Source organism: Sphingobium yanoikuyae, from assembly GCF_013001025.1.
In the GTDB taxonomy this organism is placed as follows: Bacteria; Pseudomonadota; Alphaproteobacteria; order Sphingomonadales; family Sphingomonadaceae; genus Sphingobium; species Sphingobium yanoikuyae_A.
Genome location: NZ_CP053021.1, coordinates 4456211 through 4683703, shown reverse-complemented (window position 1 = coordinate 4683703; position 227493 = coordinate 4456211). Strand labels below are relative to the sequence as shown.

Here is a 227493-nt window from a genome sequence, read left to right as displayed (position 1 = left end):
TGGCCGACGTGCCCGGCGCCCCGGCGCTGCAGGTGGCCGGCGGCGCCGTCCGTTTCGACGCTGTCCGCTTCGGCTATGATCCCGAGCGCGAAATCCTCCATGGCGTCAGTTTCGCGGTGCCGGCGGGCAAGACGCTGGCCATCGTCGGTCCATCGGGCGCAGGCAAGTCGACCATCGCCCGCATCCTGTTCCGCTTCTACGATATCCAGGGCGGCACCGTGTCGATCGACGGGCAGGATATCGCCGCTGTGACGCAGGCATCGCTGCGCGCCGCGATCGGCATCGTGCCGCAGGACATGGTCCTGTTCAACGACACGGTCGGCTATAATATCGGCTATGGCCGCGAAGGCGCGCGCCAGGAGGAAATCGAGGCGGCAGCCAAGGCGGCGTCGATCCATGATTTCATCATGAGCCTGCCCCAGGGCTATGACACCCGCGTCGGCGAGCGCGGCCTCAAGCTCTCGGGCGGCGAGAAGCAGCGCGTCGCCATCGCTCGCACCCTGCTGAAAGACCCGCCGCTACTGGTACTGGACGAGGCGACCAGTGCGCTCGACAGCCGCACCGAGACCGAGATTCAGACCGTGCTGCGCGACATCAGCCGCAAGCGCACGACATTGGTGGTGGCCCATCGCCTGTCGACCGTGGTCGATGCCGACGAGATCATCGTGCTGGACGCCGGCCGCATCGTCGAGCGCGGCCGCCATGCCGATCTGGTCCGCGCCGACGGTCTCTACGCCACCATGTGGGCGCGTCAGGCGACCGAACGCGACGACATGCCGCAGGAGCCAGGCGTAGAGGATATGTTCGAGGTCGCCCCGCAATAAATGGTCATCGCTCGCTGATATGCGCTAGCGGATTTAGCCGCGCCTGCCAGCCGAGCCGCGCCAGTTCGGGCGTGTCGGCGACCGCTTCGGGATGGCCCAGGCACAGCAGGGCGGCGAAGGTCCAGTCGTCGGGCACCGCCAGCGTCCGCGCGACAAAGGCCGGGTCGAGGATCGACACCCAGCCGAGCGCCAGCCCACGCGCCCGCGCCGCCAGCCACAGCGTGTGGATCGCCAGCACCACCGAATGGAGGCGGGTCTGCGGCATGGTCGCCGCGCCCAGCCCCGCGCCGGCCGATGTCGCATCGTCGCAGAAGACGGCGATGATCTCCGGCGCCTCGCCCAGCCCGTGCAGCTTCAGCGCGCGATAGGCATCATGCCGGGTCGCGTCGGTGATCTGGCTGGTGGCCCGCTCCCGCTCGGCATCGACATGATCGGCCAGTGTCGCGCGCAGCGCCGGCGTGCGCACCCGGACGAAGCGCCAGGGCTGGCTGTTGCCGACCGACGGCGCCAGTTGCGCCAGCTTCAGTAGCTCCAGCACCATCGCCTCGTCCAGCGGATCGGTGCGAAAATGGCGCACGTCGCGGCGCCAGGTCAGCAGGTCGGTCAGCGTCGCACAGAAATCGGGATCGAAGGCCTGCATCAATATTCGATGCCGGCCTGCGCCTTCACCCCGCTGCGGAAGGGATGCTTGATCATGGTCATTTCGGTCACCAGGTCGGCCGCCTCGATCAGCGCCTCGGGTGCGTTGCGGCCGGTGACGACGACATGTTTCATCTCTTCCTTGCCGGTCAGCACCGACAGCACCTCGTCCAGCGGCAGATAGTCGTAGCGCAGCACGATATTCAGTTCGTCAGCCAGCACCATCGCATAGTCGGGGTCGGCGACCATACGCTTCACCTCGTCCCACGCTTCGCGGGCCAGCGCGATGTCGCGGCTGCGGTCCTGGGTGTTCCAGGTGAAGCCCTCGCCCATCGGCTTGAACTCGACCTGATCGGGGAAAGCATCGAACACCGCCTTCTCGCCGGTGGTCATCGCGCCCTTCACGAACTGGACCACGCCGACCTTCTTGCCATGGCCGATCATGCGGACGACCATGCCCAGCGCCGCCGTGGTCTTGCCCTTGCCCTTGCCGGTATGGACGATCAGCAGGCCCTTTTCCTGGGTCTTGGTCGCCATGATCTTGTCATGGGCGGCCTGCTTCTTCTTCATCTTTTCCGCATGCTGTTCGTCGGTGCGTTCGACCATCGTCACTCTCCTGCAAGCTGGGCGAGCAGCATGCCCGCGCTGTTCGATCTGGTTTGCCACAGGCCGCGTTCCAGCGCCTCGCTCAGCCGGGCAGCGGTCTCGCGCAGGGCGGCGGGATTGGCGTCGGCCATGAAGGCGCGCACGGCCTCATCCTCGATGAAGGCGGCGTGGACGGCGTCGAAATGATGGTCGCGCACCGCATGGGTGGTGGCGGCGAAGGCGAAGAGATAGTCGACCGAGGCGGCGATCTCGAACGCGCCCTTATAGCCATGGCGCATGACGCCAGCGATCCATTTGGGGTTGGTGACGCGGGCGCGGACGATGCGGCCGATCTCATCCTCCAGCGTGCGGATCACCGGCCGCTCCGGGCGGCTATGGTCATTATGATAGCTGAGCGGCCTCGTGCCCTTCAGATGTTCGATGGCGGCGGCGATGCCGCCCTCGAACTGATAATAATCGTCGCTGTCGAGCAGGTCATGCTCGCGATTATCCTGATTCTGGACGACCGCGTCGGCCTGGGCCAGGCGGGTGGCGAACAGGCTGCGTTCGCTGTCACCCTCCACCCCCGCGCCATAGGCATAGCCGCCCCAGTCGAGATAGACGTTCGCCAGATCGGCGCGGCTGTGCCAGATCTTCTCGTCGATCATCGCCTGCAGTCCCGCGCCATAGGCGCCGGGTTTCGATCCGAACACGCGGGCACCAGCGCGGCGCGCGGCCTCCGCCGCATCGGCACCATCCGCCACCAGCGCCGCCTGCTCGGCGCGATGCCGGGCGGCGGCGGGATTATCCTCGTCCGGCTCATCGAGTGCCATCACCGCGCGGGCGGCGCTGTCGATCAGGTCGATCTGTTCGGGGAAGGCGTCGCGGAAGAAGCCGGAGACGCGCAATGTCACGTCCACGCGCGGCCGGCCCAGCTCGGCCAGGGTCATCATCTCGAAGCCGACGACCCGCCCCGAACTCCATTCCCAGCGCGGCCGCACCCCCATCAGCGCCAGCGCCTGCGCAATATCGTCGCCGCCGGTGCGCATGTTCGCCGTGCCCCAGGCGGACAGGGCGATGGCGCGGGGATAGTCGCCCTCGCGCTGGAGATAATCGTCGACCAGCAATTGCGCTGATCGCTGGCCCAGATCCCAGGCGACAGCGGTCGGCACGGCGCGGGTATCGACCGAGAAGAAATTGCGCCCGGTCGGCAGCACGTCGGGCCGCCCGCGCGTCGGCGCGCCCGATGGTCCCGGCAGCACGAACCGTCCGTCGAGCCCGGCCAGCAAGGCCGCCGCCTCCCGCGGGCCACAGGCATCGACACGCGGCGCCAGATCATCGGCGATCGCCGCCAGCACGGCGGCGCTGGCCGGGCCGACCGGCGCCGCGCCATCGACCAGCGCCGCCGCCAGCAGTTCCAGCCGCTCGACCATGTCGCCATGGGTGCGCCAAGGGTCTGTGGATAAGTCCACCAGCACCGCTGGGCGCGGCCCCTGCCACGGCGCGCCCAGCACGCAATCGAGGGGATCGAAGCCCAGGCCCAGATCATCGGCCAACGCGCGCAGCAACGACGCCTGCCCCGGATGATCCAGGCCGCGCGGCGTGCGCGCCAGCGCGATCAGCAGGTCGCGCCGCAGCCGCCCCTGCGGCGAAGCGGTGAAGACATGCAGCCCGTCGCGGATCTGCAATTCCTTCAGCTCACACAGATAATTGTCGATCGCGGCGAGCGCGTCGTCATCGTCGCCGGCGGCGCCCGCATCCTTGTCCAGCCCCTGGCTGCGGGCGAGGTCGATGATATCGCGGCGCAGCCGGTCGAGCCGGCGCGGGTCCATGCCGGCGGCGAGATAATATTCGTCCACCAGCGCTTCGAGCTGCTTGAGCGGCCCATAGCTTTCCGCGCGGGTCAACGGCGGGGTCAGATGGTCGAGGATGACGGCGCCGATGCGGCGCTTGGCCTGCGTCCCCTCGCCCGGATCGTTGACGATGAAGGGATAGAGTTGCGGCACCGGCCCGGTGCAAATTTCGGGGAAGCAATCGGCCGAAAGCGACACCGCCTTGCCCGGCAGCCATTCCAGATTGCCATGCTTGCCGACATGGACCAGCGCCTGCGCACCGAAATCCTGCGCCAGCCAGACATGGAAAGCGAGATAGGCGTGGGGCGGCGGCAGCGCCGGGTCATGATAGCTGCTCTTGGGATCGATATTATAGCCGCGCGCCGGCTGCACCGCGATCGCGACATGGCCGAAACGATGGACCGCAAGGCGAAAGGCGCCGTCCCGCACGAAGGGATCGGCCTCCGGCGCCCCCCAGCGATCGACCATGGCGTCACGCGCGCTGTCGGGCAGAGCGGCCAAGGCAGCGCGATAGATATCGAGCGACAGGCTGACCTCGCCCAGCCGATCGATCGACGCCCGGTCATTGGTGACGCCGCCGGTCATCAGCCGCATCAGCGCAGCGCCCTCGCGCGGCGCGTCGCCGATCGCATAGCCGGCGTCGCCCAGCCGGCACAGGATGGCGGCGGCGCTGGCCGGCGTGTCGAGGCCGACGCCATTGCCGATCCGCCCGTCGCGATTGGGATAATTGGCCAGCACCAATGCGATCCGGCGCTCGGCAGGCGGCGTGCGGCGCAGCGCTGCCCAGTTGCGCGCCAGATCGGCGACGAAGGCGACCCGGTCGGGTGCCACGCGCGGCACGACGATGCCGCACTGGGTGCGTTCATCGAACCGCTCGGCGGCCTTGAAGGCGACGGCGCGGGTGAAGAGGCGGCCGTCCACTTCGGGCAGGGCGACATTCATCGCCAGGTCGCGCGGGCCAAGGCCACGGGCCGACCCGCGCCAGCTGCCTTCCTCGACCCCGGCAAAGGCGGTCTGCAGGATCGGGCAGTCGGCCTGTTCCAAGATGCCCGGCACGCGCGGCTCGGACGAAGAGGAGGCGGCAAAGCTGGTCGCATTGACGATAATGTCGGGCGCGATGCCGGCCAGCAGCCCGCCGAGCCAGTCGCGCACGAACGGTTCGCGCAGCGCGCGGACATGGACGGCGGCGACATTGAAGCCGCGCGCGCCAAGCGCTGCGACCATCGCATCGACCGCGCTCAGCGTGCCGGCGACCACCAGCGCGCGATAGAAGATCAGCAGCGCCACCGGCCGCCCCTCGGTCCATGTCGCGCGCAGTTCGGCCACGCCGGGCCGGTCATGGCCGGGCAGATAGAGGCCCGCGTCGGCGATCGGCAGCGGATGGTCTGGCTCGCCCGCATCCGCGCCGATCAGCCGCGCGGCGCAGCGCAGGAAGGAGAGCGCATTGGCGGTGCCGCCCTGACGCAGATAGTCACGCAACTGTTCGCGCATCGCCGCGGGCACGGTGGAGGCCAGATCCAGCGCCGGGTCGCCCTCCCGCCCGTCGGCGATCGCGGCGAAGGCGATGCCCCGCTCGCGCGCGACCTGCGCAATCTCGTCCACGCCATAGGGCCAGTAGCTCTTGCCGCCGAGCAGGATGACGCAGACGAAGCGCGCCTTGGCGATCACCTTCTCGACATAGAGATCGACCGAATAGGGATGCTTGAGCTGCAGCAGATTGGCCAGCCGCACGCTCGGCGCATCATCGGGCAGGCGCGCGGCAGCAGCGGCGAAACAGGCCAGGTCGCTGTCCGCCACGGTCAGGATGACGATCTCGCCGGGCGGCTGATCGAGGTCGATCGCCTCCTCGCCGTCGCTGATCGTTCCCGGCGTGGCGGACAGAAGATGCATCAGCCGAGCACGGCCTGGATGTCGGCCTCGATCGCGGCGCGGTCCAGCCCCTTCTGGCCGATCACCACCAGCTGGGTACGACGCGCTTCTTGCGGTTGCCAGGGGCGGTCGAAGAAATGCTGGATGCGCGGGCCGACCGCCTGCACGACGAGGCGCATCGGCTTGCCCGCGACCGCGACCATGCCCTTGACGCGCAGCACGTCGTGGGTGGCGATCAGCGCGGACAGCGCCTGCACCAGCGTGTCGGGATCGGCAACCGCATCGCCGCTGACGACGAAGCTGTCGAAATCATCATGGTCATGATCCTCGCCCTCCGCCTCATGGTGCGAGGGGCGGGCGTCGAGATCATCCTCGGCCGCGGCGACGATGCCCAGCAGCGCACCGATGTCGACCGCGCCATGGGCAGCGCGGACGATCTTCACGCCGGGCCGCGTTTCGGCATCAACCTGCGCCTCGACCGCCGCCAGCGTGTCGGCATCGACCAGGTCGCTCTTGTTCAGCACCACCATGTCGGCGCAGGCGAGCTGATCCTCGAACAATTCCTCCAGTGGGCTGTCATGGTCCAGATTGGGGTCGGCGGCGCGCGCCGCGGCCAGCGCCGCCTCGTCGGTGGCGAAGCGGCCGGCAGCGACCGCATCGGCGTCGATCAGCGCGACGACGCCGTCCACCGTGGCGCGGGTGCGGATGTCGGGCCATTGGAAGGCCTTGACCAGCGGCTTGGGCAGGGCCAGCCCCGAGGTTTCGATGATGATATGGTCGGGCGGACTCGGCCGGTCGAGCAGGGCGGTCATGGTCGGCAGGAAATCGTCGGCCACGGTGCAGCAGATGCAGCCATTGGCCAGTTCGACGATATCCTCTTCGGGGCAGGCAGCATCGTTGCAGCCCTTCACCAGTTCGCCGTCGACGCCGACATCGCCAAATTCGTTGATGATGAGGGCGAGGCGGCGCCCCTTCGCATTTTCCAGCAGATGGCGGATCAGCGTGGTCTTGCCCGCGCCCAGGAAGCCGGTGATGACGGTGGTCGGAATCTTGGCAGATGCAGTGTTGGCCATGACAAATACTCGCGCGCCGGAGCAACCGGGGCGGGAGCGAACCGGGCGCGCACGCACGGCCGGCCGGCATCGCGGACGGGCGCTTGTTCGCCCGCAGATGCGTGACCGCGCGGCTCCAGCCGCCAACCTGTCGCTCAGACGGAACACCGTGCCCCGGCCATCCCCTGGACCAAAGCAAGAGCGACCAAAACGCCGGCAGGTCTCCTGGCTTGCGGGTCATAGCGGGAGGAACGGCCTTCCCAGGCCTCGCAGGATTTAGCGTCCGGCCCAGTGGCTGCCCTCCCGGCTGGGGAGGGCGCTGTTCATCACGCTCGCCGCTCACAGTTGCAGGGACAGCTGCGGACTTGGATGCCATGGCATCCGCACCGCCTTCCCATTTTAAGCCCCCGTGGGGGCACCGGCGCGATCATGTCGGGACGATGCGAAGCGCCGTCCCTGGGCCGGTTCCTAGTCGCTTTGGGCAGCGGTGACAATCCAGCCATCGGCGATGGCGAGCGGCCAGGGCCTAAGACGCTGGCCGACGCAGGGCCCACCGACGCAGACGCCATCGTCGCGGCGGAAAATGGCGCCGTGCCAGCTGCATCGGATATGACTGCCATCCGGGGTCAGATAATCGTCCAGCTGCTGCGCCAGCGGCAGGCCGGCATGGGGGCATTGGTCCACAAAGCCGGCGACCTGATCGCCGGTGCGCACGGCAAAGCCATGGAAGCGGCCGGCCCGCATCTGCAGCACGAAATTGCGCGCCTTGCCGTCGGCGAACTGCTCGATCGGGCAAAGGCGCACGCCCGCCGGCGTCGCGAACAGGCGCGTGTCAGTGTCACTCATATGTCGGCGTCGGGCTGGCGATCGGGGTGCGCGGCGGCAAAGGCGGGGAGCGCGCATGCCGCCGCGTCCACGGCGCACAGCCGCGGAAAGGGCGTCAGGTCGACGCCGAAGCGCCGGGCATTGTAGAGCTGGGGCACGATATGGCAGTCGGCGAAACTCGGGCTGTCGCCAAAGGCATGGGTGCCGCCGTGAAGGGCGACCAGTGTTTCGAGCGCGGCCAGCCCCTCGCCGGTCCAGCGCGCGATCCAGGCGCGGACCTGATCCTCGCTGGCACCAAAATCCTGCCGCAGCGCCTGCAACACGCGCAGATTGCCGAGTGGATGAATGTCGCAGGCAATGATGCCGGCCATGGCACGGACGATCGCGGCATCGCCGGGATCGGCGGGCAGCAAGGGCGGCTGCGGCCAGCGGGCCTCGATCCATTCCAGTATCGCGCCGCTCTGCGTCAGCACGCTGTCGCCATCGACCAGCGCGGGCACCAGCCCCTGCGGCGCCAGCGCCCGATAGTTGGGCGCGCGCTGCGCACCGCTGCGCAGGTCATGAGTGACCTGTGCATAGTCGACGCCCTTCGAGGCCAGCGCGATCCGCACGCGATAGCTCGCGCTCGATCGCCAATAGCCATGGAGGGTGAGGTCGCTCATCGCGCCGGCACGATCATCGCGCGGCATTCGCCAAAGCCGATCGACACATAGCCGGGGGCCGACGCGGTGGCGCGCAATGTCACCTCGTCGCCATCCTCCAGGAAGCAGCGCGTCTCGCCCGATGGCAGACTGATCGGCTCGCGCCCGCCGCTGCTGATCTCCATCAGGCTGCCATAGCCCTCGCGCGTAGGGGCGGAGATGGTGCCGCTGCCCAGCAAGTCGCCGGGCATCAGGTTGCAGCCATTGGACGCATGATGGGTGACGATCTGGCTGACGGTCCAGTACATGTTGCTCGCCGGCCCCTGGCTCAGCCGCATCGGTGGCTGGCCCGCGTCGCGCATCGCCTGGGTGGAGAGATAGACTTCCAAGGTCAGCGCCAGCGCGCCATGGGCCTGGTCGTCGGCATCACTGAGGTAAGGCAGCGGCGCGGGATCGCCCTGCGGCCGGGGCGGCTGGGCGATGCGGAACGGTGCCAGCGCCTCGGGCGTCACTACCCAGGGCGAAATGGTCGAATGGAAATTCTTGGCGAGGAAGGGCCCGAGCGGCTGATATTCCCACGCCTGAAAATCGCGCGCCGACCAGTCGTTGAGCAGGCAGAAGCCGGCGACATGATCGGCCGCCTCGCTGATGGGGATCGGGCTACCCAGATCATTGCCGGCGCCGATCCACACACCCAGTTCCAGCTCATAGTCGAGCCGGGCGGTCGGGCCGACCACCGGCACATCGGCTTCGGGCGGCTTGCGCTGGCCGCGCGGACGGACCAGCGGATCGCCCGACGGGCGGATCGAGGACGCCCGGCCATGATAGCCGATCGGCACATATTTATAATTGGGCAGCAGCGGATTGTCGGGCCGGAACTGGCGGCCGATATTGTTGGCGTGATGGATGCCGACATAGAAGTCGCTGTAGTCGCCGATCCGCGCCGGCAGGTGCAGCATGCAGTCCGCGGCCCGATGCAGCAGCGGCTCGACCGCCGGGCGATGGGCCGGGTTCGACAGTAAAATGCTGATCCGGCGGCGCAGGGCGACCCGCACCGCCACCGGCAGCGCCATCAGCCCATTGAGCTGGCCTTCCAGCAGCGGCGCGCAATCGATCAGCCCGGCGCCGACACAGGCAGCTAGGTCCAATATCGCGTCGCCGATAGCGGCACCGGCGCGCGGCGAAGCTCCTGCGGACGAGAACAGGCCATAGGGCAGATTCTGGATCGGGAAGTCGCCATGATCCTGCGCGCTCGCAACCCAGCTGGTGCGGGCGGGATCATGGGTTTCGTCGGTTTGCCAATAGCTCATGGGGTCTCGTTCATCGGGGGAATCTGGGCCTTGCGAAAGCCGGACCAGCATTCATCATAATCGGGTTGCAGCAGCGGGCTTTCCATCGCCCAGCGCGTCGGGCGCAGCACCATCCGGCTTTCGAACATGAAGGCCATGGTGTCGGCGATGCGCTGGGGCGTCAGGTCGGCGGCGATCGCCTTGTCATAGCTGGCGCGGTCGGGGCCGTGGCCGGCCATGCCATTGTGCAGCGACGCGCCGCCGGGCGCGAAGCCACCCGCCTTGGCATCATATTCGCCATGGATCAGGCCCATCAGCTCGCTCATCACATTGCGGTGGAACCAGGGCGGCCGGAATGTGTCTTCCGCCACCATCCAGCGCGGCGGGAAGATGACAAAGTCGATATTGGCGGTGCCCGGCGTCTCGCTCGGCGAAGTCAGCACCGTGAAGATCGACGGGTCGGGATGGTCGAAACTGACCGTGTTGATCGTGTTGAAACGGGTCAGGTCATAGCGCAGCGGCGCCAGGTTGCCGTGCCAGGCGACGACATCGAACGGGCTGTGATCCAGCATGGTTATCCACAGGCGGCCCATGAACTTCTGCACCAGCGCATAAGGGCGCTCGACATCCTCGAATGCCGCGACCGGCGCCTCGAAATCGCGCGGGTTGGCCAGGCCGTTGGCGCCGATCGGGCCGAGATCGGGCAGGCGAAAGGGCGCGCCGTAATTTTCGCAGACATAGCCGCGCGCCGCGCCCTTGGTCAGCTCGACCCGGAAGCGGACGCCGCGCGGGATCAGCGCGATCTGCAACGGCGCGACGTCGATCACGCCCAGCTCCGTGACGATGCGCAACGCGCCCTGCTGCGGCACGATCAGCATCTCGCCATCGGCGCAGACGAAGGCACGGTCGACCATAGAGGCCGTCGCGGCATAGAGATGCACGGCGCAACCCTGGCCCGCCGCGACATCGCCATTGCCGGCATAGCTGGTGAGGCCGTCGATGAAATCGACATCATCCGCAGGCAGCGGCAACGGATTCCAGCGCAGCCGGTTGGGCGATGGCGGCACCTCGTCGAACGGCGCGCTGCGCAGCAAGGCTGCAGCATCATAGGGCGCGGAGGGCGGATGCGATGCCGCCGGTCGCATGCGATAGAGCCAGCTACGCCTGTTCTCCGACCGTGGCGCTGTGAAGGCGGTCCCGGACAACTGCTCGGCATAAAGGCCATAGGGCAGGCGCTGGGGCGAATTGCGCCCCACCGGCAGCGCGCCGGCCACCGCCTCGGTCGAAAAATGATTGCCGAAGCCGCTCATCATCCGGGGCGGCGCATCACTCATCGACGGTGATCACGCCGCGACGGATCTGGTCCAGCTCGATCGATTCATAGAGCGCCTGGAAATTGCCATTGCCAAAGCCTTCATTGCCCTTGCGCTGGATGATCTCGAAGAAGATCGGGCCGAACATCGTCTCGGTAAAGATCTGCAGCAAGATGCCCTCCTCGCCGACATTGCCGTCGATCAGAATGCGGTTGCGCTTCAGTCGTTCCAGATCCTCGCCATGGCCCGGCACGCGCTGGTCGACCAGCTCATAATAGGTCTCGATCGTGTCCTGCAGCCGCACCCCGCGCGCGCGCAGCCGCTCGACCGTGTCATAGATATTGGCGGTGGTGAGCGCGATATGCTGGATGCCCTCGCCATTATAGTCGCGGATGAACTCCTCGATCTGGCTCTTGTCGTCCTGGCTCTCGTTCAGGGGAATGCGGATCGCCTTGTCCGGGGCGATCATCGCCTGGCTGAACAGGCCGGTCGCCTTGCCCTTGATATCGAAATATTTCTGTTCCTCGAAGCCGAAGAGGGTGCGATAGAATTCGCTCCACACCCGCATCTGGCCGCGCTTCACATTGTGGGTCAGATGGTCGAGCAGGTCGAGCCCGACATTGTTGCGCGCTTCGGCTTCCCGCCAGCCGGGATATTCCGCCCAGTCGGCATAGGGATCGCCGCCATCGGGCATGAAATAGAGATAGGAGCCGCCAATCCCCTGGATCACCGTGTCATTCTCGTCGGTCGGCTTGCCGCCATGGTCGAGCGCCCAGCGCAGCGCCGCATCGGGATCGGCGACGCGAAAGGCCATGGCGCTGGCCGAGGGGCCATGTTCGCCACGGAACGCAGCGACGCGCCCGGCATCGTCGCGATTGAGCATCAGGTTGATCCGCCCCTGCTTGTAGCGGGTGATATTCTTGGTCGGGTGCCGGTGGGTCGCGGTGAAGCCCAACTGCTCGAACTGGGCGGCCATCTTCTCGGGCTCGGGCGAGGTGAATTCGACGAATTCGAAGCCGTTGAGGCCCAGCGGGTTGGCGGGATCGTTGGTCATAACGGGTTCCTCAGGCAGAAGGCAGATGCGGCGAAAGGCCGGCGACGAAGGCGGGGATGGTGTCGAGCCGCAGCCCGGCGATGTTGATGCGGCCATTGCCGGCCATGTAGATGCCATGGTCGGCGCGCATCGCGGCAACGGCGGCAGGGGTTACCGGTAGCATCGCGAACATGCCGCGCTGGCCGGCAATGGCGGCAAGCTGCGGATGGGCCGCCGCCAGCGCAGCGCGCAGCGCATTGATGCGGGTGCGCATCTGGTCCAGCTCGCTCATCCATTCGGCGCGCATCGCCGGCCGTTCCAGGATGGTGCGCACGATCGCCGCGCCATGATCGGGCGGCATCGACCAGATGCCGCGCGCCAGCGCGACGATGTTGGAAAAGGCGAGCGCAGTCAGCGTGGCATTCGCCCCCTTCACCCACAGCGCGCCCACCCGCTCGCGATAGAGGCCGAAATTCTTGTCGCAGCTATAGGCGACCAGCGCATCGGGCACAGCGGCCAGCATCTGGTGCGTGGCAGCGGCGTCCGCCTCCAGCCCGTCGCCCAGCCCCTGATAGGCCAGGTCGATGAACGGGATCAGGCCGCGCGCCGCGCACAGATCGGCGATCGCCGCCCACTGGTCGGCGCTGAAATCGACGCCGGTCGGATTATGGCAGCAGCCATGGAGCAGCAGCACGTCGCCGGCCTGCGCGGCGACCAGATCGGTCAGCATTGCATCGAAATCGACCGCGCCGGCGCCATCCAGAAAACGGTGCGACGCCAGCGTCAGCCCGGCCTCGCGAAAGATCGGCGCATGATTGGGCCAGGTCGGATCGCCGATCCACACGGTGGCGCCGGGGCGGGCGCGGGCGATCAGGTCGGCGCCCAGCCGCAGCGCGCCGGTGCCGCCGGGCGTCTGCACCCCGGCGATCCGGTCGGACCCGGCGAGCGGCCCAAAGACGATGGCGGCGAGCAGTTCGACAAAGCCCGTGTCACCCTCCGGCCCGAGATAGGATTTGCTGCCCTGTTCGGCCAGCAGCACCGCTTCGGCCGCCTTCACCGTGCGCATCACCGGGGTCGCGCCCACTTCGTCGCGATAGACGCCGACGCCCAGGTCAATCTTGTCGGCGCGCGGATCGGCGCGATATTGCGCGATCAGCCCCAGCAGCGCGTCGGGCGCCTGGCGATCGAGCGCACCGAACAGGGACCGGCCGGGCGCCGGGGCAAGAAGGGTCGTGTCTGTCATAGAACCTCAGAAGCGCGGGCACGGGCATAGGCCTGGGTGCCACGGGTGTAGATGATGTCGGTGTCGGCGATCGCATCGGTCGCGAAATCGGGCTGCCCCGCCAGTTGCGCGTAAAGCGGGGCGAAGTCGGTCTCGACCGTCTGGCGCAGCAGATCCTCGAAACTGTCGATGACGAAATAGCTCTGCTGATAATCGTCGATGCGATAGCGGGTGCGCATCAACCGCCTGAGGTCGAAGCCGAGCCGATTGGGCGAGGGATCGTCGAGCGCGAAGACGGATTCGCCATAGGAGGAGACGATGCCTGCGCCATAGAGGCGCAGCCCCTCGGGCCGGCGGATCAGGCCGAATTCGACCGTATACCAGTAGAGCCGGGCCAGCCGCTCGATCGCACCCAGATCGGCGGCGCGCAACCCGCCCTGGCCATAGGCCTGCATATAGTCGGCGAAGACCGGGTTCGCGAGCAGCGGCACATGGCCGAAGACATCGTGGAAGATGTCCGGCTCCTGCAGATAATCGATCTGCTCGGGGGTGCGGATGAAGCGGCCGGCCACGAAGCGACGATTGGCCAGATGCTCGAAGAAGACCCGATCCGGCACCAGCCCCGGCACGGCCACCACCTGCCAGCCGGTCGCTTGCATCAGCCGATCGGACAATTCCTCGAAATTGGGGATGCCGGGGCGGTTGATGCGCAATATGTCGAGCCCGGCCATGAACTCGGGCACCACCCGGTCGGGCAGCATGGCGGACTGGCGCTCGAAAAGCGTGTCCCACATCGCGTGCTCGGCCGCGCTGTAGCGGTCCCACGCCTGCGGGATCGTCCAGTCGGCCGCAGCGCCTGTGGGCGGATCAAGCTCCTCTACCATCACGCCAATCTCTCACAGAGTGGGCGTAATTGCCTTTCAATCGGGCAGGATTTACAAGGGATTTTGGGAAATCAATTCACCGATCGGCGATATCATGGACAAATCCGTCAATCTCGATGCGCTCGACCGCCGCATCGTCGCAGAGCTTCAGCGCGACGCCTCGCTCAGCAATGCGGACCTGGCCGAACGGGTCGGCAGCACCGCCCCCTCCTGCTGGCGGCGGATCAGGGCGCTGGAGGAGATGGGCGTGCTCAAGGGCGCGGTGCGGCTCGCCGATGCGGAGAAGCTGGGCCATGCCGTCAACATCCTCTGCAGCGTGCGGATGAAGAGCCACACCAGCGAAAGCGTCGATGCCTTCCACGCCTTTGTCGAGGCGCATCCGCAGATCATGGAATGCTACCTCATGTCGGGCGAATGGGACTATCTGATGCGGGTCGTGGCCTCCGACGTCGCCGATTATGAGCATTTCCTGATGCGCAACCTGCTCAAACACCCCTCGGTCGGCGGCGCTTCCTCCCACTTCGCCTTGTCGGTGACGAAATTCACCACGGTGCTGCCGGTGGGGGAAGCGGGACGGTAGGAAGAAAGCGGCCGGAGCAATTGCTGCCCCGGCCGTCTTCCGATCTTCAGGCCATCAGCGCCTTGACCGCTTCGGCCACGCGCTCGGGCGAGACGATATAGGCGTCCTCCAGCACCTTGGCGAAGGGCACCGGCGACTTGGGCGCGCCCAGCCGGCGGACCGGGGCCTTGAGCTGACCGAACAGTTCCTCGGCAATGGTCGAGGCGATCTCGCCGCCCGGACCGAAGTCGCGCACCGCTTCATGCACCACCAGCGCCCGGCCGGTCTTGGCGACCGAGGCCAGCACCGCTTCCCGGTCCCAGGGCGATACGGTGCGCAGATCGACCAGCTCGACCGAAATGCCCGCCTCCGCCAGTGCCGGCAATGCGGCCTGGCAGCGCAGCAGCTGCGACGACCAGGAGACGATGGTGATGTCACTGCCTTCCTGCACGATCCGCGCCTTGCCCAGCGGAATCGGCGTCGCGACCTCATCCACCTCGCCCGGAATGAACAGGCTGCCGGCGGATTCGATGAAGATGCAGGGATCGGGATCCTGGATACAGGACAAGAGCAGCCCCTTGTAATCGGCCGGAGTCGAGGGCGCGACCACCTTGATGCCGGCGGTGTGGGCGAACCAGCCTTCCAGATGGTCGGCATGCTGGCCGGCGGTCTGCCAGCCCGCGCCGGTCAGGGTGCGGATGGTGATCGGCACCGTGCTCTGCCCGCCCGACATGAAGCGCAGCTTGGCGGCATGGTTGAAGATCATGTCCATGGCGACGGTGGTGAAGTTCATCAGCATGATCTCCGCCACCGGCTTGTAGCCGGCCAGCGCCGCGCCGATCGCCGCGCCGATGATCGCCTGTTCGGAAATCGGCGTCGATTTGACGCGATCGTCGCCGAAGCGGGTCGACAGGCCAGCGGTCGCGCCGGTGACGCCGCCGCCCTCGCGGTCGGCCACATCCTCGCCCAGCACCAGCACCTTGTCATCCTCCGCCATCGCCTGGGCGAGGGCCGAATTGACGGCCTGGAGCGAGTTCATCTTCTTGGCCGTCATGCGGGCATCTCCTGGGCAAACACATCGCGGCGCAGTTCGTCGACCGACGGCAGCGGGCTGGCCAGCCCGAATTCCTGGGCATCCTCGACCTCGGCCTCGATCTTCGCCTGCATCTCGGCCAGCTGATCCTCGGTCGCGTGGCCCTGTGCCACCAGCCATGCCTTGAAGGCGGGCAGCGGATCCTTGGCGATCGCCGCGGCCTTCTCCTCCTTGGTCATATATTTGTCGTCGTCGCCCAGGACGTGGCCCAGGAAGCGGAAGGTCTTGCACTCCAGCAGGGTCGGCCCCTCGCCTTCGCGGGCGCGGGTGATCGCCTCGTGCGCGGCGGCATACATGGCAAGCGGATCATTGCCGTCGACGGTATGGCCGGGCATGCCGTAGCCGATCGCACGCTTGGCGATGAAGTCGACCGAGGTGCCATTCTCGTAGCGCGTATGTTCGGCAAAGCCGTTATTCTGGCACACGAAGATCACCGGCAGCTTCCACACCGATGCCAGGTTCAGCGCCTCGTGGAAGGCGCCGATGTTGGATGCGCCGTCGCCGAAATAGGCGATCGTCACCCGCTTCGACCCATCCAGCTTCGCCGCCCAGGCGAGGCCATTGGCGATCGGCATGGAGGAGCCGACAATGCCGGTCGTCACCATCACCCCGGTTTCGGGATGGGTCAGGTGCATCGGCCCGCCCTTGCCCTTGCAGGTGCCGTCGACCCGGCCGGCAATCTCCGCCCAGAGCGGGCGCAGCGGCATATCCTTGGCCACCATGTCGTGGATGCCGCGATAGATGGTGCAGATCTTGTCGTCGTCGGTCAGCAGCGACGAGATGGTCGCGGGGATCACTTCCTGCCCGCGCGCCGAATAATAGGGCATGACCAGCCGCCCCAGGCGGATGGTCTTGCGGATCGCGTCGTCGTTGCGCTCGATCCGGATCATGCGGCGGTAGATGTCCACCAGCGCTTCCTGGCTCGGCGCCGGGGCGTTGCTCAACTCTGCCATGGGTTCCTCGATGGCTATGGAATGTGCCCCCTGCATTGGCCGTCGGGCATCGGGGGTCAACTCGCCCCGGCGATATGTGGCCCCGCGGCCCAAAAGGCGCGAAAATGCGTCGCTTTTCCGCGCGATTTCGCTCCACCGATATGCGGCCGGCGATGCTTGCAATGCGGTCCGATCGGCCCAAGCTGGCAGCAGGGAGAGCGCGCGATGACGAACATGCTGACCGCCGTCGCCAGGGGCGGCGAAGGGATTGAGGGGATCGCGATCCATAGCGTGCCGATCCCGGTTGCGGGGCCGGGCGAGGCGCTGGTGCGGCTCAAGGCGGCGACGCTCAATTTCCGCGACCTGATCATCGCCCGCGGCATGATGGCGGGGCTCGCCAAGGAACCCGATTATGTCCCCCTGTCCTGCGCCACCGGCGAGGTGGTCGCGGTCGGCGAGGGCGTATCGCGCGTGAAGCCGGGCGACCGGGTCAATCCGATCTTCGCGCTGGGCTGGCTGGAGGGACGACAGCCGAGCATGGCGATGCTGGGCGGCAGTGCCGATGGTGTCGCGCGCCAATATGCGGTTTTCCCGGCCGAGAGCCTGTGCATCGTGCCGGATACGCTCGGCGATCTGGAGGCCGCGACTTTGACCTGCGCCGGCCTCACCGCCTGGAACGCGCTGTTCCTGCCCCGCCCGATCCAGCGGGGCGAATGGATATTGTGCCAGGGTACCGGCGGCGTATCGATCGCGGCGCTGCAATTGGCCAAGGCGGCCGGCGCGCATGTCGCCATCACCTCCTCCTCCGACGCGAAGCTGGCGCGCGCCCACGCGCTGGGTGCCGACATCAGCGTCAATTATCGCACCGATCCCGACTGGCCGGCGGCGATCCGCCAGGCGCTGGGCGGACGCGGTGTCGACATCCTGGTCGATGTGGTCGGCGCCAGCCAGGTGGAAACCGCCGCATCGCTGCTCAACCCCGGCGGGGTGATCGCCGCGATCGGCATGCTGGGGTCCGAGTTCAGCTGGCACCTGGCCGATGTCGGCGGCCATCCGGTCGCCCGCATCTCGGTCGGCAACCGCGCCGAGCATGAGGCGATGCTGGCCTTTTGCGCGCAACATCGCATCCGGCCGGTGGTCGATGCGGTCTATGATCTCACCCGCCTGGCCGATGCCTGCCGTCATCTGGAAAGCGGCCAATTCTTCGGCAAGATCGGGATAAACCTACTCTAAATTCTGGAACGGACGCATGGACAAGAATGAAAAGGCGCGCGAGGCGGCCGAGCGCGTGCTGCAACTGGAGGCCGAACTGGAGGCGGAGGGCGACGCCCGGACCGGTGGCGACGAACTCGCCCATTCGCGCGCAGTGCTGCACCAATGGGTCGATACGGTGGTCGCGGTCGTGGCCTCGCCGGGGGTCGGCCGCGTGACGCTGATCCACGCCGATGGCGGCCAGACCAAGATCGCCTCGCCCAGCCTGCCCTTCCTGCTCTCGCGTCCGGCCCGGTTCGACGCGCAGGATGAAAATTCTCCGCCCGACGCGGGTTGAAAGCCGCCCACGGCTTCCTATCTGTGAATGGTCCCGGCCAGCCCCCTCAGGCCGAGACATCTTACCAGGCCCCCGGCGCACTCCCCCCGCGTCGGGGGCAATGGTTTTCCGGGGCTATTCCACTATGTGCCGGCAGTTTCTTGATAGTGGATTGCAGCAGATATAGACTGAAGGCATGTGGAACGCCGTTTGGAGCATCGCTTTTAGCCTCGGGCTCTTCCTTTGGATAAAGTTCGCCTCGGCCATTCTCCCGATCTGGGCATCCATCCCGGTATCGACCCTCCCAATCGTGCTTCTGGGGCTGTGGGTGCGGCGATCGGCAAAGCGTGCTCGTTCCCAACCTGAACCGTCGACTGACGAAATATCGAATCCGCGCTAGGGCTGATTTTCCAGCCCGGCCGCATGGCGTGCCGCGATATAGCCGAACACCATCGACGGCCCGATGCTGGCGCCCGCCGCGACATAGACATTGCCCATCACCGACGCGGTGGTGACGCCGGTGGCATAGAGGCCGGGGATCGGCGCGCCCGCGCCATCGACCACCCGCCCGCGTTCATCGGTGACGACGCCGCCATAGGTGCTGACATCGCCCGGCACGACCGGCACGGCGTAGAACGGCCCCTTCTCGATCGAGCCCATGGAGCGTTCCGCAGAAAATGGATCGCCGACGAAGCCGCAATTGTCGTAGGCGCGCGCGCCGCGATCGAAATCCCCATCCTTGCCGGCGGCGACGAAGCCGTTCCAGCGCGCCACCGTCGCGGCCAGGGTGGCGGGATCGGCGCCGATGCTGGTCGCCAGCCCCTCGATCGTGTCGGCGCTATGCAAATAGCCGCTTTCCGCCCAGCCTTCGGGAATCGCCTTGTCGATGAAGCGGCCGGCGACGGCATAAAGTTCGACATATTGACGGTCCAGGATCGCCCAGCTCGGCACCGCCGGCACGACTGCGTTCCGCCGGACCATCGTCTCGCAATAGAGCTCGTAGCTGCCCCCTTCATTCATGAAGCGGGTGCCGCCCTGATCGACCAATATGGCGTGCGGCTTGCCGGTCATCGACTGGGCGCCGGGCGCGACATAGCCCTTGTCCCAGCCGGGCGCGGGGGTCAGCTGATAGCCGACCATCTGGTCCATCTGCGCCAGCCGGCCGCCGATCCGCTCCAGTTCCTGCTGCATCTCGCCGGTATCGCCCTCGGGCGTCTGCGACCATTCGGCGCGGGTGCCGGGCATGTAGCGGTCGCGCATCGTTTGGTTGCGGGCAAAGCCCCCGGCATTGACCAGCACGCCCAGTCGCGCGCCGATCCGCCAGGGCTTGCCGTCCTTCACCGTGACCACGCCGGTCGCGATCCCCTCCTGCACGACGATCTCGCTTACCGGCGTATCGGTGCGGACATCAGCGCCGGCGGCCAGCACGGCTTTCAGCATCCGTCCCTGCAACGCGGCGCCCGCCGTCGTATATTTGCGGCCCAGCAGCTTGTCGCGAATGGTGCGCAGCGCGATCTTGGCCATCAGCTTGCCCGATGCCCTGTTGGTGCGACGATGGCCTTGCGCCTCCATCCCCTCGACCAGCGTGACGTTGAATTCGGCAAAGCCCTGGCGCAACCGGTCGGCCCACTCGCCCAGTTCCTTGCGGTTGAAGGGCCTGGCCACCACGGTGCGTGATGTCTTGCAGCCGCCGGGCTGCTCATCATAATAATCCGGCCAGAAGGTCGAACCGCGTTGCAGCGCCACCCCCTGATCCACCAGGAAATCGACCGCGCGCGGCGCCTGCGTCACATAGGCGAGGCGCTTCTCGCGCGAGGTGCCCGGCGCCGGGTGGCCATCGAGCGCCTGCAGCGCGTCGAGATAGGTCATCGCCGCCTCGGCACTGTCCGCCTCGCCATCGGCCAGCATGAAGCGATTGGCGGGAATCCACATGACGCCGCCCGACTTGGCGGTGGTACCGCCGATCTTGTCGGTCTTTTCCAGGATGGCGACCGACTTGCCGGCCTGGCGCATGACCAGCGCCGAACTCATCGAACCGGCGCCGCTGCCCACGACCACCCAGTCGAATATCTCGTCGAACCCGTCCATGCGCCGCTCTCCCTTTTCTGTTCATCCGGGCTATCGTGCCGGGGCGATGATGGGGAGGGCGAAGCCACGCTCATCGCCACGGCGACGTTCGCGCCACGCGGCGCCATGCTAGAGCGAGGGCCAAGGAGAGACGCATGAGCCATGACCTGCCCGATTATCGCACCATCCTGCTGGAGCGGCGGGGGCGGCTGTTGGTGATGACGCTCAACCGGCCGGAAGCACTGAACGCGGTCAATCTCGACCTGCATGACGAATTGCCCGAGGCGCTGGCCTTTGCCGGGCGCGACAATGGGTCGGACGTCGTGCTGCTGACCGGGGCGGGCCGTGCCTTTTCGGCCGGTGGCGACATTGCCCATATGGAGCATAATGCCGCCAACCCGCATCTGTTCGATCATGAAGCGCGGCAGGCGAAGCGGATCGTGTCCGCCCTGCTCGACATCGAAAAGCCGGTGGTGTGCCGGATGAACGGCCATGCGGTCGGGCTGGGCGCGTCGATCGCCTTGCTGTGCGACATCATCTTTACCGCCGAGGGGGCGAAGATCGGCGACCCGCATGTCGGCATCGGCCTGGTCGCCGGCGATGGCGGCGCGGTCATCTGGGCACAGCGGATCGGCCTTGCCAAGGCGAAGGAATATCTGCTGACCGGCGAATTGCTGAGTGCGGCTAGGGCGGCGGAGATCGGCCTGATCAACCATTGCCTGCCGGCCGATCAACTGGACGAAGCGGTCGATGCCTTCTGCGCCAAGCTGCTGGCCGGGGCACCCAATGCGATCCGCTGGACCAAGATATTGACCAACATGGAATTGAAGCGGATCGCCGGCGCGGTGATGGAAGCCGGCATCGCCTATGAATCGCTCAGCGTCCGTACCGCCGATCACCGCGAGGGGATCGCCGCGCTCAAGGAGAAGCGGACGCCGAAGTTTACAGGGCGATAGGGCGATGGGAGGGGGGCCATATCTCGATAGCGAGACCCCCCTCCACCGGCTTCGCCGGTCCCCTTCGGCAGTGTCACGCGCCTCTGCCGAACCTTGCAGGGGAGGATGTGTTGTCTGTCTCTCATCGCCTGCTAACGAAGGTCAGATAATATCCGCCACGCGCACCCAGCGGCGTTCGGCACTCGAGATGCGGATCGCTTCCTGGATGCGTTCGACCTCCAGCGCGCGGGCGAAGTCCGGGGCGGCCGCGCCGCGACCATGGATCGCATCCACCATGGCCTGCATCGACAGCGCCATCGGGTAGCTGGGCTGGGGCTCGCTCTGCCAGTCGAGGGCGATGCCGGGCGTCGTCTTGAACGCATCAGGCAGCGCCACATCCTCCAGCGTGCCGCCCAGTTGCCCGGCGCGCAGCGTGCAGTCGCGTGCTGTCGGGAAAGTGGGCGAAGTGGAGACCATCCGGCCCTTGTCGCCGAACAGGTCGAGCAGGAAACCGTCATGCAGGGCCATGCTCCAGCTGATCTGCATCTGCAGCACCAGCCCGCTTTCGAAGCGCAGGATGACATTGGCGAGATCGGTGGTTTCGGGCGTGATGGTGTCGCCGTCCGGGAAGGTCCAGCGCTTGAGTATCTGACTGTCGTCGGCGACCAGTTCGGCGATCGGACCGAGCAGGTGGAGCAGCAGATAGAGCGCGTGGCTGCCATTGTTGCGCACCGCCGACACACCCTGCCCGGCCTGCGCGAACCAGTTATAGGGGAACAGCTTGTTGGGCTGGTTGAACAGCGAGATGTTGAAATGGCAGGTGCCGCCGAGCGGCGCGCCGATATGGCCGTCGTCCAGCATCGCCTTCATCTGGCGCAGGGCGGGCAGATATTGCGAGAAGGCGTCGACCACGCCGATGCTGGTGCTGCCTTGCCAGGCCGTATCGATCGCCTTGGCTCCGGCCCAGTCGGGGGCGTGGGGGCTGGCATTATAGATGTGCTTGCCATGGGCGAGCGCGGCCAGCACCATCGGCAAGCGAACGCTGGGCCGGGTGCCGAGATCGACAATGTCGATGTCGGGATCCGCGCACATCTCCTCCGCATTCCAGAAGGCGCGCAGCAGGCCGAGCCGCTGCTGCGCGGCGCGAGCCGTCTCCTCGCGCGAGGTGCATATCGCCGTTACCTCAACGCCGGGAATGGCGCGCCAGGCAGGCAGATGCGCGAAGGCGCCCCAGGCGGCGCTGACGATGCCGACGCGCAGCACCATCTTATTCGATCGTGCCCAGAACGGTGCCGACCTCATAGGTTTCGCCCGGCTGGGCGATGATGCGCAGCGTGCCGCTGGCCGGGGCCTCGACCTCGTTCGCCGATTTGTCGGCTTCCAGCAGATAGAGCGGCTGGCCCTCGGTAACGGTCGCGCCGTCTTCGGCCAGCCATTCGGCAATCTGCGCCTCGGTCATGGAAAAGCCGATCTTAGGCAGCAGGATGTCGGTGGCCATGGTGTGTCCCCTTTGAAACAGCGAATATCTGTTCCCCTGCTATCGCGCCTTTGGCGGTGGACAATGCGCAAAAGCGGCCCGCCGCCGCCATATCACCGGCGCGATAAGGGGGCGGCGATCAATAGCCGCGCGTGTCGGTCCAATTGTCACTTTCGCCCGGCTTGAAGGTCTTGCCCGGCGTCCTGCCCGATCCGGTCTTGAGGTCGAAGCCGATCGGGTCGGCCCCGCCCTCGATGCCGACGCCGAAGGAGGAAAGCGCCCAGCTGGTCATGACATAATGGCCGATCGAAAAGACCAGATCCATTTTCTGCCGCGTGTCATAATGGGCGCCCAGCCCGTCCCAGGTAGCGTCGCTGATCTTGCCATCCTCGATCAGTTCGTCGACCGAGCGCAGCACCAGCGCATCTTCCTCTGCCCAGTCGCCGCCTTCGGGGAAATCGCGGATCGCGCCGATTTCCTCCAGCGTGATGCCGGCGTTGAGCGCATAGCCGACATGGTTGTGCCACTCATAGGCCGAGTTCACCCGCCAGGCGACGCGCAGGATCAGCAGTTCGAGCGCGCGCGTCGACAGGCTGTTCGCCATCAGCAGATGCTTGCCCCAGATATTATAGACCTTCCCCAGCGGCGGATGGTTGGCCATCACCATCATGACATTGGTCTTGGACCCCTCCTCCCAGGCATTGGGTTCGCCCCAGAAGGCGAAAACCTCGCGCGCGTCGTCGGTCCACTGGTCGCGCGGCAGATGGGAAATACGGGGGGTGATGTCGGTCATGATGCGTCCTTGGTTGGGTTCACAGTCCCTCGACCAGCAGCACGCGATAGGGCGCTGCCTTCATCCGATAGGGCAAGGCCGCCTGATATTCAGGGCTGTCATACCAGGCGCGGGCCTTGGCGGCGTCGGGAAATTCCAGGATGATCGCGCCGTCCGCACCCTCGCCTTCCAGCAATTGCTGCGCGCCATAAACGGCGAGCGGACGGATGCCGTAATGGGCGACGAAGGTCGCGGCATTGGCGCGGTTCATCGCGCTATAGGTATCCATCGCTTCCTGATCGGCGATCGGGCCTTCGCGGGTGACGATCATATAAGCGGGCATCGGCAGCGTTCCTCGCGTCAGTGGATGGCGGCGGGCATAACGCTGCGGTCCCAGCCGCCGGCCGCGGCGAAATCCTTGCGGCAGCTGCGGCTGGCGAACCAGGCGAGGACGGTGCTGGGGATGCCGACCAGCAGCGCCCAGCGCATCGCCATGCCGAGCGAATCCTCGCCATAGACCGGGCGCAGGGCATCGCTGAGCGCACCGACCAGCACCGGTCCGCCGCCCAGGCCCACGACCTGGATAGACACCATCAACACGGCGATCGCGGTGGCGCGCGAGCGCGACGGCACCAGCCCCGCCACCACCGCCATCAGCGGCGCGGCGGAGAGGCCGCCCAGCAGCATGTTGAGGCCATAGAGCGGGAAGACGCGATCGCCCGGCCCGGTCAGGATCATCCAGCCGATGGCGGTGGCGCAGGCACCCGACAGCATCAATATCCAGACATACCAGCGCATGTCGCGGCGGCCGAGATAGTCGGCCAGGGGTCCGCCCAGCGTATGACCGATCGCCGAGCCGAAGAAGAGCGCGCCGCCCATCTGCAACCCGGCCTGGCTGGCCGGCATGCCATGGGTCCGTTCCATGAAGGCCGGCGCCCAGCTGATGAAGCCCATGGTCAGCAGCGCATTGAGCGAGGCGGCGGCAATCAGCGGCGGCAGGGTGCGGATCGCCAGCAATTCGCGCGCGGTCTGCAGGAAGGGCACGGGCCGCGCCTGTTCGGCCGAGGCACCGTCGGCCAGACCGGATCGGCTGTCGCGCAGGGTGAACCAGACGATCGGCGCCAGGATGAAGCCGGGGATGGAGGCGAAGATCAGCGTCTCCCGCCAGCCATAGGCCTGCACCGCCCAGCCACCGACGGCCGGGCCGAGGAAGGTGCCGAGCGAGGCGCCCAGCAAGAAGATGGACAGCGCGGTCGCGCGCTGGCGGATCGGGAAAAGATCGGCGATCCAGGCCTGGGACGGCGGGGTGAAGCCGCCTTCGCCAAGGCCGATGCCGGCCCGACCGATCAGCAATATCCAGAAGCTCTTCGCCAGGCCGCAGACGATGACGGCGGCGCTCCACACCGTGGCGGCGATGGCGACGATCTTGCGCTTCGACCAGCCATCGGCCAGCCGCGCCAGCGGGATGATGGCGAGGATATAGACGATCGCGATGATCATGTCCTTGGCCATGCCGATCGCGGCGTCGGACAGGCCCAGTTCGTGGCGGATCGGCTCCACCATCACCACCATCAGATAGCGTTCGCCCTGGACCGAAGCCGACACCAGCACCATCAGCAGCAGGAAATAGGCGCGATAGGCCATGGAGGGCAGCGCTTCGGGCGGCGTGACGGCGGAAGCCGTGTCAAAATGCGGGTCGCTGTCTGCCATGCGCTTGTCCTCACCTGTTGCGGCGCGGTCGTGGCGCGCGACGATCATGCGGCTGGAGCCGTCTTGTCCGGGCAGGATTTGAAACCGGTTCGCCCGGCGAGGCAATGCAGGCGGGAAAGGATCGCTTGCGCGATGGCCCTTCCCCGCCCGGCCAGAGAGGATCAGGCGTCCTCGTCACTCATCCAGTGGACGAAGCGCTGGAGCGGCAACATGCCGTCATGGGCGCCGCCCATCACATGCTTGGCCGCGCCGCCCAGCCGCACCACGCGCTGCGCCCCGGCGCTGGCCAAGCGGTCGCGCAGGGCGTGTTTGCGTTCGGGCGGATAGATGCCGATCGTCTGGGTCGCGACATTCACATAGCGGACCGCCGCATCGAGCGAGGCGACATGGACGACATTGGCGGTCTTGTTGCTCGGATGGAAATCGACCGGCTCGTCAGTCAGGATGACCAAGCCCCGGCCGTCCGGCTTGCCCCAGACTTTGGTATCGTCGCCCATCAGCGTCAGCATCTCGATCTCGTCGCGCACCTCGACCGGCAGCGGATGCGCGACCGCCGAGGCGGTTTCGCGATCTAGGCCGAGCTTCTGCTGCAACCTGGCGCAGAAGGATTCGACGCCAGCGCGATCGCCCTCGACGAAGATGAAGCGGCTGGCGAGACAGGCTTCCTGATTCATCGTCGCGACGTCGGTCGCGGCAGCATCGGCGACATCGTCGATGATGGCGGGATCGAACCCTTCCGGCCCGATCATCGAAATCGACGTCTTGGGATCGAACGACACCATCTGGATGCCCGGCCCCAGATATTTGATGACATTCTTGATTGCGTCGCCGCCGCCCCAGGCGACGATCTTGTCGAAATATTGCGGGCGATAGAGCGTCCCTTCGATCCGCTCGTCGCCGCCGCGCCAATAGACCGCCGACATCGACCGGACCACCGGATGATCGGGATCGACATCGGCCATGGTGCGCAGCATCGCGACACAGGTGAAGGGGTCGCTCGACGGCATCTTGAAGACGTTGACCGCCTTTACCAGCGCGCCCTGCGCGATCGAGGAGATGCAGCCGGTGGGCGAATTGCCCGCCAGCATATGCACCATGCGCGGCGGGAAGGCGCGCAGCGCGCCGCGATTGCCGTGCATGTCGGTGCGCTCCACCCAGCGGTCGAGCGCGGCGGGATCAAGGAAGCTCGATTCGATGCTGCAACGCAGCCCCTCGGGCGTCAGGAAATGCTTGGCCCGGCGGAACAGATTTTCCACCACCCGGCGCGGCAGCGGATTGACCTTGACCGTATGTTCCAGCGCCGCCTGCAGATAGGGATTGGTCTCGAAATCCATCCGCTGTCCGGCCTCGACCAGGAAATCGATGATCTCGCTGACCGGCACGTCGAGCAGCGGCGGCAGTTCGGATCGCGGCGCGACCAGCGCATTGAGGTCGATCTGCGGCGTCGCGAAATCGACGCCCAGGTCGCGCGAGCGATGGCGCACCGCCCCGCCCTCGACCAGTCTGCCACGCACGAAATGATCGACGCGGATCGGTTCGGCCGCCGTTTCGACCGGCGCTGTCTGTTCAAGCACGCTCATGCCACACCTCGCACATAGGCATCGACGGTGCCCGCGCAGCCGATCTTGTCGTCGCCGTCCAGATCGGCATAGCGGGCAATATTGTCGCGAATGGATGGCCCGCTATTGCCACAGGCACAGGGGCTGTAGTCGACCGATATCCGGTCGCCGGTGATGACTCCGCCCCAGCGGCCGTCGAGCGACAGGTCGAAGAAGGCGGCCCGCCCCTCGACCTCGCCATCATGATCATGGGCGATCAACGCATCGCCATCCTTGTCCAGCACCATCGGCACGATCCAGGGCGGCACATGGTAACGCCCGCCCTCGCGGCATTTGGGCATGCCGCTGTTGAGTTCCTGCATCGAATAATTCTGGAAGTGCCGGCCTTCGGGAATGTTGAAGGTTTCATGCACGAACTGCTGATAATCGTCCGGCAGTTGCGCGCGCTTGAGGCCGCCGCCGATATAGATGCAGTTGTCCGGGTTGAAATCCTTGGCGCTATAGCCGCGCTCCCGCACCGCCTTGGCGACATGGTAGAGCGCGTTCCACATGCCCGCGATATAGAGCTTTTCGGCGCGATGTTCGATCATCGCATCGGCGGCGATATGGACGGCGGCGTCCATCGCCTCCTGCCGGAAGCGCGACGTTTCCTCGAACTCGGCAATGTCTCCGGGCAGCGCGCTGCCGTCCGCCATCGCCTTGCGCAGCACGACCATGCGGGTCAGCGACCCGACGGTGATCGGCGGCACCGGATATTGGAACATCGCCTTGTCGGGATCGCCAAAGGCCTCGCGCTGGGCTTCGCCGATAATCTCGTTCTTGGGCACCTTGGCGACCGGGGCCAGCCCCATGATGCGGCGGTCCTGCGCCGGCTGCACGCCCGATCCCCAGGCAAAGACATTGACGGTGTCGAGCTTCGACCAGTCCATGTCCGCCTGCGACGCGATCAGCATCGCCGACTTGCCGGTGGTGCCGCTGGAGCAGGAGACATAATGGCCGGCCGCCTGCAGCCGGGCGATCCAGTCGTCGACATCGGTGATGCCGTCCAGATCGATGTCGGTCACGGGATGGGCGGAAATGGTGTTGAGCCACTGGGTCAGCTTGTCCCAGCGCTGCTGCATCAGCCAGTTTTCGGGATAGCTCTTATACGCCGTATGCGGGAACAGCAGCTTCACCGCGTCGCCGAGCGAGGTCACCTCGCTGATCCCTGCCTCCCGTGCGCGGTGGCCCAGCAGGCGGATGCCATCCTTCTTTTCCTGAAACCGTTCGTTCAGCGCCGCGATCTGCGCGTCGCGCAATTCGGCATGGGGAATGTTGAATCGATAATCCGAACTGACGAGTCCGGTGAGGCGATCGGCCTGCGCGCCCATATCCTGCTCCTTGCCCTTGTGGCTCCGGTACATTAATGACACCTGGTTCGTATCATTATGCATGATTCGCAAAAGGCGGCAAGGGCCATAATGATGCTGGTCATGGACACTCCGATTTCAGATCCCCGCCCCGCCGCCGGGCGCCCGACCCGCGCGCAGGCGCAGGCACGCCAGGCCGAAATGCTCGACGCCGCGCTCGACATGTTCCTCGACAAGGGGTTCGAGCTGACGACGATGGAGGCGGTGGCCGCCGCCGTCGGCATGACCAAGCGCACCATCTATGCCCGCTATCCCGACAAGGCGGCGCTGTTCATGGCGGCGGTCGGCCGGGCGATCGCCCGCACCGCCACGCCACGCGCCGCGCTGGAGGCAATCGCTGGCGACGATCTGGAAACCACACTGGTCGATATCGCCCGGCTGCGCATCGCCGACCTGTCTACGCCCGAAGGTGTCCGGCTGCGGCGGGTCATCACCACCGAATCCTATCGCTTCCCCGACCTCTTGATGCTGTCCTACAGCCAGGGCGCCCAGCCGGTGCATGACCATCTGGCCGAGTTGCTGCGCCGCCACGATAGCGCCGGGGCGATTTGCGTGGACCGGCCGGACATGGCAGCCAGCCTGTTCATGACGATGGTGCTGGGCGGGCCAATCCGGCTGGTGGGATCGCTCCAGCCGATGAGCGCCGCCGAGGTGGACGACTGGGTGCGGGCTGCCGTGCGCCTGTTCCTGAACGGCATAAGGACCAGATCGGACTAGCAGCCCGGACCACCCGCAAGAGGGGGCCGGCACCAGATGAGGAGAGGGATATGGGATCGGCCTATTGGGGCGAGTTGCGGACGCATTGGCGCCCCCTGCTCGCCGCGACGATGGGACTGGGCTTCGGCATCGGCCTGTCCGCCTATACGATGAGCCTGTTCGCGCCGAAGATGATCGGCGAGTTCGGCTGGGAGAAATCCCAATTCGCGCTGCTCGGCAGTTTCGGCCTGCTGATGCTGATCATGCAGCCGATCACCGGGCGGCTGACCGACCGCTTCGGTGTGCGCGCGGTATCCGCCGTCGGCGTGCTGGCGGGGCCGATCGCCTATCTGGGCTTCGCCTTCCAGCCGGGCAGCATCCGCGCCTTCTTCGCCGTCGCCGTGCTGCAGATCATCCTTGGCACGCTCACCACATCGCCGGTCTATACCCGCATCGTCGCCGAACGGTTCGAGCGGGCACGCGGCCTTGCCTTCTCGATCGTGATGACCGGTCCGCCGCTGGTCGGCGCGGTGATCGCCCCGCTGCTCGGTGGCTTCATCGAGAGCCAGGGCTGGCGCAACGGCTATCTGCTGATGGGCGGCGTTACCCTGGTTTTCGGCCTGATCGCGGTGCTGCTGACCCCGGCGCACATCGGCGTACATCCCCATGAGGAGGTCGAGGAGGCAGGGACGCCCGCACCGGTCGGCAGCCGCGTCATCTTTCGCAATCCCGCCTTCTGGGTGCTGATCGTCGGCATGGTGCTGGTCAATTTCCCGCAGGGACTCGCCTCGGCCCAGATGAAGCTGGTGCTGATGGATAGCGGCGCCGCGTCGCAGACCGCGACCTGGCTGATTTCCATCTATGCGATCGGCGTGCTGCTCGGCCGATTCGCCTGCGGCCTGTCGCTCGACCGGATGCCGCCGCACCATGTCGCCGCGCTGGCGCTGGCGATGCCGGCGATCGGCATGGCGCTGATGGCCTCGCCACTGGACGCAACCATCGTCCTTGCCCTCTCGGTCGCGATGATGGGGCTGGCACAGGGCGCGGAGGGCGACATCGCCGCCTATCTGGTCTCGCGCCGCTTTGGCCTGGGCGTGTTCAGCCTGGTCATGGGTTTCGTCGGCGCAGCGATCGCGGGCGGCGCGGCGCTGGGTTCGCTGACGCTCAGCCTGACCCTGAGCATCTGGGGCAGCTATGCGCCGTTCCTGGCGCTGAGCGCCTGCGTCACCCTGGCTGGTGCCGCCCTGTTCCTGACCCTGGGGCGCCGTCCCCCCACTATGGAGCCCGTTTACGCATGAGCGACACCCAACGCACCGCGATCGTCACCGGCGCTAGCGCCGGCGTCGGCAAGGAAGCCGCCCGCGCCCTGCTGCAACAGGGCTGGCGCGTGATCGGCGTGGGGCGTGATGCCGCACGCTGTGCCGCGGCGGAGGCCGATCTGAGGGCCGATGCCGGCGGCGATTTCACGATGCTGCGCGCCGACCTATCGTCCATGGCCGATACCGCGCGGGTCGCGCGGGAGATCGCGACGCTTGCGCCGGAAATCGACGCGCTGCTCAATAATGCCGGCGGCGTGGTGGCGGAACGGACGATCACGCCCGAAGGGTTCGAGGCGACCTTTGCCTCCAACCATCTCGCCCCCTTCCTGCTGACGCAGAAGTTGCTGCCCAATCTGCGGGCTGCTGCCCGTAAGCGGGGGCCGGGCGCGGTGCGCGTCATCGCCGTGTCCTCGACCGGGCATGAACAGAGCCCGGGCATCCAGTGGGACGACCTCAGCTTCGCCGACAATTTCGCCGGTGGCGCGGCCTATTGCCATGCCAAGCTCGCCAATATCCTGTTCACCCGCGAACTGGCCCGCCGCGTCGCCGATGACGGCATCGTCGCCCACGCCATGCATCCCGGCGTCGTCGCCAGCAATTTCGCCAGCCACTGCGACGCGCCGATGCAGGCCTATATGGAATCGATCCTCGACCGATCGGTCACGCCGGCGCAGGCCGCCGACACATTGGTCTGGCTCGCCAGCGCGGAGGAACCGGGACGCAGCAGCGGCGGCTATTTCCATCAGCGCGCGGAACTCACCCCATCGGTGGCCGCGCAGGATGATGCGCAGGCGCTGAAACTGTGGCAGCTGAGCGAAGCGATGGTGGCGGGCTTCTAGAGCATCCTCCGAGTAGGTTGGATCGGAGGATGCTCTAATTTCCTTTGGTTTGCCGCATTCTGCGAGTCGTCGGCTGTTCCAGCCGACTTCAGAATGCTCTAGCCCCGCCCCTCGGCCACGATGCGGAACTCGTCGAAGATATCGGCCGGGATGGCATAGCCGGCGCCATCGTCGCGGATCCTGTCGATATGGGCGGCGACATCCTCTGCGGTCGGCGGCGCGTCCAGCCCATGGTCCCAACCCGTGGTCGCGCCAACGAAAACCCGCGCGATCCGGCCGCCGAGCGCGGAATAGATGCTGTGAGTCGAAGTGCAGCGCTCATGCGCCAGATACGCGACGAGGCCGGCCGTGAAACGCGGATCGAAGCTGGGACCGAGTGCCCGGCCCCAGGGATTATGGCCGAGTGTCCCCTCGCTCATGCCCGCCGACATGCGGCTGGCGGCATTGGGCATGACCGCATTGCAGAGGATGCCATAGGGGCGCCCTTCCTCCGCCAGATTATGCATCAGCCCCATGACGCCGCCCTTCGCCGCGCCATAGGCGGACAGCTGGCCCATCCCCAGCATGCCGCCGCCCGATGTGGTGAGCACCAGCCGACCCCCGCCCTGCGCCCGCATATGCGGCCAGGCAGCGCGCGCGACATTGAAGGAACCGCGCACATGGACGGCGAGCAGCACATCGAGATCGGCCGCCGTCAGATCCTCGACCGGCGCAAAGCGCATATTGCCGGCATTGGCGATCACCGCGTCGATCCGGCCGAAGCGGGCGATGGCGAGGTCGATCATCGCCTGTGCGCCGTCGGGCGACGACACATCATCGCCATTGGCGATCGCGATGCCGCCCGCCGCAACAATTTCTGCCGCGACGGCGTCGGCCATGGTCGCGGACGCCCCCTCCCCCGTCACCGATCCGCCCAGATCATTGACGATGACCGCGCCGCCCCGCGCGGCGATGTCCAGCGCATAGGCACGGCCCAGGCCCCCGCCCGCCCCGGTAATGAGGATGGTGCGGCCGGTGAAATCGATCCTGTCCATGCTCATCCCAGTTGCGCGATGATCTGCGGCAGGTCGGCGGTGGTGCGGATGCCCGGCGGCGCATCGCATACGGCCGCTATGGCATTCACCGCGCGGTGGGCGGTCAGGCCCGGCGTGAAGGCGGCATAATCTTCCGGCGCCACCGGGAAGCTGATGTTGACGTCGAGTGGGGTGTCGCCCTGCACCTGGATACGCCAGCCGGACTCGCGCAATTCCCAGTCGGGCCGGTCTATGTCGCGGGTGCAATACCAGTTGGCGCGGAAGCGCAGCACGGCCTTGTCGCCCCGCATCCCCGATATGGTGATGCGCTGGGCGCCGACGGTGCCGGCGGCGATCGTGCCGGCCGCGATCGTCACATCGCGGGTCGCCGCCGCCATTTCGCCGAATGCCTCCCACCGGTCGACCACGATGCCGGCGGCGTCGGCCAACTGGGCGAGTGACCCCGCAAAATCATGCTTCACATAATCGACCTTGCGCTGGTCGAACGCGGTCGGCGCGACCCCATAGCCCATGATGTTGAACAAGAGGTCGGGTGAATCCCGGCTTTCCATGTCGGCGAACTCGTCGATCGTCAGGCAGTCATGCCGGCGCGAGAGCGAGAGCAAGGGAATGGTCAGCGCCTCGGTCACGAAACCGGGGCTGGAACCGGTGCTGTAGATCGCGCTGTTGCCGGCCTGGCAGGCCGCCTCGATCCGGGCGCGGACATCCGGGTCCATCGAGGCGGGATGGTGGAAATCGCCGCGCGTGGTGACGACATTCTTGCCCGATGCCAGCAGCCGGCACAGTTCGTCGATGTCGGTCCCCTGCCGCATATAGAGGACGCAATCGGCCGGGGTTGCGACCAGTGCGTCAACATCGCTGGTCGCAACGATGCCCTGCGGCGCGGTGCCGGCGAGCACACCGGCATCCTGCCCCGCCTTGGCCGCCGAACTGACCCACAGACCGGCCAGGTCCAGCCCCGGATGCTCGATCACCGCGCGCAGGGCGCGGCCGCCGATATTGCCGGTGGCCCACTGGATCACCCGATAGTGTTTGCCCATCGCCATCCTCTCCCTTGCCGCGCCGATCAGAATTTGACGCCGGCCTGGACGCCCCAGGTCGCGGGCGCACTCCAGACATTGCCGATGCCGAAATTATTGCTGAGCACCTGGGTGCGGTAGCGGCTGTCGGTGACATTGTCGCCGAAGACGGCCAGCGAGAAACGGTCGCTGGCGTCGGTCCATTCCGCGCGCAGCGCCAGCACCTCATAGCCCTTCTGCGCGAACTGGGTGCCGGACGGGCCGAAATAGAATTTCGAGGTGTAATAGAGATTGCCCGACAGGGCGAGCGACCCGCCCGCCAGATCGAGCGTGTAGCGCGCCCCGACATTGCCGGTGAAGTCGGGCGTGCGCTGCATATGCACGTCGTTGAGCTGGGTCGGCACGACGACGAAGCTGATCCCCTGCGCCGCGCAACTGGCGAGCGTGCAGCGCGTATAGATCGGCGCATCCTCGAAATTGGTGTAGCGCGCATGGGTATAGGCGGCGCCGACATTGAACTGGAACCGGTCGGTCAGCCGGTAGGAGAGCTGGCCTTCCAGACCATAGATTTCCGACGAGGCGGCGTTGATGATCTGGGCCGAGGGCGGGTTGCCGCGATAGAGCGACACCTGCAGATTCTTGTAATCATAATAATAGGCCGACAGATCGACCGACAGGCGCCGGTCATCATATTTGAAGCCGGCCTCAAAGGCGTCGATATCCTCCGGCGCGACCTTGTTGCCGGTATTGCCGCCGACGTCGAGAATGCCCGACTTATAGCCCTTGCTATAGGAGGCATAGACGCTCGATTCCTCGCTGGGCTTGTAGCGCAGCACCGCGCGCGGCGTGAACTTGTTGCCCTTGAGGTCGGGCACATAGGTGCGCACGCCGGAGAAGGGGATGATATAATAGGCGTCGCCGATCCTGTCATGGCTGTAGCGCCCGCCCACCGTCAGGAACAGGTCGGGCGTGAAGGCATAGGTAAGGTCGGCAAAGGCCGCATAGGATTTGCTGTTGGTGCCCGAACCGCCCAGCGCAATGCTGGCGAGCGGATCGCCGGCGGTCGGCGTGCCGACGCGCGTGCCCCATCGGTCCTTGTTGTTGAAGTAGAAGAGGCCGGCGGTCCATTGCAGCGGCCCGCCCGGCTTCGAGGTCAGCAGCAATTCCTGCGATACGGTCTGGCTGCGTACCGGAATGTGCAGCAGGAAGATGTTCGCCGCCGTGCTGTCCAGATCCTCGACGATCAGCGAATTTTCGTCGCGATACTGGGTGTAGGAGGTGAGGTCGGCAAAGCCCAGGTCCGCCTTCAGCGTCCCCTGGATCACATCATTGTTCGACAGGAATTCGGTCGGGCCGCCGGTCGCCACTTCATCATGTTTGGTGGCGTAGAGGCTGGGCGGCAGGTTGGTGCCCGCGCCGCCAATATCGTCGCCGACATAGATATTGGTGTTGAGCAGGGTCGGATCGTCGGTGTCGCTATGGGTATAACGCAGCAGCAGCGACACGGAATCGCTCAGGTCCGCCTTGATCCCGGTGCGCACCGACCAGTTGCTGTAGCGCCCGTCCCGGTCGCTGCCGGTGATGATATTGTGGACGAAGCCGTTGCCGCGCCGGAACAGCCCTTCGACATCCATCGCCACATCCTGGACCACGCCGAAGGTGGCATAGCCCTGCACCGCCAGGCTGTTGAAGCGGCCATAGCTGACCTTGAACTCGCCCGCGCCGTCGCTGCTGGGATCGGCCGTGGTCAACAGGATCGCGCCGCCGGTGGTGTTGCGACCGAACAAAGTGCCCTGCGGTCCTTTCAGCACCTGCACGCTTTTCAGGCTCATCAGCTGGAAATCGGCCGCCAGCGGGTTGGGCGAATAGAAGCCGTCGACATAGATGCCGACATTGGCGCCGCCGCCCGAGCTGGCGACCGCTGTGCCGACACCGCGAATGGTCGGCTGGACGAAGGCGGCCGCGCTGTCGAAGCGCAGCGCCGGGGTGACGGTGGCGATGTCGGTGAGCTGGCTGGCGCCGGCGCTGGTCAGTTGATCCTGGGTGACGGTGGTGATGCTGATCGGCACGTCGCGCGACAATTCGGCACGGCGCTGGGCGGTGACGATGATCAGATCCTGATCATTCTGGGCTGGCGGCGGCGCCGCCTCCTGTGCGACAGCCAGGTGCGACACGGTGGCCAGCAGCATGGCCGCGCCAATGCCCGACGAACGAATAAGCGCCTTCCGATGGATCATCCTTGCCTCCCATGATCGGTGCCGGTGGTCCGGCCTTCCCTATGGGCGGCATGATAAGGCCGAGAACCGCGGTCTCGCGCGCAGATAAGCGGCCGGCGGCTGACTCATCGCCTCGGCGTTGCCGCGCACCGTTCAGGGGCCAAGATATCCGATCGTATCCTGTCGCGGATCGGGCGAGTCCGCGCGCCAGCGGACCGATCCGAATGGCCGCTCCAGCCGCCGCCGCACCCGCACTTCGCCGGCCTTGCGGTCGAAGGCGCGCGCCACCTGCTGCGCCAGCTTGTCGGCCTGGGTGAAACGATCGCGCATGTGCAGATAGTCGCCCCAGGTCGGGCATTGATAGCGCTCGGTCCACAGCGCGGGATTGGCGATGTCGCGCGCGATCGACCAGTTGAAGCCGCCATTGCGCATCCGGGTGCGCTGCACCTCCACCATCGCCGCACAGAAATCGCGCGCCTGGTCGGGATCGACATCATAATCGATCTCGATGATGACCGGGCCGGAACGACGGGTGAGCGCCATGCCGACTTCCGGTTCGCCCGCAATGATGAAGGGTTCGACATCCGCCTCGCTGGTCTCCGGCAGTGGCAGCAGCCAGCCCAGCAACGGCAATATGGCCAATGCCAGCCCCGATCCATAGAGGGCGATGTCGACCGACCAGCTTTGCGCCACCAGCCCCCAGAGCAGCGCGCCGATCGCGATGCCGCCGGTCAGTGCCGAGGAGAAGAGCGACAAGGCCCGCGCCGTCACCCAGCGGGGCGCCGACAGCTGCACCGAGACGTTGAACAAGGCGATGGTCAGGATATTGGCGCCGCCCGCGACCAGCAACGCCAGGCAGGTGAGCGGCACATGCCGGCTGGCCCCGACCAGCGCCAGCGCGAGGCCGCTGACCAGCGCCAGCACGGCGGTCGTCCGCTGCGTTCCGAAGCGATCGCGGCATGGCCCGACCAGCAGCGCCCCCAGCACGGCCCCCACCCCGCTGGCGCCCAGCAACAGGCCATAGATGCTGGCATCGCCGCCCAGCAGATCCTTCGCCACCAATGGCGCGAGCGCGGACGCCGACGCCCCGGCCAGCCCGAACAGGAAGGCACGCAGCAGCACCGTGCGGATCGCCCCGGCATGCAGCGCATAGCGCATGCCCGACACCATCGCCCGGTGGAATTGTTCGGGCGGCAGGCGCGCAGGGACATGACGCCGCTGCCAGGCGAAGAAGGCGAGAAACAGCGGCAGATAGCAGATGGCGTTGATCGCGAAGGCGGCATGGGCGCCGGCGGCCAGCACGATGATGCCGCCCAGCGCCGGGCCGAAGCTGCGCGCGACATTATAGCTGATCGTGCCCAGCGCGACGGCGGCGGGCAGCAGGCGCGGCCCGACCTGTTCGCTGATCGACGCCTGCCAGGCCGGCGAATAGAGCGCCACGCCCGCACCGATCAGCGAACAGAAGGCGAGCAGCATCCAGGGCGAACTATGCCCCGTCCAGGCCAGGAAAGTCAGCAGCGCGGCGCAGGCCATGGAGAAAGCGAGGCCGCTCATCGCGATCCGCCGCCGGTCGAACATGTCGGCAAAGGCCCCGGCGGGCAATGTCACCAGCATCAGCGGCAGCATCATCGCGGTCTGGACCAGCGCGACCATGCTGGGCGACGCGCTCATCCGCGTCATTTCCCAAGCCGCGCCGACGCCCAGGATCAGCTGGCCGAAATTGGAGAGAAGGCTGGCGGTCCAGATGCGGCGGAACACCGGTTCGCGCAGCGGCGCGAAGCTGCCGCCCGTCGCCTGCGCGACTTCGCCTTGCGCCATCCGTCTCCCTCCTCATCATCTGCCCGCCCAGCCTGCACCAGCCGGGCGACGCAGGCCAATCGGCGCGCGATCAATCGCCTGTGCGATTGGGGGCAGTCCCGCTTCCATGCGATAGGATGCGAGAGCCGCGCCTGCGGCAAAAGAGACCGGGAGAAGATGCTTGACCGACGCCTATATCATTGATGCCGTCCGCACCCCGCGCAGCATCGGCAAGATGGGCAAGGGCGCGCTGTCGCACATGCACCCGCAGCATATTGCAGTGGCGGTGCTGAAGGCGCTCAAGGATCGCAACAACCTCGACACCGCCGATGTCGACGACATCATCTGGGGCACCAGCGCGCAGATGGGGCTGCAGGGCGGCGACCTTGGCCGGATGGCGGCGCTCGATGCGGGCTATGACGTCAAGGCTTCGGGGGTGACGCTGGATCGCTTCTGCGGCAGCGGCCTCACCGCCACCAACCTGGCCGCCGCGCAGATCATGTCCGGCATGGAGGATCTGGTGATCGCCGGCGGGACCGAGATGATGTCCTATGTCACCTGGTACGGCCAGTCGCTGCGCGAGGCGGGGGTGAAGGCCGCTGGCGGCCTTGGCACCGGCAATATGCGGTTGCAGGAAAAACACCCCCAGTCGAACCAGGGCGTCGCCGCCGACGCGATCGCCGCCATGGAGGGGATCACGCGCGAAGATCTGGATGCGTTCGGCGCGGAGAGCCAGCGCAGGGCCGGCATCGCGCTCAAGGAAGGCCGCTTCGCCCGGTCGACTGTGCCGGTGCATGACGAGGATGGCAGTGTCGTGCTGGACCATGAGGAATATCCCCGCCCCGACACCACCGCCGAGCAGCTTGCCGGGCTGAAACCCGCCTTCGCCGCGTTCATGGACATGCCCTCGCGCCAGGATGGACCGACCTTCCGCCAGCTCATCAACCAGAAATATCCCGATCTGGCGATCGAGCCGCTGCATCATGCCGGCACCTCGTCCGGCGTGGTCGATGGCGCGGCCGCGATCCTGCTGGCCTCTAAAGCCTATGCCGACGCCCATGAGCTGAAGCCCCGCGCACGGATCGTCGCGACCGCCAATGTCGGCGACGATCCGACGCTGATGTTGAACGCCCCGGTCCCGGCCGCGCGCAAGGTGCTGGCCAAGGCCGGGCTGACCGTGGCCGACATCGATGTGTTCGAGGTCAATGAAGCCTTCGCCGTGGTGACGGAGAAGTTCATCCGCGATCTGGGCGTCGACCGCGCCAAGCTCAATCCCAATGGCGGCGCGATCGCGCTCGGCCACCCGATCGGCGCGACCGGGGCGGTGCTGATCGGCACCGCGCTCGACGAGCTGGAGCGCAGCGGTGGCCGTTATGCCCTGATCACCATGTGCGCGGCCGGGGGCATGGCGCCCGCGATCATCATCGAACGTGTCTGATCGGATCGTCCGGCCGCCGCGCTGCGCCGAACAGGAGGAGGCTGCTTTCGTTTCGCCGCGATGGCGCTATGCTGCGCGCACAATGGAAAGCCTGCAGGACAAGACACTCGCCGACAACCCGCCGGCGCTGATGCGCAACGCGACGATGAAGCTGACGATCATCGCGCGTCAGCTGCGCGCGCATTTCGACCAGAGCGTGGTCCGACTGGGCGTCACCCGCTCGCAATGGACGGTGATCGCGGCGGTCGCGCGCTATCCCGGCACGACCCAGCGCCATATCGCCAATCTGCTGGAAATGGCCGAGGCATCGGCCGGGCGGCTGATCGACCGGCTCTGTGCCGACGGCCTGCTGGAACGGCGGCAGAAGGATGATGATCGGCGCGCCCATGCCGTGTTCCTGACCGAGCGCGGCCAGGCGATCACCATGCAGCTGTCCGGCATCGCGCAGGAGAATGAGGAGGTCGCCTTCGCCGGCTTCTCGGCCGAGGATTTGAAGCGCCTCAACAGCCTGCTCGACACGATTTCGGAAAATATCGTCAAGCCCTGAAGGCCGCCGGCGCCCAGGCGCCCTTCCTTCCCGGACATAAAAAAGGGCCGCCCTGTGATGGGGCGGCCCATTCGCTATCGGCCGGCGCAGGGGAGGCCGCGCCCGGCGATCTCTTAGTGCGCGGTCAGCAGATCCTTCTTCGACAGGCTGGTGGTCAGCTTGCCGTCGGCGGCGGTCAGGCTCGACGCCGGCACGTTCACCATCTTGCCGTTGAGGATGATCTGCGCATTGCCATCGGCAGCGACGCGATAGATGGCGGCCAGACGATCGCCGCTGGCGGTGTAGAGCATCTTGCCCTTGTAGTCGGCGGCGGCAGTGGCCGCGCTGATCTGGACGGCTTCGCCAGCGGCAGCGACCTGCGGCAGGGCGGCAGCGGCGAGGGAGAGCGACAGGGCGATCTTGGCGAAACGAGTCATGGCACAACCTCTTCAACTAAAAACTGGTCGAGGAACTATATCCCCTTAACACTAAGCTAGGTTAGCTATTGCCGACGATAATGTCAACCTAGCTTAGTATTTATTTTTGCATGTGCGAACAGCGGCTTGAGCGGGCAGACAAAAGGCCGCGTCCATTCGGCACGCGACCTCTTCGTCCCATGGACGCAGCCCCGGTGATTCAGCGCGGCGGAAAGCGAATCGCGCCGTCGATCCGGAACAGCTGGGCATTGATGTAGCTGTTGCGTGTGATCTCCAGCGCCAGCCCGGCAAATTCCTCGGGCTTTCCAAGACGCTTGGGGAAGGGGACGCTGTTGTTCAGGCTTTCGTACATGGCCGGGTTCATATCCTTGAAGCGCAGCATCGGTGGCGTCGCAAAGATGCCCGGCATGATCGCATTGACGCGAATCCCCAACTCCATCAGGTCACGCGCCATGGGTAGCACCATGCCGTTGACCCCGGCCTTGAGCGAACCATAGGCGACCTGGCCGACCTGCCCATCCTGCGCCGCAGCACTGGAGGTGAGCAGGATGCTGCCCCGCTCGCCATCCTCCAGCGGGTCCAACCCGGCCATGCCGAGCGCCGCGATCGAGGCCATGCGATAGCTGGCGACCAGCACGCCTTCGGCCGAAATCGCATAATCCTGCGTCGACATGCGCTTGAAGCCGCCGGTCTCCTTGTCCTTAGACACGGTCTTGCCGCCCTTCGACACGACCGCGCAATGGACCAGGATGCGTTCCTGCCCCTGCGCCGCCCGCGCCGCGTCGAAACCCGCGAGCACGCTGTCTTCCGACATGATGTCGACCTTGCAGAAGGTGGCCCCGACCTCCGCCGCGATCGCCTGGCCGCTATCCTCGTTGATATCGAAGATCGCGACCTTCACGCCGGCTTCGCGCAGCGCCCGCACCGTCGCCAGCCCCAGGCCCGACGCACCGCCGGTCACCACGGCGGACAGGGAAGAGTCGAGTTTCATGGCATGTCTCCCACATCTGTTTTCGGACCGGCTATGGCACAGCAACAAGGCGGCTCAACCCATGACCCCGCCGACGCCGGCAATATCGCTGCGGCGCTAGGGGGCCGGGGCGCATCGCGATAGCGATAGCAGGCCCGCCGGACTTGCGGCGACCGGCGCAGCTTCTACCCTTTCTCCAACAGGTCGCATCATGCGGCGAATGAGGGGATGGCTGATTTTATGACCCAGGTGATGAAGGGGGTGCGCGTTCTGGAAGTGGCGCAGTTCACCTATGTGCCGGCTGCCGGCGCGATCCTGGCCGACTGGGGCGCGGACGTCATCAAGATCGAGCATCCGGTGCGCGGTGACACGCAGCGCGGGTTCCTGAACATGGGCGGGGTCCAGCTCGATCCGCTGCGCCACACCTTGTTCGAGCATCCCAATCGCGGCAAGCGCAGCGTCGGCATCGACCTGTCGACGGAGGAAGGCCAGGCCGTACTCTATGAGCTGGCCAAGAGCGCCGACGTATTCCTGACCAACTATCTTCCCCAGGTGCGGCAGAAGAACAAGTTCGACGTCGAGCATATCCGCGCAGTCAATCCGAATATCATCTATGCCCGTGGCAGTGCGCTGGGCAACAAGGGGCCGGAGCGCGAGGTCGGCGGCTTCGACGGCACCTGCTTCTGGTCGCGCAGCGGCGTCGCCCATGCGATGACGCCCGAGGAACTGCCCGGCCCGCTGACCCAGGGCATTCCCGCCTTTGGCGATTCCATCGGCGGCATGTTCATCGCCGGCGGCATTTCCGGCGCGCTGTTCCATCGTGAAAAGACCGGCGAGGCGGTCGAGCTGGACGTCTCGCTGCTGTCCAGCGCCTGGTGGGCATCGGGCGCGCTGATCGCGCAGGTGATGGAGACCGACATCCTGACCCGCAACGGCATGCCGTCGTCCGGCGGGTCGCTGCGCAACCCCTTCATGGGCAATTTCCGCACCTCGGACGGCGGCACGATCAACCTGTGCATGGTCAGCCCCACCGGCCTGATCGCCGACACCTTCGCCCATGTCGGCGTGCCCGAGGCGGCGGACGATCCGCGCTTCAAGGATGTGCTGGCGCTGATCGAGAATGCCGGCGCGGCGAGCGACATATTGGTCAAGGCCTTCGGTCAGAAGCCCTTCGCCTATTGGCGCGAGCATTTGAAGACGATGAAGGGCCAATGGGCGCCGATCCAGAGCTTCAAGGATCTGCTGACCGACGAGCAGGCGATCGCCAACGACATGATCATCGAGGTCGAGGGCGCCGATGGCGGCGCGCCGCTGCGGCTGGTGCGCGGCCCGGTGCAGTTTGACGGCCAGCCGGTGCAGACCACGCGGTCGCCCCAGGCATCGGAACATACCGAACTGGTGCTGATGGAACTAGGCGTCGAGTGGGACCAGATTGAACAATGGAAGGCCAGCGGCGCTATCGCCTGAAGGGGCGACGTCGGGGGGCTGGAAGGCAGGAATGATATGAAACCGGGTACGAAACTGAAAAGCGCGGTGTGCGACACCGAAGTGATGGTGATCCGCAGCGGCACTGGCACGATCGAATGCGGCGGCAGCGCCATGGGCGAAGCCAAGCCGGAAGCGGTTGGCACGCCCGCCGCCGATTTCAGCGCCGGCACGCTGATGGGCAAACGCTATGTCGATCCGGCCGGCAATTTCGAATTGCTGTGCGTCAAGCCGGGCAAGGGCTCGCTGTCGGTCGACGGCGTGGCCCTGAGCCCCAAGGACGCCAAGCCCCTGCCCGCTTCGGACTGACGCCCATCCCATGAACATCGCCCTGTTCCTCGAAATGGCGGCTGATGCCGCGCCCGACCGCATCGGCCTGGTCTGTGACGGCCAGCGCTGGAGCTATGCCCGGCTGCTGGCTGGCGCGCGCGGCGCCGCCGCGCTGATCCGGGACAGTGGCTGCAGCCATGTCGCGCTGCTCGACGAAAGCAGCGAGGCGGCGGCGATGGCGCTGTTCGGCGCGGCGATTGCCGGCGTGCCCTATGTGCCGCTCAACTATCGGCTGGCCGACGCGGACCTCGCCGCGCTGCTGACGCGGATCACCCCGGCGCTGATCGTCGGCGATGTCGCACGGGTCGAACGGCTCTGCCCCACGGCCGACAACAAGGTGCTGGCGCGGGCCGATTTCGTTACCGCCGCGCTGGACGCTGCGGCCGATGCACCGATCGAGGCGGACGAAGGCGATGGCGTCGCCATCCAGCTCTTCACCAGCGGCACGACCGCCGCGCCCAAGGCGGCGATCCTGCGCCACGCCAATCTGGTCTCCTATATATTGGGCACGGTCGAGTTCGGCGCCGCGCCCGAAGAGGATGCCGCGCTGGTCAGCGTGCCGCCCTATCATATCGCCGGCATCGCCGCCCTGCTCAGCTCTATCTATGCGCTGCGCCGCATCCTGCTGCTCCCCGCCTTCGATCCGGCCGCCTGGCTGGACCTGGCGGCAAGCGAGCGGGCGAGCAATGCCTTCGTCGTGCCGACCATGTTGTCGCGCATCATCGAGACCGTCGACAAGGGCAATCACCCCGACCTCAGCAATTTGCGCGCGGTCGCCTATGGCGGCGGCAAGATGCCGCTGGAGTTGATCCAGCGCGCGCTCGACCTGTTTCCCAATACCGGCTTCACCAATGCCTATGGCCTGACCGAGACCAGTTCGACGGTCGCCCTGCTGGGGCCGGACGAGCATCGCGCCGCCCATGTCGCGACCGATCCCGCCGCCCGTGCTCGGCTGGCGTCGGTCGGCCGGCCGCTGCCGACGGTCGAGATCGAGATTCGCGACGAGGATGGCCGCTGCCTGCCAGCCGGCGAGCCGGGCGAAATCTATGTCCGCGGCGACCAGGTGTCGGGCGAATATCGCGAGCGCAGCGCGCTCGATGCCGATGGCTGGTTCCCGACCCGCGACGCCGGCTATATCGATGCCGAGGGCTATTTGTTCCTGTCGGGCCGCGCCGACGACGTGATCGTGCGCGGCGGCGAGAATATCTCGCCCGGCGAGATCGAGGATGTGATGCTGGCCCTGCCCGCCATCGCCGAAGCGGCGGCGGTCGCCATCCCGTCCGCCGAATGGGGCGAGGCGGTCGGCCTGATCGTGGTCGTGCGCGACGGCCATGCGGCGCCGGCCGACGAGGAACTGAAGCAGGTCATCCGCGCCCGGCTGCGTTCTTCGCGAGTGCCCGAGCGCGTGCTCTTTGCTAAGAGCCTGCCCTATAATGAAATGGGCAAGCTCCTCCGCCGGGAAATCAAGAAGCTGTTCGCAGCCTGACATGGCTCTCGCCCTGCCGCTTGCCGGCTGGGCCGAGGCGCAATTGCAGGCGATCCGGGCGCTGGCGGGAACGCCGGTGCTGGGTGGTTTGAGCGGCGCGCAACTGCTGGGCGAACGGGCGACGCTGAACGGCTTTGCCATACCGGGGCGGCGCTCGGCCGGGGGGGGATGCCGGCTCTACGACACGATCGACGGACAGGTCGCGCTGACCCTGGCACGGGCCGACGACCGGGAGTTGATGCCGGCTCTGTTCGGCGATGTCGGCATCGAAAGTGACAGCGATATTGTCGCAGGCTTCGCTACTGCGCGGATGGTGGAGATCGTGACACAGGGGCGGCAACTGGGCCTCGCGATCGCCGCCATCGACGAGGTGCCGGCCAGCCCGGCCTGCCGCCTGATGATGACAGGGGGTGCCCGGCCGATGCGCGACCGTCTGCCGCTGGTGATCGACCTGTCGGCGCTGTGGGCCGGGCCGCTGGCCGGGCATCTGCTGGGGCTGGCCGGCGCGCAGGTGATCAAGGTGGAGAGCCGCAACCGGCCCGACCGGATGCGCACGGGCGATCCGCTGCTGTTCGGGCGGCTGAACCAGCATAAGGCCAATGTCGCGATCGACCTGCGCGACGCGGAGGATCGGGCGGCGCTGATCGCGCTGATCCGCCGCGCCGACATGGTGATCGCTGCCGCGCGGCCGCGCGCGCTGACGCAACTGGGGATCGATGCCGATGCGCTGGTGCGCGAGGTGCCGGGGCTGGTGTGGGTGACGATCACCGGCCATGGCGCGGAGGGCGACGCCGCCCATTGGATCGGCTTTGGCGATGATTGCAGCGTCGCCGGCGGGCTGAGCGCCGCATTGCGGCGGGCGAGCGGGCGGATCGGCTTTGGCGGCGATGCCTGCGCCGACCCGCTGACCGGGATCCATGCTGCCCACCTGGCGCTGGCACAGTGGCATGGCGGCACGGGCGCGCATCTGCTGTTGTCGATGAGCGCCGTGGTGGCCGAGGCGATCGGCTGGGAACGGGCGCGCGACGACGCGGGCTTCACCGCGACGCTGCAACGCTGGGCCGAGGCCGAGGGCCTTGCCTTCCCCGCTCTTCCATCGCGAACCACGGGGCCGGTCGCGGCGCTGGGACAGGATAATGGGGCCTGGCTATGCTGATCCGCGACGCCGAACTATGGAGCATGGGCCGGGCCGACCTGCGCATCGCCGACGGGCGGATCGCGGCGATCGGCACGCTGGCCCCTCTGCCCGGCGAAGCGGTGATGGATGCGGGCGGCGGCGCCCTGCTGCCCGGCCTGCACGACCATCATATCCATCTTGCGGCCTATGCCGTCGCCCGCGCCTCGCTGCCCTGCGGGCCGCCGACCGTGACCAGCGAAGCCGATCTGGCCGCCGCGCTGGCACAGCCGGGCGAGGGCTGGCTGCGCGGCATCGGCTATCATGAAAGCGTCGCCGGACTGCCCGACGCGCGGACGATCGACCGATGGCAGGCGGAACGGCCGGTGCGCATCCAGCATCGGTCGGGGCGCATGTGGCTGCTCAACAGCCGGGCATTGGATCTGCTGCTGGCGCTGGGCGCGCCGCCGCCGGGGCTGGAGCGGATCGACGGGCGCTGGACCGGACGGCTGTTCGACGAGGATGGCTGGCTGCGCCGGGTGCTGGGCGGCACGCCGCCGGCGCTGGACGCGGTGGGGGCCGAACTGGCGCGCCATGGCGTCACCGGCGTTACCGACATGTCGCCCGGCAATGACGGTGCGAGCCTTGCCTGGTTCGCCGCCGAGCGAAGGGCCGGTCGCCTGCCCCAGCATCTGGTTGCCGCCGGCACGCTGACGCTGGGTGACACACCGCCGCCGCCCGGCATCGCGATCGGCCCGGCCAAGCTACATCTGCATGAAAATGCCCTGCCCGACTTCGACCAGTGCGTCGCTTTCCTGCGCGCCGCGCATGAGCAGGGCCGGGCGATCGCCAGCCATTGCACGACCGAGACCGAACTGGTCTTCACCCTCGCCGCGCTGGCACAGGCCGGCGCGCGGCAGGGCGACCGGATCGAGCATGCCGGCGTCACCCCCGATGTGCTGCTGGAGCAGATGGTCGAATTGGGCGTGCAGGTGGTGAGCCAGCCGCATTTCATCGCCGAGCGTGGCGATCAGTATCTGCGCGATGTCGAACCGCGCGAGCGGCCCTTGCTCTATCGGCTGGGTGCCTTCGCCCGCGCCGGGCTGGTGCTGGCGGCGGGCAGCGACGCCCCCTATGGCGTCGCCGATCCCTGGGCGGCGATGCGCGCGGCGGTGGCGCGCAGGACGGAGAGCGGCGCGGTGATCGGGCAGGATGAGGCGCTGACGCCCGAAGCGACGCTCGCCCTCTATCTCGCCGATCCGCTGGACCTGCGCCGGCAACGCAGCATGGTCGTCGGCGCGCCGGCCGATCTGTGTCTGCTGGATCGTCCCTGGGCGCAGGCACGGGACCGCCTGCGGGCGGAGGATGTCGCGATGACGTGGATCGGCGGATCAGTCGTCCATGATCGTGTCGACCAGACCCCAGCCTAGGGCCGTGCGGGCGTTGATCCGCTTGCCCGACAGGATCATCAGCGCCGCGCGTTGACGCCCGATCCGGCGGCTGAGCGAGACGCAGCCGCCTGCGCCAGGAATGATCCCCATCGCCAGTTCGGGCAGATGGAACCAGGCGTCGGCGCTGGCTGTGATGTGCCCGGCAAAGGCCGCCATTTCCAGGCCAGAGCCGACACAGCCACCCTGCACATGGACCGACAGCCGATCGGCGCATCCCAGCAGCGCATGGGCCGGCAATGTCTGCATCCTTATGTCATGCGCGGTCGCCGGATCGCGCGTGGTGCCAAATTCGCTGAGGTCCGCGCCGGTGCAGAAGCTGCGGCCCGCGCCGCGCAGGCTGACATGGGTGATGTCAGGATCGAACGCGGCAATGCCGAACGCCGCGCGCAGCCCGTCGCGCAGATCGCGGTCGATGGCATTATGGGCATCTGGCCGATCGATCAGGATCGACAGCCGGTCACCGTCCCGATCAACCCGGATGATGCCGGGCGACTGCATCGGCGCGGGCATTTGCGCGGCCAGCCAGCGGGCATGGCCGGCGCTGCCCTGAAGCAGACCATAAGCGAGCGATTCCGCGACCAGCGCCTGGGCCGGGTCCAGCCCGTCGATCAGCCGCAGCAATTGCACCAGCACCCGCGCCGCTTCCGGCTGAGCCGCGATCTGCTGCGTGATCGCATTGAGCGAGACCGGCAGTTCGACCAGCGCGTCCAGCCGCAGCGCGAGCGGGTGGGTCGGATCGCCGATCCCCAGCAGCGGAAAGGGTGGCAGGTGCAACGGCACATCGGTGCGCGGCGCCCGGTCGAGATCGATCAGGCCATAGGCTTGCACCTCCCCGGCCCAGGGAAGGGTCAGGCCATCGGGGTCGATCAGGGCGGCATGGCCGGGCATGGGTGGCAGGGTAGGACCGGGCCGAAGCGCGGCAAAGGCGGACGCAGCACTGATCGCCAGGGCGTTGCGGACAATGGCTGACCAGCGCCGCGCCCTGCCGCAATATCATGCCATGGAGACGGATCACCCCAGTCTGCGCGCGCTCGCCGCCGACGCCCTGCAACGGCCCGCCGATCAGGCAGCGATCCTTTATGAGGGCGAATGGATCGCTTGGGGAGCGCTGCGCGCAGTAGCCGAAGAGATCGATGCGGCACTGGATGCGAGCGGCATTGCGGCGGACGCCCCGGTCGCCTTCGTCGCGCGCAATCGGCCGGCGGCGCTCGCCGCGCTGCTGGGCCTGATCGCGCAGGGGCGGACGATCCGCATGATCTATGCCTTTCAGTCGGACGCCGCCATTGCCCGCGATCTGGCGCGCATGGCGCCCGCCGCGCTGGTCGCCTTTGTCGAGGATATCGGGCCGGACATCCGCGCGGTGCTGGCGACGGAAGGGATAGTAGCGGTCGCGATCGACGGCATGGCCGCTGCCGCCATGCCGGATCATGGATATGCCTCGCCAGAAGTTCAGCAACGCCACGGCCCCGCCGCGCCACAGATCGAGATATTGACCAGCGGCACCACCGGACCGCCGAAAAGCTTTGCCGTGCCTTATGCGCTGCTGGAACGACATTTCCTCTCGACCCCGCTGACCCGGCAACAGGCGGACGATCCCCAAGCCGCACCGCCCTTCCTCCTCTATTTCCCGCTCGGCAACATCACCGGCCTCTATTCGACGCTGCCGATGCTGCTGCGCGGGCAGCGGGTCGAGCTGCTGGAGCGCTTCTCGCTCGCCGCCTGGCATGCCCATGTGCGGCGCTGGCGGCCCAGCCATGGCGGCCTGCCCCCGGCCAGCGTGCAGGCGGTGCTGGACGCCGACATAGCGGTCGAAGACCTCGCTTCCCTGCGCGCGATCGGCTGCGGCGCGGCGCCGCTCGATCCCGGCGTGCAGCAGGCGTTCGAGGCGCGCTACGGCATTCCCATCCTGCTCTCCTATGGCGCCACCGAGTTCGCCGGCCCGGTGGCGTCGATGACCGCCGCGCTCCATGCCGAATGGGGCGCCCGCAAGATCGGGTCGGTCGGCCGCGCCATGCCGGGCGCGCAGTTGCGCATCGTCGATCCAGACAGCGGCGTTCCGCTACCACCCGGCGCCGAAGGCCTGTTGGAAGTCATTGCGCCGCGAATCGGCCCGGACTGGATTCGGACATCCGACATCGCGCTGATCGATACCGATGATTTCCTGTTCCTGCGCGGCCGGGCGGACGGCGCGATCATCCGCGGCGGCTTCAAATTGCTGCCCGAGTCGATCGAACGCGCGCTGATGCTGCACCCCGCCGTCGCCGAAGCGGCAGTGACAGGCATGGCGGATCACCGGCTGGGGCAAGTGCCGGCGGCCGCGATCCGGCTTCACGCCGATTTTGCTGCACCTGCGATCGCAGCATTGGAAACGCATGTGCGCCAGCATCTTCCTGCCACCCATGTTCCGGTAAAATGGCTGTTTGTCATGGACTTGCCGCGCACGCCCTCGCTCAAGACCGATCGCCGCGCGCTGCAGGCGCTGTTTGCGAATATGTCGCCGGAAACGCAGAATGAGACAGAGAATATCACATAAACGAGAGCATCTCATTTTCTGTTGACAGCCTCCCGGCGTTAGTGAACAACCATGTTCAATAACGAAGGAGAGGAACCATGGCTCTGATCGAGTCCCATAAGCCGAGGGTAGCCAAGACCGAGTCCAACAAGGCGAAGATCGCCAAGCGCGTGGTCGAGGTACTGGAATTTTTCGACGAGGATCATCCGCAGGCAACGGTGATGGACATTGTCCGTCGCTTCGACCGCCCGCAGTCGAGCACGTCCGAATTGCTGTCGAGCCTGGTCGATCTGGGCCTGCTCCACAAGGATCCGGGTTCGCGCGCCTATTCGCCGACCCCGCGCGCCGCGATGCTGGGTGCCGCGATCCAGCCGCGCATGGTGCGCGATGGCGTCCTCAACGGCCTGATCGATCGGCTATCGGCCCAGACGGGCCTTGGCATTGCCGTGTTCGGCATGGTCGGCCTCAACATCCAGATCGTTCACTGGCGCGCCGGCAAGAAGGCGCTGCGCACCTCGGCCAATAACGGCCTGGCCGGTGGCCGCCAGGAACGGCTGACCGACTCCGCCGCCGGTCTGCTGATGCTGTCGACCGTGCAGCAGCCGCGCCGCGACGGCCTGATCCGTCGCCTCAATGCCGAAGCGCCGCAGGAGCGCAAGTTTGTCTTCGCCGACGTCGCCGGCCAGGTGCAGCGCTGCCGTGACGAAGGGCATATCAGCGGTTTTGCCGGCTTTGGCTCGATCGCCGACGTCACCGCCATGCTGCTGCCCCACATGCCCGACGGCCAGCCGCTGGCGATCGGCTTCGTCTATGAACCCTCCGACCAGATCGACGCCGCCGGCCTGCAGCGCACGCTCAGCGAAGCGGTCCGCCGCTCGGTCGAGGAACAGTCGCCGGCCGCCTCCGTCCAGCCGATCTTCGAATCCGCCAGCTGGCAGGGCGCGCTGGAGGTGAAGCATGGCTGATGTGAAGGACAAGGACGTCGCCGACGCCCAGGCCGCGCGCAAATATTGGTCGGCCGAAGGCTATACCGAAGGCGGCGTCATCCGCGAGGTTGACTACAGCACCCAGTCGGGCGGGCTCGACCCGTCGCTGGCCGGCATCAAGATTGTCGACACCGACACCCATATCACCGAGGCGCCGGACCTCTTCACCTCGCGCGCGCCGGCCAAGTACAAGGCCAAGGTGCCCTATGTGAAGCAGGACGCCGACGGCGTCGAACGCTGGTATGTGGGCGACCGCAATTTCGGATCGATGGGCGGCAACGTCATCCGCGCCGACAATAACAAGCTGCTCGGCCGTCTTGCCTTCCCCAAGCTGGCGCAAGCGCATCCCGGTGGCCATCTGATCAAGGAACGGCTGCAGGCGATGGACGATATGGGCATCTATGCCCAGATCGGCTTCCAGAATTCGGGCGTGACCCAGGCCGGATCGCTGATGTCGCTGGGCGACCCAGACCTCGCGGTCGCGATCATCCAGATGTATAATGACGCCTCGGCCGAATATCAGCAGGTGTCGGGCGAACGCATCTTCAACATGGCCCATCTGCCCTTCTGGGACCAGAAGGCGATGGAGACCGAAGCGCGGCGCTGCGTCGACATGGGCCTGCGCGGCTTCGTGCTGCCCGATACACCCGAGCGCGTCGGCGTGCCCAGCTTCCTGCATGATTATTGGACCCCCTTCCTGGAAATGTGCGAAGCCGAAGGCCTGCCGCTCAATTTCCATCTCAATGCGGCGATCGACCCCAATACACTCACCTGGGACGGCTTCGGCTTTGAACAGACGCTGTCGGTGGTCGCCACCATGTTCTCGATCGGCAATGCCGCGACGCTGGGCAACTGGATGGTGTCGGGTCGCCTGGACCGTCATCCCAAGCTGAAGATCGGCCTGATCGAGAGCGGCGCGGGCTGGGTGCCCTTCGCGATCGAGGCGCTGGAGCATCAGTTCGACGAAATGCTGCCGAGCAAGGTCGGCCTGCTCAACAAGCGGCCGTGGGAATATTTCCGCGACCATTTCTGGGTCACCTTCTGGTTCGAGAAGGTCGCGCCCAAGCTGCTGCTGGAAACGATCGGCGTCGACAAGGTCATGTTCGAAACCGATTTCCCGCATCCGACCTCGCTCTATCCGGGCGTGCAGGCGCATCTGACCGATGTGCTGGGCGGCTATGACTTTGCAGTGAAGAAGAAGGTGCTGCAGGACAATGCGGTGAACCTCTACAAGCTGCCTTTCTGAGGGGCGCAATCCGGATGAAAACGGAAAGGGGCGCTCCTGCCGGGAGCGCCCCTTTCCATTGGAGGGCGGTCGTCGAAGACAGTCATTGGTGAAAATGGAGACGCGAAAGCGCTCCGCCGCCACACAGATGATCGGCGGCGAAGGGCCATGATCGCGGCAATGTCGGTCAGTCCAGCGGCTTTGGTGCGCCAGTCCCCATGTAGCGGGACAGGTTGTAATGGAGGCTGGCCACCGCCCGCTCCATATAGGGGTTGGGCTGGGTGCCGCGGAAGCCGACATTCTTCATGCCCTGCTGCACCGCCTGCATGTTGGTGAAATCCTGCTGCAGCACCGGCGGCCATTCCTCCGCCTTGGTATATTCCCATTCTGTGGCGGGCGTTTCCGCGTCCGGGAAAAGCTCATAGACCGCCGCCTCGAAAATGCACTTGTCCGGGTCCGCGCCATAGGGGCGGGCGGAATAGCAGAGCATATTGTTGACGGCGTGGCCGATCTGGAAATTGGGGAAGATCTGCCAGGCGGTGCCGCTCTTGGCGGTATGGGCGGGTTCGACCACCGGCCAGAAGACGCCGCGCCGTTCATCGTCGGCGCGGGCGGTGGCGAGCCAGTGCTGCAGCACCTGCGGCGCGGGGGTGCCCTCGGGCAGTTCGTCCTTCAGCCGCTGGGCGGCGGCGACCAATGTCATGGTGGTGTTGGTATTGGCATTTTCCCAGGTGAAAAGCTGCATCTCCGCGGTCGACAGGCGGGGGTCTTCGCCTGAACCGATGCGCAGCTTGGCCTGGTTCTCGTCCATATTCTTGGGCGCTTCATAGCCGATATTGGTGTGCAGCCCATGTTTGCGCGCCCAGCCGCGAAATTCGCCGAAGGCGTTGAATTCGGGATGGGTTGTCTGGACATGATAGGTCTCGCTGAACGCCTCCATCGCGACCTTCCAGTTGCAGTCGAAGATGATCCATTTGCGCCAGCGATAGCGCATATTCTGAAGACCGAAGGGATCGAGCATGTCGGGCACCACGCCCAGATATTCAGCGAGCGGGCCGCAATCGGGATCGAGATTGATCCAGGCCCAGCCGCCCCAACTATCGACGCTGACCTTGCCGAGCGCGGTACGCTGTGCCGTCAGCTTGCCCTGCCAGTCATCGGCATGGTTGGCGAAGGTGCATTGGCCCTGGCGGTCGAAGGTCCAGCCATGAAAGCCACAGATGATCGACTTGCGGTTGCCCCGCGCGTTGCGCTGGCCTGCGGGCGTATCGATCAGGCGGCGGCCGCGATGCGGGCAGACATTATGATAGGCGCTCAGCTCATCCGGCCCGGTGCGCATGATGATGACCGAGTCTTCGAGAATGTCATAGGTGACGAAATCGCCAACCTCGGGAATATCCTCCAGCCGGGCCGCCTGCAGCCAGACCTTGCGCCACAGCCGGTCCTGCTCGGCGCGGGCATAATCCTTGGACACATAGGCTTCGACCGGGACGATGACCGGCTCGATCAGATCCTCGCCGGGCGTGCCGATGCTGCTGATCTCGTTCATGGCCTATTCCTTCTCCATTTCACCCTTTTGCCACGCCCGCGTCACCCGGACTTGACGATTTCAGACAGTCGGGCTCAGCGCCCGGTCCATTGCGGCGTGCGTTTTTCGGCAAAGGCGCGCGGTCCTTCCTGCGCGTCCTGGCTGTTATAGGTATGTTCGGAGGCGGCGCGGGCGGCCTGCAGCGCGGCGGCGCGGCCCATTTCGGTCGCCAGCATCACCGTGTCGCGCCCGGCCTTCACAGACAAAGGCGCGCCCTCCAATATCTCCGCTGCCAGATCGAGCGCCGTCTGCATCAGCGCCTCTGGCTCGGCCAGGCGATTGACCAGGCCTATCTCGTAGGCTCGGCTCGCGGTGATCGGTTTGCCGGTGAGGATGATCTCCATCATGATCCGCTGCGGGATCATGTGAATGAGGGGCGCGGCCCAGGGCGAGCTGCGGCCCACCTTCACCTCGGTAATGGCAAAGCGCGCGGCTGTGCTGGCAACGCACAGGTCGCAGGCCTGGGCGATCATCCAGCCACCGGCAAAGGCGACGCCATTGACCGCCGCGATCGTCGGCTTGCTGAGTTCGATGCTGTCATAGGGCAGCGGGAACATGGCGCGCGGCGGGACGGTCATGCCGGTGTCGACCATTTCCTTGAGATCGCCGCCCGCGCAAAAGGCCTTGTCGCCCGCGCCGGTCAGGATGGCGACGCGCAGCGCGGGATCATCCTCGAACCGTTGCCAGGCGGTGCGCAGCCCTTCGCGCACGTCGCGGCTGAGGCAATTGCGCTGGTCGGGGCGGTTGATGGTGAGGATGGCGATGCCGTCGGGCCGCGCCTCGAACAGGACAGGATCGTTCATCAGAATCCCCTCTGCTGGATGATATGGGCGGCCCGCTCCAGTTCCTCGCGGAAGGTGGGATCGGCAATGGCGATCAGGCGGCGGGTGCGCTCGGCCAGCGTCTGCCCTTTCAGTTCCGCCGCGCCATATTCGGTGACGATGATGTCGACATCGCTGCGCGCGGTGGTGACCGGGCCGGACAAGGCTGGCACGATCTTGCTCAAACTGCCGCCCTTGGCCGAGGCGGAAAGCGCGATGATCGAGCAGCCGCCGGGCGAGCAGGCGCCGGCGCGGACGAAATCAACCTGGCCACCGGTGCCGCCGAGATAGGCCGCGCCCGACTGTTCGGCATTGACCTGGCCGGTGAGGTCCACCTCCAGCGCGCTGTTGATGGTGACGAGGCGCGAGAGCCGCCCGAGGATGGCGGCGTCATGGGTGTAGCTGGTCGCGCACATGCGGATGGCCGGGTTATTGTCCGCCCAGTCATAGAGGCGGCGGGTGCCGATCAGCGCGCCGTTGATCGAGACGCCGGTGTCGATTTCCTTGCGGGCGTTGGTCAGCACGCCGGCCTGCGCCAGTTCGACCAGCCCGTCGCCCAGCATGCCCGAATGGACGCCCAGATCCTTGCGATCACCCAGCAGCCGCAATATCGCGTCGGGCACCGCGCCGACCCCGGTCTGGATCACCGATCCGTCGCCGATATAGGCGGCGCAGTTGCGGGCGATCGCCTCGTCGGTGGTGCTGATCTTCGCGGGCGCCACCTCGACCGGCGGGCGCGACACGGGGATGGCGACGTCGATGGCCGACGCCGGGATCAGCTCGCCCGGCACATAGGGCACGGCTTCGTTGATCTCCGCAATCACCACCCGCGCCTTGTCCACGGCGGCGCGGACATAGTCGCCGATCAGGCCGCAGCTATGATTGCCGTCGGCATCGGCGGGGCTGAGCTGGATCATCGCGACGTCGCAGCCGATGATGCCGGCCGTTATCATCGGCGCGACCTGGCTGACATGGATGGGGATGACCTGCAGCTTGCCGGCTTTCGTCATCGACCGCAGCGCGCCGATCGCACCCATGGAGGAGAGGCGGAAGCTGTCGGCGCTCTCCGGCGTGAACAGCCCCGAGAAGCTGGTGGCGATGAAGGCGGAGAGGTCGCCGATCCGCGCGCCCTGCTCGATCAGCGCGCTGACCAGGCTGACCGGCTCGCCGCAGGCTTGGCCAAAGACGATGCGGTCGCCGCGCCGCAGATAGGGGGTGAGGTCGATCACGAGGCCCCGGCCTGGCGCAGCAATTGCTCGGCGCGACTGAGATAAGGCCGGTCGAGCATCCCGCCCTTGTAGCCGATCGCGCCGACGCCGGGATTGGCGGCGAAGATGTCGACGATCGCCTGCGCCTCGGCGATCTCCTCTTCGGTCGGGGTGAAGGCCGCGTTGATGACGTCGACCTGCGCCGGGTGGATCGCCAGCATGCCGCGATAGCCGTCGCGCCGCACCTTTTCGGCCCGCGCCTTCAATCCTTCGAGATCGCGGAAATCGCCCTGGATCGTCTCGATCGCGGTGACGCCGGCGGTGGCGGCGCCCAGCAGGCACATGGAGCGCGCCAGTTCATAGGTGAAGCCATAGCTGCCATCGGCGTTGCGGTTGGAACTGGCGCCGATCGAGTCGGCCAGATCCTCCGCGCCCCAGGTCAGCGCCACCACGCGCGGCGCGCCCTTGTAATCGCCGGTATGGAACATGGCTTCTGCCGTTTCGGTGACCAGCACGATCAGCGGGGTCGATCCCCGTTCGATGCCATGCGCCGCCTCGAACGCGGTCAGAAAATGGTCGAGCCGTTCGACATCCTGCCGGCCATAGACTTTGGGCAGCATGATGCCGCCCGGCCGCGCCGGCATGATCGCGGCGAGATCATCGAGCGTATAGGGGCCGTCGAGCGGATTGACCCGGACCCAGAGCCGCTCGCGCCCTTCCGGCCTGGCGGCGAGGAAATCATGCACCATCTGGCGGGCGAGCGGCTTGTTTTCGGTCGCGACCGCATCCTCCAGGTCGAACAGCGCGATATCGGCGGCGCTGTCCGCCGCCTTGGCCATCTTCTTCTCGGCGTCGCCCGGCGCGAACAGCCAGGAGCGCATCTTGATCGGCAGCGTCATCGTCTCTCGCCTCAATAGGATTTGGGCAATTCCAGCACCTTTTCGGCGATGAAATTGAGGATCATGTGGGGGCTGACCGGAGCGGTGCGCGGGATCAGCACTTCGCGCAGCAGCCGTTCGACATGATATTCCTGGGCATAGCCCATGCCGCCCAGGGTCAGCATCGCGGTATGGCAGGCCTCGAACGCGGATTCGGCGGCGAGATATTTGCCGCTGTTCGCTTCCACGCCGCATTCCTCGCCCTTGTCGAACAGGGTAGCGGCCTTCATCACCATCAGGTTGGCCGCTTCCAGCTGCATCCAGCATTTGGCGAGCGGATGCTGAATGCCCTGATTCATGCCGATCGGCCGGTCGAAGACGATGCGTTCGCGGGCATAGCGGGCGGCGCGCTGGATCGCGTTGCGGCCGATGCCGATTGCTTCGGCGCCGAGCAATATGCGTTCCGGGTTCAGCCCCTTGAGGATGATCCTGAAGCCCTGACCTTCCTCGCCGATCCGATCCTCCTCGGGGATGAAGAGGTCGTTGATGAAGAGCATGTTGGAGCCGACCGCATGGCGGCCCATCTTGGGGATCAGCTGATGCTCGATCCTGTCGCGATCCAGTTTGGTGAAGAAGAGCGACAGCCCCTGCGTCTTGTTCTTCACCTGATCGAGCGGGGTGGTGCGGGCGAGCAGCATCATCCGGTCGGCGACATGGGCGTTGGTGATCCAGATCTTCTCGCCATTGACGCGATAGCTGCCCTCGACCCGCTCGGCGCGGGTCTTGAGCTTGGTGGTGTCGAGCCCGGTATTGGGCTCGGTCACGGCAAAGCACATCTTCTCCGCGCCCGAGATGATCGGCGGGATCATGCGCTGCTGCTGCTCCGCCGTGCCGAACAGGGCGATCGGCTCCAGGCTGAAGACCGGGCCGTGGATGCTGGACGCCGCGGTCATGCCGCCGCCGGCCTCCGCCACAGCCTGCACCATGATCGCCGCTTCGGTAATGCCCAGGCCTGCGCCACCGGTGGCTTCAGGCATGGCGATGCCCAGCCAGCCGGCGTCCGCCATCGCCCGGTGGAAATCGAACGGGAAGACGGCATCCTTGTCCCGTTCCAGCCAATAGTCGTCGGGGAACTGGGCGCAGAGCTGGAACACCGCGTCGCGGATGTTCCTCTGGTCTTCGGTCAGGGCAAAATCCACGTCTCTGGGGGCCTTCTGCTGGCGTCTGGATGATCGCCTGCGGGTATCACCCGGCCTCCCGCGCGCACAATCGGGCGGCCCCACATATCGGTGGGGCGAAGGGGTTGCGCGTGGATTTCGCCGCGCCCTTGGCCTAGCCCCAAGGCAGTTATGGGGAGAGGATGATGGACGCGACGCACATGCCGAAAGGGCCGCTGGCCGGGATCCGCGTGGTGGACCTGACGGCGATGGTATTCGGCCCCTATGCGACCCAGATCATGGCCGACATGGGCGCCGACGTGATCAAGATCGAGCCGCCGGCGGGCGATGCGACGCGCTATATCAATGCCGGGCCGACGCCCGAGCTGGGCGGCGTCTTCACCAACGTCAATCGCGGCAAGCGCAGCCTGGTGCTGGACCTGCGGCAGGAGGCGGACAAGGCGACGCTGCGCGCGCTGATCGCTACCGCCGATGTCTTCATCCACTCGATGCGCGGCAAGGCGATCGCCAAGCTGGGCTTCGACTATCAGGCCGTAAAGGCGATCAGGCCCGACATCGTCTACACCAATTGCTATGGCTATAGCCGACGCGGGCCGGACGGCGACAAGCCGGCCTATGACGACACGATCCAGGCCGAATGCGGCATCCCGCATCTGCAACAGCTGATGACCGGCAAGCCCGATTTCATGGCGACGATCATCGCCGACAAGGTGGCGGGCCTCACTGGCCTTTATGCGACGATGATGGCGCTGTTCCACCGCGAGCGCACCGGCGAGGGGCAGGAGGTGGAAGTCTCCATGTTCGAGACCATGGCGTCCTTCATGCTGACCGAACATGCCAGCGGCATGCTGTTCGAGCCTCCGCTGGGGCCGGCCCATTATCACCGCGTCGTCGCCCGCAACCGCAAGCCCTATGCGACCAAGGACGGCCATGTCGCCGCGCTGGTCTATAATGACAAGCATTGGAACGCCTTCGTCGCGGCGGTGAACCCGCCCTGGGCGACCGAGGAATTCGATACGCTGGCCAAGCGGGCGAAGCAGATCGACCGGGTCTATGGCCTGCTGGGCGAGACCTTTGCCGAGCGGACGACGCAGGAATGGCTGGAGCTGCTGGAGGCGCTGCATATCCCGGCCGCGCCGCTGCGCACCACGGACGAACTGTTCGACAATGCGCATCTCAACGCGATCGGCTTTTTCGAGACGGTGGAGACGCCGCAGGGGCCGGTGCGCTTCCCCGGCGTGCCGACCTGGTTCTCGCAGACGCCGGGCCGGGTCGCGGGCGGTGCGCCGGAACTGGGGGCGCATAGTCGCGAAGTGCTGGACGAACTGGGCGTGGGCGCTTCCGACGCCTGATCGTCCCATCGGTAGGGCGATGGGTTGGGGCGCTGCCTTGGCGCTCCCCAGCCCAGCCTTTACCACTTCATCCAAGCAAGAAATCTGGGTGAGGCATGGCATGGTTGAGGCTGCTGAAATGACGCGTGCGGGCTTCCCGCTGGAAATCAGCGATCCCGAGCGCATTCCCACGGCACGCTATTATGACGCGGATTTCTATCGCCGCGAATGCGAGGAATTGTGGCCCCATGTCTGGCAGATGGCCTGCCGCGTGGAGCAGGTGCCGGAGGTCGGCGACTGGATCGAATATAGCAATCTGGGCAAATCCGTCATCATCGTGCGGACCAAGGACGGGATCAGCGCCTATCATAATGCCTGCCGCCATCGCGGCGTGCCGCTGACCGAGGGCAGTCATGGCAATTGCAAGGGCAAAGGCTTCATCTGCCCCTTTCATGGCTGGCGCTGGAATATCGAGGGCAAGAATACCTTCGTCTATGGCCGGCACATGTTCTCCGAGCATCAGCTGGACGAGCAGGATCTGGCCCTGCGCCCGTGCCGCACCGAGATCGAGATGGGCTGCGTCTTCATCAATTTCGACGATGACGCGCCGTCACTGCGTGAACAGCTCGGCCCGCTCGCGGTGGGGCTCGACGCCTATAATGCCGACAAGATGCGCGCCGAATGGTGCTTCGGCACGGTGCTGCCGGCCAATTGGAAGGCCGCGATGGAAGCCTTCATGGAAGGCTATCATGTGATGCGCACCCATCCGCAGCTGCAGCAGAAGGTGCCGATCCTCTATAACATGATGTACGGCATGGACACGGGCGGGATCGGCGTGCCGATCAATCCCAACCGGTCGATGAAGGAGAATATCGTCGACCAGGTCGACCATATGCAGCTGTTGAGCGAGGGCATGGCCGGCATGTGCCATGCCAAGGATGTCGCGGTCGCCCGGACCCTGATCGACGTCGAACTGCCCGAAGACCCGCAACAGGCGATCATGCACTGGTTCGGCATGGTCAATCATTGCGTGACCCAGGCCGGGCAGGCGCGCGGCGAACCCACGCCCGATCTCAACAAGCTGGCGGTGGAAACCCCCGTCAAGTCGGTGGAATTCATCTTCCCCAATTATTTCCTGCTGCCCTTCCTCTCCAGCATGGCGGCCTATCGCATCCGCCCGCTCGGCCCGGAAAGCTGCATGTTCGAGCTATGGTCGCTCACCCATTTCCCCGAAGGGCAGGAGCCGCCGGTGGTGATGGAACCGGTGATGCTGCCCTATGACAGCGACCAGTTCCCGATGATCCCGCGCCAGGATTATTCCAACATCCCGTTGCAGCAGAAGGGGCTGCATGCCGAGGGTTTCGACTTCATGCGCCTGTCCAAGGTGATCGAGGGGCTGATCAGCAATTATCAGCGGATCATCGACGGCTATATCCGGCATGAACCCATGGACAAGCTGAGCGCGGCGACGCAGAAGCTGGCCGGCAATTTCGACGGGCCGGTGCTCGATCTGGGCTTCTGAGTCGGCGGGAGGCGGGGTCATGAAATTCGCCTTCGGCATGCCGCGGCTGATCGAGCTGAAGGCGACGATGCAGCCCTGGGAATTGTCCGTCAGCGGAGCGGACCAGACGCGGCTGGCCAGGCTGGCCGATGACCTGGGTTACGACATGATCAGCGTGCCGGAACATTTCCTGATCCCGCGCGCCCATGTCGACCTGTCGGGGCCGCATCATTTCCATGCCTATGCGGCGATGGGCTATTATGCCGGCGCCACGAGCCGCATCCGTATCAACAGCTCGATCGCGATCCTGCCGCTGCAGCATCCTGCGATCACCGCCAAGGCGCTGTCGACGATCGACTGGCTGTCGGGCGGCCGGGCGATGGTGACCTTTGGCGCGGGCTGGCTGGAGCAGGAGTTCGACCTGCTCGGCGTCCCCTTCCACCAGCGCGGGCGGATGTGCGACGAATATCTCGCCGCGATCGTCGAGCTGTGGACCAGCGATGATCCGCAATTCGAGGGCGAGTTCGTCTCTTTTCGCGATGTCGCCTTTGCGCCCCGCCCGGTGCAGCAACCGCATCTGCCGATCTGGATGGGCGGTGAGGCCGACGCCGTGCTGAAGCGCGCCGCCCGCCATGCCAGCGGCTGGTGGCCTTATCTGACGAAACCCGAGGATATCCCGGCGAAGATCGACTTCATCAAGTCGCAGCCCGGCTATGACGGCCGGCCGTTCGACGTGATGTACGGCTTTGCCACTAGCCGGGTCGGTGAGGGTCATGCCGTGGTCGACGATCCGCGCGCCCGGCCGGGCATGACCGCGCTGGAGATCATCGATCGCCTGGGCTGGTTCCAGACACTGGGCGTCACCATGAGTTCGGTGCCGATCCCGGCGGTGCGCAGCATCAGCGAATATGAGGATTATGCCCGCTGGGTGATCGAGGAGATCAAGCCCAAGTTGGGCTAGAGCCTGATCGTCTGAGGTGGCGTGAATCAGGCTCTCTCAAGGATTCTACCCCCAGAGGGCATCGGCCGCCGCCAGCGCTTGGCCGCCGCGCCCGCCCAGGTCGCCGATCAGCGCCTTGAGCCGATAGGTCCACAGGTGCAGCGGATGCTCCAGCGTCATGCCCATGGCGCCGAGGAACTGGTGGAAGTCATAGACGCCGGTCCGCGCCGATTCCTGTGCGTGCAGCGCCGCCAGCGCTGCGTCCCCGGCATCAAGCGTGGCGGCGGCCTTCATCGCCAGCCAGTAGAGGCCGTTGGCGCGCACCTGCGCCTCGGCCAGGCGATGGCGCAGCGCCTGGAAGGTGGCGAGCGGGCGGCCGAACTGCTGGCGATCAGTGACATAGGTGGCCGTGCTGTCGAGTGCGGCGGCGAGCAGGCCCGCCGCCTCCGCCGCCAGCGCCACGCGCCAGCGGGTGCGAATGTCGTCGGCCGACACGTCGTGATCGGTCAGGTCGTCGGGCTGGGCGATCAGGCTGCCCATCGGATAGGCATAAAGGGCTTCGGGTTCGGCCCGGACATGCTCGGGGCCGGCGACGAAGCTGCGCACCTGGTCCGGCCCGACCAGCAGCACCGTCGCACCGGGGGCTAGGAAGCGTACCGGGCGATGGGTCTTGCCTTCCTCCACCAGGCAGAGCGGGCGCGGTGTAGCATCGCCCAGCAATGGGCGGATAAGGGCGCTGGCTGCCGCCTCCACCGTCTGGGGCAGGCGCGCCAGCCGCTCGACCACCAGGGCGGCGCTGATCGCGCCGAGATCGGGATCGAAGCCGATGTCGAGGAAGCCGCCTTCGGCGAGGTCGCGGTCGAGCGCGTCGCTGGCCAGGGCAAAGCCCGCCTCATGCAGCGTCGCGCCGGCATAGGGCCGAGTCAGCGTGTCGATCGCGTCGAGGATGGCGATCTGGTCGTCGGTCAGGGACAGGTCCATCAGCGCGGCTCCCGCGGCAGTTTGAGCACATCGCTGGCGATGATGTTGAGCTGGATTTCCGCCGCGCCGGCGGCGATGCCCGCGACGATCCCGCGCTGATGATGCATTTTGAGATAGGGGTGGGCGTCGGCCAGTGCCTGCGGCAGATATTCGACGATGAATTCGCATACCCGCCGTTCGGCCATCACCGTGGCGAAACGGGCGGAGCTGGATTCGGCGCCGATCGCCTCGCCCCGGCAGCGGCGGTCGACGATCGCATAGCTGGCCATCCGTGCCGCTTCGCACAGGGCGGCGGCATGGGCGGCCTCGATCCGCACTGCCTCGCCGGCAAATTCACCCTGGGCCTGCAATAGCATTACCGCACGGTCGAGCGCCGCGCGGGCGAGGGCGTAGCGGGGAATGCCGAGCCGCTCATTGGTGAGCGAATAGCCGATGATTTCCCAGGCCTGGCCTTCCTCGCCCAGCCGCGCCTCCACCGGCACGACGACTTCGTCGAAGAAGACTTCGTGAATATCGCCTTCGCCGATCAGCGAGGGGATTTGCCGCACGGTGATGCCGGGCGTGTCCATCGGCACCAGCAGGATGGAAATGCCCTTCTTGCGATCGTCGCTGGTGCGGCAGACCAGGAAACAGGTGTCGGCAAGGCCCGCATAGCTGGTCCAGATTTTCTGCCCCGATACGCGATAGACATCGCCGTCGCGGGTCGCGCGGGTGCGCAGCGAGGCGAGGTCGGAACCGGAACCGGGTTCGGAAAAGCCCTGGCACCAGAGTGCGCGGCCGCCGGTGATGGCGGGCAGGTAGCGCGCCTTCTGCGCGTCCGAGCCGTAGCGGATCAGCGTCGGCCCGACCCAGTTGACGTTCATATATTGGCCGCCGCGCGGTTCGCCCGCGATCCACATTTCCTCGGCCAATATGGTCTGGTGCCAGGGATCGAGCCCCTGGCCGCCAATCTCCTTGCTCCAGTGCGGGGTCAGCAGGCCTTCATCGGCCAAGCGCCCGCAGAAAGTGCGGGCATAGTCGGTCAGCGCCGGGGAAGCCGGGCCATGTTGCGAGAAACGCTCCCAATCCTGCGGCAGCGTCGCGGCGAGAAAGTCGCGCAACCGCTGGCGAAAAGCCTCTTCATCCTGCGTCCATTCAAAATCCATCGGTCCACGCATCCCCTGCCGAACAGGGATGCGATACTTAAGAGCGGCGCGGCGCGACAGGGCGGCGGGCAAGAGAACGCCCCGGTGATGGGCGTGGGCCGGGCCTTGCCGCGCTCCACCGGCTTGGGCAGCTTTCGGGCATGAGCGAGCGCGATTTCAAAATGGCAGCCTCCCTGGATGAGGTGCCGCTGGGCAAGACCAAAAGCGTGACCATCGACGGACGGGCCATCCTGTTGTGCAACAGCGACGGGCAAATCCACGCCATCGCCGCGCTCTGTTCCCATGCCGACGAACCGCTCGCCTGCGGTCGCATTCGCCTGGGCTGGATCGCCTGCCCGGCCCATGGTGCCCGCTTCGACCTGGAGACCGGCGCGCCGCTGACCGGCCCGGCGAGCGAACCGATCGCCACCTATCCCGTCCGCATCGTCGACGGCATGATCGAGGTGGCGATCTAGTGCCATCGCCTTGGGGATATCGCCTGCCGCCATCTTGCGGGGGGCGGCGCAATTGGGCCTAGCGTCGGGGATGAGAGGAACCGGAACGGGATGGAGGGGCAGGCTTTGACCGATGCGCTCGACGGGCTGCGGCAGGAAGTGCGCCAGTGGCTGGCCGACAATGCGCCGCACGGCTGGCGCGAGCGCAGCAGCAGCGAGGCGGCCTTCCTGCAAATCCAGCGCGACTGGTTCGCCAAGCTGGTCGAGGGCGGCTATGCGGTGCCGCACTGGCCGGCCCAATGGCCCGGCGGCGGCCGCTCGCTTGCCGAACAGAAGATCCTCTACGAGGAACTGGCCCGCGCCGACACGCCGCGGCTGCTGCTGTCCTTCATGTCGACCTATCATGCCGCCTGCACCCTGTTCGAATGGGCGAGCGAGGAGCAGCAGGCGCTGCTGATCCCGCGCATCCTGGCCGGCGAAATCTGGTGCCAGGGCTTTTCCGAGCCCAATGCCGGGTCCGACCTTGCCAATGTCCGCACCCGCGCCGAGCGGGTCGGCGACCATTATGTCGTCAACGGGCAGAAGCTCTGGTCGACCATGGGCCAGTTTGCCGACAAATGCCTGTTGCTGGTGCGCACCAGCAATGACGGGCCGAAACAGGCGGGGCTCACCTATCTGCTGCTCGACCTCAAGGCGCCGGGCGTCATCGCGCGGCCGATCCACCAGATTCATGGTGACGAGGAATTTGCCGAGCTGTTCCTCGACAATGTCGAGATTCCCGTCAGCGACCGGTTGGGCGAAGAGGGGCAGGGCTGGGCCGTGGCGCAATCCACCCTTTCCTCCGAACGCGGCCTGACCCTGCTGGAACTCAGCGCCCGGTTGCGTGGCGCCTTGTGGCGGCTAGGCGAGCTGATCCGGGCGCAGGGCCGGCAGGACGATCAGGGCATAGTGCGGGACTTCGGCCGGCTGAGCGCCAAGGTGGATGCGACCTGCGCCGTCGCCGACCAGTTCCTCGCCAACCGCATCGCCGGGATCGAGCGGGTCGGCGACGCGTCGATCGTCAAGCTGTCCTACTCCCGCACGCTGCGGGATTTCACATCGCTCGGGATTCGGCTGGGTGGCATCGACGCGCAATATCACAGCCCGATCACCTTTGGCGGCGGCATGGAGACCGGCAACTGGATGGCGGATTTCATGAACAGCTATGCCTGGACCATCGCCGGCGGCAGCGACGAGGTGCAACGCAACATCATCGCGGAAAGACTGGTCGGCATGCCGCGCGAACCGAAAAGCTGGACCTTGAAGGAGGGCGCGGCATGACCATGACCCGCGCGGAAGTGCAGGATGCGGCCGACAAGGCGTTCGGCCAGAGCGAACTGGCCCCGGATGCGGCGCAGAGCTGGGCGCTGATCGCCGAGATGGGCTGGCTGATGATGGGCGTGCCGGAGGAACTGGGCGGCCTGGGCCTCGGCCGCGAGGCGACGGGCGTCATCCATCAGGGCGTGGGCAAGGCGCTGGTGCCCGGCCCCGTGCTGGCGCAGATGCTGACGATCGAGGCGCTGGCGGCGGCCGATGACCTGCCCGAACGCGACGCGCTGATCGCCGATGCCATGGCCGGTGAGGTGATGACCGCGTCGCTGGCGGGCGGGCTGGACGGCGCCGACCGGCTGACCTGCGTGCCCGATGCCGATACCGCCAGCCATGTTTTGCACGTCACCGACGATCGGGTGGCACTGGTGCCGGCCGAGCAGGTTTCCGTCACCTATCGGGAAGGCTGGGACAAGAGCCATCGCCTGTTCGATGTCGTCCTTGAAGGCCCCGGCCTCACGCTGGCGCGGGGCGATGCCGCCCGCGCGCTGGCGGATCGGATCGAGGCGCTGCGCCTCTTCTGCCTGGCGGGCGACAGCCTGGGCGGCGCGGAGGCGGCGCTGGCGATGACCGTCGCCTATCTCGAAACGAGGCAGCAGTTCGACCGGCCGCTGGCGCTGTTCCAGGCGCTCAAGCATCGCGTCGCCGACATGCGCACCCAATTGACCGCCGCCGACGCCCTGTTCTGGAGCCGGGCGCAGCAGGCCGACGCCGATATCATCGCCCTGGGCGCGCTCAAGGCGCTGGCCTGCGCCGTCTATCGGCTGGTCGCGGAAGAGGCGATCCAGCTCCATGGCGGCATTGGCCTCACCATGGAGCATCCCTGTCACCTGTTCCTGAAGCGCGCGATGCTGAATGGCGCGCTCGGCGGCGATGCGGATCATTGGGACGAACGGACCGGCAGGGCGGCGCTAGAGGCAGCAGCCTGAACCGGCAAAAAGGGAGAGGAAGCGATGCGTCGATCGATTGCAATGGGCATGACAGCCCTGTCAGCGGTGTTGATGGCCGGCATGGGCAGCATGGCCGGGGCGCAGCAGGGCAGCGCACCTGCCGGGCAGACAAGCGCCGCCGAAGACCCGCTTTTCACCCAGCCCTATATCGACATCGACGAATGGCGCGATGCGCCGGTGCGGCACCGCTATGTCCATGGCGGGTTCAAGGGGACGGAGACCCGTTTCTCCTTCTATTTCCCCGACAAGGCGCACTATCAGGACCGCTTCTTCCAGCATATCACGCCGGTCCCGGATGACGAAAATCTGGCGCAGAAGCTGACGCAAGGCGAGGAAAATTATATCGGCTTCTCGATCGCGTCGGGCGGCTATTATGTCGAGACCAATGGCGGCGGCCGCGACCAGGTGGGCATGCCGGGCAAGCCCAACGACTTCACCATCGCCGCCTATCGCGCCAATGCGGCATCGGCCCGCTATTCGCGCGTCGTCGCGCAACAGATGTACGGCGGCAAGCGCCCCTATGGCTATGCCTTTGGCGGCAGCGGCGGGGGCTTCCGCACGGTCGGCTCGATCGAGAATACGACCGGCGTGTGGGACGGTGTCGTCCCCTATGTGCTGGGATCGCCGATGGCGCCGCCCAACATGTTCTCCGTGCGGATGCGGGCGATGCGGGTGCTAAACGACAAGTTCCCGCAGATATTGGACGCGGTCGAGCCGGGCGGATCGGGCGATCCCTATGCCGGGCTGACGCCGCAGCAGGCGTCGGTGCTGCGCGAAGTGACGGCGATGGGTTTCCCGACGCCGAGCTGGTTTGGCTGGAAGACGATGGGCATCCACGGCTTTGCCGCCCTTTATGGCGGGATGGTGATGGCGGATGCCGGCTATTTCACCGATTTCTGGACCAAGCCGGGCTATCTTGGCCATGATGATCCCAGGAGTTTCGACGGCTATCGGTTGCAGCATGACGCGACCGTCGCCGCGCCAATCAGCGCGGCGCAGGCGGCGGACCTGAAGCTCGACACCCGCATCACCGATGGCGCGGCCAATGTCGACAATGCCTTTGCCGCGCTGCAGGGTCGGGCGGCGCAGCGCATCGTCGCCTTCCGCCTGTCGAGCCCGCCGCCCAAGACCTATTTCGTCGGCGGCGACCTGATCGTCGGGTCGGGCTCGGCGCAGGGCAAGCGGTTGACGATCAACCGGATCGCCGGCGATGTCGTGATCCTGGGCGTGGTGGACGATGCCGTGGTCGACCTGCTGAAGGCTGGCGACAAGGTGCGGGTCGACAACAGCAATTTCCTGGCCGCCGAAACCTATCATTGGCATCAGGTGCCGCCGGCCGATGCCGGCTATCCGGTCTGGGACCAGTTTCGCGGGGCCGACGGCAAGCCGCTCTATCCGCAGCGCCCTTTCCTGCTCGGCCCGCTCTTCACCGCCGCGACCACCGGCAAGCCGATGGGCCAGCCGCCGATGACCGGGCAGTTCCAGGGCAAGATGATCCTGGTCGAAAATCTGTGGGATCGCGAAGCCATGCCGTGGCAGGGCGACTGGTATCGCCAGCGGGTGATCGCTGCGCAGGGCGCGGGTGCCGACCAGAATTTCCGCATCTGGTTCACCGACCATGCGCTGCATGGTGACAGCAGCAAGCAGGAAGACCCGACCCGCACGGTCAGCTATCTGGGCGTGCTGGAGCAGGCGCTGCGCGACCTGTCCGCCTGGGTCGAAAAGGGCGTGGCGCCGCCCGCCAACACCGCCTATCGCATCGATAATGGGCAAGTAATCGTGCCGGCCGATGCGGCGGCGCGCGGCGGCATCCAGCCGATCGCCAGCGTCACCGCCAATGGCGCGGCCAAGGCGGTGGTGAAGCCCGGCGCGGCCGTGACCTTCCGCGCGACCGTCAGCGTACCGCCGGGCACCGGCCGGATCGTGTCGGCGGAATGGGATTTCGACGGCAGCGGCGCCTTTGCCGAGAAGGCGAAGCTGCCCGGCGGTTCGGGCAGCAGCCTGACCCTGACCACACGCCACAGCTTCGCCGCGCCCGGCACATATTTCCCCGCGCTGCGCATCGCGTCGGAACGCAGGGGCGACGCCGCCACCCCCTATGCCCGCATCCAGAATCTGGGGCGGGTGCGGGTCGTCGTCCAATAGCGGCAGAGGCGGCGCCGCATCATGTGGCGCCCCTGTCCCGTCAGTTCGACACGTCAGGGCATTGGCCAGGACGCTTTTCTTCCTGGCCGGCCTTGAACCAGCGGGTCGACTGGGCATCGACGGCCTCGTCATAATAGCAGACCTCGGCCGTGCCGCTGGCCGGATCGACCAGGGTCAGCCATTGGTGCGGGCCGCAATTATGGGTTTCGCACGACCAGGCCGCGATCTTGCCATCCACGGTCGCGATCGGCGAAGCGGGGCCGCCATCCTCCAGCACCCATTTGCGCACCGCCTTGTCCGCGACCGCCGCCTTCACCGCCGCGACCACGGCGGGATCGTCGTTCCAGCTATGCGCGCCGACCTTGTCGAAGGGATATTTGCCGACATACTGGCTGAAGGCGTCTGCGCTGGGCGCGGCGGCATTGGTCACGTTGGCGGCGTTGGCCATGGCATTTTCAACCGCGTTGACCGCATTGTCGGCGGCATTTTCCGCCGGGCTGCTCTTTTCGCCGCTGCAGGCGGCCAGCGCGGCGGACAGGATAACGGGCAGGGTCAGGACGGTCCAGAGGCGGTGGCGGGTCATCGGCGGTCCTTTGCGCGGTAGGGATGACCCCATGGTGGGGCGGGACGCGGCAGCGAGCAAGCGCGATTGCGCCACGGGCGCGGAAATTGGCGGCTGATCCGTCTGTAGGGGCAGATGATCTTCGATTGCGAAAGGCCCCTTGCCCGATGCGTTTCCCCCCTGCCCTGATCCTGCTCGCCAGCCTGGCCGCCGCGCCCGCCACCGCCCAGACCGCGGCACCCGCCGACGGCCCGTTGAAGGTGGAAAATTACTACCGCGTCAAATGGGGCGGGATGGGCCAGTTCCTGACCACCTATCACAAGCAGCATGAAGCGTTGCTGCGCGAGATGATGCGGCAGGGCTATATCAGCGAAGTCACGGTCGAGATGCCCTTCACCCATATGGGCGGCAGCACGCGGTGGGACGTGCGCACCACCATCGTCTACAAGCATGGCGCCGACGGCGTGGGCGCGGGCGAAGCATATAAGGCGGCGATGGCGGCGGCCAAGGCACGGATGTTCCCCGACAAGGCGGCGTTCGATGCCGAGGAAGCCAAACGCACGGCGGTGACCGAGGATCATTGGGACGTGGTGCTGGAACCCGCGCCATAATTTTAGAAAATGCGGGAACGCATTTTCTGTGCCGCACCAGCCTTCAAACGAGGCACGTGACTCGTTTGAACCCCCACCCGACCACCCATAAAATACTGACGTTGGGCGGTCGACTGGAGGATCGGGCTGGCAGTTTCGATTTTCTGCAAAAACACTGACACGCCTTATGCAGATGGGGCATCGCTGCGGCGGACCGTGAAGCTGTCGCGGTTCATGGGTCAATTGCCCCCTTTTCCTTTGCCCGAAGCCACGCCATGTTGGAGCCGAGTAAAGTGCATCGCGGGAGGCAGGCAAACGCATGTTCGGCGCATTGTGGAAACGAATCTTCGGCAAGACCAACGCCCCCGAGCAAGAACCAGCCCTTCCCCCCTATGATCCGCTCGCGGCGCTGCGCGACCAGGTGTGGCGCGACGTCGCCGGGGGATTTCATGACGATGACGCGATCCTGACCGCCGCCCACGACACGTTCGTCGAGGAACTGCCCGGCCCGACCCTGCGCCGCGAGGCATCGGCCGCGCTGCGTCAGGCGCTGGCCGAGCATAATGCCGCCGAAATGGCCTGGCCCGACATGACCGATTGCGACCGGCTGGACGCGGCCTTTGCCGCGCTGGAGGCCGAGGGCGTGATCGCGCGGCAGAATTTCACCTGCTGCGGCAGTTGCGGCGCGATCGAGATCTGGGACGAGATCGAGGAAGCGATCGGCGAAGGGCGCCCGGCCGAGGGCTATGCCTTTTTCCACATGCAGGACACCGAGGCGGCGGTGGAGGGCGAGGCGCTCTACCTCAATTACGGTGCCTGCGCGGCCGGCGAGGCGGCGGCGCTCGACATCGGCCGGCGGATCGCCGCCCAGCTCGACGCCCATGACCTGGCGGTCGACTGGGACGGCAGCTGGAGCATGCGCATCCAGGTTGTGCTCGACTGGAAGAAGCGCCGCACCCTGCGCATGCTGGAGGCCTGAACCCCGGCGACCCGGGACGGAGGGCCGTCACCATATCTCGATGCTCGGGTGGAAGCCGCCCTCCTGCCCGCTATGGGTGGCATGCATGTTGATGCGCGTCGGCACGAAGCTGGTGCCGCGATATTCGGGTTCGATGGTCAGCCGGTCTACCAGCCCTTCGCGAGTGAAACGCTGCAACGTACCGGTGATCTGGTCGAGCGCCGCGCCAGCCTCCGGCGGGACATAGCTGATATTCGCCTTTCGCCTGGGCCCGCCCAGACGGAGCGGGAAGAGATAGATGCGCACCAGGGCACCGGTCGCCACCAATGCCTCCGCCTGTTCGCGCGAGGTGACATGGGAAAAATCCGGCTTGGCGGATGCCGGGCCCGGCACGCCGACGATGATCGCGGCGAGCAGCAGCGGCAATAACGAAGCGCGACGATGAACCATGGACTTCCTCCTCTGAGGACGAATCATGTTCGTTATTTGTTCTCATATTTTCGGCGATCCTGCAAGCCCGCACGGACGAAGGGCGCAGGGTCACACCCGAAGTTCACACCGTTATCGACCTTTCCGGGGCATTTGCGCCCGTTTTGCACCGGCCGCGCGTCACCCACGCGCCTGCTCTGCATCAGAACGCGCCACCGGGGCGACGCATAATGCGTCCATGATGCCCCGGTGACGCGACAGCTTTGCACCTGTTTTGCACCGATATGCCTCAGCGCCGCGTCGCGGTCTGCGGGCGAAGCTGGGTGGCGATCGGGTCGGCCATCGCCTGGGCATGGAGCGTCAGCGCGTTGCTCCAGTCCCGGTCGAAGGCAGTGCCGGCGAGGCGGCGGCGCAGGCGATGCGCGCTGGATGGCGACATGCCGACCATGCGCGCGGCCTGCGCCACGCTGCCGCTCTGATAGAGGGCGGTCAGGAAGGTTCGCTGCCGGGCCGGAGTCCAGCGGGCGGGGGTGAAGAGCGCCGGCGCGGGCTGCGCGGGCGGGCGAGCGGGGAGGTTCTGTGTCATTCCCCAGGGTAGATCAGAGGATCGCCGTGTAGGACAGGGGATATTGGCGCCAGGGTGTCAGGGCATGACCATTCAACCGAAGGTTTTCGTGAACCATCGCCGCCTCCGACACTTACGCGATCGTAACTATCTGCCGGCTAGTTTCTCACCATGCCACCGGAACTGACCGCGTTGATCGACAAGCCGCTGTTGCTGGCCTTGGTGTTGGGTGTAGGGGCGGGGATCGGGATCGCCGTTGAACGTACGGTCGAAGGATGGAAACGGACAGAGCGCCGTGCCCGCTGGCGTGCGCGTAACGGCCGACAAGATTGGAGAGCGGGGCGCGGCAAGATCATCCCGCTGGCACCAACCCCAAAGTCCATCGATCCGATAGCGACTGCCGCCGAACAGTTGCGTATCGTCATGACCGCCGATTTTGCGGCGCGTCCGCTGCTCAATCAGGGCGAGCGACGGCTGCTCTCGGTATTGGACAAGGCGTTGGAGGACGACAGTCCAGGGTGGCGTGCCATGGGTCAGGTTTCTCTGGGCGAGATATTGGGCAGTTCCAACGAGGCGGCCTTTCTGGCGGTCAATTCCAAACGCGTCGACCTGTTGATCGTCGATGCCGACTGCCGTCCTTTGCATGCGATAGAGATGCAGGGGAAAGACCATCATTTGAGCGATAACACCGCCGCCCGCGACGCAGTGAAACGGGAAGCGCTGCGTCGCGCCGGAATCGGCTATCTCGAAGTGGTCAGTGGCGACACGCCGGCCGAAGTCCGGGCGATGATCCGCAAATTGGTGGAACGGGCCCGCGCTGGCCAAGCCTAGCCGGGCGAAGCCTTGTGCTTCGCCCGGCGACCGGATCAATCATGCTCCCTGCCACCGGCGCCCATATAAAGTTCGCTGCCGGTTTCCTTGAAGAGCTTGCTCATCTCTTCCATGCCTTTCAACGCGGCAGCCTTGCTGGCTTCGGCGACTTCGGCGCCCGTCAGGCCCGCCGCCAGGAAGCCGTCGGCGGGCTGGTTCTTTTTGGCGGCAAAATCCCTGACTTCCTGCGTGATCTTCATCGAGCAGAATTTGGGGCCGCACATGGAGCAGAAATGCGCCGACTTGGCGCCTTCGGCCGGCAGGGTCTGGTCATGATATTGTTCGGCCGTGTCGGGATCGAGGCTCAGGTTGAACTGGTCGCGCCAGCGGAACTCGAAACGCGCGCGGCTGAGCGCGTCGTCGCGGACCTTGGCGGCCGGGTGGCCCTTGGCAAGATCGGCAGCGTGGGCGGCGAGCTTGTAGGTGACGACGCCGACCTTCACATCGTCGCGGTCGGGCAGGCCCAGATGCTCCTTGGGCGTGACGTAGCAGAGCATCGCCGTGCCATACCAGCCGATCTGCGCCGCGCCGATCCCTGAAGTGATATGGTCGTAACCCGGCGCGATGTCGGTGGTGAGCGGCCCGAGCGTATAGAAGGGCGCTTCGCCACAGACCTGGAGCTGCTTTTCCATATTCTCCTTGATCTTGTGCATGGGCACATGACCCGGCCCTTCGATCATCACCTGCACATCCTGTTTCCAGGCGCGGTGGGTCAGTTCGCCCAGCGTGTAGAGTTCGGAGAATTGCGCTTCGTCATTTGCGTCGGCGATCGAACCGGGGCGCAGGCCGTCACCCAGCGAATAGGCGATGTCATAGGCCTTCATGATCTCCGTGATCTCGTCGAAATGCTCGTAGAGGAAGCTCTCCTTGTGGTGCGCGAGGCACCATTTCGCCATGATCGAGCCGCCGCGCGAGACGATGCCGGTGACGCGCCTGGCCGCCATCGGGATATAGGCGAGGCGGACGCCCGCATGGATGGTGAAATAGTCGACGCCCTGTTCGGCCTGTTCGATGAGGGTATCGCGGAAAATGTCCCAGGTCAGGTCCTCGGCGATGCCGCCGACCTTTTCGAGCGCCTGATAGATGGGGACGGTGCCGATCGGCACGGGCGAGTTGCGGATGATCCATTCGCGCGTGTCATGGATGTTGCGGCCGGTGGAGAGGTCCATCACCGTGTCGGCGCCCCAGCGGATCGACCAGACCAGCTTGTCGACTTCGGAGGCGACGTCGGAGGCGACGGCCGAATTGCCGATATTGGCGTTGATCTTCACCAGGAAATTGCGGCCGATCGCCATCGGCTCGGATTCCGGGTGATTGATGTTGGACGGGATGATCGCGCGGCCGCGGGCGACTTCATCGCGGACGAATTCCGGCGTCACATAGTCGGGGATCGAGGCGCCCCAGCTTTCGCCGTCGCGGACATATTCGGCGAGGCGGGCACGGCCCAGATTTTCGCGTTCCGCCACATATTCCATTTCCGGGGTGATGATGCCGCGACGGGCATAGTGCATCTGGGAGACGTTCATGCCGGGCTTGGCGCGCAGCGGGCGCTTGACGACATTGGGGAAAGGCTGGACGCCGCCCGAGCGATCGGGGCCTTTGAGGCCATTATCCTCCGGTCGGATCTCGCGCGCGTCATATTCCTCGACATCGCCGCGCTCGCGGATCCAGTCGCGGCGCAGCTGCTGGAGGCCGGCCATGATGTCGATATGCGCGTCGGGATCGGTATAGGGGCCGGACGTGTCATAGACGCGGACTGGCGGCTCGCCGCTGCCCGGTTCCAGATGAATCTCGCGCATGGCGACCTTGCGCGGGCCGACATGAATCTTCTTCGAGCCGCGAATGGGCCCGGTGGTGACGCGCATTTCGGTGCGGGCGGGGACGTCTGCCATAACTTCTCTCTCCTTGAGGCGGAAAGAGAGTGCGGGCGGTGTCACGGGACGAGTGGCACGACGCGCTTCCCTCCCTACGCCAGTGTCAACTGGATCAGGTTCAGCGGGTCGCGGCCACAAAGCCGCCTCTCAACCGTCTGCGGACGGTCCCCCGGGGATATGGGCAATGGATAGCGCAAGCGCGGCGGCAGGGGAAGCCCTTCGCGAGCCGATCGCCTTGCGCCGGGGCGATGGAGACCATAATTGGAAGGATATCCAGCAAGAGGCCGATCGTGCGGAACAGCGCCCCACCCCATCCCGATTCCGAGAAGGCTCGACGCAAGGCGTTGCGGCACGAGATGCGGATGGTGGCGGTGCGGCCGCGGCGCTGGGGGCTGTGGCTGCTGACGCTGGGCGCGCTGCTGCTGATCCTGCCGTCGGCCTTTGGCATCCACAGCCTGATGGGCTGGTCGCCGATGCTGCTGGGGCTGATCGCCTGCGCTGCGGCGCTACCCTTGCTGGTGGCGGGGGCGGTGTTGCGACGGCGCTATCTGAAGGGCCAGCTCGCGCGGGATTGAGGACAACAAAGGGGGGCGCAATGAAGAGGTTTTTGACGATGGTTTCTGCTGCCTTGCTGACCGGCGCTGGCGCGCCCGCCCCTGCTCCGGCCAACGATCCGTTCGTCTGGCTGGAGGACTGGACCGGGCCGCGCGCGATGCAGTGGGTGGAGGCGGAGAACAAGGCGACCGTCGCCACGCTGCAAGGCGATCCGCGCTATGCCGGCTATTTTAAGGATGCGCTGGCGATCGCATCGGCCAAGGACCGGATCGCGATGCCGATGCTGATCCATGGCCGCATCTATAATTTCTGGCGCGATGCCGACCATCCGCAGGGCGTGTGGCGATACACGTCCGAGGCTGATTATGCGTCGGCGTCGCCGAGCTGGACGACCGTGCTGGACCTGGATGCGCTGTCCAGGGCCGAGGGCAAGAAATGGGTGTGGAAGGGCGCGACCATCCTCGACCCCGAGGAGCGGATTGCGCTGCTGGCGCTGTCGGATGGTGGCGAGGATGCGGTGCGGCTGCGCGAGTTCGACCTGGTCGACGGCAGGTTCGTGCCGGGCGGGTTCGACATTCCCAATGCCAAGCAGAATGCAGTGTGGCTGGACAAGGACAGCCTGCTGCTGTCGCGCGACTGGGGCGCGGAAAACCTGACCAAGTCGGGCTATCCCTTCGTCATCAAGACGCTGAAGCGCGGGCAGACACTGGATCAGGCGCAGGAAGTGTTCCGTGGCGCGGCGAGAGACCAGCTGATGTCGATGCCGATCCTGCTGAGCGACGGACAGGGCAACAGGGCGGCCTTCCTGTTTCGCGGCGTCACCTTCTTCGGCAACGAGACCTGGTTGCTGACGGCGCAGGGGACGAAGCGGCTGGCGCTGCCGGCCAAAAGCCAGTTGCAGGGCATGGTCGACGGGCAGGTGCTGATCCAGACCAGCGAGGAATGGGCCAGCGGCGGCGTGACCGTGCCGGCGGGCGCGCTGGCGAGCGTGGCGCTGAAAGCGTTGCAGGATGGCGGCGTGCTGACGCCCGAAATCCTGTTCGCGCCGACGCCGCGCCAGTCGATCGACGGGGTGGTGGCGACGCAGAATCGGGTCGTGCTGAGCCTCAACGACAATGTGCGCGGGCGGGTGCGTGTCTATGCACGCGGGGCAAAGGGATGGAGCGCGCAGCCGGTCGACCTGCCCGACAATGCGACGATCAGCACGGTCGCCGCATCCGACAAGAGCGACCAGGTCTATCTGAGCGTCGCGGGATTCCTGGCGCCGACGACATTATGGGCGATGGATGCGGCCGACCCGAAACCGGTGCAGGTGAAGGCGATGCCGGCGCGCTTCGACGCGGCGGGGCTGGTGGTCGAGCAGTTTGAAGCCCGATCGAGCGACGGGACCAAAATTCCCTATTTCATCGTCCACAAGAAGGGGATGACGCCCGACGGCAGCACGCCGACGATCATGACCGCCTATGGCGGCTTCGAGGTACCGATGACGCCCAGCTATGCCGCGATCACCGGCAAGCTGTGGCTGGAGCGGGGCAATAGTTTCGTGCTGGCCAATATCCGCGGCGGCGGCGAGTTCGGCCCGGCCTGGCATGAGGCGGGCCTCAAGACCAAACGCCAGATCATCTATGATGATTTCGCGGCGGTGGCGCAGGACATCTTTGCCCGCAAACTGTCCAGCCCCAGGAAATTCGGCATCTATGGCGGGTCCAATGGCGGGCTGCTGATGGGGGTCGAGTTCAACCAGCATCCTGACCTCTGGAACGGAGTGGTGATCCAGGTGCCGCTGCTCGACATGATCCGATACGAGCAGATCGCCGCCGGCGCGTCCTGGGTCGACGAATATGGCAGCGTGTCGGTGCCGGAGGAGAAGGCGTTCCTCGAAAAAATCTCGCCCTATGCCAATATCCGCAAGGGGGTGGCCTATCCCACGCCCTATATCTGGACCACGACCAAGGATGATCGGGTCGGGCCGCAGCATGCGCGCAAGTTCGCCGCGCGGCTGAAGGACTATGGCCTGTCCTATCTTTTCTACGAGGACACCGCCGGCGGTCATTCGGGCGACGCCGATATCGAACAGGGCGCGCGGTTGCAGGCGATGCAGATGGTCTATTTCAGCCAAAGGCTGGAGGGGAAATAGAGGCTAGGCCGCGTCGACAAATTCAGTGCGGGCCGAATGGCCGGGATTGGTGGGAACAAGACATAGCCCCTCCCTTCCAGGGAGGGGTTGGGGTGGGTGGCGAGCATAGCGAGCTTCTGCCCTATCGACCGTAGACCGCCGCTACGCGGCGCACCCACCCCCGGCCCCTCCCTGGAAGGGAGGGGAGTAGGAAACGTCCGCTCTTGGTCGCTTCCTGCCAATCACGACCTGCGTCATCCTGACGGAAGTCAGGATCCATTCGACGTTACACCCGCGCGAAAGCGCCGAATGGATCCCGGATCAAGCATGCCCTGAGCCTGTCGAAGGGGCCGGGGCGACGTCGATATATGAGGGGATGGCCGGGGCTGACGCGAACGGAAATTGCGAGAATCTTTGGCCAAGCGACAGTTTCGCATTGCATTGCAGCAAAGCGTGGTTTCTGATCGCATCATGCTCAAGGCCGCGCTGCACCACCTGACCGCCTATCGCTATAGCCGCCCGATCCGTCTGGGTCCGCAAGTGATAAGATTGCGGCCCGCGCCGCATAGTCGCACCAAGATCCCCAATTATGCGCTGAAGATCGAGCCGGCGAACCATTTCCTCAACTGGCAGCAGGACCCGCACGGCAACTGGCTGGCGCGGATCGTCTTTCCCGATCCGGTCGATCATTTCAGTATCGAGGTCGACCTGCTGGCCGATCTGGATATCATCAACCCGTTCGACTTCTTCGTCGAACCCTATGCGGAAAATTACCCCTTCAGCTATGACGAGCAGCTGGAGACCGATCTGGCCGCTTATTATGACGTCGAGATGCAGGGGCCGTTGTTCGAGGAACTGGTCGCGCAGCATGCCGCGTTCGAGGGACGGACGATCGACTTCCTGGTCGATGTGAACAGCAAGCTGCAGCAGCGCATCGGCTATGTCATCCGCATGGAAACGGGGGTGCAGACGCCCGAGGAGACGCTGGACATCGGCACCGGATCGTGCCGCGATTCCGCCTGGCTGCTGGTGCAGTTGCTGCGACGCCTCGGCTTTGCCGCGCGCTTCGTGTCGGGCTATTCGATCCAGCTGGTTGCCGACGTCGAGCCGATCGAGGGGCCCAAGGGCGTTACCCAGGATGTGGTCGACCTGCATGCCTGGGCCGAGGCCTATGTGCCCGGCGCCGGCTGGATCGCGCTCGATGCGACCAGCGGCATGTTTGCGGGCGAAGGGCATATCCCGCTCTGCGCCACGCCCCATTATCGGTCCGCCGCCCCGATCAGCGGCATGGCCGAGCCGGCCGAGGTCGATTTCAATTTTGCGATGAATGTCAGCCGCATTGCCGAGGCGGTGCGGATCACCAAGCCCTTTACCGAGGGACGCTGGGCGTCGCTGATGGCGCTGGGCGAGCAGGTGGACGCCGACCTGATCGCACAGGACGTGCGGCTGACCACCGGCGGCGAGCCGACCTTCGTCGCGGTCGACGATCCACAGGCGGGCGAATGGAATGGCGATGCGGTCGGGCCGACCAAGGCGGGCTATGCCGACCGGCTGATCCGGCGGCTGCGCGACCGCTTCGCGCCGGGCGCGCTGCTGCATCATGGCCAGGGCAAATGGTATCCGGGCGAAAGCCTGCCGCGCTGGGGCTATTCGATCTACTGGCGGGCGGACGGCGTGCCGATCTGGCGCGATGCCGGGCTGATCGCGGGCGAGCCCGAGGCGGGCGATACGACCATTACCGCCGAGGATGCCGGCCACTTCCTGACCGCCATGGCGGAAGGGCTGGGGGTCGAGACCGATTTCGTCCAGCCGGTGTTCGAGGATGCGCTGGCCTGGTCGGTAAAGGAGGCGGAACTGCCCGCCAATACCGAGCCGGGCGACCCCAAGTTCGACAATCCCGAGGAGCGCAGCCGGATGGTGCGCGCATTCGAGGGCGGCCTTAGCAAGACGGTCGGCTATGTGCTGCCGATCCAGCGCTGGCAGACGCAGGCGAGTGCGCCGCGCTGGCAGAGCGAGGTGTGGAAGGTGCGGCGCAAGGCGCTGTTCGCGGTGCCGGGGGATTCGGCGCTGGGATACCGCCTGCCGCTGGGCACCCTGCCCTATGTGCCGCCGTCCGATTTCCCCTATATCCACCCGCAGGATACGAGCGAGCCACGCGAGCCGCTGGCCGATTATCGCGCTGAGGCGGAAGCTCCGGCCGAGCGGTTCGAGCGGTCCGAGGTGGCGCAGGCCGAGCATCAGGACCGGCAGGAACAGGTGTTCATCGAAGGGGCGGTGCGCACCGCCGTCACGGTCGAGCCGCGCGGCAATTTCCTGTCGGTCTTCGTGCCCCCGGTAAAGACGCTGGACGATTATCTGGAGTTGATTGCGCAGGTCGAGAAGGTGGCCGAAGCGACGCGCATCCCGGTGCGGATCGAGGGCTATGCGCCGCCGTCCGACCCGCGCGTCAATGTGCTGAAGGTGACGCCCGACCCCGGCGTGGTCGAGGTGAATATCCAGCCGGCGACAAGCTGGGCGGAAACGGTGGCGATCACCCAGGGCGTCTATGAGGATGCCCGCGAGGTGAAGATGACCGCCGACAAGTTCATGGTCGATGGCCGGTCGGTCGGCACCGGCGGCGGCAATCATCTGGTGCTGGGCGGGGCGAGCGTCAACGACAGCCCGTTCATCCGCCGGCCGGACTTGCTCAAGAGCTTCGTCCTCTACTGGCAGCGGCACCCGTCGCTCTCCTATCTGTTTTCCGGCCTGTTCATCGGCCCGACCAGCCAGGCGCCGCGCATCGACGAGGCGCGGCACGACAGCCTGTATGAGCTGGAGATCGCGCTGGCGCAGGTGCCCAATCCGGTGCGCGACGGCGCGGACAAGCTGCCGCCGCCCTGGCTGGTCGACCGGCTGTTCCGTAACCTGCTGGTCGATGTGACCGGCAACACCCATCGCACCGAAATCTGCATCGACAAGCTGTTCTCGCCCGATGGCCCGACCGGGCGCCTTGGCCTTGTCGAGTTTCGCGGGTTCGAGATGCCGCCAGACCCGCAGATGAGCCTGGCCCAGCAATTGCTGCTGCGCGCGCTGACCGCCTGGTTCTGGCGCGAGCCGCAGCAGGGCAATCTGGTGCGCTGGGGCACGGCGCTGCACGATCGTTTCTTCCTGGGCCATTTCGTCTGGGCCGATTTCCTGGAAGTGCTGAACGACCTGCGCCAGGCGGGCTATGATTTCGATCCCAACTGGTTCGAGGCGCAGCGCCAGTTCCGCTTCCCGGTGCATGGCAGCGTGGAGGCCGGCGGGGTCGGGCTGGAAATCAGCCATGCGCTGGAGCCATGGAACGTGCTGGGCGAGACCGGCGCGATCGGCGGCACGGTGCGCTATGTCGACAGTTCGACCGAACGGTTGCAGGTGCGCGTGTCGGGCCTGGTCGCCGGGCGCCATATCGTCAGCTGCAACGGCCGGCGCGTGCCGATGACGCCGACCGGCGTGCCGGGCGAGGCGGTGGGCGGCGTGCGCTACAAGGCGTGGGCGCCGGCCAATTGCCTGCACCCCAACCTGCCCGCCAATGCGCCGCTGACCTTCGATATCTTCGACAGCTGGAGCGGGCGGTCGCTGGGCGGCTGCGTCTATCATGTCGCCCATCCGGGCGGGCGCAATTATGACGATGTGCCGATCAACAGCTATGAGGCGGAGGCGCGGCGCAAGGCGCGGTTCCAGGATCATGGCCATACGCCCGGCCCCGTCGACATGCCGCCTGCCGAACCCCCGAGCGAATTTCCGATGACGCTGGACCTTCGGTTCAGGCATCCCGAATATTAGACGATGACCGACTCGCCTGTCCTGCCGGGTCTCGAAGCGTCCGGCTGGGCCGGCGACTATCTGGCGCGCGCGTCGGGCGGCGACCTGTTCGCCGGGGCGCCGGCGGAGATGGCGCCCCGCTGGCGGGCGATGCTGGATCGATTGTCGGAACAGGGTCAGGGCGATCCCGCGACGCTGGCCGGCAATGTCGAGCGGCAGGCGCAGGATCTGGGCCTGGCGTTCCGCCTGACCGGTGACGAGCAGGAGCGGCCCTGGCCGCTGAGCCCGATCCCGATGCTGATCGGCGCTGGCGAATGGACCCGGATCGAACAGGGGCTGATGCAGCGGGCCGAGCTGCTGGAGCGGGTGATCAGCGACATCTATAGCGGCCAGAGCCTGGTGCGCGAGGGCAAGCTGCCCGCCGCTGTGGTGACCGGCAGTCCGCATTATTGGCGGGTGATGACCGGGGCGCCGCCGCCGCGTGGCCATTATCTCCATTTCTATGCCGCCGATCTGGGGCGTGGGCCGGATGGCGAATGGCGCGTGCTGGCCGACCGGGTGCGCACGCCCGTGGGTGTCGGCTATGCGCTGGAGAACAGGCTGGCGCTGTCGCGCGCGACCGGCGATCTGCTGGGCGCGATGAACACAAGGCGGCTGGCGCCCTTCTTCGCCGACCTGCGCCGGGGCCTGGCGGTCGATTGCCAGCGCGCCGATCCGCGCATCGGCCTGCTGACGCCGGGCCGGTTCAACCAGAGCTATGCCGAGCAGGCACATCTGGCCCGCTATCTGGGCCTGATGCTGGTCGAGGGCGATGACCTGATCGTCAGCGATGGGCGCCTGTTCGTGCGCACGATCGAGGGGCTGAAGCGGATCGACGGGCTGTGGCGCTGGATGGACAGCCGCTTCCTCGATCCGCTGGCGTTCGACGGGGAATCGCGGATCGGCGTGCCGGACCTCTATGATGCCTGCGCGCGCGGCGGGCTGATGGTCAGCAACTGGCCGGGCGCGGGCGTGATCGAGGCGCGCGCCTTTGCCGCCTTCCTGCCGCAACTGGCCAAGGCCCTGCTGGGCACCGAATTGCTGCTGCCCAATATCGCCACCTGGTGGTGCGGGCAGGAGCGCGAGCGCGGCCATGTGACCGGCCATCTGGACGAATTGCTGGTGGGATCGGCGTTCGACCGGGATGCGGCGGGGCTTGGCCCAACGCGATCGGTGCAGGGATCGACACTGGACGCGGACCAGCGCAGGGCATTGCTGGAAGCGATGGCGCGGCGGCCGATGGACTATGTCGGGCAGGAAGTGGTGAAGCTCTCCACCACCCCGGCGATCGTCGACGGGCGACTGATGCCCCTGCCCTTCACCCTGCGCGTGTTCGTGGCGCGGGATGGCCTCGGCCAATGGCGGATCATGCCGGGCGCCTTTGCCCGGCTGGCCGCGCATGGCGATATCCGTGCCGCCTTGATGGGCGAGGGCGACATGTCGGCCGACATGTGCGTGATCGACAGCCAGCCTGTGCCGCCCGATACGCTGCTGGGCGACGGCGGCGCGCCAGCGATCCGGCGGATCGGCGGGCTGCTGCCGACCAAGGCGGCGGACAATCTCTATTGGTTGGGCCGCTATATTGAGCGGACCGAGATGACGCTGCGGGTGATCCGCGCGGTCATCGGCGAATCGATCGAGGTCGATATGGGGCCGTCGTCGGATTCGCCGACCATGGCGCGGCTGGCGGGACAGCTGGCGCTGTGGGGGGCGACCGGAAACGCGGCGCAGTCGGTCGGTGCGCTGTGCGCGCAGGCGCTGGGCGATGCGCGCCAGTCCGGCAGCGTGCGCGCGTTGATGGGCGTGGTCGCCAATATCGGCGAGGGTTTGCGCGACCGGCTGGCGACCGATTTCTGGCGACTGGTGCGCCTGCCCCTGCCCGCCTTCGACGGGGCGGTGACCGAGACGCTGCTGGACGCGGCATCGCGCATGATCGAGCGGATTTCGGCGCTGTCGGGGCTGGCGGCGGAGAATATGGCGCGCACCGAGGGGTGGCGCTTCCACGACATGGGGCGGCGGATCGAGCGGGCGATCACCGGATGCCGGCTGACCTTGCTGCTGGGCAGCGACTGGGCGTCGGCCGACGACCTGACCGTCCTGCTCGACCTGCATGACAGCCAGATCAGCTATCGCAACCGCTATTTGACCGGCCCATCGCTGCCGCCGGTGCGCGATCTGGTGGCGCTGGAGCCGCAGAATCCCCGCTCGATCGCCTATCAGGCGCAGCGCATTGCCGAGCATGTCGCCGCATTGCCGACGCTGCGCGGCGACGGCATGCCGGAGGAACCGCAGCGGCTGGCCGGCGCGCTGGCGGCGACGCTGGCGCCGCTGACCGGCGACATGCTGACCATGGCGGCGCTGACCGATATCGAAAGTCGGCTGCTCGCCTTGTCCGACGCGATCGGCCAGCGCTATTTCCTGCAGGTCCGCAAGACCGAAAAGGTCGAGGGCGCAGAGCTGCTGTCATGATCTACCATGTCCGGCACAGAAGCATATTGCGCTATGGCGCGCCGGTGCGGGTCGCCCGTTTCAATGTGCGGTTGCGGCCGATGGCCTGGGCCGGGCAATGGACCGCCGACTATAGCCTGAGCGTCGATCCCGCGCCGCTGTCGATCGAGGCGCGGCCGGGCGCCTGGCCGGTGCATGTCGAACGGCTGGTGATCGACCAGCCATTACGGCAATTGACGATCGAGAGCCGGTTCCGCGCCGGGGTGGCGGGCGGCGCGCCGATCCTGCCGCAGGATGACGACCCCAGCATCGCCATGGTGGCGCGCGCGGCGCTGGCCGACCGCGACATCAGCGCCTCTGCCCCCGCCCAATTCCTCTATGCCTCGCCCCGCGCGCCGATGCTGGACGCGATCGGCAGCTGGTCGGGCGACATGCTGGCGCCCGACCGGCCGATCGTCGCGGCGGCATGGGAACTGGCGCAGCGGATCAAGGCGGACTTCGCCTATGATCCCAGCGCCACCGATGCCGGCACGCCGGTGGCCGACGCCTTTGCCGCGCGTCATGGCGTGTGCCAGGATTTCGCCCATGTGATGGTGGTGGCGCTGCGCCTCGCTGGCCTGCCCGCCGCCTATGTCAGCGGATACCTCCGCACCTATCCGCCGCCGGGCATGCCCCGGCTGGTCGGCGCCGATGCCATGCATGCCTGGGTGATGCTGTGGTGCGGGCCGACGCGCGGCTGGATCGGCTTCGACCCCACCAATGGCGTCATCACCGGCGAGGATCATCTGTTCATCGCCATGGGCCGCGACTATGCCGATGTCGCGCCGATGGACGGGCTGTTCGTCGGCGGATCAGGCCAGAGCATCAGCGTCGCCGTCGATGTCGTGCCCGAGGACGAGACAGAAAAAGAGGAAGTCGCATGATCGCCGCCATCATCCTGGTCCTGGCCGGCCTTTACTGCCTGGCGCGCGGCGTCATGGACCTGCGCGCGAAACGCTGGGTGTGGGGCGCGCTAGGAATCGTCGCGGGGATCGCGATCATGGCGGCGCCGATCCCGACGCAGGTACAGGTGGAATTGCCGGCGGCGCAGGGCGAAATGACACCCTAAACCGATGGTGCTCCACATTTGCGGCGTTTTCGGTCCGCCGCTGATACTTCAGCGGAGACCATGCACCGCCAGATCGTTGGCAATTAACCCGTTCCATTGGGTCGGCTGAAAGCTGTCGACCGGACTGCCGACGACACGCTCGTCGCGCCAAGCCCAGTGCGTCGGGGACGCCGTGTCGAAACGGAATCCTGGAGATAGCCATAATGGCTCCGCCAAGAGCGCATATCGGACCTCAGTGCGGCGCATAAGCCGCACCAAGCCGGAAGGCGTATGTCGGAAAACTTCACGCCTTTTGAATGGGGCGATGGGATGCAGCGAGGCGCGCCAGCCCTCACCCTCAAAATGGAAGCCCCGGAAAGCCGGATCATAGTTCCGCCGTTCCACAATGAGCACGTCGGAGCGCACATCTCGCACTGCATCATCGTGCAAACACAATCCTTCCTGTGCGAAGTCCTCCAGTTTGTCCGAGAGTGGTGGCGGAGGGGGTGGAACCTCGCGACCAGTTTCTGTGCTCGTGGCATACGTCGTTTGTAACCGTGTATTGTTACATCCCGGTCCAATCGGTCCGAGCGAAAAGCGACGTGCAGGAACCGGGAGCGAGGCTTGCTTCGGCAGCATGTCGAGTGGTACTTCAGCAATGCTCTTTGCGGTGCGCGAAAATAGGAGCCGTTGGCAGGTGTCCCAGCATTTGCCGGACGAACCTAAGCCTCTGTCGATTGCATGGGTGATGGAAAGGCCTACTGGCAATATTGGAGGCGCGCCATGATCTTGTGCGATCAGGGCTTGGACGCGTCGTTCAGTGATCCCATTAGCGCACCATGGAATAGCAAAGCCGACGGCAAGCGGCAGTAAGGCGGCCGCAACCAGCATCATCAAGCGCGGAGGGGCGTCCGACACTCTGCGTAGGATCATATAGATGGCCAGTGTCGGCGTGAAATAAATCCATGCTCCTGGCATGAGGGTCATCAACCATGCCAAAGGAAAGCCGATAAGCGTCAGCATCAGAAGAACGACTATTTCTGGCAGAAAAAGCGCGCAACCAGCTCCCAGCGTCATCAACAACCATATATAAAGAAGGCGTCGATCGAATACGTGCATGTTATCTTAGACTTCCGCAGCGGGACGTGGACAGATGACTTTTAGAGAGCGCTCATACCGTTATTTCAACATCATTTTTGCAGCCAATCTGTCCCGGTTCACGATCGCAGAGACCGTGTTCTTGCTCAGGCCAAGATCGCGCGCGATCCAGCGATAACTACGTCCTTCTGCCACCAGCGCCAGCACCTTGGGACCGAGCCGATCGGATTTGGGGCATTCCCCCAGTTGTCGTCCGAGCTTGCGTCCCCGCGCTCAAGCCAGAGCGGACACGCCCGCTGAGCATATCGTGCTCAAACTGCGCGATGCCGGCCAGCATCGTCGCGATCATGGCCGCGCCGGTCCCGACGCAGGTGCAGGTGGAACTGCCGACAGGGAAGTAGAACAGGCGTTGACGTCAATATTTCAATCGGCGAGTTTCAACGAAATGAGACGCTTCAAGCATTTAATCCCGATAGTTGTCGTTGTGACCATCTTTACGATTGGATTGATTGACCAGATAGTTGGAGCGATCAACTGTTCCAATCGCGGAGGGGGCGTGATCGGCGCTTTTTCCCGCACGCAAGGTTGCGCCAAGCTGTCGCGTTGAGCAGTTCGATTTCGAGTTACCCCACCCGCTCGAACAGCAATTTCATGCCGGTCCTGGGGCGGATGGTGAGGCGGCTGATGGGTTCGGGCTTGAAGCCGGCGGGCATGGTGAGGCGGTAGCGGCGGATGACCGAGGCGATTACCGTCATCACCTCCTGCTGGGCGAAGCCGGCGCCGACGCAGACGCGCGGGCCGCGACCGAAGGGGAACCAGGCCTGTTTCACCATGTCGACATTGGCCGGATCATCGAACCGGTCGGGATCGAAGGCGTGCGGGCAGGCCCAGTTGTCCTTGTTGCGCTGGGTCAGCCAGGGCGCGACGACCAGCATCGATCCTTCTTCCAACTGCTTGTCGCGCATCTCCATCGGGCAGGTGACTTCGCGCGGGAAGAAGGCGACCGGCGGATAGAGGCGCAGCGTTTCGCGGAAGATGTTGCGGACATGACCCATATCCTTGAGCATCGACGCCGTCAGCATTGCGTCGCCAGCGATGCCGGCCACTTCGGCGCGGACCCGATCCTGGATATGGGCGCATTCGGCGAGCATGTAGAGCGCCCAGGTCATGGTGCTGGCCGAGGTTTCATGGCCAGCGAGGAAGATGGTCGAGACCTGTTCCATCACCTGTTCGCAGGTAAAATGGACGCCGGTCTGAGCGTCCTGCACCTCGATTAGCGACTGCAGAATGTCGCGATGGGGCGCCTCGCCCCGGCCATGATAGCCTTCGTAACGGGCCTCGACGATCGGACGGAACACGTCATGGATGGCGCGGGCCGGCCCTTTCGAGCGCTTCTCGAACCAGCCGGCGGGAATGCCGTAGAGGCGCAGCATCGAGGCCGAATGGGCGAGCCGCTGGAACCGGCCAAAAGCGGTGTGGATGATGTTGGAGCGTTCCTCGTCCAGCGTCTGCGAGAAGAGGGTGCGGAAGATGATGTCGGCCGCGACATGGGTCATCATCGGGTCGATATCGACCGGCTTCGACCGATCGGCGGCGTCGAGCCGGGCGAGCAGATCGTCGGCGGCGGCGACCATCAGCGGCATGGACCGATTGAGCGCAGTATGGGCGAAGGCGGGATTGACCATCGCCCGCTGGCTTTCCCAATCCTCGCCATTGGCGGAGAAGACCGAATTGCCGATCAGCGGATCGAGATTGCGGACCAGTTCGCTATGCTTGGGGAAGGCAGTGCCACCCTTGAGGATCTTGTCCACCAGCGGCAGTTCGTTGGCGATATACATGGTCTGACCCGGCATGCGGATCTCGCCCATCTTCATCGTGTAGCTTTTGTCGAACAGCACATGGATCCAGCTATGCCAGCCGCGCAGGAAGCGTTTGACGAGGCCGCGCTTCGACTTGGGCGGTTCGGGATAGGGGGGCGTGAAAGGCGCGCTCACGGGATCGTCCGGAAGGCGGCGACGGCTTCGTCCACGCTGCGGCGGCCAGCGGTCAGGCTCACGAAATCCAGCGGCGACAGGCGGTCGCCGACCCTGAGATAATCGAAATGCGCCTCATATTTGTTGGACCAGCCCCCGTGATAATTTTCGGCCAAGTAGAAGAGATGGAAACGCGGCGATAGCATGTCCACCCGCGCGGCAAATTGATCGGCGACAAGGCGCAGCGGATTGACGTTGTAATAGGCCGCGCCGTCGGGCGGCGAGCTGATGTCGACATAGCGGAAAGGCTGGTCGGCGAGCGCCTTGAGGTCGGCATGATACCAGCGCGCGTCGCGGCGCAGGCCGATCACCGGCACCACCTGCCCCATGCCGACCATGACGAAATGGTCGGGCAGCGCGCCGCCGCGCAACGCGAGGATGCGGCGCAGCAGGCTCATGCCCAATATGGTGCCGGCGCTGTGGGTGACGAGCTGGATCTCGTCCCAGTCGCCGTCCAGCTCCGCCGCGATGCGGGCGGCGAACTGGTCGAGCCGGGCATTGAGCTCGTCGCCCGGCCCGTCTGCGGCGAGCGCGCCATGATAGGTCATGAAGCGCAGCAGCCAGGGCACGACCAGCTTGTTAAGGATGCGGCCGGAGAAGAAAGCGCTGATGCCGATGCCGACCAGCGCGCTGGCCCAGAAGGGCAGCAGCAGCGACAGCAGCAGCGCCGGGACAAGCGCCAGCAGCAGCGGGATCAGCACGGCCAGGATCGGCGGATAGAGGATGGTGATCACCGGGCCGCGGCGCAATTTGCGCATCCGGCCGAACTGCATCAGCCGGGCATGGCCGGCATAGGCGCGGGCGGCGCGCCAGGCGAGGGTGAAGGGATGGCGAATCCAGACCTTGCCGATCAGATCTTCCCAGCGGAGATATTCATAGTCGGTCTCGACCCCGGCGCTGGCGTTGGTGACGGTCCAGATCGCGCTGTTGGCGGGGCCGGCGCGGCGCGCGCTGACCGCCACCGCTTCGCCGGTCAGCGCGGTGTAGCGGGCCGCCTGATCGCGATAGAGCTGGTGATAGAAACGGACGCCGCGCGGATCAAAACCACCCAGGTAAAAGACTTTACGCTTGAATTTCTGCACTGCCCCGGTCCTAATCGGGACATGACCACGCCCGAACGCGACTACTGCTATTTCATAGACCATCGCAAATACAACCGGAATGTCGGCTGTAGGAAGCATGACAATATGTACGGCATCAATGGCGGCGGCAGCGAGCGCGACCGCTGGCGCGCCGACATGACATTCTATCGCCATATGAAGGCCAATGGCGACCCGATGGCGCTGCCTTCGCTGCTCGCCTGCCTGACCTTTGGCTGGTTCTGCTGGAATTATCATCCCGGCAAGGGGCTGTGGCGCGGACAATTGTTGCGCCGCTTCGCAAAGGCGCCCAAGTGAGCGGCATGAGCGATCCCAAGCATGTGAAGGTCGGCCCGATCAGTTTCGGCAACGACCTGCCCTTCGTCCTGATTTCCGGCCCCTGCCAGATCGAAAGCCGCGACCATGCGCTGTTCATGGCCGATGCGCTGGCGAAGGCGGCGGCGGATGCGGGCGTGCCCTTCATCTTCAAGAGCAGCTTCGACAAGGCGAACCGCACGTCGGTATCGGGCAAGCGCGGCGTCGGCATCGATGCGGGGCTGGCGATCCTGGCCGAGGTGAAGGCGACACTGGGCTGCCCGGTGCTGACCGACATTCATGGCCCCGAACAGGTGGAGGCGGCGGCGCAGGCGGTGGATATCCTGCAGATCCCGGCCTTTCTCTGTCGCCAGACCGACCTGCTGATCGCGGCGGGGAAGACCGGCGCGGTGATCAACGTCAAGAAGGGGCAGTTCCTGGCCCCATGGGACATGGCGGCGGTGGCGCAGAAGGTCGCGTCGACCGGCAACGAGCGCATCCTGCTGACCGAGCGCGGCGCGAGCTTCGGCTATAATACGCTGGTGAGCGACATGCGCGCGCTGCCGGTGATGGCGGAAACCGGCTATCCGGTCGTGTTCGACGCCACCCATTCGGTGCAGCAGCCCGGCGGGCTGGGTTCGGCGTCGGGCGGACAGCGCGACTATGCGCCGCTGCTGGCGCGCAGCGCGGTGGCCGCGGGCGTGGCGGCGATCTTCGCCGAGGCGCATGAAGACCCCGACAATGCGCCGTCGGACGGGCCGGTGATGCTCAAGCTCGACTGGGTCGGGCCGATGCTGAAGCAGTTGAAGGCGATCGATACGGTGGTGAAGGGGTAAGTCTCCCCCTTCACCCCGCAAAATGCCCTAGGGTCGGGCCTGGCCGCGACCGCGCACGATCCATTTATAGGTGGTGAGCCCTTCGAGCGCGACCGGGCCGCGGGCGTGGAGGCGGCCGGTCGAGATGCCGATTTCCGCGCCCAGGCCGAACTCGCCGCCATCGGCGAACTGGGTCGAGGCGTTCCACATCACGATCGCGCTGTCGACGGCGTTGAGGAAGCGTTCGGCGACCGCCGCATCCTCGGTGATGATGGCGTCGGTATGATGGCTGGCATGGGCGGCGATATGGGCGATCGCCTCTTCCACGCCGTCGACCAGCCGGATCGAGACGATGGCGTCGAGATATTCGGTGTCCCAATCCTCATCCGACGCGGCAATCACGCGATCGTCCATCGCCTGCACCGCATCATCGCCGCGCACTTCACACTTGGCGTCGAGCAGCGCCTTCACCAACACGGAGGCGTGACCATAGGCGCGGTCGATCAGCACCGTTTCGGTCGAACCGCAGACGCCGGTCCGGCGCAGCTTGGCATTCAAGACCAGGCTTTCCGCCATGGCCGGATCGGCCGCGCCATCGACATAGCTGTGATTGATGCCGTCGAGATGGGCGAGCACGGGCACCCGCGCCTCTTCCTGCACCCGCGACACCAGGCTCTTGCCGCCGCGCGGCACGATGAGGTCGACGAAATCCGATGCGCGCAGCAACGCGCCGACCACCGCGCGATCGGTGGTGGGAATGAGCTGCACCGCATCGGCGGGCAGGCCGGCGGCAGCGATCCCCTCTGCCATGGCAGCGTGGATGGCGCGGTTGCTTTCCTTCGCCTCGCTGCCGCCGCGCAGGATCACGGCATTGCCGGCGCGCAGGCAGAGGGCAGCGGCGTCGGCGGTGACGTTGGGGCGGCTTTCATAGATGATGCCGATGACGCCCAGCGGCACGCGCACGCGGCTGAGTTCCAGACCATTGGGGCGCACGGAGGAGTCGATCACGCTGCCGAGCGGATTATCGAGGGTCGCCACCTGATCCACGCCGACGGCCATGGCGGCAATCCGATCCTCGTCCAGCCGCAGCCGGTCGAGCATCGCGGCGGACAGGCCATTGTCGATGCCATTGTCCATGTCGCGCGCATTGGCGGCGAGGATGGCGGGCGCCTGGTCGCGCAGGGCCTGGGCGGCGCGGCGCAGCGCATCGACCTTCTGCGCGTCCCCGGCTGGCGCGAGCAGGGCGGCGGCGCGGCGCGCACGCGCGCCCATCTGCGCGATCAGCATTTCGGGGGTCTGCGTCAGGTCGTTCATCGGTAATCTCACGCTAACGCGCGCTGCGTCAAATCCAACGCAGGTCGCGCGATCCATCTTTTGTTTGGCGCATCGTTTGAAGCGAAAAACCCGAGCCGGAGGCACTCGACTCCAGCTCGCCCACTTTTCGCACGATGCTTCAAATCCGGCAGTGGCTTAGCACGAAAATGTCGCGGGACGGAACCCTGACGAAGTGTGGGGAGACAGGAAGAGATGCCGGCGGCCGACCCATGGGTCGCATATGGATCGGCCGTCGGCAGGCAAGATGCTCCTGCCCCGTCGAATCACCTAGCTCTTCAACGGCGCGGATGCATACCCCGATAGGGGTAAATTGCGAAATTTATGCAATAAAAGGATAGGCTCAGCTGCTCATCATCCCGACGATGCGCACCAGCTGCGATTCCCGGTTGCAACCCGTCTTGTCATAGATGGAGCGCAACTGGGCCTTGAGCGTCTCGGCCGAAACGCCGCGGCGCTGGGCAATATCCGCACGACTCATCCCCGCGGCCAGATGGATGGCGATGTCCGCTTCGGCCGGGGTCAGGCGGAAAGTGCGCATGAGCAGGCGGACATGGCGTTCGGTCGGCGCGCCGACGCGCGCGACGATCATCGCATGCGGCGCAAAGGGCAGTGCCCAGGGGCGGGAGGGTAAGGGGAAAAATTCGAGCATGATGCCAACGCCGCCATCGGCATCGGCAAGCGCCACCGGATCGGCTTCGCGCGCCGGCACATCCACCACCGCGCGTATGGATCGCAAAATTGCGCGCGTCTCGTCGCCCCGGTCGCTCTGCAGCCAGCCGTCCCCGACCCGCAGCCGGCTGGTCGACAGCAAGGCATCGGCACGCGGCGTCATGCCCCCTACCCGCCCGGTCGCGTCGAGCAGCCAGCAGGCGCGGTCCATGGTCTCGAACGTGCCGGCCAGCAGGCCGAAGCCCTGTTGCTCGATCGCCCGCTGCAGCCGGACGGCATGGCGGGCATGACCGGCCAGCTTGGCGAACAGGTCGCGCTGTTCCACACTGGTGCGGCCATCAGCCTCGCTGCGCAGCAGGGCGAAGCCGATCATCACATTGTCGTCGGCGACCAGACGCGTCTGGCATCCGTGGAAAATGTCATAGTCGCTGCACAGGTCGAGATAGTCATCCGCGCGCAGTGCCTGGCGCGCGACATCATAATGGGCTTCATGCACGATCGCCGGGCGCGCCGGCAGTCGGTCGGCCGCGACCCGGAAATTGAGGTCCGGGGCAGCGCCGTCTATCATCGATGACTTTTCGATAATATCCGGCGCCACGTCGCTGATCCAGTTGAAGGCTGCTGCCCCCGGACCGAAACCGATCAATTGGCCATGGCACGACCCGGTTGCCTGGGCCATGGCGCGCAGCGCCGCATCCCACAGGTGCGGCTCCAGCGCAGCCGACAAGAAGAGGTCGGCCCACGGGTCGCTGCCTTCGGCGTAATAAGACGCCATATAACCCCCTTGTCCCCAGGCAATTGGTTGCCCAAGTCGATCGCGGAGTCAAACGCGCAGCAGGCCGGATTACGTAATTTCTGCCAGATATTAATACAGATCAGGAAAGATCAGGCCGCCTGGGCCAGCGCTTCGTCCTTGGCCGCGCGGAACAGGCGACAGGGGGGAATGTTGCGCCATTCCAGTTCGTCGCTGACCTGGCCGAACAGCGGGTCGATCAGGCGGCGGACATAGCGCGAATATTGGTAGATGATGAAGCTGCCACCCGGCCGCAGCACGGCGCGCGTCTCTTCACAGATGGTTTCGCCCACGCCCGCCGGCAGGGTGGAAAAGGGCAGGCCCGAAAGGACGTAATCCGCCTTCTGATAGCCCGCTTCCTTGACGAAGCGGCGCACGTCGGCGGCCGAGCCATGGACGACGCGCAGGCGCGGATCGTCGATCGCATCCTCCAGATAGGCGACGAAATCGAGATTGAGGTCGATCGCCAGCAGGATCGCGTCGGGATGCATGCGATCGAGAATGGCCTGGGTGAAGGTGCCGACACCCGGACCATATTCGACGAACAGGCGGGTCCGCGCCCAGTCGACGCCGTCCAGCGAGCGCGCGACCAGTTGCGACGAGGAGGGGATGACCGAACCGATCATGCCGGGATGCTTCATGAACTGGCGGAAGAACATGGCCCACTGGCTACGGAAGGAGCGGCTGCCACCGCGCGTCGAAATCCTGGTCTTCTTGTCTTTGAACGGTAGGGAGGCCATCAAAATCCGCCTGACTGACTAACAGAATCGGCCTCGCAAAATTGATGTCCGCTGGCAAGCGGCTTTGCGCGCCACGGGATAGAACGCGCGGCCAGGCGATGGGTTCACCCACCGCCTGGCCGCGCGCTTATCCCAAGTCCATCAGCGTTCGCGGGCGCGCAGCATGCCGGGCGCAATGAAGCCGATCGGATCGACCTGCATCGCGCTCTGCTTCAAGGTCGCCTGGATCTGCTCATATTCCCGCTCCATTTCCGGCGTCACAGAGGCGCGGGTTTCCTCCAGTGCTGCCTCGAAATGGGCCATGGTGACGGCTTCGACCTGCAGCGACTGGCGCAGCGCGATCAGGCCGGCCCGACGGGACAGATCCTCCAGGTCCGCGCCGGTGAACCGCTCCGTCCGGGCCGCCAGCTGATCCAGATCGACGTCGGACGCCAGCGGCATCTTCTTGGTATGGATCGCCAGGATGCGCTTGCGCCCGGCCTGGTCGGGCACCGGCACATAGATGAGTTCGTCGAAGCGGCCGGGGCGCAGCAGCGCCGGATCGACCAGGGTGGGCCGATTGGTGGCGCCGATGACGACCACCGACTGCAATTCCTCCAGCCCGTCCATTTCGGCGAGGATGGTGTTGACCACCCGCTCCGTCACCACCGGCTCGCCCAGGCCACCGCCACGGGCGGGGACCAGGCTGTCGAGTTCGTCGATGAAGATGACGGTCGGCGCCACCTGTCGCGCGCGGGCGAACAGGCGGGCGATCTGCTGCTCGCTCTCGCCATACCATTTGGACAGGAGGTCGCTCGATTTGGTGGCGATGAAATTGGCCTGCGCCTCACGCGCGACCGCCTTGGCCAGCAAGGTCTTGCCGGTGCCCGGCGGACCATAGAGGAGGAAGCCCTTGGCCGGGCGAATGCCCAGGCGCCGGAAGGCGTCGGGATCCTTGAGCGGCAGTTCGACCCCTTCCTTGAGCCGCATCTGCGCATCGTCGAGGCCGCCAATGTCGGCCCAGCCGATATTGGGCGCCTGCACCATCACCTCGCGCATGGCCGAGGGCTGGACCCGCTTGATCGCCGAGAGGAAATCCTCCCGCGTGACGGACAGATCCTCCAGCACGTCGGGCGGGATCGTGCCTTCCTCCAGATTGAGGCGCGGCATCAGCCGGCGTACCGTCTCGATCGCGGCCTCGCGGGTCAGCGCGGCGAGATCGGCACCGACAAAGCCATAGGTCATGCGCGCCAGTTCGGCGAGGTCGACCCGGTCGCCCAGCGGCATGCCGCGGGTGTGGATGCCCAATATCTCGCGCCGGCCGCGTTCGTCGGGGACGCCGACGACGATTTCGCGGTCGAACCGGCCGGGACGGCGCAGCGCCTCATCGATCGCCTCGGGCCGGTTGGTGGCGGCGATGACGACCAGATTGGTGCGCGGCTCCAGCCCGTCCATCAGGGTGAGAAGCTGGGCGACGAGGCGCTTTTCCGTCTCGCCGGTGACCTGGCCACGCTTGGGCGCAATCGAGTCGATCTCGTCGATGAAGAGGATCGAGGGTGCCGCCTTGGCCGCTTCCTCGAAAATGTCGCGCAGCTTCTTTTCCGACTCGCCATAGGCCGAACCCATGATCTCGGGCCCGTTGATGAGGAAGAATTCGGCTTCCGATTCATTGGCGACGGCGCGGGCCAGCCGGGTCTTGCCGGTGCCCGGCGGGCCATGGAGCATCACCCCCTTGGGCGGATCGACGCCCAACCGCTCGAACAATTCGGGATAGCGCAGCGGCAGTTCGACCATCTCGCGCAGTTGGTCGATCGTTTCCGCCATGCCGCCGACATCGTCATAGGTGACGTCGGCGCGGCGGGATTCGCGCGGCTCCTCATATTCGGCGCGCAGCTCCACCTCGGTCTCGGCATCGATATGGACGATGCCCTTGGGCACGGTCGACACCACGATCAGGCGGATTTCCTGGAGCGCATAGGCCGGCGCCGCCAGCATCTGGCGCAGATGGGGTGGCATGTCGCCGGGCGGCACCTGTTGCTGGCCGGCGGTGGCGACGACATCGCCCGCGACGAGGGGGCGTTGAAAGAAAACGCGCTTCAGCGCATCGGGATTGCCCTGGAGACGAAGATTATTTTGTGCAGGCGCGAACACCACGCGCTGGGCCGGACGCGGATCGATCTTGCGCAATTGAACGAAGTCGCCCGAGCCAACGCCGGCATTGGCGCGCTGCAAACCATCCAGGCGCAGGACGTCCAGACCTTCATCTTCCTTATAGGGGCGCACCACCCGCGCCGGAGTCGATCGCTTGCCGACAATCTCGACAACATCGCCTTCGGCCAGTTGCAATTCGGCCATTACCGTCAGCGGAAGCCGCGCCAAACCGCGCCCGGCATCCTCCGGCCGCGCATTGGCGACCTGAATCCTGCGTCCGCTGCTGTCCTGATCGGCCATGGTCATCCCCGTCCTTTTGGTTGCGAAACGAAGATAGGTAACGCCGGGGGTGAGGGAAAGGGGCCGTGCTTCGTTATGCCCGGAACAAAAAAAGGGCCAGCGCAAGCGCCAGCCCGGAAAGTTTATAGGAGAGGATGCCTGAAAGGCCTTTCCTATGTGCGCTGCAGCAGGTAATTTTGCAAGTGCGAAAAGAATCGGGTGGTTGCAATTTTTGCATCTTGCCATTTGCCGCGTTTTCCTGCTCATTGCAGGTCAGGATGCTTGAACCGGGGAAGCGCGCCGTTCGATAATGACAGATGATGCGACGCAGCGGACCGGCTTATAGAATTTGACGATTATGCGCAGATTGCCGCCTCTTACGGCCCTGGAGGCCTTTGTTCAGGTTGCCCGTCTTGGCTCGGTCAAGGCGGCTGCCGAAGAACTCGCCCTGTCGACGCCGGCACTCAGCCGTCGCGTCCAGGCGCTGGAGCGGTTCATCGGACGCCCGCTGTTCGACCGCAAGCATCAGGCGCTGGAGATCAATTCCGAAGGCCAGCGGCTGCTTGACGACATCGCCCCGGCGCTGGATTCGCTCAGCCAGGCCCTGGAGAATATCCAGAGCGGCGGCAATCAGTTGCGCCTGCGCCTGGCGGTGATGCCGCTGTTCGCGACGCAGCGCCTTTTCCCGCATCTGGGCCGGCTGCGCCAGCAGCATCCGCAGCTGCACATCGACATCGAAACGACGCCCCATGCCGTGGCGCGGCTGGGCGAAGGGCTGGACGCGGCGATCGTGCTGGCCAGCAAGGATATCGACCCGGCGCTCTATGCCTATGAGCTGGACCATGAGCAGGTCTATCTGATCGGCCGGCGCGAAATGGTGGAAGGCCCCAATGCGCTGGCGTCGCCCAGCGAACTGGCGCAACAGACGATCCTGCTGCATCGCGACATGGCCCTTTCCTTCGATGCGTGGAAGGACGTGGCCGGCATTCCCGACCTGCAGCCGCTGGCGATCGACAATTATGATTCCGGCCAGCTGATGCTGGAAGCCGCCGCCCAGGGACTGGGCGTGGCGGTCATGCATGCCAGCCATTTCGAGCAGTCGGGTGACCCCCGCCTGATCCGGCTGTTCCCCAATATCCGTTGCGACAGCCCCTATCGCTATTATTTCGTCTGTCGCCCGCGCGCGTTGCAGACCCGGTCGGTGCGCATCTTCCGCGATTGGCTGGTGGCGGCAAATATCTGAATCCTAGTAGAAAATTTGTCACGGATTGAAGTTCCTGCGACTTTTGCCGAGCGCTCCCTTAACCTTGATCGGGCGCCTCCGTTATAAGCGGCATGACTGGATCAACCACATCCACCGCCGGCTCGCACCATGGGCTGACCGACCGCCTTTCCCGCTGGGCCCGTGGCCTGTCCGGCAAGCCGGACGAACCGCAGGTGGAGAGCGAGCCACGCGCCCGCGCCGGCAGTGCCGCCAGTCGCGAGATCAATCGCCGTCGGCGCCTCTACGAGGAAATCGGCGAATTTCTGTTCGCCCATGATCTGGACCTGACGCCACTCAATTTCGGCGTCGCGCTCGACTATCTGACCGGCGCCAGCATCGGCGTGGAAAAGGCGGTGCAGGCGGTGCTGATGGAGCGCGGCAAGATCAGCAACGCCTGGATGGAATCGCTCGCCGCCAGCCAGCGCGCGGATGAGGTGACGCCCGACGCGCTCGCCTCCATGCTCGACAAGGTCGAGGAAAATCTGGACGAATTCACCGGGCTGATGACCGAATCCCGCAATTCGGCCAAGGATTATGGCGCGGCATTGCAGGAACAGGCCAAGGGCCTGGCCGCCGGTGCCGACAATGAGCCGATCCTGGCCCGGCTGGTCAGCCTGACCCGGTCGATGGTGGAAAAGACCCGCCAGGTCGAAACCCAGCTGCGCGAGAACCAGAAGCAGACCCAGGCGCTGAAATCGAGCCTGGAGACCGCGCGTCGCGCCGCCGAGCATGACCATCTGACCGGCCTGCCCAATCGCCGCGCCTTCGAAGGCGTGCTGCGCGAGGAGTTGAAGCTGGCGAAGGAAGGCGACGAGCAATTGTCGGTCGCCTTCTGCGACATCGATCATTTCAAGCTGGTCAACGACACCCATGGCCATGAGACCGGCGACCGGGTGCTGAAATTCGTCGCCGGGCTGCTGGCCAAGGCGTCCGATGACCGCTGCCATGTCGCCCGCCATGGCGGCGAGGAGTTCGTCATGCTGTTTCGCGGCAAGACGGCGGCCGAGACCTGTGAGGCGGTGGATGCGGTGCGCGAGGATCTGGCCAATCGCAGCCTGGTCAACCGCACCAATGGCGAGCGAATGGAGCGGGTGAGCTTTTCCGCCGGCGTCGCCAATGTCCTGGCCTATGAAGACCCGCGCGCCGCGCTGAAGGCCGCCGACCGGGCGCTCTACCTGGCCAAGGAACATGGCCGCAACCGCGTCTATCTGGCGGCCGAAGCGGACTAGGCCGCTTCGTGCCCGTGCCCTTTAGAAATCGGGCTTTTCATAATGGGTCGGCGGGGTGATGACTTCCATCCGTTCGGACAGGAGCGGACGGAAGGAGGGGCGTGACTTGAAGCCGGCATACCAGCGCTTGACCGGCTCATGCCCGGCCCAGTCGATGCCGCCCAGATAATCCGCCACCGAAAGATGCGCTGCCGCCGCGATATCGGCAAGGCTGAGCGTACCGCCGGCCATCCAGCTGCGATGGTCGAGCAGATAATCCATATAGTCCATATGGACGTTCGCGCGGCGCATCGCTTCGCGCAGGACGCGGGCATCGGGCGAGACGCGCTCGATCAGCCGCTTCTTCATCCGTTCATGCAGCAGCGGGCCAACGACATCGCCGTAGAAATTCTGGTCGAAGAAGGCGGTCAGGCGCCGCACTTCCGCCCGGCCCGCCGCCGTGCCGGAAATGAGCGGGAATTTTTCGACCGTTTCCTCGAAATATTCGCAGATCGCCTGGCTGTCGATCAGCGTGACGCCCTTTTCCTGATCGACGACCACCGGGGTGGTGCCGGCCGGATTGAGATCCAGAAACTCGTCGCGCATTTCCCAGGGAGATTCGCGCACCAGATCATAGCCGATGCCTTTCTCGCCAAGCAGCAGACGAACCTTGCGGGAGAAGGGACAGAGCGGGAATTGGAAAAGTTGCCACATATGATCTTCTGTTAGGCCGGGGCCGCGCGCCGGGAAAGGCGCAAAAACACAGAAACGCGGCGAAACGCGCATCGCCCCTTTAAGTCGTGCTGCGCGCCTCCTACAACCTGCTGCAAGCGCATGGAATTTAGCGCACAGGAAAGGATAGCTGGATGTCTGACGATTTCTTCCCGGTTCCCTCCCAATGGGCCGCCCAGGCCCTGTTGGACCGGGAAGGCCGCGCGGCCGATTATGCACGCTCGATCGAGGACGCCGACGCCTATTGGCTGGAGCGGGCGCAGCGGCTGGACTGGATCACGCCGCCGACCAAGGCCGATGAAAGCAGCTTCCATGAGGCGGATTTCGGCGTCAAATGGTTCGCCGACGGTGAACTGAACGTCAGCGCCAACTGCATCGACCGGCATCTGGCCGAGCGCGGCGACCAGGTCGCCATCATCTGGGAACCCGACAGCCCGGACGCCGACGTGCGCCGCTACACCTACAAGCAGGTGCATGAGGAAGTCTGCCGCCTCGCCAATGTGCTGAAGGACGCCGGCGCGCAGAAGGGCGACCGGATCACCGTCTATATGCCGATGATCCCCGAGGCGGCCTTCGCCCTGCTCGCCTGCGCGCGGATCGGCGCGATCCACAGCGTGGTGTTCGGCGGCTTTTCGCCCGAGGCGCTGGCCGGGCGCCTGGTCGATTGCGATTCGACCATCGTCATCACCGCCGACGAAGGGCGCCGGGCCGGCAAGACCGTGCCGCTGAAGGCCAATGTCGACGCCGCGCTGGCCGAGGCGCCCTGCGTCAACAAGGTGGTCGTCGTGCAGGCGACCGGCGGCGCGGTGCAGATGCGGGAGGGGCGCGACATCTGGCTGCATGAAGCCGCGGCGCAGGTATCTGCCGAATGCCCGCCCGAACCGATGAATGCGGAAGACCCGCTGTTCATCCTCTACACCTCCGGCTCGACCGGCAAGCCCAAGGGCGTGCTGCATACGAGTGGCGGCTATCTGCTGTGGGCCAGCCTGACCCATGAACTGTGCTTCGACTATCGGCCCGACGACATCTGGTGGTGCGCCGCCGACATCGGCTGGGTCACGGGCCACAGCTATATCGTCTACGGTCCGCTGGCGAACGGCGCGACGACCCTGATGTATGAGGGCGTGCCCAACTGGCCGACCCCGGCGCGCATCTGGGAAGTGGTCGACAAGCATCAGGTCCACACCATCTTCACCGCCCCCACGGCGCTGCGCGCGCTGATGAAGGAGGGCGACGATTATGTCCGGTCGACCAGCCGCGCGTCGCTGCGCGTGCTGGGCACGGTCGGCGAACCGATCAATCCCGAAGCCTGGCGCTGGTATCATGGCGTGATCGGCGAAGGCCGCTGTCCGATCATCGACACCTGGTGGCAGACCGAGACCGGCGGCGCGATGATCGCACCGATGCCCGGCGCCACCGACCTGAAACCCGGCAGCGCGACCCTGCCGATGCCCGGCGTCATTCCCCAGATATTGGACGGCGACGGCGCGGTGCAGGAGGGCGCGACCGAAGGCAATCTGGTGATCGCGGGCAGCTGGCCGGGCCAGATGCGCACGGTGTGGGGCGACCATGAGCGCTTCTTCCAGACCTATTTCACCACCTTCCCCGGCAAATATACCACCGGCGACGGCGCGCGGCGCGACGCCGACGGCTATTACTGGATCACCGGCCGGGTCGACGACGTCATCAACGTGTCGGGCCATCGCATGGGCACGGCCGAGGTCGAGAGCGCGCTGGTGCTGCATGAAAGCGTCGCCGAGGCGGCCGTGGTCGGCTTCCCGCACGACATCAAGGGCCAGGGCATTTATGCCTATGTCACGCTGAACGCGAACGAGGAGCCGAGCGACGATTTGCGCAAGGATCTGGTGAAATGGGTGCGGACCGAGATCGGCCCGATCGCCACGCCCGATGCGATCCAGTTCGCGCCCGGCCTGCCCAAGACCCGTTCGGGCAAGATCATGCGCCGCATCCTGCGCAAGATCGCCGAGGGCGAAGTGTCCGCGCAGGCGCTGGGGGACGTTAGTACACTTGCCGATCCGTCGGTTGTGGATAATCTGGTCGCCAATCGTCAGGGATAAAAGACACGCCGGATAAGGAACTTATCGTGCCCGTGCGTATCCTTTCGACATAGCTGGGCCGTGCGGGCGAGGTAGCGCGCGCAGGGTCCAGGCGAGACTTCCGTAAAAGGAGCAGCCCATGGCCCGTTACACGTCCGTCGCCCGCCTGTTGCACTGGATCATCGCGATCCTGATCCTGGTCAATCTGTGGCTGGGCTTTGCCCATGACAGCCTACCCAAGGACTGGAAGGTGATGCCGGTCCACAAGTCGATCGGCCTCACTGTGCTGGCGCTGACAATCCTGCGCATCGTCTGGCGGCTGGGGCACAAGCCGCCGGCGCTGCCGGCCGCGATGCCGGGCTGGGAGAAGCTGGCCGCCAACCTCACCCATTTGGCCTTCTATGCCTTCATGCTGATCGTGCCACTGTCGGGCTGGATCATGTCATCGGCGGGCGAGCGGCCGCTCAACTGGTTCTTCCTGTTCGACGTGCCGAAATTCGGCGTGGCCAAGGGCGATGCGATCGTCGGCCTATCGCACGAGGCGCATGAGCTGATCCCCTGGCTGTGGAGCGCGCTCATCATCGTTCACATCTTGGCAGCGCTGCGCCATCATTTCATGCTGAAGGACGGGGTGCTGCGGCGGATGCTGTGATCTCCCTCTAACGTCATGCTGAACTTGATTCAGCATCCATCAGGACCGACAAACGGTTGGCCTGCTGGGCAAAATGGACCCTGAAACAAGTTCAGGGTGACGATGATGGTTAAGCGACTATAGCTCGCCTGCCCTTACACCATCTCGCCCGCGAGCAGGCGCGGGAGGGCGCCGGACTGGCCGCGGGCTTCGGCCATGAAGCGGTTCTTGAGCAGGCTGGTGCGCTGCACGGCGGCAAGGCCGGCGCGGCGGACCAGCGAGGGCAGCTTGCCGGGAATGTCGAACAGGCGAACCAGACCGTCCATCGCGACGCTGGTCATCATCGTGTCGAGCCCGCGCCAGCGCTGATAGCGGGCGAGCAGCTGCGCATCGCCCGGATCGAGGCCGAGGCGCATCCCTTCCACCAGCACCTCGACCAAAGCCGCCACGTCGCGGAAACCGAGATTGAGGCCCTGTCCGGCGATCGGGTGGATGGCATGGGCGCTGTCGCCGACCAGCGCGAGGCGGGTGTCGGTGATGCGCGCGGCATGATGGAAGCCGAGCGGATAGGAGGAGCGCGGGCCGGCCAGGCTGATCTCGCCCAGGAAGCCGCCGATGCGCTTCTGCATTTCGGCGAGCCAGGCGCGTTCCGACAGCTTGAGCATCGCCGGCGCCTGATCGGTGGGTACGGTCCAGACCACGGCCGAGCGGGTGCCCGGCAGCATCGGCAGCAGCGCAAGCGGTCCGCCGACATAGAAGATTTCATAGGCGGTGTTGGCGTGCGGCACTTCATGGTCGATCGCCGTGACCATGGCGGTGTGCTTATATTGCCAACGGGTGGTGTTGATGCCCGCCGCCTCGCGCGTGGGGCTGTTGCGCCCTTCCGCCGCGACCAGCAATGCGCCGTGGATCGTCGCGCCGTTCTGAAGCGTCAGGGTGACGCCATCGACATTGCGATCGACATGGACGGCGCGATCGGGCTGGAAAATGGTGAGGTTTTCGACTTCGGCCGCGGTCTGCGCCAGCGCGACGCGCAGGTCGCGATTGGGGAACATCGTCCCCATCACGCCATCATCCGCGTCCGGCACGAAATCGAGCGCGCCCGGCTCCAGCCCGTCGCTGACCCAGATGCGGTCGATCGGGCAGCCCTTGCCCTCCAGATGCGCGCCAACGCCGATCGCCTGAAGCATGGCATGGCTGGTCGAGCTGATCGCCGAGACACGGCCGTCGAAGCCGGCGGCCGTGGCCTGCACGGGGTCGGCCGGATCGATCACGGCGCATTGCACGCCATGGCGCGAAAGAGCGATGCCCAGGGTGAGGCCAACCAGGCCCCCGCCAAGAATGACGACGTCGAAGCGTTGCATGGGCATCTGTCTAGGCGCTTGCGAAGGCTTTGAAAAGCATCGCCCCCGCTTTCGGGGTGAAAGCGGGGGCGACAAATTGTCTCAGAGTCTTTTTGGAAATGCGCCTACGGCGCATCGGCACCGGCCCACACCCCCACCCGGCCACCCAAACATGGTATCCTGATGGGAGGCCGGGTGGGGGTGGGGGTGCGGGCCGGTGCGGCTCTAAATCAGAGCGTGCGGACCCAGCCGGCCGGATCGGCCACGCTGCCGCGCTGGATGCCGGTCAGTTCGGCGCGCAGGCTTTCGGTGACCAGACCGCCATCGCCATTGCCGACGGTGAAATCGCCGTCGGTGCTCTTGACCGTGCCGATCGCCGTGACGACCGCCGCGGTGCCGCAGGCGAACGCCTCGCGCAGCTTGCCGCTGGCGGCGTCGGCGCGCCACTGGGCGAAGCTGTAGGGCTCCTCGCGCACCTCATGCCCCTTGGCGCGGGCGAGGCTGATGATCGAGTTGCGGGTGATGCCGGGCAGGATGGTGCCGGTCAGCGGCGGGGTGACGATCGAGCCGTCATCCATGACGAAGAAGACGTTCATGCCGCCCAGTTCCTCGACCCACTTATTCTCGGCGGCGTCGAGGAAGACGACCTGGTCGCAACCATGCTTGATCGCTTCCTTCTGCGCGACCAGCGACGCGGCATAATTGCCGCCGCACTTGGCCGCACCGGTGCCGCCGCGCGCGGCGCGGGTATAATGTTCCGACACCCACAGGGTCACGGCCTTCTTGCCGCCCTTGAAATAGGCGCCGGCGGGCGAGGCGATGACGCAGAAAATATATTCGTTCGACGGGCGCACACCCAGGAAGGCTTCGCTGGCGAACAGGAAGGGGCGCAGATAGAGGCTGCCCTCACCCGACGGGATCCAGTCCGCGTCAATCTTCACCAGCTGCTCGACCGCTTCGAGGAACAGGTCTTCCGGGATCGCCGGCATCGCCATGCGTTCGGCGGACTCGGCGAAGCGGCGGGCATTTTCCTCCGGCCGGAACATGGCGACGCTGCCGTCGGCCAGGCGATAGGCCTTCATGCCCTCGAAAATTTCCTGGGCATAATGGAGCACGGCGCAGGCGGGATCGAGCTGGAACGGCTCGCGCGGACCGACGCTGTGGCTGTGCCAGCCCTGCCCCTCGGTATAGCGGATGGTGACCATATGGTCGGTGAAGAGCCGGCCGAAGCCCGGATCCTCCAGAAGTACCGCGCGCGCGTCCGCCGCCACAGCCTTGCTGCTGGGGGTAACGGTAAAGCGCGACTTCTGTTCGACGTCCATGGTGAGTCTCCTTATGCGTTGGACGGGGGCGCCTATGTCACATCCGGCCCCGCGAAACAATTGGTCATATATACTGACCAATTTTGGAATAAAGAGCCAAGGCGCCGTCGCTGGCCTCTTCCCGTCCCAGCGTGCGCCCTGTATCGCATGCGCCATGCACTTCTTTTCGGACAATGCCACCCCGATCTGCCCCCAGGTGATGGCCGCCATCGCCGGCGCGGACCATGCCGACCATGGCTATGACGGCGATGCGTGGAGCGCGCGGCTGGACGGCGCCTTTTCCGACCTGTTCGAAACGCCGGTGAAGGCACAATGGATCGCCACCGGCACGGCGGCCAATAGCATCGCGCTTGCCTGCCTGTGCCCGCCCTATGGCGGGGTGATCTGCCATGAGGAAGCGCATATCGTCGTCGACGAATGCGGCGCGCCGGGTTTCTACACCCATGGCGCCAGCCTGATGGCGCTGCCCGGTGTCGGCGCCAAGCTGCTGCCCGATGTCGTGACGGCGCGGCTGAAGGCGATCCGTCCCGACGTGCATCAGGTGCCGGCACGGGCGATCAGCATCACCAACGCGACCGAATATGGCATGGTCTATACGCCGGACGAGGTCGCGGCGCTGGGCGAGATCGCCAAGGCCCATGGGCTGGGCTTCCACATGGACGGCGCGCGCTTTGCCAATGCGGTGGCGCATCTGGGCTGCGCGCCGGCCGACGTCACCTGGCGGGCGGGGATCGACATACTCTCCTTCGGCTGCGTCAAGAATGGCGGCATGGTAGGCGAGGCGCTGATCTTCTTCGGTCCCGAGCGTGAGGCGCGGGCGGCGGAAGCGGCGCGCTGGCGCAAGCGGGCGGGCCATCTCTTTTCCAAGGGGCGCTACCTTGCCGCGCAGATATTGGCGATGATCGAGGATGGGCTGTGGCTGGACAATGCCCGCGCCGCCAATGGCGCGGCGCAGGCGCTGGCGCAGGCAGCGGCCGGGCGGCTGATGCACCCGGTGGAGGCCAATGAGCTGTTCGTCTGGCTGACCCCGGCGGAAGCGGCGACGCTGCGCGCGCAGGGCTTCGATTTCTATGACTGGGGCGAAGGTGCAGCGCGGCTGGTGACCAACTGGTCCCAGGATGCGCAGAGCGTCGCGCCGCTGGCCCACGCGATCCGGGCCTTGGGGCATCATGACGCCTGACGACAGGGCGCAGCGCGGGATGGAGCGGGGCGGGATGGAGCGGGGCGGCATCGCCCTGCCCTTCATCCTCGTCACGCTGATCTGGAGTTCGACCTGGATCGTCATCCGCGACCAGCTGGGCAGCGTGCCCGCAAGCTGGTCGGTCTGCTATCGCTTCCTGCTGGCGGGCGTGGCGATGGCCGCGTTCGCGCGGATGCGCGGCGTGTCGCTCAATATCGGGCGGGGCGGGCTGGTCTTTGCCGCGCTGCTGGGCACGGCGCAGTTCGTGCTCAATTTCAACTTCGTCTATCGCGCCGAAGTCTATCTGACGTCGGGCGTGGTGGCGGTGGTCTATGCGATGCTGCTGATCCCCAACAGCATCCTGGCCTGGATCTTCCATCGCCAGCCGGTCAGCCGCGCCTTCATCGGCGGATCGGTGATCGCGACGGCGGGCATCGCCATGATGCTGGTGCATGAATATCGCTTTGCCGGGATCGACCCGGACAAGGTGGTGCTGGGCGCGGCCTTTGCCTGTGCCGGTCTGATGAGCGCATCGACCGCCAACGTGATGCAGGGCATGGACATCGCCCGCCGCCTGCCGATGATCGCGGTGCTGGCCTGGGCGATGCTGATCGGCGCCGGGATCGACGCTGCCTTTGCCTGGATCACCACCGGGCCGCCCGTGATCGAGCCGCGGATCGGCTATCTGCTGGGCATAGGCTGGCTGGCGCTGGCGGGATCGGTCGTCACCTTCCCGCTCTATTTCGGGCTGATCCAGCGCATGGGCGCGGGTCGGGCCGCCTATACCAGCGTGCTGATCCCGGTGATCGCGATGCTGATCTCCACGGTGGTGGAGGGTTATCGCTGGAGCGGGCTGGCCGTGCCGGGCGCGCTGCTGGCGATCGCCGGGATGGTGATCGCGCTGCGGGCGAAAACTAGAGCCTGATCGCCTGAGGTGGAAGCGCTTCGCGCTTTCACCGATGGCGTGAATCAGGCTCTATTCTATGATTCTAGAGCCTGACGCCGCCGGGCTGGTAGCGCAGCTTGGCCATGTTGAGGCGGGCGATCAGGCTGCTGAGCGATTCCGGCGCGGGGGCCGCGCGATCGGGCACGGACATGGCGTTGATGCGGTCACCGAGCGTGGAAACAGTCTTGTCGATGCTGGTCATGACACACCCTTGTTGATGCGGTAATCCCGCTTTCGGCGCACGCTGGTTAACGGGGCGTAAACCATGCGACGAACCGATCAGCAAGGCTGATTTTCTTCCACAAGACAGGCCCTTAGACCTTCGACATGGGTGGGGTAAAGAGGTTTCCAGTCAAGTAGCCGACGCGCCCGGCCATTGGCGACGCGGCGGTTTTCGGCATAGAAGGCCAGCGCCTGGGGCGAGAGGTCGGCCTGTTCCAGCGACAGCAGCGGCGGCAGCGGCTGGCCCAGCAGTTCGCAGGCCGTCGCAATCACATCATTCTGGGCGCAGGGCCGGTCGTCGGCCAGATTATAGGCGCCGGACGGGCCGTCGAAGGCGGCGATGATGCCGCCAACGATATCGTCGACATGGACCCGGCTGAACACCTGTCCGGGCAGGGCGACGCGGTGCGCCTTGCCGGCCCGGACGCGATCGAGCGCGGAGCGGCCGGGACCATAGATGCCGGGCAGGCGGAAGCGACGGACATCGGGCCGCAAGGCGCCCCAGTCGAGATCGGCGCGGGCACGGGCGGTGCGGCGCCCCTGCCCGACGGGGCTTGCCTCGTCGACCCAGGCGCCGGCCGCATCGCCATAGACACCGGTCGAGGAGAGATAGCCGACCCACAGCGCCGGCGCGGCGGCGATCGCGGCGCCATAGCGGGTGAGGACGGGGTCATCCTCGCCCTGGGGCGGGACGGAGGAGAGGATATGGGTGGCGCCGGCGATGGCGGCGCGGGCGGCGGGTTCATCGTCGAAGGCGATCGCCTCGGCATCGGCGCTGCGGCGGACGCCGGTGACCTGCCAGCCCTCGGCGCGCAGCCGGGTGGCGAGGCGGGAGGCGCTATAGCCCATGCCGAGGATCAGCATGTGCAGCATCGGCGCCCTCCTCTTGAGGCCAGTATCAGACCGTGAAGCTCTCGCCGCAGCCGCAGCTGCCCTTGGCATTGGGATTGGCGAAGACGAAGCCGGCGGTGAAATCATCCTCGACCCAGTTCATGGTCGAACCGATGAGATAGAGGACCGAGGCGCCGTCGATATAGAGGACGCCACCGGGAGTCTCGATCTTCTCGTCGAACTTGGCTTCTTCGGTGACATAGTCGACCGAATAGGCAAGGCCCGAGCAGCCGCGCTTGGGGGTCGACAGCTTGACCCCGATCGCGCCTTCGGGTGCCTGCGCCATCAACTCGGCGATGCGGCCTTCCGCGCTGGGCGTCAGCATGACGGCGGCGGGGCGGGCGCGAGTCTTGGTGGTCGTCTCGGTCATCAGAGCATTCCCAGTTCGAGCTTGGCTTCGTCCGACATCTTGCCCGGATCCCATGGCGGATCCCAGACCAGGTTCACCTCGACATCGCCGACGCCGGGCACCGCGCCGACGCGCAGCTCGACTTCGCCGGGCATGGATTCGGCGACCGGGCAATGCGGCGTGGTCAGCGTCATGGTGACGACGGCATGGCCGTCGCTGGTGACGTCGACGCCGTAGATGAGGCCGAGGTCATAGATGTTGACCGGGATTTCGGGGTCGAAGATTTCCTTCAGCGCATCGATGATGCCGTCATAAAGATCGCCACCCGGCTCGCCCGCCGCGACTTCGCTGGGCTTCTGCGCCAGGAAACCGTCAAGATAGTCGCGCTGGCGCGGAGCGGCCTCCGCCTCTTCCACGCGCGCCTTGGGCGGGGTTTCCACCGCGTCGACTTCTTCCACCATGAACTTCTTTTCCTCGGTCATCCGAAGATCTTCCTTACCCGTTCAATGCCCTTGACCAGCGCATCCACGTCGCTGTCGTCGCTATAGATGCCGAAACTGGCCCGTGCGGTCGCCTCGACGCCCAGATGCCGCATTAGCGGCTGAGCGCAATGATGGCCGGCGCGGATCGCGACACCCGTTTCGTCCAATATGGTGCCGACATCGTGCGGATGCACCCCCTCCACCTCGAAAGAAAGGATGCCGGCCGAATCTTCCGGGCCAAAGACGCGCACACTGTTGATCTGGCCGATCGCGGTGCGGGCCTTGGCCACCATGGCGCATTCATGGGCGTGGATGGCGTCCAGCCCGATGCGCTGGACATAGTCGATCGCCGCCGACAGGCCGACGACGCCGACGATATGCGGCGTCCCCGCCTCGAACCGGGTCGGCGCGGGGGCATAGGTGGTCTTTTCGAACGTCACCTTGTCGATCATCGACCCACCGCCCTGATAGGGGGGCATGGAGTCGAGCAATTCCTTGCGCCCCCACAGCACGCCGATGCCGGTCGGGCCATAGAGCTTGTGCGCGGAGAAGACGTAGAAATCGCAGTCGAGCGCCTGCACATCGACGGCGAGGCGAGGGACCGCCTGGCAGCCGTCGATCAATATCTTGGCGCCGACCATATGGGCTATGTCGGCGGCGCGGCGGCAATCGAGCACGCTGCCGAGCACGTTCGACACATGGGCGAGCGCGACCATGCGGTGCTGCGGCGTGATCATCGCGCGCATCGCGTCGAGATCGATCCGGCCATCCTGCGTCAGCGGCACCACGTCGATCTGGGCGCCGACCTTTTCGGCGACGATCTGCCAGGGGACGATATTGCTGTGATGTTCCAGCGTGGACAGCAGGATGCGGTCGCCCGCCTTGAGCTGCGTACCGGCCCAGCACTGGGCAACCAGGTTGATGCCCTCGGTCGCACCGCGGACATAGACGATCTCGCTGTCCGACGCGGCGCCGATGAAGCCGGCGACCTTGCGCCGGGCGGCCTCGTAGGCGAGCGTCATATTGGCCGAGCGTTCATAGACGCCGCGATGCACGGTGGCATAGTCCGGGCCATAGGCACGGGCAATCGCGTCGATCACGGCGGTCGGCTTCTGCGCGGTGGCGGCGCTGTCGAGATAATGCCAATTGCCCACACCGGGGAAGTCGTCCCGCAGGCGCAGGCCTTGGGCGAGATCGGTCATACCAGCGTCCCCAGCTTGGCGAGCGCGGCGGTCTCGAACCGTTCGCGCAGATCATCCTGCGCGACATCGTCGAACACGCCGGCGACGAAGGCCTTGAGCAGCAATGTCTTGGCGGTGGCCGGGTCCATGCCGCGCGAGGCCATGTAGAAGAGGGCCTGCTTGTCCAGTTCGCCGACGGTCGCGCCATGGGCACATTTCACGTCGTCGGCATAGATTTCCAGTTCCGGCTTGGCGTTGGCCGTGGCGGTGCGGTCGAGCAGCATCGCCTTGATCGACTGGAAAGCGTCGGTGCGCTGGGCATCGCGGGCAACATTGATGCTGCCGAGATAATTGCCGGTGGCATGGCTGCCCAGGATCGAGCGGACGGTCTGGCCGCTGGTCGCGTCGGGCTGGGCATGGGTGACGCTGGTGATGATCTCCAGCGTCTGCTCGCCACCGCCGATGATCGCGCCGTTCAGCTCGAAATGACTGCCCTTGCCGAGCGTGACAGCGAAAGTGACACGTCCCAGCTTGCCGCCAATATTGAGCAGATGGAAATCGAACCGGGCACCGTCGGCGATATCAATGACATAGTCATGCACCGCGGTCGCGCCATCGGCCGCATCTTGCAGCAGATGATCATGCGCGCTTTCGCCCTCCGCCACCGTGATCCGGGTCGCGGCCGGCACCGGCCAGGCGGCGGCGAGTGCGTCAAGATCGCTGTAACGCCAGGCTTCATCCTTGCGCGTGGGGAGAGCGAGGAGGGTCACGCCGCGATCACCTCTGCATAGCCTTCGCTTTCCAGCTGCAGCGCCAGTTCGGGACCGCCCGACTTGACGATCCGGCCGGCCGCCAGGACATGGACGAAGTCCGGCTTCACATAGTCGAGCAGGCGCTGATAATGGGTGATCAGCAGCACCGCCTTGTCAGGCTTGCGCATGATCGCATTGATGCCCGCGCCGACGGTCTTGAGCGCGTCGATGTCGAGGCCCGAGTCGGTTTCGTCGAGGATGGCAAGCTTGGGATCGAGGATGCCCATCTGCACCATTTCGGCGCGCTTCTTCTCGCCGCCGGAAAAGCCGACATTTACCGGACGCTTGAGCATCTCCATGTCGAGGCCGAGCAGGCCGGCCTTTTCCTTGGCCAGCTTGATGAACTCGCCGCCGTTCAGTTCCTTCTCGCCGCGCGCGCGGCGCTGCGAATTGAGGCTTTCGCGCAGGAACTGCAGGTTGGAGACGCCGGGGATCTCGACCGGATATTGGAAGCCCAGGAACAGGCCGGCAGCGGCGCGCTCATGCGGGTCCATAGCGAGCAGGTCTTCGCCCTCGAAGGTCGCGGTGCCGCCGGTGACTTCATAGTTCGGACGGCCGCCCAGCGTGTAGGCGAGGGTCGACTTGCCGGCGCCGTTCGGCCCCATGATCGCGTGGATTTCGCCCGCGTTGATCTGGAGCGACAGGCCCTTGAGGATCGCCTTGCCGTCGATTTCGTTGGTGAGATTGTCGATATTAAGCATGATTTTGTCCCGGCAAAGCGGCTTGGATTTCAATCCTCCCCTGGAAGGGGAGGTGGCAGGCCAAAGGCCTGACGGAGGGGTGTCCCGCTATCGAGAGGGGCAACACCCCTCCACCGGCTTCGCCGGTCCCCCTCCCCTTGCAGGGGAGGATGAGAAGAACACCCATCGCCCTTAGTCCTTGTGCGCGCGCTGGAGCGTCCGCGCGGTCCAGAAGGCCATGTCGCGCACGTCGCCCGGCGCGGGGAAGAGCGTGTCGATATGGCGCTTGATCGGCATATAGGGCCACCAGTCGGCGTCCGGTTCCGGCGCGCCCTTTTCCAGCAGCGCGACGACGAATTCGCTGACCGGTCCCATGCGGGCGAGGTTGGGCGCCTTCGCCTTGTGGAAGGCCTTGTCGGTGCGCAGCTTCTCGGTCATCGCGACGTCGCCCTTTTCCAGCGCATCGCGGCATTCGGCCTGATAGGCGTCGAGATCGCCGAAATCCTTGACGGCGCGGGTCTGCAACTCGCCGTCTTCCAGCTCATAATCCTCGGTCAGGATGCGGATCGCGGCGGTCCATGCCTGGCCATTGCCGACATCTTCCGCGAAATCGGCGAGGGCATCCTGGATATCGTCTTCGTCGCTCATTGATCGCTCGTCTTTTCGTTGATCTGAAAAAGCCCCTCCCCTTCAGGGGAGGGGTTGGGGTGGGGGCTAGCCCAACGATCCGGCGCCTGATCCAGCGCGCCAAGGATCGCAGCACAAACCCCTTCGATATTCTGCATCACCGCATCATTGGCGATCCGGATGATATGGTAACCCTGCTGTTGCAGCGCCTGATCGCGCGCCACATCGGAACCCGCAACATGGGTGTCTCCATCGACTTCCACGATCAGCGCCTTTTGCGGGCAGAGGAAGTCGACGATGAAAGGGCCGATCACGGATTGGCGGCGGAATTTATGGCCACCGATCTGGGAGCGGGACAATCTCGCCCATAGGCGCTTTTCCGGCGCGGTCGGCTCATGACGCATTTCGCGCGCGAAGCCCTTCAACTGGTCGAGACGACCAGCCGAGAGCCCCCACCCCCGGCCCCTCCCCTGAAGGGGAGGGGAGTTTAGGCGCCGGGCTTGGTCCAGGGGTGTCTGATCGATCAACCCACGCTGCCTTCCAGGCTGATTCCGAGCAACTTCTGCGCTTCCACCGCGAATTCCATCGGCAGCTGTTGCAGCACTTCCTTAGCGAAGCCGTTGACGATCAGGCTGACTGCGCTTTCCTGATCCAGCCCGCGCTGCATCGCGTAGAAAAGCTGGTCGTCGCTGATCTTGCTGGTGGTCGCCTCATGCTCGATCTGGGCGCTGGGATTGCGCACCTCAATATAGGGCACGGTGTGGGCGCCGCACTGGTCGCCCAGCAGCAGGCTGTCGCACTGGGTGAAGTTGCGCACGCCCTCCGCGCTTGGGCTCACGCGGACGAGGCCGCGATAGGTGTTGTTGGAACGGCCCGCGCTGATCCCCTTGGACACGATGGTCGAGCGGCTGCCCTTGCCATTGTGGATCATCTTGGTGCCGGTATCGGCCTGCTGCAGATTGTTGGTCAGCGCCACCGAGTAGAATTCGCCGACGCTATTCTCGCCATTCAGCACGCAGGACGGATATTTCCAGGTGATGGCGGAACCGGTTTCCACCTGGGTCCAAGACACCTTGGAGTTGCGGCCCTGGCAGAGCGCGCGCTTGGTCACGAAATTATAGATGCCGCCCTTGCCATTCTCGTCGCCCGGATACCAGTTCTGGACGGTCGAATATTTGATCTCGGCATCGTCGAGCGCGACCAGTTCCACCACGGCGGCGTGGAGCTGATTCTCATCGCGCATCGGCGCGGTGCAGCCTTCGAGATAGGAGACATAGGCGCCATCGTCCGCGACGATCAGCGTGCGTTCGAACTGCCCCGTATTTTCCGCATTGATGCGGAAATAGGTCGACAGCTCCATCGGGCAGCGAACGCCCTTGGGAATGTAGACGAAGGTGCCGTCGGAGAAGACCGCGCAGTTCAAGGTGGCGAAATAATTGTCGTGCATCGGCACGACCTTGCCCAGCCACTTCTTCACCAGGTCGGGAAATTCGCGCACGGCTTCCGAAATCGAGCGGAAGATGACGCCCGCTTCCTCCAGCTCCTTGCGGAAAGTGGTGGCGACCGAGACGCTGTCGAACACGGCGTCGACCGCAACCTTGCGGCTACCCTTCACGCCGGCCAGCATTTCCTGCTCGGCAATGGGAATGCCCAGCTTCTGGTAGGTCGCCAGGATTTCCGGATCGACCTGATCCAGCGAATCCAGTTCGACCTTCTTCTTGGGCTCGGCGTAATAATAGGCGTCCTGATAGTCGATCGGCGGGACATTGAGCTTGGCCCAGTCCGGCGCCTCCATCGTCTGCCACATGGCAAACGCTTTCAGCCGCCAGTCGAGCAGCCATTGCGGCTCCTTCTTCTTGGCGGAAATGAAGCGGACCGTATCCTCATTGAGGCCCTTGGGCGCGAAATCCTGCTCGATCGCCGACGACCAGCCATGCTCATAGGTGGAGGCGCGCTCGGCGGCCTCCAGCGCTTCCTGATTACGGACGGTGCTCACTTCTTCAGTCATGCCATTTCTCGTGTCAGGCTGGCGATGGTCACGTTCGCGAGCGCTTCGCGGATCGCGTTGTTCGCCAGATTCATGTGCGGACGGATGCGGCAATCCTGTTCCAGATTGCAGTCATGCGCCCCCTGTTCGCTGCATGCGGTCATGGCGATGGGGCCTTCGACCGCCTCCACCACGTCCGCCAGGGTGATCGTCGCGGGCGGGCGCGACAGACGCACGCCGCCACCGGTGCCCCGGCTCGATTCGAGCAGACCCGCCGCCGACAGCCGGCTCACCAGCTTCTGCGCGGTGGGCAGCGGGATGCCGGTTTCGGCGCTGAGCGTGGTCGCGTTCATCTTGGCCGCGCCGCAGTGGCGGGCGGCGGCAGACATCAGCACGACGGCATAATCGGCAAAGCTCGATAATTTCATGCGTGTTGCGAACCATTCTCAAATCGGATCGAATCAATCCGATTGGGCATGTGGTCCCACTCGCCCCCGGAATCAAGGCATTTTTCCTACCTTGGGAGTCTGTTTGGAAAATGCGCGAAAGAGCGCATTTTCAGAGCCGCACCAGCCCACGCCCCCACCCGGCCACCCAGACATGGTACCCTGATGGGCGGCCGGGTGGGGGCGTGGGCTGGTGCGGATGCGCCAAAGGCGCATTCCAAACGGCGATCAACTCAGCCGGTTGAGCACCGCGACGTCGCCGCCCAGGGTACGACGGAGCAGGGTCAGCTGAACCACGGCGGTCGGTTCGGTCTGGAGCTGGTGCGGGGTCATGCCGATGAAATGCTTGATCTCGCGGATGAAATGCGACTGGTCGTAGAAACTGCCGTCATCGCACAGCGCCTGCCAGCTTTCATGGTCGAGCGCGATCCGCGCGCTGCAGCGCAGGGCACGATATTTGCGGGCGAGCAGCTTGGGCGGGGCGCCATAGAGTTTGTTGGTGATGCGAGCGAGTTGGCGCGGCGACAATTCGGTCATCTCGCTGAGCACCTCGATCCGCGGCGATCCTTCGCCGATCAGCCAGCTGTCGATCGCCCGCAGGATCGCCCAGGTCGCTTCGGGCAGTGGCCTGATCCGTTCGGCGAGGAAGGACCAGGTGAGCGCGGCCATAGCGTCGCCATCCTCCATGCGCTGCAACTGGGCGAGCAGATCGAGAAAGCCGTCATCCCGTTCCGCCGCCAGATCGCACAGGCCATCGGCCAGCTTGTCGGCGTCGCCACCATGCAGCGCCAGCCAGCCAGCCGGCAGCAGCGACACGCCCAGCAGCCGGGTCGGCGCATCCAGTTCGAAGCGGGTCGCGCCCTGCGTGGGACCGATCAGGCCGACCGCGGGGGGCCGCTGCACCGATCCATCCTGGAAATGATAGCGCCCATCGCCCCGCAGCATCAGCCGCAACTGCGCGACATCGGCGCGGGTGACGTCGGCATAATGGTCGGCCGCCACGGAAAATATGTAGAGCGAGCCGAAATAGGGCCGGACCTTTTCCGGCGGCGTGAAATAGCGCAAGCGGACCGGGCCCTGTTCGGCATCCACCGAATAGGACAATGGCCCGCGATTATCCGGCACCACCCCCCGCGCCGCGCTCAGCGGCAGATCCCAATGTTGCGGCCCCATAGTTTCACCCCAGTGGCGGCATTATGAGCGCGGCCAACGACCGTGCAAGAGCCATGACGTCACCATGACGATTTTTCGCCACAGCGTTGCAACAAAAAAATGACCCGGCAGCTTTCACTGCCGGGTCAGGAAAAGGTCTCATCAGCCAAAATGGCCTAGAGCCTTCGGGTCGCAAGACGGCTTTAAGCCCGAATCGGTGGAAGATTATTGGACAGATCGGACATCTGACGACCGAAAAGGATCGCATTCATGACGTTTTCTGTCATGAAATGACGCAAGGCAATATGTTGTTGCAATAACGCAACACGACTCGACCTGCGCAGGCACCGCTGGCATAGCGCGGCCATGTCCTATCGCCTGATCCGTCCGCTCTTCTTCGCGCTCGATGCCGAGCGCGCCCATAATCTGTCGATCGCGCTGCTGCGGATGATGCCGACACGGGCACCGCTGAAGGCCGACCCGATGCTGGCACAGACGGTGGCGGGCATCGCCTTTCCCAATCCGGTCGGTCTGGCGGCGGGCTATGACAAGGATGGCCGGGTCGCGCACAAGATGCATGGGCTGGGCTTCGGCTTTGCCGAACTGGGCACGCTGACCCCGCTGGCACAGCCGGGCAATCCCCAGCCGCGCCTGTTCCGGCTGGTCGAGGACAGGGCCGTTATCAATCGCTTCGGCTTCAACAATGGCGGCCAGGGCGCCGCCGCCGACCGCATCGCCCGCTATCGCCGACCGGTAGGCGAAGGACCGGTGATCGGCATCAATATCGGCGCCAACAAAGAGGCCACGGCAGCCGGACGCGCCAATGCCGACTATGCCACCGGCGTTACCTGCATGGCGCCGCTGGCCGATTATCTGACGGTCAATATCTCTTCGCCCAACACGCCGGGCCTGCGCGCGCTGCAGGGCCGGGCGGCGCTGGACGATCTGCTGGGCACGGTGATGGCGGCACGGCCCGAAGGCGGCCCGCCGATCTTCCTGAAGGTGGCGCCGGACCTGGAACCGGCCGATATCGAGGATATCGCCGCCGCCTGCATCGACCACCGGATCGACGCGCTGATCGTGTCCAACACCACCATCACCCGCCCGGCGCTACAGTCGGCCCATGCAGGCGAGACCGGCGGCCTGTCGGGCGCGCCGCTCACCAACCTGTCGCTGGGCAAGCTGCGCGACTTCCGCCGGCTGCTGGGCGACCGGCTGCCGCTGATCGGCGTGGGTGGCATCGCCAATGCGGAGCAGGCCTATGCCCGCATCCGCGCCGGCGCCTCGCTGGTGCAGGTCTATAGCGCGCTGGTCTATGAAGGCCCCTATCTCGCCAGGCGGATCAACGATGGCCTGAAGGCGCTGATGGCGCGCGACGGCGTGCGGCATATCGGCGAGGTGGTGGGGATCGACGCCTGATCCGTCCTTCCCGGACATGATCGAAACAAGACGGGTTGCGAAACGAAATGCGAGCTTTAGGGTGCCGGCCATGACCTCCCGCCTGACCGGCCTGCTGGCCCCCTTCGCCCTGATTGCCCCCCTTGCCCTGGCGCCCGTAACCGCCCTGGCGCGCGAGCCGGTGGCATTGAATGCCACCGTGTCCGCCGCCGATCCGCGCGCGGCGGCAGCGGGGCAGGAAATATTGCGCAAGGGCGGCAGCGCCACCGACGCGGCGATCGCGATGATGCTGGCGCTGAACGTGGTCGAGCCGCATAATAGCGGCATCGGCGGCGGCGGCTTCCTGATGCATCATGATGGCGCGAGCGGCGTGCTGGAATCGATCGACGGGCGCGAGACCGCGCCGGCCGCCGCCCGGCCCGATCGCTTCATGGGCGCGGACGGCAAGCCCCTGCCCTTCGTCCAGGCCTGGCCGGGCGGCTATTCGGTCGGCGTGCCGGGCAATCTGCGCATGGCGTGGGAAGCCCACAAGAAATGGGGCAAGCTGCCCTGGGCCGACCTGTTCCAGCCGGCTATCCGGCTGGCCGACGATGGCTTCCAGCTGGGCGAGCGCACCGCCACGGCGCTGAAGGCCTTGCAGAATATCTGGGCCGATTTCCCGGAAATCCGCAGCTATTACTGGATCGACGGGCAGTTGCCGTCAGTCGGCACGACGCTGAAGAACCCGCCGCTCGCCGCCCTGTTCAAGCGGATCGCGGCGGAAGGGCCGGACGCCTTCTATCTGGGCGAGAATGCGCAGGCGATCGCCAAGGCCGTCACCAATGCACCCCGCAATCCGGTGCCGATGACGACCGACGACCTGGCCAATTACCAGGTCAAGGACCGCAAGCCGGTATGCGGCCATTATCGCGCCTATACGGTGTGCGGCATGGGGCCGGCGTCGGCCGGCGGCATCACCGTGCTGCAGGTGCTGGGCATGGTCGAGCGCTTCCCGCTGGCGCAGTGGGGCAAGGATGATCCGCGCTCCTGGCACGTCATCGGCGAAGCGATGCAGCTCGCCTATGCGGATCGCGACACCTGGCTGGGCGACCCCGAGTTCGTCCATGTGCCGATCGCCGGGCTGATCGATCCCGCTTATTTGAAGCAGCGGTCGGGCGAGATCCGGCTGAACAAGGCGCTCACTGCCTATAAGCCTGGCCTGCCCGCCGGGGCGCAGCCGCGCACCAGCGCCCTGCCCCAACCGGAAAGCGGCACCAGCCATTTCGTCGCAGTGGACCGCAATGGCGACATCGCCGCCTGGACATCGACGATCGAGAGCTTCTTCGGCAGCCAGCTGGTCGCCAATGGCGTGGTGCTGAACAATGAGCTGACCGATTTCAGCTTCACGCCCGAGAAAAATGGCGCGCCGGTCGCCAACCGGGTGGAGCCGGGCAAACGGCCGCTATCGTCCATGTCGCCGACCATCGTCTATGACGATAAGGGCATGCCGATCTTCACCGTCGGCGCGGCCGGCGGCAAGACCATCATCATGCAGGTCGCCAAGGCGCTGATCGCTCATTTCGACTGGGGCCTGTCGGCGCAGGATTCGATCGCGCTGGGTCTGGAATTCTTCAATGGCGACGGGCTGGTGCTGGAACAGGGCACGTCGCTGGAAGCGATGAAGGGACCGCTGGAGAAACTGGGCCACCGCGTCACCATCTCGCGCCTGGGCCTCAAGGCCAATGCCGCCGAGCGGACCGCCGACGGCCACTGGATCGGCGCCGCCGACCCGCGCAGCCCCGGCGTGTCGCTGCAGGAATAAGCGAGGTAGTCAGGGCGAGCGCATTACAGCGCTCGCCCTGTCGTGTGTCAGGCACCCTTCTTGAGGTCGAGCCCGGCGACGTTGAATTCGAACGGGAAGCGCTGATCCTTCGGGCCGACGGCGAGGTTTACCTTCACGCTTTTCGCCTTGGCGATCGCCTCATAGGCATTTTGCGAGGGCATGATCTCGATCCCGTCCTTCGCTTCGGTCATGCGGCCCTTCCAGCGATGGGCCTTGCCATCATCGGTGGTGGCATCGACCGCGCAGTCGGACAGGTCGCACTGGAAGGGCGCGCCAACCAGCTTCACCGTCACCGTCTTTTCGCCATTGGACATGGGCTGGACCATCAGCACCGAGAAGGTGTCGGCGGCGGTCATGGTCTGCACGCTGTTGGCGCTCCCGATATAGGCGACCTTCTGGCTGGCGCCGGCGGTTTCATATTTCCAGACCTGGCCGATCTGGTCGCGCTGGGTCGGTTCCTCCTTGTCCCCGCCCGAACAGGCGGCCAACAGGCCGAGCATAGCGAGGGGCATGATATGGCGCATTGTCGCATTCTCCTTGTCAGGCAAGAACGCGGGGATGCGCGGGAGTTTCCGTCAGGCGTAGCGGGCAGCGGTCTCGCGGATCAGGGCGATCATGTTGGGAATGCCCTGGGTGCGGTTGGAGCTGAGCTGGTTCTTGAGGTCGAAGGGAGCCAGCGCGCCCTCGATATCGGTTGCGCCGATCTCTGCCGGGGCGCGGTCCTGCACGGTCAGCAGCACCAGCGCGATGATCCCCTTGGTGATGGCGGCATTGCTGTCGGCGAGGAAATGGAGTCGGCCGTCATCCAGCACCGTGGGATAGACCCAGACCGCCGCCGAGCAGCCCCGCACCAGCGTCGTGTCGGTCTTGAGCGCGTCGGGCATATCCTCCAGCCCCCGGCCGAGATCGATCAACAGGCGATAGCGATCATCGGCGTCGAGAAATTCATATTCTTCCTGGAGGTCGGCCAGAACGGGCATCGGGGCGGGCTGATCGGTCATACCGCCCATATAGGGGGAAAAGCGGTGCGGGAAAGCCGCTTTTCCCCGCCGACGGATCAGAGATCGACGCCGGCGGCGATGGCTTCGAGCTTGCGGATGCGTTCCTTGAGGTCGGCGACCTCGATACGGGCGGCGGCCGAGGGTGGGGCGGCTTCCTCGCTGCGGCGGCTCAGTTCCGCGCGCTTGAGGTCGAGCCAACCATTCCAGCCGCGCAGCGACGCGAAGGCGACGATGGTGAGGCCGGCAAGGCCGGCGGTGGCCATGGTGAGGTAGAAGAGGGGATCCTGCATGATGTCCTCCCTGTGTCCTTTGCCGCGATCAGTCGCGGTCCTTGAGCTTCTCGAATTCGCGCTCCAGCGCGGTCGAACTGTCGGTGGCGAGCCGTTCCAGCACGGCAACCCGGTCCTTGAGCGCCTTCACTTCGGCGCGGAGGCGTTCGGCCTCCGGATCGGGACCGCGCTGGATGAACTCCTCGCCCTTGTGGCGGCGCACGACGCCATATTTGGCGCGGACGACGCTTGCGACGGCGGTAATCCCGACGATGGCGACGACCATTTGAAACGGATCCATATTTGTCCTCCCTTGGGCGTGCGGGGCGATCAGTTCGCCGGGCCGCGCAGCCGCTCGATTTCGCGATTGAGCTGATGGCTTTCGTCGGTGACGATCCGCTCGACCACGGCGAGCCGGTCCTTCATCGAGCCGATTTCGGCGCGCAGCTGGGCATTTTCCTGGCTGATCAGCTTGATGCGCTCGACCATTTCCTCATTCTTCTGCGGATAGACCGCCTTGCCCCAGCTATTTTCCAGCGGGTAGCCGTGCCGGATGCGAAGCCAGGTGGTAAAAACCCAACCCGCAACACCCAGCGATCCGACGATGACCGCAGCAGGCGCAAGAACTTCAACTGGAACCATGATCTTTACTCCCCTTGCCTGGTCAGCGTCAGCGCAGCGCGTCGATATCGCGCGCGGTCCGGGCGGCGGGATCGGTGGCGATCCGTTCGAGGACTGCGATGCGTTCTTCGAGGCGGCTGATGCGGCCAGTCAGCTTTTCGTTTTCACTTGAAAGAAGGTCGATTTTTCGACCGGCGTCGGGATCTGTTCGATGAACGGTGCCCGTCCATTCATTTTCAACCGGATAACCATGGCGGGCACGGACCCAGGTGGTGAACATCCAGCCCAGCGTCGACATGGCGATGATGGCCAGAACGAAGGTCGGTCCTGCGAAATTCATGGCCTTAACTCCCCGTTATTGCTGCCCTGTCCTGGCTATGCTTCAGCGCAGGCTGTCGATCTCGTCGGCAAGGCGCGTGTTGCGGCTGGTATAATAGACCTCGATGTCGGCGAGGCGGCGGTCGATGTCGCGGAACTTGGAGCGGACGTCGCGGGTGGAGCGCGCCGGGTTGGTGCGCACGCCCTGCCAGAATTTCTCGTCGTCCCGATCCGAATAAAGGCCCTGGGGCTTGGCATCGGCGAAATAGGCGGCGGCGAAATAGGCGATCAGCGTCCAGGGGAAGGCCCCCATCAGGGTCACCAGCACCGCGCCGACCCGAACCCAGACCACGTCGATCCCGGTATAGTCGGCGATGCCGGAGCACACGCCCATCCACTTGCCATTCTGCTTGTCGAGATAGAATTTGGTGCGGCGGGCGCTCATGTCAGTTCCTCCGGTCGAAGTCGTAATTATCGTCCTGTGCCGGACGTTGCGGGCGGAAGTCGGGATTGTCGGCTGCGACGATCCGTTCGACCGTCTGCAGCCTGTCTTCGAGACGGCGGGCGAGCAGGTGGAGTTCATCCAGCAGCCGCTCGTCCTCGTCGGTGATCTTGGGCGCCTGCTTCCACTTGGTGACATAGTGGAAGATCAGCCAGGGCATGCCGATGAACAGCATGCCGACCACGGCGATGGGGACCAGTACGTCTTCCATCGGATCAGGCTCCCTTGTTCATGCTGGCCTTGAGCGCGGCGAGATCGGCATCGACCTTGTCGGCCGACTTCAGCTCCGCGATTTCCTCTTCCAGCGTCTTGGGCGGCGCGCCCAGACCCATGGCATCGGCGCGGCCTTCGGCCATATCGACGCGGCGTTCGAGCATGTCGAAGCGGGCAAAGGCTTCGTTGACCTTCTCGCCGGCATAGGCTTCGCGCACCCGCAGGCGGTTCTGCGCGCTTTCCATGCGGCTGACCAGGCTGTTCTGGCGGGCACGCGCCTCGCGCAGCTTGCCCTGCAGCTTGGCGATATCCTCTTCCGACGCCTTCAGCGCCTCGTCCAGCACCTCGATCTCGTGGGAGAGATGCTCGGCCATGTCGGCGGCCTTCTGGCGTTCGACCAGAGCTGCCTTGGCGAGATCCTCGCGATCCTTGCTGAGGGCGAGCTGGGCCTTTTCGGTCCAGCCATCCTGCAGCGCCTGCAGCTTGCCGATGTGACGACGCATTTCCTTCTGGTCGGCGATCGTGCGGGCGGCGGACGCGCGCACCTCGACCAGCGTCTCCTCCATTTCGAGGATGATCATGCGGATCATCTTCGCCGGGTCTTCGGCCTTGTCGAGCAGGTCGGTGACATTGGCGGCGATGATGTCTCGGGTGCGGGAGAAAATACCCATTTTAACGGTGCTCCTGGTCTTCTCTTCAAGGGGGCTGGGGCGGACGAGAGGGGGCATTTCCGCCCCGGCCTGGGTCGTGCGGCCTTACGCCAGATAGCGCAGGGTCGCGGGGGTATCCTGGGTCGCGAGGACCGGGGCTTCGCTGGCGCGGGCCGGGCCGACCGCCGAAAGGATCATGGTCGATCCGAACAGGACGGCGGCAATGGCGACCGACATCAGCTGACCGATTTCGCGAACGCTGTTGCTGTTCTTTTCCATCTTCAACACTCCTTGAACCTGGCCTTCTAAAGGTGCCGCCTGTCTGTGCAGCGGCTTCGTTCCCAACACTGCAGAGGCCGTGCCAATTTTCGAAAAGCGCAGAAAACCGCCATTTTTTGATGATCTGGCACGGCTGCAGAAAAATTTCTCTTGCTGAAAGTTGGGAAATTTCCCCATATTTTGGCGCATGGAGAAAAATACCCAGTTTGTCGGCCAGTCGCTGGCCTTTCTCGACGCCGTCGAACTGGCCGGGCGGGCCGCCGAACTCAATCGCCCGGTGCTGGTGATCGGCGAACGCGGCACCGGCAAGGAGCTGATCGCCGAGCGCCTGCATCATCTGTCGCCGCGCTGGGGCGAACCACTGATCGTGATGAACTGCGCCGCCCTGCCCGAGACGCTGATCGAGGCGGAGCTGTTCGGCCATGAACAGGGCGCCTTCACCGGCGCGACCAAGGCGCGGCCGGGCCGGTTCGAGGAGGCCGATGGCGGCACCTTGTTCCTGGACGAGTTGGGCACATTGTCGATGGCAGCGCAGGAACGGCTGCTGCGGGTGATCGAATATGGCGAAGTGACACGGATCGGGTCGTCGCGGCCGGTGATGGTCGATGTCCGCATCGTTGCGGCGACCAACGAGGATCTGCCCGCCGCCGCCGATGCCGGACGCTTCCGCCCCGATTTGCTCGACCGCCTGAGCTTCGAGGTCATCACCCTGCCGCCGCTGCGCGCGCGGGAAGGCGACATAACGGTGCTGGCCGACCATTTCGGCCGGCGCATGGCGGCAGAACTCAACTGGCCGCAATGGCCGGGCTTCTCCGCCGCCTGCGCGGCCGAACTGGAAGGCTATGGCTGGCCGGGCAATGTGCGCGAGCTGCGCAATGTGGTGGAGCGGGCGGTCTATCGCTGGCCCGAGCCGGGGCGGCCGATCTCGTCCATTGTGTTCGACCCCTTCGCCTCGCCCTGGAAACCACGCCCGTTGATGCCGGGGACTGCGGCAGTTTCACCGGAAAGCGCGGCGCCGGCACCTGCGGCTGCATCGGTGATGAACGGCCATGGCGATGTCACCGATCTCAAATCGGCGGTCGATGCGCATGAGGCGGCGATCGTGCGGGCGGCGCTGGAGCGGTTCCGCTATAATCAGCGCGCCACCGCCAAGGGGCTGGGCCTGACCTATGACCAGTTGCGCCATTGCATGAAGAAACATGGGCTGAGCGCGGGATAGGGCGGCACGAGGCCGCCCCACCGGATAGTTTTTTTAACGGGTCGGGACGGGTTCCGGGCCCGAATAATCATAGAAGCCCTTGCCGGTCTTGCGGCCATACCAGCCGGCCTCGACATATTTGACCAGCAGCGGCGCCGGGCGATATTTGGGATCGCCGGTGGTGGTGAGGAAGACGTTGAGGATTTCAAGCGCGGTGTCGAGGCCGACGAAATCGAGCAGGGTCAGCGGCCCCATCGGATGGTTGAGGCCCAGCTTGCAACCCTGATCGATGTCGGTGACGCTGCCGACGCCCTCGCCCAGCACGAACACCGCCTCGTTCAGCATCGGCAGCAGGATGCGGTTCACGACGAAGCCGGGCGCATCGAAGGCATGGACCGTGGTCTTGCCGATCTTCGCGGCGAAACCCTCGACCGCGGCGACCGTCTCGGGCGACGTGGCAAGGCCGCGAATGACCTCGACCAGCACCATCACCGGCACCGGATTGAAGAAATGGACGCCGACGAAGCGGCTGGCGTCGGGCGCGGCCTGGGCCAGGCGGGTGATCGGGATGGACGAGGTGTTGGTGGCAAGGATGGCGCCGGGCGCCAGGATCTTGCCGACATTGGTGAAGATGGTGCGCTTGACCTCTTCGCGCTCGGTCGCGGCCTCGATCACCAGCTGGGCGCCGGCGAGCGGCGCGATCTCGCCGACCGGGGTGATGCGGGCGAGCGCGGCATCGGCGTCGGCCTGGCTGATCTTTTCCTTTTCGACCGCGCGGGCCAGCAGCTTGGCGATGCCGGCCTTGCCCTTTTCGGCGCGGGGCAGGTCGATGTCGGACAGGATCACGTCATAGCCGGCCTGGGCGGCGACCTGGGCAATGCCCGCCCCCATCTGGCCGGCGCCGATCACGCCCACGGTCTTTATGTCGGTCATGTCCCATTCTCCTCACCAAATGTTCGTTCCAGTCACCCCTACCGACAAGTAAGGCCGCGCGCCAAGCCCCTTCGCGGGCGGCGAACGGGCCATCGCGACGGATGGATGGTTCGCCCGCGCGATTTTCCGCCTTTGCGCGAACCGCACGCCATGCTTAATAGCCGCCCATGCCCCTTGCCGATCCCCTGCCAGCGCCCGCATCCGGACGGTTCATCGCCGCCGTGCATCATTTCCCGCTGCGCATCTATTTCGAGGATACGGACCTGTCGGGGCTGGTCTATCACGCCAATTATCTGCGCTATATGGAGCGCGCCCGGTCCGACATGCTGCGCATCGCGGGCATCGACCAGCGCGCCAATCATGAAGGCGGCGAAGGCGTCTATGCCGTCACCGACCTGAAACTCGCCTATCGCCGTCCCGCCCGGCTGGACGATGACCTGATGGTCGTCAGCCAGGTGATGGAGGTGCGGGCCGCCAGCTGCGTCATTCAGCAAAGAGTCATGCGCGGCGAGGACATATTGACCGACGGCGTCATCACCGTCGCCTATCTGACACCCCAGGGACGACCGCAGCGCCAGCCGCGCCCCTGGATCGAGATTTTTAGCCGTTTGATGCGAGGGGAAGACATCCACCCATGAACCTGTCCATGCCTGACGTCGGCACCGCCATGGGCGCCGCAGCCGACGCCGCCACCATTTCGCCGCTCGCCCTGTTCCTGCAGGCCGACATCGTCGTGAAGGGGGTGATGCTGGGCCTGTTGCTGGCCAGCATCTGGACCTGGGCGATCATCATCGGCTTCAGCTTCACCCTGCGCAAGGCGAGCAAGCAGAGCCGCGCGTTCGAGGCGGATTTCTGGAAAGCGGACGATATCGACCGTTTCTATGAAGCCCGCGGCAAGGCCGAATTCCCGGCCGCCAAGGTGATGGCCGCCGGCGTCACCGAATGGCGCCGCTCTACCGCGCAGAAGGTGATCGACCGCGACGGCACGCGCGACCGGCTGGCGACCAGCATGTCGAGCACGATCGCGGCCGAGGTCGACCGGCTGTCGGACCGGCTGAACATCCTGGCGACGGTCGGTTCGGTGGCGCCGTTCGTCGGCCTGTTCGGCACCGTGTGGGGCATCATGCGCGCCTTCACCTCGATCGCCGCCGCGCAGAACAGCTCGCTCGCCGTCGTGGCGCCGGGCATTGCCGAGGCCTTGTTCGCGACCGCAATCGGCCTGTTCGCCGCCATCCCGGCGGTGATCGCCTACAACCGGTTCAGCCATGGCATCAACCGGATGGAATCGCGCCTAAACCGCTTTGCCGATGGCTTCTACGCGACGCTGAGCCGCGAGCTTGAGGCCCAGCGGTGACCTTGGGCACCGCTGCAGAAAAGGGAGCGCGCTGATGGCGATGTCTGGCCCTCCATCCGGTCGGCGCGGGCGCAATCGCGCGCCGATGGCAGACATCAACGTGACGCCGCTGGTCGACGTCATGCTGGTGCTGCTGATCATCTTCATGGTGACCGCGCCGTTGCTGGTGACCGGCGTGCCGGTGAACCTGCCCGAGACGCGCGCCAAGGGGCTGGACCAGGATGCCAAGCCGACCGTGGTGTCGATCGATCGCGACGGCGCCATCTATGTCGACGAGGATGTGGTCAGCGACGCCGACCTGCCCGACCGGCTGGCCGAGATCGTGTCGGCCAATGCCGGCAAGCCCGACGCGCCGCAGATCTTCCTGCGGGCGGACACGGCGCTGGATTATGGCCGGGTGATGCGGGTGATGGGCGAGCTCAACCGGGCCGGCCTCAACAAGGTGGCGCTGGTCAGCACCGGCGGGCAGGACGGCGCCGACGATGTCAGCGCAGGTTCAGAATAGGGGCCATAGGTCAAACCGATGGAACGCGCGGAAAAAATCGGCCTTGGCGTTGCGACGGCAGGACATGTCCTGCTGTTCGGCCTGCTGTCGGCCGGGTTCCTGGCGACGCCCAATCCGCTGAAGCTGAACAGCCCGCCAATGGATGTCAGCCTGGTGGACGAAGTGGCGCTGCAATCGACCGCGCCGCGCATCTCGACCGAGCCGCCACCGCCCAGCGTCGCGCCTGAGAAGGGCCCGACCGAGGACGCTGCGCCCGCTGCCCAGCCCGAGCCGGCCCCCGTGCCCGAGCCGACCCCGGCGCCGCCCAAACCAAAGCCGGTCCCGCCCAAGGAGGTCGCGAAGCCCGCGCCGCCCAAGCCGAAACCAACACCGCCGAAGAAGGAAACGCCCAAGGCGGCGCCCAAGCCCAAGCCGGCGCCCGAAAAGCCGGCGGAAAAGCCCAGGGCGAAGCCGGCGCCGGAGAAGCCCAAGGCAGCAGCGGCGGCGCCCGCCAAGGCGAGCGCCAAGCCCGCGCCCAAGGCCGCCAAGCCGGCCGCGGCATCGGGATCGGGCAAGGCCGCGGCCAAGCCCAAGGGATCGCTGCTGGGCAATGATTTCCTCAAAGGCATCGACACCAGTGCCGACGCACCGCGCAAGCCGGCTGCCGCGCCGCAGGCCGCCGCCATGGGGCCGCAGCAGAAGGCGGCGCTGGACGCCGAGATCCGCCGGCAGCTCAAGCCCAACTGGCGTCCCCCGTCGGGCGCGGATGCCGACCAGCTGGTGACCCTGCTGGAAGTGCGGCTGGACAAGAATGGCGCGGTGATCGGCACGCCCGAAGTGATCGACCAGTTGGGCGTCACCGCCAGCAACCGGCCCCAGGCCAAGCTGCACGCGGAGCGCGCGATCCAGGCGGTGAAGCTCGCTTCGCCCTTCCGCAATTTGCCGCCCGAATATTATGAACAATGGAAATGGCTGCGGCCACTCCGCTTTGACGCGAGGCTGACCCGATGACGACGACCCTGCTCCGCCGCTTGGCCGCGGCGACCGCCGCCCTGCTCGCCTTCACCGCCATGCCCGCGCTGGCGCAGCTGTCGGTCGACGTGACCGGCGATATCGACAGCAACCTCAAGATCGCGGTGCCCGCACTGCCGGCGCAGCAGGATGTGGCGACCCCGGCCGGCACCGCCAATGAACTTGGCCGCAAGATCGCCGAAGTGATTGCCACCGACCTTAAAGGATCGGGCCTGTTCGATCCGTCCGGCCCGGCCGGCATGCCCGCGCTCGCTTTCCCGGAAGTGACCAATCCGGTCTATGACAAATGGGGTGCCTATCAGGCGCTGGTGCAGGGCTTTGTCCGCACCACCGGCGGCGAGGCGGACATTACCGTCGGCTGCTATCTCTATGACGTGGCGCTGAAGCAGGAACTGACGCGCCAGGGCTATGTCGTCGCCCCGCGCGACTGGCGCCGTGCCGCGCATAAATGCGCCGACGCCATCTATGCCCGGCTGTCGGGCGAGAGCCCCTTCTTCGACAGCCGCATCGCCTATATCGCCGAGAGCGGCCCCAAGGATAACCGCGTCAAGCGCCTCGCCATCATGGATTCCGATGGCGCCAACCACCGCTTCATCACCAATGGCCAGTCGATCGCCCTCACCCCGCGTTTCTCGCCCGATTACAAGTCGATCGTCTATGTGAGCTATCTGGGCAGCCGGGTGCGCATCTATGTCTATGACATCGGCACCGGGCAGCAGCGGCTGGTGACCGAAAGCAACAACACGACCTTCGCGCCGCGCTGGTCGCCCGATGGCCGCAACATCCTGTTCTCGATGGCGGTGTCGGGCAATACCGACATCTATCGCGTGTCCGCCCAGGGCGGCGCGCCGGTGCGGCTCACCAATTCGCCGGGCATCGATGTCGGCGGTTCCTATTCGCCGGACGGTCGCCAGATCGTGTTCGAAAGCGACCGGTCGGGCGGACAGCAAATCTATGTGATGAATGCCGACGGGTCGAACCAGCGCCGCATCAGCCATGGCGGCGGCCGCTATGCGACGCCCGAATGGAGCCCGCGCGGCGACCTGATCGCTTTCACCAAGCTGTCGGGCGATTTCAAGATCGCGGTGATGACGCCGAGCGGCGACAATGAGCGCATCCTGACCAATGGCTGGCAGGACGAGCAGCCGACCTGGTCGCCCAATGGCCGCGTGCTGCAATTCTTCCGCACCACGCCGGGCCGCCAGGGCAGCAGCCAGGTGTGGCAGGTCGACCTGACCGGCGTGAACGAACGGCGCATTCCGACGCCGCTCAGCGGCTCCGACCCGGCCTGGGGTCCGTTGCTGCCATAAGTTTTCCACAGCTTTTCGACGCGATAGGGAACCCTATCGTCTTGACAGCGTAACGATTTTTACCAACCATGCTGTTGCCCGTCCGGGTGGCAGAATGGCGATATCCTTAGGAGACCCCGATGAAGATCACCCGGCCCCTGCTCATGGCAACCGCCGTCCTGGCCCTCGCCGCCTGTTCGAAGAAGCCGCCGGCCGAACTGCCGCCGGCACCGGGTGGCAGCGACACGACCCAGACGGGTGGCTCCACCGGCCAGACCGGTCCGGTCAAGGGCAGCCAGGAAGATTTCATCGCGTCGGTGTCGTCCGACCGCATCTTCTTTGGCCTCGACCAATATGATGTCGATGCCGAGGATCAGGCGACGCTGCAAAGCCAGGCCGCCTGGCTGCAGCAGAACCCCAATGTCCGCATCACCATCGAAGGCCATGCCGACGAACGCGGCACCCGCGATTACAATATCGCGCTGGGCGACCGTCGCGCCAATGCGGCCAAAAATTATCTCGCATCGCTGGGCATTTCGCCCAGCCGCATCAACACCGTGAGCTATGGCAAGGAACGGCCGGCGGCTCTGGGTTCGGACGAGGCAAGCTGGGCGCAGAACCGCCGCGCAGTGACCGTTACCGTCCAATATTGATCCCCGTCGGGTCGCGACTGACGGCTATGGGCCCGCCGATTTCGATCGGCGGGCCCTTATGTTTTTGGGCTGATCGCGATGTTCGCTCCGCCTTTGCGAAATTCGTTTCCGATATGTGGGACGACCCTATATATGGGACGAAAACAGGAAGCGAAAAACATATGCAAGATGGCGAAGAGAAGCAGGAACAGGGCGTTAAGGGCACGCAGACGCTGATGCGCGCGCTCGATATCATGGACGAGGTGATCGACGGGCCGATCCGTGCCGCCGATCTGGCCCGCAAGCTGGGCATGAGCAAGACCACCGCGCACCGACTGGTGCAGGCGCTGAAATCGCGCGACTATCTGGCGGTGACGCGCAACGGCTTCGCGCTCGGTCCCAAGCTGTTGCAGCTGGGCGTGCTGGCCACCGAGCAGATCGACTATGTCCGCGTCGCCCGCCCGTTCATGGAATTACTGTCGGAAAAGACCGGCTTCTGCGTGTTCGTGGGCAAGCGCGAGGGCGACTGGTCGCGCCATCTGGACCGGGTGACCGGCAACCAGCGGCTGCGCGTCGCGACCGCGCCGGGCGATCGTCGTCCGGTCGCCGAAACGGGCTTGGGCAAGGCACTGCTGCTGGACGAGGATGAGGCGACCTGGGAACGGCTCTATGTCGAGGCCAAGGGTGGCGAGGCCAGCCGGGCGCAGATCGACGCCTATATTGCAGAAATGCGCATCCATAAGGCGCGCGGCGAAGTGCTGCATGACAGTGAACTGGGCGATGGCGTGCGGTCGATCGCGGTGCCGGTGCGCGATGCCAAGGGGCAGATCTGCGTCGCCATCTCGATCGCGAGCGCGGCCCATTATCTGACCGACGATGTCCGCCCGGCGCTGGCCGAGCAGGTGATGAAGTCGGCCGAACAGATCAGCGCCGCGGTGGGCTTCAGCGGCCAGCGCTGAATTTCCTTTCGTCCCGATAAGAAAATGGGCGCGGTCACCAATAGTGGCCGCGCCCTTTAAGTTTGGGGAGGACTGGGAAATTACATCCGGTAGGTCACGCCGAAGGTGAAGGTGCGACCGATGCGGGTTTCGAACAGCGTGTCCTGACGCTGGCTGTCGATATAGAGGCGGTTCTGCTCGTCGGTCAGGTTCTGCGCCTCGACGATGATCTTCAGGCGATCCGTGACATTATAGCTGGCCGACGCATCCATGTAGAAGGTCTTGGCATTGCCCTGAAGGTCGCTGCCGGGCGAGGCCGGAATGCCGCGGATGAACTTGTCGCGGAAGTTGCCGGTGGTGCGGATCGAGAATTTGTCATCCTCATAATAGAGCGTGCCCGACGCGGTGTTGGGCGACAGGCCGACCAGGTCCGCCGTGGTCGTCACGGTCGGCACGCCGTTCACGCTGGCGAGGATATAATCGATCTTCGACGTGACATGGGTGTAGTTGGCCAGCACGCCGAAATTGCTGAAGAAGCCGTCGAGGAAGGTGAAGGGGATCTGGGCATTGAGCTCGATACCCTTGAGCTTGCCGCCCGGCGTGTTGAACGGCTGCGACACGGTGAACAGCTCATCCGGCAAGGTGTTGCTGTTTTCCAGCAGGGCGTTGGGCAAGCCGAGCTGGTTGAACGGGATCTGGCTGTTCACATTCTGGATGAAGCTCTTGATGTCCTTGTAGAAGAAGGCAGCCGAGAGCAGCGAACCGGGGCGGAAATACCATTCGACCGCGACGTCGAAGGTGTTGGCGCGAATCGGGTCGAGGAACGGGTTGTTGACATTACCGACGCGGGTGACCGGATTGACGCCGCTGGTCGGGGTCAGCAGGCCGAGTTCTGGACGGGCCATGACCTTGGCACCAGAGAAGCGGACCAGAACATTCTCGACCGGTTCGACGACGATGTTCGCCGAGGGCAGCCAGTCGTCATAGCTGTTGCTGGCGGCCGCGAACTGGCCGGTCAGACCCGTCGGCGAGCTGGCCTGCGCCACGGCGATGTAACCCGACGACAGCATGTCAGTCTTGACGTAGCGCACGCCGACGTCACCGCGAATGCCGAAGCCGATCGCATCGCTGAGATCGAAATTGGCCATGAGATAGCTGCTCATGACCTCTTCGCGCACGCGGCTGCGGCCGCCGCCACATTCGACGCCGCAATAGCGGACATCGTCGAAGCCGAAGGTGTCGGCCCATTTCTCGGGATCGATCGCCGCCCAGCTGGACGGGGCGCCATGGCCCCACAGCTTGTCGACGCCGGTGATGTTGGTGGTGATATCGGCCAGCGTTGTGCCGGCCGGCAGCGCCCGCACCACGGTATCGGCATTATAGGGACGCAGGAAGGTCGACAGGAAATTGCTGCGCCGATATTGCGCGCCGCCCTTGATCGAGAAGGCGTCGCTGACCGTCCATTTGAGGTTGATGTCGGCGGTCATATTGTCGGTGGTGTTCTTCGACGGCTTGCCCTGATAGCTGAAGCCGCCCAGCACGGTGCCATCGGCGCGGCCCGGCGCATAGTTGAAGCTGGCGGGGTCATTGACGTCGATGCCGAAGCCCAAGGTTGGGGTGGTGCCGCCCTTGCTATAGTCGATCGAGAAACCATCGGTGTCGATCGCGTCCATGAAGGTCTGGAGACGCTTCTTGCCGTCCCAGATGGAGCGGTTGAAGCCGACGATGCCGCTCAGTTCCAGACTGTCGTTGAGGCGACGGCGGAAGTTGAGGTTGGCCTGCTTGAAGGTCGAGACGAAATGATCGACCAGCCCTTCGGAACGGACGTCGACGCCGTCGAACACGCCCTGGACCAGCGAGCCATTCTCGTCGAACTCGATATCGCGCACGGAGGTCATCGGCTGGCCGTTATTGGCGGCCGAGCGGGCGAAGGAGATGGCAGCGATATAATTGTCGCGCCGGGTCACCTCGAACCGCGAATAGAGCATGTCGAGCGAGATGTCGGTGTCATCGTCGGGGTTGAACTGGAGGGTCAGCGACCCGCCGATCCGTTCCTGATTCTGTTCCGAATTGAGGTAGCGCGGAATGCGCGGCAGGAAGGCGCCGCTGCCCGGCGTGTTGGGCAGGTCGTCGCGACGCAGATCATAGATGGCCTGATAGGCGGCGCTGGTGCTCGTGCGCGGATTGCCGGTCGAGCAATTGAGCGCATCGGCGCCCTTGGCAGCATTGTCGGCCGGGTTCTGCGGCGCGAAGCCGACCGGCGAGCAGAAACCGCCATTGGTATTGGCCGACAGGATGTCCACCGCCGAATAGCCGACTTCGCGGATGTGCCGCTTCTGATAGGCGACCGAGCCGAGGATGCCGAAGCCGCTGTCGCCGAACTTCTTCGACACCAGCAGCGAGGCACGCGGATCGACCTCCTTCGACAGCTCGTTATAGACGCCGCGCGCGGTCATCGAGAGGACGAAATCCTCCTTCTGGTCCATCGGCTTGGGCGCGCTCAGATCGACCGTCGCGCCGAGCGAGCCTTCCTCGACATCGGCCGAGGGGGTCTTGCGCACCGACAGGGCCGAGAAGATTTCGGTCGGGAAGACGTTGAAGTCGAAGCTGCGGCCATTATTGCCGGCACCGTAAATGTCCGACGAGCCGGTCTGCGACGTGCCTTCCATGCCGTTGATGCGGGTGCGGGTGAAGGCCGGGCCAAGGCCGCGGACCGAGATGTTGCGGCCTTCGCCGCCGTCGCCGCGCTGGAGCGCGATGCCCGGCACGCGCTGCATCGATTCGGCGAGGTTGGAGTCGGGGAACTTGCCGATATCTTCGGCGACGATCGAATCGATCGCGGCGGCTTCCTGCCGCTTCATGCTGAGCGCGCTGTTGAGCGAGGCGCGGAAGCCGGTGACGACGATGTCGGCATTTTCCTGGTCAGGCTGTGCCTGCGGCGCCTGGTCCTGCGCCAAGGCCGGCGCGCCCGCCATCATGGCGACGGCCAGCGCGATCACCGACGAACGGCGCGCGGACGCAATACGGCTGTAATGCTCGATCATGACTTCCTCCCCAATGTGCCGGCTATCGCCAGCATTCCCACTATGTGAAATTTTGTGTCACACTATATTATATTTCACGACATTTCCATAAAAATCATAATATGATCGCAAGTTCCACGATGTGGACCGATGCAGCGCGCATAGCCTTTGCTGCGCTTAGCCATTGACCTGAATTTTATCCCTATATATGGATCGCAAAGTCATTTTGTGAGACGATCCGCCGTGATCAACGCTCGATCAATGTTTGCCGCCTCTGCACGGGCGGCCTTCTCGGGGAGCGCATTGCCATGCGCTCCCCTTTTTGCCTGCCAGCCCTTTTCGGGATAAACTGCGCCATGTCGCTTAGCACCGCTCTTGCCCTGCTGCTGATGGCAGCATCGCCCACCGCCGCGGCCGAGCCCGCTTTTCCCATGAATTTCGACCTGTCGAACGGCAGCACCGAAAGGCAGACGCCCTATCGCACCGGCAGCCATGGGATGGAGTCCCATGGCACAGACAGTGATTTTCTGTTTTCCGTCGCGGTCCCGGACGGCACCTATCGGGTGACGGTACGGCTGGGGGCCAGCGATGCCGCTGGCGACACGACGGTAAAGGCGGAAGCCCGACGGCTGATGCTGCGCAATGTCGAAACCCGCAAAGGCCAGTTCATCGAGCGCCAGTTCCTGGTCGACAAGCGATCCCCGGTGCTGACAGCGCCGCCAGCCAATGCACCGGGCGGCACCCGCGTCCGAATCGATGCCAACGACGCCAAGGAATTTACCTGGGACGACAAGCTGACGCTCGAATTCCTCGGGCAGCCCCAAGTGTCGTCCGTCCGGATCGAGCCCGTAACCGCCCCCACCATCTTCCTGGCGGGCGATTCGACCGTAACCGATCAATATGCCGAGCCGGCGGCAAGTTGGGGCCAGATGCTGCCGGCGATGCTGGACAACAGTATCGCTGTCGCCAACCACGCCAAGTCGGGCGCAACGCTCAAATCCTTCATCACCGAATTGCGGTTCGACAAATTGCTGGCATCGATCAAGCCGGGCGATTGGGTGTTCATCCAGTTTGGCCATAATGACCAGAAGCAGCAATGGCCGCAAACCTATGTCGATGCGGCCACGACCTACCCCGCCTATCTGCATCTCTACATCGCCGAGGTGCAGCGGCGCGGCGCCCATGCCGCGCTGGTAACGTCGCCCGAGCGCCGCAATTTCGACGAACGGGGCAAGATCAAGGATACACTGGGCAGCTATGCCGCAGCCATGCGCAAACTGGCGGCGGAGGAGCATGTGCCGCTAATCGACCTCAACGCCGACAGTCGCGCCATTTACGAAGCGCTCGGCCCCGATGTCGCGCCGAGCGCCTTCAACGATAATGGCAATGACAAGACCCACCACGACAATTACGGCGCCTGGCTTCTGGCCAATGCGATAGCAGAGCAGATACGTGCTCGCATTCCGGCGCTGGCCCCCCATGTGATCGCGCCAGCCTTCGTCCCGAGCCGCCCTTCCAGTGCCGCCGCAGTCGCGATCGTGCCCAGCGCGCGTCACAGCAGCCAGCGACCGGCCGGCAGTTGAGCGGTTCGGTCATGAGCCGTCGCGATACCCTGCTGGGGCTGACCGCTGGTGGGCTGCTGATGCCCACTGCCGCCCTGTCCTTTGCCGGTCATGCGACGCGGCGCTTCGATGTGCGCGATCATGGCGCGCGCGGCGATGGTGTCGCGATCGACAGCGATGCGATCAATGCGGCGATCCTGGCCGCATCGCAGGCAGGTGGCGGCATGGTGCTAATCCCGCGCGGCCGCTACCTCTGCTTCTCGATCCGGCTGAAAAGCCATGTCACCCTGGTCATCGGCGAAGGCGCGGTGATCGAGGCGGCCGATCCGGCGCGCCATGCCGGCCGCTATGACCTGCCCGAGACGGGGATCGATCAGCTTTATCAGGATTTCGGCCATAGCCATTGGCACAACAGCCTGATCTGGGGCGAGGATCTGACCGAGGTTGCGATTCTTGGCCCCGGCATGATCCACGGCCTGGGCCTGACCCGCGACGGGCCGGGCGCCCGCTGGAAGAAGCAGGCCGGCGAACGGCCGCTGTCGATGCGCGGGATGAGCGACGCGCAGATTGCCGAGTTGGAGCCCGATGCCGCGAAGATGAACGGTCTGGGCAACAAGGCGATTGCGCTGAAGAACGGCCGCGACATTCATTTGAGCGGCTTTTCGATCCTGAAAGGCGGGCATTTCGCGATCATCGCGACCGGCACCCAGCAATTGCGCATCGACAATCTGGCGATCGACACCGAACGCGACGGCATCGACCTGGACTGCGTGCGCGACGTGGTGGTAGAACGCTGCCGGGTCAATTCGCCCAATGACGACGGCATCGTCGTCAAGAGCAGCTATGCGCTGGGTCGGGCGATCGCGTCGGAAAATATCCTGATCCGCGACTGCGACGTGTCCGGCTATGACATGGGATCGATGCTGGACGGTACGAAGCGCACCAGCCAGCAGATCGCGCCCGACCAGGACCGGGTCACCGGCCGGATCAAGCTCGGCACCGAGAGCAATGGCGGATATCGCAATATCCGGATCGAGGATTGCCGCTTCACCCGCTGCCGTGGGCTGGCGCTGGAGACGGTCGATGGCGGGGTGATGGAAAATATCGTCGCGCGGCGACTGACCATGCGCGAGGTGACGACCGCGCCGATCTTCCTGCGCATCGGCGACCGGCGGCGCGGGCCGGATGGCACCGGCATCGGCGCGATCAACGGCGTGGAGATCAGCGAGGTGGATGCGCGCGGGATCGATCATAGATTTGCCGCAAGCATTGCCGGCCTGCCCGGCCATCCGGTGCGCGACGTGACGCTGCGCGACGTGCATCTGGTCTATCAGGGTGGCGGCACCGCGCAGGACGCCGCGCGCAGGCCCGACGAACTGGCCGACGCCTATCCCGAACCCAGCATGTTCGGCGTGCTGCCCAGCTGGGCGCTATGGGCACGCCATGCCGAGCGGCTGACGATCGAGCGTTTTACCGCCGAAACGGCGACGCCCGACGCACGGCCACCGGCGCTGTTCGACGATGTGGCGGGCCTGACGATCCGCAACAGCCCGATCCTGGCGCGCTGAAACGGACATCGTCCCACCCATTCTTAGCATTTGACGAACATGTGGGACGATGTTACCCAAATATCGGTTTCGAGTTCCATAATATGGTTCACAGGGGAGAGCCGATGTCCGTCCACGCCTTCAAGATGCAGCTCAAGCCCGGCGTGGTCGCGGAATATCGCAAGCGCCATGACGAGATCTGGCCCGAATTGTCGGCGCTGCTGACCGAGTCGGGGATCCATGATTATTCGATCTTCCTGGACGAAGAGACGCTGAGCCTGTTCGCGGTGCTGAAGCTGCGCGAGGACAATAGCCGCGACAGCCTGCCCGACCATCCGATCATGAAGCGCTGGTGGGATTATATGGCGCCGCTGATGGAGGTGCAGCCGAGCAACCAGCCCAAGGAATGGCCGCTGTCGCTGCTGTTCCACATGGATTGAGTGCAGGGACAGGCTGACATCCATGCGTAGCTTCATCGCCGCCCTCGCCCTTGGCACCATGCTGGCCACGCCTGCGCTCGCGCAGCAGGCCAAGCCGACCGCCAATCTCTCCGCGCCGGTCAAGACGTTCGGCCGCGTCTCCTATGATGCGCGATCGCTGATGATCGACGGCAAGCGGATGGTGATCTGGTCATCGGAATTCCATCATTTCCGCCTGCCCTCGCCCGATCTGTGGCGCGACATCCTCCAGAAGATGAAGGCCAGCGGCTTCAACAGCGTCGCCGTCTATTTCGACTGGGGTTTCCACAGCCCGAAAAAGGGCGTGTACGACTTTAGTGGTATCCGTGACATCGACCGGCTGCTGACCATGGCGGAGGAGGAAGGCCTCTATGTCATCACCCGCGCCGGTCCCTATGTGAATGCGGAATTGTCGCGCGGCGGCTTTCCCGGCTGGCTGGTCAACCAGCGCGCCCGCGCCCGCACCGATGATCCCGATTATATGGCGGCGGCCGACGAATGGCTGACGAAGGTCAATGCGATCATCGCCAAGCACCAGATCAACAATGACCCGAGCCGCAAATATGGCGTGATCCTGCACCAGATCGAGAATGAGCTGGCGATGACCACGCCGGCCCAGCGGCGCTACATGGATCATCTCTATGCCAAGGCACGGGCCGACGGCATCACCGTGCCGCTGTTCCACAACGACCAGGGTCGCAACGGCTATTGGGCGCCCGAAAGCAGCAAGGTCGAGAAGGTCGTCCATGGCCCGAACGACATGTATGCGTTCGATGGCTATCCCGGCGGCACCTGTACCGTGGACGGCAAGCCGACGCGCGGGTCGGCCGCGCCCGACTGGGGCTATTATGGTCCCGGCGGGGCCAAGGGCGGTGCGTCCGCCTCGCCCGACACGCCTGGATTCCTGGCCGAATTCGGTGGCGGCTGGTTCGACTATTGGGGATCGAACGGCGGCTATGAGTGCAACGCGATCCAGCGTGGCAAGCGGTTCCAGCGCGTCTTCTATGGCACGAACCTCGCCAATGGCATCGGCATCCAGAGCTTCTACATGGGCTATGGCGGCACCAGCTGGGGCTGGCTGCCCGCGCCGGTGGTGTTCAGCAGCTATGATTATGGCTCCGCCATTTCCGAGCCGCGCGAAATTCGCGAGAAGGCGCTGGAGATGAAGCAGCTGGGCGGCCTGATTGCCTCCGTCCCCGACATGGCCGGCATGATCCCGGCCGGGACGCCGGAGATCAGCTCGCCCAATATTCAGGTCTATCACAATAAGAGCCCGGAGACGGACGCGCGCTTCCTGATGGTGACGCACAAGCCGTCCAACGGGCAGACGAGCGACGCGTTCAGCTTCACCGCCGACCTGCCCGATGGCCGCTATACCGTGCCGATGCAGCTCAATGGCTTCGATGCCAAATGGCTGGTCGCGGGCGTGACGCTGGGCGGGCAGCGGCTGGTCTATTCCAGTTCCGAACTGCAATCGGCGCAGCAGATCGACGGCAACGACCTGATCCTGCTCTATGGCCGCGCCGGCGAGCCGGGCGAGACGGTGCTGCGCTATGCATCCGCACCCAAGGTGACGGTGGTTGAGGGGCAGGCGAACAGCGCGTTCGATGCCGCCAAGGGCGACCTGAAGCTGGATTACAATCATCAGGGCCGCGCCGTGGTGCGGATCGAGGGGGGCGGGCGTCCGCCGCTGACCCTGATCCTGGCCGACGAGGCAGAGGGTGCGCGTTACTGGCGCGAGCAGAACATGCTGGTGCGCGGGCCGGCGCTGGTGCGCAACGCTGTTGCCAAAGGCGGTTCGCTGGCGCTGACCGGCGATACGGCTGCGGCCAGCCCGCTCGAAATCTGGGCGCCAAAGGCGGTCCGCTCGGTCAGCTGGAACGGCGCGAAGGTGACGACGAAGGCGACAGCCATCGGCAGCATCGCCGCGGTCCAGCCGCTCGCCGGCCCGGCCGATGTCGCGCTGCCGGCGCTCAACGACTGGCGTATGGCGCAGGGTTCGCCCGAGGCACAGCCCGGTTTCGACGACAGCCGCTGGCAGGCGATCGACAACCGATCCTATGCCAGCACCACCGCCAAGCCCGATGGCCAGCCCAATATGCTGATGGACGCCTATGGCTTCCATGACGGCGATGTCTGGTATCGCGGCCGCTTCACCGGTTCACCCGATGCCAAGGCGCTGTCGCTTTATTATGGCGCGGGCGGTTCGGGGCTGGTGCAGGCCTGGGTCGACGGCAAGTTCCTGGGCGAAGGCGAGACGCCCGGCGGCCTGCCGCGGCCGATCACCACCGGCACGGCGCGCTTCGCCCTGCCGGCGGAGGCGCAGGCGGCGGGCGAGCATGTCATCTCCGTCATGGTCCGCAACAATGGCCATAATTGGGATCTGGACAGCGACGATTTCCACAAGGAAGCGCGCGGCCTCATCTCCGCATCGCTGGAAGGCGGCCCGAGCGGGCGCAGCTTCGCCGTGCCGATCAACTGGAAGATCCAGGGCAAGCAGGGCGGCGAGGATCTGCCCGATGTCGCCCGTGGTCCGGCGAACAATGGCGGCCTTTATGGCGAGCGGATGGGCTGGCACCTGCCCGGCTTCAACGACGCGGGCTGGGCCAAGGCCAGCGTGCCCGCGACCCAGGCGACGGCCGGGACCAGCTGGTATCGCACCAGCTTTGCCCTGAACGTCCCCAAGGGGCAGGACGCGACCATTGGCCTCAGCTTCGGCGACGCCAGCAAGCCGCGTTCGCCGGTCCGTTACCGTGTGCTGGTCTTCGTCAATGGCTGGAACATGGGGCAGTTCATCGCCCATGTCGGCCCGCAGCGGACCTTCCCCATTCCCGAAGGCATCCTGAACCACAGGGGCCAGAACCATGTCGCGCTGGCCGTCACATCCGACGGTCAGCCGGGCGATGCGCTCGAAACCGTGCGCCTCGTCACCCTGCGCAATGTGAAAGGCGGTCTGCCGGTGCAGATGGTGACCGCGCCAAACGCACCTTCAGACCTCAAGGAGACCAAGTAAGTGGCCGCTCTCACCCATGATGTACCGCGCCAGCAGGTCGTCGAATCCATCGACCGGCTGATGGACAATCTCGTCAATATCAAGGACGAGACAGGCGAATTCCTGCTCCATCTGGAAGATGGCCGCATCATCGACACCAAGGGCTGGGCCGGGTGGGAATGGACCCACGGCGTCGGCCTGTTCGGCATGTGGCGCTATTTCGAGCAGACCGGCGACCAGAAGGCGCTGGGCATCATCAAGCAGTGGTTCGAGGATCGCTTCGCCGAAGGCACGCCGACCAAGAATATCAACACGATGGCCCCGTTCATTACGCTGGCCTATCTGTATGAATATGAGCCCGATCCGCGCTACATCCCCTATCTGGACGTGTGGGCCGAATGGCTGATGGCGGCCGATGGCTTGCCCAAGACCGAGGAAGGCGGGTTCCAGCACATCGTCTATAATGACGTGAATCCCGGCGAGATGTGGGACGACACGCTGATGATGTCGGTGCTGCCGCTGGCCAAGATCGGCCTGCTGCTGAACCGCCCGGCCTATGTCGAGGAAGCCAAGCGCCAGTTCCTGGTCCATATCAAATATCTCTATGATACGAAGACCGGCCTGTGGTTCCACGGCTGGGACTTCAACGGCCGCCACAATTTCGCCGAAGCGCTGTGGGCGCGCGGCAATTGCTGGGTGACGATCGCCATTCCCGAGATCATCGAAATCCTCGACCTGAAGGAAGGCGATTTCTTCCGCACCTTCCTGATCGACACGCTGGCCGCCCAGGTGAAGACGCTGGCCGAGACGCAGGACGCAGAGACCGGCCTGTGGCACACGCTGATCGTCGATCCGACCAGCTATCTGGAAGCATCGGCCACCGCCGGCTTTGCCTATGGTATCCTGAAGGCCGTGCGTAAGGGCTATCTGCCGCGCCATTATGAGGAAGTCGGCATCAAGGCTGTGCGCGGCGTGCTGGCGAACATCGACGAGACCGGCGAGTTGCAGCAGGTGAGCTTCGGCACGGCGATGGGCGACACGATGCAATTCTACAAGGACATCGCGCTCACCTCCATGCCCTATGGCCAGAGCCTGGCCATGTGCGCACTCGGCGAGTTCCTGCGCACCTATATCTGAGTCACGGGAAACGGGGATCGAGGGGTAAATGGAAGGACCGTTCGATCGCCGTTTCCTGCTGAAAGGTGCCGCCGGCATATCCATGCTGGCGGCACTGCCCGCTTTCGGCCGCGCCCTGCCGCAGGGCATGGTGAATGTCCGCGATTTCGGCGCGAAGGGCGATGGTAGCCATATCGACAGCCCCGCGATCGACCGGGCAATCGCCTTTGCCGCCGAGCGCGGCGGCGGCACCGTCTATGTCCCGCCCGGCTGCTATGCCAGCTATACCATTCACCTGAAGAGCAACATCACCCTGTGGCTGGACCGGGGCGCCACCCTGCTGGCCGCATCGGTGCCGCTGACGGGCCTCGCCAGCGGCGGCTATGACGCGGCCGAGCCGCAGGATCCGGCGATCGCCCCCTATCAGGATTATGGCCATAATCACTGGCGCAACAGCCTGATCCATGGCGAGGGGCTGCATGATATCGCGATCTGCGGCGACGGGCTGATCTGGGGCAAGGGGCTGAGCCGGGGGCATCCCGATACGGATCGGCCGGCCGCCGAACTGCCCGGCGTCGGTAACAAGGCGATCGCGCTCAAAAACTGCCGGAATGTCGCGCTGCGGGACTTTTCCATTCTGGAGGGCGGGCATTTCGCGCTGCTCGCCACCGGGGTCGACAATCTGCTGATCGACAACCTCACCGTCGACACCAACCGCGACGGCTTCGACATCGACTGCTGCCGCAATGTGCGGGTCAGCAACTGCGCGCTCAACACCCCCTATGACGACGCGATCGTGCCCAAGTCCAGCTATGCGCTGGGCTATCCGCGCGCGACCGAGAATGTGACCATCACCAACTGCCATGTCAGCGGATCCTATGTCGTCGGCACGCTGCTGGACGGGACATTCCGGCCGCTGGCGCGCAATCGCGACACCTGGCTGCTGGGCCGGATCAAGTGCGGCACCGAAAGCAATGGCGGGTTCAAGAATATCACGATCAGCAATTGCGTGTTCGACCAATGCTGGGGGCTGGCGCTGGAAACGGTGGACGGCGCGGTGATGGAGGATGTGACGATCAGCAACATCGCCATGCGCGGCTGTCACAGCCCGGCCCTGTTCCTGCGACTGGGCCGGCGGATGCGCGGGCCGGCCGGCGCGGCGGTGGGATCGATGCGGCGGGTGCTGATCGACAATATCACCTGCCAGAGCGGATCGATGCTGCCGTCGATCATCGCGGGGGTGGCCGGTCATCCGGTCGAGGACGTCCAGATCAACAATATCTTCATCGACCAGCCGGGCGGCGGCGACGCGGCGATGGCGGCGATCGATCCACCGGCCAAGGACGAGGATTATCCCGATCCCGATCGGTTCGGGCCGTTGCCGGCAAGCGGTTTCTTCATCCGTCATGCCCGCAATCTGGACCTGAGCCATGTCGAGGTGCGGACGCGGGCAGCGGACGCGCGTCCGGCCTTCTGGCTGAAACATGTCGAGGGGTTTGACGGATCCTATCTGAAGATGCCGGGCGGCGCGGGTGCCTTCCAGCTGGAGCATGTGACCGGCTTTCGCAGCAGCGCGATCCGCGACCTGCCGGACCGGCGGATCGACACGGTCGGCATGGTGCGTTTCTGATGCGCTGGTGGCTGGCGCTGCTGCTGCTCGGCGCGACGCCGGCGCAGGCGGCGGACTGGGTGCGGTCGGTGGCGCAGCGGGGAGATTTCCCGCTGGTGGCGCAGGGACAGGCGGCGCGGATCGTCACCGACCCGGCCGACGACGCCGTGGTAGGAATCGCCGCCGAGGATCTGAAGCAGGATATTGGCCGGGTCACCGGGGCCACGGAGGGCGGCGCGGCACAGGTCTGGATCGGCACGCTGGGGCATAGCGAAGCGATCGACCGGCTGGTGGCGGACAAGCGGATCGATGTCGCGAAGCTGAAGGGCGCGTGGGAGAGTTTCCTGATCCTGCCGGTCGAGCGGCCGGCACCCGGCGTGGCCCGCGCGCTGCTGATCATCGGCAGCGACCGGCGCGGCACCGCCTATGGCGCCTATGAACTGTCGCGCGCGATCGGCGTTTCACCCTGGCACTGGTGGGCGGACGTGACGCCGCTGCATCGCGACGCGCTCTATGTGGCGAAGGATGCCCGGCGGTTCGGGCCGCCTTCGATCAAATATCGCGGTATCTTCCTGAATGACGAGGATTGGGGGCTGGTGCCCTGGGCGGCGGGAAAGCATGCGCCGGACGAGAAGCCGCTGGGGCCGAAAACTTATGCACAGGTTTTCGCGCTGCTGCTGCGGCTGAAAGCCAATCTGCTGTGGCCGGCGATGCACAAGGTGACGACGCCGTTCAATGCCGACCCGGCCAATGCGGCGCTGGCCGATCGCTATGCCATCTTCATGGGGTCGAGCCATGCCGAGCCGATGCTGCGCAACAATGTCGGCGAATGGACCGCGCCGGCCGAGGATTTCGATTATCTCAAGAACCCCGACGGGGTGCGGCGCTATTGGGACGAGCGGGTGCGCAGCAATGCCGGTTATGAGAGCATCTGGACGCTGGGGATGCGCGGCATCCATGACAGCGGCATGGTGGGGCCCAAGACCGTCGAGGAACGGCGGGCCACGCTGGAGCGCATCTTTGCCGACCAGCGGGCGATGCTGGCCAGGGCGGGCGCGGCGGACGCGCCGCAGGTCTTCACCCCCTATAAGGAAGTGCTGGACGTCTATCGCGCGGGCCTCAAGGTGCCGGACGATGTGACGCTGATGTGGCCGGACGATAATTTCGGCTATATCCGCCACTTCCCCGATGCCGCCGAGCGGGCGCGCAAGGGCGGGTCGGGCGTCTATTATCATCTCTCCTATCTGGGCGCGCCACTCTCCTACCTATGGTTATCCACAACCCCGCCGGCGCTGATCCGCGAGGAAATGGGCCGCGCCTGGGATGCCGGCGCGCGCCAGGTCTGGGTCGCCAATGTCGGCGATTTGAAGCCGGCGGAGCTGGCCACCGACTATTTTCTGAGCCTTGCCTGGGCTGTGGATAAGGTGCGGGCAAAGCCTGTGGATAAGTTTGTGGAAGACTGGGCGACGGAGAATGTCGATGCCGCGCAGGCACCCGCCATTGCGGGGATTTTGCGCGATTATCATCGGCTGAATTTCGCCCGGCGGCCCGAGCATCTCCAGTGGAATCTGCCTGTGGATAAGTATCGGCAAAGCCCGCTGACGATCGGCGAAGCGGATGAACGGCTGGCGGCGTTCGCGGCGATGGAGACGGGGCTGGCAAAGGTCGAGCCGGCGATCCCGCCCGAGCGGCGCGACGCCTTCTATGAATTGCTGGCCTATCCGGTGCGGGCATCGGCGGCGGCAAACCGGCGCTTCTTTTCCGCCGAGGCGCATGACCGGCTGCGTGACAGCGACTTGGTCGAGGCAACGCGGCGCGGCAGGATCGCGCATGAAGCGGACAGCGAAATTGACAGGCTGACGACCTATTATAACCGCGAACTGGCGGGCGGAAAATGGCGCGGAATCATGGCGGTGGAGCCGGCAGACGGGCAATGGCGCAGCTATCGCCAGACGCCGGTGATCCTGCCGCCGGTCGATGCGCCGGCACCGCCGGCCGGGCCGGCCAAGGCCCAGCGGGCAGCCCCTCCCCTGCCGCTGCTGACGCCGGACCGATTCGCCGGATGGACGCGCGTGGACGGGCTGGGTCGTCATGGCGCGATGCTGGCGCCAAGTGGGAAGAGCGGATCGGGTCGCGCGACGATCGACCTGCCGCCGGGTGAGTGGACCGTGCTTGTGGATATCTTGCCGACCTATGCCGACCGGGATGGCGACGCGCTGCATCTGACCGTCGGCATCGATGGCGTGACGCAACAGTTGGAGAGTCGGCGCGAGACCGGCAGTCGCGACTGGGCGATGGGGGTGCTGGACAATCGGGCGACCATGACGTTAACGCAACGATTGAGCGGCGGGCGCCATGTCGTGACGCTGGAACGTGCCGATCCCGGCGTGCTGATCGAGGCAATCCGCTTCGTGCCCGCGACCGCAGAAAAGGCCGAGAACGGCTTGCATTAGTCTCATATCGTGTGATAGCCGTTCACTATGTGGCATATATCTCATATGCCCGCGCGCGTCAGAACAAGAGCCCAAGCGCCGATCATTGCCCTAGGCGGAGGACCTGAATTGCCCGAGACTGCCCCATCCACCGCGCGTCCCGTCCACCTGCAAAATTACCTCGCCTATGGCTCCAACGACGTGCTGGGCGCGGGATCGATGGCGGTCATTTCCGGCTGGGTGCTGATCTTCTACACGCAATTCTGCGGCCTTAGCGCCGGGCAGGCGGCGACGATCTTTGCCGTGGCGCGCATCCTGGACGCCTTCGCCTCGCCGATGATCGGCTATATTTCCGACCATTTCGGCGGCACCTGGCTGGGCCGCAAGTTCGGCCGCCGCCGCTTCTTCATCCTGGCGGCGATCCCGCTGCTGCCCAGCTTCGCGCTGATGTGGCTGCCGGGTCAGGGCTTCTGGTATTATCTGGTCAGCTATGTGCTGTTCGAGCTGGTCTATGCGATGGAGATCATTCCGTTCGAGACGCTCGCCGCGGAAATGTCGACCGACTATCGCACCAAGGCGAAGTTCGCCGGGTCGCGCATCCTATTCGGCCAGGCATCGGCAATCCTGGCCGGCTTCCTGCCGCTGTGGCTGATCAACGCGCTGGGCCGCGACAGCGCCGACACCTTCTTCTACATGGGCATCATCTTTGCCGCCCTGTTCATGGTCACGGCGGGGCTGCTCTACCTGTTCAGCTGGGAACGGCATCTGCCCGGATCGGCCGAGGCGATCGGCCAGCATCCGGTCGGCGCGGGCGGGCCGGGACAGGCGTTGAAGGCGCTCTACCGCAACCTGTTTTCCACCATGCGCATCCGCGCCTTCCGCCTGCATCTGGGCATGTATCTGGGCGGCTATATCAGCCAGGACATCTTCAACGCGGCCTTCACCTTCTTCGTGATCTTCGCGCTGGCCGGATCGACGGCGATCGCATCGGGCCTGCTGGGCACCATGTATATCGTCCAGTTCGTGGCGGTGATCATCGCCATCAACCTGGCGCTGCGGGCGTCGCCGGCCAAGGCCTATCAGGTTGCCGCCGCCGACTTCGCGGTCGGCTGCCTGACGCTGATCGGCCTGTGGTTTGCCGGTGTGCCGGCGACCAGCCCGTGGATCTGGCTGCCGATCATCCTGTGCGGCCTGGGCCGCGGCGCGCTCAACTATATTCCCTGGGCGACCTATAATTATATGGCCGATGTCGACGAGATCGTGACCGGACAGCGGCGCGAGGGCAGCTTTGCCGGGGTCATGACCTTCGTGCGCAAGGCGACGCAGGCGGCGGCTGTCGCCGGCGTGGGCTTCATCATGCAGGCCGGCGGCTTCGTGTCGGGCGCGGCGGAACAGAGCCATGGCGCGATCCTGACCATGGCGCTGCTGCTGGGCGTCGGCACGGTCGGCTGCCTGGGGCTGGGCATCTGGGTGTCGACCAAATTCCGCCTGAGCCCGGCGACGCACGACATATTGATGCGCGAGATCGAGCATCTGCGCAGCGGCGCGCGCACGCCGACGTCGCCGGTCGCGGCCGAGGTGGTCGAGGATCTGTCGGGCTGGCGCTATGACCAGCTGTGGGGCCGCAACCCGGTCGCGCAATAAGGGCCGGTCGGACAATAAGGGAGAGGGACATGGGCAAGAGGATGCTGTTGGGTGCGGCGCTGCTGGCGATGGTCGCCGCATCGCCGGCGCAGGCCCAATATTGGTCGCGCAGCTGGATGGCGGCGCCCTTGGTCAACCGCGCCCCGCCCGAAAAGCATGCCGATCTCAACGACCGCACCGTCCGCCAGGTGGTTCGCCTGTCGAGCGGCGGGCAGCGCATCCGCATCCGCCTGTCGAACGAGATGTCGGTCAATCCGCTGCTGGTGGGCAGCGTGCATGTCGCGCTGGCCGGTGAAAATGGCGCGATCGTGCCGGGCAGCGACCATGTCGTGACCTTCAACCAGGCGCAGGGCGCGACCATCCCCGCGCGTGCGCCATTGCTGAGCGATCCGATCGACCTGGCGGTCAAGCCGCTGACCCGGATCAGCATTTCCATCCATCTGCCGCAGGGCGCGGCGGATGCGACGGTGCATAGCTATTCGGCGGCGACGACCTGGACCGCGCCGGGCGACCAGACCGGTGCGCAGGTGCTGACCAGCCCGACCGTCATCGGGCCGCGCGTGGTGATTTCCGCGGTCGAGGTGGACAATGCCAAGCGCGGCACGGCGATCGTGACGCTGGGCGATTCCATCACCGATGGCGTGCGCGCCACCCCCGACAGCAACCGGCGCTGGCCCGACCTGCTGGCCGAGCGGCTGCAGAAAGCCGGGCGTAAAAGCGTCGGCGTCGCCAATGCCGGGATCAGCGCCAACCGGCTGCTGAGCGAGGCGGATGGCTATAATGCGCTGGCGCGGTTCGACAGCGATGTGCTGGCTGTGCCGGGCGTCACCCATGTCGTCATCCTGGAAGGGGTGAATGATCTGGGCGGGGCGGCGCGCGACAAGCGCCCGATGCTGACGCCGCAAACCGTGATCGGCGCCTATCGCCAGATGATCGCGCGGGCGCATGACCGCAATATCAAGGTCATTTTGGCGACCATCCTGCCCTATAAGGGCGCGGGCTATTGGAGCGCCGAGGGCGATGCGGTGCGTGTCGCCGTCAATGACTGGATCCGCACGACCAAGGAGGCCGACGGCTTCGTCGATCTGGCCAGGGCGGTGGCCGATCCGGCCGATCCGTCGCGCATGGCCAAGCCCTATGATGTCGGCGACGCGCTGCACCCCAATGACGAAGGCTTCCGCGTCATGGCCGATGCGTTCGACCTGAGGCTGTTCAAATGATCGCGTCGCTGCTGTTGATGGCCGCCGCCGCGAGCGGGCCGGTGGCGCCCAAGCCGCTGCTGCGCGATCCGGTGCATGATGGCGCGGCCGATGCGTCGACCGTCTATGATCGCAAGAGCGGCGAATGGGTGATGTTCTACACCAATCGCCGCGCCGATCTGCCCATGGAAGACGCCAAGGATGTCCGCTGGGTCCATGGCACGGCGATCGGCACGGCGCGGTCGAAGGATGGCGCGAAATGGCGTTATGGCGGCACCGCGACGATCCCGACCAGTTGCACCGGCGAGACGCTGTGGGCGCCCGAAGTGCAATGGCTGGAAGGCCAGTGGCATATATGGCTGACGGTGGTACCGGGCGTCTATCGCGACTGGAATGCGCCGCGCTTCATCGTCCATCTGACCAGCCCGGACCTCAAGAGCTGGACCTGTGGCGAGCGGCTCGACCTGGGCTCCGACCGGGTGATCGACGCCAGTATTTTGGCGTTGCCGGGCGTGAGCTATCGGCTGTTCTTCAACGACGAGCGGATGAACAAGGCGATCCGCACCGCCGACAGCAGCGACCTCATCCACTGGAGCGTCAAGGACCGGCTGACCGATACGCCGGGCGAAGGGCCCAAGGCGTTTCGCTGGAAGGGCAAATATTGGCTGATCTCCGACGCGTGGAAGGGGCTGCTGGTGATGCGCTCCGACGACGGGACGCACTGGACGCGCCAGCCGGACTATATATTGGCGACGCCCGGCAAGGCGCCGACCGACCGGGCCAAGGGCCAGCACCCCGACATCATCGTGTCGGGCGACCGCGCCTATATCATCTATTTCGTCCATCAGGAGGGCGAGGATGAAGCCAAGGCCAATCCCGACTGGAAACGGCGGTCGGTGCTGCAAATCGCCGAACTGACCGAGAAGGACGGGATCGTCAGCGTCGATCGCGATGCGCCGGCGCATATACGACTAAAGCCCTGATCGCCGCGATTTTCCTTGCCCGTAAAAGTGGCTAGGAAGATGGACGATGCAGAAAGCCGCGAAGAAGAAGCCGCCCACGATCCGCGAGGTCGCCGCCCGTGCCGGCGTATCGATGATGACCGCGTCACGCGCGATCAACGGCAAGGCGCTGGTCAGCGCCAAGTCGCAACAGGCGGTCGAGCAGGCGGTCAGGGATCTGGGCTATGTGCCCAATGCGTCGGCGCGCGCGCTGGTGGGCAGTGCCGACCGGCGGGTGGCCTTGCTGCACAGCAATTCGACGACGTCGGCCTATCTGGGCGAACTGCTGCTCGGTGCGCTGGGCGAGGCGCCGCAGCGCCATCTGCATCTGGTGGTCGAGCAATGCGCGCCCGGCGCCTTTGCCAAGGAGATCGTCGATCAGGTGTCCAAGGCGCATGTCGCCGGCGTCATCCTGCCGCCGCCGCTGTGCGACTGGGCCGAACTGGTCGAGGCGTTGCAGGCGCGTGACATCGCCGTGGTCGGCATCGCGCCCGATGGCGATGTGCCCGGCATGCTGGCGGTGGGGACCGACGACCGCCATGCCGCCTATGACCTGACCCGGCACCTCATCGACCTGGGCCATCGGCAGATCGGCTTCATCTCCGGCAATATCCGCCACCGCGCCAGCGCCCGGCGCCTGCAGGGCTTTCGCGACTGCCTGGCCGACCGGGGCATCAGGCTGGACGAGCGCTGGATCGTGCCGGGCGACTTTTCCTATCGATCGGGGCTGGACGCGGCCGAGCAGTTGCTGAGCCTCGATACGCCACCCAGCGCCATCTTTGCCTGCAATGACGATATGGCGGCGGCGGCGATCACGGTGGCGCATCAGCGGCGGATCAACGTGCCGGGCGACATCACCATCTGCGGTTTCGACGACACGCCGCTGGCGAGCGCGATCTGGCCGGCGCTGACGACGATCCGCCAGCCGATCCGCGACATGGCGCGCGAGGCGATCGGCCTGCTGGGCGCCCATTTCAGCAGCCAGGACGATGGCGCCGGCGAAGAAGCGCTGGGCCGGGTGAAGCTGGATTATCAGCTGATCCGGCGCCAGTCGGATGCCGTGCCCTCACGGCATTGATTACAAGCTGCCAGGATGCTGACGCATCGGCAGCTTGAAACGCTCAGGCGCCGCGCGGGCTGATCAAAGCCCGCTTAAGGTGACAGCGAAGTTTACAGGAAGCCGACCTGTCTGAGCCAGGCTTCGCACAGGCGCGGCCAGAGCGAGACGGGCTGATCCGGCGTGTCGAGTGCGAATCCATGGGGGGCGTCGGCGAAGATGTGCAGTTCCGCGCTGCCGCCCGCATCCTGCCAGGCGCGAGTTAGGCGATGGGCGTTCTCGACCGGCACCACCGGATCATTGCCGGCATAGACGATGAAGGCCGGGGGCGGGCCGGCCAATAGTTGCGCGTCCGGCTGAAGCACGTCGTAGAGCGCCTGCTTTTCCACCGGCGGCAGTGGCGGCTTGTCGGCGACGATGGTGCGCCCTTTGGCATTGGTCGAGATGGGCGCATAGCCGATGACCATGACGTCGGGCCGCTGTGGCGCGACATCGCCCCAGTCCGCCGGATAATGCGCGGCGAGACAGGCGGCGAGATGGCCGCCCGAGGAGAGGCCGACGACGCCGACGCCATCGGGCGCCAGATCGGACGCGCGGATCATCCGCATCGCGGCGAGCGCATCGTCGAGCGGCGCGGACGGGCCGGTACCGGCATGGGGAAAGCGGTGGATGAGGACGAAGGCATGATAGCCGAGCGACGTCAGCCATTGCGCGACCTGAACCCCTTCGCGTCCGGCCATCAGCGCGACATAGCCGCCGCCGCCCAGGATGAGCATGGCGCGGCCATTGGGTCTGTCGGGCGCATAGCCGAGCAGCACCGGGCGATCGACGGCGGTGACGATCGCCTGTTCGGGCGCGGCATTGGCGTCTTCCAGGGCGAAGGCGCCGCTTGGCGCATCGCGCAGCGGCCAGACCAGATCAGCAGCGAGCATCGGACACTCCCATCGGGCAGCCATGGGTGGGATAGGCTTCGCCATCCAGTTCCACGGCCTCGCGCACGACCTCCAGCCGATCACCGGCGTCGCGCATTTCGTAGAATTTGGCGATCGCCCGCTTGAACGGGCGGTGGAGGACCAGCATCAGCCGGCCATCAAAGGCATGGAACAGCATGCCATGGCCGCTGTCCTGCATGATGAGCGGGCCAAGCTGTTCCCAGGGGCCAGCGAGCGTGCCGGATTTGGAGCGGGCCTGCGCCTGGACATAGCCGCCCTTCCCCCAACTGGACCAGAGCATCAGCAGGGTGCCGGTCTTGGTGCGATAGAGTTCGGGGCCGTCGGTGACATAGCCCATGTCCCCTTCGGGCTGTTTCTGGCCGATCACCCAGTAGGCTTCATTGGCGCGAAACAGCAATTGCGGCTTGCCGGCGGGCGAGAGATCATCCTTCAGCGGCAGCGCCTCCATCGTGCCGACGCCCATCTGCAGCCATTCATGGGCATAGACCATCCAGGGCTTGCCGGCCGGGTCGACATAGAGGCTGCCATCGAGCGTCATGTCATTGGGCGTAGTGACCGGCTCGCCCTTGTGGATGAGCTGGTAAGGACCATCGATCCGGTCTGACACCGCCAGCAAGGTGGCGCGGCGATAATTGGGGCGCTTGCCGCTGGCCGGGATTGCCGCCTTGTCATTGTGGAAGGTGGCGAAGAGATAATAGCGCCCCTTCCAGCGATGCACCTCCGGCGCCCAGCCGCCGTCATCGGCCCAGCTGTCCTTCGGCAGGGCGAAGACCAGTTTGGGTGTCTGCCAATGGGCGAGATCGCTGCTGGCATAGGCCATGATGCCGATGCGCGGATCGCCGGTGACGGCCGGGTCATTCTTCGAGAAGAGCCAGTAGGTCTTGCTCGCCGGTTCCGCCACGACGAAGGGATCATGGATGCGCAGATGCGAGGTCAGCAGCGGCGCGTCGGCCGCCGCCACCGGGGCGGCGAGCGTCAGCAGCAAGGCGGCGAGCCAGCGACGCATCAGCTGGCCAGCCTGTTGCCATAGCCGATGATGAGGGTGGCGAGGATCAGCAGGCCGACGCCGCTCCACACCATGCGGCGGACCGCCGGCGCAGCATCCTTCCACTCGCGGAAGGCGAAGCCCCAGCAGGTGCCGAAGATGATGATCGAGGCCATGTGCAGCGTCCAGCTGGAGAAGCCGAAGCGGCCCATCTGGCTTTCCCCCATGGTGTAGAAGAAGAACTGGAAATACCAGGCCGTGCCCGCCACCGCGCAGAGCAGGAAATTGGGCAGGAGCTTGGGGCGCTGGCCGCTGGCGTCGGGCGCGCCGGCCCACTGGCCCGCCGACTTGTTCCTGGCGATCAGCCAGCCGCACCAGAGCGCGTTGGTGATGAGGCCGCCGAACATGACGAGGCAAAGGGTGGGCAGGCCGGTCCACAAGGGGCCGGTGCCGGCGGCGGCCGACAGCGCCTTGACCGGTTCGCCGGCGGCGAGGCCGAAGGCGAAACAACTCGACATGATGCCCGAGAAGATGGCGACGGCGATGCCCTTCTTGAAATCGAACTCGGCGACGACAGCCGCTTTCTGTTCGGTCGATAGCGCCGCATCCTTGCGGGCGCCGGCGCGGGCGACGACGACGATGCCAAGCACGGTGACGGCGAGGCCCAAGAGGACGATCTGGCCGTGCAGGGTGCCGGCAATTTCCGTCATGAAGGTGCCGTCGAAGATCGGCGGGATCAGCGTGCCGAAGACGGTGCAGAGGCCCAGCACCACCGCCATGCCGAGCGAGAGGCCGAGATAGCGCATGGTGAGGCCGTAGGTGAGACCGCCAAAGCCCCAGAGAAAACCGAAGAAGATGCACCAGCCAACGACGGACGAGGGCACCTGGGCCATCACGCCCATCAGGTCATTGGTCTGGACCGAGGCGAAGAACCAGGGCGCGATCACCCAGGAGAAGATGCCGCCGGTCAGCCAGAAAATCTCCCAGTTCCAGCGCTTCACGCCGCGGAAGGGGACATAGAAGCTGGCCGAGGCGAAGCCGCCGAGCCAGTGAAAGAGGACGCCGAGCAGGGGATTGGGGGTCATAGCGCAAGTCCCAGACGATAGAGGCGATTGGCGTTGCCGGCGAACATGGCGCGGCGATCGGCTTCGGGGAAATCCGACACGATGGCGTGATAGGATTCCATGTAACGGTCGATCGGGCCGAACAGCTTGTCGGTCGGCGTGTCGCTGGCGAAGGCGCAACGATCGACCCCGAACATGTCGATCGCCTCATGCACCAGCGGCGCGATGCCCGCCATGGTCCAGTCGCGGCGGATGAAGCCCATGCCCGACAGCTTGACCGCGACATGGGGCAGCGCGGCGAGCGCCTTCATACCCCGGCGCCAGTCGTTGAGGCCATCCGGATCGGTCAGCACCGGCATGCCCATATGGTTGATGATGACCGGAATGTCCGGGTGGCGCTCGATCAACGGGACGAGGCCCGGCATCTGCCCCGGATAGCATTGCAGGTCGAAGGAGAGGCCATGTTTGGCGAGCAGGCCATAGCCCGCCTGCCATCGCGGATCGACGGTGAGGTCGACCGGGCCATAGGTGCGCTGGGGATCGGCATGCCAGTTGACGATATGGCGGATGCCCCTGACGCGGGGATGGGCGGCCTGGGCGGCCAGCAGCGCATCGACATCCGGGTCGTTGAGGGCGGCGAAGGCAACGAAGCCGGTGGGGAGGCCGTCGACGGCGGCGAGCGTGTCGAGCCACTGGGTCTCGCGCAGCGCGCTTTCCGCCGCGGCGCCGGCATCGACATGGACCGCGCCGATGACGTTCCAGCGGGCAAGGTCTTCGCGATAGTCGGCCACGCCATAATTGCGGGCGATCGGCTCGACGCTGCCATTGGGGCCATCGTCCGAAAAGGGCGGGCTCAGCCAGTCATAGCGGATATGGTGGAGATCCCACAGATGGATATGGGCGTCGACAAAGGGGATCATGCGTCCTCTCCCATGAACAGTTCAACAGCCTCTTTTCCCGTTCGGGCTGAGCGTGGCGAAGGCTTCGGCTTCGCTCAGCCTGCCCTTCGACAGGCTCAGGGCGAACGGGGGAGACTGGCGTAAATCGCGGCGCGCCGGGCTCTTGGATGGCCGGTCGCGCCGCGTAGAGGCTTGGGTCAGAAGGTGGTGCGGCCGCCCGAGGTGTCGAAGGTCGACGCCGTGGTGAAGCTGCATTCCTCGCTGGCCATGAAGCAGACCATGGCGGCCGATTCCTCGACCAGGCCAAGCCGGCCCATCGGGATCTTCGAGCGCATATAGTCGACCTGGCTCTGCGGCAGCTGTTCCAGGATCGGGCTTTCGAAGGTCGCCGGGGTCAGCGCATTGGCGATCACGCCCTTGCCCGCCAGTTCCTTGCCGATGCTCTTGGTGAGACCAATCACGCCCGCCTTGCTGGCCGAATAGGCGCTGGCGTTGGGATTGCCTTCCTTGCCTGCGACCGAGGCGAGGTTGACGATCCGGCCATAGCCGTTTTCGAGCATGAAGGGCACGACTTCGCGGTTGCAGTAGAAGAGGCCATTGAGGTTGATGTCGATCACCCGCTGCCAGCTGTCGACCGGATAGTCCCACACCGTGGCGGTCGCGCCGGTGATGCCGGCCGAGCAGACGAGGACGTCGATCTTGCCCAGCGCATCCGCGCTGGCCTTGGCGGCGGCGGCGACGGCGGCCTGATCGGAGACGTCGAGCGCAACCACATGGGTCGCGCCGACTTCATCCTTGGCAGCGGCGAGGGCGTCGGCGTTCAGATCCCACAGGACCACCTTGCCGCCTTCTTCGACGATACGCTTGGCAACCAGCTTGCCCAGGCCCGATGCGCCACCGGTGACGATGGCGCAGCGACCTTCATAGCGTCCGGAAAAGACGCTCATCCGAGCACCTCGTCGCCCAGGTGGCGCCATTCCACGACATTCTGCTTCTGGCTGCCGAGCTTGGCGATGCCCAGTTCCATGACGTCGCCGGCCTTGAGGTAGACGGCTTCGGGCTTCTTGCCCTCGCCCACGCCCGGAGGGGTGCCGGTGATCATCAGGTCACCGGGGTAGAGGGTGATATATTCGCTGACATAGGAGATGAGCTGGGCGACGTTGAAGATCATCGTCCTGGTGTTGCCGGTCTGCATCCGATCGCCATTGACGTCGAGATACATGTCGAGATCCTGCGGGTTGCCGATTTCATCGGCGGTCACCAGCCAGGGGCCGACCGGGCAGAAAGTGTCATGGCCCTTGCCCTTGCTCCACTGGGTGCCGCGCTGCTTCTGGTTGAAGCGTTCCGACACGTCGTTGACGAGGACATAGCCCGCGACCTTCGACAGCGCATCTTCTTCCGACACGAAGCGGCAGGTTTCGCCGATGACGACGCCCAGTTCGACTTCCCAGTCGCCATGGGTCGCGCCCTTGGGCAGCATCACTTCGTCATTGGGGCCGTTGAGCGACGACAATGCCTTCATGAACATCATCGGCTCGGTCGGGATCGGCAGGTTGGATTCGATCGCATGGTCCTCATAATTGAGGCCGATGGCGACGATCTTGCCGATGCCCTTGACCGGCACGCCATAGCGCGGGTCGCCATCGACGACGGGGAGCGAGTCCACGTCGACGCCCTTGGCGGCGGCGAGGCTCTCGATCGTCAGGTCGGCGACGACGCCGGACAGGTCGCGAATCTTGCCTTCGGCATCGATCACGCCGGGCTTTTCCTGGCCACGCTGGCCGAAACGAACAAATTTCATGGGATCAGTCTTTCTCTGTTCAGGCGATCAGTGGGTGTAGGGGCGGTGCATCGCGATGTCGGGGTTCAGGTCGACGCCGAAGCCCGGCTTGTCGAGCGCGGTCACCTTCATGCGGCCATTTTCCGGCACCGGTTCACCCAGCAATTGCGGGTGGAACATCGGCACCACTTCCGTCGGCCCCGGATGCATCATCAGGAACTCGGCGAAGGGCGAGTTGTGACGGGTGATGACGAAATGATAGCTGTAGACCGACGAGCCATGCGGCACGACCATCTTGCCATGGGCGTCGGCGAGCGCGCTGATCTTGAGCAGTTCGGTCACGCCGCCGCACCAGCCGACATCGGGCTGGATGATGTCGCAGCAATCCATTTCCATCAGCATGCGGAAGCCCCAGCGGGTCGCTTCATGCTCGCCGGTGGTGACCAGCATGCCCTTGGGCACGTTGCGCTTGAGCTGCTGGTAGCCCCAATAATCATCCGGGCTGATCGCTTCCTCGATCCACTTGAGACCCAGCTCATGCGCGGCGATGGCGAGGCGGGTGGCATAGTCGACGTCGAGCGCCATCCAGCAATCCCACATCAGCCAGAAATCATCGCCAACCTTGGACCGCATGTCGGCCAGTTCGGCGATATTCTTCTTCAGGCCCTCGACACCCTCGGCCGGGCCGTGGTGCAGCGCCATCTTGCCGCCGATGAAGCCGAATTCCTTCGCCTTGTCGGGGCGCGCGCCGGTGGCGTAGAATTGCAGTTCGTCGCGGACCGCGCCGCCGAGCAGATGATAGACCGGTTCCTGGCGCAGCTTGCCGAGCAGATCCCAGAGCGCGAGGTCGACGCCGGAGATGGCGTTGATGACCAGGCCCTTGCGGCCATAATATTGGGTCGAGAAATACATCTGGTCCCAGATCTTCTCATAGTCGGTCGGCGACCGGCCTTCGAGGAAGCGGGCGAGATGCTTTTCGACGATATAGGCGGCGGGCTCGCCACCGGTCGTCACGGCGAAACCGACGGTGCCATCTTCCGCCTCGATCTCCACGACCAAGGTGCCGAGCACATTGATGCCGAAGCTCTGCCGCGACTGGCGATATTCGGGATATTTCGACATCGGCGTCGCGATGTGATCGTCGATCCAGTGGCCTTCGCCCTGGTCATGATAATCGGCACCGCCGCCGCGCACGGTGAAGGCGCGGACATGCTTGATCTTCGGCAACGTCACGATGGGCACGCTGAAACTCCCTTGGGCCAGACCCATCGCAAGGGGATGGGCAATAACACTTCCACCATATGGACAAAATGCGCACAACGTGGGGCAATTGAGGGGAAGAATCGCGTCCGGCCTCTCCTACACCCTTGTTTTTCTCATTTTGTGGGATAGAGTGTTAGTAGATGAGACAAAATACGTCAAACCCGGAATCGGGTCCGCGAGAGGAAAAGTCGAAGACGCAGGGGTCGCAGACCCTTCAGCGCGGGCTGGACCTGCTCGACCAGGTGATCGACGGGCCGGTGAAGCTCGCCGACCTGTCCGAGCGCATGGGCCTGACGCGCTCCACCACCCACCGCCTGGCCAATGCGCTGGTCGAGCGCGGTTTCCTGACCTTCCTGCCGCGCGAGGGCTATCAGCTCGGCCCCAAGCTGCTGCAGCTCGGCTTCCTGGCGCAGAGCCAGGCCGACGTGGTGCAGATTGCCCGCCCCCATCTGGAAGCGCTGGCCGCGGCGAGCGAGGATGTGGTGCATCTGGGCCGGCTGGACGGCGACCAAGCGCTCTATCTGGACAAGATTCCCGGCCGCCGCCGGGTCGAGATTTCGAGCCGGATCGGCGATCGCCATCCGCTGACGTCGACGGGCCTTGGCAAGGCGCTGATGCTGGACGATCCGGAGGCGGGCTGGACCCGGCTGCTGGAGAGCGAGCGGGAGAACGGCACCCATGATGCCGACCCGGCCACATGGCTGGAGCGGATGCGCGGCTATGTCGCGGCCGGCCGCGCGTTCGACCTGGAAGAGAATGAAGACCAGATACGCTGCGTCGCCGCGCCGATCCGCGATGCGTCGGGCGCGATCGTCGCCGCCATCAGCCTGTCGAGCGCCGCCCAATATATGGACGATGAGCGCATGGCATCGCTGAGCGACGAGGTCCGCGCCGCCGCGCAGAAGGTCAGCGCCGATCTGGGCTGGACCCCCGGCGTCAAATCCCCCCGCCGCCCGGTGCGGCGCTAGTTTGTAGCGGTGGCGAGCACGGCAATATTCCTCCCCTGCAAGGTTCGGCAGAGGCGCGCGACTCTGCCGAAGGGGACCACGAAGTGGTGGAGGGGTGTCGCCCCGTCGAGAGCGGGACACCCCTCCGTCGGGCGCTTCGCGCCCGCCACCTCCCCTTGCAGGGGAGGATTGTCATTTGCCTGCGACCCGAAATCTTTGAAGCAAGGAAGACCAATCCCATGAAGCTGCTTGAAGGCAAGACCGTCCTCGTCACCGGCGCATCGACCGGCATCGGCCGCGCGGCCGCCATCGGCGCCGCCCAGCATGGCGCCGACGTCGTCATCAATTACGCCCATAGCGACGGCCCGGCCGCGAGCTGCGTCGCCGAGATCGAGGCGCTGGGCCAGCGCGCGATCGCGGTGAAGGGCGATGTCGCCGATCCGCAGACCGCGCAGGACTTCGTCGCCAAGGCGGTCGAGGCGTTCGGCAAGGTCGACGTGATGGTCAGCAATGCCGGCATCTGCCCGTTCCACGGCTTCCTCGACATGCCGGTCGACGTGGTGGAGCGCACCTTCAAGGTCAATCTGCACGGCGCCTATTTCATGGTGCAGGCGGCCGCGCAGCAGATGGTGAAGCAGGGCCATGGCGGATCGATCGTCGCCGTCTCCTCCATCTCGGCGCTGGTCGGCGGCGAATTTCAGACGCACTACACCCCGACCAAGGCCGGCGTGCATTCGCTGATGCAGTCCACGGCGATTGCGCTCGGCAAATATGGCATCCGTTGCAACAGCGTGCTGCCCGGCACCATCCTGACCGAGATCAACAAGGATGACCTGGCCGATGTCGAGAAGCGCGAATATATGGAAAAGCGCACGCCGCTCGGCCGCCTCGGCGCGCCCGAAGACCTGGCCGGGCCGATCGTCTTCCTGGCATCGGACATGGCCGCCTATGTCACCGGCGCGGCGCTGCTGGTCGACGGCGGCATGTATGTGAACCTGCAATAAGATATTGAGCGCCGTCATTCCCGCGAAAGCGGGGATGACGGTATTCAGGAAACAGGACATGCCGATGAGGATCGTCACCAAAGCCGCCGCCGCCCTCGCCCTGCTGGCCACGCCCCTGCCGGCGCTGGCGACGCAGCCGGGCGACACGATCCTGATCGCCAGCGATTCGACCGCGGCCAATTACAAGAAGGGCAATTATCCCCAGACCGGCTGGGGCATGATGCTGGGCTGCGGCCTGTCGCCCGAGGTGCGGGTGTCCAACCATGCGATGGGCGGGCGGTCGACCCGCACCTTCATCGAGGAAGGGCGCTGGACGAAATTGATGAGCGAGCTGATGCCCGGCGACACGGTGCTGATCCAGTTCGGCCATAATGATGCCTATCGCGCCAAGCCGCAGCGCTGGGCGCCGGCGCAGACCGACTATCGCAACAATCTGCTGCGCTTCATCTGGGACGTGCGCGGGGCCGGCGGCACGCCGGTTCTGGTGACGCCGGTGACGCGGCGCAGCTTTGGCGCCGACGGCAAGGCGAAGGCCGACTTCGCCGAATATTCCGCCGTGATGCGCGAACTGGCGGCGAGCGCGCATGTGCCGATCATCGATCTGGAGGCGCTGTCGCGCGCCTGGGTCGACCGGGCCGGGCCGGACAAGGCGAAGACCTATTTCCTCCACTACAAGGCGGAGGACAAGATGCCCGGCTTCCCCAAGGGGATTGATGACGATACCCATTTCAGCGAACTGGGCGCGCGCAATGTCGCCGATCTGGTCGCCGGCGGCCTCAAGGCGCTGAACCTGCCAATTTCGGCCAAGGTACTGGCGAGCCGGCCGGCACTAAATCGGACCACGCCGCTGGGAAGGACCGAATGCCAATGACCATGCTTGACCGCCGCGGCCTGTTGACCGGCGCCGCCGTTGCCGCCGCGCTTGCGCCGATGAGCGACGCGCTGGCGCAGAGCTTTCCGCTGCCCCAGGGGTTCGTCCGCTTTCCGATCTGGCCGGGCAAGGCGCCGGGCAGCGAGCATGTGACGGTGAAGGAAGTGGAGACGCTGCGCCGGCCCGACAGCGGGCCGGACGATGGCGTGTTCGCCCATATCGTCACCCCGACCCTGACCCTGTTGCGGCCGGCAAAGCCCAATGGCGCGGCGATCATGCTGATCCCCGGCGGCGGATACAGCCGGGTGGCGATCGGCCATGAGGGCTATTCGATCGCGCGCCGCTTTGCCGAGGCGGGCTATGTCTGCTTCGTGCTGCTCTATCGCCTGCCGGCCGATGGCTGGGCCGCCGGGGCCGAAGCGCCGCTGCAGGATGCGCAGCGCGCGCTGCGGCTGGTCCGTAGCCTGGCCGCGAAGGAGAAGTTCGACGCCAATCGGGTCGGCGTGATCGGCTTTTCCGCCGGCGGGCACCTGGCCGCCTGGCTGACCAGCCGGACGCCGGTGGAAAGCTACAAGCCGGTCGATGCCGCCGATCGCGAGCCGATCAAGGCCGCCGTCGCCGCTTACATGTATCCGGTGATCCAGATGGAGGGGCCGTTCGTCCACAAGGGGTCGCGCACGCAGTTGCTGGGCGAGAATCCGAGTGTCGAACGAATGCGCGCCTATTCGCTGGACCAGGATGTGAGCGCGCAGACGCCGCCGGTGTTCCTGGCCCATGCGATCGACGATCCGGCGGTGCCGGTCGACAACAGCATCGCCATGCTGGCGGCGCTACGGGCGCAGAAGATTCCGACCGAATGCCATTTGTTCGAAAATGGCGGCCATGGCTTCGGCATTACGGCGCAAGCCCAGTCGGCCGCGCCCTGGCCCGACCTGTTCCTGGCCTTTGCCAAGAGGCATGGCGTGTGACCCAGCGCAAAATTGCCCTGTTCGTCACCTGCCTGGTCGACATGATGCGCCCGCGCATCGGCTTTGCCGCGATCCGCGCGCTGGAGGCGGCGGGCTGCGACGTGGTCGTGCCCGAGGGCCAGACCTGTTGCGGCCAGCCGGCGCTCAACAGCGGCGATACCGATCATGCGATCGCACTGGCGAAACAGACGATCGTCGCGCTGGAACCCTATGAGGCGGTGGTGGTGCCGTCGGGATCGTGCGGCGGCACGATCCGTTGCCATTATCCCGAGCTGTTCGAGCATGACCCGGAATGGCTGCCGCGCGCGCAGGCGGTGGCGGCGAAGACATGGGAGATCATGGCCTATCTGGACGAGCAATGCGGGTGGAAGCCCGAGGGCGTGCAGATGGATGCCAAGGCGACCTATCATGACAGCTGCTCGGGGCTGCGCGAGCTGGGCGTCAAGGCGCAGCCGCGCCGGTTGCTGAAGCCCATCGCCGGGCTGGAGCTGACGCCGTTGGCGGGCGAGGAAACCTGTTGCGGCTTTGGCGGCACCTTCTGCGTCAAATATCCCGCCATTTCCAACGCGATCGTCGGCGAGAAGGCGGACGCGATCGAGGCGACCGGCGCCGACCTGCTGCTGGCGGGCGACCTGGGTTGCCTGATGAACATGGCGGGCAAGCTCAATCGGCAGGGTAGCAAGGTCCGCGCCTTCCACGCGATCGAGCTGATCGCCGGCATGGGCGACGGCCCGGCGATCGGGGAAGAGGCATGAGCGGCGCACCGGCCGAAGCGACCAGCTTCAAGGATCGCGCCGATGCGGCGCTGGCCGACCGCATCCTGAAGGTTGCGGTCGAGCGGACGGCGGGCACGGCCGAGGCCAAGCGCGCGGTCGCGGTCGACGCCTTTCCCGATTTCCAGGCGGCGCGCACCCGCGCGGCGGCGATCAAGGACCATGTCGTCGCCCATCTGGGCCATTATCTGGAGCAGTTCGAGGCGAACGCCACCGCGGCCGGGGCGAAGGTCCATTGGGCGCGCACCGCCGACGAGGCCTGCGACATCGTCATCGCCCTGTGCAAGGCAGCGAAGGCCAAGAGCGTCGCCCGGTCCAAGTCGATGCTGGGCGAGGAGATCGGCCTGCCCCATGCGCTGGCCGAGGCCGGGATCGGCCGGGTCGAGACCGACCTTGCCGAACATATCATCCAGTTGGCCGACGAGCGGCCCTCGCACATCATCTGGCCGGCGATGCACAAGACCCGCGAGCAGGTGTCCGCCCTGTTCAAGGCGAAGCATCGCACGCCGCATGAGGAAGAGACGATCGCCGCCATGGCGGAAAGCGCGCGGCGCGAGCTGCGCACGCAGATGCTGGGCGCGGATGTCGGCATTTCCGGCGCCAATTTCCTGATCGCCGACACCGGCGCGATCTGCACCGTCACCAATGAGGGCAATGCCGAGCTGTCGCTGGTCCCGCCGCGCGTCCATATCGTGACGGCCGGGATCGAGAAGATCGTGCCGAGCATGCCCCATGCCGTGCATATGCTGCGGATGCTGGCGCGATCGGCGACCGGCGCGGCGCTGACCCAATATACGACCTTCTACACCGGCCCCAAGCGTCCCGGCGACCGGGATGGGCCGGAGGAGATGCATATCGTGCTGGTCGACAATGGCCGCACCCGGATGCGCGAGGAGGGGCTGGCCGAGATGCTGCGCTGCATCCGCTGTGGCGCCTGCATGAACCATTGCGTCGTGTTCCGGCAGATTGGCGGCCATGCCTATGGCGGCACCTATCCGGGGCCGATGGGCGCGGTGCTGACCCCGGTGCTGGACGGGCTGAAGCAGAGCCGCGATCTGCCCAATGCCTGCACCATGAACGGCAAGTGCCAGGAAGTGTGCCCTGTGCGCATCCCGCTGCCGACGCTGCTGCGCGGCTGGCGGGAGAAGAGCTGGCGCGAGGGGCTGGAGCCGCAATCGCTGCGTGCCGGGCTGGGCCTATGGGCCTGGGTCGCGACCCGGCCACGCCTCTATCGGATGGGCACCGGCCTGGCGGTGCGGGCGATGCGGCTGCTGGGCAGCAAGGGCTGGATCCGTTCACTGCCGCTGGCCGGCGGCTGGACCCGCTATCGCGACATGCCCAAGCCCGCGGCGCAAACCTTCATGGACCAATATCGCAAGGAAAACGGCCGATGAATGCGCGCGAGGCCATCCTAAGTCGTCTGAAAGATGACAGCGAAGTTGACATAGCGGCGGAGGCGGCAGCGCTGCTCGGCACGCCGGAGCGGCCGGCGGTCGATATCGCCCAGGTCGGGGCGGAATTTCTGGCGCGGCTGGCGCTGCCCAGCGTCAGCGCCAGCCATGACGTCATCGAGACGGTCGAAGAGCTGCCGGCCGCGGTCGCGCGCTATCTGGATGCGCAGGGCGAGGCGCGCGCGCTGTGCCTGCCGCCCGACCCGCGCCTGTCGGGCTGCGACTGGAGCGGCTTTGCCCTGCATCAGGACGCCGCGCCAGACGAGGCGGCGACGCTGGCGATTGCGCGCAAGGGCATTGCCGAGACCGGATCGCTGATATTCGAGACGAGCCCGCAGGCGCCGATGCTGCCCAATTTCCTGACGCTGCACCATCTGGTGCTGCTGCGCGTGGCCGACATCGCCCCCTGGCTGGAGGAGGCGCCGCTGGCCGGGCCGCAGCCGCGCGCCCATTACTGGATCACCGGCGTGTCGGGGACGACCGATATCGAGGGCACCTATGTGCGCGGCGCCCATGGTCCCCGCTTCCTGCATGTCATCCTGCTGCGCGGCGATTTTCCTCATATGTCGGAACAATAGTCCACATTCCGGGAAAACAGGCTTACATTCGCCGCCTGCGCCGTTATAAGCTTGGCCAAAGTTTAGATGGAGATTCCCGATGTTCGACAAGACCTATTATGCGACCCACCCCGACATGATGGAGTGCGTGTCGAACGAGGAGCTGCGGGATCGCTATCTGATCGGCGGGCTGTTCCGTCACGGCGAATGCGTGCTCAACTATACCCATGCCGAACGCTTCGTGATCGGCGGCGTGGCGGTGGCTGACGCACCGGTGAAGCTGCCGGCGCAGACCGAGCCGGCCTCGGCGGCGGGCCATCCGTTCCTGGAGCGGCGCGAGCTGGCGATCGTCAATGTCTCGGGCGTCGAAGGCACCGTGACCGTCGACGGCGAAGTCTTCACGCTCGGCAACAAGGATTGCCTCTATGTGACGATGGGCGCGAAGGATGTGGAGTTCGCCGGCGCCGGCGCGCGCTATTATCTCGCCTCCTGCCCGGCGCACAAGGCGTTCACCACCCGCAAGCTCGGCATTGCCGACGCCAATGCGCTGGAACGTGGTTCGCTGGAAGAGTCGAACGAGCGCACCATCTTCCAGCTCGTCATCCCCGGCATCTGCGATAGCGCGCAGCTGGTCATGGGCCTCACGGTCCTGAAGCCCGGTTCGGTGTGGAACACCATGCCGCCGCACATCCATGAGCGCCGCAGCGAGATTTATTTCTATTTCGAGCTGGATGGCGATGCCGACCGCGTCTTCCACTATATGGGCGAGGGCGACGCGATGCGTCACATCGTCATGGCCAATGAGGAAGCGGTGATCTCGCCGCCCTGGTCGATCCATATGGGATCGGGCACCAAGGCCTATGCCTTCATCTGGGCGATGGCCGGCGAGAACCAGGACTATACCGACATGAACGTGCTGGATATCTGCCAGCTGGCCTGACGGTTTTTCGCCCCTTCCGCACAAGCGGGAGGGGCCAGGGAGTCCTGACATGAGCACTATCTTCGATCTTGGTGGCAAGGTCGCCATCGTCACCGGCGCCAATACCGGCATTGGCCAGGCGATCGCGCTGTCGCTCGCGGCGGCCGGCGCCGACATTGCGGCGGTCGGCCGCACCCCGGCGGAAGAGACCGTCGAGAAGGTTCGCGCGCTCGGCCGCAAGGCCGAGATCGTCTCGGCCGATCTTTCCAGCATCGAACCGGTGCAGCGCGTCGTCGACGAGACGATCGAGAAGCTGGGCGGGCTCGACATATTGATCAACAATGCCGGCATCATTCGCCGCGCCGACGGCGTCGACTTCACCGAGGAAGACTGGGACGCGGTGATCGACACCAATTTGAAGTCGACCTTCTTCCTCGCCCAGGCTGCCGGGCGGCACATGCTGGCACAGGGCAGCGGCAAGATCGTCAACATCGCCTCCTTGCTGTCCTTCCAGGGCGGCATCCGGGTGCCGAGCTATACCGCGTCGAAGAGCGGCGTCGCCGGCCTCACCAAGCTGCTGGCGAACGAATGGGCGGCCAGGGGCGTCAACGTCAACGCGATCGCGCCGGGCTATATCGCGACCAACAACACCGCCGCGCTGCAGGCCGACGAGACCCGCAACCGCCAGATCCAGGAGCGCATCCCGGCCGGCCGCTGGGGTGACCCCAGCGACATTGGCGGCGCTGCCGTGTTCCTCGCCTCGCCGGCCGCCAATTATATCCATGGCCATGTCCTGGCCGTCGATGGCGGCTGGCTGGCCCGCTGATATCCCGTCCTGCGCCCGTTCCTAGGCGGGTGGGCGCAGGACAGACCTGATCCAAGAGGAGGGCTCAGCCTCCCGACCCATCACAGGAGGACGGATGCCCGATATCGACCGGCGCACGGCGCTGACTGCCACGGGCCTTGCCGGCCTGGGCCTCGCCCTTCCCGCTGATGCCCTTGCCCAGACGGCCAACAGCCTGGACGCGCGCAAGCCGGGCCTGCCGCTCAAGTCCGGCCATCTCCATATGGGCACCAGCGCCGGGCCGCAGGGGCGGATCGGCATCACCAATCTCTATCTGACCCGCGACGACCGGCCTTGGCTGCCGGTGATGGGCGAATTTCACTTCACCCGCTTCCCGAGCGCCTATTGGGAAGAGGAATTGCTGAAGATGAAGGCGGCCGGCGTCGGCATCGTCGCCTCCTATGTTCTCTGGAACCATGTCGAACTGGCGCCCGGCAGGATCGACTGGACCGGCGATCGCGACATCGGGCGCTTCGTGCGGCTCTGCCAGAAACATGGCCTGCTCTTCTTCCTGCGGCCCGGCCCCTGGGGCCATGCCGAAGCGCGCTTTGGCGGCATTCCCGACTGGATCGCCGGCAGCACCCGCACGCGCAGCAACGACCCCGCCTATATGGCACAGGTCGAGCGCTTCTGGCGCGGACTGCACGATCAGCTCAACGGGCTAATGTGGAAGGATGGCGGGCCGATCGTCGGCATGCAGGTCGAGAATGAATATAATCTGGCTGGCCCCGGCCAGGGCCGGGAGCATATCGCGGCGCTGAAGGCGCTGGCGCTGGGGATCGGCTTCGACGTGCCGCTCTATACCGTGACCGGATGGGACCAGACCGTCTATCCCAAGGGCGAGGTCGTGCCGGTGCATGGCGGCTATCCCGACGAGCCCTGGTCGGCGAAGACGGTGAAACTGCCGCCCAAGGAAAATTACCTGTTCCGCTTCGACAGCCGGGTGAGCGGCGACCTGGGCGCACAGACGCGCGGCGGGCGACGCGGCGACGCCGACAGCGACATGGAAGATACGCCCTTCCTGGGCGCGGAATATGGCGGCGGTGTGCCGGTCATGTATCGGCGGCGGCCGCAGTTGCAGCCGGCCGACGTGGCGGCGGCGGTGACGACGCAGGTCGGATCGGGCGTCAATCTGCTGGGCTATTATATGTTCCATGGCGGCGCCAACCCGATGGCGAACGGGCGCATGCTGGAGGAAACGCAGCGGTCGGGCGGTTATAATGACTGCCCGGCGATCGGCTATGATTTCCAGGCGCCGATCGGCCAATATGGCGAGGTCAATCCGGTCAGCGCGGCGCTGCGCCCGCTCCATTATTTCCTGGCCGAATATGGCGAGACGCTGGCGCCGATGACGGTGCATGCGCCGGCCGTGCTGCCGGCCGACAAGGATGACCTGAAGACGCTGCGCTGGGCGGTGCGGGCGAAGGGGAACAGCGGCTTCCTGTTCGTCAACAATCATGTCCGCCAATATGGCACGGCGGCGCATCCCGGCACGCAGTTCAATGTGACATTGGCCGGCGGCACGGTTCGCCTACCGAGCCGGCCGGTGACGATCGCGCCGGGCGACAATTTCTTCTGGCCGATCGGCATGGATCTGGACGGGGTGCGGCTCGACTGGGCGACGGCGCAGCCGGTGACGCGCATTGCCGACAGGGACGGGCCGATCCATGTGATGGCGGCCTGCCTGCCCGGCCCGGTAGAGTTGGCCTTTCCGGCGGAGACGAAGGTCGATGCGCCGGCACGCAGCGAAGGCGGGCGGGTGATCGTCCAGGTGCCGCCATCCGCGACGCGGCCGGTGCGGGTGACGGGCGCGGACGGGCGATCGGTGCGGTTGCTGCTGATCGAGCGGGAGGCGGCAAAGCGCATCTGGGTCGGCGAGATCGGTGGCGAGCGGCGCGTGGTGCTGAGCGCGGCGGATGTGCTGTTCGGGCCGAACGGGCTGGAACTGCGCCAGCGCGGCGAGGCGCGTTTCGCCTGGCAGATATTGCCCGGCAAGGCAGCGATGATGACGGCGAAGGCGACAGGCATCGCGCCCCTGCCCTTCAGCCAAACGCGCGAGGCGGGCACGGCGCCGCCGATCGAGATTGGCGGGCCGGCCAAGGCGGCGATGCAGCCCCTGCCCGAGGCGCACAAGGCGGCGGCGGCCTTTAGCTTCACCATTCCCAGGGATGTTCTGGCCGAGGGTGGCGACGCCTTTCTGGAGATTGACTGGCGCGGCGATATCGGCCGGCTGTTCGATGGCCCCGACATGCTGGACGATGCCTATTGGGACGGGCGGGTCTGGCGGATCGGACTCAAGCGCTTTGCCGCGAGGCTGGGGCGGCCCTGGACGCTGACGGTGATGCCGCTGCGCGCGGACGCGCCCATCTATCTGGACGATGCCGCGCGGGCCAAGCTGCCGGCGGGGGAACAGGTCGCGACGCTGGAGGTGCTGCGCATCGTCCCGGAATATCGCATGGAGGTGAAGGCATGAACGGGTTCACACGCCGCGGCACATTCGGCCTTGCCACCCTGCCCCTGCTGGCCCAGCCGGCGCTGGCCAAGGTGAGCAAAAATGGCGCGCGGCCCGGCCCCTATCTGATCGGTGCCGATGTGAGCTGGGTGCCCGAGGATGAGGCGGCGGGTGCGCGCTATTTCGTGGACGGGGTGCAGAAAGACCCGATCCTGATCCTGCGCGATGCCGGGTTCAACGCGATCCGGCTGCGCATCTTCGTCGATCCGGCCAAGGGCTATTCCAGGCGGGAGCCGGACAAGGGCTGGGCCGGCCTGACCCAGACGGTGAAGCTGGGCAAGCGAGTGCGCGATGCCGGCATGGGGCTGGTGCTGAGTTTCCATTATAGCGACACCTGGGCCGATCCGGAGCATCAGGCGGTGCCGGCGGCCTGGGCCGGTTATGACCTGCCGGCGCTGGCCAAGGCAGTCGAGGCACATACCCATGACACGCTGGTGGCGATGCGGGCGGGCGGCGCGCCGGTCGACATGGCGGTGATCGGCAATGAAACGACCTTCGGCATGTTGTGGCCCCTTGGCCGGGTGAAACTGTCGACGTCGACCGGCAATCCGGTGACCGACGCCAATCATGCCAAGGTCGGCGAGGTCGGCGGGTTCGACGGCTTTGCCGCGCTGCTGCGCGCGGGGATCGCCGGCGCGCGCCGGGCCGAGCCGGGGGTCGCGATCCAGGTGCATAATCATCTGGGCCGGCACTGGCCGATCGTACGCGAATGGACCGATGCGCTGATCGCGCGGCAGGTGGATTTCGATGTGGTCGGCTTTTCCTGCTACCAGCAGCGGGCGCAGGGTGACTGGGCCACGACCTTCAGCGAATTTGTGAAGCGCTATCCCGACAAGGGGCTGCTGGTCGCCGAATATTCGAGCCGCAAGCGCTATATCAACGATCTGGTCCATGCCCTGCCCGGCAAGCATGGCTGGGGCACGTTCATCTGGGAGCCGATCCGGCACCAGGAGGCGATTTTCGACCAGGATGGGCATAATGCCGGCGAGGGGGCCAAGCCCGACCTGATCAGCCAGGGGCTGAACGGGGCGGAAGCGCCGGGCGGGCTGGCATCGCAGCAACCGGCCGTGCCGAAACCCGAACCGACCGGGCCGATGGGCCATGGCGGCGACTATGTCGCCAATGAGCTGATCAACCTCTACCCGCAAATGGCCAAGGATTATCGCTGATGAGACGGCGCGACTTCACATTGGGGCTGGGCGCGCTGGCGCTGGCGGGGTGCGCCACCCGATCGGCGGCGCGCGCCGATGACCTGCTGGTCTTTGCCTATTTCACCACCGGCAAGGGCGAGGCCGATGGCCTCAAACTGGCGGTGAGCGAGGATGGCTTTGCCTTTCGCACGCTGGCGGGCGGACGCAGCCTGCTGGTGCCGCAGGTGGGCGAGAAGAAGCTGATGCGCGACCCCTATCTGTTCGCGGACAAGGGCGTCTATCATCTGCTGTGGACCACCGCCTGGGAAGGGGTGACGATCGGCCATGCGACCAGCCGCGATCTGGTCCAATGGTCGCCGCAGCGCGCCATTCCGGTGATGCAGGACGTGCCGGGCACCCGCAATTGCTGGGCGCCCGAGGCGGTGCGCGATCCGGCGACGGGGCGGCATATCCTCTTCTGGTCGAGCACGGTGGAGGGGCGCTTCACCGAAACGGCGGGGACATCGGAATCGGGCTACAACCACCGTCTCTGGTCGGTCAGCACGGCCGATTTCGAGACGTTCAGCGCGCCCGCGCCGCTCTATGACCCCGGCTTCAGCGTGATCGACGGGACGTTCGCGCAGGCGCCGGGTGGCGGCCTCTATCTGATCGTCAAGGATGAGACGGTGCAGCCGCCGCACAAATGGCTGCAGGTGGCCAAGGCGGAAAGCCCGACCGGACCGTTCGGCCCCCTGTCGCCGCCCTTCTCGCCCGGCTGGGTCGAGGGGCCGATGAGCGCGCAGGTCGGCGATGCGCTGGTCTGTTATTATGACGTCTACAAGGAGGGTCGCTGGGGCGCGGCGATGACCCGCGACATGGTCAACTGGACCGACGTCAGCGCACGCCTGACCATGCCGGCCGGCGCGCGCCACGGATCATTGCTGCGCGTTCCCCGTGCCCTGGTTGCCGACATCGTCTGAGGTCCAGCCGCCGCCCAGCGCCAGGAAGATGGCGATCTGGTCCTGCACCAGCTGGACGCGGGCGGCCGCGGCCGAGGATTCGGCGCTGGCGAGGCTGCGCTGGGTATCGAGCAGGTCGAGGAAATCGCTGCGGCCGAAGCGGAACAGCTTGTTCGCCTGCCCCGCAGAGACATTGGCACTGTCGCGCGCGCGATCGAGCGCGGCGGCCTTTTCCGCATCGCGGCGATAGGTTTCGAGCGCGGTTTCGGTCTGGCGCAGCGCTTCCAGCACGCTGCCGTCGAAGCTGGCAAGATCGGCCTGCACCTGGGCATCGGCCTGAGCAATCCGAGCGCGGACCACCGGGCGGTTGGGGAAGGTCCAGCTGATGAGCGGGCCGAGGCTGAAGCCGAAGGCGGAGCCGGAGCCGAAATCCTTGAGCGGGCCGGACAGGCCGACCGAGCCGCCGATGCTGACCTGCGGATAGAGATCGGCCATGGCGACGCCCAAAGTCGCGGTGTCGGACGCGATCATGCGTTCGGCCTGGCGGATGTCGGGGCGGCGACGGATCAGCGCGGTGCCATCGCCCACCGGCAGCGGCGCGCCAAGCGACGGCAGAGTGGCGCAGCTTTCCACATCCCTGGGATAATCGGCCGGCGGACGGCCGAGCAGGGTGGCGAGCAGATAGAGGCCGCTCTGGCGCTGTGCTTCATAGACCGGCAGCGTCGCCTCGCTCTGGTCCACTGCCGCCTGGGCGCGGCTGACGTCGAAGGCGGTGCCGCGACCGCCCTTGAACAGGCGCTGGGTGGCGTTGAGCGTATCGCGCTGGAGCGAGACGACCCGGCGATTGACGCCGAGCGCATAATTGGCGGCGCAGACCTGGGCATAGGCCTTGGCCGTGGCGGCGGCGACGCTGACGCGGACATAGTCGCGCGCGGCGGTCACTGCCTCGACATTGGCGCCGCTCGATTCGATCGCGCGGCGGATGCGACCGTTGAGGTCGAGCGGATAGGAGGCGCTGAGGCCGAAATCATAGCTGACCGAGCCGGGCAGATGCTGGGTCACGCCCGAAGGCCGTGCCAGCGTTTCGCCGCCGCTGATCGTGGTGCTGATCTGGCGCCCCGCCTCCGTCTCGCGCAGCACGGCCTGCGCCGCGGTGAGATTGGCATCGGCGACGCGCAGGTCGGTATTGGCGGTCAGCGCCTCGGCAATCAGCGCGTCGAGCCGGGGGTCGTTATAGAGTTTCCACCAATGGTCGGGCAGGTCGGCATTGCTGAAGCCCGCACCCTGCGCCGACTGGAAATTACCCTGCGCGCCCGGCGCGGTCGCGGCCGAATGCTCGGGCGGATGATAGTCCGGCCCGGCGGTGGCGCAGGCGCTGAGCGCCAGTGCCATCAAGGATGTGGCGATACCCTTACGCATGGCGGCAGCTTCCCGGCTTGGCATCCTTCTTCGCCGGTTCGACCGTCACCGTGGCGGTGCGGCCCGAGATCAGCGTGATATTGGCCGGGACATTGGTGAGCTTCACCCGGACCGGGATGCGCTGGGCGAGGCGGACCCAGGAGAAGGTCGGCTCGACCGTGGGCAGGAGATTGCCGGAATCGCTGCGGGTCGAGTCATTGATGCCATAGGCAATGCTTTCGACCTTGCCGTGCAGATCCTGCTTCTCCCCCATCAGGCGGACGGTGACGGGCGCGCCGATGCAGACCAGAGGCAACTTGGTTTCCTCGAAATAGCCCTCGACCCGCAGGCTGTCGCTGTCGATCAACGCCATCGCCTGGGTGCCGGCGCCCAGATAGTCGCCGGGATGGAGATCGAGATTGGTGACGACGCCATTGACCGAGGCGCGGACCTGGGTGCGCTTGAGGTTCAAGGCGGCGGCGTCGCGCGCGCTTCTGGCTTCGGCCAGCGCGGCCTGCGCCGTGGCGACGCGGGCGACATTCTGTTCATGGCTTTCCTTGGCGACGAGGTCGCCCAGCGCCAGATCGCGGGTCGCCTCTCGCCGGGCCTGGCCGAGCGTCGCCTGGGCGCTGGCGATCTGCGCCTCCGCCTGTTCCAGCGCCAGCGCATAGCGCGGCGTGTCGATGACGAAGAGCAGGTCGCCTGCCTTCACCTGCTGATTGTCGCGCACCGCGACCGAGGTGACGAGGCCGCCAATATCGGGGGTCACGCGCACCACATCGGCGCGCACTCGGCCGTCGCGGGTCCAGGGGCTGCGCTCATAATGGTTCCACATCCACACCGCGACGATGACGGCGAGAATGACGATGATGATGGTGGCGGCGCTGCGGATCAGCGTCCCGGTCAGGCGGTTCATAGGCGGATTCCCAGCATCGGAACGAGAATGGACAGGCCCCCGAGCGTCAGCACGAACAGGCTGAGGTCGACGAGGGCCCGATAGGCAAGAAAGCGGTAGAGGCCGAACGCCGCGATCAGGCGGGTGAGGCCATAGGTGAGGATGAGCGCGGCCAGCGCCAGCGCCAGCAGCGTGGGGAAGAAGACCCCGTCGATGGACAATTCGCCGGTCATGCGGGAACTCCGGTCATGGGGGTCTTTGGGGTCAGGGGGGTCATGCGATAGCCGGCGCTGTCGGCGAAGAGATTGCGGCGCAGGCTGACCAGCGCCAGGATCGCATCGCGGCGGACCGAGGGGGCCGGATTGGCGGCAAGGTCGCCGATGGCGCTGTCGATGTCGTCGAGCAGGGCGGGATCGGCCGCAGCCGGCGCATCGGGATCGAGCCGGCGATAATGGTCGGCCACGCCGCCCAGCACCCGGCCAAGCGGAGCGCCCTCGTCAAAGGGGAGATCGACGCGGAGCTGGCGCAATTCGCCGATGGCGACACCGGTGCGCAGATCGCGCAGCGCGTCATAGAGCGGCTTGCCGCTGTCCGTGCGAATGGCGGCGAGGCGCGGAGCGAGCAGCGCGATGCGATCAAGCATGCGGTTGATCCAGCCGCGCACATCGGGCTGGGTCATGAGGTTGGCGCGAGTGGCGATATCGGCCCAGCCGGCGCGCACGGTGCGGCGCACGGCGCGCTCCACCCCGGCCGATTGCAGCAGGCCGGCCATGATGATGGCGAACCAGATGCCGACCAGCTGTGCCACCGAGCCGTTCACATAGGAGGCGAAGGCGCTGACATAGGCACTGGAGAGCAGCACCGGACTGCCGAGGCCGAGCAGCGTCGGCAGCGCAATGCCCATCCAGCGCGGCGAGGCCATCATCGCGCCCAACACCAGCAGCGGCGGCGCATAGGCCAAGGCGAGCATGGCGAAACCGTCGAGCCTGGGCATGATGGCATAGCCGTAGAGGGCGCCGAGGAATGTGGCGATGATCGTGCCGATCATGAAGCCCTTGAGCGGGGCGAGCGGATTGTCCGACGCCGAGAAGAGCGCAAGGAAGACGCCGGCCAGCATCACCGCGCTGCCGCCGTCATGCCAGCCGCTGCCGATCCACAAGGCACAGCCGATCGTCACCGTCATGAAGGCGGCGAAGGCGCCGCGCGCGGCGCCGGCATAATCGCGATGCAGTTCGCGGTTGCGACGCCCCTCCAGCAGTTCGGCCACGCGCGGCGTCACCGGGCTGCGGCTGTGGGTCAGCATCTGGTCGAACAGGTCGCGGCAGTCGCGATGAACCGCGATCAGCGTGCCGAGGCGGGAATAGAGGCTGAGCCGCATCATGCCGGCCCAGTCCATATCGCTGTCGGCCGCCGGTTCCAGCGCGGCGCAGCGGTCGATCAGCGCCTGGGCGCCGGCGGCGCGGGTCGCACTGTCGGTGCCGGGATGATCGAGCCAGTCGCGCGCATCGGCGATCAGCTGTTCGACCTGGGCCGGGACGATGCCGCCATTGGCCTGTTTCAGCATCGCCAGCCGATCCTCGACCGCGGCGCCCAGCGGCAGCAGCAGCGAGAGCTGGTCCTGCATCGCGCGCACAGTCCGGACGCGCGGCGCGAGGCGGCTGATGTCGAAGGGCAGATGGATCGACATCTGGTGCAGTTCGGTGACGTCCTGCGCCAGACGGCGGCGTTCGGCATCAAGGCCGGGCACCGGATCGGTCGCGATCGCGTCGCGCGACCAGCGTTCGGCATCGCGCAGCATGGCTTCGACGCGGGCGAAGAGGTTGCCGGTGATCGAGCCGGGCAGAACGACGCCATGGACGATGCTGCCGCAGGCGATGCCGATCCAGATTTCCTGCACGCGCAGGGTGGCGACGGTGAAGATGGTCTGGGGCGAGTCGACGTCGGGGAAGACGATCAGGCAGGCGCTGTAGCCGGCCAGCACGAACATGTAGGAGCGCGGCGTGCGATCGAGCAGTGAGACGAAGACGCAGAGCGCCAGCCAGGCGGCCATGGCGAGGGTCAGGAGTTCGGGCGAATTGACCAGCGGCGGGACGATCGCGACGGAGAAGGCGGCCCCGACAATGGTGCCGATGGCGCGGAAGATCGCCTTGGAAATCACCGCGCCGGCGAGCGGCTGGGCAACGATATAGGAGGTGAGGAAGGCCCAATAGGGGCGTTCCAGGCCAATGCTGAGCGCCACATAAAGGGCCAGCATCGCCGCCAGGAAACATTTGAGCGAGAATAGCGCGGCGGGAACGCCGAGGCGCTCGCTCCAGGCTGACAAAGCGGCCTTTTTCATGACTGGCCCCGGCGCTCCCCGATACGGCGTCGCAGCAGTTCTAACAGATTGACCGCCGTCTCGATATCCGCCTCTGACACACCATCGAGCAGGTCGTTGCGCATGTTGCTGAGCCGCGTTTCGATGCGGCCGACCAGGTCGCGGCCGGAGGTGGTGAGCGACAGGCAGTTGGACCGGCGATCCTCCGGATTGGGGGTGCGCTCGATCAGGGCGGCGGCCTGTAGATGGTCGAGGGTGCGGACCAGCGAAGGCTGGGTGATGCCCAGCACATCGGCCAGTTCGATCTGGCGCACGTCGGCGCCCAGCCGGTCGAGATAGAGAAGGCACCAGCCGGCGGAATTGGAGACGCCGAATTCGGCCAGGGTGGAATCGGCAAGCTGGCGCCAGAGGCGCGCAATCTGCGGCATATTATGCGCCAGCGCGCGCTGAAGTTCGGTCCGATTCACGAACGCTTAGATAGCTAACTAATTTTATAGTGCAACGGGTCGGCCATGAATTTTTGGTAATGTCGGCTGCGGCCCGGCATGAACCGGGCCGCAGCCGATCGGGATTATGCGCGACGCGTGCCGGTGAAGGGCGCGGCACCGAAGGCACCGAGCTGCATCGTGCCGGTCAGGCTTTCGCCGGTGATTTCGGCTTCGCATTCCAGCGTCATCGGCATGGGGATGGTCATTTCCATCTTCCAGGTCAGCTTGTTGCCGGCAACCACGCCGTCCTTGACGTCGAGCGAGCCCATCATGCCGGCAAAGGTGCCGTTGAAACGGTCGCCCGTGCTGATCACGGTGAACACGCCGGTCTGTTCGCCCAGCGGGGTCTTAGCCACGCAATCATAGGCACCATCCACTGCAGCCATCTCACTTCTCCTTTACGTTAGCGTCAATCAGCCAATGTGCCCATTTCCACCGGCAGGCCGACCGCGTCAAGCTGGGGCTTCACCAATTTCGCATCGCCGACCACGACCCAGATCAGCCGATCGGGGTTGATCGCCTCGCGCGCGGCCTGATCCATCTGCGCCGCAGTGATGGCGCGATAGGTTGCCGGCAGGGTGGCATAATAGTCGTCGGGCCGGCCGAGCAGATTGTTGCGCATCATCGCCGAGAGCAGGTCGGACGAGGTTTCGAAGCTGCCGGGCAGCGACAGGATCTGGCCATTGATCGTCTGATCGCGCTCCGCCTGGGTCGTGCCCTTGCTGGTCAGGAAATCCTTGATGTCCTGGCGCGCGGCGATGATCGATTCGCCGGTCTTGTCGGTCTGGACCGGGGCGTAGACCAGCAGCGGGATCGTTTCCTTGACGCCGGGCATGCCGGTGCCCGCGCCATAGGCCCAGCCCTTCGCCTCACGCAGGTCCATGGTCAGGCGCGAGGTGGTGCTGCCGCCCAGCACCTCGTTCGCGGTGATAAGGGTGACCGGATTGTCGGTGCCCGCCTTGTTGGTGAGCTGGCCGGCGAGGATCATCGACTGCGGACTTTGCGGCTTGTCGATGAGGACGATGCGCGACGGGCGCATCATGCGGTCCATGCGGAACAGCTTGGCGCCCTTGGCAATGGCCGGGGCCTTCCAGTCGCCGAAGCGCTTTTCGAGCAGCGGCAGCAGTTCGGCCAGCGTCGTGTCGCCAGTGGCGAAGATGGTCGCATTGTCCGGGCGCATCCATGTGTCATGGAAGGCGACCAGATCGGCGCGCGTCACCGCCTTCACCCCGCTTTCGGTGCCCGAACCGGTGAAGGGAATGCCATAGGGATGGGCCTGGCCATAGAGCATCGGCGGCAGCATGCGCTGGGCGATGGCCATGGGCTGGGTCTTTTCCGCGGCGATGCGGGTCAGCATCTGGCTGCGCAGCCGTTCCACTTCCTTGGGATCGAAGGCAGGGTTGCGGATGATGTCGGCGAGCAGGCCGAGCGAGGCGTCGAGATTGGGCTTGAGCGCATAGAGGCCGACATTGGTGGCATCCATGCTGTTGGCTGCGCTGATGCCGGCGCCCAGCCGTTCCTGCTCCTCGGAAATCTGCACCGAGTTGCGGCTGGTGGTGCCTTCGTCGAGCAGCGCGGTGGTGAGCGCGGCGGTGCCGAGCTTCTGCCGGTTGTCGGCGGCATTGCCCGCATCGAAGGCGACCGAGACCTTCACCACCGGCACGGTGGCGCGGCGCGAGAAGACGACCGACATGCCGTTGGAGAGCTTCGCGCGCTCGACCGGCGGGAAGACCAGATCCTTGACCGGCTCGATCGGCGGCTCGGCCACCTTGGTCGGCGGCGGGGGCGTGCCGGCCTTGGGCGCGGGGCCATTGGGATCGCGGAAATGGGCGGGATGCATGGTGGCGCTGCCCGAGGGCGCATTGCCGGCGAGCGCATTATCCTCGGCCGAGCGTTCGCCGGGCGACACGGTCAGGCGGAAGACCGGGCGGCCCAGCCATTTGCGCGCGGCGGCCGAGACGCTGGCGGGCGTTGCGGCGGCATAGATGGCGAGATCCTTCTTATATTTGCCGGGATCATTGGAATAGACAGCGCCTTCGGCCAGGGTCACCGCCTTGCCGGAGAAGCCGCCGACCTTTTCGAGACCACCGATCGTGCCGGAGAGCTGCTGGGTCGCGGCGCGCAGCACCTCGTCCGCGCTGGGGCCCTTGGCGAGATAGTCGGCGAGCAGCGCGTCGAGCCGCTTGCCCACGGCGACCGGATCCTGACCCGGCTTCACGTCCACGGTGATCTCGACCATCGACAGCTTCTCGAACGGCTGGATGCTGGCCTTGACCGCGACCGCCACCTTCTCGTCGCGCACCAGGATATTGTCGAGGCGCGAGGAACCGAGGCCACCGAACACCGAGAGGGCAAGGTCAAGCTGCTGCAGGTCGGGCGAATTGACGCCGGGGACGATCCAGTTGCGGTAAAGGCGGGTGGCAGCGACATTGTCGTGCATCACCTTTTCCACATCCTTGCCGAGCGTCGGCACGGTCGCGTCGACATCCTGCGGCGCCGGGCCCGACGCGATGTTGCCGAACCATTTTTCGACCTTCGCCTTGGCGGTCGGCACGTCGATGTCACCGGCCAGCACCAGGGTGGCGTTGTTGGGGCCGTAGTGAGTCTTGAACCAGCTCTGGACGTCGGCGAGGCTGGCCGCGTTCAGATCCGCCATCGAGCCGATGGTCGAGTGGCGATAGGGGTGGCCTTCGGGCAGCATGCCGGCAAGCTGGGCATATTCGACCAGGCCATAGGGCTCATTCTCGCCCATGCGCTTTTCATTCTGGACGACGCCGCGCTGGGCATCGAGCTTGGTCTGGGTCACGGCGCCGAGCAGATGGCCCATGCGGTCGGATTCCAGGAACAGGGCGCGATCGAGCGCGCCGGTCGGCACCGTCTCGAAATAATTGGTGCGGTCGAACCAGGTCGTGCCGTTCCAGTCGGTGGCGCCGATATCTTCCAGACGGCCGAAGAAGGGACCGTCGGCATTTTCCGAGCCATAGAACATCAGATGTTCGAACAGATGGGCAAAGCCGGTCTTGCCGGCAGGCTCGAAGCGCGAGCCGACATGATACCAGACCGAGACGGCGACGATCGGCGCCTTGCGATCGGTATGGACGATGACCCGCAGACCGTTGGGCAGGCGAAATTCCTGATAGGGGATGTCCACCGCCGAAACGAGGCTGGAGAGCGGCGCGGGCGCGGCGGCGGCAGCGGTCGGCGCGGCCTGCGCGGCGGAGCCAAGCGGCACGAACGCAAGCGCGGACAGGCCGAGCATCAGGGGAAGCCGGCGGGACATGCGGGTAAGGATCATGAAGACCTCTAGGACAGGAGGGCAGTCGATACGGCCGGGACGGACCCCGCCGCGATGGCGCGCAGCATAGCGGGGCGTGATAGCGGCGCAATACGCATGATATCGACAAGCGGAGGCTGGACAGCGACGGGGCGCAGCGGCAAGTCTGCACGCCATCATCCATAGAGACGGAAAGTCCCCGATCCCATGAAACGCCTGGCCCTGCTGGCCGCCACCGCCGCCCTTGTGCTGCCCGCCACCCTGCCCGCCCAGACCACCACCCCGGCCGCATCCGATACGCCGACCTTCTCGGCCGCCGCGGTGCGCGCCCATGTCGAATTTCTGGCCGACGACCTGCTGAAGGGCCGCGACACCGGCAGCGAAGGCCATGAAATCGCTGCCCGCTATGTCGCCAGCCAGTTCGATGGCCTCGGCCTCAAGCCCGCCGGCGACAATGGAAGCTGGCTGCAGCGCATCGGCTTCCAGAAGACCGAACGCGCCAGGACGCCGGGCACGCTGACCGTCACCGGTCCGGCCGGCGCCAAAAGCTTCACCCATGCCGGCGACGTGCTGATCGGCATGAACGCGGCCGAACCCAAGCTGGACGTGTCGGCGCCGCTGGTGTTCGTGGGCTATGGCCTGGAAAATGCGCGGCTTGGCCTGAACGACTATGCCGGGCTGGACGTGAAGGGGAAGATCGTCGTCACCCTGCGCGGCTATCCCAAGGGGCTGCCGAGCGAGGAAGGCGCGCATCTGTCCGCCACCAAGGGCAAGATCGCCGAGGCGCATGGCGCGATCGGCATGCTCTCGATCGGCACCCTCCAGTCGATGAAGGCCCGCCCCTGGAACCGCATGGTCCAGTTCGCCGATGAGCCCGACTTCACCTGGGTCTCGCCCGAGGGCGTGCCGTTCGACGCCGCCCCCGGCATCCGGGTCGGCGCCAGCCTGGACGATGCCGCGGCGCAGGCGGTGTTCGCCGGCGCACCGACCAGCATCGCGGCGATCCGCAGGCAAGCCGACAAGGCCGGCGGCAAGCCCAAGGGCTTTGCGCTCAAGTCGACTGCCCAGATCCAGGTCGAAAGCGTCAGCGAGCGGGTGAGCAGCCCCAATGTCGTCGCCATCCTGCCCGGCAGTGACCCCAAGCTGAAAGACGAATATGTCGTCCTGTCGGCGCATCTCGACCATATCGGCATCAGTCCGGAAAAGCCCGGCGACAAGCCCGACACCGACCGCATCAACAATGGCGCGCTGGACAATGGCGCCGGCATCGCGACCATGCTGGAAGTCGCGCGCGCCATGGCCCAGTCGCCCAACAAGCCGCGCCGCTCGATCGTCTTCCTGGCCTCCACCGGCGAGGAGAAGGGCCTGCTGGGCGCGGACTATTATGCCCGCCATCCCACCGTGCCGGGCAAGCAGATCGTCGGCAATGTCGACCTCGACATGCCGCTGCTGCTCTATCCCTTCACCGATGTGATCGCGTTCGGCGCCGACCATTCGACGCTGGGGCCGATCGTCGCCAAGGCGGTTGCGCCGATGGGGATCAAGCTGGCCGCTGACCCGATGCCGCAGGAAACCATTTTCGTGCGGTCGGACCATTATATGTTCGTGAAGCAGGGCGTGCCCGCCGTCTTCCTGGCGACCGGCTATGCCAATGGCGGCGAGAAGGCCTGGGGCGAATTTCTGAGCGGCGCCTATCACCATCCCGGTGACGACATGACGCAGAAGATCGATTGGGACGCCGGCGCCCGCTTTGCCGAGGCGAATTATCGCATTGCACGGGTTATGACCGATAGCGACACCCCGCCGCAATGGTACAAGACGGACTTCTTCGGCGACCTGTTCGCACCGGAAGCGGCCAAGGCGCCCAAGCAGTAAGTAAAATAGGCAAGGGGCGCGGATTTTTTGCCCGCGCCCCTTGTGTGTCATTTTTGCAACATTACATCGCCAGCAATGCCTTGAAGGGGATGCTAATGAACCTCGAAAAATTCACCGACCGCGCCAAGGGTTTCCTCCAGTCGGCGCAGACCGTTGCGATCCGTATGAACCATCAGCGGATCAGCCCCGAACATCTGTTGAAGGCGCTGCTGGAAGATGAGCAGGGCATGGCATCGGGCCTCATCAAGGCGGCGGGCGGCGATGCCGCGACTGCGCTGCGCGAGACCGATGCCGCGCTGGCCAAGGTGCCGGCCGTATCGGGCAGCGGCGCGCAGCAGACGCCGGGCCTCGACAATGATGCCGTGCGCGTGCTCGATAGCGCCGAGCAGGTGGCGCAGAAGGCGGGCGACAGCTTCGTCACCGTCGAACGGCTGCTGCTGGCGCTGACGCTGGCGACGACCACGACGGCCGGCAAGGCGTTGGCGACCGCCGGCGTGCGCGCCGAGGCGCTGAACGGCGCGATCAACCAGCTGCGCGGTGGCCGCACCGCCGACACCGCGGGCGCGGAAGACCGTTATGATGCGCTCAAGAAATTCGCCCGCGACCTGACCGAGGCGGCCAAGGCCGGCAAGCTGGACCCCGTGATCGGCCGCGACGAGGAAATTCGCCGCACCATCCAGATCCTGGCGCGCCGGACCAAGAACAACCCGGTGCTGATCGGCGAACCGGGCGTCGGCAAGACCGCGATCGCCGAAGGGCTGGCGCTGCGCATCGCCCATGGTGACGTGCCTGATACGCTGAAGGACCGCACGCTGATGGCGCTCGACATGGGCAGCCTGATCGCGGGCGCCAAATATCGCGGCGAGTTCGAGGAGCGGCTCAAGGGCGTGCTCGACGAGGTGAAGGGCGCGGACGGGCAGATCATCCTGTTCATCGACGAGATGCACACGCTGATCGGCGCGGGCAAATCCGAAGGCGCGATGGATGCCGGCAACCTGCTGAAGCCGGCGCTGGCACGGGGCGAGCTGCACTGCATCGGCGCGACCACGCTCGACGAATATCGCAAATATGTCGAGAAGGACCCGGCTTTGCAGCGGCGGTTCCAGCCGGTGTTCGTCGGCGAGCCGACGGTCGAGGACACGATCTCGATCCTGCGCGGCATCAAGGACAAATATGAGGCGCATCATGGCGTGCGCATCGCCGACGGCGCGATCGTGGCGGCGGCGACCCTGTCCAACCGCTATATCACCGACCGTTTCCTGCCCGACAAGGCGATCGACCTGATGGACGAGGCGGCGAGCCGCATCCGCATGGAGGTGGAGAGCAAGCCCGAGGAGATCGAGAATCTCGACCGCCGGATCATGCAGCTGCAGATCGAACGCGAGGCGCTGAAGAAGGAAAGCGACCAGGCGTCGAAGGACCGGCTGGCCAATCTGGAAACCGACCTTGCCAATCTGGAGCAGCAGTCTGCCGAGCTGACGACGCGCTGGCAGGCGGAGAAGGACAAGATCGCGAGCGAGGCCAAGCTGAAGGAACAGCTCGACGCGGCGCGGCTCCAGCTGGAGCAGGCGCAGCGCGGCGGCGACTATGGCAAGGCCGGCGAGCTGCAATATGGCACCATCCCGCAGCTGGAAAAGCAGCTGGCCGAAGCCCAGGGCGCGTCCAAGGGCGCGATGCTGCGCGAGGAAGTGACGGCCGAGGATATTGCCAGCGTCGTGTCGCGCTGGACCGGCATTCCGGTCGACCGGATGATGGAAGGCGAGCGCGAGAAGCTGCTGGCGATGGAAGCGGAACTGGGCAAGCGGGTGATCGGCCAGGCCGACGCCGTGCGCGCGGTGGCGACCGCCGTGCGCCGCAGCCGGGCGGGTCTGCAGGATCCGAACCGGCCGCTGGGCAGCTTCCTGTTCCTCGGCCCCACGGGCGTCGGCAAGACCGAGCTGACCAAGGCGCTGGCCGGATTCCTGTTCGACGACGAAAGCGCGATGGTGCGCATCGACATGAGCGAGTTCATGGAGAAGCACTCGGTCGCCCGGCTGATCGGCGCCCCTCCGGGCTATGTCGGTTATGAGGAAGGCGGCGTGCTGACCGAAGCGGTGCGGCGCCGGCCCTATCAGGTCGTTTTGTTCGACGAGGTTGAGAAGGCGCATGGCGACGTGTTCAACATACTGCTGCAGGTGCTGGACGATGGCCGGTTGACCGATGGCCAGGGCCGCACCGTCGACTTCACCAACACGATCATCGTGCTGACGTCGAACCTGGGCAGCCAATATATCGCCGCCCAGCCCGACGACGAGCCGGTCGAGAAGGTCGAGGACCAGGTGATGGAGATGGTGCGCAGCCATTTCCGCCCTGAATTCCTCAACCGGCTGGACGAGATCATCCTGTTCCACCGTTTGGGGGCCGGCCATATGGCGCCGATCGTCGATATCCAGGTGGCGCGGGTGCAGAAGCTGCTGAAGGACCGCAAGGTGGTGCTGAACCTGGCCGACGGCGCGCGCGCCTGGCTGGGCCGGGTCGGCTATGATCCGGTCTATGGCGCGCGGCCATTGAAGCGGGCGGTACAGCGCTATCTGCAGGATCCGCTGGCCGACCTGATCCTGCGCGGCGAAGTGCCGGACGGATCGACGGTGACGGTGGAAGATGGCGACGGCGCACTGAAGCTCAGCGTCGGCTAATACAAGGCAGGCCGATGGCGATGCCATCGGCCTGCGCATGCGTAGAAATCGGGCCGGTCATGCGAGCACAGGCAAAATAGCATGCCCGCAGGCCGGCTCAGCCGTTCGGGTTCATGCCCGCGCGGCTACGAGTGATCATGTCATCGGCATCACGATTTTGCTGCTCGCTGATCGCCCGCCATTCGGCATTGGTCTTGCAGACACGCTCCTTGCGCACCAGCGAACCCGTGACCTCCAGACGGCGGCAACGCACGGCATTGGGATCATTCCGATCCAGCTTCGCGTCCGCCGCAGGAGCCTGCGCGTCCGCGACGACGCTGCTGCCGAGCAGCGTCAGCCCCAGGGTCAGTTGAACCAAAAACACCTTCATGATGAAACTCCAACCATCGGCTCGACTGAACCGAAATCCATGCAATAATCCTGATATAAATGCCGCATCACAGCAAGTCACAACTGCGTTATGCGTCCTTATTCTGGCGGGCGATGCGAACTCTGATCTGCAGCCGCATAATAGCGAGCCAACAATTGCTGCTCCAGCGGCGTAAGATGCGGATTCCAAACGTCAAAAATCAGGACAGCGCGCAAGGCGTCACTGTCATTCCACGCTTCATGCTCGATCGTATCGTCAAAGGCGAAAGCTTCGCCCTCGACCCAGGCGCGGGTCTCGCCACCGACACGGAAGCGGCAACCGGGCGGCACGATCAGCGGCAGATGGATGATCGTGCGGATATTGGTGACGCCGGTATGCGCCGGAATATGGGCATGCGGCCGCAGCAGCGAGAAAAAGGCCGAAGGGGCACGTCCATCGATGTCGCTGCGCGGCAGCGACTCCAGGATGGCGGCCGTTTCCGGGCATAGATCGCAGACCGCGTCGTTGCGACGACCATATTCCCACAGGAAACAGGCGCCCCAGTCAAGCGACTGGTCCAGTGCCGTCCATTTGTTCGTCGGTGTCCCGTCCTCCAGCCGGACATAAGGACGGAGCAGGTCATCGCCATTTTCAAGCAGGTTGAGCAGTTCGGCGCGGATCGCATCGGTTTTCGCCTCAAGCTTCGCCATCCATGGGAAGTGAGAGCGGTCGAAAAATTCGTCGGCTGGCAGAAACGGAAAATGAAGACCCGAACATTCATTATGGTAGATGCGCCGCCGCCCCAGCAGCCGGTCCATGCCGGCCTGGAACCGCCGCGTCTCGCCAGGATCAAGCCCCTCCATCGCCGGCTGAAGCGCGGCATCCATTTCCTGCGCGAAGCCCGACATGCGCTGGGCAACGAAGGCCCGCGCCTCGGCCAGCCGATCAGTGAGCGCGGATGGAAGATCCTCATATCCCGACGCCAGTGCCAGGACGTTGCCCCAGCGCTGGGTCGCAGCGGCCAATTCTCCTGCCCGCTCCTCCCATTCCGCGAGCCTCAGCTGGGCCATGAAGTGAGTCTGGTCGAGCGTGACCACCTGTTCCAGCGCCCGGCGTTCGCCATCGCTGTTCCCCGCACCGCGGGCCGCCGTCGCAAGATTCATCCACAGCGCCGGCTCCTTCGGATCAAGCTGCGCCGCCTGCTCGAAAAAGCCAAAGGCTTCTTTCGCCTGCCCCATCGTCAGCGCCAGCATGCCGCGCCGGTTGAGCAGTTGCGGCGAATTGTCCGCCTGCCGCAATGCGGCGTCCAACTGGCGCGCTTCCTCGGCGCGATCCCCCCGGCTGCGCGCACCATCTGCCGCGCGCAAATAATCTTCCACCATTATCGTCATCATCATTCCCCCTGCACCGAAACTGCCCAAGGGCCGGCCATCCGGCAACCCGAAATCGGCGGGCCGACGCTTGTCGTTCCAAGGGGAGCATGCGATGGCTCCGGCAATGAACGACAAGGTCACCGACATGGGCGCGATCGCCCGCAATCCGGCCTGGCTGGCGCATCGCTATGATGAACGACAGGACCAGATTCACCTGATCCATGTGGACCGCGAACAGCGCGCGTCGGCGACGTTCCTGACCGACGAATATCTGAAGCCCGATCCGCCATTGGTGATCAGCCGCAGCGCGATGCTGGCCGAGGCGCCCGCGCCGGCGCCCATCCACTTCATCTTTCATTCGGCCTATTGCTGCTCGACGCTGCTGGCGCGCGCGCTGGATCGGCCGGGCATGGCTTCGACGCTGAAGGAACCGGTGCTGCTGAACGACATGGTCGGCTGGCGCCATCGGGGGGGCACAGGACGGCAGATTGCGATGGTGATGGACCAGGGACTGGGCCTGCTTGCCCGTCCGTTCGCGGTGGGCGAAGCCATGATCATCAAGCCGTCCAATATCGTCAACGGACTGATCCCGGCGATGATGGCGATGAAGCCGGATGCGAAGGCGCTGTTGCTTTACGCGCCGCTGGAACAATATCTCTCCTCCATCGCCCGCAAGGGATTGTGGAGCCGTCGCTGGGCGCGGGCATTGCTGATCAAGCAGATACGCGACGGCGCCATTCCCTTCGGTTTTGAACAGAGCGACTATCTGGAACTGACCGACCTGCAGGCGGCAGCGGTGGGATGGCTTGCCCAGAAAGCGCAATTTGCCGCGCTGCTGCAATCGCTGGGCCCCGATCGCGTACGATCCCTGGACAGCGACCGGCTGATGGCTGACCCGGCCGGCAGCATGGCGGAACTGATCCGCCATTTCCGCCTGTCGATCGACGATGGCGGGATCGATGCGATATTGGCCGGCCCCGCCTTCACCACTGACAGCAAGACAGGCAACGCCTTTGGCGCCGAGCGGCGCAACGATGACAAGAGGCAGGCGATCGCCGCCCATGGCGAGGAGATCGCGATGGTGCTGCACTGGGCCGAAGAACTGGCGACGCGTTTCGACGTGCCTATGCAAATGGACCATGGCCTGACCGGATAAGACGCCCACAGGCCCAGCGCTGAGGCAATATCGATTGGACAATAAAAAAGAGGCGGATCCTGCGATCCGCCTCTCTTTTTGTTCAGATGGTTCCGATCAGGATCAGAACTTCATCTTCGCGCTGACAGCGAACTTGCGGCCCAGAGCGTCATAGGTCGACGGATAGGTGTTGCCGCTGTTGTAGCTGGTCGAACCTGCCGAACCACCGACGATCGGGGGCTTCTTGTCGAACATGTTCATGACGGTGAAGGTCAGGGTCACGTTGTCCGACACGGCGGCGCGGGCCGTCAGGTCGAAATAGTCGTAAGCCTTGATCTTGCGGAACTGCGGATCGATCGTGCAGCCATCCGGATCCGCACCGGCCGGGTCCGTGCAACCCGCGTCGATGCCCGAAGCGATATCGTCGGCCAGCTGCTGCGGTTCGAACTTCACGCTGTCGATATGGCGCCACAGGAGCGACAGATCGACATCACCGAAGGTGAAGGTAGTGCGCTGCGACCACTGGAACTTCGGCTGGATCGAAGCGCAGTTGACCGAGTAGTAGCCGACGCATTCGCGGTTCAGCGAGGTCGGGGTCGCCTGGAACTTCGAGCTGTTGGTCCAGTTGCCGTTGAAGCCCAGCGTCAGCGTCGCGAAGTCGAACTCATGCTTGTAGTTCAACGACAGGTCGATGCCGTCGGTCTTCAGCTTGCCCAGGTTCGACAGCGGCAGATACAGACCGGTTGCGGTACCGTTCAGGCTGCCGTCTTCGGCGCGGCCGATAACGGTACAGGCTGCGCTGGTGGCGCTGGCGGCCGTGATGTTGTCGAAGCAGGCTGCCATCGCGTCACCCGGGGTCGGGGTCGTGATCGCGTCCTTCACCTTGATGTTGTAATAGTCGATGGTGGCGTTGAAGCCCGGCAGGAAGGTCGGCGTGAAGGTCGCACCGACGCCCCAGCTGTCCGAGGTTTCCGGCTTGATGTTCAGGTTGCCGCCGCTGGAGGCATTGGCCTGAGCAGCCGAGGGCTGTTCGATGAAGCCGATGGTGTCAGCGGGCGCACCCTGAGCGACGCAGATCGCGGCCAGGTTGGCGTTACCCAGCGGGGCGCTGCCGGCGCAGGGGTCAGTAGCCAGGTTGGTCAGGCCGGTGGTCAGCGGCGTGAACAGTTCCGAAACGTTCGGCGCACGGACGGCGCGCGAATAGTTGCCGCGGAACTTCAGGTCAGCGACCGGAGCCCAGCTGCCTTCGAACTTGTAGGTCCAGGTGTCGTAGCTCGGGCTGGTCGGTGCGTCGACCGAGTAGCTGGAGTAACGAACGCCAGCGCCGACCGACAGCAGCTTCGCGAAGGGACGGTCCTCGATCAGCGGGGCAATCAGTTCGCCATAGGCTTCATAGACGTCGAAGCCACCGTCGACGTTCGGCTGGGCACCGCCAGCGCCGCCCAGATCGTTCGCCTGCGACAGCATGTCGGATTCGATCGATGCGGTGTACTTGCGATATTCGCCACCGACGGCGAAACCGATCGGGTTCGAAGCCAGCGGCGAGGTCACGCCGAAGTCACCGCTCAGGGTGGCGTGCGCCTGGGCCAGGGTGGTCTTGGTCGTGATCTGGCTGTTGGCGCTCAGATAGTCGACCATGTCCTGGGTGATCGAGCCGGTCGGGCCGAAGATGTTGACCGGAACGCAACCATTGGTGTCGGTCAGACAGGTGGTGGTGTTGGTCGCCAGCAGCGCCTGACGGAAGCGCGAGTTGAGCGTGTAGCCCTTCTGCGTCTGAACCTGCTCCGATTCACCATAGGAGCCACCGACGTCCCAGCTCAGGTGCGAGCCGATGTCGCCCTGGAAGCCCAGTGCATAGTCGAAGAAGGTGGTCTTGAATTCCGAGATACGCGGACCGGCTTCGACCGCACGACGCGAGATCGTGGTGTTGAAGGTGCGGTAGTCGGCGCTGGTCGGATCGGTTGCGGCGGCAGCGGCCGAGCACTGTGCGGTGGTCAGGCCATTCGCGGTACAGAACTGGTTGCGGATGCCATCGGTCAGATAGGGGTTGCTGTAGGGAACCACGACCGAAAGGGCGAAGGCACCCGACGGAGCGATGATGGTGTTGACCGTGTTCTTCGAGAACATGCCACGGGTATAGGCCTTGACCGAGTCGCTGATCTCGTAATTGGCCGAACCGAACATGTTGAAACGCTTAAACGGCGTCTGGAAGATGTTGAACGGGTTGAAGTTGTAGGTCTGGTAGGTCGGAACCAGCGAATTGCCATCCGGACCGATCTGCAGCGTACCGCGACCAGGGACCGACATGCGGGTCGGCGTGGACGTGCCCGAACCCTGGCACGAGGTACATTCGGCCAGATAGGATTCCAGATAGGTGTCCGAGAAGGAACGCGCGCCCTGATAGACGGGATCGACTTCCTGGTAACCGATGCTGAACACGGCGTTGCCGCGGCCGTCGTCGAAGTTCGCGCCCATGGTGACATCGGCACGGAGCGTGTTACCGTCGCCGTCATCGGTCAGCTGTTCCGACACATTGGCTTCGAAGCCCGAGAAGTCCTTCTTCAGGATGAAGTTGGCCACGCCGGCGATGGCGTCGGCGCCATAGGTGGTCGATGCGCCACCGGTCAGCACGTCAACGCGCTCGACCAGGGCCAGCGGGACGTTGTTAAGATCGAAAACGCCGCCAAGGCCATAAGGCACCATGCGACGGCCGTCGATCAGGACGAGGTTGCGGTTCGAACCCAGACCACGCAGGTTGAGGGTCGAGGCACCGCCGTTACCGTTGTTCACGGCCGAACCGATGCTGGGAACGACGCCCGGAATTTCACGGAGCAGCTGTTCCGCGTTGTTGCTCTGGCGCAGGTCGATTTCGTCCGACGTGGTGGCCAGGACCGGGGTCGACTGGGCCAGGTTCGGATTCTTGATCAGCGAGCCGGTGACGATGATGGTGTCGGCGGCTTCCGCATCGGCGGCCTGCGGCGCATCCTGCGCGAACGCGGCCGTCGCGATCAGCGACGCACCGAGGATCGCCGGAGCGGCGCTGGCACGCAGCAGTGCCCTCTTCGAAAATGTCTTCACGTTTCCAGTCCCTTGCTCTGGAGTTGGGCAGTCACCTGCCTTCATGTGTACCTACAAGGGGATAAGGTGCCCGACAGCGATCCCCCCGTACGGATTGGCGGAACCTGCGCGGTGGGAAAGCTGCTGTAAAGCGCGGGAAATCGTAGTTTGCCGCTTTTGGACAGGGCTGTATCAAAAATGCAACAAGGCGTAACAACCGCAATTTTACACCTGCTAAGCAAGATAATTTCACGGTGATTGAAATGATTGCAGCAATGCTGCATTTGCGAGCAAATCAGCGATCATAATATGACCTTGCACCCATCTGCGCTGCGCCAGTCCGGCCGCCCTTGACCTTCCTTCAGGCCGGTGCATGCTGCGGCCCTCATCCGGCGAGCGAGAAAGAATCATGCGCATCAAGGCCATTTCAAGCCTATTTCTGACCCTTTCCCTTTGCCTGGCGACAACCCAAAGCATCGCCGCACCCCGCCAGCAGCCCAAGCCCGAAATTTTCACGGACCTTTTGCAATGTCGTGAAATCCCGGACGACAAGACCCGCCTGGCCTGTTTCGATCGACAGGTTGCCGCTATGGATGGCGCGGCGCAGCGTGACGAAGTGGTCGTGCTCGACAAGAGCGAACTGACCAAGACCAGGCGGACCCTGTTCGGCTTCTCCTTCCCCAAATTGCCGTTCCTGGGCGACGATGATGACAAGGCGGACACGCCCGAAGCCGAAGGTCTGTCGCAGATCGAAGCGAAGATTTCAGCGGTGAAGAGCATGGGCTATGGCAAGTGGCTGATCACCCTGGAGGATGGCGCGCAGTGGATGACCACCGAAGCCGTTACCGGTCGTGATCCAAAGCCGGGCAACATGATCGAGATCAAGCGCGGCGCCATTGGCAGCTTCCTGGGCAAGGTCGAGGGTGGACGCGCCGTGCGGGTGAAGCGCGTCGGCTGATCCCTATCGCGCCTGCGGCATCGGCCCGGCGAGCAGCAGCGGGTCGATGCGCGCGTCGTTCCATTTCATGCCCCAGTGAAGATGGGGGCCGGTGGCGCGGCCTGTGGCGCCGATCGCGCCGATGCGTTGCCCCTGTGCCACATGGTCGCCGGGCTTCACGTCGATCCGCGACAGATGCAGGAAGGCGCTGTTGAGGCCATGGCCATGGTCGATCATCAGCAGATTGCCCTCCAGCGTGAAGGGATGATCGGCGGCCAGGATCACCACCCCGTCCGCCGGCGCCACTACCGGCTCACCGGTCGCGCCAGCAACATCGACGCCGCCATGATAGGCGCCCGGCTGGCCCTGATAGATGCGCTGCGACCCGAACAGGCCGGAAATCCGGCCGAGGCGCGGCCAGATGAAGGTCTGGCGCCAGCCCTGCGCGTCCGTCACCTTGTCACGGGCGGCAGCGATCTGCTCCAGTTCGGGCTTGCGCAGGGCGAGGAAGGCCTCGCTGCTTTTCGTCGGGCGCAGCGGCGCATTGATCCGCTCCAGCCGCCATTCGCGCGGTGCGACGGTCAGGGCGCGATCGACCACCCGGCCGTCCGACAGGCGCGCGCTGAGCTTCGCAGGTGGCGGCGCATCGCGATCGAAGGCGACCAGGAAGCGGCCATCGGCATCGACCGGAACCAGTTGGTCGCCGAAATGCAGCGCGACCGTGCCGGCCGGCGCGGTGCCGAGCAAAGTGCCGCCCTGGATCGCCGGACCGGACAGGATGAAATCGGGTCCAGCCACACTCGTCGGCGCCGCGCGCAGCATCGCCGGGGCAAGCGGCAGCGCGGTGAGGACCAGCAAAGCGGCGAGCCGGCGGGTCATCCGGCGGCGCGTGCCTTCAGCTCCGCCTCGACCGACAAAGCCGCGCTGGCATAGGGTTCCTGGCGGGTGATCGACCAGTAGCGCAGATCCTCCAGCGGGATGCGCTGGCCGGATATGGCGCACAGCACATGGTCGCCGGCCTGCAGCACGCGAAAGCTGTAGGGCATATAATGCAGCCGGGCCGGGCGGTCGCGGTTGGACATCAACATGAATCAGGCCTTTCTGCGGCGCATCAGGAGAAGAGATCCTGCTGGCCGCCTTCGACGGTGTCGCGCGGTTTGCGCGCGGGACGGGATGGGGCGGATATAGCGGGCGCGGGCGCGGCCTCAAGGGGCGCGGCGGTGTCGATCGCGGCGGCCACGGCGCCATCGGCGAAGTGCAGGCTGACCTGGCCCACGGCCTGCGCATCGGTGACCGAGCGGACCAGCCGATCGCCCGCCATCACCCGAGCAAAGCCGCGCTGCAACGGCAGATCGGGATTGACCGAGGTGAAGAGGCGCGAGAGGCGATCGAAGGCGGTCGCCCGGTCGCGATAGACGCGGGTCAGATAGTCGGGGCGCAACCGCAACCGGTCGACCCGCTCGGCCGCGCGGCTGACATATTGGCGCAGCAAGGCCGGGCGTAGCGCGCCACTGACCTGGCCCAGATGGGCGCGGGCGTCGGCGAGCCGGTGGCGCAGGCCGCTGTTGAGACCGTCGGACAGAAGGTCGAGCCGCTGCCGCTGCGGCGCGAGCAGGGTGTCGGGCGTCGGCATCAGCCGCGCCTGCATCTCCAGCCGTTCGCGCGCCTGCATCGCCCCGCGCCGCACCGCCCGGCCCGAGCGCAGGCCCATTTCACCCAGCATCGCCAGCAGTTCGGCGCGGACCGGCACCGCCATTTCGGCGGCAGCGGTCGGTGTGGGCGCACGCATATCGGCGGCATAATCGCACAAGGTCGTGTCGGTTTCATGCCCGACCGCCGAAATGGTCGGGATCGAGCATTCGGCGACCGCGCGGACGACGATTTCCTCGTTGAAGCTCCACAGATCCTCGATCGAGCCGCCGCCGCGCGCGACGATGACGAGATCGGGCCGGGGCAGCGGGCCGCTGCCGTCCATGGCGGAAAAGCCGCGCACGGCGCGGGCAATCTGTTCGGCTGCGCCTTGCCCCTGGACCAGCACCGGCCAGAGCAGCACCTGGGTCGGGCAGCGATCCGCCAGGCGGTGGAGAATGTCGCGGATCACCGCGCCGGTGGGCGAGGTGACGACGCCGATGGTGCGCGGCAGGAAGGGCAGGCGGCGCTTGCGATCGCGGTTGAACAGCCCTTCGGCCGCGAGCTCGGCCTTGAGCTTTTCGAGCAGCGCCATCAGCGCGCCTTCGCCCGCCAGCTCCATCCGGTCGATCACGATCTGATATTTGGAGCGACCGGGATAGGTGGTGAGCTTGCCGGTGGCGATCACCTCCACCCCGTCCTGTGGCTGGAAGGCGAGCCGCTGCGCCCCGCCCTTCCACATCACCCCGTCGAGCACGGCATTGTCGTCCTTGAGCGCCAGATAGAGATGGCCCGAGGCCGCGCGCTTGAAGCCGGAAATCTCGCCGCGCAGGCGGACATGGCCGAAGCGATCCTCGACCGTGCGCTTGAGCAGACCCGACAATTCGCTGACACTGAGCGGCGGCGCGTTGTCCCCCGCCCTTTCCTCGGCTAACAGGCGGCCCGAACTGTCATAGGCATCAAATTCCGGGGACATGGCCGAGATGAACATCCTTCTGCTTGGCGGCGGCGGCCGCGAACATGCGCTGGCGTGGAAGCTGGCACAATCGCCACGCCTCTCGACGCTTTATGCGGCGCCTGGCAACCCCGGCATAGCCCAGCATGCCACGCTGGTCGACCTCGACGCGACGGATCATCGCGCGGTGCTGGATTTCTGCACCCGCCATTCGATCGCGCTGGTGGTGATCGGGCCGGAAGCGCCGCTGGTCGACGGCCTGGCCGATAACCTCCGCACCATGGGCGTCGCCGTGTTCGGTCCCGACAAGAAGCCGGCGCAGCTGGAAGGGTCCAAGGGCTTCACCAAGGATCTGTGCCAGCGCGCCAACATCCCGACCGCCGGCTACATCCGCGTCACCAGCAAGGATGGCGCGATCGCCGCGCTCGACGATTTCACTTTGCCCGTGGTGATCAAGGCCGATGGCCTGGCCGCCGGCAAAGGCGTGATCATCGCAGAAACGCGGCAGGAAGCGCTCGACGCGCTCGACACCATGTTCTCCGGCGCGTTCGGCAAGGCCGGCGAGGAAGTGGTGCTGGAAGAGTTCATGACCGGCGAAGAGGCGAGCTTCTTTGCCCTGACCGACGGCAGCGCGATCCTGCCCTTCGGTTCGGCCCAGGACCACAAGCGCGTCGGCGACGGCGACACTGGCCCCAATACCGGCGGCATGGGCGCCTACAGCCCGGCCCGCGTGCTGACGCCCGAACTGGAGGCGCAGGTGATCGAGCGGATCATCAAGCCGACGGTCGAGACGCTGGCGGCCGAGGGCATGGCATATTCGGGCGTGCTCTATGCCGGGCTGATGCTGACCGAGGAAGGCCCCAAGCTGATCGAATATAATGCCCGGTTCGGCGACCCCGAATGCCAGGTGCTGATGATGCGCTTCGACGGCGATCTGGTCGAATTGCTGCTGGCGGTGGCCGAAGGCAAGCTGGCCGAGCAGGGGCCGGTCACGCTGGCCGATCGCACCGCGCTGACCATCGTGATGGCGGCCAATGGCTATCCCGGCACGCCGGAAAAGGGCGGCGCGATCAAGGGGATCGACGCAGCCGAAGCACAGGGCGCCCGCGTCTTCCACGCCGGCACGGCGGAGAAGGATGGCATGATCGTCGCCAATGGCGGGCGCGTGCTGAACGTCACCGCGACCGGCGATACTGTGGGCGCGGCGCAGGCCGCCGCCTATGCCGCGGTCGACGCGGTCGACTTCCCGACCGGCTTCTGCCGCCGCGACATTGGCTGGCGCGAGGTCGCCCGCGAGGCGCAATAAGGGCCAAACCGGCGCGGGATCGGGACATGTCCCCCTTGTCCCGCGCCGCCAAGCGTCCTTAAATAGGGCGACATATCCATTCCGGGAGGCAAAGGGCGATGCAGGAATTCTTCATGGACTATGGCCTGTGGCTGCTGATCGCGCTGCTGGTCGTGATCGGCCTGGTGTTCCTGCTGTCGGGCAAGGGCAAGTCGGCCGTGGCGGAAGACCCCGCGCCGGTGGCACCGCCCGTGGCCGCCGAGCCGATTGCCGAGCCGGTCGTCGCGCCGCTGGTGGCCACGCCCGATCCGGTGCCGGTAGCCGAGCCCGTGGTCGCCGAGCCGGTCGCAGTCGAGCCGGTGATCGAGGAAACGCCCGCCCCCGCCCCTGTCGTCGAACCGGCCCCTGCGCCGATCCCGGCATCGCCTGCCGTCGCGGCACCGAGCGATGACGCCGACGATCTGCTGAAGCTGAAGGGCGTTGGTCCCAAGCTGGGCGCATTGCTGACCGAGTTGGGCGTTACCCGCTATGCCCAGATCGCCGGCTGGAGCGACAGCGACATCGCCGCGATCGACGCGAAGCTGGGCAATTTCAAGGGGCGGCCGGTGCGCGACCAGTGGATCGACCAGGCCAAATATCTCGCCGCCGGCGACATTGCCGGCTTCGAAGCGAAATATGGCAAGATCTAAACCGTGACCGCCGCCGGCTCCGGTTGCGCGACGACCGGGGCCGGCCTGCGGTGCGGCACCGCGCCCAGCAACAGGGGCGGCAATCGCCCCTGCCCCGCAAGTGCGCTGGCGATGTAGAGCAGCAGCACCGCACCGGCGAGGATGACGGCGCCATGCGGGTCGAGCATCGCCACCAGCCCCATCACCAGCGGATGCCAGAGATAAAAGAACAGGCTTTCGCGCCCGATCCGGTTGATCGGGCGGAAATGCAGGCGCACCGCCGAGATGCTGGGCAGCAGCGCGATCAGCGCGAGACACATGAGCAAACGGGCGGGCACGAAGGCCAGCGCATTGCCGGTTCCATAAAGATCCGACCACCAGAACAGCCCCAGCGCCCCGACCAGCAGCACGGGCCACAAATAGCGTTTGGGCATGCCCCGTTCAGCCATCAGCATGCCGAAGAAGAAATAGACGGGGTAGCGCAGGAAACGGCTGTCGGGCGACAACAGGCTGCCGCCCACTGCACCATGGTCGAGGCCGAAACTATACATGGTCGCCAGGCTGACGGGCGCGCCAATCGCCAGCAGCAAGAGCGGCGAAAGCGGCAGCAGCCGGGTCACCAGGATCAACAGGAATAGCGCCGGCACATACCAGAGATGAAAGGGCGGACGCAGCAGCAGGTCGAGCGGCGTCTGCCAGGAAAGCAGGCCGCCGCTGGCCAGCCAATAGACGAGCATCGCCACCGCCCAGGGCAGCAGCATGCGTCGGCCATAGCGGCTGAACATCTCACCGGTCGGCATGGAGCGGGTGCGGGTGACGTTGAGCAGATAACCGGAAATGCCGATCATCAGCGGCATGCGGAAACCCGAGCCGATCCACAGCAGGACATGCTGCTGATGCGTCAATTCCATCGCATGCCCGCCCATGAAGAGCAGGATCAGCAAGCCTTTCAGCAGGTCGATCGACGGGTTCTTGGTCACGATATGCTCGCAAAATTTGCCATCGAAACGATAGCGTCACAATATTGCCAAGCCCTTAAAATCCGCAATGGCATCATTCCGTCGCAGCCATCTTTTCTTAAGGAAAATATCGTTTAGACTTCGGCCATTAGCAGGAGGGTCGCCATCATCTTGCAGAGACTGGATACAGCTTTGGGCAAGCGTCTGCTGGCCCTGTCGATTTTTTGCGTGATCGTCGGGGGCTGGTTCGCCTTCACCCATTATCGCGATGCCAGCCAGACCCTGCCCGACGGGCAGGGGCGCGAAGGGCCGTGCGCCCTGTGGTTCGTGGGCAGTTCGTCGATCAAGCGCTGGACCAGCCTGGAGCAGGATATGGCGCCCTGGGTCGCGCATAATCGCGGCATCAACAGCGCCACCTTCAACGAGATATTGCCGCGTTTCGCCAATATCGAGCAGGGCACGCCAAGACCGGCGGCGATCATCCTCTATGCCGGCGAGAATGACCTGGCGGGCGGGCGACAGCTACGGCCGATCTTCCACGATATGGCCCGCTTCCTAGAGATGCGCAGCGACATGCTGGGCAATGTGCCGGTCATCATCCTGTCGATGAAGCCCAGTCCGGGGCGCTGGGCGATCTTTCCGCAGCAGCAAATCTATAATGATGCGACTCGGCGGCTGATCCCGCACATGCAGAATGTCTATTATGCCGACATCACCACGCCACTGCTGAAGGACGGCAAGCTGGGCGACAATTATCAGCCCGACAAGGTGCATATGAACGCCGCGGGCTATCGCATCTGGGCCGATGTGGTGCGAGCTAGACTGAAAGAGGTGCTGCCCGCCCAGACGGTGAAAGCCTGCGCCGGCTGATCAGGCCTTGCCCAATATCTCCTTCGCACGCGGCGCGAGGCGGGCGGCGGCGGCGGCATGGATGCCCGGCGCCGCACAGAGCAGGCCGAAGGCGACCGGCTGGGGCCGGTTGAAGGCGAGCGGATCGCCCAGCGCGTCGGTGACGATGGCGCCGGCCTCCTGCGCGATCAGGGCGGAAGCGGCGACGTCCCATTCATTGCCCCAACGCACGGTGGCGACCAGATCGGCCTCGTCGGCGGCGACCATCGCCATGCGCAGCGCGATGCTGTTGGGCTTGTCCACGGTGACGAGATCGCGGTCGGCGCGCGGCAGCTGATCGGCGGGCACGCGGGCGCCAGGCAACATCGTACGATTGCCGGCATGGAGCGGCACGCCATTGCGGGTCGCCCCCTGCCCTGCCTGCGCAATCCACAATTCCTTGCGCGCGGGTGCCGCCAGAATGCCGAGCCTGACCGCGCCATCCTCGACCAGGGCGACCGAGACCGCCCAGCCGGGCCTGCCGCGCAGATAGTCGCGGGTGCCGTCGATCGGATCGACCACCCAGACGCGCGATACGCCCAGGCGATGCACGGTATCGGCCGTCTCCTCCGACAGCCAGCCGGCCTGCGGATCGATCGCCGCCAGCCGCTCGCGCAGCATGACGTCGATTTCCAGGTCCGCCTCGCAGACCGGGTGACCGGGTACCTTTTCCCACTGGCGCACGCGCGTTTCGCCATCGGCCCATAGCGCCAGCGCGCGATCGGCCGCATCGGTGACCGCCGCGACGACGGCCGGCAAAAGGGGCTCAGCCGCCGGCAACGGTCATCCCGTCAACGCGCAGGGTGGGCACGTTCATGGCATAGCGGAACATCAGGTCATTGGCCGGCACCAGGGTGCGGAACATGTCCTTCAGATTGCCGGCGATGGTGATTTCCGACACGGCCGGACCGACCGCGCCATTTTCGATCAGGAAGCCGGCGGCGCCGCGGCTATAGTCGCCGGTGACGCCATTGACGCCCATGCCGATCAGTTCGGTGACATAGATGCCGCGCTTCACATCGGCCATCAGTTCGCCGACCGACAGGCTGCCCGCTTCCATATGGACATTGGTGATGCCCGCACCCGGCGCACCGGCGCCGCCCCGGCTGGCATGGCCGGTGGGTTCCAGGCCAAGCTGGCGGGCCGAAGCGCTGTCCATCAGCCAGCCGGTCAGCACGCCCTCCTCGATCAGCGCACGACGCTCGACCGGCAGTCCTTCGCCGTCGAACGGGCGCGAGCGCAGGCCGCGCAGCAGCAGCGGATCGTCGATGATCGTGATCCTGCTGTCGAACAGCGTTTCGCCCAGCGAGTCCAGCAGGAAGCTGGAGCGGCGGGCGATCGCCGGGCCGACCATGCCGCCGATCAGATGGCCGACCAGGCTGGAGCCGATGCGCGGATCGAAGATGACCGGCATGACGCCGCTGTCGACCTTGCCGGGATTGAGCCGGGCGACCGCGCGCTGGCCGGCGCGCATGCCGACTGCTTCAGCATCGTCCAGATCCTTGAGATGGCGGCTGGCATGGCTGGCATGATCGCGCTGCATGTCGGCGCCGCTGCCCGCAAGCACGCTGGCCCAGGTCGAATGGTTGGTCGCGGCATAGGCGCCCGCAAAGCCATGGCTGGTGGCAAGCGCGACCTGGCTGCGGCCGCTGGCAGCGCCGCCGCCTTCGCTGTTGGTGATGCCGGGAATGCTGCGCGCCGCTTCTTCCGCGATCAGCGCGCGTTCGCGCAGCGCGGCGGGTTCAGGCTCTTCCTCGTCCACCAGGTCGAGCGAGGGTGCGCGCTTCCTGAGCAGCCGATCTTCCGGCGCCAGGCCGGCATAGGGATCTTCCGGTGCCTCGCGCGCCATGGCGATGCTGCGATCGATCAGGGTGGCGAGCGTCGCCGGGTTCATGTCCGACGCGGAAATGCTGGCCGAGCGCTGGCCGATGAAGACGCGCAGGCCGATCTCCTCGCCCTCGGACCGCTCGACATCCTCCAGCGCGCCGAGCCGCACCGCCACCGTGGTCGAGGCGTTGCAGGCATAGATGGCGTCTGCCGCGTCCGCCCCCGCCTTGCGCGCCGCCGTCACCAGATCCTGCGCGCGCGACTGGGCTTCTTCGAGGCTGAGCATAAAGGAAGATCGATCCTGTAGTGAAGACGAAGCCGGGCCTTACGCCCTTGCGTCGGACGGGGCAACCGCGCCGCGCAGCCAATGATCGAGCAGATGCCAGGCGACCGCCATGCGCGGCGGGGCGAGGAAGGGCGCGTCGGGATCGCCCGCCAGCGCGGCGGCGACGCCATCGGCATCGCACCAGAAGGCATGTTCGATCTCGGTCTCGTCCAGGGTCAGCGCGGGATCGTCGCACTGGGCGACGCAGGCGATCATCAGCGAGGACGGAAAGGGCCAGGGCTGGCTCATCACATAGCGGACCGAATGGACCGTGATGCCGGCTTCCTCCTTCAATTCACGCGCGACCGCTTCCTCGACCGTCTCGCCCGGTTCGATGAAGCCGGCGAGCGCGGAATAGCGGCCGGGCGGCCAGCTATGCTGGCGACCGAGCAGGACACGGCCCTCATGCTCGGCGAGCATGATCGAAACCGGATCGACGCGCGGGAAATGTTCGGAGGCGCAGGTTCCGCAGCGACGCGCCCAGCCGGCCTTGTGTGCATGGGTCGGACCACCGCAGACCGAGCAGAAGCGATGCCGGGCATGCCAGAAGACGAGGCTGCGCGCGGTGCCGTAGAGCGCGACATCGGACGCGGAGACGAGATCGGCGAGGCCACGCGATCGCGGCGTCGCGTTGGGCCCCTGTTCCAGCGTCTCGACCAAATGGGCGAAGATCGGGCGATCCTGCAGATCGACGCCGAGCAGCACATGCTGCTCGATCCGGGCATCGGGCCCAAGCGGCGCCAGGGCCAGGCCATGATCGTCCGTCACCGGCTCCAGCCCTTCGAGGATCAGCAGCCGGGCGTCGGGCGAGGCAAAGGCCTGCGCATGGAGCGCGGGATTGCTGCGGATATGGTCGACCCGGTCGAGCGTGCCGCCGACGAAACCGGGCAGGCCGTGCGCCATTGGGTCAGTTCCGTGCATCGTCCGTCATCTCCTTCATCGCCGCATCGGCTGCCCGCGCAAACAGGGTGGGTAGCCCCGCCTCGCCGATCCGGGCGCGCGGCCACCATTCGCCCGCGCCCGCCGGCACATGGTCCATCCCCACATGGGTAGTGTGGACGCTGAGCGCCAGCGAGAAATGGGTGAAGACATGGGCGACCGGCGGATCGATGGTCTGCCACTGCGCGGCGAAGGGCGGCGTGGCGTCGGGCGCGGCGTTCCATTCGGAACTGGGGAGCGCGCGCATGCCGCCCAGCAATCCCTTGTCCGGACGACGCACCAGCCAGACCTGGCCATCGCTGCGTTCGATCCACCAGGCATGGCCGAGACGATGGGGCTTGGCTTTTTTCGGCGCCTTGACCGGGAAGGCAGCGGGATCGGCAGTGCGCACCGCCGCACAATCCTGACGCAGCGGGCAGATGCCGCAGGCGGGGTTGCGCGCCGTGCAGATGGTGGCGCCCAGATCCATCATCGCCTGGGCAAAATCGCCTGCGCGCAGATCCGGCGTGATGCTGTCGGCAGCGGCGCGGATGGCCGGCCGGGCCGCGGGCAGCGGTGTCGCTATGGCGAACAGGCGGGCGACCACCCGCTCGACATTGGCATCGACCACCACAGCGCGGCGGCCGAAGGCGATCGCGGCAACGGCGGCGGCGGTATAGGCGCCCAGGCCCGGCAAGGCGCGCAATGCCTCTTCGGTGTCGGGGAAGCGGCCGCCATGGTCGGCCACCACGGCGCGGGCGCAGGCCAGCAAGTTGCGGGCACGGGCATAATAGCCCAGCCCCGCCCAGGCCGCCATCAGGTCGGCGTCGGCGCTGGCGGCCAGATCCTCCACCGTCGGCCAGCGGACCGTGAATTTCTCGAAATAGGGGCCGACCGCCGCGACCGTGGTCTGTTGCAGCATCACTTCGGACAGCCAGACATGATAGGGATCGGCCGCATTGGCGCCCGGTGGCGCACGCCAGGGCAGGCGCCGGGCATGGACGTCATAATGGGCCAGCAGATCCCGTGCGATTTTTGAACCCGACATCTCGACGCGCATGGCGGCCCTATGCCATGTAGCGCGCCATGACGGAACGCCCCCCGACCGCGAAAAAGACGAGCCGCGCCGCGCCGCCGGCCGAGCGCCCCCGCACGGGTGCGCCGCGCGCGATCGCCGACCTGATGCCGGAGATCGGCCGCACCGCATTCCGCAAGTTCGGTTTCGTCCAGTCGAGCATCGTCACCCGCTGGAACGATATCGTCGGTGCCGACTATGCCGCGATCACCGCGCCCGAGTCGATCCGCTTCCCGGTGGGCCAGAAATCGGGCGGCACGCTGCAACTCACCGTGATGAGCGGCCATGCGCCGATGATCCAGCATGCACTGCCCGACATTATCGAGCGGGTGAACCGCTTCTTCGGCTATGCCGCCGTCGCCAAGGTGGCGATGAAGCAGGGCATGGTCGGTCCCGCACCGGTCGAGCGGCGCCCGCCGCCCCGCAACCTCAAACCCATTCCGGTCGAGCTGGGGGATTCCCTGCGCGACATCGGTGACCCGGAATTGCGCAAAGTCCTCGAATCGCTGGCACAGGGGCTTGCGAATTCGAATGGCCTGCCCAAGATCGGTTGATGCAACCCGCCCCGTCCGGGGCGATGCCTTAGGACTGCCCCATGACCAAGTTCCGCCTTTCCCTGCTTGCCCTGATCGCCGTTCCCGCCATCGCCGTCGCCGCCGCGCCCAACTGGGTCGCGCAGGTGGTGCGTTCGCCGATCGGTGGCCATGTCATGGGCAACCCCGCCGCCCCGACCAAGCTGGTCGAATATGTGAGCTATACCTGCAGCCACTGCGCCCATTTCGTGAATGACGCGAGTGCATCGCTGAAGGCCGATTATGTGAAGGGTGGCAAGGTCAGCGCCGAAGTGCGCAACGCCGTGCGCGACAAATATGACCTGACCGCCGCGCTGCTCGCCCGTTGCGGCGGCGCCAAGCGCTTCATGGGCAATCATGAGGCGCTGTTCGCCAACCAGGATGCCTGGATGGAGCAGATCATGGCGTACGACAAGGGCGCGGCCAAGCCGACCGAGCAGAAGGCGGCGCTGCGCGACATCGGCCAGAAGACCGGCCTGTATGCGCTGATGAACAAGCGCGGCTTCACCAATGCGCAACTCGACGCCTGCATCGCCGACCCGGCATCGGAAAAGGCGATCCTGGCGATGACCGACGAGGCGTGGAACAAGGTCAAGATCACCGGCACGCCCGGCTTCGTCGTCAACGGCACGCTGGTCCAGGGATCGACCTGGGAGTTGCTCAAGGCCGCATTGCCCGCAGCCGCCCGCTGATCTAAACCGTCCCCAACTATCCATAATTCGGAGCGTCGCCCGTCGTGAAAGTCCTGTCCGGCCTTGCCCTTATCGCCCTGTCCCTGACGCTTGCCGGTTGCGGCAAGAAGGATGAGGGCAATGCAACCTCAGCCGCCCCGATCGCCGCCGTGGCCGCGCCCGCCGGCACCAGCTGGTCGGAAACCGTCGCCGAAACGCCCGAAGGCAATTTCGTGATGGGCAATCCCGCCGCCAAGCTGAAGCTGGTCGAATATGGCTCCTTCACCTGCAGCCACTGCCGCGACTTCGCCCATGAATCGTCGGAAGAGCTGAAGGCGATGGTCGATAGCGGCAAGATCAGCTACGAATTCCGCGTCTATGTCCGCGATCCCATCGACATCACGACGGCGCTGCTGGCCCGTTGCGGCGGCAAGGACATCTACTATCCGCTGTCGGAACAGTTCTTCGCCAACCAGAGCGCGATGTTCGAAAAGGCGCAGGGCCTGGGCGACGCCCCCTATCAGGCGATGGTGTCGGCGCCGCCGGCGCAGCGTTTCGGCCAGCTGGCCAACGCGCTGGGCCTCATTGACTATGCCAAGCAGCGCGGCATTGCCGAGGATCAGGCCAAGCAGTGCCTGGCCGACACGGCAACTGCCGAGAAGCTGGCCAAGGGCGTCGAGGCGGCCAATGCCCAATATAATATCTCCGGCACGCCGACCTTCCTGATGAACGGCGTGGTGGTCGAGAATGCCTCGTCCTGGCCGGTGCTGAAGAACAAGCTCAAGGAAGCGGGTATCTGATTGGCGCAAGGGGGGGCGACATCTGAAGGCCTGAGGCCCAAGGAGACCGGGGCGGCACCCTGCCCCGGCGTTTCCCCATGCAGATAAAGCGGCTCAAGCTTTCGGGCTTCAAGAGCTTCGTCGATGCGACCGAATTGCGCATCGAGCCGGGCCTGACCGGCATTGTCGGCCCCAATGGCTGCGGCAAATCCAACCTGCTGGAAGCGATCCGCTGGGTGATGGGCGAATCCAGCGCCAAGTCGATGCGCGGCGGCGGCATGGAGGATGTGATCTTCGCCGGCACCACCAGCCGGCCGCAGCGCGACTTTGCCGAAGTGTCGCTGCTGACCATCCAGGAACAGGGCGAGCTGTTCAACGCGGTCGATGTCGGCGCCGATGGCGAACTGGAAGTCACGCGTCGGATCGAACGCGGCGCGGGCAGCGCCTATCGCGCCAATGGCAAGGATGTGCGCGCCAAGGATGTGGCGCTGATCTTCGCCGATGCCGCCACCGGCGCGCACAGCCCGGCGCTGGTCAGCCAGGGGCGGATCGCCGCCGTCATCGCCGCCCGGCCACAGGAACGGCGCGCCATGCTGGAAGAGGCGGCGGGGATCGCCGGCCTGCATGTCCGGCGCAAGGATGCCGAGCAGAAATTGCGCGCGGCCGAGGGCAATCTGGCCCGGCTGGACGAGATATTGGCCGACATGGACAGTCGTGCCGGCAATTTGCGGCGCCAGGCGCGCGCGGCGGAGCGCTATATCCGCCTGTCCGAACAGATCCGCATATCCGAGGGTCGCGTGATCTTCGCCCGCTGGCGCGAGGCCAATGCCAGTGCCGAAGCGGCGCGGGCCGAGGCGAAGCTGGCCGAGGCGACGGTGGGCGCGGCGCAGGAGGCGCTGACGGCGGCCAATGTCCATAGCGGCGCGGCCGTGACCGCGCTGGCCGAGCGGCGGGCGGAGGCATTGGCGACGCGCGATGCTGCCAGCGAATCCGGCCACCAGCTCAACACGCTGAAGGCAGAGCGCGACGGGGTGGTGCGCCGGCTGCATGACCTGGCGCAGCAGGCGGCGCGGCTGGACGAGGATCGCGAGCGCGAGGGCACGCTGGCCAATGACGCCGCCGAGGCGATTGCGCGGCTGACGGCCGAGGTCGCGAGCCTGAAGGGCCGGATTGCCGAGACCGAGGCGATGCGCCCCGATTTCGCCGCGCGTATCGCCCGCGCCGAGGATGGCGCGCGCGATGCCGAGCTGGACCTCGCCAAGGCGATGGCCAAGCAGGCGGGCGAGCAGGCCGAGCTGCGCGTGGCCGAGGCGGCACTGGCGGCGGCGCGCGACCGGCTGGGCCGGGCGGAGCAGGCGATGCGGCGGCTGGAGGGGGAGGCGGCGGCCTTGCCCGATGCCGCGCCGCAGGAAGCGAAGCGCGACGAGGCGGCAGCGGCGCAGGTCCGCGCCAATGACGATCGCGAGGCGGCGGAAGCGGCGATCGCGGCGGCCGAGACGGAACGGCAGGTGGCGAGCGAGGCGCGGGCGAGCGCAGAGGCCGCGCTGGCATCGGCGCGGGCGGCGCTGGCGGCACTGGACAGCGAGGCGACGGCACTGCGCAAGGCGATCGATGCCGGCGGCAGCGGCCGGGCGCGCGCGCTCGACCAGTTGAAGGCGGCACCGGGCTATGAGCGGGCGCTGGCGGCGGCACTGGGCGATGATCTGGAAGCACCGATCGGGGCGGAAGGGCCGCGTCGCTGGGCGGGTGCTGAAGCGTTGAAGGATGATCCCGGCTTGCCCGACGGCGCCAGCCCGCTGGCCGCGCATGTGACCGCGCCCGCAGCGCTGGCGCGGCGGCTGGCGCAGGTGGCGGTGGTGGAGAATGATACCGGCCAGGCGCTGCAGGTCGGCCAGCGGCTGGTGACGCTGGATGGGCAATTGCGGCGCTGGGATGGCTATGTCGCGGTCGAGGGTGGCGCGGTGGCCGCCGAACGGCTGATCCGCATCAACCGGCTGGAGGCGATCGATGCTGCGCGTCCGGCAGCGGCGCAGGCGGTCGAGGCGGCGCAGGCGGAGCAGGCCGAGGCCGGTGCGCGCGAGAAGGCGGCGGTGGATGCGCTGGCGGCCGGGCGCACCAAGCTGGGCGATGCCGACCAGCGGCTGCGCGCGGCCCTGCGCGCGGCGGACGAGGCGGCGGGCGCGCTGGAGCGGCTGAGCGGCAAGCGCGAGGCGATCGAGGAACGGCTGGCCGAGGCGCGGCGCGACCAGGGGGCGGCGCAGGCCGAGCATGACAAGGCGTCGTCCGCGCGAGCCGCCCTGCCCGATGGCGCCGAGACGCGGGCGCAGGTGGCGGCGCTGTCGCAGGCGAGCGAGAAGGCGCGCATGGCGGTCAGCCAGTTGCAGGCCGATCAGGCGCTGGCCGATCGGGCACTGTCGAGCGACCGCGAGCGCATGGCGGCGGCCGATGCCGAGGCCAAGGGATGGAACACCCGCGCCGGCGAAGCGGCCAAGCGCATCGCCGCCATGGCATCGCGCGGCGAGACGGTGGTGCAGGAGCGCGCCGCGATCGAGGGCCAGCCCGAGGCGCTGGGTGCCACGATCGCCACGCTGACCGAGGAGCGCGAGGCGCAGGTCGAACGCGCGGAACAGGCCCGCCGCGCCGAGATCGAGGCCGAGGCGACGCTGAAGGCGGCCGAAAAGCGCGCGGCCGATGCCGGCGAGGCGCTGGCCGGCGCGCGCGAGGCGCGGGCGACGGCGGTGGCGCGGGCCGAGGCGGCGGACGAGCGGCGGATCGAGACCAATCGCCTGTCGGGCGAGCGGTTCGAATGCCCGCCGCCGGTGCTGCCGGAGAAACTGGGCTTTCCCAGCGCCGACATCCGCATCGCCCAGAGCGAACAGGCCGAGCATGACCGCCTTTCGGCCGAGCGCGAGCGGATCGGCCCGGTCAATCTGGTCGCAGCGCAGGAGCTGGAGGAGCTGGAGACGATCCAGGCGACCAGCCGGTCCGAAAGCGCGGAACTGACCCAGGCGATCAACCAGCTGCGCGGATCGATCGGCAGCCTCAACCGCGAGGGGCGGCAGCGGCTGCTCGCGGCGTTCGAGGCGGTGGACGGCCATTTCCGCCGGCTCTTCACGACGCTGTTCAATGGCGGCCAGGCGCATCTGGAACTGATCGACAGCGACGATCCGCTGGAGGCGGGGCTGGAGATCATGGCCCAGCCGCCGGGCAAGAAGCTGGCGGCGCTGACCTTGTTGTCGGGCGGCGAGCAGGCGCTGACTGCGGTGGCGCTGATCTTCGGCCTATTCCTCACCAATCCGGCGCCGATCTGCGTGCTGGACGAAGTCGACGCGCCGCTGGACGATGCCAATGTCGAGCGTTTCTGTGACCTGCTCGACGCGATGGTCGCCCAGACCCGCACCCGCTACCTGATCGTCACCCATAATGCGGTGTCGATGGCGCGCATGCACCGGCTGTTCGGCGTCACCATGGTGGAGCGCGGCGTCAGCCGGCTGGTGTCGGTCAACCTGCACGGCGCCGAGGCGCTGCTGGCGGCGCAATGATTTTGTAGTTACAAATATTGACGACTCGCTGCGCCTTTGCGAGATTGTCGATGGCGTTTCCAATCCCGCCGGTAAAAAATGGGCAATCGGGGAGATTGGGACATGAAGATCAGTTTCGATCCGGCCAAACGCGCCAAGACATTGCAGATGCGGGGTCTGGACTTCGCCGATGCGCTGAAGGTGATGAGCGGCCCGATCCTGACGCTTGAGGATGATCGATACGATTATCCGGAACCTCGGTTTCAGACCTATGGCCTGCTGAACGAGCGACTGGTGATGATGGTCTGGATCGCAACCGACGATGGCATCCGGATCATCTCGATGAGAAAGTGCAATGACCGAGAGCAGAAAGCCTTTACCGACCGACTGGGATGATGATGACATTCCCGCATGGAGCGATGCGCAATTCGATCGCGCCGAGCTGCGGGTGGCCGGAAAAATCCTCCGTCCCGCCGATGGCACGCTCACCAAGCCCGGCCGGCCGAAATCGAACCAGCCCAAGCAGCAGGTGACGCTGCGGCTCGATCAGGCGGTGCTGGATGCCTTCCGCGCGACGGGGCCGGGCTGGCAGAGCCGGATCAATGCGCAATTGCGCAAGGCGCTGGGCCTCTAGGTGGTGTGGACTCTAAGGATTCCCATTTACGGAGAAGTCTGATTCAAGGCTGTCTTTTGGAGGCGGTTTTGGGTGTGATGGATCGATTGGTGCTGAGCGATGCGTCGTGGGAGCGGATGGCGCCGCTGATCATCGGGCGCCCTGAACAGAAGGGTTCGACGGGCCGGGACAATCGGATGTTCGTTGAGGCTGTGCTCTGGATCGTGCGGACGGGTTCCCCCTGGCGTGACCTTCCCGAAGTGTTTGGGGACTGGAACAGCGTTTTCCGGCGTTTCAGCCGATGGAGCGCGAAGGGTGTATGGTGGCGGATATTCGAGGCGATGTCCGATGATCCGGACTTCGAATATCTGATCGTCGATTCTACCGTGGTTCGTGCCCATCAACATGCGGCAGGGGCCAAAAAAGGGGGACTGAAGATCAAGCCATTGGCCGTTCCCGCGGTGGCCTGAGTACCAAGATCCACCTTGCGGTTCGCGGGCTGGGCTGCCCGGTCCGGTTCGCTCTCACCGCGGGTCATCGCGGCGATGTGCAGCAGGCCGCGCCGCTGATCGATGGACTGCCAGCCAAGGTGATCATGGCCGATACCGCCTACGATGCCGATCACTTCCGTCAGGCCATCGCCGCAAAGGGTGCTGTCGCTGTCATTCCCAGCAACCCGTCGCGCGCTCGCAAACATCCCCTCGACAAGCATCTCTACGCCCAGCGCCATCTCGTTGAATGCTGCTTCAGCAAACTCAAGCAGTTCCGGCGTGTCGCCACACGATTCGAGAAAACCGCTCGAAACTATCTCGCTGTCGTCACTCTCGCCGCTACCGTCCTATGGCTCAGGTAAGTGTCAACACCGCCTAGGAGCCGCCTTTCCGCGACTGGACCTTGCCGGTCGGCGTCGATTGCCGACTGTGGCGGCCTGATCACGGAGTTGTGCCATGGACCTGCCGCCCTTTGCCCTCGACCATTGGCTGTCGGCCTATGATTTCGCGGTGCCGCCGATCGCCTATAATCTGGCGTCGAGCACGGGGCCGCGCTGGAGCGTGGCGGAGATTTGCGCGCTGGGCGACGCGCCGCTGGCGATCGACGACACCGTGCTGAGCTATGCCCCGCCCGAGGGGAGCACGGCCTTGCGCGCGGCGATCGCCGCCTTTCATGACAGCGAAGCTGACAGGGTGGTGGTCACCACCGGATCGTCGGAGGCGCTGTCGATCTTCTTCTGCCTCGCGGCGCGACCGGGCGCGCATATGCTGATGCCGGATCCCGGCTATCCGGCCTATGCGGCGGTGGCGCAGGCCTGGGGACTGGGGACGCAGCACTATGCGCTGACACGAGAGACCGGCTTTGCGCAGGATGTGGATGCGATCCTGGCGCTGGTCGATGGCGACACCGCCGGGGTCGTGGTCAACACGCCGCACAATCCCAGTGGATCGGTGCTGCCGCGCGCGGAGATCGCACGGCTGGCGGCGGCGCTGGCCGAGCGCGGCGTGCCGCTGCTGGTCGACGAGGTCTATCATCCGCTCTATTTCGGCACGCCCCAGCAATCGGCCGCCGGCATCCCCAACGCCTATGTCACCAGCGACATGTCCAAGGCGCTGTCGCTGCCGGGGTTGCGGATGGGCTGGATCATCGCGCCCGACGACGCGCAGCGCGCCCGGATCATCGACGCGCGCAGTTATTTCACGATCAGCAGTTCGCCGCTGCTGGAGCGGCTGGCGACCCATGCGCTGGAGCATAGCGCAGCCATCACCGATCGGCTGAAGGCCGTTGCCACTGTCAACATCGCTGTCCTCGACCGGCTGATCGACGAGGCCGACGGCAAGCTGCAATGGGTGCGGCCACAGGGTGGCACCACCGCCTTTCCCTGGCTGGGCGACGGGCGCGACAGCCGGCCGCTGTGCGCGGCGCTGGCGGCGCAGGGCGTGCTGCTGGCGCCGGGTGACTGCTTCGGCCAACCGGCGCATATCCGGCTGGGCTTCGCGCAGCAGGCCGAAGGCTTCGCGATCGCGGTGGAGCGGATCGCGACTGCCCTCACCATAGTTTAGCTCCGGCCGAACCAGCCTTTCATCCGGCGGAACAGGCCGCGTTCGCTGACCGGTTCGAACATCTCGTCCGGGCCTTCGGGATCGAGCACCTCATTGTCGGCGAGCCAGGCCTGGACATCGGCGAGGTCCGGCACCTCATAGGGGCGCAGGGTGCGGCCGGGCTTGGTGCGCAATTCCTCGATCGCGGCGATCAGGCCGCGCTGGGCGATCACCGCCGACACACGCTCGCGCGGCAAATCGAGATGTTCGGCGATCAGGTCGTCGCGAATGGCGAGGATCGCATCCTGCCGGCCGTCATTGCCGGGCAGCGCGGTGTCGATCACCACGTCGCATTCGGTATCGAGCCGCATCGAGCGGTTGTTCATGTTGGACGATCCGACGCGGATCAGCCGATCGTCGACGATCAATATCTTGGCATGGACATAAATGGGGGCGCCGCGCGTGGTGAAGGGGTGGTAGATGCGCAGCTTGCCATGCGGGTCGCGCTCCTTGAGCGCCTCGAACAGGCGGGCGCGGGCGGTGTCCATCGCCTGCTGTTCCAGCCAGCCATCGGCCTGGAGCGGGTTGATGATGACGATGTCCGGTCCATCCGGATCGCCGAGCCGCTTGGCGATCGCCTCGGCAATGCGGCGCGAGGCGAAATATTGGCTTTCGGCATAGATGCAGTGCCGGGCGGCCGCGATCTGGTGGAGATAGAGCTTCTCGATCTCGATCAGTTCGTCCTGATCGTCCATCTTCGGCGCGGAGCGGGCGATGGCGACGTCGACATGCTCGAAATGGACCGGCAGCGCGTCGGGCCAGCAATCATATTCGCCCTCGACCGGGGCCAGCGCGTCACCGCCGGCGCCGACCCAGCGGGCGCGGGCATGGTCGCCCAGCGCCATCGCCACCGGCCCCTGCAACGCGGTCGTGGCATCATGCCAGGGGCCATAGGGAGAGCCATCGGGATGGCGGCGGGCCGGATCCTCGTCGCGATGATGGCGCGTGTCCCAGCGGTCGCCGGTCATGTCGATTCCGCCGCAAAAGGCGAAGCAATCGTCGATCACCACGATCTTCTGGTGATGCGAGGCGGCAGGCGGATGATGGCCGTCCAGCTTCACCGTGACGCGCGGATGGGCCATCCATTTGAGCGTGGTGAAGAGGTTGGTCGGCCGGACCATCGACTTCATCGCGCCCATGTCCCAACGCAACAGATAGATTTCCAGGTCCGGCGTGCGTTCCACCAGCCAGCTGATGAAGTCGCCGATCACCACCGGCGCGCCATCATCGGCCTGGTCCTCGCGGATCAGGCTGATCGCGGCGTCGAAATCCCAGCCGATCAGCATGATCCGCTTCTTCGCCTTCAGCATCGCGGCGCGGGCATGGCGGAAATAGGCGTCGGCATCGACGATCACGCTGGCGCGCACCGCCTGTTCGATGCGCCAGCAATCCGCGCCGGGGGTGGGAAGGCCGGTCATGCTCATGCGCCAGCACTCCCGACGACCAGACAGGCAAGGAACATCAGCAATCCTGCAAAACGGTTGGAGCGGAATTTGACGAGCGGATCGGTGCCGTCTTCCTTCAGCGTGCCGACCTGCCAGAGCAGATGGGCGGCCATCGGCACCAGCGCGACCAGCGCCAGCAGCTGCGGCCGGACCTGCCAGATGGCACTGGCCCAGAGCGCAAGCGCGACGAGATAGCAGAGCGTCACCCCGCCCCGGACATGGCGGCCCATCGACAGGGCGCTGGAGCCGATGCCGATCAGCGCGTCATCCTCCCGGTCCTGCAATGCATAGATGGTGTCATAGCCCAGCACCCAGAAGATGCAGCCGGCATAGAGGCACAGGCCCGGCAGGGTCAGCGCGCCGGCGATCTCGCTCCAGCCGACCAGCGCCGCCCAGGAAAAGACGATGCCGAGCCAGACCTGCGGCCAGCCGGTGATCCGCTTCATGAAGGGATAGGCGGCGACCAGCGCCAGCGAGCCGAGCGCCACGACCTGGGCATAGCCGCTGAGCTGAAACAGCACGATCAGGCCGATCAGGCAGAGCGCGAGCAGCCAGGCCCAGGCGGTCTTGACCGACATCGCGCCGCTGGCGAGCGGGCGGGCGGCGGTGCGCGCGACCCGCGCGTCGAGATCGCGATCGACGATGTCGTTGAAGACGCAGCCTGCGCCGCGCATCGCGATGCTGCCGAGCAGCAGCCAGAGGATCAGCGGCCAGCGGACAAAGGCGCCGCCCGCCAGCGCCACCGCCCAGGCGCCGGGCCAGAATAGCAGCCACCAGCCGATCGGCCGGTCGAGTCGGGCCAGCGAGGCCAGGATTCGCGGGGTTTCCGGCAGGCGCGCAAGCAAGCCGCGCGCTTCGCTGTCGGGGACGATCGACTGATTCACTGCAACTCCGTTCGTCCCGCGCTTGTCGGGAACGCGCTTTCCTCTTTAGGGAAGATCGGGCCGACGACAAGCGCGGCCGGAATGGACGAGACAAAATGACCGCTACCCCCGCCTGGCCGCCGCAGAGCGCCCCGCGCCTGCATGTCGAAACACTGCTGGGCGAAGGGGTCGCCGTGCCGGTGGACGGCAATGGCGCCCATTACCTCATCAGCGTGATGCGGGTGAAGCCGGACGATATCGTGCTGCTGTTCGACGGCAAGTCGGGCGAATGGGCGGCGCGGGCGCGCGATATCCGCAAGCGCGACCTGGTGCTGGAATGCGTGCAGCAAACCAAGCCGCCGGAGGTGGTGCCCGATTTCTGGCTGTGCTGCGCGCCGATCAAGAAGGGGCGGATCGACCTGATCGCGGAAAAGGCGTGCGAACTGGGCGTCGCGCGATTGCAGCCGGTGCTGACCCGGCGAGCGGTGGTCGACAAGCTCAATCTCGACCGGCTGCACGCCCATCTGGTCGAGGCAGCCGAGCAATGCGGGCGCACCGCCCTGCCCGAGCTGACCGAGATGGTGAAGCTCGACGCGCTGCTGAAGGGCTGGTCGGCCGAGCGACATCTGTTCTTCGCCGACGAGACTGGTGGGGCATCGCTGGACGAAACCTTGCGCGCCCATCCCGGCCCGGCGGCCTTCCTGGTCGGGCCGGAGGGCGGATTCGATCCGGCCGAGCGCGAGGCGATCCGGGCGACGCCGGGTGCCGTGCCGGTGTCGCTGGGCCCGCGAATCCTGCGCGCGGAGACGGCCGCGATCGCCGCGACGGCGGCCTGGATGACGGTGAATGGCGACTGGGGCTAATGGTTTTCTTCCGCAACCAATTGAAGCGGACATAGGCCTGCCTTATCTGTCGCATTCGCGCCTCGATTTGACGCGCAAAGGGGAAAGATTAAGGGCGGGGCATGAGCACCAGAACAGACTCGGGCGGACATGATCCCGTCATCGAAAGCCGCGACCAGCTGATCGCGGCCTTTGCCAAGGGCGCCAAGCCCAAGGATCGCTGGCGGATCGGCACCGAACACGAGAAATTCGTCTATTCGACGAAGGACCATCACGCCCCGGCCTATGAGGAAAAGGGCGGCATCCACACGCTGCTGATCGGCCTGACCCGCTATGGCTGGAGCCCGGTGTTCGAGGGCGACAATATCATCGCTTTGTCCGGCGCCGACGGCACGATCAGCCTGGAACCGGCGGGCCAGCTGGAACTCAGCGGTGCGCCGCTCGACAATCTGCACCAGACCTGCGCCGAGACCGGCCGCCATCTGGAACAGGTGAAATATGTCGGCGACATGCTGGGGCTGGGCTTCCTGGGCCTGGGCATGTGGCCGGACAAGACCCGCGCCGAGCTGCCGATCATGCCCAAGGGTCGGTACGACATCATGCTGCGGCACATGCCGCGCGTGGGATCGATGGGCCTGGACATGATGCTGCGCACCTGCACCATCCAGACCAACCTCGATTATGGCAGCGAGGCGGACATGGTGCAGAAGTTCCGCGTCTCGCTGGCGCTGCAGCCGCTCGGCACCGCGCTGTTCGCCAATTCGCCCTTCACCGAGGGCAAGCCCAACGGCTTCCTGTCCTATCGCAGCCATATCTGGTCGGACACCGACCCGCAGCGCACCGGCATGCTGCCCTTCGTGTTCGAGGATGGCTTTGGTTACGAGCGCTATGCCGACTATGCGCTCGATGTGCCGATGTATTTCGTCTACCGCGACGGCAAATATATCGATGCGGCGGGGCTTTCCTTCCGCGACTTCCTGGACGGCAAGCTGTCGGTGCTGCCGGGCGAGAAGCCGACCGAGAAGGATTGGGAGGATCATCTCTCCACCGCCTTCCCCGAAGTGCGCCTCAAGAGCTTCCTGGAAATGCGCGGGTCCGACGGCGGACCGTGGAATCGCATCTGCGCGCTGCCGGCCCTGTGGGTCGGCCTGCTCTATGACCAGGGCGCGCTCGACGCCGCCTGGGATCTGGTCAAGGACTGGAGCATGGAGGAGCGGCAGATACTGCGCGATTCCGTGCCGAAGCTGGGCCTCGACGCGCCGGTGTCGGGCGGGCGCACGCTGCGTGACATTGCGCCGCAGGTGCTGGATATCGCCCGCTCCGGTCTGGCCGCGCGTCAGCGGTTCAACGCTGCAGGCGACAATGAGACCGGCTATCTGTCGGCCCTCGATGAAGTGATCGCCACCGGCAAGACCCCGGCCGAGCGGCTGCTCGACCGCTATCATGGCGAATGGGGCGGCGATGTCAGCCGCGTCTATGCCGAGGAAAGCTTCTGATCCTACCCGGCCCGCCGGTCATTCGGCGGGCTGGGTTTCCCGTGGCGCGTCCGGCTTGCGGCCGACGACCCAGGCGAAGAAGCGCGGCACCGGCGCATTGCGCGCCATCCAGTCGCTATAGGCCTGATAGGCGGGATCGGCGGACAGATGCTGCTCCTCCGTCTTGGCCCGCCAATAATAGACAGCGTTGGTGACCCCCAGCAGCGCGCAATTGCGCACCATGTCGGTCAGGCTGCCGGTGGTGGTGAGGAAGGGCAGCGACGAGAACCACCAGAAGAGATTCTTGGTCAGATAGGCCGGGTGACGGGTCCAGCGATAGGGCCCATGGGTCAATATGCCGCGATGGGTGAGGTTGGAGAAGCGGATGCCGAAGACGACCGTCGCCCAGGCATAGATGGCGGTCAGCAGCACCAGCAAGGCGCCCAGCCCCCATTGCAGCGCCGGCATGCCCCGCGTCCAGACATCCCATTCGGCGCCGCCACCATGATAGTCGAACGGGCCGCCCGCTCCCATCATGACGAAGGGCGGATAGCAAAGCAAAGCCGCGAGCCAGCCGCCCAGATAGGGATTGGCGGTGCGAATATGCGAATCCAGCGGTTTCATCGTCAGCAGATAGCCGACCGTCGCCATGCAGACGTCGATCATGAACATGATGCCGATCAGGAAACCGGTCAGCGCGACCGGATTGTGCAGCAGGTCGTCGAGCCGCCAGTCGATGACGCTGGAAAAATTGCCCGGCACGATGCTGATCATGAAGGCGGTGAAAAAGCCCTTCACCGCCCAGGCGCGGGCATGATTGGCGACCTGCGCCATGTCCGCCTTGCCGGCCGCGCCGCCAATGACCCATTGGCCGAAGGCGAAACAGGCATCGCGCGGTTCGACCAGCCGGCGGTCGAGCCAGATGACATAGGGGATGGACAGCAAGAGCAGCCAGGGCGCCGCCGCCATCAGCAGGTCCATGGCGAAGCGATAGCTGCCGGTCCAATACCAGCGGCCAATGCAGTAGCAGACGGCAATCGCCAGCCATGTGGCCCACAGGCCCGCAATCTTCACCAGGCTGATGTCGAGCATGCTGCGGACCGAGCGGGCCGGCGCGTTCCAGTCGACGCCGGTGCTGGGGTTGCGATGCACCTTGTCCACCAGCAGCGACCAGAGCACCATCGGTATGCCACAGGCGACCACCGCGGCCAGACCCGCATTGGGACCGTTCATGCCATAATGGCGCGCCACCAGGGTCCACAGGCCGAGGCCGACGAGGCCGGCAATGCCGACACCATGGCTGACGGCGGATTTGGGGCAGGGATCGGCGCTCTTGCTCATGGGATCGGGCTTATAGCCGATATTGGTAAGCAAGCCATGAAGCCATCGCCTCAACCGCCCAGTACGTTGATGGTGAAGGCGAGGATGCCGAGGTTGAAGACGAAGGCCGCGAGGCAATGGAGCGTCACCGTGCGGCGCATCCCGGTCGAGGTGATCGACACGTCGGAGGTCTGGAAGGTCATGCCCAGGGTGAAGCCGAAATAGAGGAAGTCCCAATAGACCGGCTCGTCCGTGTCCGGGAAATCCAGGCCGCCCGCATCCTTGCCCTTCTCATCGGCGAGGTAGAAGGCATGGGCATAGTGCATCGCATAGACGAGGTTGGAAAAGAGCCAGGCGATGACGAGCGTCGCCAGCAGCAATATGATGCTTTCCGCATCGGGATGGCCCGGCGCGCTGGCGGCGACACCGACCGCGACTAGGATGACGATGCACACCACCCCGGTCAGCAGCAGCATCAGTTGCCGGTTCGCGTCATTGAGCACGGCCTTGCGCCGCATCTGGGCCGGATCGGAATCGATGAGCGGCACGGCGGCGAGGCAGAAGGCGATGGCGGCAAGGTCGAACCCGCCCATCACCGCCTCATGCCAGGGCAGCCACAGCATCAATGGCGCGATCGACAGCAGCAGCATGAGGAACATGCCATAGCGCCAGGGGAAGAGGGTGGATCGCTTCTGCGTCTTGGCCATGGCGCATCAAAGGCCCGAAAATGCCGCCGTGCAAGCGTTTAGAGCACGGTCGCCACCAGGCCGAGCGCGGCGGCCTCATTGGCTTCCAGATACCAGTTTTCCGGCGCGCGCTGCAGCACCTCCTCCATCGTCACCTGCGATCCCAGGATGAGATTGGCGAAGCCCTCATTCTGGATCGCGATCGATGCCTCGATCTCGTGCAGCGAGGCCTTCAATGTCGCGATGCAGGTGGAGAGCGGCCCTTCGAGATGGATATTCTTGGTGATGAGCCGCTCATGGATCATCAGCCGGGTGCCGCGCGTCAGATAGCGGTTCTCGGTGGCGAAGAAGCTCATGAAGGTGGCGCCGGCCGAATAGACGGCGGTCTTGCCGAGGAAGACCAGCCGCCGTTCGGGATAGAGATCCGAATGGAAGCGGATATCCTCCCCCATCATCCGCGCAATCTCCGGATCGCCACCCAAAGTGGAGATTTCCACCACCACCAGCCCCTGCTGCGGCGCGGTGGACAGGCAATTCTTGAAATGCAGATACATGCCATGGTCGACCACGCCCGACAGCATGATCGCGGGAAATTCGAAATCCTTCGGGGTCAGCATCGGCGCGGTCATCAGCATCGTCTCATGGTCCTCTGGCGGATGGCAATCGACCGGCATTACGCACGGGCCGCCATTTGGTGCCCGATCCGGCATGCGCTTTTGTCTGGCGCGGGGCGCAAGAGGCTGTAAAGAACAGATCATGACCATGGGGCAATGGCGATGATCGCGAAACTCAAAGGACGGCTGGACAGCACGGGCATCGACCATGCCATCATCGATGTCGGCGGGGTCGGCTATCTGGTCGGCGCGTCGTCGCGGACGCTGGCGGCGCTCGGCCCGGTGGGCGAAGCGGTGACCATCCATACCGAGATGCTGGTGGCCGAGGATTCGATCCGGCTGGTCGGCTTTGCCCGTGCCGAGGAGCGCGACTGGTACCGGCTGCTGACCCATGTGCAGGGCGTGGGATCGCGCGTGGCGCTGGCGATATTGTCGGCGCTGGAGCCGCTGGAGCTGCATCGTGCGATCATGATGGGCGACAAGGCGATGATCGCGCGCGCCAATGGCGTCGGCCCCAAGCTGGCCCAGCGCATCGTCAATGAGCTGAAGGACAAGATCGGCGCCGCCCCGGCCGGTGCGCCGGGCATGCCGGGCGTGGTCGCGCTGCCGACCGGCAGCTTTGCCGCCGATGCGCTGTCGGCGCTGCAGAATCTGGGCTTCAAGCCGGCCGAGGCGAGCGGCGCAGTGGCGGCCGCCGAAGAGGAACTGGGCGACGGCGCCAGCCTTGACGCGCTGGTCCGCCTGGCGCTGCGGAAGGCGGCGAAGTGACGGCCTTCCGCCAAGGCCGTCATGCTGAACTTGTTTCAGCATCCATGGCGCCGGCTGCACCGAACGGAGGCATCAATGAAGCAGCCGTGCGTCTATATTTTGGCGAGTCAGCCATACGGCACGCTCTACATCGGCGTGACCTCCAACTTGCTGGGCCGGATGATGCAGCATCGCGCAAGCAGGATGCCGAGCTTTACCGCTCGATATGGCGTGCATCGGCTTGTCCGTTACGAAGCCTGCGATACGATGGAACAGGCCATCCTTCGCGAAAAGCAGCTGAAACGGTGGCATCGCCAATGGAAAATCAATCTCATCGAAGCCGACAATCCGCAATGGAGCGATCTGGCGATGGAATTGGGATTGCCCCCCTTAAGTCCGTGACGGGGGCAGGATGGATGCTGAAACAAGTTCAGCATGACGAAATGAGTGATATCCGCTGATGAGCGAAGAGGATCGCCTGATCACCCCGGCCCGCCGGGCGGAGGATGTCGATGCGGCGCTGCGGCCCAAGTCGCTCGACGAATTTGTCGGGCAGCAGGCGGCGCGCGAGAATCTGCGTATCTTCATCCAGGCGGCGCGCACCCGTGGCGAGGCGCTGGACCATGTGCTGTTCTTCGGCCCGCCGGGGCTTGGCAAGACGACGCTGGCGCAGATCGTCGCCAAGGAAATGGGCGTGGGTTTCCGCGCCACGTCCGGCCCGGTGATCGCCAAGTCCGGCGACCTGGCCGCCTTGCTCACCAATCTGGACGAGGGCGATGTCCTGTTCGTCGACGAGATTCACCGGCTCAATCCGGCGGTCGAGGAAGTGCTCTATCCCGCGATGGAGGACCGGGCGCTCGACCTGATGATCGGCGAGGGACCGTCGGCCCGATCGGTGCGCATCGACCTGCCGCGCTTCACCCTGGTCGGCGCGACCACGCGCCAGGGTCTGCTGACGACGCCGCTGCGCGATCGGTTCGGCATTCCGGTGCGGCTGCAATTCTATACCGTTGACGAGCTGGAACTGGTGGTCCGGCGCGCGGCGCGGCTGCTGGACCTGGCGATCACGTCGGACGGCGCGATCGAGATCGCCCGCCGGTCGCGCGGGACGCCGCGCATCGCCGGGCGGCTGCTGCGCCGGGTGCGCGACTTTGCAAATGTCGCCGGCGCGCCGACCGTCGATGCCAAGGTGGCGGACGCCGCCCTGCAGCGGCTGGAGGTCGATCATCTCGGCCTCGACCTGATGGACCGGCGCTATCTGCACATGATCGCCGACATTTATCGTGGCGGGCCGGTGGGGGTCGAGACGCTGGCGGCCGGTCTGTCCGAAGCGCGCGACACGATCGAGGAAGTGGTCGAACCCTATCTGATCCAGTTGGGGCTGATCGCCCGCACCGCGCGGGGCCGTTGTCTCAACGGGCCGGGCTGGAAACATCTGGGCCTCAATCCCCCGGCCGGGTCGCAGGACGGGCTGTTCGACTGATCCCATTGGCGCTTGCGCCATTCGGCCAGCCTTTCTAGAGCGCGCGCTTTCCCGATTCGACGCAGCGATATGCGCCGAAACCGGTTATTGTGCATGGCCGTTACGGCAAGGCCGGGCTATAGCCAGCTGGCGCTGCAGGCGCGCGGCAGACGCGCCGATGTAAGAGGAGTTGAGCCTGTGAGGGCGATCGAACGTTTCCCCAATCTGGTCACCATGTTCTTTGCCCGCGCCAAGGAAAAGGGCGACGCGCCCTTCCTGTGGCGCAAGACACAGGGGACATGGCAGTCGCTGAGCTGGGCCGAAGTCGCGCGCCAGGTGGCAGCGATGGCGGCCGGGCTGAAGGCGGAAGGGCTGAAGCCCGGCGACCCGGTGATGCTGGTCAGCGAAAATCGCCCGGAATTCTGCATCGCCGACCTCGCCATCATGGCGGCCGGCTGCATCACGGTGCCGACCTACACCACCAATACGACGCGCGACCATCAGCATATCCTGACCGACAGCGGCGCACGCGCGGTGATCGTGTCGACCGCCAAGCTGGCGACGACGCTGATGCCGGCGGTGCTGCGATCGCAGGTCAGCCTGGTGATTCCGATGGAGCCGATCCGCGGTGCGCAGGGCAATTATACGTGCCGCCTGTGGTCCGACCTGATCGCCGCCCATCCGGCCGATGTCGATGCCTGTGCGCTGGCCCAGACCGCCGCGCGCAGCGACCAGGCTTGCATCATCTATACCAGCGGTACCGGCGGCGCCCCGCGCGGCGTGATGCAGCATCATGGCGCGATCCTGGCCAATGTCGAAGGCGCTGGACAGGTGGTGCTGGAGGATTTCGGCTGGGGCGACGAGGTTTTCCTGTCCTTCCTGCCCCTGAGCCACGCCTATGAGCATAGCGGCGGCCAGTTCCTGCCGATGCTGCTGGGCGGGCAGATCTATTATGCCGAAGGGCTGGAGAAGCTGGCCAGCAATATCGAGGAAGCCCGGCCGACCATCATGGTCGTGGTGCCGCGCCTGTTCGAGGTGCTGCGCACCCGCATCATCAAGTCGATCGAGAAGCAGGGCAAATTCCCCACCTATCTGCTCAACCAGGCGCTACGCATCGCCGCCAAGGAGCAGCATGGCAAGTCGTCGATCGTCGACCTGCCGATGAAGGCGCTGCTATCGCGCACCCTGATCCCCAAGATTCGTGCCCGTTTCGGCGGGCGGATGAAGGCGCTGGTGTCGGGCGGCGCGCCGCTGAACCCGGATGTCGGCCTGTTCTTCGAGGCGATGGGGTTGATGCTGCTGCAGGGCTATGGCCAGACCGAGGCCGGCCCGGTGATCAGCTGCAACCGCCCCGCCGCCGGCATCGCGATGGACACGGTCGGCCCGCCGCTGGACGGGGTCGAGGTCAAGATCGCCGAGGATGGCGAGATATTGGTGCGCGGCGAGCTGGTGATGCACGGCTATTGGCGCAACCCGGCCGAGACCGAGAAGGTGCTGAAGGATGGCTGGCTGCACACCGGCGACATTGGCGAGATCGACGATCGCGGCCGCATTCGCATCACTGACCGCAAGAAGGATCTGATCGTCAACGACAAGGGCGACAATGTGTCGCCGCAGAAAGTCGAGGGCATGCTGACGCTGCAACCGGAGATCGGCCAGGCGATGGTCTATGGCGATCGTCGCCCGCATCTGGTCGGCCTGCTGGTGCCGGATTCGGAATGGACGATGGAATGGGCGGCCGCCAATGGCCGGCCGATCAAGGGCATCACCGATGATCCGACCTATCTGGCGGCGCTGCGCGCGGCGGTCGATCGGGTCAATGACGATCTGTCGGTGATCGAGCGGGTGCGCCGCTTCATCCTGGCGGATGAGCCGTTCGCGATCGAAAATGAGGAACTGACGCCGTCGATGAAGATCCGGCGCCATGTCATCCGCAAACGCTATCAGGACCGGCTGGACGCGCTCTACAAGGGGTAGGCGCGTCCAATCGGGCTTATGGGGCCGGCGGACGATAGGGAATGAAATCGCCCAGCGCGCAATTGCCGGTCGGAATGCCGATCGTCAGATCCGCGCTGCTCGTGATGTCGCCCCGGCAATATTGCGAGCCGAAGGTGCGCACGATCATCGTGTCGCCCCTCGCCAGGCCATTACAGCTGCCGATCAGTTCATTCTTGTAGATGAGCTTGCGGCTGACCCGATAGAGCAGCGTATTGCCGCTGATGACGGTGAAATTGGTCTGCGGCTCGCGATTGACGCAGGTCACCTTGTCGCCCGGCACCAGGCCGGCCAGCGCCTTGTCCATCTTGGCCGCCTGCTTCTCGGTCAGCGGCGTGGGCTCATAAGTGCCGCTGCAGGCCGCCAGCGCGAGCGGGGCCAGACATATCCATGCGCGCATCGCCTCTCTCCATCCATGTCCTTGCAAACAGGACGCCATGATAACGCGGAATCCGTCGAGGACCGCGCCTAAAATGCGTCCTTGCCGGCGCGCCGTTCCGCCAGTTGGGCGACGTCCCGCGCGCGCATGAAGATGTTGGTGTCGCGTTCCAGCGCGATCGTCGTGGGCACTGTCGGCTCGCCATGCGCACGGGCTGCAACGACGTCCGCCATGCGTGCCTGAAGCGCGGCATTGTCCGGCTCCACCGTCAGCGCGAAGCGGCCGTTGCTCTCCGTATATTCATGGGCGCAATAGACGATGGTATCGCCCGGCAGCGCCTTGAACCGCTGCATATTGGCGAACATCTGCGCCGCCGTCCCTTCGAACAGGCGGCCGCAGCCCATGGCAAAGAGCGTGTCGCCAACGAAGAGGATCGCGTCATCGGCCAGATGATAGGCGATATGGCCGGCGGTATGGGCGGGAACGGCCATCACCATGGCGACATGATCGCCGATGCGGACGCTGTCCCCCTCCCCCACTTGCCGGTCGAGCGTGTCGATCTTAGCCGCTTCGGCCGCCGGGCCGGTGATGATGCAGCCGGTCTCCGCCTTGATACCGGCATTGCCGCCGACATGATCGGGGTGCCAATGGGTGTTCCAGATCTGGTCGATGGTCCAGCCGCGTTCCGCAGCCGCCGCCAGCACGGGGTCGGCGACCGACGGGTCGACCGCGACCGTCTGGCCGCTGGCATCATCATGCAGCAGCCAGACATAATTGTCCGAGAGGACGGGGACGCGGACGACCTGCAGCATCGGCTTACCAGGCCCCGATATTGGGCATCGACACCCAGGGTTCGGCCGGGTCGAGCCGGCCGTCCTGCAGCAGTTCGACCGAGATATTGTCGGGGGTGCGGATGAAGGCCATGTGGCCATCGCGCGGCGGGCGGTTGATGGTGATGCCGGCGTCCATCAGCCGCTGGCAGGTCTCGTAGATATTGTCGACCTGATAGGCGAGATGGCCGAAATTGCGGCCGCCATCATAGACTTCCACCGGGCTGCCATCCTGCGGCGGCCAGTTGTAGGTGAGTTCCACCTGCGCGTCCTCGTCACCCGGCGCGGCCAGGTAAACGAGGGTGAAGCGGCCCGCCTCGCTGTCGAACCGCTTGACCTCCTTGAGGCCGAGCAGCTCGAAAAAGCCGATAGTCTTGTCGAGATCCGTGACGCGGATCATCGTGTGCAGATATTTGAGCAAGGCTTTCTCCGTTCGTCGCCATAAAGCAACGGTTCATCGGTAGATTGGCAGATAGTTCCCTAGATAGGACCGGGACCGGCCCGGCGGAAGAGGAAAGCGATCATGGCTCTGGAAATGCGGGACAAGGTGCTTCTGGGTTCGGCGGCGGTACTGGCGATCGGCGTGATCGCAGGCGGCTACCTGCTGGGTGACGGCCTCAAGCGCGCCAGGGCGGCGGACCGGTCGGTCACGGTGCGGGGCCTGGCCGAGAAGGACGTGACCGCCGACCTTGCCACCTGGTCGATCAGCTATTCGGCGACCGGCACCGACCTGCCGACGGTACGGGCGGAAATCGATGCCAATACCCAGGAACTGAAGGCCTATTTCTCCAGCCTGGGGTTCAAGCCCGATGCGCTGACCCCGGTCGGCGCGGGCGTGAACCAATATCTCAACAATGGCATCAACAATATCACCATCACCCAGCGGATGCTGCTGCGCACCACCGACATTGCCCGCGCCCAGCGCGCCGTCGCGCAGCAGTTCGACCTGGTCCGGCGCGGCGTGACGCTGCAGGAAGGATCGGGGATGCGCTACAGCTTCACCAGGCTCAACGACCTCAAACCCCCGATGGTGGCGGCGGCGACGCGGGATGCGCGCGCGGCGGCCGAGCAGTTCGCCAAGGATTCAGGGTCCGGCGTGGGCGGCATCAAGAGCGCGACCCAGGGCTATTTCTCGATCGATCCGCGCGATGGCGAGGGCGGCGACGGATCGAGCGACACGCCCTACAAGAAGGTGCGCGTCGTCACGACCGTGGATTTCTACCTGAAATAGGGTCAGCAGCGGCCCCGGCGGCGGTCCTTCTTCGAACAGTCGCTCTTGTCGCCGATGATCGCGCCGGCAGTGCCACCGATGACAGCGCCCTCGGTGGTGCCGAGACCGGTCGCGCTGCCGATCACCGCGCCGCCTGCGCCACCGATCAGGCCGCCACGGGTTGCGCCGCGCGAGCAGGCCGTGAGCGAGGTCGCGCCAGCCAGCAACAGGCCAAGCGCTATCATGCGGGAAAATTTGCCAGTCATATCATCACCATCCGTTCCGTTATCCCGCTCGGTCGGCGAACGGGCGGGATCGGACGAGGGTTCCGTGACAAAGTCTTGCTGATCAATCAGCCCGCCGGCTTGGGTGCCGTTGCCGCCGGTTCCAGACGTCCCAGATTTTCCGCCGCTGCCTTGCCGGCCGGTGCATCCGGCGCCAGCTTCACCGCCCGCTGCCAGGCCGAGCGGGCGATGTCGGCATGGTCGGTCAGGACAGCGATATTGCCCTCCTCCAGCGCGACCGAGGCATCATCGGGCGACAATTGCACGGCGCGAGCGATATGCGCCTGGGCCAGTGACAGTTCGCCGGTGCGGCGCGCCAGCGTGGCCGACAACAGCCAGGCGAGCGGATCCTTGGGCGCCTGGGCAAGCGCGGTGTCGAGCGAACCGCGCGCGCCATCGACATCGCCCAGCGCCACCAGCGCACGGGCGCGATCGAGATGCAGTTCGCCCTTTTCCATGCCGTCGGGCAGGCCACGCGCCAGTGCCGCGTCGAAATCCTCCCGCGCCTTCTTCGCGTCGCCGCTGGCAAGGGCGGCATTGCCGGCCTGGCCCCAGAGGCGTGCGCTCTGCACGATCTCGCCGCCGCGCTCGGCTTCCTCAGCTGCCTGTTCGAAGGCGACGATCGCCGGCCCCCAGCGCTCCGCCCGCGACAGGGCAAAGCCCATGCAGTGGCGGGCGTAGAAGCTGCCGCCGTCGATCCGCCAATTCTGGGCGAAGGTGATTGCCTTGTCGGGCGATTCCAGCGCCTGGTCGAGGCAGGCCTGGAACGGCCCGGCAAATTTAGCCGGGACCGGGATGCGGCCGTCGGCATCGGGCGCCGAACGGGCGGCCGCGGCCTGCTGTACCGACGCTGCGGAGGCGGCCGCCGCTGCAGCATCCTCCTTCTTCTTGCGGCTGTTGCGCATCACCGCCTCGATCTCGGGATCATAGGCCTGCATGAACATCAGGAGGGGGAGGATGACGGGCATCAGCGATTGTCCAGAAGAGCGGCGACGGTGCGGATCAGCAGGGCGACGTCGCCGTCGCGGGAAAGGCGATGGTCGCCATCCTTAATGAGCAGCGTCTGCACATCGGATGAACGCAGCCGATCGGCCGTACGCAACGCGATCTCCCAGGGGACATCCGTATCGCACTGGCCCTGGAGCAGCCGGACCGGGCAGTCGATCGCGATTGCATCGTCCAGCAGCCTATGCGCCTGGCCGGACTGCCAGAAGGCCAGCGTCGTTACATAGGGATGGTCGCCATAGGGCGTGGGTTCCTCGATCCGCCCCTCGGTCGCCAGCAGCGCCTTGTCGGCGTCGGTAAAGCCCCACTCCGTGAAGTCGGGCGCGGCGGCGATGCCGACCAGTCCCATGACCCGTTCCGGGCGCGCCAGCGCGATCAGCAGCGCCAGCCAGCCGCCCATCGACGATCCGGCCAGCAGCAGCGCCCCCTGCGTCAGCCCGTCGATCAGGGCCAGCGCATCGTCACGCCAGCTGGCGAGCGTGCCCTCCTCGAACCGGCCATCGCTGGCGCCGCAACCGGCATAGTCGAGCCGCAGCATCGCCCTGCCCTGTTCGCCCGCCCACGCGTCGAGCGCGATCGCCTTGCTGCTCTCCATGTCGGACATGTAGCCCGGCAGGAAGAGGATGGTCGGCCCCCGGCCCGGACGATGGCGATAGGCGAGGCGCAACCCGTCGGCACGCGCGAGAAATTGGAGGGAAGATTCGGGCGCGTTCAAGTTTCAAAGGCTCCATCGCTGTGGACCGGGGCACGGCATGGCCCCGGATTGCCATGTTTTGACGGCAAAAATAGCCCTTTCCCGTGAAAGTTCAAAAAAAACGCATTGCCGCGTTGACAGGTCTGGAGGCCGCCGTTAGAGGCGCACTCCTACCCCGTGCCCAGATGGCGGAATTGGTAGACGCACCAGCTTCAGGTGCTGGCGATCGCAAGGTCGTGGAGGTTCGAGTCCTCTTCTGGGCACCAATACTGGCTCTGGATACGTCCAGATAAGTCCAGTAAGCGGCTGGTTTCACAGCATTTCTAGACCGAGAATCGCCAGACACCGTCCGGCGACGTCCGGCTGAGAGCACCAGAAACCACCCCCCTTTGGTGGTTCTTTTGTGGTCCACGGATCGACCCGGCTTTGCTGGGAAAACGACCATGCTGACCTACATCCAGATCAACGCCGCCAAGCCGAGGGACAAGGAGTACGCCCTCTCCGATTCTCAAGGCCTCTATCTCACCGTCCGGCCAAATGGCTCGAAGCTGTGGCGCTTCAAGTACCGTTTCTTGGACAAGCAGAAGACGCTTCATCTCGGAGGGTGGCCGACCATAAGCTTGGCGGATGCCCGCGTCCGGCGCGACGATGCCAAGAAGCTCGTGGCGAACGGGATCGATCCTGCACTGGAGAAGAAGCGCTCTCGCATCGCTGCCAAGTATGCTGCGGCCAACACCTTCCAGGCGGTGGCCGAGGAATGGCTCGTCAAATGCGAGCGGGACGGCCTTGCGAAGGTGACGATCGAAAAGATCGCGTGGCTACTTGCGAAAGCGTACCCCGTGATCGGCAGCATCCCTATCGCGCAGATCACACCGCACGAGGCGCTCGCGGTTCTGCGGAAGGTCGAGGCTACCGGAGCCTATGAAAGCGCGCGGCGGATGCGAAGCGTGCTGAGCCGCGTCTTCCGCTATGGCGTGGCGACGGTTCGCTGCGACAAGGACGTGGCGGCCGATCTGCGCGGCGCTATCGCAGCGCCGAAGGTCAAGCATTTCGCCGCGATCACGAGGCCGTCCGAGGTCGGCAAGCTGCTCCGGGCGATCGACGGCTACAGCGGGCACAAGGTGACGGTCATGGCCATGCGGCTGTCGCCGCATGTTCTTCTCCGCCCCGGCGAACTCAGGCAGGCCGAATGGACCGACATCGACTGGGAAGAGGCGGTCTGGTTCATCCCGGCCGATCGGATGAAGATGCGCCGGCCGCATCGAGTACCGTTGTCACGACAGGTAATCGCGATGCTCAAGGAACTCCACGAGCACACCCACTGGTGGAAATACCTGTTTCCGTGCCTCGGCAAGCCGCGCAAGGCGATGTCGGAGAATGCGGTCAACCAGGGCCTCCGCAAGCTTGGCTACACAACCAACGAGATGACCGCGCATGGCTTTCGGGCGATGGCGGCTACCCTGCTCAACGAGATGGGCCAGTGGAATCCCGATGCGATCGAGCGCCAGCTTGCACATGTGGACACCAATCAAGTCCGGCGCGCCTACGCACGCGGCGAATATTGGGATGAGCGCGTGGTTATGATGCAGCACTGGTCCGACTATCTCGATATCCTACGAGACGGGGGCAAGGTGTTGCAGGGCAATTTCCCGAGTGCTAGGCGGGTAGGATGAGGTGGCTTTCACTCGACGCTTTTAATGGCTGTTGTGGAAGTCACGAAGGGCCTTCGTGGCGGTTATATCAGTCATAGCTTGCAAAGCGAGGCGCATTGGGATAATGACCGTTATATCGGGCGTGGACAGCATTCATGCCTGATGTAACGGTCATCGGAGTTCAATATGGCAGAGCATCTGCGAACATATTCGCGCACCACGGGTGAAGCACTGGCGTTGCTGGGCCGCACGATCCGCCTCGCGCGCAAGCAGCGCCGGATGACCGAAACCGACCTTGCCGCGCGCATCGGGATCGCGCGCAGCACGCTCCAGTCGATCGAAAAAGGCCAGCCCAAGGTCGAGATCGGGCTGGTATTCGAAGCCGCCGCTTTGCTGGGGGTGCCGCTGTTCGTGGATGAACCTTCACGGCTCGCACCCGAAATATCGCGCCTCGACGACAAACTGGCTTTGCTGCCGCAATCGGTCCGCAAGCCCCGGTCGGAGCCGCGCGATGACTTCTGAAGAGGATGCCGGCCTCCCTGCGGCAAAGGAAGCATTCGTCTGGATCTGGCTTCCCGGAGAAGTGCAACCCGTCATCGCCGGCAGGATCGAACGGGATGGCAACGCCCATATATTCACATACGGCCGATCCTATCTGGAGCGCGATGGTGCGATCCCGATCTATTCCCCGGAGCTGGACCTCAAGCGCGGCGCGATCGCGCCTGACCTGCCGCTCGACATGGCCAATTGCCTTCGTGATGGCGCACCGGATGCCTGGGGGCGGCGGGTCATCATCAATCGTCTCACGGGCCTGCAAGGCGCCGCAGCCAACGATATCGATTTCGATGAACTCACCTTCATGCTCAACTCCGGATCCGATCGCATCGGCGCGCTCGACTTCCAGCGGTCGGCTGACAAGTATGAGCCGCGCGAGCAGGACAATGCGACGCTGGAAGAGCTGCAGGACGCGGCGGGCCATGTCGAGCGTGGCGAGCCCATTCCCCCCGGTCTGGAAAAGGCGCTGTTCCACGGCAGCTCGATCGGTGGCGCACGTCCCAAGGCGCTGATCGAGGACGACGGCACGAAGTTCATCGCCAAGTTTTCGGCCTCGAACGATACCTATGCGGTCGTCAAATCCGAATATGTGGCGATGCGTCTCGCTGAAAAGGTCGGCCTCAATGTCGCGCCGGTCCTCCGGACGCAGGCCAACGGCAGGGATGTTCTTCTCGTCCAGCGCTTTGATCGCGCGAAGATCGAGGGAGGTTGGACCCGCAACGCCATGGTGTCGGCGCTCACCATGCTGGAACTAACCGAGCTTCAAGCCCATTATGCGAGCTATGTCGAACTCGCGCAGATCGTGCGTGCGCGTTTCGTCGAGCCTCGCGAAACGCTGCGCGAGCTGTTCTCGCGAATGGTGTTCAACGTTCTCGTCGGGAACACAGACGATCACGCGCGCAATCATGCTGCCCTCTGGGACGGCAAGGCACTCACGCTGACGCCTGCTTATGACATCTGCCCGCAGGCCCGAAACGGTCGCGAAGTGAATCAGGCGATGGCGGTGATCGCGGAGGATCGGCGCAGCCTACTCGAGCATTGTCGCCTTTCGGCTTCATCCTTCCTGCTAAGCGACAAGGATGCACGCGAGATCGTCGAGCGGCAGACCAGCGAGATCATCGCCGGGTGGGCCGCGGTTTGCGACGAAGCCGAGTTGGGAGAGATCGATCGCGCCTTTCTCTGGCGACGCCAGTTTCTCAACGATTATGCGTTCGAGGGCTATGTCGACGGCGTGCCGGCCGGACTCTGACGCAGGTCGGCCGTCTCGCCAGCGCCCGGGATAACATTGCCCGTCAGCAACTTGAGGCTGCGATACTGCACCAGCGTCGCGCGCCCCACCTTGACGGTCTCGAGATCGCCGGACTGAATAAGCTCATAGATTCGTGAGCGACTAAGGCCCGTGATCCGAACGGCGGTGGAGACCCGAACCGTCAGCGGCTCGATCTTCTTCTCCCATGCGCGCTCGATCATTTCTGACCCCACCCGCGCGCATCGCGTTCCCGCACGAACACGCGGTCGCTTTCGAGGAATGCAGCCAGCATTGCTGGTACGAGATCGGCGACCGGCTCTTCGACGCCATAGGTCTGGGCGTAGATCGCAGCGTAGCTCTGAAGAGCTGCCTGCAAATCGGAAGTGATCGTGATCGCCAGTTTCACCGGCGTTCGGTCGGGCAGCTTGCCCAGCTTGAGGTCGGCCATGTCAGCTTGCCTTTCCGCGCCACGGCGCAAGGATTAGGTCGCGGATCACCAGCACGCGAACCGGCGCACCCGGCCGGATCGTGATGGTGGGCTGGATATCCAGATTGCGCTGGGTGATCTGGTCGCCGGCCCGCGCCGTGTTCGATTGGGCGGATTCGCGAATCGCCTGGACGAGATCGCTTTCACCTGAGATCGACAGTTCCGAGCCGACCCCGAGCAGAGTGGCGATCGCGACGCCTTTGAGCAGCGTCCAGGTGTGGAAGTCGACCTTGTCGGTCAGACCCGCGTAGCCCGCAGGATCAGTCGCGGGCATGTTGTCGAGCCGGATCGAACCGCCATCGGGCAGGATCAGGCGCTGCCACACGACCAATGCGCGACGCTGTCCGAACGCGACGACGGAATCATATTTGCCGATCAGGCGGGCACCTTGCGGTACGAGCAGAATATTCCCCGTCACCGTGTCGAAGACGTTCTTCGTCACCTGCGCCGTGACCATGCCGGGCAGGTCGGAGTTCAGCCCGGTGATCAGGCTTGCCGCGATGACGCTGCCGGCGAGCAGGCTGTTCGGCGAGACCTGCGCGACCAAACTGCCGGAATTGAGGTCGCCGTCCCTGTCGCGCGCGGACGCGAATTGCTCCTTGCG

Annotated in this window: 213 protein-coding genes, 1 tRNA gene, 1 pseudogene and 2 riboswitches (2 of these 217 only partly in view); of the genes and pseudogenes, 102 read left to right on the top strand and 113 right to left on the bottom strand. The window is 65.8% G+C overall.

Translation table 11 applies throughout. The annotated features are described in order from the left end of the window. A protein-coding gene (locus tag HH800_RS22560; protein ID WP_169862537.1) for an ABCB family ABC transporter ATP-binding protein/permease crosses the window boundary here: on the top strand, positions 1 to 824 show its 3' portion. It extends 1021 nt beyond the left edge of the window; only the last 824 of its 1845 coding nucleotides appear in the window; its start codon lies beyond the left edge, outside the window; the stop codon is at positions 822 to 824. Positions 825 to 828: 4 nt separating this feature from the next. Here HH800_RS22560 and bluB read toward each other — a convergent pair whose 3' ends face one another. The 11 genes from bluB to phhA all read right to left on the bottom strand — a co-directional run bounded on the left by bluB (position 829) and on the right by phhA (position 14029). After that, complete coding sequence (bluB, locus tag HH800_RS22555; protein WP_169862535.1) at positions 829 to 1464, bottom strand: 5,6-dimethylbenzimidazole synthase; 636 nt, start codon at positions 1462 to 1464, stop codon at positions 829 to 831. Further along, positions 1464 to 2069: a cob(I)yrinic acid a,c-diamide adenosyltransferase gene (cobO, locus tag HH800_RS22550; RefSeq protein ID WP_169862533.1), complete on the bottom strand. Its 606-nt coding sequence runs from the start codon at positions 2067 to 2069 to the stop codon at positions 1464 to 1466. Before cobO ends, bluB begins: the two co-directional genes overlap by 1 nt. Before the next feature lie 2 nt (positions 2070 to 2071). Continuing rightward, positions 2072 to 5791, bottom strand: a complete 3720-nt coding sequence (cobN, locus tag HH800_RS22545; protein WP_169862531.1) for a cobaltochelatase subunit CobN — start codon at positions 5789 to 5791, stop codon at positions 2072 to 2074. After that, positions 5791 to 6843 (bottom strand): cobalamin biosynthesis protein CobW, encoded by a 1053-nt coding sequence (gene cobW / locus HH800_RS22540; protein WP_010335421.1) that lies wholly within the window; start codon positions 6841 to 6843, stop codon positions 5791 to 5793. Before cobW ends, cobN begins: the two co-directional genes overlap by 1 nt. Before the next feature lie 176 nt (positions 6844 to 7019). Further along, positions 7020 to 7260: riboswitch (cobalamin riboswitch) on the bottom strand. Positions 7261 to 7290: 30 nt separating this feature from the next. Continuing rightward, positions 7291 to 7668, bottom strand: coding sequence for a Rieske (2Fe-2S) protein (locus HH800_RS22535; protein ID WP_169862529.1), 378 nt, complete (start codon positions 7666 to 7668; stop codon positions 7291 to 7293). After that, the gene (gene maiA / locus HH800_RS22530; RefSeq protein ID WP_169862528.1) at positions 7665 to 8309 is read right to left on the bottom strand and encodes a maleylacetoacetate isomerase; all 645 of its coding nucleotides are present in this window, start codon (positions 8307 to 8309) and stop codon (positions 7665 to 7667) included. The genes HH800_RS22535 and maiA overlap by 4 nt, the downstream gene beginning before the upstream one ends. Then, positions 8306 to 9598: a fumarylacetoacetase gene (gene fahA, locus HH800_RS22525; RefSeq protein ID WP_169862526.1), complete on the bottom strand. Its 1293-nt coding sequence runs from the start codon at positions 9596 to 9598 to the stop codon at positions 8306 to 8308. Before fahA ends, maiA begins: the two co-directional genes overlap by 4 nt. Beyond that, complete coding sequence (hmgA, locus tag HH800_RS22520) at positions 9595 to 10911, bottom strand: homogentisate 1,2-dioxygenase (RefSeq protein ID WP_169862524.1); 1317 nt, start codon at positions 10909 to 10911, stop codon at positions 9595 to 9597. Before hmgA ends, fahA begins: the two co-directional genes overlap by 4 nt. After that, the gene (gene hppD / locus HH800_RS22515; protein ID WP_169862522.1) at positions 10904 to 11944 is read right to left on the bottom strand and encodes a 4-hydroxyphenylpyruvate dioxygenase; all 1041 of its coding nucleotides are present in this window, start codon (positions 11942 to 11944) and stop codon (positions 10904 to 10906) included. The genes hmgA and hppD overlap by 8 nt, the downstream gene beginning before the upstream one ends. A 10-nt stretch (positions 11945 to 11954) precedes the next feature. Continuing rightward, entirely contained in the window at positions 11955 to 13166 is a 1212-nt protein-coding gene (locus HH800_RS22510) for an amino acid aminotransferase (RefSeq protein ID WP_169862521.1), read from the bottom strand. After that, on the bottom strand, positions 13163 to 14029 hold the full coding sequence (phhA, locus tag HH800_RS22505; RefSeq protein WP_169862519.1) for a phenylalanine 4-monooxygenase: 867 nt from the start codon (positions 14027 to 14029) through the stop codon (positions 13163 to 13165). The genes HH800_RS22510 and phhA overlap by 4 nt, the downstream gene beginning before the upstream one ends. Before the next feature lie 94 nt (positions 14030 to 14123). Here phhA and HH800_RS22500 point away from each other — a divergent pair, with 94 nt between their 5' ends. Next, the gene (locus HH800_RS22500) at positions 14124 to 14609 is read left to right on the top strand and encodes an Lrp/AsnC family transcriptional regulator (protein ID WP_169862517.1); all 486 of its coding nucleotides are present in this window, start codon (positions 14124 to 14126) and stop codon (positions 14607 to 14609) included. Positions 14610 to 14655: 46 nt separating this feature from the next. On the opposite strand, the gene HH800_RS22495 is transcribed toward HH800_RS22500, so the two are convergent. Both HH800_RS22495 and HH800_RS22490 read right to left on the bottom strand, forming a co-directional pair. Next, positions 14656 to 15642: an alpha-ketoacid dehydrogenase subunit beta gene (locus HH800_RS22495; protein WP_169862515.1), complete on the bottom strand. Its 987-nt coding sequence runs from the start codon at positions 15640 to 15642 to the stop codon at positions 14656 to 14658. Further along, complete coding sequence (locus HH800_RS22490; protein WP_026108932.1) at positions 15639 to 16634, bottom strand: thiamine pyrophosphate-dependent dehydrogenase E1 component subunit alpha; 996 nt, start codon at positions 16632 to 16634, stop codon at positions 15639 to 15641. Before HH800_RS22490 ends, HH800_RS22495 begins: the two co-directional genes overlap by 4 nt. A 204-nt stretch (positions 16635 to 16838) precedes the next feature. Here HH800_RS22490 and HH800_RS22485 point away from each other — a divergent pair, with 204 nt between their 5' ends. Next, positions 16839 to 17846: a zinc-dependent alcohol dehydrogenase family protein gene (locus tag HH800_RS22485; RefSeq protein ID WP_169862514.1), complete on the top strand. Its 1008-nt coding sequence runs from the start codon at positions 16839 to 16841 to the stop codon at positions 17844 to 17846. 16 nt (positions 17847 to 17862) lie between these two features. Continuing rightward, the gene (locus tag HH800_RS22480) at positions 17863 to 18162 is read left to right on the top strand and encodes a hypothetical protein (RefSeq protein ID WP_004209488.1); all 300 of its coding nucleotides are present in this window, start codon (positions 17863 to 17865) and stop codon (positions 18160 to 18162) included. Positions 18163 to 18537: 375 nt separating this feature from the next. Here the strand turns inward: HH800_RS22480 and HH800_RS22475 are convergent, their stop codons facing one another. After that, on the bottom strand, positions 18538 to 20229 hold the full coding sequence (locus HH800_RS22475) for an FAD-dependent oxidoreductase (protein WP_169862513.1): 1692 nt from the start codon (positions 20227 to 20229) through the stop codon (positions 18538 to 18540). A gap of 134 nt (positions 20230 to 20363) precedes the next feature. Here HH800_RS22475 and HH800_RS22470 point away from each other — a divergent pair, with 134 nt between their 5' ends. After that, positions 20364 to 21164, top strand: coding sequence for an enoyl-CoA hydratase/isomerase family protein (locus HH800_RS22470; RefSeq protein WP_169862511.1), 801 nt, complete (start codon positions 20364 to 20366; stop codon positions 21162 to 21164). A 141-nt stretch (positions 21165 to 21305) separates the two neighbouring features. On the opposite strand, the gene HH800_RS22465 is transcribed toward HH800_RS22470, so the two are convergent. From HH800_RS22465 to HH800_RS22435, 7 genes are all read right to left on the bottom strand, one after another. After that, positions 21306 to 22409, bottom strand: a complete 1104-nt coding sequence (locus tag HH800_RS22465) for a Gfo/Idh/MocA family protein (protein WP_169862509.1) — start codon at positions 22407 to 22409, stop codon at positions 21306 to 21308. 1 nt (position 22410) lies between these two features. Further along, on the bottom strand, positions 22411 to 22641 hold the full coding sequence (locus HH800_RS22460; protein WP_004209482.1) for a biotin/lipoyl-containing protein: 231 nt from the start codon (positions 22639 to 22641) through the stop codon (positions 22411 to 22413). Between the two features lie 118 nt (positions 22642 to 22759). Continuing rightward, on the bottom strand, positions 22760 to 23413 hold the full coding sequence (locus tag HH800_RS22455) for a carboxymuconolactone decarboxylase family protein (RefSeq protein ID WP_017500044.1): 654 nt from the start codon (positions 23411 to 23413) through the stop codon (positions 22760 to 22762). A 19-nt stretch (positions 23414 to 23432) separates the two neighbouring features. After that, positions 23433 to 23735 (bottom strand): DUF1330 domain-containing protein, encoded by a 303-nt coding sequence (locus HH800_RS22450; RefSeq protein WP_125998014.1) that lies wholly within the window; start codon positions 23733 to 23735, stop codon positions 23433 to 23435. A gap of 17 nt (positions 23736 to 23752) precedes the next feature. Then, positions 23753 to 25102, bottom strand: a complete 1350-nt coding sequence (locus tag HH800_RS22445; RefSeq protein ID WP_235681944.1) for an MFS transporter — start codon at positions 25100 to 25102, stop codon at positions 23753 to 23755. Positions 25103 to 25263: 161 nt separating this feature from the next. Continuing rightward, complete coding sequence (locus HH800_RS22440) at positions 25264 to 26682, bottom strand: acyl-CoA reductase (protein ID WP_169862505.1); 1419 nt, start codon at positions 26680 to 26682, stop codon at positions 25264 to 25266. Continuing rightward, entirely contained in the window at positions 26679 to 28064 is a 1386-nt protein-coding gene (locus HH800_RS22435; protein ID WP_235681943.1) for a hypothetical protein, read from the bottom strand. The genes HH800_RS22440 and HH800_RS22435 overlap by 4 nt, the downstream gene beginning before the upstream one ends. A 69-nt stretch (positions 28065 to 28133) precedes the next feature. Here HH800_RS22435 and HH800_RS22430 point away from each other — a divergent pair, with 69 nt between their 5' ends. Genes HH800_RS22430 through HH800_RS22420 form a run of 3 tightly spaced genes read left to right on the top strand, consistent with a single transcriptional unit; the run spans position 28134 to position 30924 of the window. Further along, on the top strand, positions 28134 to 28787 hold the full coding sequence (locus HH800_RS22430; protein WP_235681942.1) for a TetR/AcrR family transcriptional regulator: 654 nt from the start codon (positions 28134 to 28136) through the stop codon (positions 28785 to 28787). A gap of 50 nt (positions 28788 to 28837) precedes the next feature. Beyond that, entirely contained in the window at positions 28838 to 30064 is a 1227-nt protein-coding gene (locus tag HH800_RS22425) for an MFS transporter (RefSeq protein WP_169862501.1), read from the top strand. Beyond that, complete coding sequence (locus tag HH800_RS22420; RefSeq protein WP_169862499.1) at positions 30061 to 30924, top strand: SDR family NAD(P)-dependent oxidoreductase; 864 nt, start codon at positions 30061 to 30063, stop codon at positions 30922 to 30924. The genes HH800_RS22425 and HH800_RS22420 overlap by 4 nt, the downstream gene beginning before the upstream one ends. Before the next feature lie 98 nt (positions 30925 to 31022). Here HH800_RS22420 and HH800_RS22415 read toward each other — a convergent pair whose 3' ends face one another. The 4 genes from HH800_RS22415 to HH800_RS22400 form a co-directional block, all read right to left on the bottom strand. Beyond that, complete coding sequence (locus HH800_RS22415) at positions 31023 to 31958, bottom strand: SDR family NAD(P)-dependent oxidoreductase (RefSeq protein WP_169862497.1); 936 nt, start codon at positions 31956 to 31958, stop codon at positions 31023 to 31025. 2 nt (positions 31959 to 31960) lie between these two features. Further along, the gene (locus tag HH800_RS22410; RefSeq protein WP_169862495.1) at positions 31961 to 32998 is read right to left on the bottom strand and encodes a dihydrodipicolinate reductase; all 1038 of its coding nucleotides are present in this window, start codon (positions 32996 to 32998) and stop codon (positions 31961 to 31963) included. Between the two features lie 26 nt (positions 32999 to 33024). Next, positions 33025 to 35214 (bottom strand): TonB-dependent receptor, encoded by a 2190-nt coding sequence (locus tag HH800_RS22405; RefSeq protein WP_169862494.1) that lies wholly within the window; start codon positions 35212 to 35214, stop codon positions 33025 to 33027. 132 nt (positions 35215 to 35346) lie between these two features. Beyond that, the gene (locus tag HH800_RS22400; protein WP_169862492.1) at positions 35347 to 37011 is read right to left on the bottom strand and encodes an MFS transporter; all 1665 of its coding nucleotides are present in this window, start codon (positions 37009 to 37011) and stop codon (positions 35347 to 35349) included. A gap of 160 nt (positions 37012 to 37171) precedes the next feature. Here HH800_RS22400 and HH800_RS22395 point away from each other — a divergent pair, with 160 nt between their 5' ends. Together HH800_RS22395 and HH800_RS22390 are read left to right on the top strand one after the other, a co-directional pair. Then, positions 37172 to 38428 carry an acetyl-CoA C-acetyltransferase gene (locus HH800_RS22395; protein ID WP_169862490.1) on the top strand — a complete coding sequence of 419 codons (1257 nt, stop codon included), beginning with the start codon at positions 37172 to 37174 and terminating at the stop codon, positions 38426 to 38428. 82 nt (positions 38429 to 38510) lie between these two features. After that, complete coding sequence (locus HH800_RS22390) at positions 38511 to 38975, top strand: MarR family winged helix-turn-helix transcriptional regulator (RefSeq protein ID WP_004209468.1); 465 nt, start codon at positions 38511 to 38513, stop codon at positions 38973 to 38975. Positions 38976 to 39088: 113 nt separating this feature from the next. Here the strand turns inward: HH800_RS22390 and HH800_RS22385 are convergent, their stop codons facing one another. Together HH800_RS22385 and HH800_RS22380 are read right to left on the bottom strand one after the other, a co-directional pair. After that, entirely contained in the window at positions 39089 to 39391 is a 303-nt protein-coding gene (locus HH800_RS22385; RefSeq protein ID WP_004209466.1) for a hypothetical protein, read from the bottom strand. 199 nt (positions 39392 to 39590) lie between these two features. After that, positions 39591 to 40382 (bottom strand): SDR family oxidoreductase, encoded by a 792-nt coding sequence (locus tag HH800_RS22380; protein ID WP_169862488.1) that lies wholly within the window; start codon positions 40380 to 40382, stop codon positions 39591 to 39593. Positions 40383 to 40601: 219 nt separating this feature from the next. Between HH800_RS22380 and HH800_RS22375 the strand changes: the two genes are divergently transcribed. The 5 genes from HH800_RS22375 to HH800_RS22355 are packed head-to-tail and all read left to right on the top strand — an operon-like array spanning position 40602 to position 46206. Further along, positions 40602 to 41828 carry a CaiB/BaiF CoA transferase family protein gene (locus HH800_RS22375; RefSeq protein WP_037518760.1) on the top strand — a complete coding sequence of 409 codons (1227 nt, stop codon included), beginning with the start codon at positions 40602 to 40604 and terminating at the stop codon, positions 41826 to 41828. Between the two features lie 36 nt (positions 41829 to 41864). Further along, a complete protein-coding gene (locus tag HH800_RS22370) occupies positions 41865 to 42155 on the top strand; it encodes a hypothetical protein (RefSeq protein ID WP_169862486.1) in 291 nt (96 codons plus the stop codon). 10 nt (positions 42156 to 42165) lie between these two features. Then, entirely contained in the window at positions 42166 to 43662 is a 1497-nt protein-coding gene (locus tag HH800_RS22365; protein WP_169862484.1) for a class I adenylate-forming enzyme family protein, read from the top strand. Position 43663: 1 nt separating this feature from the next. After that, a complete protein-coding gene (locus tag HH800_RS22360) occupies positions 43664 to 44818 on the top strand; it encodes a CoA transferase (protein ID WP_169862482.1) in 1155 nt (384 codons plus the stop codon). Further along, positions 44812 to 46206, top strand: a complete 1395-nt coding sequence (locus HH800_RS22355) for an amidohydrolase family protein (RefSeq protein WP_169862480.1) — start codon at positions 44812 to 44814, stop codon at positions 46204 to 46206. The genes HH800_RS22360 and HH800_RS22355 overlap by 7 nt, the downstream gene beginning before the upstream one ends. Here HH800_RS22355 and HH800_RS22350 read toward each other — a convergent pair. Then, positions 46168 to 47115, bottom strand: coding sequence for an enoyl-CoA hydratase/isomerase family protein (locus tag HH800_RS22350; protein ID WP_169862478.1), 948 nt, complete (start codon positions 47113 to 47115; stop codon positions 46168 to 46170). The two genes, HH800_RS22355 and HH800_RS22350, sit on opposite strands and share 39 nt — an antisense overlap. A gap of 73 nt (positions 47116 to 47188) precedes the next feature. On the opposite strand from HH800_RS22350, the gene HH800_RS22345 reads away from it, so the two are divergent. From HH800_RS22345 to HH800_RS22335, 3 genes are all read left to right on the top strand, one after another. Next, the gene (locus HH800_RS22345) at positions 47189 to 48760 is read left to right on the top strand and encodes a class I adenylate-forming enzyme family protein (RefSeq protein ID WP_169862477.1); all 1572 of its coding nucleotides are present in this window, start codon (positions 47189 to 47191) and stop codon (positions 48758 to 48760) included. Between the two features lie 77 nt (positions 48761 to 48837). Beyond that, entirely contained in the window at positions 48838 to 49704 is an 867-nt protein-coding gene (locus tag HH800_RS22340) for a helix-turn-helix domain-containing protein (protein WP_004209457.1), read from the top strand. After that, positions 49697 to 50971, top strand: a complete 1275-nt coding sequence (locus HH800_RS22335; RefSeq protein WP_169862475.1) for an amidohydrolase family protein — start codon at positions 49697 to 49699, stop codon at positions 50969 to 50971. The genes HH800_RS22340 and HH800_RS22335 overlap by 8 nt, the downstream gene beginning before the upstream one ends. Before the next feature lie 166 nt (positions 50972 to 51137). Here HH800_RS22335 and HH800_RS22330 read toward each other — a convergent pair whose 3' ends face one another. The 5 genes from HH800_RS22330 to HH800_RS22310 form a co-directional block, all read right to left on the bottom strand. Continuing rightward, on the bottom strand, positions 51138 to 52499 hold the full coding sequence (locus HH800_RS22330; protein WP_169862473.1) for an aromatic ring-hydroxylating oxygenase subunit alpha: 1362 nt from the start codon (positions 52497 to 52499) through the stop codon (positions 51138 to 51140). A 74-nt stretch (positions 52500 to 52573) separates the two neighbouring features. Continuing rightward, a complete protein-coding gene (locus HH800_RS22325) occupies positions 52574 to 53341 on the bottom strand; it encodes an enoyl-CoA hydratase/isomerase family protein (RefSeq protein WP_169862472.1) in 768 nt (255 codons plus the stop codon). Continuing rightward, positions 53341 to 54588, bottom strand: a complete 1248-nt coding sequence (locus HH800_RS22320) for an acetyl-CoA hydrolase/transferase family protein (protein ID WP_169862470.1) — start codon at positions 54586 to 54588, stop codon at positions 53341 to 53343. Before HH800_RS22320 ends, HH800_RS22325 begins: the two co-directional genes overlap by 1 nt. Next, positions 54585 to 55466 carry an HpcH/HpaI aldolase/citrate lyase family protein gene (locus tag HH800_RS22315; RefSeq protein WP_169862468.1) on the bottom strand — a complete coding sequence of 294 codons (882 nt, stop codon included), beginning with the start codon at positions 55464 to 55466 and terminating at the stop codon, positions 54585 to 54587. The genes HH800_RS22320 and HH800_RS22315 overlap by 4 nt, the downstream gene beginning before the upstream one ends. Positions 55467 to 55477: 11 nt before the next feature. Further along, a complete protein-coding gene (locus tag HH800_RS22310) occupies positions 55478 to 56644 on the bottom strand; it encodes an acyl-CoA dehydrogenase family protein (RefSeq protein ID WP_169862466.1) in 1167 nt (388 codons plus the stop codon). 164 nt (positions 56645 to 56808) lie between these two features. Here HH800_RS22310 and HH800_RS22305 point away from each other — a divergent pair, with 164 nt between their 5' ends. From HH800_RS22305 to HH800_RS22295, 3 genes are all read left to right on the top strand, one after another. Beyond that, positions 56809 to 57975 (top strand): CaiB/BaiF CoA transferase family protein, encoded by a 1167-nt coding sequence (locus HH800_RS22305; RefSeq protein WP_169863400.1) that lies wholly within the window; start codon positions 56809 to 56811, stop codon positions 57973 to 57975. A gap of 118 nt (positions 57976 to 58093) precedes the next feature. Beyond that, entirely contained in the window at positions 58094 to 59476 is a 1383-nt protein-coding gene (locus HH800_RS22300) for an aromatic ring-hydroxylating oxygenase subunit alpha (protein ID WP_169863399.1), read from the top strand. A 19-nt stretch (positions 59477 to 59495) separates the two neighbouring features. After that, a complete protein-coding gene (locus HH800_RS22295; RefSeq protein ID WP_169862464.1) occupies positions 59496 to 60416 on the top strand; it encodes a TIGR03619 family F420-dependent LLM class oxidoreductase in 921 nt (306 codons plus the stop codon). A 45-nt stretch (positions 60417 to 60461) separates the two neighbouring features. Here the strand turns inward: HH800_RS22295 and HH800_RS22290 are convergent, their stop codons facing one another. Beyond that, entirely contained in the window at positions 60462 to 61376 is a 915-nt protein-coding gene (locus HH800_RS22290) for an acyl-CoA dehydrogenase family protein (RefSeq protein WP_169862462.1), read from the bottom strand. Further along, complete coding sequence (locus HH800_RS22285; RefSeq protein WP_169862460.1) at positions 61376 to 62521, bottom strand: acyl-CoA dehydrogenase family protein; 1146 nt, start codon at positions 62519 to 62521, stop codon at positions 61376 to 61378. Before HH800_RS22285 ends, HH800_RS22290 begins: the two co-directional genes overlap by 1 nt. A 140-nt stretch (positions 62522 to 62661) precedes the next feature. On the opposite strand from HH800_RS22285, the gene HH800_RS22280 reads away from it, so the two are divergent. The 4 genes from HH800_RS22280 (at position 62662) to HH800_RS22265 (ending at position 67418) form a co-directional block, all read left to right on the top strand. After that, the gene (locus HH800_RS22280; RefSeq protein ID WP_017500012.1) at positions 62662 to 62976 is read left to right on the top strand and encodes a Rieske (2Fe-2S) protein; all 315 of its coding nucleotides are present in this window, start codon (positions 62662 to 62664) and stop codon (positions 62974 to 62976) included. Positions 62977 to 63066: 90 nt separating this feature from the next. Next, the gene (locus HH800_RS22275) at positions 63067 to 64275 is read left to right on the top strand and encodes an acyl-CoA dehydrogenase family protein (protein WP_169862458.1); all 1209 of its coding nucleotides are present in this window, start codon (positions 63067 to 63069) and stop codon (positions 64273 to 64275) included. Then, positions 64272 to 65252 carry an acyl-CoA dehydrogenase family protein gene (locus HH800_RS22270; protein WP_169862456.1) on the top strand — a complete coding sequence of 327 codons (981 nt, stop codon included), beginning with the start codon at positions 64272 to 64274 and terminating at the stop codon, positions 65250 to 65252. Before HH800_RS22275 ends, HH800_RS22270 begins: the two co-directional genes overlap by 4 nt. A 24-nt stretch (positions 65253 to 65276) precedes the next feature. Beyond that, positions 65277 to 67418 carry a PKD domain-containing protein gene (locus HH800_RS22265; RefSeq protein ID WP_169862455.1) on the top strand — a complete coding sequence of 714 codons (2142 nt, stop codon included), beginning with the start codon at positions 65277 to 65279 and terminating at the stop codon, positions 67416 to 67418. Positions 67419 to 67458: 40 nt separating this feature from the next. Here HH800_RS22265 and HH800_RS22260 read toward each other — a convergent pair whose 3' ends face one another. After that, positions 67459 to 68001 carry a hypothetical protein gene (locus HH800_RS22260; RefSeq protein ID WP_169862453.1) on the bottom strand — a complete coding sequence of 181 codons (543 nt, stop codon included), beginning with the start codon at positions 67999 to 68001 and terminating at the stop codon, positions 67459 to 67461. Positions 68002 to 68147: 146 nt separating this feature from the next. Here HH800_RS22260 and HH800_RS22255 point away from each other — a divergent pair, with 146 nt between their 5' ends. Next, on the top strand, positions 68148 to 68591 hold the full coding sequence (locus tag HH800_RS22255) for a hypothetical protein (RefSeq protein WP_169862451.1): 444 nt from the start codon (positions 68148 to 68150) through the stop codon (positions 68589 to 68591). 298 nt (positions 68592 to 68889) lie between these two features. Further along, positions 68890 to 69549: a DUF6891 domain-containing protein gene (locus HH800_RS22250; protein WP_169862449.1), complete on the top strand. Its 660-nt coding sequence runs from the start codon at positions 68890 to 68892 to the stop codon at positions 69547 to 69549. A 27-nt stretch (positions 69550 to 69576) separates the two neighbouring features. Here HH800_RS22250 and HH800_RS22245 read toward each other — a convergent pair whose 3' ends face one another. Then, positions 69577 to 69978, bottom strand: coding sequence for a hypothetical protein (locus tag HH800_RS22245; protein WP_169862447.1), 402 nt, complete (start codon positions 69976 to 69978; stop codon positions 69577 to 69579). 268 nt (positions 69979 to 70246) lie between these two features. Then, a complete protein-coding gene (locus HH800_RS22240; protein WP_169862445.1) occupies positions 70247 to 70543 on the bottom strand; it encodes a LysR family transcriptional regulator in 297 nt (98 codons plus the stop codon). A 150-nt stretch (positions 70544 to 70693) separates the two neighbouring features. Here HH800_RS22240 and HH800_RS22235 point away from each other — a divergent pair, with 150 nt between their 5' ends. Then, complete coding sequence (locus HH800_RS22235) at positions 70694 to 71353, top strand: DUF2726 domain-containing protein (protein ID WP_169862444.1); 660 nt, start codon at positions 70694 to 70696, stop codon at positions 71351 to 71353. 35 nt (positions 71354 to 71388) lie between these two features. On the opposite strand, the gene thiC is transcribed toward HH800_RS22235, so the two are convergent. Further along, the gene (gene thiC / locus HH800_RS22230) at positions 71389 to 73284 is read right to left on the bottom strand and encodes a phosphomethylpyrimidine synthase ThiC (protein WP_169862442.1); all 1896 of its coding nucleotides are present in this window, start codon (positions 73282 to 73284) and stop codon (positions 71389 to 71391) included. Positions 73285 to 73339: 55 nt separating this feature from the next. After that, a riboswitch (TPP riboswitch) is annotated at positions 73340 to 73447 on the bottom strand. A 109-nt stretch (positions 73448 to 73556) separates the two neighbouring features. On the opposite strand from thiC, the gene HH800_RS22225 reads away from it, so the two are divergent. The 6 genes from HH800_RS22225 (at position 73557) to HH800_RS22200 (ending at position 83315) form a co-directional block, all read left to right on the top strand. Further along, on the top strand, positions 73557 to 73841 hold the full coding sequence (locus HH800_RS22225; RefSeq protein ID WP_235681941.1) for a hypothetical protein: 285 nt from the start codon (positions 73557 to 73559) through the stop codon (positions 73839 to 73841). 20 nt (positions 73842 to 73861) lie between these two features. Further along, positions 73862 to 75958, top strand: a complete 2097-nt coding sequence (locus tag HH800_RS22220) for a prolyl oligopeptidase family serine peptidase (protein ID WP_169862440.1) — start codon at positions 73862 to 73864, stop codon at positions 75956 to 75958. Positions 75959 to 76408: 450 nt separating this feature from the next. Further along, positions 76409 to 79741, top strand: a complete 3333-nt coding sequence (locus HH800_RS22215) for a DUF2126 domain-containing protein (RefSeq protein ID WP_169863397.1) — start codon at positions 76409 to 76411, stop codon at positions 79739 to 79741. Between the two features lie 3 nt (positions 79742 to 79744). Then, the gene (locus tag HH800_RS22210; RefSeq protein ID WP_169862438.1) at positions 79745 to 82228 is read left to right on the top strand and encodes a circularly permuted type 2 ATP-grasp protein; all 2484 of its coding nucleotides are present in this window, start codon (positions 79745 to 79747) and stop codon (positions 82226 to 82228) included. Then, positions 82225 to 83130, top strand: a complete 906-nt coding sequence (locus HH800_RS22205) for a transglutaminase family protein (RefSeq protein ID WP_169862436.1) — start codon at positions 82225 to 82227, stop codon at positions 83128 to 83130. Before HH800_RS22210 ends, HH800_RS22205 begins: the two co-directional genes overlap by 4 nt. Continuing rightward, on the top strand, positions 83127 to 83315 hold the full coding sequence (locus HH800_RS22200) for a hypothetical protein (RefSeq protein ID WP_169862434.1): 189 nt from the start codon (positions 83127 to 83129) through the stop codon (positions 83313 to 83315). The genes HH800_RS22205 and HH800_RS22200 overlap by 4 nt, the downstream gene beginning before the upstream one ends. A gap of 48 nt (positions 83316 to 83363) precedes the next feature. Here the strand turns inward: HH800_RS22200 and HH800_RS22195 are convergent, their stop codons facing one another. Both HH800_RS22195 and HH800_RS29510 read right to left on the bottom strand, forming a co-directional pair. Then, entirely contained in the window at positions 83364 to 84371 is a 1008-nt protein-coding gene (locus HH800_RS22195; protein WP_235682134.1) for a hypothetical protein, read from the bottom strand. Between the two features lie 102 nt (positions 84372 to 84473). After that, positions 84474 to 84741 (bottom strand): annotated as a pseudogene (locus HH800_RS29510) (DNA resolvase); the annotation flags it as partial. On the opposite strand from HH800_RS29510, the gene HH800_RS22185 reads away from it, so the two are divergent. Then, positions 84700 to 84999, top strand: coding sequence for a hypothetical protein (locus HH800_RS22185; RefSeq protein WP_169331133.1), 300 nt, complete (start codon positions 84700 to 84702; stop codon positions 84997 to 84999). The pseudogene HH800_RS29510 and the gene HH800_RS22185 overlap by 42 nt on opposite strands. A 16-nt stretch (positions 85000 to 85015) precedes the next feature. On the opposite strand, the gene HH800_RS22180 is transcribed toward HH800_RS22185, so the two are convergent. Together HH800_RS22180 and HH800_RS22175 are read right to left on the bottom strand one after the other, a co-directional pair. Beyond that, complete coding sequence (locus HH800_RS22180; RefSeq protein ID WP_169862431.1) at positions 85016 to 86386, bottom strand: cytochrome P450; 1371 nt, start codon at positions 86384 to 86386, stop codon at positions 85016 to 85018. Next, positions 86383 to 87507: a hypothetical protein gene (locus tag HH800_RS22175; protein WP_169862430.1), complete on the bottom strand. Its 1125-nt coding sequence runs from the start codon at positions 87505 to 87507 to the stop codon at positions 86383 to 86385. The genes HH800_RS22180 and HH800_RS22175 overlap by 4 nt, the downstream gene beginning before the upstream one ends. 21 nt (positions 87508 to 87528) lie before the next feature. Between HH800_RS22175 and HH800_RS22170 the strand changes: the two genes are divergently transcribed. Both HH800_RS22170 and kdsA read left to right on the top strand, forming a co-directional pair. After that, positions 87529 to 87822 (top strand): hypothetical protein, encoded by a 294-nt coding sequence (locus HH800_RS22170; RefSeq protein WP_004209421.1) that lies wholly within the window; start codon positions 87529 to 87531, stop codon positions 87820 to 87822. Positions 87823 to 87827: 5 nt separating this feature from the next. Next, positions 87828 to 88655 (top strand): 3-deoxy-8-phosphooctulonate synthase, encoded by an 828-nt coding sequence (kdsA, locus tag HH800_RS22165; protein ID WP_169862429.1) that lies wholly within the window; start codon positions 87828 to 87830, stop codon positions 88653 to 88655. 27 nt (positions 88656 to 88682) lie between these two features. Here the strand turns inward: kdsA and HH800_RS22160 are convergent, their stop codons facing one another. From HH800_RS22160 to HH800_RS22145, 4 genes are all read right to left on the bottom strand, one after another. Beyond that, positions 88683 to 89948 (bottom strand): glutamate-5-semialdehyde dehydrogenase, encoded by a 1266-nt coding sequence (locus tag HH800_RS22160; protein ID WP_169862427.1) that lies wholly within the window; start codon positions 89946 to 89948, stop codon positions 88683 to 88685. Between the two features lie 361 nt (positions 89949 to 90309). Further along, positions 90310 to 91413: a helix-turn-helix transcriptional regulator gene (locus tag HH800_RS22155; protein WP_169862425.1), complete on the bottom strand. Its 1104-nt coding sequence runs from the start codon at positions 91411 to 91413 to the stop codon at positions 90310 to 90312. Positions 91414 to 91523: 110 nt separating this feature from the next. Beyond that, a complete protein-coding gene (locus HH800_RS22150) occupies positions 91524 to 92171 on the bottom strand; it encodes a class I SAM-dependent methyltransferase (protein ID WP_010335491.1) in 648 nt (215 codons plus the stop codon). Between the two features lie 141 nt (positions 92172 to 92312). Further along, positions 92313 to 94601, bottom strand: coding sequence for a CDC48 family AAA ATPase (locus tag HH800_RS22145; protein ID WP_169863396.1), 2289 nt, complete (start codon positions 94599 to 94601; stop codon positions 92313 to 92315). A 337-nt stretch (positions 94602 to 94938) separates the two neighbouring features. Here HH800_RS22145 and HH800_RS22140 point away from each other — a divergent pair, with 337 nt between their 5' ends. Together HH800_RS22140 and HH800_RS22135 are read left to right on the top strand one after the other, a co-directional pair. Then, positions 94939 to 95823, top strand: a complete 885-nt coding sequence (locus HH800_RS22140) for a LysR substrate-binding domain-containing protein (protein ID WP_004209412.1) — start codon at positions 94939 to 94941, stop codon at positions 95821 to 95823. A 92-nt stretch (positions 95824 to 95915) separates the two neighbouring features. After that, the gene (locus HH800_RS22135; protein WP_037519444.1) at positions 95916 to 97073 is read left to right on the top strand and encodes a sensor domain-containing diguanylate cyclase; all 1158 of its coding nucleotides are present in this window, start codon (positions 95916 to 95918) and stop codon (positions 97071 to 97073) included. 21 nt (positions 97074 to 97094) lie between these two features. Here the strand turns inward: HH800_RS22135 and HH800_RS22130 are convergent, their stop codons facing one another. Beyond that, positions 97095 to 97766: a glutathione S-transferase family protein gene (locus tag HH800_RS22130; RefSeq protein ID WP_004209410.1), complete on the bottom strand. Its 672-nt coding sequence runs from the start codon at positions 97764 to 97766 to the stop codon at positions 97095 to 97097. A 152-nt stretch (positions 97767 to 97918) separates the two neighbouring features. Here HH800_RS22130 and acs point away from each other — a divergent pair, with 152 nt between their 5' ends. Both acs and HH800_RS22120 read left to right on the top strand, forming a co-directional pair. After that, positions 97919 to 99862 (top strand): acetate--CoA ligase, encoded by a 1944-nt coding sequence (gene acs / locus HH800_RS22125; RefSeq protein WP_169862423.1) that lies wholly within the window; start codon positions 97919 to 97921, stop codon positions 99860 to 99862. Positions 99863 to 99980: 118 nt separating this feature from the next. Continuing rightward, a complete protein-coding gene (locus HH800_RS22120; protein ID WP_169862421.1) occupies positions 99981 to 100493 on the top strand; it encodes a cytochrome b in 513 nt (170 codons plus the stop codon). Between the two features lie 134 nt (positions 100494 to 100627). Here the strand turns inward: HH800_RS22120 and HH800_RS22115 are convergent, their stop codons facing one another. Both HH800_RS22115 and HH800_RS22110 read right to left on the bottom strand, forming a co-directional pair. Next, positions 100628 to 101836, bottom strand: a complete 1209-nt coding sequence (locus tag HH800_RS22115) for a UbiH/UbiF/VisC/COQ6 family ubiquinone biosynthesis hydroxylase (RefSeq protein ID WP_169862419.1) — start codon at positions 101834 to 101836, stop codon at positions 100628 to 100630. Between the two features lie 209 nt (positions 101837 to 102045). Beyond that, on the bottom strand, positions 102046 to 103137 hold the full coding sequence (locus HH800_RS22110; RefSeq protein WP_169862417.1) for a branched-chain amino acid aminotransferase: 1092 nt from the start codon (positions 103135 to 103137) through the stop codon (positions 102046 to 102048). Between the two features lie 154 nt (positions 103138 to 103291). Between HH800_RS22110 and HH800_RS22105 the strand changes: the two genes are divergently transcribed. After that, positions 103292 to 104317, top strand: a complete 1026-nt coding sequence (locus HH800_RS22105) for a threonine aldolase family protein (protein WP_169862416.1) — start codon at positions 103292 to 103294, stop codon at positions 104315 to 104317. Then, on the top strand, positions 104307 to 105242 hold the full coding sequence (locus HH800_RS22100; RefSeq protein WP_235681939.1) for a DMT family transporter: 936 nt from the start codon (positions 104307 to 104309) through the stop codon (positions 105240 to 105242). The genes HH800_RS22105 and HH800_RS22100 overlap by 11 nt, the downstream gene beginning before the upstream one ends. 64 nt (positions 105243 to 105306) lie before the next feature. On the opposite strand, the gene HH800_RS22095 is transcribed toward HH800_RS22100, so the two are convergent. The 12 genes from HH800_RS22095 to HH800_RS22040 form a co-directional block, all read right to left on the bottom strand. Continuing rightward, a complete protein-coding gene (locus tag HH800_RS22095; RefSeq protein WP_004209402.1) occupies positions 105307 to 105465 on the bottom strand; it encodes a hypothetical protein in 159 nt (52 codons plus the stop codon). Between the two features lie 77 nt (positions 105466 to 105542). After that, a complete protein-coding gene (locus HH800_RS22090; protein ID WP_169862414.1) occupies positions 105543 to 106358 on the bottom strand; it encodes an SDR family NAD(P)-dependent oxidoreductase in 816 nt (271 codons plus the stop codon). 25 nt (positions 106359 to 106383) lie between these two features. Continuing rightward, on the bottom strand, positions 106384 to 106746 hold the full coding sequence (locus tag HH800_RS22085; RefSeq protein WP_017503694.1) for a HesB/IscA family protein: 363 nt from the start codon (positions 106744 to 106746) through the stop codon (positions 106384 to 106386). Then, positions 106746 to 107207 carry an SUF system Fe-S cluster assembly protein gene (locus HH800_RS22080; RefSeq protein WP_010335502.1) on the bottom strand — a complete coding sequence of 154 codons (462 nt, stop codon included), beginning with the start codon at positions 107205 to 107207 and terminating at the stop codon, positions 106746 to 106748. Before HH800_RS22080 ends, HH800_RS22085 begins: the two co-directional genes overlap by 1 nt. Then, positions 107204 to 108409 (bottom strand): aminotransferase class V-fold PLP-dependent enzyme, encoded by a 1206-nt coding sequence (locus HH800_RS22075; protein ID WP_169862412.1) that lies wholly within the window; start codon positions 108407 to 108409, stop codon positions 107204 to 107206. The genes HH800_RS22080 and HH800_RS22075 overlap by 4 nt, the downstream gene beginning before the upstream one ends. After that, entirely contained in the window at positions 108406 to 109158 is a 753-nt protein-coding gene (locus HH800_RS22070; RefSeq protein ID WP_169862410.1) for a SufD family Fe-S cluster assembly protein, read from the bottom strand. The genes HH800_RS22075 and HH800_RS22070 overlap by 4 nt, the downstream gene beginning before the upstream one ends. Further along, on the bottom strand, positions 109155 to 109901 hold the full coding sequence (gene sufC / locus HH800_RS22065) for a Fe-S cluster assembly ATPase SufC (RefSeq protein ID WP_169862409.1): 747 nt from the start codon (positions 109899 to 109901) through the stop codon (positions 109155 to 109157). The genes HH800_RS22070 and sufC overlap by 4 nt, the downstream gene beginning before the upstream one ends. Positions 109902 to 110072: 171 nt before the next feature. Next, positions 110073 to 110528, bottom strand: a complete 456-nt coding sequence (locus tag HH800_RS22060; protein ID WP_169862407.1) for a hypothetical protein — start codon at positions 110526 to 110528, stop codon at positions 110073 to 110075. Continuing rightward, complete coding sequence (locus HH800_RS22055) at positions 110525 to 110932, bottom strand: endonuclease domain-containing protein (RefSeq protein ID WP_235681938.1); 408 nt, start codon at positions 110930 to 110932, stop codon at positions 110525 to 110527. Before HH800_RS22055 ends, HH800_RS22060 begins: the two co-directional genes overlap by 4 nt. Positions 110933 to 111030: 98 nt before the next feature. Then, positions 111031 to 112515, bottom strand: coding sequence for a Fe-S cluster assembly protein SufB (sufB, locus tag HH800_RS22050; protein ID WP_206379184.1), 1485 nt, complete (start codon positions 112513 to 112515; stop codon positions 111031 to 111033). Beyond that, positions 112512 to 112922, bottom strand: a complete 411-nt coding sequence (locus HH800_RS22045) for an RrF2 family transcriptional regulator (protein WP_004209390.1) — start codon at positions 112920 to 112922, stop codon at positions 112512 to 112514. Before HH800_RS22045 ends, sufB begins: the two co-directional genes overlap by 4 nt. Positions 112923 to 113168: 246 nt before the next feature. Next, positions 113169 to 114113 (bottom strand): helix-turn-helix domain-containing protein, encoded by a 945-nt coding sequence (locus HH800_RS22040; RefSeq protein WP_169862403.1) that lies wholly within the window; start codon positions 114111 to 114113, stop codon positions 113169 to 113171. Positions 114114 to 114458: 345 nt separating this feature from the next. Between HH800_RS22040 and HH800_RS22035 the strand changes: the two genes are divergently transcribed. Continuing rightward, the gene (locus HH800_RS22035) at positions 114459 to 115511 is read left to right on the top strand and encodes a quinone-dependent dihydroorotate dehydrogenase (RefSeq protein ID WP_169862401.1); all 1053 of its coding nucleotides are present in this window, start codon (positions 114459 to 114461) and stop codon (positions 115509 to 115511) included. 70 nt (positions 115512 to 115581) lie between these two features. Then, positions 115582 to 117291, top strand: coding sequence for a gamma-glutamyltransferase (gene ggt / locus HH800_RS22030; protein ID WP_169862400.1), 1710 nt, complete (start codon positions 115582 to 115584; stop codon positions 117289 to 117291). 47 nt (positions 117292 to 117338) lie between these two features. On the opposite strand, the gene HH800_RS22025 is transcribed toward ggt, so the two are convergent. From HH800_RS22025 to HH800_RS21980, 10 genes are all read right to left on the bottom strand, one after another. Further along, entirely contained in the window at positions 117339 to 117836 is a 498-nt protein-coding gene (locus HH800_RS22025) for a hypothetical protein (protein WP_169862398.1), read from the bottom strand. Between the two features lie 51 nt (positions 117837 to 117887). Beyond that, on the bottom strand, positions 117888 to 118322 hold the full coding sequence (locus HH800_RS22020; protein ID WP_004209384.1) for a SufE family protein: 435 nt from the start codon (positions 118320 to 118322) through the stop codon (positions 117888 to 117890). Positions 118323 to 118369: 47 nt separating this feature from the next. After that, entirely contained in the window at positions 118370 to 118603 is a 234-nt protein-coding gene (locus HH800_RS22015) for a hypothetical protein (protein WP_010339237.1), read from the bottom strand. A gap of 28 nt (positions 118604 to 118631) precedes the next feature. Next, positions 118632 to 118883 (bottom strand): hypothetical protein, encoded by a 252-nt coding sequence (locus HH800_RS22010; protein ID WP_037519415.1) that lies wholly within the window; start codon positions 118881 to 118883, stop codon positions 118632 to 118634. 29 nt (positions 118884 to 118912) lie between these two features. Next, complete coding sequence (locus tag HH800_RS22005) at positions 118913 to 119224, bottom strand: hypothetical protein (protein ID WP_017500990.1); 312 nt, start codon at positions 119222 to 119224, stop codon at positions 118913 to 118915. 28 nt (positions 119225 to 119252) lie between these two features. Beyond that, on the bottom strand, positions 119253 to 119543 hold the full coding sequence (locus tag HH800_RS22000) for a hypothetical protein (protein WP_004209379.1): 291 nt from the start codon (positions 119541 to 119543) through the stop codon (positions 119253 to 119255). A gap of 42 nt (positions 119544 to 119585) precedes the next feature. Continuing rightward, a complete protein-coding gene (gene pspC / locus HH800_RS21995) occupies positions 119586 to 119966 on the bottom strand; it encodes an envelope stress response membrane protein PspC (RefSeq protein ID WP_004209378.1) in 381 nt (126 codons plus the stop codon). A gap of 1 nt (position 119967) precedes the next feature. Continuing rightward, positions 119968 to 120234 carry an envelope stress response membrane protein PspB gene (gene pspB / locus HH800_RS21990; RefSeq protein WP_017500988.1) on the bottom strand — a complete coding sequence of 89 codons (267 nt, stop codon included), beginning with the start codon at positions 120232 to 120234 and terminating at the stop codon, positions 119968 to 119970. A gap of 4 nt (positions 120235 to 120238) precedes the next feature. Continuing rightward, the gene (gene pspA, locus HH800_RS21985) at positions 120239 to 120907 is read right to left on the bottom strand and encodes a phage shock protein PspA (RefSeq protein WP_037508088.1); all 669 of its coding nucleotides are present in this window, start codon (positions 120905 to 120907) and stop codon (positions 120239 to 120241) included. 84 nt (positions 120908 to 120991) lie between these two features. Continuing rightward, positions 120992 to 121165 carry a hypothetical protein gene (locus HH800_RS21980; protein ID WP_007708701.1) on the bottom strand — a complete coding sequence of 58 codons (174 nt, stop codon included), beginning with the start codon at positions 121163 to 121165 and terminating at the stop codon, positions 120992 to 120994. Between the two features lie 187 nt (positions 121166 to 121352). Between HH800_RS21980 and pspF the strand changes: the two genes are divergently transcribed. After that, on the top strand, positions 121353 to 122384 hold the full coding sequence (gene pspF / locus HH800_RS21975; RefSeq protein ID WP_169862397.1) for a phage shock protein operon transcriptional activator: 1032 nt from the start codon (positions 121353 to 121355) through the stop codon (positions 122382 to 122384). Positions 122385 to 122417: 33 nt separating this feature from the next. Here pspF and HH800_RS21970 read toward each other — a convergent pair whose 3' ends face one another. Beyond that, complete coding sequence (locus HH800_RS21970; RefSeq protein WP_169862395.1) at positions 122418 to 123296, bottom strand: 3-hydroxybutyryl-CoA dehydrogenase; 879 nt, start codon at positions 123294 to 123296, stop codon at positions 122418 to 122420. A gap of 167 nt (positions 123297 to 123463) precedes the next feature. On the opposite strand from HH800_RS21970, the gene HH800_RS21965 reads away from it, so the two are divergent. The 7 genes from HH800_RS21965 to HH800_RS21935 all read left to right on the top strand — a co-directional run bounded on the left by HH800_RS21965 (position 123464) and on the right by HH800_RS21935 (position 129046). Further along, positions 123464 to 123934 carry a YbgC/FadM family acyl-CoA thioesterase gene (locus tag HH800_RS21965; RefSeq protein WP_004209371.1) on the top strand — a complete coding sequence of 157 codons (471 nt, stop codon included), beginning with the start codon at positions 123464 to 123466 and terminating at the stop codon, positions 123932 to 123934. After that, a complete protein-coding gene (tolQ, locus tag HH800_RS21960) occupies positions 123931 to 124650 on the top strand; it encodes a protein TolQ (RefSeq protein ID WP_010339241.1) in 720 nt (239 codons plus the stop codon). The genes HH800_RS21965 and tolQ overlap by 4 nt, the downstream gene beginning before the upstream one ends. Positions 124651 to 124684: 34 nt before the next feature. Next, on the top strand, positions 124685 to 125155 hold the full coding sequence (tolR, locus tag HH800_RS21955) for a protein TolR (RefSeq protein ID WP_004209369.1): 471 nt from the start codon (positions 124685 to 124687) through the stop codon (positions 125153 to 125155). 18 nt (positions 125156 to 125173) lie between these two features. Beyond that, entirely contained in the window at positions 125174 to 126145 is a 972-nt protein-coding gene (locus HH800_RS21950) for a hypothetical protein (protein ID WP_004209368.1), read from the top strand. After that, positions 126142 to 127476 carry a Tol-Pal system beta propeller repeat protein TolB gene (gene tolB, locus HH800_RS21945; RefSeq protein ID WP_037519409.1) on the top strand — a complete coding sequence of 445 codons (1335 nt, stop codon included), beginning with the start codon at positions 126142 to 126144 and terminating at the stop codon, positions 127474 to 127476. The genes HH800_RS21950 and tolB overlap by 4 nt, the downstream gene beginning before the upstream one ends. A gap of 119 nt (positions 127477 to 127595) precedes the next feature. Beyond that, positions 127596 to 128108 (top strand): peptidoglycan-associated lipoprotein Pal, encoded by a 513-nt coding sequence (gene pal, locus HH800_RS21940; RefSeq protein WP_169862393.1) that lies wholly within the window; start codon positions 127596 to 127598, stop codon positions 128106 to 128108. A gap of 161 nt (positions 128109 to 128269) precedes the next feature. Next, positions 128270 to 129046 carry an IclR family transcriptional regulator gene (locus tag HH800_RS21935; RefSeq protein WP_004209365.1) on the top strand — a complete coding sequence of 259 codons (777 nt, stop codon included), beginning with the start codon at positions 128270 to 128272 and terminating at the stop codon, positions 129044 to 129046. 80 nt (positions 129047 to 129126) lie between these two features. Here HH800_RS21935 and HH800_RS21930 read toward each other — a convergent pair whose 3' ends face one another. Beyond that, complete coding sequence (locus tag HH800_RS21930) at positions 129127 to 132069, bottom strand: TonB-dependent receptor (RefSeq protein ID WP_169862392.1); 2943 nt, start codon at positions 132067 to 132069, stop codon at positions 129127 to 129129. A 335-nt stretch (positions 132070 to 132404) separates the two neighbouring features. Between HH800_RS21930 and HH800_RS21925 the strand changes: the two genes are divergently transcribed. The 11 genes from HH800_RS21925 to HH800_RS21875 all read left to right on the top strand — a co-directional run bounded on the left by HH800_RS21925 (position 132405) and on the right by HH800_RS21875 (position 148686). Further along, on the top strand, positions 132405 to 133631 hold the full coding sequence (locus HH800_RS21925) for a rhamnogalacturonan acetylesterase (RefSeq protein ID WP_169862390.1): 1227 nt from the start codon (positions 132405 to 132407) through the stop codon (positions 133629 to 133631). 11 nt (positions 133632 to 133642) lie between these two features. Further along, a complete protein-coding gene (locus HH800_RS21920; protein WP_169862388.1) occupies positions 133643 to 135178 on the top strand; it encodes a glycoside hydrolase family 28 protein in 1536 nt (511 codons plus the stop codon). A gap of 104 nt (positions 135179 to 135282) precedes the next feature. Then, positions 135283 to 135597, top strand: a complete 315-nt coding sequence (locus HH800_RS21915) for an L-rhamnose mutarotase (protein ID WP_037508075.1) — start codon at positions 135283 to 135285, stop codon at positions 135595 to 135597. 22 nt (positions 135598 to 135619) lie between these two features. Beyond that, entirely contained in the window at positions 135620 to 138628 is a 3009-nt protein-coding gene (locus tag HH800_RS21910; RefSeq protein WP_169862386.1) for a glycoside hydrolase family 35 protein, read from the top strand. Continuing rightward, positions 138629 to 139744: a glycoside hydrolase family 88/105 protein gene (locus tag HH800_RS21905; RefSeq protein ID WP_169862385.1), complete on the top strand. Its 1116-nt coding sequence runs from the start codon at positions 138629 to 138631 to the stop codon at positions 139742 to 139744. It begins immediately after the preceding gene. A 28-nt stretch (positions 139745 to 139772) separates the two neighbouring features. After that, a complete protein-coding gene (locus tag HH800_RS21900) occupies positions 139773 to 141353 on the top strand; it encodes a glycoside hydrolase family 28 protein (RefSeq protein ID WP_169862383.1) in 1581 nt (526 codons plus the stop codon). Next, positions 141353 to 143785 carry a glycosyl hydrolase 115 family protein gene (locus HH800_RS21895; protein WP_169862381.1) on the top strand — a complete coding sequence of 811 codons (2433 nt, stop codon included), beginning with the start codon at positions 141353 to 141355 and terminating at the stop codon, positions 143783 to 143785. Before HH800_RS21900 ends, HH800_RS21895 begins: the two co-directional genes overlap by 1 nt. Positions 143786 to 143893: 108 nt before the next feature. Continuing rightward, positions 143894 to 145408: an MFS transporter gene (locus tag HH800_RS21890; RefSeq protein ID WP_169862379.1), complete on the top strand. Its 1515-nt coding sequence runs from the start codon at positions 143894 to 143896 to the stop codon at positions 145406 to 145408. 29 nt (positions 145409 to 145437) lie between these two features. Next, positions 145438 to 146628: an SGNH/GDSL hydrolase family protein gene (locus HH800_RS21885; RefSeq protein WP_169862378.1), complete on the top strand. Its 1191-nt coding sequence runs from the start codon at positions 145438 to 145440 to the stop codon at positions 146626 to 146628. Beyond that, positions 146625 to 147590, top strand: a complete 966-nt coding sequence (locus HH800_RS21880; protein WP_169862376.1) for a family 43 glycosylhydrolase — start codon at positions 146625 to 146627, stop codon at positions 147588 to 147590. The genes HH800_RS21885 and HH800_RS21880 overlap by 4 nt, the downstream gene beginning before the upstream one ends. Positions 147591 to 147636: 46 nt before the next feature. Further along, the gene (locus HH800_RS21875) at positions 147637 to 148686 is read left to right on the top strand and encodes a LacI family DNA-binding transcriptional regulator (protein WP_169862374.1); all 1050 of its coding nucleotides are present in this window, start codon (positions 147637 to 147639) and stop codon (positions 148684 to 148686) included. 92 nt (positions 148687 to 148778) lie between these two features. On the opposite strand, the gene HH800_RS21870 is transcribed toward HH800_RS21875, so the two are convergent. The 7 genes from HH800_RS21870 to rhmD all read right to left on the bottom strand — a co-directional run bounded on the left by HH800_RS21870 (position 148779) and on the right by rhmD (position 155615). Then, positions 148779 to 149597, bottom strand: coding sequence for an alpha/beta hydrolase (locus HH800_RS21870; protein WP_169862372.1), 819 nt, complete (start codon positions 149595 to 149597; stop codon positions 148779 to 148781). Continuing rightward, the gene (locus HH800_RS21865; RefSeq protein WP_169862371.1) at positions 149584 to 150624 is read right to left on the bottom strand and encodes a glycoside hydrolase family 43 protein; all 1041 of its coding nucleotides are present in this window, start codon (positions 150622 to 150624) and stop codon (positions 149584 to 149586) included. The genes HH800_RS21870 and HH800_RS21865 overlap by 14 nt, the downstream gene beginning before the upstream one ends. Next, positions 150624 to 151688: an L-rhamnose/proton symporter RhaT gene (gene rhaT / locus HH800_RS21860; protein WP_159367584.1), complete on the bottom strand. Its 1065-nt coding sequence runs from the start codon at positions 151686 to 151688 to the stop codon at positions 150624 to 150626. The genes HH800_RS21865 and rhaT overlap by 1 nt, the downstream gene beginning before the upstream one ends. Further along, the gene (locus HH800_RS21855) at positions 151685 to 152587 is read right to left on the bottom strand and encodes an amidohydrolase family protein (RefSeq protein WP_169862369.1); all 903 of its coding nucleotides are present in this window, start codon (positions 152585 to 152587) and stop codon (positions 151685 to 151687) included. Before HH800_RS21855 ends, rhaT begins: the two co-directional genes overlap by 4 nt. Positions 152588 to 152763: 176 nt before the next feature. Then, positions 152764 to 153513: an SDR family NAD(P)-dependent oxidoreductase gene (locus HH800_RS21850; protein WP_004209347.1), complete on the bottom strand. Its 750-nt coding sequence runs from the start codon at positions 153511 to 153513 to the stop codon at positions 152764 to 152766. After that, the gene (locus HH800_RS21845; protein WP_097385000.1) at positions 153510 to 154367 is read right to left on the bottom strand and encodes a fumarylacetoacetate hydrolase family protein; all 858 of its coding nucleotides are present in this window, start codon (positions 154365 to 154367) and stop codon (positions 153510 to 153512) included. The genes HH800_RS21850 and HH800_RS21845 overlap by 4 nt, the downstream gene beginning before the upstream one ends. Before the next feature lie 27 nt (positions 154368 to 154394). After that, positions 154395 to 155615: an L-rhamnonate dehydratase gene (rhmD, locus tag HH800_RS21840; protein WP_125987950.1), complete on the bottom strand. Its 1221-nt coding sequence runs from the start codon at positions 155613 to 155615 to the stop codon at positions 154395 to 154397. A 134-nt stretch (positions 155616 to 155749) separates the two neighbouring features. Here rhmD and HH800_RS21835 point away from each other — a divergent pair, with 134 nt between their 5' ends. From HH800_RS21835 to HH800_RS21780, 12 genes are all read left to right on the top strand, one after another. Next, on the top strand, positions 155750 to 156577 hold the full coding sequence (locus HH800_RS21835; protein ID WP_004209343.1) for an IclR family transcriptional regulator: 828 nt from the start codon (positions 155750 to 155752) through the stop codon (positions 156575 to 156577). Positions 156578 to 156795: 218 nt separating this feature from the next. Beyond that, positions 156796 to 157560 carry an SDR family NAD(P)-dependent oxidoreductase gene (locus HH800_RS21830; protein ID WP_004209342.1) on the top strand — a complete coding sequence of 255 codons (765 nt, stop codon included), beginning with the start codon at positions 156796 to 156798 and terminating at the stop codon, positions 157558 to 157560. 64 nt (positions 157561 to 157624) lie between these two features. Beyond that, a complete protein-coding gene (locus tag HH800_RS21825; protein ID WP_169863393.1) occupies positions 157625 to 158431 on the top strand; it encodes a rhamnogalacturonan acetylesterase in 807 nt (268 codons plus the stop codon). Further along, positions 158428 to 159399: an alpha/beta hydrolase gene (locus HH800_RS21820; protein ID WP_169862367.1), complete on the top strand. Its 972-nt coding sequence runs from the start codon at positions 158428 to 158430 to the stop codon at positions 159397 to 159399. Before HH800_RS21825 ends, HH800_RS21820 begins: the two co-directional genes overlap by 4 nt. Continuing rightward, positions 159396 to 160154: a (Fe-S)-binding protein gene (locus tag HH800_RS21815; protein ID WP_169862365.1), complete on the top strand. Its 759-nt coding sequence runs from the start codon at positions 159396 to 159398 to the stop codon at positions 160152 to 160154. Before HH800_RS21820 ends, HH800_RS21815 begins: the two co-directional genes overlap by 4 nt. Then, positions 160151 to 161566 (top strand): lactate utilization protein B, encoded by a 1416-nt coding sequence (locus tag HH800_RS21810; protein ID WP_169862364.1) that lies wholly within the window; start codon positions 160151 to 160153, stop codon positions 161564 to 161566. Before HH800_RS21815 ends, HH800_RS21810 begins: the two co-directional genes overlap by 4 nt. Next, a complete protein-coding gene (locus HH800_RS21805; protein WP_169862362.1) occupies positions 161563 to 162201 on the top strand; it encodes a LutC/YkgG family protein in 639 nt (212 codons plus the stop codon). Before HH800_RS21810 ends, HH800_RS21805 begins: the two co-directional genes overlap by 4 nt. 79 nt (positions 162202 to 162280) lie before the next feature. Continuing rightward, positions 162281 to 163120 (top strand): 5-dehydro-4-deoxy-D-glucuronate isomerase, encoded by an 840-nt coding sequence (gene kduI, locus HH800_RS21800; protein ID WP_169862360.1) that lies wholly within the window; start codon positions 162281 to 162283, stop codon positions 163118 to 163120. Between the two features lie 49 nt (positions 163121 to 163169). Next, complete coding sequence (gene kduD, locus HH800_RS21795) at positions 163170 to 163925, top strand: 2-dehydro-3-deoxy-D-gluconate 5-dehydrogenase KduD (RefSeq protein ID WP_169862358.1); 756 nt, start codon at positions 163170 to 163172, stop codon at positions 163923 to 163925. A gap of 94 nt (positions 163926 to 164019) precedes the next feature. Next, complete coding sequence (locus HH800_RS21790; RefSeq protein ID WP_169862356.1) at positions 164020 to 166416, top strand: beta-galactosidase; 2397 nt, start codon at positions 164020 to 164022, stop codon at positions 166414 to 166416. Continuing rightward, positions 166413 to 167624, top strand: coding sequence for a glycosyl hydrolase 53 family protein (locus tag HH800_RS21785; RefSeq protein WP_169862354.1), 1212 nt, complete (start codon positions 166413 to 166415; stop codon positions 167622 to 167624). The genes HH800_RS21790 and HH800_RS21785 overlap by 4 nt, the downstream gene beginning before the upstream one ends. Continuing rightward, positions 167624 to 168565 (top strand): glycoside hydrolase family 43 protein, encoded by a 942-nt coding sequence (locus HH800_RS21780; RefSeq protein WP_169862352.1) that lies wholly within the window; start codon positions 167624 to 167626, stop codon positions 168563 to 168565. Before HH800_RS21785 ends, HH800_RS21780 begins: the two co-directional genes overlap by 1 nt. Here HH800_RS21780 and HH800_RS21775 read toward each other — a convergent pair. From HH800_RS21775 to HH800_RS21745, 7 genes are all read right to left on the bottom strand, one after another. Further along, a complete protein-coding gene (locus HH800_RS21775; protein WP_169862351.1) occupies positions 168521 to 169963 on the bottom strand; it encodes an efflux transporter outer membrane subunit in 1443 nt (480 codons plus the stop codon). The two genes, HH800_RS21780 and HH800_RS21775, sit on opposite strands and share 45 nt — an antisense overlap. Next, positions 169956 to 170858 carry an efflux RND transporter periplasmic adaptor subunit gene (locus HH800_RS21770; protein WP_010337503.1) on the bottom strand — a complete coding sequence of 301 codons (903 nt, stop codon included), beginning with the start codon at positions 170856 to 170858 and terminating at the stop codon, positions 169956 to 169958. The genes HH800_RS21775 and HH800_RS21770 overlap by 8 nt, the downstream gene beginning before the upstream one ends. Further along, complete coding sequence (locus HH800_RS21765; RefSeq protein WP_004209328.1) at positions 170855 to 171070, bottom strand: DUF1656 domain-containing protein; 216 nt, start codon at positions 171068 to 171070, stop codon at positions 170855 to 170857. The genes HH800_RS21770 and HH800_RS21765 overlap by 4 nt, the downstream gene beginning before the upstream one ends. Next, on the bottom strand, positions 171067 to 173175 hold the full coding sequence (locus HH800_RS21760) for an FUSC family protein (protein WP_169862349.1): 2109 nt from the start codon (positions 173173 to 173175) through the stop codon (positions 171067 to 171069). Before HH800_RS21760 ends, HH800_RS21765 begins: the two co-directional genes overlap by 4 nt. Beyond that, positions 173172 to 173621, bottom strand: a complete 450-nt coding sequence (locus tag HH800_RS21755; RefSeq protein ID WP_169862347.1) for a MarR family winged helix-turn-helix transcriptional regulator — start codon at positions 173619 to 173621, stop codon at positions 173172 to 173174. The genes HH800_RS21760 and HH800_RS21755 overlap by 4 nt, the downstream gene beginning before the upstream one ends. A 104-nt stretch (positions 173622 to 173725) precedes the next feature. Further along, the gene (locus HH800_RS21750) at positions 173726 to 174028 is read right to left on the bottom strand and encodes a hypothetical protein (RefSeq protein WP_004209325.1); all 303 of its coding nucleotides are present in this window, start codon (positions 174026 to 174028) and stop codon (positions 173726 to 173728) included. A 23-nt stretch (positions 174029 to 174051) separates the two neighbouring features. Continuing rightward, complete coding sequence (locus HH800_RS21745) at positions 174052 to 176937, bottom strand: M16 family metallopeptidase (RefSeq protein WP_169862345.1); 2886 nt, start codon at positions 176935 to 176937, stop codon at positions 174052 to 174054. 186 nt (positions 176938 to 177123) lie between these two features. Between HH800_RS21745 and HH800_RS21740 the strand changes: the two genes are divergently transcribed. Together HH800_RS21740 and clpB are read left to right on the top strand one after the other, a co-directional pair. Next, a complete protein-coding gene (locus tag HH800_RS21740; protein WP_169862343.1) occupies positions 177124 to 178791 on the top strand; it encodes a M28 family metallopeptidase in 1668 nt (555 codons plus the stop codon). A gap of 95 nt (positions 178792 to 178886) precedes the next feature. Further along, the gene (gene clpB, locus HH800_RS21735; protein WP_169862341.1) at positions 178887 to 181466 is read left to right on the top strand and encodes an ATP-dependent chaperone ClpB; all 2580 of its coding nucleotides are present in this window, start codon (positions 178887 to 178889) and stop codon (positions 181464 to 181466) included. 97 nt (positions 181467 to 181563) lie between these two features. Here the strand turns inward: clpB and HH800_RS21730 are convergent, their stop codons facing one another. Then, the gene (locus HH800_RS21730; RefSeq protein ID WP_097384982.1) at positions 181564 to 181836 is read right to left on the bottom strand and encodes a hypothetical protein; all 273 of its coding nucleotides are present in this window, start codon (positions 181834 to 181836) and stop codon (positions 181564 to 181566) included. Positions 181837 to 181934: 98 nt separating this feature from the next. Continuing rightward, on the bottom strand, positions 181935 to 183209 hold the full coding sequence (locus HH800_RS21725) for an aspartyl/asparaginyl beta-hydroxylase domain-containing protein (RefSeq protein ID WP_206379250.1): 1275 nt from the start codon (positions 183207 to 183209) through the stop codon (positions 181935 to 181937). A gap of 103 nt (positions 183210 to 183312) precedes the next feature. On the opposite strand from HH800_RS21725, the gene HH800_RS21720 reads away from it, so the two are divergent. Further along, positions 183313 to 184344: a hypothetical protein gene (locus HH800_RS21720; RefSeq protein ID WP_169862337.1), complete on the top strand. Its 1032-nt coding sequence runs from the start codon at positions 183313 to 183315 to the stop codon at positions 184342 to 184344. Positions 184345 to 184446: 102 nt separating this feature from the next. On the opposite strand, the gene HH800_RS21715 is transcribed toward HH800_RS21720, so the two are convergent. After that, on the bottom strand, positions 184447 to 187401 hold the full coding sequence (locus HH800_RS21715) for a TonB-dependent receptor (protein WP_169862335.1): 2955 nt from the start codon (positions 187399 to 187401) through the stop codon (positions 184447 to 184449). 388 nt (positions 187402 to 187789) lie between these two features. Between HH800_RS21715 and HH800_RS21710 the strand changes: the two genes are divergently transcribed. After that, a complete protein-coding gene (locus HH800_RS21710; RefSeq protein WP_169862334.1) occupies positions 187790 to 188338 on the top strand; it encodes a hypothetical protein in 549 nt (182 codons plus the stop codon). A 3-nt stretch (positions 188339 to 188341) separates the two neighbouring features. On the opposite strand, the gene HH800_RS21705 is transcribed toward HH800_RS21710, so the two are convergent. From HH800_RS21705 to xseA, 3 genes are read right to left on the bottom strand one after another with little or no spacing between them, the layout of a single operon-like run. Then, a complete protein-coding gene (locus HH800_RS21705; protein WP_169862332.1) occupies positions 188342 to 189196 on the bottom strand; it encodes a M23 family metallopeptidase in 855 nt (284 codons plus the stop codon). Next, on the bottom strand, positions 189193 to 189405 hold the full coding sequence (locus HH800_RS21700) for a DUF2093 domain-containing protein (protein ID WP_169862330.1): 213 nt from the start codon (positions 189403 to 189405) through the stop codon (positions 189193 to 189195). Before HH800_RS21700 ends, HH800_RS21705 begins: the two co-directional genes overlap by 4 nt. Before the next feature lie 23 nt (positions 189406 to 189428). Beyond that, a complete protein-coding gene (xseA, locus tag HH800_RS21695) occupies positions 189429 to 190922 on the bottom strand; it encodes an exodeoxyribonuclease VII large subunit (RefSeq protein WP_169862328.1) in 1494 nt (497 codons plus the stop codon). Positions 190923 to 190929: 7 nt separating this feature from the next. Between xseA and purD the strand changes: the two genes are divergently transcribed. After that, a complete protein-coding gene (gene purD, locus HH800_RS21690) occupies positions 190930 to 192207 on the top strand; it encodes a phosphoribosylamine--glycine ligase (RefSeq protein ID WP_169863392.1) in 1278 nt (425 codons plus the stop codon). 98 nt (positions 192208 to 192305) lie between these two features. Next, positions 192306 to 192875, top strand: coding sequence for a hypothetical protein (locus tag HH800_RS21685; protein ID WP_169862326.1), 570 nt, complete (start codon positions 192306 to 192308; stop codon positions 192873 to 192875). Here HH800_RS21685 and HH800_RS21680 read toward each other — a convergent pair. Then, positions 192872 to 193834, bottom strand: a complete 963-nt coding sequence (locus HH800_RS21680; RefSeq protein WP_169862324.1) for an acyltransferase family protein — start codon at positions 193832 to 193834, stop codon at positions 192872 to 192874. The genes HH800_RS21685 and HH800_RS21680 overlap by 4 nt on opposite strands. A 150-nt stretch (positions 193835 to 193984) precedes the next feature. Here HH800_RS21680 and HH800_RS21675 point away from each other — a divergent pair, with 150 nt between their 5' ends. Continuing rightward, positions 193985 to 194683: a GDSL-type esterase/lipase family protein gene (locus HH800_RS21675; RefSeq protein ID WP_235681937.1), complete on the top strand. Its 699-nt coding sequence runs from the start codon at positions 193985 to 193987 to the stop codon at positions 194681 to 194683. Here the strand turns inward: HH800_RS21675 and HH800_RS21670 are convergent, their stop codons facing one another. Genes HH800_RS21670 through mutY form a run of 4 tightly spaced genes read right to left on the bottom strand, consistent with a single transcriptional unit; the run spans position 194684 to position 198831 of the window. Beyond that, on the bottom strand, positions 194684 to 195481 hold the full coding sequence (locus HH800_RS21670; RefSeq protein ID WP_026109305.1) for a 3'(2'),5'-bisphosphate nucleotidase CysQ: 798 nt from the start codon (positions 195479 to 195481) through the stop codon (positions 194684 to 194686). Beyond that, complete coding sequence (locus HH800_RS21665) at positions 195468 to 196814, bottom strand: TldD/PmbA family protein (protein ID WP_169862323.1); 1347 nt, start codon at positions 196812 to 196814, stop codon at positions 195468 to 195470. Before HH800_RS21665 ends, HH800_RS21670 begins: the two co-directional genes overlap by 14 nt. Positions 196815 to 196853: 39 nt before the next feature. Beyond that, positions 196854 to 197774: an NAD(+) diphosphatase gene (gene nudC, locus HH800_RS21660; RefSeq protein WP_169862321.1), complete on the bottom strand. Its 921-nt coding sequence runs from the start codon at positions 197772 to 197774 to the stop codon at positions 196854 to 196856. Next, entirely contained in the window at positions 197761 to 198831 is a 1071-nt protein-coding gene (mutY, locus tag HH800_RS21655; protein ID WP_169862319.1) for an A/G-specific adenine glycosylase, read from the bottom strand. The genes nudC and mutY overlap by 14 nt, the downstream gene beginning before the upstream one ends. Before the next feature lie 26 nt (positions 198832 to 198857). Here mutY and HH800_RS21650 point away from each other — a divergent pair, with 26 nt between their 5' ends. The 8 genes from HH800_RS21650 to HH800_RS21615 all read left to right on the top strand — a co-directional run bounded on the left by HH800_RS21650 (position 198858) and on the right by HH800_RS21615 (position 207056). Beyond that, complete coding sequence (locus HH800_RS21650; protein WP_004209300.1) at positions 198858 to 199400, top strand: DUF721 domain-containing protein; 543 nt, start codon at positions 198858 to 198860, stop codon at positions 199398 to 199400. Positions 199401 to 199441: 41 nt separating this feature from the next. Then, entirely contained in the window at positions 199442 to 200110 is a 669-nt protein-coding gene (locus HH800_RS21645; protein WP_004209297.1) for a thioredoxin domain-containing protein, read from the top strand. A gap of 44 nt (positions 200111 to 200154) precedes the next feature. Beyond that, a complete protein-coding gene (locus HH800_RS21640; protein WP_017501742.1) occupies positions 200155 to 200889 on the top strand; it encodes a thioredoxin domain-containing protein in 735 nt (244 codons plus the stop codon). A gap of 77 nt (positions 200890 to 200966) precedes the next feature. Then, complete coding sequence (gene smc / locus HH800_RS21635) at positions 200967 to 204410, top strand: chromosome segregation protein SMC (protein ID WP_169862317.1); 3444 nt, start codon at positions 200967 to 200969, stop codon at positions 204408 to 204410. A 102-nt stretch (positions 204411 to 204512) separates the two neighbouring features. Further along, positions 204513 to 204785, top strand: a complete 273-nt coding sequence (locus tag HH800_RS21630; protein WP_169862315.1) for a BrnT family toxin — start codon at positions 204513 to 204515, stop codon at positions 204783 to 204785. Then, a complete protein-coding gene (locus HH800_RS21625; RefSeq protein WP_169862314.1) occupies positions 204745 to 205023 on the top strand; it encodes a BrnA antitoxin family protein in 279 nt (92 codons plus the stop codon). The genes HH800_RS21630 and HH800_RS21625 overlap by 41 nt, the downstream gene beginning before the upstream one ends. A gap of 68 nt (positions 205024 to 205091) precedes the next feature. Next, positions 205092 to 205855 (top strand): IS5 family transposase gene (locus tag HH800_RS21620; RefSeq protein WP_169863298.1). Its coding sequence is split into 2 segments (ribosomal slippage): positions 205092 to 205427 and positions 205430 to 205855, totalling 762 coding nucleotides; the frame shifts between segments, so codons are not numbered across the junction. Positions 205856 to 205949: 94 nt separating this feature from the next. Then, positions 205950 to 207056: a pyridoxal phosphate-dependent aminotransferase gene (locus HH800_RS21615; protein ID WP_169862312.1), complete on the top strand. Its 1107-nt coding sequence runs from the start codon at positions 205950 to 205952 to the stop codon at positions 207054 to 207056. On the opposite strand, the gene HH800_RS21610 is transcribed toward HH800_RS21615, so the two are convergent. Beyond that, positions 207053 to 208519 carry a phospholipase D-like domain-containing protein gene (locus HH800_RS21610; RefSeq protein ID WP_169862310.1) on the bottom strand — a complete coding sequence of 489 codons (1467 nt, stop codon included), beginning with the start codon at positions 208517 to 208519 and terminating at the stop codon, positions 207053 to 207055. The genes HH800_RS21615 and HH800_RS21610 overlap by 4 nt on opposite strands. Beyond that, complete coding sequence (ubiA, locus tag HH800_RS21605) at positions 208516 to 209424, bottom strand: 4-hydroxybenzoate octaprenyltransferase (RefSeq protein ID WP_169862308.1); 909 nt, start codon at positions 209422 to 209424, stop codon at positions 208516 to 208518. Before ubiA ends, HH800_RS21610 begins: the two co-directional genes overlap by 4 nt. A gap of 95 nt (positions 209425 to 209519) precedes the next feature. Here ubiA and HH800_RS21600 point away from each other — a divergent pair, with 95 nt between their 5' ends. After that, entirely contained in the window at positions 209520 to 210266 is a 747-nt protein-coding gene (locus HH800_RS21600; RefSeq protein ID WP_169862306.1) for a 16S rRNA (uracil(1498)-N(3))-methyltransferase, read from the top strand. A gap of 101 nt (positions 210267 to 210367) precedes the next feature. Beyond that, positions 210368 to 211741 carry a glutamate--cysteine ligase gene (locus tag HH800_RS21595; protein ID WP_169862304.1) on the top strand — a complete coding sequence of 458 codons (1374 nt, stop codon included), beginning with the start codon at positions 210368 to 210370 and terminating at the stop codon, positions 211739 to 211741. A gap of 18 nt (positions 211742 to 211759) precedes the next feature. On the opposite strand, the gene HH800_RS21590 is transcribed toward HH800_RS21595, so the two are convergent. The 3 genes from HH800_RS21590 to HH800_RS21580 are packed head-to-tail and all read right to left on the bottom strand — an operon-like array spanning position 211760 to position 214361. Further along, a complete protein-coding gene (locus HH800_RS21590) occupies positions 211760 to 213061 on the bottom strand; it encodes a methyltransferase family protein (protein WP_169862302.1) in 1302 nt (433 codons plus the stop codon). 50 nt (positions 213062 to 213111) lie between these two features. After that, positions 213112 to 213747 (bottom strand): DUF1345 domain-containing protein, encoded by a 636-nt coding sequence (locus HH800_RS21585; RefSeq protein ID WP_125998806.1) that lies wholly within the window; start codon positions 213745 to 213747, stop codon positions 213112 to 213114. Positions 213748 to 213785: 38 nt separating this feature from the next. Beyond that, a complete protein-coding gene (locus HH800_RS21580; protein WP_004209285.1) occupies positions 213786 to 214361 on the bottom strand; it encodes a hypothetical protein in 576 nt (191 codons plus the stop codon). A gap of 141 nt (positions 214362 to 214502) precedes the next feature. On the opposite strand from HH800_RS21580, the gene ruvA reads away from it, so the two are divergent. From ruvA to HH800_RS21560, 4 genes are all read left to right on the top strand, one after another. Beyond that, positions 214503 to 215108, top strand: a complete 606-nt coding sequence (gene ruvA, locus HH800_RS21575; protein ID WP_037513240.1) for a Holliday junction branch migration protein RuvA — start codon at positions 214503 to 214505, stop codon at positions 215106 to 215108. 75 nt (positions 215109 to 215183) lie between these two features. After that, positions 215184 to 215489, top strand: coding sequence for a GIY-YIG nuclease family protein (locus HH800_RS21570; RefSeq protein ID WP_004209283.1), 306 nt, complete (start codon positions 215184 to 215186; stop codon positions 215487 to 215489). A gap of 58 nt (positions 215490 to 215547) precedes the next feature. Next, positions 215548 to 216570, top strand: coding sequence for a Holliday junction branch migration DNA helicase RuvB (gene ruvB / locus HH800_RS21565; RefSeq protein ID WP_004209282.1), 1023 nt, complete (start codon positions 215548 to 215550; stop codon positions 216568 to 216570). A 177-nt stretch (positions 216571 to 216747) separates the two neighbouring features. After that, positions 216748 to 218526: an AMP-dependent synthetase/ligase gene (locus HH800_RS21560; RefSeq protein WP_169862300.1), complete on the top strand. Its 1779-nt coding sequence runs from the start codon at positions 216748 to 216750 to the stop codon at positions 218524 to 218526. A gap of 16 nt (positions 218527 to 218542) precedes the next feature. Here HH800_RS21560 and HH800_RS21555 read toward each other — a convergent pair whose 3' ends face one another. The 3 genes from HH800_RS21555 to HH800_RS21545 all read right to left on the bottom strand — a co-directional run bounded on the left by HH800_RS21555 (position 218543) and on the right by HH800_RS21545 (position 220174). After that, positions 218543 to 218944 carry a hypothetical protein gene (locus tag HH800_RS21555; protein ID WP_037513228.1) on the bottom strand — a complete coding sequence of 134 codons (402 nt, stop codon included), beginning with the start codon at positions 218942 to 218944 and terminating at the stop codon, positions 218543 to 218545. Between the two features lie 68 nt (positions 218945 to 219012). Then, entirely contained in the window at positions 219013 to 219735 is a 723-nt protein-coding gene (gloB, locus tag HH800_RS21550; protein WP_097384959.1) for a hydroxyacylglutathione hydrolase, read from the bottom strand. Positions 219736 to 219739: 4 nt separating this feature from the next. Next, positions 219740 to 220174, bottom strand: a complete 435-nt coding sequence (locus HH800_RS21545; RefSeq protein ID WP_010337536.1) for a VOC family protein — start codon at positions 220172 to 220174, stop codon at positions 219740 to 219742. A gap of 102 nt (positions 220175 to 220276) precedes the next feature. Here HH800_RS21545 and HH800_RS21540 point away from each other — a divergent pair, with 102 nt between their 5' ends. Further along, entirely contained in the window at positions 220277 to 220984 is a 708-nt protein-coding gene (locus HH800_RS21540) for an SIMPL domain-containing protein (protein WP_169862298.1), read from the top strand. Between the two features lie 2 nt (positions 220985 to 220986). On the opposite strand, the gene HH800_RS21535 is transcribed toward HH800_RS21540, so the two are convergent. The 3 genes from HH800_RS21535 to HH800_RS21525 form a co-directional block, all read right to left on the bottom strand. Next, the gene (locus tag HH800_RS21535) at positions 220987 to 221208 is read right to left on the bottom strand and encodes a hypothetical protein (RefSeq protein ID WP_017502860.1); all 222 of its coding nucleotides are present in this window, start codon (positions 221206 to 221208) and stop codon (positions 220987 to 220989) included. A gap of 107 nt (positions 221209 to 221315) precedes the next feature. Beyond that, positions 221316 to 222215, bottom strand: a complete 900-nt coding sequence (locus HH800_RS21530) for a tetratricopeptide repeat protein (RefSeq protein WP_169862296.1) — start codon at positions 222213 to 222215, stop codon at positions 221316 to 221318. Next, positions 222215 to 222967, bottom strand: a complete 753-nt coding sequence (locus HH800_RS21525) for an alpha/beta fold hydrolase (protein WP_169862295.1) — start codon at positions 222965 to 222967, stop codon at positions 222215 to 222217. Before HH800_RS21525 ends, HH800_RS21530 begins: the two co-directional genes overlap by 1 nt. 158 nt (positions 222968 to 223125) lie before the next feature. Between HH800_RS21525 and HH800_RS21520 the strand changes: the two genes are divergently transcribed. The 4 genes from HH800_RS21520 to HH800_RS21505 all read left to right on the top strand — a co-directional run bounded on the left by HH800_RS21520 (position 223126) and on the right by HH800_RS21505 (position 226402). Continuing rightward, a tRNA-Leu gene (locus HH800_RS21520) sits at positions 223126 to 223212 on the top strand. 177 nt (positions 223213 to 223389) lie between these two features. Beyond that, positions 223390 to 224619 carry a tyrosine-type recombinase/integrase gene (locus HH800_RS21515; protein ID WP_169862294.1) on the top strand — a complete coding sequence of 410 codons (1230 nt, stop codon included), beginning with the start codon at positions 223390 to 223392 and terminating at the stop codon, positions 224617 to 224619. Positions 224620 to 224784: 165 nt separating this feature from the next. Beyond that, positions 224785 to 225120: a helix-turn-helix transcriptional regulator gene (locus HH800_RS21510; protein WP_063976660.1), complete on the top strand. Its 336-nt coding sequence runs from the start codon at positions 224785 to 224787 to the stop codon at positions 225118 to 225120. Further along, the gene (locus tag HH800_RS21505) at positions 225110 to 226402 is read left to right on the top strand and encodes a type II toxin-antitoxin system HipA family toxin (protein WP_169862293.1); all 1293 of its coding nucleotides are present in this window, start codon (positions 225110 to 225112) and stop codon (positions 226400 to 226402) included. Before HH800_RS21510 ends, HH800_RS21505 begins: the two co-directional genes overlap by 11 nt. On the opposite strand, the gene HH800_RS21500 is transcribed toward HH800_RS21505, so the two are convergent. The 3 genes in view from HH800_RS21500 to HH800_RS21490 are tightly spaced (at most 1 nt apart) and all read right to left on the bottom strand, a layout consistent with a single transcriptional unit that may run on beyond the window. Further along, positions 226372 to 226623, bottom strand: coding sequence for a helix-turn-helix domain-containing protein (locus tag HH800_RS21500; protein ID WP_235681935.1), 252 nt, complete (start codon positions 226621 to 226623; stop codon positions 226372 to 226374). The two genes, HH800_RS21505 and HH800_RS21500, sit on opposite strands and share 31 nt — an antisense overlap. Then, on the bottom strand, positions 226620 to 226850 hold the full coding sequence (locus HH800_RS21495) for a DUF2274 domain-containing protein (protein WP_169862291.1): 231 nt from the start codon (positions 226848 to 226850) through the stop codon (positions 226620 to 226622). The genes HH800_RS21500 and HH800_RS21495 overlap by 4 nt, the downstream gene beginning before the upstream one ends. A gap of 1 nt (position 226851) precedes the next feature. Beyond that, positions 226852 to 227493, bottom strand: the 3' portion of a protein-coding gene (locus HH800_RS21490) for a TrbI/VirB10 family protein (protein ID WP_169862289.1). It continues 561 nt past the right edge of the window; the window shows 642 of its 1203 coding nt (coding positions 562-1203); the start codon falls outside the window, past its right edge; it ends in the stop codon at positions 226852 to 226854.

Bases quoted from the DNA above. Each gene is read 5' to 3' on its own strand.
- bluB (WP_169862535.1), bottom strand. From the start codon at position 1,464: ATGCAGGCCTTCGATCCCGATTTCTGTGCGACGCTGACCGACCTGCTG.
- cobO (WP_169862533.1), bottom strand. From the start codon at position 2,069: ATGGTCGAACGCACCGACGAACAGCATGCGGAAAAGATGAAGAAGAAG.
- cobN (WP_169862531.1), bottom strand. From the start codon at position 5,791: ATGCATCTTCTGTCCGCCACGCCGGGAACGATCAGCGACGGCGAGGAG.
- cobW (WP_010335421.1), bottom strand. From the start codon at position 6,843: ATGGCCAACACTGCATCTGCCAAGATTCCGACCACCGTCATCACCGGC.
- HH800_RS22535 (WP_169862529.1), bottom strand. From the start codon at position 7,668: ATGAGTGACACTGACACGCGCCTGTTCGCGACGCCGGCGGGCGTGCGC.
- maiA (WP_169862528.1), bottom strand. From the start codon at position 8,309: ATGAGCGACCTCACCCTCCATGGCTATTGGCGATCGAGCGCGAGCTAT.
- fahA (WP_169862526.1), bottom strand. From the start codon at position 9,598: ATGAGCTATTGGCAAACCGACGAAACCCATGATCCCGCCCGCACCAGC.
- hmgA (WP_169862524.1), bottom strand. From the start codon at position 10,911: ATGAGTGATGCGCCGCCCCGGATGATGAGCGGCTTCGGCAATCATTTT.
- hppD (WP_169862522.1), bottom strand. From the start codon at position 11,944: ATGACCAACGATCCCGCCAACCCGCTGGGCCTCAACGGCTTCGAATTC.
- HH800_RS22510 (WP_169862521.1), bottom strand. From the start codon at position 13,166: ATGACAGACACGACCCTTCTTGCCCCGGCGCCCGGCCGGTCCCTGTTC.
- phhA (WP_169862519.1), bottom strand. From the start codon at position 14,029: ATGGTAGAGGAGCTTGATCCGCCCACAGGCGCTGCGGCCGACTGGACG.
- HH800_RS22500 (WP_169862517.1), top strand. From the start codon at position 14,124: ATGGACAAATCCGTCAATCTCGATGCGCTCGACCGCCGCATCGTCGCA.
- HH800_RS22495 (WP_169862515.1), bottom strand. From the start codon at position 15,642: ATGACGGCCAAGAAGATGAACTCGCTCCAGGCCGTCAATTCGGCCCTC.
- HH800_RS22490 (WP_026108932.1), bottom strand. From the start codon at position 16,634: ATGGCAGAGTTGAGCAACGCCCCGGCGCCGAGCCAGGAAGCGCTGGTG.
- HH800_RS22485 (WP_169862514.1), top strand. From the start codon at position 16,839: ATGACGAACATGCTGACCGCCGTCGCCAGGGGCGGCGAAGGGATTGAG.
- HH800_RS22480 (WP_004209488.1), top strand. From the start codon at position 17,863: ATGGACAAGAATGAAAAGGCGCGCGAGGCGGCCGAGCGCGTGCTGCAA.
- HH800_RS22475 (WP_169862513.1), bottom strand. From the start codon at position 20,229: ATGGACGGGTTCGACGAGATATTCGACTGGGTGGTCGTGGGCAGCGGC.
- HH800_RS22470 (WP_169862511.1), top strand. From the start codon at position 20,364: ATGAGCCATGACCTGCCCGATTATCGCACCATCCTGCTGGAGCGGCGG.
- HH800_RS22465 (WP_169862509.1), bottom strand. From the start codon at position 22,409: ATGGTGCTGCGCGTCGGCATCGTCAGCGCCGCCTGGGGCGCCTTCGCG.
- HH800_RS22460 (WP_004209482.1), bottom strand. From the start codon at position 22,641: ATGGCCACCGACATCCTGCTGCCTAAGATCGGCTTTTCCATGACCGAG.
- HH800_RS22455 (WP_017500044.1), bottom strand. From the start codon at position 23,413: ATGACCGACATCACCCCCCGTATTTCCCATCTGCCGCGCGACCAGTGG.
- HH800_RS22450 (WP_125998014.1), bottom strand. From the start codon at position 23,735: ATGCCCGCTTATATGATCGTCACCCGCGAAGGCCCGATCGCCGATCAG.
- HH800_RS22445 (WP_235681944.1), bottom strand. From the start codon at position 25,102: ATGGCAGACAGCGACCCGCATTTTGACACGGCTTCCGCCGTCACGCCG.
- HH800_RS22440 (WP_169862505.1), bottom strand. From the start codon at position 26,682: ATGAGCGTGCTTGAACAGACAGCGCCGGTCGAAACGGCGGCCGAACCG.
- HH800_RS22435 (WP_235681943.1), bottom strand. From the start codon at position 28,064: ATGTACCGGAGCCACAAGGGCAAGGAGCAGGATATGGGCGCGCAGGCC.
- HH800_RS22430 (WP_235681942.1), top strand. From the start codon at position 28,134: ATGGACACTCCGATTTCAGATCCCCGCCCCGCCGCCGGGCGCCCGACC.
- HH800_RS22425 (WP_169862501.1), top strand. From the start codon at position 28,838: ATGGGATCGGCCTATTGGGGCGAGTTGCGGACGCATTGGCGCCCCCTG.
- HH800_RS22420 (WP_169862499.1), top strand. From the start codon at position 30,061: ATGAGCGACACCCAACGCACCGCGATCGTCACCGGCGCTAGCGCCGGC.
- HH800_RS22415 (WP_169862497.1), bottom strand. From the start codon at position 31,958: ATGGACAGGATCGATTTCACCGGCCGCACCATCCTCATTACCGGGGCG.
- HH800_RS22410 (WP_169862495.1), bottom strand. From the start codon at position 32,998: ATGGGCAAACACTATCGGGTGATCCAGTGGGCCACCGGCAATATCGGC.
- HH800_RS22405 (WP_169862494.1), bottom strand. From the start codon at position 35,214: ATGATCCATCGGAAGGCGCTTATTCGTTCGTCGGGCATTGGCGCGGCC.
- HH800_RS22400 (WP_169862492.1), bottom strand. From the start codon at position 37,011: ATGGCGCAAGGCGAAGTCGCGCAGGCGACGGGCGGCAGCTTCGCGCCG.
- HH800_RS22390 (WP_004209468.1), top strand. From the start codon at position 38,511: ATGGAAAGCCTGCAGGACAAGACACTCGCCGACAACCCGCCGGCGCTG.
- HH800_RS22385 (WP_004209466.1), bottom strand. From the start codon at position 39,391: ATGACTCGTTTCGCCAAGATCGCCCTGTCGCTCTCCCTCGCCGCTGCC.
- HH800_RS22380 (WP_169862488.1), bottom strand. From the start codon at position 40,382: ATGAAACTCGACTCTTCCCTGTCCGCCGTGGTGACCGGCGGTGCGTCG.
- HH800_RS22375 (WP_037518760.1), top strand. From the start codon at position 40,602: ATGACCCAGGTGATGAAGGGGGTGCGCGTTCTGGAAGTGGCGCAGTTC.
- HH800_RS22370 (WP_169862486.1), top strand. From the start codon at position 41,865: ATGAAACCGGGTACGAAACTGAAAAGCGCGGTGTGCGACACCGAAGTG.
- HH800_RS22365 (WP_169862484.1), top strand. From the start codon at position 42,166: ATGAACATCGCCCTGTTCCTCGAAATGGCGGCTGATGCCGCGCCCGAC.
- HH800_RS22360 (WP_169862482.1), top strand. From the start codon at position 43,664: ATGGCTCTCGCCCTGCCGCTTGCCGGCTGGGCCGAGGCGCAATTGCAG.
- HH800_RS22355 (WP_169862480.1), top strand. From the start codon at position 44,812: ATGCTGATCCGCGACGCCGAACTATGGAGCATGGGCCGGGCCGACCTG.
- HH800_RS22350 (WP_169862478.1), bottom strand. From the start codon at position 47,115: ATGCCCGGCCATGCCGCCCTGATCGACCCCGATGGCCTGACCCTTCCC.
- HH800_RS22345 (WP_169862477.1), top strand. From the start codon at position 47,189: ATGGCTGACCAGCGCCGCGCCCTGCCGCAATATCATGCCATGGAGACG.
- HH800_RS22340 (WP_004209457.1), top strand. From the start codon at position 48,838: ATGGCTCTGATCGAGTCCCATAAGCCGAGGGTAGCCAAGACCGAGTCC.
- HH800_RS22335 (WP_169862475.1), top strand. From the start codon at position 49,697: ATGGCTGATGTGAAGGACAAGGACGTCGCCGACGCCCAGGCCGCGCGC.
- HH800_RS22330 (WP_169862473.1), bottom strand. From the start codon at position 52,499: ATGAACGAGATCAGCAGCATCGGCACGCCCGGCGAGGATCTGATCGAG.
- HH800_RS22325 (WP_169862472.1), bottom strand. From the start codon at position 53,341: ATGAACGATCCTGTCCTGTTCGAGGCGCGGCCCGACGGCATCGCCATC.
- HH800_RS22315 (WP_169862468.1), bottom strand. From the start codon at position 55,466: ATGACGCTGCCGATCAAGATGCGCTCCTGGCTGTTCGCGCCGGGCGAC.
- HH800_RS22305 (WP_169863400.1), top strand. From the start codon at position 56,809: ATGGACGCGACGCACATGCCGAAAGGGCCGCTGGCCGGGATCCGCGTG.
- HH800_RS22300 (WP_169863399.1), top strand. From the start codon at position 58,094: ATGACGCGTGCGGGCTTCCCGCTGGAAATCAGCGATCCCGAGCGCATT.
- HH800_RS22295 (WP_169862464.1), top strand. From the start codon at position 59,496: ATGAAATTCGCCTTCGGCATGCCGCGGCTGATCGAGCTGAAGGCGACG.
- HH800_RS22290 (WP_169862462.1), bottom strand. From the start codon at position 61,376: ATGGACCTGTCCCTGACCGACGACCAGATCGCCATCCTCGACGCGATC.
- HH800_RS22285 (WP_169862460.1), bottom strand. From the start codon at position 62,521: ATGGATTTTGAATGGACGCAGGATGAAGAGGCTTTTCGCCAGCGGTTG.
- HH800_RS22280 (WP_017500012.1), top strand. From the start codon at position 62,662: ATGAGCGAGCGCGATTTCAAAATGGCAGCCTCCCTGGATGAGGTGCCG.
- HH800_RS22275 (WP_169862458.1), top strand. From the start codon at position 63,067: ATGGAGGGGCAGGCTTTGACCGATGCGCTCGACGGGCTGCGGCAGGAA.
- HH800_RS22270 (WP_169862456.1), top strand. From the start codon at position 64,272: ATGACCATGACCCGCGCGGAAGTGCAGGATGCGGCCGACAAGGCGTTC.
- HH800_RS22265 (WP_169862455.1), top strand. From the start codon at position 65,277: ATGCGTCGATCGATTGCAATGGGCATGACAGCCCTGTCAGCGGTGTTG.
- HH800_RS22260 (WP_169862453.1), bottom strand. From the start codon at position 68,001: ATGACCCGCCACCGCCTCTGGACCGTCCTGACCCTGCCCGTTATCCTG.
- HH800_RS22255 (WP_169862451.1), top strand. From the start codon at position 68,148: ATGCGTTTCCCCCCTGCCCTGATCCTGCTCGCCAGCCTGGCCGCCGCG.
- HH800_RS22250 (WP_169862449.1), top strand. From the start codon at position 68,890: ATGTTCGGCGCATTGTGGAAACGAATCTTCGGCAAGACCAACGCCCCC.
- HH800_RS22245 (WP_169862447.1), bottom strand. From the start codon at position 69,978: ATGGTTCATCGTCGCGCTTCGTTATTGCCGCTGCTGCTCGCCGCGATC.
- HH800_RS22240 (WP_169862445.1), bottom strand. From the start codon at position 70,543: ATGACACAGAACCTCCCCGCTCGCCCGCCCGCGCAGCCCGCGCCGGCG.
- HH800_RS22235 (WP_169862444.1), top strand. From the start codon at position 70,694: ATGCCACCGGAACTGACCGCGTTGATCGACAAGCCGCTGTTGCTGGCC.
- thiC (WP_169862442.1), bottom strand. From the start codon at position 73,284: ATGGCAGACGTCCCCGCCCGCACCGAAATGCGCGTCACCACCGGGCCC.
- HH800_RS22220 (WP_169862440.1), top strand. From the start codon at position 73,862: ATGAAGAGGTTTTTGACGATGGTTTCTGCTGCCTTGCTGACCGGCGCT.
- HH800_RS22215 (WP_169863397.1), top strand. From the start codon at position 76,409: ATGCTCAAGGCCGCGCTGCACCACCTGACCGCCTATCGCTATAGCCGC.
- HH800_RS22210 (WP_169862438.1), top strand. From the start codon at position 79,745: ATGACCGACTCGCCTGTCCTGCCGGGTCTCGAAGCGTCCGGCTGGGCC.
- HH800_RS22205 (WP_169862436.1), top strand. From the start codon at position 82,225: ATGATCTACCATGTCCGGCACAGAAGCATATTGCGCTATGGCGCGCCG.
- HH800_RS22200 (WP_169862434.1), top strand. From the start codon at position 83,127: ATGATCGCCGCCATCATCCTGGTCCTGGCCGGCCTTTACTGCCTGGCG.
- HH800_RS22195 (WP_235682134.1), bottom strand. From the start codon at position 84,371: ATGACGCTGGGAGCTGGTTGCGCGCTTTTTCTGCCAGAAATAGTCGTT.
- HH800_RS22170 (WP_004209421.1), top strand. From the start codon at position 87,529: ATGACCACGCCCGAACGCGACTACTGCTATTTCATAGACCATCGCAAA.
- kdsA (WP_169862429.1), top strand. From the start codon at position 87,828: ATGAGCGATCCCAAGCATGTGAAGGTCGGCCCGATCAGTTTCGGCAAC.
- HH800_RS22160 (WP_169862427.1), bottom strand. From the start codon at position 89,948: ATGAACGACCTGACGCAGACCCCCGAAATGCTGATCGCGCAGATGGGC.
- HH800_RS22155 (WP_169862425.1), bottom strand. From the start codon at position 91,413: ATGGCGTCTTATTACGCCGAAGGCAGCGACCCGTGGGCCGACCTCTTC.
- HH800_RS22150 (WP_010335491.1), bottom strand. From the start codon at position 92,171: ATGGCCTCCCTACCGTTCAAAGACAAGAAGACCAGGATTTCGACGCGC.
- HH800_RS22145 (WP_169863396.1), bottom strand. From the start codon at position 94,601: ATGGCCGATCAGGACAGCAGCGGACGCAGGATTCAGGTCGCCAATGCG.
- HH800_RS22140 (WP_004209412.1), top strand. From the start codon at position 94,939: ATGCGCAGATTGCCGCCTCTTACGGCCCTGGAGGCCTTTGTTCAGGTT.
- HH800_RS22135 (WP_037519444.1), top strand. From the start codon at position 95,916: ATGACTGGATCAACCACATCCACCGCCGGCTCGCACCATGGGCTGACC.
- HH800_RS22130 (WP_004209410.1), bottom strand. From the start codon at position 97,766: ATGTGGCAACTTTTCCAATTCCCGCTCTGTCCCTTCTCCCGCAAGGTT.
- acs (WP_169862423.1), top strand. From the start codon at position 97,919: ATGTCTGACGATTTCTTCCCGGTTCCCTCCCAATGGGCCGCCCAGGCC.
- HH800_RS22120 (WP_169862421.1), top strand. From the start codon at position 99,981: ATGGCCCGTTACACGTCCGTCGCCCGCCTGTTGCACTGGATCATCGCG.
- HH800_RS22115 (WP_169862419.1), bottom strand. From the start codon at position 101,836: ATGCAACGCTTCGACGTCGTCATTCTTGGCGGGGGCCTGGTTGGCCTC.
- HH800_RS22110 (WP_169862417.1), bottom strand. From the start codon at position 103,137: ATGGACGTCGAACAGAAGTCGCGCTTTACCGTTACCCCCAGCAGCAAG.
- HH800_RS22105 (WP_169862416.1), top strand. From the start codon at position 103,292: ATGCACTTCTTTTCGGACAATGCCACCCCGATCTGCCCCCAGGTGATG.
- HH800_RS22100 (WP_235681939.1), top strand. From the start codon at position 104,307: ATGACGCCTGACGACAGGGCGCAGCGCGGGATGGAGCGGGGCGGGATG.
- HH800_RS22095 (WP_004209402.1), bottom strand. From the start codon at position 105,465: ATGACCAGCATCGACAAGACTGTTTCCACGCTCGGTGACCGCATCAAC.
- HH800_RS22090 (WP_169862414.1), bottom strand. From the start codon at position 106,358: ATGCTGCACATGCTGATCCTCGGCATGGGCTATAGCGCCTCCCGCCTC.
- HH800_RS22085 (WP_017503694.1), bottom strand. From the start codon at position 106,746: ATGACCGAGACGACCACCAAGACTCGCGCCCGCCCCGCCGCCGTCATG.
- HH800_RS22080 (WP_010335502.1), bottom strand. From the start codon at position 107,207: ATGACCGAGGAAAAGAAGTTCATGGTGGAAGAAGTCGACGCGGTGGAA.
- HH800_RS22075 (WP_169862412.1), bottom strand. From the start codon at position 108,409: ATGACCGATCTCGCCCAAGGCCTGCGCCTGCGGGACGACTTCCCCGGT.
- sufC (WP_169862409.1), bottom strand. From the start codon at position 109,901: ATGCTTAATATCGACAATCTCACCAACGAAATCGACGGCAAGGCGATC.
- HH800_RS22060 (WP_169862407.1), bottom strand. From the start codon at position 110,528: ATGAGCGACGAAGACGATATCCAGGATGCCCTCGCCGATTTCGCGGAA.
- sufB (WP_206379184.1), bottom strand. From the start codon at position 112,515: ATGACTGAAGAAGTGAGCACCGTCCGTAATCAGGAAGCGCTGGAGGCC.
- HH800_RS22045 (WP_004209390.1), bottom strand. From the start codon at position 112,922: ATGAAATTATCGAGCTTTGCCGATTATGCCGTCGTGCTGATGTCTGCC.
- HH800_RS22040 (WP_169862403.1), bottom strand. From the start codon at position 114,113: ATGGGGCCGCAACATTGGGATCTGCCGCTGAGCGCGGCGCGGGGGGTG.
- HH800_RS22035 (WP_169862401.1), top strand. From the start codon at position 114,459: ATGTCCTATCGCCTGATCCGTCCGCTCTTCTTCGCGCTCGATGCCGAG.
- ggt (WP_169862400.1), top strand. From the start codon at position 115,582: ATGACCTCCCGCCTGACCGGCCTGCTGGCCCCCTTCGCCCTGATTGCC.
- HH800_RS22025 (WP_169862398.1), bottom strand. From the start codon at position 117,836: ATGCGCCATATCATGCCCCTCGCTATGCTCGGCCTGTTGGCCGCCTGT.
- HH800_RS22020 (WP_004209384.1), bottom strand. From the start codon at position 118,322: ATGGGCGGTATGACCGATCAGCCCGCCCCGATGCCCGTTCTGGCCGAC.
- HH800_RS22015 (WP_010339237.1), bottom strand. From the start codon at position 118,603: ATGCAGGATCCCCTCTTCTACCTCACCATGGCCACCGCCGGCCTTGCC.
- HH800_RS22010 (WP_037519415.1), bottom strand. From the start codon at position 118,883: ATGGATCCGTTTCAAATGGTCGTCGCCATCGTCGGGATTACCGCCGTC.
- HH800_RS22005 (WP_017500990.1), bottom strand. From the start codon at position 119,224: ATGGTTCCAGTTGAAGTTCTTGCGCCTGCTGCGGTCATCGTCGGATCG.
- HH800_RS22000 (WP_004209379.1), bottom strand. From the start codon at position 119,543: ATGAATTTCGCAGGACCGACCTTCGTTCTGGCCATCATCGCCATGTCG.
- pspC (WP_004209378.1), bottom strand. From the start codon at position 119,966: ATGAGCGCCCGCCGCACCAAATTCTATCTCGACAAGCAGAATGGCAAG.
- pspB (WP_017500988.1), bottom strand. From the start codon at position 120,234: ATGGAAGACGTACTGGTCCCCATCGCCGTGGTCGGCATGCTGTTCATC.
- pspA (WP_037508088.1), bottom strand. From the start codon at position 120,907: ATGGGTATTTTCTCCCGCACCCGAGACATCATCGCCGCCAATGTCACC.
- HH800_RS21980 (WP_007708701.1), bottom strand. From the start codon at position 121,165: ATGGAAAAGAACAGCAACAGCGTTCGCGAAATCGGTCAGCTGATGTCG.
- pspF (WP_169862397.1), top strand. From the start codon at position 121,353: ATGGAGAAAAATACCCAGTTTGTCGGCCAGTCGCTGGCCTTTCTCGAC.
- HH800_RS21970 (WP_169862395.1), bottom strand. From the start codon at position 123,296: ATGACCGACATAAAGACCGTGGGCGTGATCGGCGCCGGCCAGATGGGG.
- HH800_RS21965 (WP_004209371.1), top strand. From the start codon at position 123,464: ATGCCCCTTGCCGATCCCCTGCCAGCGCCCGCATCCGGACGGTTCATC.
- tolQ (WP_010339241.1), top strand. From the start codon at position 123,931: ATGAACCTGTCCATGCCTGACGTCGGCACCGCCATGGGCGCCGCAGCC.
- tolR (WP_004209369.1), top strand. From the start codon at position 124,685: ATGGCGATGTCTGGCCCTCCATCCGGTCGGCGCGGGCGCAATCGCGCG.
- HH800_RS21950 (WP_004209368.1), top strand. From the start codon at position 125,174: ATGGAACGCGCGGAAAAAATCGGCCTTGGCGTTGCGACGGCAGGACAT.
- tolB (WP_037519409.1), top strand. From the start codon at position 126,142: ATGACGACGACCCTGCTCCGCCGCTTGGCCGCGGCGACCGCCGCCCTG.
- pal (WP_169862393.1), top strand. From the start codon at position 127,596: ATGAAGATCACCCGGCCCCTGCTCATGGCAACCGCCGTCCTGGCCCTC.
- HH800_RS21935 (WP_004209365.1), top strand. From the start codon at position 128,270: ATGCAAGATGGCGAAGAGAAGCAGGAACAGGGCGTTAAGGGCACGCAG.
- HH800_RS21930 (WP_169862392.1), bottom strand. From the start codon at position 132,069: ATGATCGAGCATTACAGCCGTATTGCGTCCGCGCGCCGTTCGTCGGTG.
- HH800_RS21925 (WP_169862390.1), top strand. From the start codon at position 132,405: ATGTCGCTTAGCACCGCTCTTGCCCTGCTGCTGATGGCAGCATCGCCC.
- HH800_RS21920 (WP_169862388.1), top strand. From the start codon at position 133,643: ATGAGCCGTCGCGATACCCTGCTGGGGCTGACCGCTGGTGGGCTGCTG.
- HH800_RS21915 (WP_037508075.1), top strand. From the start codon at position 135,283: ATGTCCGTCCACGCCTTCAAGATGCAGCTCAAGCCCGGCGTGGTCGCG.
- HH800_RS21910 (WP_169862386.1), top strand. From the start codon at position 135,620: ATGCGTAGCTTCATCGCCGCCCTCGCCCTTGGCACCATGCTGGCCACG.
- HH800_RS21900 (WP_169862383.1), top strand. From the start codon at position 139,773: ATGGAAGGACCGTTCGATCGCCGTTTCCTGCTGAAAGGTGCCGCCGGC.
- HH800_RS21895 (WP_169862381.1), top strand. From the start codon at position 141,353: ATGCGCTGGTGGCTGGCGCTGCTGCTGCTCGGCGCGACGCCGGCGCAG.
- HH800_RS21885 (WP_169862378.1), top strand. From the start codon at position 145,438: ATGGGCAAGAGGATGCTGTTGGGTGCGGCGCTGCTGGCGATGGTCGCC.
- HH800_RS21880 (WP_169862376.1), top strand. From the start codon at position 146,625: ATGATCGCGTCGCTGCTGTTGATGGCCGCCGCCGCGAGCGGGCCGGTG.
- HH800_RS21875 (WP_169862374.1), top strand. From the start codon at position 147,637: ATGCAGAAAGCCGCGAAGAAGAAGCCGCCCACGATCCGCGAGGTCGCC.
- HH800_RS21870 (WP_169862372.1), bottom strand. From the start codon at position 149,597: ATGCTCGCTGCTGATCTGGTCTGGCCGCTGCGCGATGCGCCAAGCGGC.
- HH800_RS21865 (WP_169862371.1), bottom strand. From the start codon at position 150,624: ATGCGTCGCTGGCTCGCCGCCTTGCTGCTGACGCTCGCCGCCCCGGTG.
- rhaT (WP_159367584.1), bottom strand. From the start codon at position 151,688: ATGACCCCCAATCCCCTGCTCGGCGTCCTCTTTCACTGGCTCGGCGGC.
- HH800_RS21855 (WP_169862369.1), bottom strand. From the start codon at position 152,587: ATGATCCCCTTTGTCGACGCCCATATCCATCTGTGGGATCTCCACCAT.
- HH800_RS21850 (WP_004209347.1), bottom strand. From the start codon at position 153,513: ATGAGCGTCTTTTCCGGACGCTATGAAGGTCGCTGCGCCATCGTCACC.
- HH800_RS21845 (WP_097385000.1), bottom strand. From the start codon at position 154,367: ATGAAATTTGTTCGTTTCGGCCAGCGTGGCCAGGAAAAGCCCGGCGTG.
- rhmD (WP_125987950.1), bottom strand. From the start codon at position 155,615: ATGGGTCTGGCCCAAGGGAGTTTCAGCGTGCCCATCGTGACGTTGCCG.
- HH800_RS21835 (WP_004209343.1), top strand. From the start codon at position 155,750: ATGAGACAAAATACGTCAAACCCGGAATCGGGTCCGCGAGAGGAAAAG.
- HH800_RS21830 (WP_004209342.1), top strand. From the start codon at position 156,796: ATGAAGCTGCTTGAAGGCAAGACCGTCCTCGTCACCGGCGCATCGACC.
- HH800_RS21825 (WP_169863393.1), top strand. From the start codon at position 157,625: ATGAGGATCGTCACCAAAGCCGCCGCCGCCCTCGCCCTGCTGGCCACG.
- HH800_RS21820 (WP_169862367.1), top strand. From the start codon at position 158,428: ATGACCATGCTTGACCGCCGCGGCCTGTTGACCGGCGCCGCCGTTGCC.
- HH800_RS21810 (WP_169862364.1), top strand. From the start codon at position 160,151: ATGAGCGGCGCACCGGCCGAAGCGACCAGCTTCAAGGATCGCGCCGAT.
- HH800_RS21805 (WP_169862362.1), top strand. From the start codon at position 161,563: ATGAATGCGCGCGAGGCCATCCTAAGTCGTCTGAAAGATGACAGCGAA.
- kduI (WP_169862360.1), top strand. From the start codon at position 162,281: ATGTTCGACAAGACCTATTATGCGACCCACCCCGACATGATGGAGTGC.
- kduD (WP_169862358.1), top strand. From the start codon at position 163,170: ATGAGCACTATCTTCGATCTTGGTGGCAAGGTCGCCATCGTCACCGGC.
- HH800_RS21790 (WP_169862356.1), top strand. From the start codon at position 164,020: ATGCCCGATATCGACCGGCGCACGGCGCTGACTGCCACGGGCCTTGCC.
- HH800_RS21785 (WP_169862354.1), top strand. From the start codon at position 166,413: ATGAACGGGTTCACACGCCGCGGCACATTCGGCCTTGCCACCCTGCCC.
- HH800_RS21780 (WP_169862352.1), top strand. From the start codon at position 167,624: ATGAGACGGCGCGACTTCACATTGGGGCTGGGCGCGCTGGCGCTGGCG.
- HH800_RS21775 (WP_169862351.1), bottom strand. From the start codon at position 169,963: ATGCGTAAGGGTATCGCCACATCCTTGATGGCACTGGCGCTCAGCGCC.
- HH800_RS21770 (WP_010337503.1), bottom strand. From the start codon at position 170,858: ATGAACCGCCTGACCGGGACGCTGATCCGCAGCGCCGCCACCATCATC.
- HH800_RS21765 (WP_004209328.1), bottom strand. From the start codon at position 171,070: ATGACCGGCGAATTGTCCATCGACGGGGTCTTCTTCCCCACGCTGCTG.
- HH800_RS21760 (WP_169862349.1), bottom strand. From the start codon at position 173,175: ATGAAAAAGGCCGCTTTGTCAGCCTGGAGCGAGCGCCTCGGCGTTCCC.
- HH800_RS21750 (WP_004209325.1), bottom strand. From the start codon at position 174,028: ATGGCTGCAGTGGATGGTGCCTATGATTGCGTGGCTAAGACCCCGCTG.
- HH800_RS21745 (WP_169862345.1), bottom strand. From the start codon at position 176,937: ATGATCCTTACCCGCATGTCCCGCCGGCTTCCCCTGATGCTCGGCCTG.
- HH800_RS21740 (WP_169862343.1), top strand. From the start codon at position 177,124: ATGAAACGCCTGGCCCTGCTGGCCGCCACCGCCGCCCTTGTGCTGCCC.
- clpB (WP_169862341.1), top strand. From the start codon at position 178,887: ATGAACCTCGAAAAATTCACCGACCGCGCCAAGGGTTTCCTCCAGTCG.
- HH800_RS21730 (WP_097384982.1), bottom strand. From the start codon at position 181,836: ATGAAGGTGTTTTTGGTTCAACTGACCCTGGGGCTGACGCTGCTCGGC.
- HH800_RS21725 (WP_206379250.1), bottom strand. From the start codon at position 183,209: ATGATGACGATAATGGTGGAAGATTATTTGCGCGCGGCAGATGGTGCG.
- HH800_RS21720 (WP_169862337.1), top strand. From the start codon at position 183,313: ATGAACGACAAGGTCACCGACATGGGCGCGATCGCCCGCAATCCGGCC.
- HH800_RS21710 (WP_169862334.1), top strand. From the start codon at position 187,790: ATGCGCATCAAGGCCATTTCAAGCCTATTTCTGACCCTTTCCCTTTGC.
- HH800_RS21705 (WP_169862332.1), bottom strand. From the start codon at position 189,196: ATGACCCGCCGGCTCGCCGCTTTGCTGGTCCTCACCGCGCTGCCGCTT.
- HH800_RS21700 (WP_169862330.1), bottom strand. From the start codon at position 189,405: ATGTTGATGTCCAACCGCGACCGCCCGGCCCGGCTGCATTATATGCCC.
- xseA (WP_169862328.1), bottom strand. From the start codon at position 190,922: ATGTCCCCGGAATTTGATGCCTATGACAGTTCGGGCCGCCTGTTAGCC.
- purD (WP_169863392.1), top strand. From the start codon at position 190,930: ATGAACATCCTTCTGCTTGGCGGCGGCGGCCGCGAACATGCGCTGGCG.
- HH800_RS21685 (WP_169862326.1), top strand. From the start codon at position 192,306: ATGCAGGAATTCTTCATGGACTATGGCCTGTGGCTGCTGATCGCGCTG.
- HH800_RS21665 (WP_169862323.1), bottom strand. From the start codon at position 196,814: ATGCTCAGCCTCGAAGAAGCCCAGTCGCGCGCGCAGGATCTGGTGACG.
- nudC (WP_169862321.1), bottom strand. From the start codon at position 197,774: ATGCACGGAACTGACCCAATGGCGCACGGCCTGCCCGGTTTCGTCGGC.
- mutY (WP_169862319.1), bottom strand. From the start codon at position 198,831: ATGCGCGTCGAGATGTCGGGTTCAAAAATCGCACGGGATCTGCTGGCC.
- HH800_RS21650 (WP_004209300.1), top strand. From the start codon at position 198,858: ATGACGGAACGCCCCCCGACCGCGAAAAAGACGAGCCGCGCCGCGCCG.
- HH800_RS21645 (WP_004209297.1), top strand. From the start codon at position 199,442: ATGACCAAGTTCCGCCTTTCCCTGCTTGCCCTGATCGCCGTTCCCGCC.
- smc (WP_169862317.1), top strand. From the start codon at position 200,967: ATGCAGATAAAGCGGCTCAAGCTTTCGGGCTTCAAGAGCTTCGTCGAT.
- HH800_RS21630 (WP_169862315.1), top strand. From the start codon at position 204,513: ATGAAGATCAGTTTCGATCCGGCCAAACGCGCCAAGACATTGCAGATG.
- HH800_RS21625 (WP_169862314.1), top strand. From the start codon at position 204,745: ATGACCGAGAGCAGAAAGCCTTTACCGACCGACTGGGATGATGATGAC.
- HH800_RS21615 (WP_169862312.1), top strand. From the start codon at position 205,950: ATGGACCTGCCGCCCTTTGCCCTCGACCATTGGCTGTCGGCCTATGAT.
- HH800_RS21610 (WP_169862310.1), bottom strand. From the start codon at position 208,519: ATGAGCATGACCGGCCTTCCCACCCCCGGCGCGGATTGCTGGCGCATC.
- HH800_RS21600 (WP_169862306.1), top strand. From the start codon at position 209,520: ATGACCGCTACCCCCGCCTGGCCGCCGCAGAGCGCCCCGCGCCTGCAT.
- HH800_RS21595 (WP_169862304.1), top strand. From the start codon at position 210,368: ATGAGCACCAGAACAGACTCGGGCGGACATGATCCCGTCATCGAAAGC.
- HH800_RS21590 (WP_169862302.1), bottom strand. From the start codon at position 213,061: ATGAGCAAGAGCGCCGATCCCTGCCCCAAATCCGCCGTCAGCCATGGT.
- HH800_RS21585 (WP_125998806.1), bottom strand. From the start codon at position 213,747: ATGGCCAAGACGCAGAAGCGATCCACCCTCTTCCCCTGGCGCTATGGC.
- HH800_RS21580 (WP_004209285.1), bottom strand. From the start codon at position 214,361: ATGCTGATGACCGCGCCGATGCTGACCCCGAAGGATTTCGAATTTCCC.
- ruvA (WP_037513240.1), top strand. From the start codon at position 214,503: ATGATCGCGAAACTCAAAGGACGGCTGGACAGCACGGGCATCGACCAT.
- HH800_RS21570 (WP_004209283.1), top strand. From the start codon at position 215,184: ATGAAGCAGCCGTGCGTCTATATTTTGGCGAGTCAGCCATACGGCACG.
- ruvB (WP_004209282.1), top strand. From the start codon at position 215,548: ATGAGCGAAGAGGATCGCCTGATCACCCCGGCCCGCCGGGCGGAGGAT.
- HH800_RS21555 (WP_037513228.1), bottom strand. From the start codon at position 218,944: ATGCGCGCATGGATATGTCTGGCCCCGCTCGCGCTGGCGGCCTGCAGC.
- gloB (WP_097384959.1), bottom strand. From the start codon at position 219,735: ATGCTGCAGGTCGTCCGCGTCCCCGTCCTCTCGGACAATTATGTCTGG.
- HH800_RS21540 (WP_169862298.1), top strand. From the start codon at position 220,277: ATGGCTCTGGAAATGCGGGACAAGGTGCTTCTGGGTTCGGCGGCGGTA.
- HH800_RS21535 (WP_017502860.1), bottom strand. From the start codon at position 221,208: ATGATAGCGCTTGGCCTGTTGCTGGCTGGCGCGACCTCGCTCACGGCC.
- HH800_RS21530 (WP_169862296.1), bottom strand. From the start codon at position 222,215: ATGCCCGTCATCCTCCCCCTCCTGATGTTCATGCAGGCCTATGATCCC.
- HH800_RS21515 (WP_169862294.1), top strand. From the start codon at position 223,390: ATGCTGACCTACATCCAGATCAACGCCGCCAAGCCGAGGGACAAGGAG.
- HH800_RS21510 (WP_063976660.1), top strand. From the start codon at position 224,785: ATGGCAGAGCATCTGCGAACATATTCGCGCACCACGGGTGAAGCACTG.
- HH800_RS21505 (WP_169862293.1), top strand. From the start codon at position 225,110: ATGACTTCTGAAGAGGATGCCGGCCTCCCTGCGGCAAAGGAAGCATTC.
- HH800_RS21500 (WP_235681935.1), bottom strand. From the start codon at position 226,623: ATGATCGAGCGCGCATGGGAGAAGAAGATCGAGCCGCTGACGGTTCGG.
- HH800_RS21495 (WP_169862291.1), bottom strand. From the start codon at position 226,850: ATGGCCGACCTCAAGCTGGGCAAGCTGCCCGACCGAACGCCGGTGAAA.